General features: G+C 42.5%; 225 protein-coding genes, 1 tRNA gene, 1 riboswitch and 4 other annotated features (2 of these 231 running past the window's edge). Of the genes, 160 read left to right on the top strand and 66 right to left on the bottom strand.

All coding sequences use genetic code 11. The features are described 5' to 3' along the window. From Q1X33_RS01970 to Q1X33_RS01945, 6 genes are all read left to right on the top strand, one after another. A protein-coding gene (locus Q1X33_RS01970) for a sugar MFS transporter (RefSeq protein ID WP_301969510.1) crosses the window boundary here: on the top strand, window positions 1-108 show its final stretch. It extends 1,113 nt beyond the left edge of the window; only the last 108 of its 1,221 coding nucleotides appear in the window; its start codon lies beyond the left edge, outside the window; it ends in the stop codon at window positions 106-108. A gap of 123 nt (window positions 109-231) precedes the next feature. Continuing rightward, a complete protein-coding gene (locus Q1X33_RS01965) occupies window positions 232-1,563 on the top strand; it encodes an APC family permease (RefSeq protein ID WP_016608255.1) in 1,332 nt (443 codons plus the stop codon). Continuing rightward, window positions 1,560-2,519 (top strand): D-2-hydroxyacid dehydrogenase, encoded by a 960-nt coding sequence (locus Q1X33_RS01960; protein ID WP_194186041.1) that lies wholly within the window; start codon window positions 1,560-1,562, stop codon window positions 2,517-2,519. Before Q1X33_RS01965 ends, Q1X33_RS01960 begins: the two co-directional genes overlap by 4 nt. Before the next feature lie 168 nt (window positions 2,520-2,687). Next, window positions 2,688-3,719 carry a YibE/F family protein gene (locus Q1X33_RS01955; RefSeq protein ID WP_194186040.1) on the top strand — a complete coding sequence of 344 codons (1,032 nt, stop codon included), beginning with the start codon at window positions 2,688-2,690 and terminating at the stop codon, window positions 3,717-3,719. Next, entirely contained in the window at window positions 3,716-4,477 is a 762-nt protein-coding gene (locus Q1X33_RS01950) for a YibE/F family protein (RefSeq protein ID WP_301969509.1), read from the top strand. The genes Q1X33_RS01955 and Q1X33_RS01950 overlap by 4 nt, the downstream gene beginning before the upstream one ends. 17 nt (window positions 4,478-4,494) lie before the next feature. Then, entirely contained in the window at window positions 4,495-5,016 is a 522-nt protein-coding gene (locus tag Q1X33_RS01945; RefSeq protein WP_015509317.1) for a GNAT family N-acetyltransferase, read from the top strand. An 82-nt stretch (window positions 5,017-5,098) separates the two neighbouring features. Here the strand turns inward: Q1X33_RS01945 and Q1X33_RS01940 are convergent, their stop codons facing one another. Then, complete coding sequence (locus Q1X33_RS01940; RefSeq protein WP_301969508.1) at window positions 5,099-6,097, bottom strand: LacI family DNA-binding transcriptional regulator; 999 nt, start codon at window positions 6,095-6,097, stop codon at window positions 5,099-5,101. 254 nt (window positions 6,098-6,351) lie between these two features. Between Q1X33_RS01940 and Q1X33_RS01935 the strand changes: the two genes are divergently transcribed. From Q1X33_RS01935 to Q1X33_RS01920, 4 genes are all read left to right on the top strand, one after another. Continuing rightward, the gene (locus Q1X33_RS01935) at window positions 6,352-7,623 is read left to right on the top strand and encodes an extracellular solute-binding protein (RefSeq protein ID WP_301969507.1); all 1,272 of its coding nucleotides are present in this window, start codon (window positions 6,352-6,354) and stop codon (window positions 7,621-7,623) included. A 138-nt stretch (window positions 7,624-7,761) separates the two neighbouring features. Further along, the gene (locus Q1X33_RS01930; protein ID WP_016608233.1) at window positions 7,762-8,997 is read left to right on the top strand and encodes a carbohydrate ABC transporter permease; all 1,236 of its coding nucleotides are present in this window, start codon (window positions 7,762-7,764) and stop codon (window positions 8,995-8,997) included. A gap of 3 nt (window positions 8,998-9,000) precedes the next feature. Beyond that, window positions 9,001-9,855 (top strand): sugar ABC transporter permease, encoded by an 855-nt coding sequence (locus Q1X33_RS01925; protein WP_010747791.1) that lies wholly within the window; start codon window positions 9,001-9,003, stop codon window positions 9,853-9,855. Between the two features lie 9 nt (window positions 9,856-9,864). Continuing rightward, on the top strand, window positions 9,865-11,931 hold the full coding sequence (locus Q1X33_RS01920) for a beta-galactosidase (RefSeq protein WP_208773656.1): 2,067 nt from the start codon (window positions 9,865-9,867) through the stop codon (window positions 11,929-11,931). Between the two features lie 83 nt (window positions 11,932-12,014). Here the strand turns inward: Q1X33_RS01920 and Q1X33_RS01915 are convergent, their stop codons facing one another. Continuing rightward, on the bottom strand, window positions 12,015-13,529 hold the full coding sequence (locus tag Q1X33_RS01915) for a flavocytochrome c (RefSeq protein ID WP_301969506.1): 1,515 nt from the start codon (window positions 13,527-13,529) through the stop codon (window positions 12,015-12,017). Between the two features lie 573 nt (window positions 13,530-14,102). On the opposite strand from Q1X33_RS01915, the gene Q1X33_RS01910 reads away from it, so the two are divergent. Beyond that, complete coding sequence (locus tag Q1X33_RS01910; RefSeq protein ID WP_060791832.1) at window positions 14,103-14,825, top strand: metal ABC transporter ATP-binding protein; 723 nt, start codon at window positions 14,103-14,105, stop codon at window positions 14,823-14,825. A gap of 1 nt (window position 14,826) precedes the next feature. After that, entirely contained in the window at window positions 14,827-16,584 is a 1,758-nt protein-coding gene (locus tag Q1X33_RS01905; protein WP_301969505.1) for a metal ABC transporter permease subunit, read from the top strand. A 28-nt stretch (window positions 16,585-16,612) separates the two neighbouring features. Here Q1X33_RS01905 and Q1X33_RS01900 read toward each other — a convergent pair whose 3' ends face one another. The 3 genes from Q1X33_RS01900 to Q1X33_RS01890 all read right to left on the bottom strand — a co-directional run bounded on the left by Q1X33_RS01900 (window position 16,613) and on the right by Q1X33_RS01890 (window position 18,671). Continuing rightward, complete coding sequence (locus tag Q1X33_RS01900; protein WP_010747796.1) at window positions 16,613-16,786, bottom strand: hypothetical protein; 174 nt, start codon at window positions 16,784-16,786, stop codon at window positions 16,613-16,615. Between the two features lie 134 nt (window positions 16,787-16,920). Then, window positions 16,921-17,781 carry a metallophosphoesterase gene (locus tag Q1X33_RS01895; protein WP_015509322.1) on the bottom strand — a complete coding sequence of 287 codons (861 nt, stop codon included), beginning with the start codon at window positions 17,779-17,781 and terminating at the stop codon, window positions 16,921-16,923. 185 nt (window positions 17,782-17,966) lie between these two features. Continuing rightward, window positions 17,967-18,671 carry a hypothetical protein gene (locus Q1X33_RS01890; protein WP_301969504.1) on the bottom strand — a complete coding sequence of 235 codons (705 nt, stop codon included), beginning with the start codon at window positions 18,669-18,671 and terminating at the stop codon, window positions 17,967-17,969. A gap of 185 nt (window positions 18,672-18,856) precedes the next feature. Here Q1X33_RS01890 and Q1X33_RS01885 point away from each other — a divergent pair, with 185 nt between their 5' ends. From Q1X33_RS01885 to Q1X33_RS01815, 15 genes are all read left to right on the top strand, one after another. Further along, complete coding sequence (locus Q1X33_RS01885; protein WP_005225534.1) at window positions 18,857-19,627, top strand: TatD family hydrolase; 771 nt, start codon at window positions 18,857-18,859, stop codon at window positions 19,625-19,627. Continuing rightward, window positions 19,620-20,192: a ribonuclease M5 gene (gene rnmV, locus Q1X33_RS01880; RefSeq protein ID WP_016608225.1), complete on the top strand. Its 573-nt coding sequence runs from the start codon at window positions 19,620-19,622 to the stop codon at window positions 20,190-20,192. The genes Q1X33_RS01885 and rnmV overlap by 8 nt, the downstream gene beginning before the upstream one ends. After that, window positions 20,189-21,076, top strand: a complete 888-nt coding sequence (rsmA, locus tag Q1X33_RS01875) for a 16S rRNA (adenine(1518)-N(6)/adenine(1519)-N(6))-dimethyltransferase RsmA (RefSeq protein WP_086338478.1) — start codon at window positions 20,189-20,191, stop codon at window positions 21,074-21,076. The genes rnmV and rsmA overlap by 4 nt, the downstream gene beginning before the upstream one ends. 119 nt (window positions 21,077-21,195) lie before the next feature. Further along, the gene (locus Q1X33_RS01870) at window positions 21,196-21,807 is read left to right on the top strand and encodes a hypothetical protein (RefSeq protein WP_301969503.1); all 612 of its coding nucleotides are present in this window, start codon (window positions 21,196-21,198) and stop codon (window positions 21,805-21,807) included. A 138-nt stretch (window positions 21,808-21,945) separates the two neighbouring features. After that, window positions 21,946-22,716: a C39 family peptidase gene (locus tag Q1X33_RS01865; RefSeq protein ID WP_301969502.1), complete on the top strand. Its 771-nt coding sequence runs from the start codon at window positions 21,946-21,948 to the stop codon at window positions 22,714-22,716. A gap of 399 nt (window positions 22,717-23,115) precedes the next feature. Next, window positions 23,116-24,084, top strand: coding sequence for a homoserine O-succinyltransferase (metA, locus tag Q1X33_RS01860; protein WP_060791836.1), 969 nt, complete (start codon window positions 23,116-23,118; stop codon window positions 24,082-24,084). Beyond that, window positions 24,074-25,273, top strand: a complete 1,200-nt coding sequence (locus Q1X33_RS01855; RefSeq protein ID WP_060791837.1) for a MalY/PatB family protein — start codon at window positions 24,074-24,076, stop codon at window positions 25,271-25,273. Before metA ends, Q1X33_RS01855 begins: the two co-directional genes overlap by 11 nt. Continuing rightward, window positions 25,263-26,357, top strand: coding sequence for an aminotransferase class I/II-fold pyridoxal phosphate-dependent enzyme (locus Q1X33_RS01850; RefSeq protein WP_301969501.1), 1,095 nt, complete (start codon window positions 25,263-25,265; stop codon window positions 26,355-26,357). Before Q1X33_RS01855 ends, Q1X33_RS01850 begins: the two co-directional genes overlap by 11 nt. Before the next feature lie 256 nt (window positions 26,358-26,613). Then, complete coding sequence (locus tag Q1X33_RS01845) at window positions 26,614-27,444, top strand: MetQ/NlpA family ABC transporter substrate-binding protein (protein WP_301969500.1); 831 nt, start codon at window positions 26,614-26,616, stop codon at window positions 27,442-27,444. Between the two features lie 51 nt (window positions 27,445-27,495). Next, entirely contained in the window at window positions 27,496-29,076 is a 1,581-nt protein-coding gene (locus Q1X33_RS01840; RefSeq protein WP_060791840.1) for an ABC transporter substrate-binding protein, read from the top strand. Window positions 29,077-29,148: 72 nt separating this feature from the next. Continuing rightward, window positions 29,149-30,108, top strand: a complete 960-nt coding sequence (locus Q1X33_RS01835; protein WP_002307597.1) for an ABC transporter permease — start codon at window positions 29,149-29,151, stop codon at window positions 30,106-30,108. Further along, window positions 30,108-30,938 carry an ABC transporter permease gene (locus Q1X33_RS01830; RefSeq protein WP_010747808.1) on the top strand — a complete coding sequence of 277 codons (831 nt, stop codon included), beginning with the start codon at window positions 30,108-30,110 and terminating at the stop codon, window positions 30,936-30,938. The genes Q1X33_RS01835 and Q1X33_RS01830 overlap by 1 nt, the downstream gene beginning before the upstream one ends. 3 nt (window positions 30,939-30,941) lie before the next feature. Then, the gene (locus tag Q1X33_RS01825; RefSeq protein ID WP_301969499.1) at window positions 30,942-31,820 is read left to right on the top strand and encodes an ABC transporter ATP-binding protein; all 879 of its coding nucleotides are present in this window, start codon (window positions 30,942-30,944) and stop codon (window positions 31,818-31,820) included. Beyond that, entirely contained in the window at window positions 31,820-32,710 is an 891-nt protein-coding gene (locus tag Q1X33_RS01820; protein ID WP_002316738.1) for an ATP-binding cassette domain-containing protein, read from the top strand. The genes Q1X33_RS01825 and Q1X33_RS01820 overlap by 1 nt, the downstream gene beginning before the upstream one ends. Next, window positions 32,707-33,099: an OsmC family protein gene (locus Q1X33_RS01815; protein WP_002307605.1), complete on the top strand. Its 393-nt coding sequence runs from the start codon at window positions 32,707-32,709 to the stop codon at window positions 33,097-33,099. The genes Q1X33_RS01820 and Q1X33_RS01815 overlap by 4 nt, the downstream gene beginning before the upstream one ends. A 54-nt stretch (window positions 33,100-33,153) precedes the next feature. Here the strand turns inward: Q1X33_RS01815 and Q1X33_RS01810 are convergent, their stop codons facing one another. After that, entirely contained in the window at window positions 33,154-33,810 is a 657-nt protein-coding gene (locus Q1X33_RS01810; RefSeq protein ID WP_008378905.1) for a Crp/Fnr family transcriptional regulator, read from the bottom strand. Between the two features lie 222 nt (window positions 33,811-34,032). Here Q1X33_RS01810 and Q1X33_RS01805 point away from each other — a divergent pair, with 222 nt between their 5' ends. The 4 genes from Q1X33_RS01805 to Q1X33_RS01790 all read left to right on the top strand — a co-directional run bounded on the left by Q1X33_RS01805 (window position 34,033) and on the right by Q1X33_RS01790 (window position 37,759). Further along, on the top strand, window positions 34,033-35,298 hold the full coding sequence (locus tag Q1X33_RS01805; RefSeq protein ID WP_301969498.1) for an MFS transporter: 1,266 nt from the start codon (window positions 34,033-34,035) through the stop codon (window positions 35,296-35,298). Window positions 35,299-35,329: 31 nt separating this feature from the next. After that, on the top strand, window positions 35,330-35,512 hold the full coding sequence (locus tag Q1X33_RS01800) for a hypothetical protein (protein WP_005225550.1): 183 nt from the start codon (window positions 35,330-35,332) through the stop codon (window positions 35,510-35,512). Window positions 35,513-35,743: 231 nt separating this feature from the next. Then, window positions 35,744-35,845: riboswitch (THF riboswitch) on the top strand. Window positions 35,846-35,871: 26 nt separating this feature from the next. Continuing rightward, window positions 35,872-36,402, top strand: coding sequence for a folate family ECF transporter S component (locus Q1X33_RS01795; RefSeq protein WP_005225551.1), 531 nt, complete (start codon window positions 35,872-35,874; stop codon window positions 36,400-36,402). A gap of 130 nt (window positions 36,403-36,532) precedes the next feature. Beyond that, window positions 36,533-37,759, top strand: coding sequence for a glycoside hydrolase family 3 protein (locus Q1X33_RS01790; RefSeq protein WP_301969497.1), 1,227 nt, complete (start codon window positions 36,533-36,535; stop codon window positions 37,757-37,759). A gap of 72 nt (window positions 37,760-37,831) precedes the next feature. On the opposite strand, the gene Q1X33_RS01785 is transcribed toward Q1X33_RS01790, so the two are convergent. The 8 genes from Q1X33_RS01785 to Q1X33_RS01750 form a co-directional block, all read right to left on the bottom strand. Further along, complete coding sequence (locus Q1X33_RS01785) at window positions 37,832-38,683, bottom strand: Rgg/GadR/MutR family transcriptional regulator (RefSeq protein ID WP_086294895.1); 852 nt, start codon at window positions 38,681-38,683, stop codon at window positions 37,832-37,834. A gap of 403 nt (window positions 38,684-39,086) precedes the next feature. Continuing rightward, on the bottom strand, window positions 39,087-39,275 hold the full coding sequence (locus Q1X33_RS01780; protein WP_301969496.1) for a hypothetical protein: 189 nt from the start codon (window positions 39,273-39,275) through the stop codon (window positions 39,087-39,089). A 223-nt stretch (window positions 39,276-39,498) separates the two neighbouring features. Continuing rightward, window positions 39,499-39,921, bottom strand: coding sequence for a VOC family protein (locus tag Q1X33_RS01775; RefSeq protein WP_301969495.1), 423 nt, complete (start codon window positions 39,919-39,921; stop codon window positions 39,499-39,501). 103 nt (window positions 39,922-40,024) lie between these two features. Then, complete coding sequence (locus Q1X33_RS01770; protein WP_301969494.1) at window positions 40,025-40,609, bottom strand: AAA family ATPase; 585 nt, start codon at window positions 40,607-40,609, stop codon at window positions 40,025-40,027. 118 nt (window positions 40,610-40,727) lie between these two features. Beyond that, window positions 40,728-41,099: a hypothetical protein gene (locus tag Q1X33_RS01765; protein ID WP_301969493.1), complete on the bottom strand. Its 372-nt coding sequence runs from the start codon at window positions 41,097-41,099 to the stop codon at window positions 40,728-40,730. 226 nt (window positions 41,100-41,325) lie between these two features. Next, window positions 41,326-41,811, bottom strand: coding sequence for a tetratricopeptide repeat protein (locus tag Q1X33_RS01760; RefSeq protein WP_301969492.1), 486 nt, complete (start codon window positions 41,809-41,811; stop codon window positions 41,326-41,328). Window positions 41,812-41,868: 57 nt separating this feature from the next. Beyond that, a complete protein-coding gene (locus Q1X33_RS01755) occupies window positions 41,869-42,396 on the bottom strand; it encodes a GNAT family N-acetyltransferase (RefSeq protein WP_367652785.1) in 528 nt (175 codons plus the stop codon). Next, the gene (locus tag Q1X33_RS01750) at window positions 42,393-42,632 is read right to left on the bottom strand and encodes a hypothetical protein (protein WP_301969490.1); all 240 of its coding nucleotides are present in this window, start codon (window positions 42,630-42,632) and stop codon (window positions 42,393-42,395) included. The genes Q1X33_RS01755 and Q1X33_RS01750 overlap by 4 nt, the downstream gene beginning before the upstream one ends. Before the next feature lie 197 nt (window positions 42,633-42,829). Between Q1X33_RS01750 and Q1X33_RS01745 the strand changes: the two genes are divergently transcribed. From Q1X33_RS01745 to Q1X33_RS01695, 11 genes are all read left to right on the top strand, one after another. Then, complete coding sequence (locus Q1X33_RS01745) at window positions 42,830-42,976, top strand: hypothetical protein (RefSeq protein ID WP_169793694.1); 147 nt, start codon at window positions 42,830-42,832, stop codon at window positions 42,974-42,976. 329 nt (window positions 42,977-43,305) lie between these two features. After that, window positions 43,306-43,359, top strand: a sequence feature (sodium ion sensor (DUF1646 type); this cis-regulatory element may regulate processes involved in with the transportation of sodium ions). Window positions 43,360-43,469: 110 nt separating this feature from the next. Further along, window positions 43,470-43,802, top strand: coding sequence for a V-type ATPase, subunit F family protein (locus Q1X33_RS01740; protein ID WP_301969489.1), 333 nt, complete (start codon window positions 43,470-43,472; stop codon window positions 43,800-43,802). Continuing rightward, a complete protein-coding gene (locus Q1X33_RS01735; protein WP_301969488.1) occupies window positions 43,780-45,741 on the top strand; it encodes a V-type ATP synthase subunit I in 1,962 nt (653 codons plus the stop codon). Before Q1X33_RS01740 ends, Q1X33_RS01735 begins: the two co-directional genes overlap by 23 nt. Beyond that, window positions 45,738-46,208: a V-type ATP synthase subunit K gene (locus tag Q1X33_RS01730; protein ID WP_005225567.1), complete on the top strand. Its 471-nt coding sequence runs from the start codon at window positions 45,738-45,740 to the stop codon at window positions 46,206-46,208. Before Q1X33_RS01735 ends, Q1X33_RS01730 begins: the two co-directional genes overlap by 4 nt. A 13-nt stretch (window positions 46,209-46,221) precedes the next feature. After that, window positions 46,222-46,806 (top strand): hypothetical protein, encoded by a 585-nt coding sequence (locus tag Q1X33_RS01725; protein ID WP_086338465.1) that lies wholly within the window; start codon window positions 46,222-46,224, stop codon window positions 46,804-46,806. Between the two features lie 3 nt (window positions 46,807-46,809). Beyond that, entirely contained in the window at window positions 46,810-47,796 is a 987-nt protein-coding gene (locus Q1X33_RS01720; RefSeq protein ID WP_060793071.1) for a V-type ATPase subunit, read from the top strand. Continuing rightward, entirely contained in the window at window positions 47,786-48,094 is a 309-nt protein-coding gene (locus Q1X33_RS01715) for a V-type ATP synthase subunit F (RefSeq protein ID WP_301969487.1), read from the top strand. Before Q1X33_RS01720 ends, Q1X33_RS01715 begins: the two co-directional genes overlap by 11 nt. 15 nt (window positions 48,095-48,109) lie before the next feature. After that, complete coding sequence (locus Q1X33_RS01710) at window positions 48,110-49,897, top strand: V-type ATP synthase subunit A (RefSeq protein WP_301969486.1); 1,788 nt, start codon at window positions 48,110-48,112, stop codon at window positions 49,895-49,897. Then, entirely contained in the window at window positions 49,881-51,278 is a 1,398-nt protein-coding gene (locus tag Q1X33_RS01705) for a V-type ATP synthase subunit B (RefSeq protein ID WP_010747828.1), read from the top strand. Before Q1X33_RS01710 ends, Q1X33_RS01705 begins: the two co-directional genes overlap by 17 nt. After that, on the top strand, window positions 51,259-51,888 hold the full coding sequence (locus Q1X33_RS01700; RefSeq protein ID WP_010747829.1) for a V-type ATP synthase subunit D: 630 nt from the start codon (window positions 51,259-51,261) through the stop codon (window positions 51,886-51,888). Before Q1X33_RS01705 ends, Q1X33_RS01700 begins: the two co-directional genes overlap by 20 nt. A 78-nt stretch (window positions 51,889-51,966) precedes the next feature. Then, window positions 51,967-53,343, top strand: coding sequence for a TrkH family potassium uptake protein (locus tag Q1X33_RS01695; protein ID WP_301969485.1), 1,377 nt, complete (start codon window positions 51,967-51,969; stop codon window positions 53,341-53,343). Window positions 53,344-53,386: 43 nt separating this feature from the next. On the opposite strand, the gene Q1X33_RS01690 is transcribed toward Q1X33_RS01695, so the two are convergent. After that, the gene (locus tag Q1X33_RS01690) at window positions 53,387-54,043 is read right to left on the bottom strand and encodes a hypothetical protein (protein WP_301969484.1); all 657 of its coding nucleotides are present in this window, start codon (window positions 54,041-54,043) and stop codon (window positions 53,387-53,389) included. A gap of 308 nt (window positions 54,044-54,351) precedes the next feature. Between Q1X33_RS01690 and Q1X33_RS01685 the strand changes: the two genes are divergently transcribed. The 9 genes from Q1X33_RS01685 to Q1X33_RS01645 all read left to right on the top strand — a co-directional run bounded on the left by Q1X33_RS01685 (window position 54,352) and on the right by Q1X33_RS01645 (window position 65,027). After that, complete coding sequence (locus tag Q1X33_RS01685; RefSeq protein ID WP_010747832.1) at window positions 54,352-54,723, top strand: MarR family winged helix-turn-helix transcriptional regulator; 372 nt, start codon at window positions 54,352-54,354, stop codon at window positions 54,721-54,723. A gap of 172 nt (window positions 54,724-54,895) precedes the next feature. Further along, window positions 54,896-56,008 (top strand): NADH-dependent flavin oxidoreductase, encoded by a 1,113-nt coding sequence (locus Q1X33_RS01680; protein WP_301969483.1) that lies wholly within the window; start codon window positions 54,896-54,898, stop codon window positions 56,006-56,008. Window positions 56,009-56,221: 213 nt separating this feature from the next. Continuing rightward, a complete protein-coding gene (locus tag Q1X33_RS01675; protein WP_367652786.1) occupies window positions 56,222-57,490 on the top strand; it encodes an ABC transporter substrate-binding protein in 1,269 nt (422 codons plus the stop codon). Between the two features lie 30 nt (window positions 57,491-57,520). Next, complete coding sequence (locus Q1X33_RS01670) at window positions 57,521-58,405, top strand: carbohydrate ABC transporter permease (protein WP_301969481.1); 885 nt, start codon at window positions 57,521-57,523, stop codon at window positions 58,403-58,405. Between the two features lie 21 nt (window positions 58,406-58,426). Further along, window positions 58,427-59,242, top strand: a complete 816-nt coding sequence (locus Q1X33_RS01665; protein ID WP_301969480.1) for a carbohydrate ABC transporter permease — start codon at window positions 58,427-58,429, stop codon at window positions 59,240-59,242. A gap of 241 nt (window positions 59,243-59,483) precedes the next feature. Next, entirely contained in the window at window positions 59,484-60,530 is a 1,047-nt protein-coding gene (locus Q1X33_RS01660; RefSeq protein WP_367652784.1) for a hypothetical protein, read from the top strand. Between the two features lie 227 nt (window positions 60,531-60,757). Next, window positions 60,758-61,594: a BglG family transcription antiterminator LicT gene (gene licT, locus Q1X33_RS01655; protein WP_010747835.1), complete on the top strand. Its 837-nt coding sequence runs from the start codon at window positions 60,758-60,760 to the stop codon at window positions 61,592-61,594. A 116-nt stretch (window positions 61,595-61,710) separates the two neighbouring features. Then, complete coding sequence (locus tag Q1X33_RS01650) at window positions 61,711-63,582, top strand: beta-glucoside-specific PTS transporter subunit IIABC (RefSeq protein WP_121261847.1); 1,872 nt, start codon at window positions 61,711-61,713, stop codon at window positions 63,580-63,582. Window positions 63,583-63,599: 17 nt separating this feature from the next. Then, entirely contained in the window at window positions 63,600-65,027 is a 1,428-nt protein-coding gene (locus tag Q1X33_RS01645) for a 6-phospho-beta-glucosidase (RefSeq protein WP_121261845.1), read from the top strand. Between the two features lie 106 nt (window positions 65,028-65,133). Here the strand turns inward: Q1X33_RS01645 and Q1X33_RS01640 are convergent, their stop codons facing one another. Both Q1X33_RS01640 and Q1X33_RS01635 read right to left on the bottom strand, forming a co-directional pair. Continuing rightward, window positions 65,134-66,837, bottom strand: a complete 1,704-nt coding sequence (locus Q1X33_RS01640) for a sensor histidine kinase (protein ID WP_086294911.1) — start codon at window positions 66,835-66,837, stop codon at window positions 65,134-65,136. Next, window positions 66,834-68,357: a response regulator gene (locus Q1X33_RS01635; RefSeq protein WP_086294912.1), complete on the bottom strand. Its 1,524-nt coding sequence runs from the start codon at window positions 68,355-68,357 to the stop codon at window positions 66,834-66,836. The genes Q1X33_RS01640 and Q1X33_RS01635 overlap by 4 nt, the downstream gene beginning before the upstream one ends. A gap of 168 nt (window positions 68,358-68,525) precedes the next feature. Between Q1X33_RS01635 and Q1X33_RS01630 the strand changes: the two genes are divergently transcribed. From Q1X33_RS01630 to Q1X33_RS01605, 6 genes are all read left to right on the top strand, one after another. Beyond that, on the top strand, window positions 68,526-69,815 hold the full coding sequence (locus tag Q1X33_RS01630) for an ABC transporter substrate-binding protein (protein ID WP_005234924.1): 1,290 nt from the start codon (window positions 68,526-68,528) through the stop codon (window positions 69,813-69,815). 61 nt (window positions 69,816-69,876) lie between these two features. Then, on the top strand, window positions 69,877-70,752 hold the full coding sequence (locus tag Q1X33_RS01625; protein ID WP_005225588.1) for a carbohydrate ABC transporter permease: 876 nt from the start codon (window positions 69,877-69,879) through the stop codon (window positions 70,750-70,752). Beyond that, window positions 70,749-71,570, top strand: a complete 822-nt coding sequence (locus tag Q1X33_RS01620; RefSeq protein ID WP_142967148.1) for a carbohydrate ABC transporter permease — start codon at window positions 70,749-70,751, stop codon at window positions 71,568-71,570. Before Q1X33_RS01625 ends, Q1X33_RS01620 begins: the two co-directional genes overlap by 4 nt. 40 nt (window positions 71,571-71,610) lie before the next feature. Then, the gene (locus Q1X33_RS01615; RefSeq protein ID WP_301969478.1) at window positions 71,611-73,803 is read left to right on the top strand and encodes an alpha-galactosidase; all 2,193 of its coding nucleotides are present in this window, start codon (window positions 71,611-71,613) and stop codon (window positions 73,801-73,803) included. A gap of 191 nt (window positions 73,804-73,994) precedes the next feature. Then, window positions 73,995-74,273, top strand: a complete 279-nt coding sequence (locus Q1X33_RS01610; RefSeq protein WP_015509363.1) for a (4Fe-4S)-binding protein — start codon at window positions 73,995-73,997, stop codon at window positions 74,271-74,273. Next, complete coding sequence (locus Q1X33_RS01605; RefSeq protein WP_142967150.1) at window positions 74,261-74,533, top strand: GNAT family N-acetyltransferase; 273 nt, start codon at window positions 74,261-74,263, stop codon at window positions 74,531-74,533. The genes Q1X33_RS01610 and Q1X33_RS01605 overlap by 13 nt, the downstream gene beginning before the upstream one ends. 66 nt (window positions 74,534-74,599) lie before the next feature. Here the strand turns inward: Q1X33_RS01605 and Q1X33_RS01600 are convergent, their stop codons facing one another. The 5 genes from Q1X33_RS01600 to Q1X33_RS01580 form a co-directional block, all read right to left on the bottom strand. Beyond that, complete coding sequence (locus Q1X33_RS01600; protein WP_010747846.1) at window positions 74,600-76,354, bottom strand: ABC transporter ATP-binding protein; 1,755 nt, start codon at window positions 76,352-76,354, stop codon at window positions 74,600-74,602. Beyond that, entirely contained in the window at window positions 76,351-78,081 is a 1,731-nt protein-coding gene (locus Q1X33_RS01595; RefSeq protein ID WP_142967151.1) for an ABC transporter ATP-binding protein, read from the bottom strand. The genes Q1X33_RS01600 and Q1X33_RS01595 overlap by 4 nt, the downstream gene beginning before the upstream one ends. Window positions 78,082-78,096: 15 nt before the next feature. Beyond that, a complete protein-coding gene (locus Q1X33_RS01590; RefSeq protein WP_142967152.1) occupies window positions 78,097-78,636 on the bottom strand; it encodes a GNAT family N-acetyltransferase in 540 nt (179 codons plus the stop codon). A gap of 149 nt (window positions 78,637-78,785) precedes the next feature. Further along, window positions 78,786-79,145, bottom strand: a complete 360-nt coding sequence (locus tag Q1X33_RS01585; RefSeq protein ID WP_142967153.1) for a hypothetical protein — start codon at window positions 79,143-79,145, stop codon at window positions 78,786-78,788. A 70-nt stretch (window positions 79,146-79,215) separates the two neighbouring features. Further along, on the bottom strand, window positions 79,216-80,148 hold the full coding sequence (locus tag Q1X33_RS01580) for a YafY family protein (protein ID WP_142967154.1): 933 nt from the start codon (window positions 80,146-80,148) through the stop codon (window positions 79,216-79,218). 77 nt (window positions 80,149-80,225) lie between these two features. On the opposite strand from Q1X33_RS01580, the gene Q1X33_RS01575 reads away from it, so the two are divergent. The 8 genes from Q1X33_RS01575 (at window position 80,226) to Q1X33_RS01540 (ending at window position 88,491) form a co-directional block, all read left to right on the top strand. Then, on the top strand, window positions 80,226-80,690 hold the full coding sequence (locus Q1X33_RS01575) for a glyoxalase/bleomycin resistance/extradiol dioxygenase family protein (RefSeq protein ID WP_142967155.1): 465 nt from the start codon (window positions 80,226-80,228) through the stop codon (window positions 80,688-80,690). 193 nt (window positions 80,691-80,883) lie between these two features. After that, window positions 80,884-82,038, top strand: coding sequence for an LCP family protein (locus Q1X33_RS01570; protein WP_142423677.1), 1,155 nt, complete (start codon window positions 80,884-80,886; stop codon window positions 82,036-82,038). A gap of 175 nt (window positions 82,039-82,213) precedes the next feature. Continuing rightward, entirely contained in the window at window positions 82,214-83,128 is a 915-nt protein-coding gene (locus tag Q1X33_RS01565; protein WP_142967156.1) for a cation diffusion facilitator family transporter, read from the top strand. Between the two features lie 765 nt (window positions 83,129-83,893). Beyond that, the gene (locus Q1X33_RS01560; RefSeq protein WP_194186023.1) at window positions 83,894-86,560 is read left to right on the top strand and encodes an HAD-IC family P-type ATPase; all 2,667 of its coding nucleotides are present in this window, start codon (window positions 83,894-83,896) and stop codon (window positions 86,558-86,560) included. A gap of 209 nt (window positions 86,561-86,769) precedes the next feature. Continuing rightward, entirely contained in the window at window positions 86,770-87,177 is a 408-nt protein-coding gene (locus Q1X33_RS01555; protein ID WP_034868440.1) for a MarR family winged helix-turn-helix transcriptional regulator, read from the top strand. A 14-nt stretch (window positions 87,178-87,191) separates the two neighbouring features. Continuing rightward, a complete protein-coding gene (locus tag Q1X33_RS01550; RefSeq protein ID WP_008378805.1) occupies window positions 87,192-87,827 on the top strand; it encodes a nitroreductase family protein in 636 nt (211 codons plus the stop codon). 14 nt (window positions 87,828-87,841) lie between these two features. Continuing rightward, complete coding sequence (locus Q1X33_RS01545; protein ID WP_005225610.1) at window positions 87,842-88,129, top strand: putative quinol monooxygenase; 288 nt, start codon at window positions 87,842-87,844, stop codon at window positions 88,127-88,129. Window positions 88,130-88,131: 2 nt separating this feature from the next. After that, entirely contained in the window at window positions 88,132-88,491 is a 360-nt protein-coding gene (locus Q1X33_RS01540) for a DUF1304 domain-containing protein (RefSeq protein WP_016613516.1), read from the top strand. A 132-nt stretch (window positions 88,492-88,623) separates the two neighbouring features. On the opposite strand, the gene Q1X33_RS01535 is transcribed toward Q1X33_RS01540, so the two are convergent. After that, the gene (locus tag Q1X33_RS01535) at window positions 88,624-89,226 is read right to left on the bottom strand and encodes an ECF transporter S component (RefSeq protein ID WP_005225613.1); all 603 of its coding nucleotides are present in this window, start codon (window positions 89,224-89,226) and stop codon (window positions 88,624-88,626) included. Window positions 89,227-89,335: 109 nt separating this feature from the next. On the opposite strand from Q1X33_RS01535, the gene Q1X33_RS01530 reads away from it, so the two are divergent. The 3 genes from Q1X33_RS01530 (at window position 89,336) to Q1X33_RS01520 (ending at window position 93,645) form a co-directional block, all read left to right on the top strand. Then, window positions 89,336-89,956, top strand: coding sequence for a TetR/AcrR family transcriptional regulator (locus tag Q1X33_RS01530; RefSeq protein ID WP_005225615.1), 621 nt, complete (start codon window positions 89,336-89,338; stop codon window positions 89,954-89,956). Window positions 89,957-90,324: 368 nt separating this feature from the next. Further along, the gene (locus Q1X33_RS01525) at window positions 90,325-91,734 is read left to right on the top strand and encodes an NlpC/P60 family protein (RefSeq protein ID WP_194186022.1); all 1,410 of its coding nucleotides are present in this window, start codon (window positions 90,325-90,327) and stop codon (window positions 91,732-91,734) included. Window positions 91,735-91,767: 33 nt separating this feature from the next. Continuing rightward, entirely contained in the window at window positions 91,768-93,645 is a 1,878-nt protein-coding gene (locus Q1X33_RS01520) for a glucosaminidase domain-containing protein (protein WP_301969477.1), read from the top strand. A 62-nt stretch (window positions 93,646-93,707) separates the two neighbouring features. Here Q1X33_RS01520 and Q1X33_RS01515 read toward each other — a convergent pair whose 3' ends face one another. After that, on the bottom strand, window positions 93,708-94,331 hold the full coding sequence (locus Q1X33_RS01515; RefSeq protein WP_301969476.1) for a hypothetical protein: 624 nt from the start codon (window positions 94,329-94,331) through the stop codon (window positions 93,708-93,710). A gap of 487 nt (window positions 94,332-94,818) precedes the next feature. Between Q1X33_RS01515 and Q1X33_RS01510 the strand changes: the two genes are divergently transcribed. The 3 genes from Q1X33_RS01510 (at window position 94,819) to Q1X33_RS01500 (ending at window position 97,506) form a co-directional block, all read left to right on the top strand. Beyond that, window positions 94,819-95,196, top strand: coding sequence for a hypothetical protein (locus tag Q1X33_RS01510; RefSeq protein WP_194186020.1), 378 nt, complete (start codon window positions 94,819-94,821; stop codon window positions 95,194-95,196). 137 nt (window positions 95,197-95,333) lie between these two features. Continuing rightward, window positions 95,334-96,101 (top strand): putative ABC transporter permease, encoded by a 768-nt coding sequence (locus tag Q1X33_RS01505; RefSeq protein WP_034868446.1) that lies wholly within the window; start codon window positions 95,334-95,336, stop codon window positions 96,099-96,101. Window positions 96,102-96,306: 205 nt separating this feature from the next. Next, window positions 96,307-97,506 carry a 3D domain-containing protein gene (locus Q1X33_RS01500; protein ID WP_194186019.1) on the top strand — a complete coding sequence of 400 codons (1,200 nt, stop codon included), beginning with the start codon at window positions 96,307-96,309 and terminating at the stop codon, window positions 97,504-97,506. Between the two features lie 223 nt (window positions 97,507-97,729). Here Q1X33_RS01500 and Q1X33_RS01495 read toward each other — a convergent pair whose 3' ends face one another. Beyond that, window positions 97,730-99,199: a helix-turn-helix domain-containing protein gene (locus Q1X33_RS01495; RefSeq protein ID WP_289230492.1), complete on the bottom strand. Its 1,470-nt coding sequence runs from the start codon at window positions 99,197-99,199 to the stop codon at window positions 97,730-97,732. Between the two features lie 868 nt (window positions 99,200-100,067). On the opposite strand from Q1X33_RS01495, the gene Q1X33_RS01490 reads away from it, so the two are divergent. The 20 genes from Q1X33_RS01490 (at window position 100,068) to wecB (ending at window position 120,238) form a co-directional block, all read left to right on the top strand. Beyond that, on the top strand, window positions 100,068-100,937 hold the full coding sequence (locus Q1X33_RS01490; RefSeq protein ID WP_301969475.1) for a hypothetical protein: 870 nt from the start codon (window positions 100,068-100,070) through the stop codon (window positions 100,935-100,937). A gap of 31 nt (window positions 100,938-100,968) precedes the next feature. After that, window positions 100,969-101,919: an LCP family protein gene (locus Q1X33_RS01485; RefSeq protein ID WP_171805165.1), complete on the top strand. Its 951-nt coding sequence runs from the start codon at window positions 100,969-100,971 to the stop codon at window positions 101,917-101,919. A 15-nt stretch (window positions 101,920-101,934) separates the two neighbouring features. Beyond that, the gene (locus tag Q1X33_RS01480; protein ID WP_016608123.1) at window positions 101,935-102,714 is read left to right on the top strand and encodes a YveK family protein; all 780 of its coding nucleotides are present in this window, start codon (window positions 101,935-101,937) and stop codon (window positions 102,712-102,714) included. A gap of 12 nt (window positions 102,715-102,726) precedes the next feature. After that, complete coding sequence (locus Q1X33_RS01475) at window positions 102,727-103,431, top strand: CpsD/CapB family tyrosine-protein kinase (RefSeq protein ID WP_086292089.1); 705 nt, start codon at window positions 102,727-102,729, stop codon at window positions 103,429-103,431. Between the two features lie 23 nt (window positions 103,432-103,454). Then, the gene (locus tag Q1X33_RS01470) at window positions 103,455-104,219 is read left to right on the top strand and encodes a tyrosine-protein phosphatase (RefSeq protein ID WP_218212769.1); all 765 of its coding nucleotides are present in this window, start codon (window positions 103,455-103,457) and stop codon (window positions 104,217-104,219) included. Between the two features lie 12 nt (window positions 104,220-104,231). After that, window positions 104,232-106,049, top strand: a complete 1,818-nt coding sequence (locus Q1X33_RS01465) for a nucleoside-diphosphate sugar epimerase/dehydratase (protein WP_301969474.1) — start codon at window positions 104,232-104,234, stop codon at window positions 106,047-106,049. 12 nt (window positions 106,050-106,061) lie between these two features. After that, window positions 106,062-106,676, top strand: coding sequence for a sugar transferase (locus Q1X33_RS01460; protein WP_218212767.1), 615 nt, complete (start codon window positions 106,062-106,064; stop codon window positions 106,674-106,676). Then, window positions 106,673-107,557 (top strand): NAD-dependent epimerase/dehydratase family protein, encoded by an 885-nt coding sequence (locus Q1X33_RS01455; protein WP_218212766.1) that lies wholly within the window; start codon window positions 106,673-106,675, stop codon window positions 107,555-107,557. Before Q1X33_RS01460 ends, Q1X33_RS01455 begins: the two co-directional genes overlap by 4 nt. After that, window positions 107,550-108,644: a glycosyltransferase family 4 protein gene (locus tag Q1X33_RS01450; protein ID WP_301969473.1), complete on the top strand. Its 1,095-nt coding sequence runs from the start codon at window positions 107,550-107,552 to the stop codon at window positions 108,642-108,644. The genes Q1X33_RS01455 and Q1X33_RS01450 overlap by 8 nt, the downstream gene beginning before the upstream one ends. After that, on the top strand, window positions 108,637-109,947 hold the full coding sequence (locus Q1X33_RS01445; protein ID WP_218212764.1) for a nucleotide sugar dehydrogenase: 1,311 nt from the start codon (window positions 108,637-108,639) through the stop codon (window positions 109,945-109,947). The genes Q1X33_RS01450 and Q1X33_RS01445 overlap by 8 nt, the downstream gene beginning before the upstream one ends. 2 nt (window positions 109,948-109,949) lie before the next feature. Beyond that, on the top strand, window positions 109,950-110,930 hold the full coding sequence (locus Q1X33_RS01440; RefSeq protein ID WP_301969472.1) for an SDR family oxidoreductase: 981 nt from the start codon (window positions 109,950-109,952) through the stop codon (window positions 110,928-110,930). Continuing rightward, complete coding sequence (locus tag Q1X33_RS01435) at window positions 110,930-112,120, top strand: glycosyltransferase (RefSeq protein ID WP_301969471.1); 1,191 nt, start codon at window positions 110,930-110,932, stop codon at window positions 112,118-112,120. Before Q1X33_RS01440 ends, Q1X33_RS01435 begins: the two co-directional genes overlap by 1 nt. A 98-nt stretch (window positions 112,121-112,218) precedes the next feature. Beyond that, the gene (locus Q1X33_RS01430; RefSeq protein WP_301996700.1) at window positions 112,219-112,662 is read left to right on the top strand and encodes a glycosyltransferase; all 444 of its coding nucleotides are present in this window, start codon (window positions 112,219-112,221) and stop codon (window positions 112,660-112,662) included. A 5-nt stretch (window positions 112,663-112,667) separates the two neighbouring features. After that, on the top strand, window positions 112,668-113,270 hold the full coding sequence (locus tag Q1X33_RS01425; protein ID WP_301996707.1) for a glycosyltransferase: 603 nt from the start codon (window positions 112,668-112,670) through the stop codon (window positions 113,268-113,270). Further along, window positions 113,263-114,522 carry an oligosaccharide repeat unit polymerase gene (locus tag Q1X33_RS01420; protein ID WP_218212760.1) on the top strand — a complete coding sequence of 420 codons (1,260 nt, stop codon included), beginning with the start codon at window positions 113,263-113,265 and terminating at the stop codon, window positions 114,520-114,522. Before Q1X33_RS01425 ends, Q1X33_RS01420 begins: the two co-directional genes overlap by 8 nt. Window positions 114,523-114,805: 283 nt before the next feature. Further along, window positions 114,806-115,642, top strand: coding sequence for a glycosyltransferase (locus Q1X33_RS01415; RefSeq protein WP_218212759.1), 837 nt, complete (start codon window positions 114,806-114,808; stop codon window positions 115,640-115,642). 139 nt (window positions 115,643-115,781) lie between these two features. Further along, entirely contained in the window at window positions 115,782-116,981 is a 1,200-nt protein-coding gene (locus tag Q1X33_RS01410) for a hypothetical protein (protein WP_301969469.1), read from the top strand. Beyond that, complete coding sequence (locus Q1X33_RS01405) at window positions 116,974-118,005, top strand: polysaccharide biosynthesis protein (protein WP_218212757.1); 1,032 nt, start codon at window positions 116,974-116,976, stop codon at window positions 118,003-118,005. Before Q1X33_RS01410 ends, Q1X33_RS01405 begins: the two co-directional genes overlap by 8 nt. After that, window positions 118,002-119,111: a capsular polysaccharide biosynthesis protein CapF gene (locus Q1X33_RS01400; protein WP_218212939.1), complete on the top strand. Its 1,110-nt coding sequence runs from the start codon at window positions 118,002-118,004 to the stop codon at window positions 119,109-119,111. Before Q1X33_RS01405 ends, Q1X33_RS01400 begins: the two co-directional genes overlap by 4 nt. A 2-nt stretch (window positions 119,112-119,113) precedes the next feature. After that, the gene (wecB, locus tag Q1X33_RS01395) at window positions 119,114-120,238 is read left to right on the top strand and encodes a non-hydrolyzing UDP-N-acetylglucosamine 2-epimerase (protein ID WP_218212756.1); all 1,125 of its coding nucleotides are present in this window, start codon (window positions 119,114-119,116) and stop codon (window positions 120,236-120,238) included. A gap of 270 nt (window positions 120,239-120,508) precedes the next feature. Here wecB and Q1X33_RS01390 read toward each other — a convergent pair whose 3' ends face one another. After that, window positions 120,509-120,670, bottom strand: a complete 162-nt coding sequence (locus Q1X33_RS01390) for a hypothetical protein (protein WP_261369833.1) — start codon at window positions 120,668-120,670, stop codon at window positions 120,509-120,511. A gap of 345 nt (window positions 120,671-121,015) precedes the next feature. Beyond that, on the bottom strand, window positions 121,016-121,123 hold the full coding sequence (locus Q1X33_RS01385) for a helix-turn-helix transcriptional regulator (RefSeq protein WP_301969468.1): 108 nt from the start codon (window positions 121,121-121,123) through the stop codon (window positions 121,016-121,018). Between the two features lie 637 nt (window positions 121,124-121,760). Between Q1X33_RS01385 and Q1X33_RS01380 the strand changes: the two genes are divergently transcribed. Then, window positions 121,761-124,457 (top strand): MucBP domain-containing protein, encoded by a 2,697-nt coding sequence (locus tag Q1X33_RS01380; protein WP_301969467.1) that lies wholly within the window; start codon window positions 121,761-121,763, stop codon window positions 124,455-124,457. Between the two features lie 78 nt (window positions 124,458-124,535). On the opposite strand, the gene Q1X33_RS01375 is transcribed toward Q1X33_RS01380, so the two are convergent. After that, the gene (locus Q1X33_RS01375; protein WP_301969552.1) at window positions 124,536-125,210 is read right to left on the bottom strand and encodes a CPBP family intramembrane glutamic endopeptidase; all 675 of its coding nucleotides are present in this window, start codon (window positions 125,208-125,210) and stop codon (window positions 124,536-124,538) included. 234 nt (window positions 125,211-125,444) lie between these two features. Here Q1X33_RS01375 and Q1X33_RS01370 point away from each other — a divergent pair, with 234 nt between their 5' ends. Then, on the top strand, window positions 125,445-127,007 hold the full coding sequence (locus Q1X33_RS01370) for a polysaccharide deacetylase family protein (protein WP_301969466.1): 1,563 nt from the start codon (window positions 125,445-125,447) through the stop codon (window positions 127,005-127,007). Between the two features lie 59 nt (window positions 127,008-127,066). On the opposite strand, the gene Q1X33_RS01365 is transcribed toward Q1X33_RS01370, so the two are convergent. Together Q1X33_RS01365 and Q1X33_RS01360 are read right to left on the bottom strand one after the other, a co-directional pair. Then, complete coding sequence (locus Q1X33_RS01365; protein WP_289230512.1) at window positions 127,067-127,288, bottom strand: hypothetical protein; 222 nt, start codon at window positions 127,286-127,288, stop codon at window positions 127,067-127,069. Further along, complete coding sequence (locus Q1X33_RS01360; protein WP_301969465.1) at window positions 127,254-127,685, bottom strand: GNAT family N-acetyltransferase; 432 nt, start codon at window positions 127,683-127,685, stop codon at window positions 127,254-127,256. Before Q1X33_RS01360 ends, Q1X33_RS01365 begins: the two co-directional genes overlap by 35 nt. A 284-nt stretch (window positions 127,686-127,969) precedes the next feature. Here Q1X33_RS01360 and Q1X33_RS01355 point away from each other — a divergent pair, with 284 nt between their 5' ends. After that, complete coding sequence (locus Q1X33_RS01355) at window positions 127,970-129,310, top strand: peptidoglycan DD-metalloendopeptidase family protein (RefSeq protein ID WP_015509418.1); 1,341 nt, start codon at window positions 127,970-127,972, stop codon at window positions 129,308-129,310. A gap of 76 nt (window positions 129,311-129,386) precedes the next feature. On the opposite strand, the gene Q1X33_RS01350 is transcribed toward Q1X33_RS01355, so the two are convergent. Beyond that, on the bottom strand, window positions 129,387-129,755 hold the full coding sequence (locus Q1X33_RS01350; RefSeq protein WP_005225664.1) for an iron chaperone: 369 nt from the start codon (window positions 129,753-129,755) through the stop codon (window positions 129,387-129,389). A 418-nt stretch (window positions 129,756-130,173) separates the two neighbouring features. Here Q1X33_RS01350 and Q1X33_RS01345 point away from each other — a divergent pair, with 418 nt between their 5' ends. From Q1X33_RS01345 to Q1X33_RS01330, 4 genes are all read left to right on the top strand, one after another. Then, complete coding sequence (locus tag Q1X33_RS01345; protein ID WP_289230514.1) at window positions 130,174-130,686, top strand: hypothetical protein; 513 nt, start codon at window positions 130,174-130,176, stop codon at window positions 130,684-130,686. Then, window positions 130,670-132,025 carry a PTS cellobiose transporter subunit IIC gene (gene celB, locus Q1X33_RS01340; RefSeq protein WP_081116760.1) on the top strand — a complete coding sequence of 452 codons (1,356 nt, stop codon included), beginning with the start codon at window positions 130,670-130,672 and terminating at the stop codon, window positions 132,023-132,025. The genes Q1X33_RS01345 and celB overlap by 17 nt, the downstream gene beginning before the upstream one ends. A gap of 101 nt (window positions 132,026-132,126) precedes the next feature. Beyond that, window positions 132,127-132,855 (top strand): GntR family transcriptional regulator, encoded by a 729-nt coding sequence (locus tag Q1X33_RS01335; protein WP_289230516.1) that lies wholly within the window; start codon window positions 132,127-132,129, stop codon window positions 132,853-132,855. 159 nt (window positions 132,856-133,014) lie between these two features. After that, window positions 133,015-133,722, top strand: a complete 708-nt coding sequence (locus Q1X33_RS01330; protein ID WP_301969464.1) for a demethylmenaquinone methyltransferase — start codon at window positions 133,015-133,017, stop codon at window positions 133,720-133,722. 105 nt (window positions 133,723-133,827) lie between these two features. Here Q1X33_RS01330 and Q1X33_RS01325 read toward each other — a convergent pair whose 3' ends face one another. The 5 genes from Q1X33_RS01325 to Q1X33_RS01305 form a co-directional block, all read right to left on the bottom strand. Next, entirely contained in the window at window positions 133,828-135,633 is a 1,806-nt protein-coding gene (locus tag Q1X33_RS01325) for an ABC transporter permease (protein WP_275851004.1), read from the bottom strand. Window positions 135,634-135,646: 13 nt separating this feature from the next. After that, entirely contained in the window at window positions 135,647-136,399 is a 753-nt protein-coding gene (locus Q1X33_RS01320; RefSeq protein ID WP_301969463.1) for an ABC transporter ATP-binding protein, read from the bottom strand. A 7-nt stretch (window positions 136,400-136,406) separates the two neighbouring features. Then, entirely contained in the window at window positions 136,407-136,769 is a 363-nt protein-coding gene (locus Q1X33_RS01315) for a YxeA family protein (RefSeq protein ID WP_010747916.1), read from the bottom strand. Between the two features lie 167 nt (window positions 136,770-136,936). Then, a complete protein-coding gene (locus Q1X33_RS01310; protein WP_074931821.1) occupies window positions 136,937-137,287 on the bottom strand; it encodes a hypothetical protein in 351 nt (116 codons plus the stop codon). Then, window positions 137,284-138,585 carry a DUF1576 domain-containing protein gene (locus tag Q1X33_RS01305; protein WP_301969462.1) on the bottom strand — a complete coding sequence of 434 codons (1,302 nt, stop codon included), beginning with the start codon at window positions 138,583-138,585 and terminating at the stop codon, window positions 137,284-137,286. Before Q1X33_RS01305 ends, Q1X33_RS01310 begins: the two co-directional genes overlap by 4 nt. A gap of 376 nt (window positions 138,586-138,961) precedes the next feature. Between Q1X33_RS01305 and Q1X33_RS01300 the strand changes: the two genes are divergently transcribed. Further along, window positions 138,962-140,755 carry an oligopeptide ABC transporter substrate-binding protein gene (locus tag Q1X33_RS01300; protein WP_123833837.1) on the top strand — a complete coding sequence of 598 codons (1,794 nt, stop codon included), beginning with the start codon at window positions 138,962-138,964 and terminating at the stop codon, window positions 140,753-140,755. Here the strand turns inward: Q1X33_RS01300 and Q1X33_RS01295 are convergent. Both Q1X33_RS01295 and Q1X33_RS01290 read right to left on the bottom strand, forming a co-directional pair. Continuing rightward, window positions 140,752-140,934 (bottom strand): hypothetical protein, encoded by a 183-nt coding sequence (locus Q1X33_RS01295; RefSeq protein ID WP_142967746.1) that lies wholly within the window; start codon window positions 140,932-140,934, stop codon window positions 140,752-140,754. The two genes, Q1X33_RS01300 and Q1X33_RS01295, sit on opposite strands and share 4 nt — an antisense overlap. Window positions 140,935-141,013: 79 nt before the next feature. After that, a complete protein-coding gene (locus Q1X33_RS01290) occupies window positions 141,014-141,877 on the bottom strand; it encodes a helix-turn-helix domain-containing protein (RefSeq protein WP_123833838.1) in 864 nt (287 codons plus the stop codon). Window positions 141,878-142,926: 1,049 nt separating this feature from the next. On the opposite strand from Q1X33_RS01290, the gene Q1X33_RS01285 reads away from it, so the two are divergent. The 3 genes from Q1X33_RS01285 (at window position 142,927) to Q1X33_RS01275 (ending at window position 147,402) form a co-directional block, all read left to right on the top strand. Further along, complete coding sequence (locus tag Q1X33_RS01285; RefSeq protein ID WP_301969461.1) at window positions 142,927-143,769, top strand: PRD domain-containing protein; 843 nt, start codon at window positions 142,927-142,929, stop codon at window positions 143,767-143,769. A 170-nt stretch (window positions 143,770-143,939) separates the two neighbouring features. Further along, window positions 143,940-145,841: a beta-glucoside-specific PTS transporter subunit IIABC gene (locus tag Q1X33_RS01280; RefSeq protein WP_010747921.1), complete on the top strand. Its 1,902-nt coding sequence runs from the start codon at window positions 143,940-143,942 to the stop codon at window positions 145,839-145,841. A 91-nt stretch (window positions 145,842-145,932) separates the two neighbouring features. After that, window positions 145,933-147,402, top strand: coding sequence for a glycoside hydrolase family 1 protein (locus tag Q1X33_RS01275; protein WP_010747922.1), 1,470 nt, complete (start codon window positions 145,933-145,935; stop codon window positions 147,400-147,402). A gap of 51 nt (window positions 147,403-147,453) precedes the next feature. Here the strand turns inward: Q1X33_RS01275 and Q1X33_RS01270 are convergent, their stop codons facing one another. Together Q1X33_RS01270 and Q1X33_RS01265 are read right to left on the bottom strand one after the other, a co-directional pair. Continuing rightward, entirely contained in the window at window positions 147,454-147,639 is a 186-nt protein-coding gene (locus tag Q1X33_RS01270) for a hypothetical protein (protein ID WP_010747923.1), read from the bottom strand. Between the two features lie 365 nt (window positions 147,640-148,004). Next, a complete protein-coding gene (locus Q1X33_RS01265) occupies window positions 148,005-148,262 on the bottom strand; it encodes a hypothetical protein (protein ID WP_010747924.1) in 258 nt (85 codons plus the stop codon). 572 nt (window positions 148,263-148,834) lie between these two features. On the opposite strand from Q1X33_RS01265, the gene Q1X33_RS01260 reads away from it, so the two are divergent. Then, window positions 148,835-149,722, top strand: a complete 888-nt coding sequence (locus tag Q1X33_RS01260) for an SDR family oxidoreductase (protein WP_005225682.1) — start codon at window positions 148,835-148,837, stop codon at window positions 149,720-149,722. An 81-nt stretch (window positions 149,723-149,803) separates the two neighbouring features. Here the strand turns inward: Q1X33_RS01260 and Q1X33_RS01255 are convergent, their stop codons facing one another. Further along, on the bottom strand, window positions 149,804-151,309 hold the full coding sequence (locus Q1X33_RS01255) for a helix-turn-helix domain-containing protein (RefSeq protein ID WP_118214973.1): 1,506 nt from the start codon (window positions 151,307-151,309) through the stop codon (window positions 149,804-149,806). Window positions 151,310-151,401: 92 nt separating this feature from the next. Here Q1X33_RS01255 and Q1X33_RS01250 point away from each other — a divergent pair, with 92 nt between their 5' ends. The 5 genes from Q1X33_RS01250 to Q1X33_RS01230 all read left to right on the top strand — a co-directional run bounded on the left by Q1X33_RS01250 (window position 151,402) and on the right by Q1X33_RS01230 (window position 157,017). Then, window positions 151,402-152,070 carry a WxL domain-containing protein gene (locus Q1X33_RS01250; protein ID WP_118214972.1) on the top strand — a complete coding sequence of 223 codons (669 nt, stop codon included), beginning with the start codon at window positions 151,402-151,404 and terminating at the stop codon, window positions 152,068-152,070. 16 nt (window positions 152,071-152,086) lie between these two features. Continuing rightward, window positions 152,087-153,118: a DUF916 and DUF3324 domain-containing protein gene (locus Q1X33_RS01245; protein ID WP_081116749.1), complete on the top strand. Its 1,032-nt coding sequence runs from the start codon at window positions 152,087-152,089 to the stop codon at window positions 153,116-153,118. A gap of 45 nt (window positions 153,119-153,163) precedes the next feature. Next, window positions 153,164-155,323, top strand: a complete 2,160-nt coding sequence (locus tag Q1X33_RS01240; RefSeq protein ID WP_301969460.1) for an L-type lectin-domain containing protein — start codon at window positions 153,164-153,166, stop codon at window positions 155,321-155,323. 685 nt (window positions 155,324-156,008) lie between these two features. Next, complete coding sequence (locus tag Q1X33_RS01235) at window positions 156,009-156,377, top strand: hypothetical protein (protein ID WP_015509452.1); 369 nt, start codon at window positions 156,009-156,011, stop codon at window positions 156,375-156,377. 277 nt (window positions 156,378-156,654) lie between these two features. After that, window positions 156,655-157,017: a hypothetical protein gene (locus tag Q1X33_RS01230; RefSeq protein ID WP_081116745.1), complete on the top strand. Its 363-nt coding sequence runs from the start codon at window positions 156,655-156,657 to the stop codon at window positions 157,015-157,017. Between the two features lie 75 nt (window positions 157,018-157,092). On the opposite strand, the gene Q1X33_RS01225 is transcribed toward Q1X33_RS01230, so the two are convergent. Together Q1X33_RS01225 and Q1X33_RS01220 are read right to left on the bottom strand one after the other, a co-directional pair. Next, window positions 157,093-157,527 (bottom strand): MarR family winged helix-turn-helix transcriptional regulator, encoded by a 435-nt coding sequence (locus tag Q1X33_RS01225; RefSeq protein ID WP_142965729.1) that lies wholly within the window; start codon window positions 157,525-157,527, stop codon window positions 157,093-157,095. 58 nt (window positions 157,528-157,585) lie between these two features. Then, window positions 157,586-157,996: an organic hydroperoxide resistance protein gene (locus Q1X33_RS01220; protein WP_026008061.1), complete on the bottom strand. Its 411-nt coding sequence runs from the start codon at window positions 157,994-157,996 to the stop codon at window positions 157,586-157,588. A gap of 248 nt (window positions 157,997-158,244) precedes the next feature. On the opposite strand from Q1X33_RS01220, the gene Q1X33_RS01215 reads away from it, so the two are divergent. Both Q1X33_RS01215 and Q1X33_RS01210 read left to right on the top strand, forming a co-directional pair. Further along, complete coding sequence (locus Q1X33_RS01215; protein WP_005225691.1) at window positions 158,245-158,457, top strand: hypothetical protein; 213 nt, start codon at window positions 158,245-158,247, stop codon at window positions 158,455-158,457. Next, entirely contained in the window at window positions 158,454-159,413 is a 960-nt protein-coding gene (locus tag Q1X33_RS01210; RefSeq protein WP_142965728.1) for an SPFH domain-containing protein, read from the top strand. Before Q1X33_RS01215 ends, Q1X33_RS01210 begins: the two co-directional genes overlap by 4 nt. A 66-nt stretch (window positions 159,414-159,479) precedes the next feature. Here the strand turns inward: Q1X33_RS01210 and mprF are convergent, their stop codons facing one another. Further along, complete coding sequence (gene mprF, locus Q1X33_RS01205; protein WP_142965727.1) at window positions 159,480-162,026, bottom strand: bifunctional lysylphosphatidylglycerol flippase/synthetase MprF; 2,547 nt, start codon at window positions 162,024-162,026, stop codon at window positions 159,480-159,482. Between the two features lie 2 nt (window positions 162,027-162,028). After that, a complete protein-coding gene (locus Q1X33_RS01200; RefSeq protein WP_005225694.1) occupies window positions 162,029-162,754 on the bottom strand; it encodes an alpha/beta fold hydrolase in 726 nt (241 codons plus the stop codon). A 266-nt stretch (window positions 162,755-163,020) separates the two neighbouring features. On the opposite strand from Q1X33_RS01200, the gene Q1X33_RS01195 reads away from it, so the two are divergent. From Q1X33_RS01195 to Q1X33_RS01185, 3 genes are all read left to right on the top strand, one after another. Next, on the top strand, window positions 163,021-164,046 hold the full coding sequence (locus tag Q1X33_RS01195; protein WP_005225695.1) for an NAD(P)/FAD-dependent oxidoreductase: 1,026 nt from the start codon (window positions 163,021-163,023) through the stop codon (window positions 164,044-164,046). A gap of 200 nt (window positions 164,047-164,246) precedes the next feature. Further along, on the top strand, window positions 164,247-165,122 hold the full coding sequence (locus tag Q1X33_RS01190; protein WP_142965726.1) for a cation diffusion facilitator family transporter: 876 nt from the start codon (window positions 164,247-164,249) through the stop codon (window positions 165,120-165,122). A 131-nt stretch (window positions 165,123-165,253) separates the two neighbouring features. After that, a complete protein-coding gene (locus Q1X33_RS01185) occupies window positions 165,254-165,424 on the top strand; it encodes a hypothetical protein (RefSeq protein WP_005225698.1) in 171 nt (56 codons plus the stop codon). Between the two features lie 116 nt (window positions 165,425-165,540). Here Q1X33_RS01185 and Q1X33_RS01180 read toward each other — a convergent pair whose 3' ends face one another. Further along, on the bottom strand, window positions 165,541-165,804 hold the full coding sequence (locus Q1X33_RS01180; RefSeq protein ID WP_123833853.1) for a hypothetical protein: 264 nt from the start codon (window positions 165,802-165,804) through the stop codon (window positions 165,541-165,543). Window positions 165,805-165,972: 168 nt separating this feature from the next. Between Q1X33_RS01180 and Q1X33_RS01175 the strand changes: the two genes are divergently transcribed. From Q1X33_RS01175 to Q1X33_RS01140, 8 genes are all read left to right on the top strand, one after another. Further along, window positions 165,973-166,458 (top strand): GNAT family N-acetyltransferase, encoded by a 486-nt coding sequence (locus Q1X33_RS01175; protein ID WP_034858072.1) that lies wholly within the window; start codon window positions 165,973-165,975, stop codon window positions 166,456-166,458. A 306-nt stretch (window positions 166,459-166,764) separates the two neighbouring features. After that, on the top strand, window positions 166,765-168,063 hold the full coding sequence (locus tag Q1X33_RS01170) for a PTS sugar transporter subunit IIC (protein WP_005225702.1): 1,299 nt from the start codon (window positions 166,765-166,767) through the stop codon (window positions 168,061-168,063). Between the two features lie 27 nt (window positions 168,064-168,090). Then, the gene (locus Q1X33_RS01165; RefSeq protein ID WP_005235223.1) at window positions 168,091-168,342 is read left to right on the top strand and encodes a hypothetical protein; all 252 of its coding nucleotides are present in this window, start codon (window positions 168,091-168,093) and stop codon (window positions 168,340-168,342) included. A 1-nt stretch (window position 168,343) separates the two neighbouring features. Further along, the gene (locus tag Q1X33_RS01160) at window positions 168,344-169,438 is read left to right on the top strand and encodes a DUF871 domain-containing protein (protein ID WP_142965725.1); all 1,095 of its coding nucleotides are present in this window, start codon (window positions 168,344-168,346) and stop codon (window positions 169,436-169,438) included. Window positions 169,439-169,442: 4 nt separating this feature from the next. Next, window positions 169,443-170,555, top strand: coding sequence for an amidohydrolase/deacetylase family metallohydrolase (locus tag Q1X33_RS01155; protein WP_142965724.1), 1,113 nt, complete (start codon window positions 169,443-169,445; stop codon window positions 170,553-170,555). Continuing rightward, window positions 170,539-171,645, top strand: coding sequence for a DgaE family pyridoxal phosphate-dependent ammonia lyase (locus Q1X33_RS01150; RefSeq protein WP_016610351.1), 1,107 nt, complete (start codon window positions 170,539-170,541; stop codon window positions 171,643-171,645). The genes Q1X33_RS01155 and Q1X33_RS01150 overlap by 17 nt, the downstream gene beginning before the upstream one ends. Next, complete coding sequence (locus Q1X33_RS01145; protein WP_231473419.1) at window positions 171,642-172,391, top strand: KDGP aldolase family protein; 750 nt, start codon at window positions 171,642-171,644, stop codon at window positions 172,389-172,391. Before Q1X33_RS01150 ends, Q1X33_RS01145 begins: the two co-directional genes overlap by 4 nt. A 9-nt stretch (window positions 172,392-172,400) precedes the next feature. Continuing rightward, entirely contained in the window at window positions 172,401-173,405 is a 1,005-nt protein-coding gene (locus Q1X33_RS01140; RefSeq protein ID WP_074535650.1) for a sugar kinase, read from the top strand. A gap of 106 nt (window positions 173,406-173,511) precedes the next feature. Here Q1X33_RS01140 and Q1X33_RS01135 read toward each other — a convergent pair whose 3' ends face one another. From Q1X33_RS01135 to Q1X33_RS01100, 8 genes are all read right to left on the bottom strand, one after another. Next, complete coding sequence (locus tag Q1X33_RS01135; protein ID WP_185933022.1) at window positions 173,512-174,090, bottom strand: TMEM175 family protein; 579 nt, start codon at window positions 174,088-174,090, stop codon at window positions 173,512-173,514. 99 nt (window positions 174,091-174,189) lie between these two features. After that, window positions 174,190-174,750: a TetR/AcrR family transcriptional regulator gene (locus Q1X33_RS01130; protein ID WP_142965720.1), complete on the bottom strand. Its 561-nt coding sequence runs from the start codon at window positions 174,748-174,750 to the stop codon at window positions 174,190-174,192. A 2-nt stretch (window positions 174,751-174,752) separates the two neighbouring features. Continuing rightward, window positions 174,753-175,676 (bottom strand): phytoene/squalene synthase family protein, encoded by a 924-nt coding sequence (locus Q1X33_RS01125; protein WP_142965719.1) that lies wholly within the window; start codon window positions 175,674-175,676, stop codon window positions 174,753-174,755. After that, the gene (locus Q1X33_RS01120; RefSeq protein ID WP_231473421.1) at window positions 175,666-177,153 is read right to left on the bottom strand and encodes an NAD(P)/FAD-dependent oxidoreductase; all 1,488 of its coding nucleotides are present in this window, start codon (window positions 177,151-177,153) and stop codon (window positions 175,666-175,668) included. The genes Q1X33_RS01125 and Q1X33_RS01120 overlap by 11 nt, the downstream gene beginning before the upstream one ends. Continuing rightward, complete coding sequence (locus Q1X33_RS01115; protein WP_005225713.1) at window positions 177,150-177,866, bottom strand: ABC transporter ATP-binding protein; 717 nt, start codon at window positions 177,864-177,866, stop codon at window positions 177,150-177,152. Before Q1X33_RS01115 ends, Q1X33_RS01120 begins: the two co-directional genes overlap by 4 nt. A gap of 11 nt (window positions 177,867-177,877) precedes the next feature. After that, on the bottom strand, window positions 177,878-178,942 hold the full coding sequence (locus tag Q1X33_RS01110; RefSeq protein WP_005235249.1) for an ABC transporter permease: 1,065 nt from the start codon (window positions 178,940-178,942) through the stop codon (window positions 177,878-177,880). A gap of 314 nt (window positions 178,943-179,256) precedes the next feature. Beyond that, window positions 179,257-179,916: an HD domain-containing protein gene (locus Q1X33_RS01105; RefSeq protein ID WP_154694311.1), complete on the bottom strand. Its 660-nt coding sequence runs from the start codon at window positions 179,914-179,916 to the stop codon at window positions 179,257-179,259. Then, the gene (locus Q1X33_RS01100; RefSeq protein WP_142965716.1) at window positions 179,906-180,829 is read right to left on the bottom strand and encodes a dihydrodipicolinate synthase family protein; all 924 of its coding nucleotides are present in this window, start codon (window positions 180,827-180,829) and stop codon (window positions 179,906-179,908) included. Before Q1X33_RS01100 ends, Q1X33_RS01105 begins: the two co-directional genes overlap by 11 nt. 336 nt (window positions 180,830-181,165) lie before the next feature. Here Q1X33_RS01100 and Q1X33_RS01095 point away from each other — a divergent pair, with 336 nt between their 5' ends. From Q1X33_RS01095 to Q1X33_RS01085, 3 genes are read left to right on the top strand one after another with little or no spacing between them, the layout of a single operon-like run. After that, the gene (locus tag Q1X33_RS01095) at window positions 181,166-182,998 is read left to right on the top strand and encodes a beta-glucoside-specific PTS transporter subunit IIABC (RefSeq protein ID WP_154694312.1); all 1,833 of its coding nucleotides are present in this window, start codon (window positions 181,166-181,168) and stop codon (window positions 182,996-182,998) included. 46 nt (window positions 182,999-183,044) lie between these two features. Then, window positions 183,045-184,508: a glycoside hydrolase family 1 protein gene (locus tag Q1X33_RS01090; RefSeq protein WP_015509472.1), complete on the top strand. Its 1,464-nt coding sequence runs from the start codon at window positions 183,045-183,047 to the stop codon at window positions 184,506-184,508. 20 nt (window positions 184,509-184,528) lie between these two features. Further along, window positions 184,529-185,377, top strand: a complete 849-nt coding sequence (locus tag Q1X33_RS01085; RefSeq protein ID WP_005225719.1) for a PRD domain-containing protein — start codon at window positions 184,529-184,531, stop codon at window positions 185,375-185,377. Window positions 185,378-185,442: 65 nt separating this feature from the next. Here the strand turns inward: Q1X33_RS01085 and Q1X33_RS01080 are convergent, their stop codons facing one another. Then, window positions 185,443-185,808 carry an HIT family protein gene (locus Q1X33_RS01080; protein WP_005225720.1) on the bottom strand — a complete coding sequence of 122 codons (366 nt, stop codon included), beginning with the start codon at window positions 185,806-185,808 and terminating at the stop codon, window positions 185,443-185,445. Between the two features lie 210 nt (window positions 185,809-186,018). Here Q1X33_RS01080 and Q1X33_RS01075 point away from each other — a divergent pair, with 210 nt between their 5' ends. The 4 genes from Q1X33_RS01075 (at window position 186,019) to Q1X33_RS01060 (ending at window position 188,891) form a co-directional block, all read left to right on the top strand. Further along, window positions 186,019-186,999 (top strand): aldo/keto reductase, encoded by a 981-nt coding sequence (locus Q1X33_RS01075; protein WP_005225721.1) that lies wholly within the window; start codon window positions 186,019-186,021, stop codon window positions 186,997-186,999. 75 nt (window positions 187,000-187,074) lie between these two features. Further along, window positions 187,075-187,482 (top strand): MerR family transcriptional regulator, encoded by a 408-nt coding sequence (locus Q1X33_RS01070; RefSeq protein WP_034868481.1) that lies wholly within the window; start codon window positions 187,075-187,077, stop codon window positions 187,480-187,482. A gap of 60 nt (window positions 187,483-187,542) precedes the next feature. Beyond that, a complete protein-coding gene (locus tag Q1X33_RS01065) occupies window positions 187,543-188,103 on the top strand; it encodes an NAD(P)H-binding protein (protein ID WP_005225723.1) in 561 nt (186 codons plus the stop codon). Window positions 188,104-188,267: 164 nt separating this feature from the next. Beyond that, window positions 188,268-188,891, top strand: coding sequence for a YitT family protein (locus Q1X33_RS01060; RefSeq protein WP_005225724.1), 624 nt, complete (start codon window positions 188,268-188,270; stop codon window positions 188,889-188,891). A 102-nt stretch (window positions 188,892-188,993) separates the two neighbouring features. Here the strand turns inward: Q1X33_RS01060 and Q1X33_RS01055 are convergent, their stop codons facing one another. Genes Q1X33_RS01055 through Q1X33_RS01040 form a run of 4 tightly spaced genes read right to left on the bottom strand, consistent with a single transcriptional unit; the run spans window position 188,994 to window position 192,073 of the window. Next, window positions 188,994-189,758 (bottom strand): ABC transporter permease subunit, encoded by a 765-nt coding sequence (locus Q1X33_RS01055; RefSeq protein WP_005225725.1) that lies wholly within the window; start codon window positions 189,756-189,758, stop codon window positions 188,994-188,996. Beyond that, on the bottom strand, window positions 189,755-190,666 hold the full coding sequence (locus Q1X33_RS01050) for an ABC transporter ATP-binding protein (RefSeq protein ID WP_005225726.1): 912 nt from the start codon (window positions 190,664-190,666) through the stop codon (window positions 189,755-189,757). The genes Q1X33_RS01055 and Q1X33_RS01050 overlap by 4 nt, the downstream gene beginning before the upstream one ends. Continuing rightward, complete coding sequence (locus Q1X33_RS01045; protein ID WP_005225727.1) at window positions 190,663-190,890, bottom strand: PLDc N-terminal domain-containing protein; 228 nt, start codon at window positions 190,888-190,890, stop codon at window positions 190,663-190,665. Before Q1X33_RS01045 ends, Q1X33_RS01050 begins: the two co-directional genes overlap by 4 nt. Beyond that, entirely contained in the window at window positions 190,883-192,073 is a 1,191-nt protein-coding gene (locus tag Q1X33_RS01040; protein WP_005225728.1) for a helix-turn-helix domain-containing protein, read from the bottom strand. Before Q1X33_RS01040 ends, Q1X33_RS01045 begins: the two co-directional genes overlap by 8 nt. 170 nt (window positions 192,074-192,243) lie before the next feature. On the opposite strand from Q1X33_RS01040, the gene Q1X33_RS01035 reads away from it, so the two are divergent. Next, on the top strand, window positions 192,244-193,395 hold the full coding sequence (locus Q1X33_RS01035; protein WP_005225729.1) for a glycerate kinase: 1,152 nt from the start codon (window positions 192,244-192,246) through the stop codon (window positions 193,393-193,395). A 74-nt stretch (window positions 193,396-193,469) separates the two neighbouring features. On the opposite strand, the gene Q1X33_RS01030 is transcribed toward Q1X33_RS01035, so the two are convergent. Then, complete coding sequence (locus tag Q1X33_RS01030) at window positions 193,470-193,808, bottom strand: RidA family protein (protein WP_005225730.1); 339 nt, start codon at window positions 193,806-193,808, stop codon at window positions 193,470-193,472. A 268-nt stretch (window positions 193,809-194,076) separates the two neighbouring features. Here Q1X33_RS01030 and Q1X33_RS01025 point away from each other — a divergent pair, with 268 nt between their 5' ends. Then, window positions 194,077-196,641 carry an HAD-IC family P-type ATPase gene (locus tag Q1X33_RS01025; protein WP_005225731.1) on the top strand — a complete coding sequence of 855 codons (2,565 nt, stop codon included), beginning with the start codon at window positions 194,077-194,079 and terminating at the stop codon, window positions 196,639-196,641. A gap of 16 nt (window positions 196,642-196,657) precedes the next feature. Here Q1X33_RS01025 and Q1X33_RS01020 read toward each other — a convergent pair whose 3' ends face one another. Beyond that, on the bottom strand, window positions 196,658-198,109 hold the full coding sequence (locus tag Q1X33_RS01020; protein ID WP_301969459.1) for a helix-turn-helix domain-containing protein: 1,452 nt from the start codon (window positions 198,107-198,109) through the stop codon (window positions 196,658-196,660). Between the two features lie 863 nt (window positions 198,110-198,972). Further along, window positions 198,973-199,185: a binding site (T-box leader), on the top strand. A 66-nt stretch (window positions 199,186-199,251) separates the two neighbouring features. Next, window positions 199,252-199,499 (top strand) — a binding site (T-box leader). A gap of 58 nt (window positions 199,500-199,557) precedes the next feature. Between Q1X33_RS01020 and trpE the strand changes: the two genes are divergently transcribed. Genes trpE through trpA form a run of 7 tightly spaced genes read left to right on the top strand, consistent with a single transcriptional unit; the run spans window position 199,558 to window position 205,966 of the window. Further along, window positions 199,558-200,964, top strand: coding sequence for an anthranilate synthase component I (gene trpE, locus Q1X33_RS01015; RefSeq protein WP_005225735.1), 1,407 nt, complete (start codon window positions 199,558-199,560; stop codon window positions 200,962-200,964). After that, window positions 200,945-201,523: an aminodeoxychorismate/anthranilate synthase component II gene (locus Q1X33_RS01010; protein ID WP_034868485.1), complete on the top strand. Its 579-nt coding sequence runs from the start codon at window positions 200,945-200,947 to the stop codon at window positions 201,521-201,523. Before trpE ends, Q1X33_RS01010 begins: the two co-directional genes overlap by 20 nt. A gap of 16 nt (window positions 201,524-201,539) precedes the next feature. Continuing rightward, window positions 201,540-202,574, top strand: coding sequence for an anthranilate phosphoribosyltransferase (gene trpD / locus Q1X33_RS01005; RefSeq protein ID WP_005225737.1), 1,035 nt, complete (start codon window positions 201,540-201,542; stop codon window positions 202,572-202,574). 26 nt (window positions 202,575-202,600) lie between these two features. Next, a complete protein-coding gene (trpC, locus tag Q1X33_RS01000; protein WP_005225738.1) occupies window positions 202,601-203,359 on the top strand; it encodes an indole-3-glycerol phosphate synthase TrpC in 759 nt (252 codons plus the stop codon). Beyond that, on the top strand, window positions 203,356-204,003 hold the full coding sequence (locus tag Q1X33_RS00995; protein WP_005225739.1) for a phosphoribosylanthranilate isomerase: 648 nt from the start codon (window positions 203,356-203,358) through the stop codon (window positions 204,001-204,003). The genes trpC and Q1X33_RS00995 overlap by 4 nt, the downstream gene beginning before the upstream one ends. Continuing rightward, window positions 204,000-205,193, top strand: a complete 1,194-nt coding sequence (gene trpB, locus Q1X33_RS00990; RefSeq protein ID WP_005225740.1) for a tryptophan synthase subunit beta — start codon at window positions 204,000-204,002, stop codon at window positions 205,191-205,193. The genes Q1X33_RS00995 and trpB overlap by 4 nt, the downstream gene beginning before the upstream one ends. After that, on the top strand, window positions 205,190-205,966 hold the full coding sequence (gene trpA / locus Q1X33_RS00985) for a tryptophan synthase subunit alpha (protein WP_005225741.1): 777 nt from the start codon (window positions 205,190-205,192) through the stop codon (window positions 205,964-205,966). The genes trpB and trpA overlap by 4 nt, the downstream gene beginning before the upstream one ends. Window positions 205,967-206,115: 149 nt before the next feature. Here the strand turns inward: trpA and Q1X33_RS00980 are convergent, their stop codons facing one another. Then, a complete protein-coding gene (locus Q1X33_RS00980) occupies window positions 206,116-206,973 on the bottom strand; it encodes a PhzF family phenazine biosynthesis protein (RefSeq protein WP_005225742.1) in 858 nt (285 codons plus the stop codon). 114 nt (window positions 206,974-207,087) lie between these two features. Between Q1X33_RS00980 and Q1X33_RS00975 the strand changes: the two genes are divergently transcribed. Further along, complete coding sequence (locus Q1X33_RS00975) at window positions 207,088-207,624, top strand: AAA family ATPase (protein ID WP_005225743.1); 537 nt, start codon at window positions 207,088-207,090, stop codon at window positions 207,622-207,624. Window positions 207,625-207,663: 39 nt separating this feature from the next. Here Q1X33_RS00975 and Q1X33_RS00970 read toward each other — a convergent pair whose 3' ends face one another. The 3 genes from Q1X33_RS00970 to Q1X33_RS00960 form a co-directional block, all read right to left on the bottom strand. Then, window positions 207,664-208,086 (bottom strand): HIT family protein, encoded by a 423-nt coding sequence (locus Q1X33_RS00970; protein WP_301969458.1) that lies wholly within the window; start codon window positions 208,084-208,086, stop codon window positions 207,664-207,666. A gap of 342 nt (window positions 208,087-208,428) precedes the next feature. Next, window positions 208,429-208,502: transfer RNA gene (locus tag Q1X33_RS00965), tRNA-Arg, on the bottom strand. Between the two features lie 145 nt (window positions 208,503-208,647). After that, window positions 208,648-209,346 carry an O-methyltransferase gene (locus tag Q1X33_RS00960; protein ID WP_005225745.1) on the bottom strand — a complete coding sequence of 233 codons (699 nt, stop codon included), beginning with the start codon at window positions 209,344-209,346 and terminating at the stop codon, window positions 208,648-208,650. Window positions 209,347-209,920: 574 nt separating this feature from the next. On the opposite strand from Q1X33_RS00960, the gene Q1X33_RS00955 reads away from it, so the two are divergent. From Q1X33_RS00955 to leuD, 4 genes are read left to right on the top strand one after another with little or no spacing between them, the layout of a single operon-like run. After that, complete coding sequence (locus tag Q1X33_RS00955; protein ID WP_034868490.1) at window positions 209,921-211,441, top strand: 2-isopropylmalate synthase; 1,521 nt, start codon at window positions 209,921-209,923, stop codon at window positions 211,439-211,441. Further along, window positions 211,438-212,502 carry a 3-isopropylmalate dehydrogenase gene (gene leuB, locus Q1X33_RS00950; RefSeq protein WP_034868493.1) on the top strand — a complete coding sequence of 355 codons (1,065 nt, stop codon included), beginning with the start codon at window positions 211,438-211,440 and terminating at the stop codon, window positions 212,500-212,502. Before Q1X33_RS00955 ends, leuB begins: the two co-directional genes overlap by 4 nt. After that, the gene (gene leuC, locus Q1X33_RS00945; protein WP_301969457.1) at window positions 212,483-213,865 is read left to right on the top strand and encodes a 3-isopropylmalate dehydratase large subunit; all 1,383 of its coding nucleotides are present in this window, start codon (window positions 212,483-212,485) and stop codon (window positions 213,863-213,865) included. The genes leuB and leuC overlap by 20 nt, the downstream gene beginning before the upstream one ends. Beyond that, the gene (gene leuD / locus Q1X33_RS00940) at window positions 213,865-214,452 is read left to right on the top strand and encodes a 3-isopropylmalate dehydratase small subunit (protein WP_005225749.1); all 588 of its coding nucleotides are present in this window, start codon (window positions 213,865-213,867) and stop codon (window positions 214,450-214,452) included. Before leuC ends, leuD begins: the two co-directional genes overlap by 1 nt. A gap of 17 nt (window positions 214,453-214,469) precedes the next feature. Here the strand turns inward: leuD and Q1X33_RS00935 are convergent, their stop codons facing one another. Next, entirely contained in the window at window positions 214,470-215,123 is a 654-nt protein-coding gene (locus Q1X33_RS00935) for a uracil-DNA glycosylase (protein ID WP_005225750.1), read from the bottom strand. A 169-nt stretch (window positions 215,124-215,292) separates the two neighbouring features. Further along, window positions 215,293-215,363, top strand: a sequence feature (ribosomal protein L21 leader region). Between the two features lie 19 nt (window positions 215,364-215,382). On the opposite strand from Q1X33_RS00935, the gene rplU reads away from it, so the two are divergent. From rplU to Q1X33_RS00845, 18 genes are all read left to right on the top strand, one after another. Next, window positions 215,383-215,691 (top strand): 50S ribosomal protein L21, encoded by a 309-nt coding sequence (gene rplU / locus Q1X33_RS00930; RefSeq protein ID WP_005225751.1) that lies wholly within the window; start codon window positions 215,383-215,385, stop codon window positions 215,689-215,691. A gap of 26 nt (window positions 215,692-215,717) precedes the next feature. Continuing rightward, window positions 215,718-216,062 carry a ribosomal-processing cysteine protease Prp gene (locus Q1X33_RS00925; protein ID WP_005225752.1) on the top strand — a complete coding sequence of 115 codons (345 nt, stop codon included), beginning with the start codon at window positions 215,718-215,720 and terminating at the stop codon, window positions 216,060-216,062. 12 nt (window positions 216,063-216,074) lie between these two features. Beyond that, on the top strand, window positions 216,075-216,368 hold the full coding sequence (gene rpmA / locus Q1X33_RS00920; protein WP_003126181.1) for a 50S ribosomal protein L27: 294 nt from the start codon (window positions 216,075-216,077) through the stop codon (window positions 216,366-216,368). A 109-nt stretch (window positions 216,369-216,477) separates the two neighbouring features. Next, window positions 216,478-216,942 (top strand): GNAT family N-acetyltransferase, encoded by a 465-nt coding sequence (locus Q1X33_RS00915; protein WP_005225753.1) that lies wholly within the window; start codon window positions 216,478-216,480, stop codon window positions 216,940-216,942. A gap of 460 nt (window positions 216,943-217,402) precedes the next feature. Further along, a complete protein-coding gene (gene phnD, locus Q1X33_RS00910; protein ID WP_005225754.1) occupies window positions 217,403-218,338 on the top strand; it encodes a phosphate/phosphite/phosphonate ABC transporter substrate-binding protein in 936 nt (311 codons plus the stop codon). A 95-nt stretch (window positions 218,339-218,433) separates the two neighbouring features. Continuing rightward, complete coding sequence (phnC, locus tag Q1X33_RS00905; RefSeq protein WP_005225755.1) at window positions 218,434-219,222, top strand: phosphonate ABC transporter ATP-binding protein; 789 nt, start codon at window positions 218,434-218,436, stop codon at window positions 219,220-219,222. Next, the gene (phnE, locus tag Q1X33_RS00900; protein ID WP_005225756.1) at window positions 219,219-220,001 is read left to right on the top strand and encodes a phosphonate ABC transporter, permease protein PhnE; all 783 of its coding nucleotides are present in this window, start codon (window positions 219,219-219,221) and stop codon (window positions 219,999-220,001) included. The genes phnC and phnE (Q1X33_RS00900) overlap by 4 nt, the downstream gene beginning before the upstream one ends. After that, window positions 219,998-220,789, top strand: a complete 792-nt coding sequence (gene phnE, locus Q1X33_RS00895; protein WP_005225757.1) for a phosphonate ABC transporter, permease protein PhnE — start codon at window positions 219,998-220,000, stop codon at window positions 220,787-220,789. Before phnE (Q1X33_RS00900) ends, phnE (Q1X33_RS00895) begins: the two co-directional genes overlap by 4 nt. Before the next feature lie 147 nt (window positions 220,790-220,936). Next, window positions 220,937-221,845 (top strand): diacylglycerol kinase family protein, encoded by a 909-nt coding sequence (locus tag Q1X33_RS00890; RefSeq protein WP_005225758.1) that lies wholly within the window; start codon window positions 220,937-220,939, stop codon window positions 221,843-221,845. 96 nt (window positions 221,846-221,941) lie between these two features. Next, window positions 221,942-222,475, top strand: a complete 534-nt coding sequence (locus Q1X33_RS00885) for a GNAT family N-acetyltransferase (RefSeq protein ID WP_005225759.1) — start codon at window positions 221,942-221,944, stop codon at window positions 222,473-222,475. Between the two features lie 230 nt (window positions 222,476-222,705). Further along, window positions 222,706-225,480 (top strand): sigma-54-dependent transcriptional regulator, encoded by a 2,775-nt coding sequence (locus tag Q1X33_RS00880; RefSeq protein WP_050759608.1) that lies wholly within the window; start codon window positions 222,706-222,708, stop codon window positions 225,478-225,480. A gap of 229 nt (window positions 225,481-225,709) precedes the next feature. Next, the gene (locus Q1X33_RS00875; protein WP_026008065.1) at window positions 225,710-226,204 is read left to right on the top strand and encodes a mannose/fructose/sorbose PTS transporter subunit IIB; all 495 of its coding nucleotides are present in this window, start codon (window positions 225,710-225,712) and stop codon (window positions 226,202-226,204) included. A 69-nt stretch (window positions 226,205-226,273) separates the two neighbouring features. Beyond that, window positions 226,274-227,266, top strand: a complete 993-nt coding sequence (locus Q1X33_RS00870) for a mannose/fructose/sorbose PTS transporter subunit IIA (protein WP_005225763.1) — start codon at window positions 226,274-226,276, stop codon at window positions 227,264-227,266. A gap of 30 nt (window positions 227,267-227,296) precedes the next feature. Then, window positions 227,297-228,100, top strand: a complete 804-nt coding sequence (locus Q1X33_RS00865; RefSeq protein WP_005225764.1) for a PTS mannose/fructose/sorbose transporter subunit IIC — start codon at window positions 227,297-227,299, stop codon at window positions 228,098-228,100. Window positions 228,101-228,120: 20 nt separating this feature from the next. Next, complete coding sequence (locus Q1X33_RS00860; RefSeq protein WP_005225765.1) at window positions 228,121-229,032, top strand: PTS system mannose/fructose/sorbose family transporter subunit IID; 912 nt, start codon at window positions 228,121-228,123, stop codon at window positions 229,030-229,032. A gap of 114 nt (window positions 229,033-229,146) precedes the next feature. Then, window positions 229,147-229,512 carry a DUF956 family protein gene (locus Q1X33_RS00855; RefSeq protein WP_005225766.1) on the top strand — a complete coding sequence of 122 codons (366 nt, stop codon included), beginning with the start codon at window positions 229,147-229,149 and terminating at the stop codon, window positions 229,510-229,512. Window positions 229,513-229,586: 74 nt separating this feature from the next. Further along, window positions 229,587-229,826: a GlsB/YeaQ/YmgE family stress response membrane protein gene (locus Q1X33_RS00850; RefSeq protein WP_005225767.1), complete on the top strand. Its 240-nt coding sequence runs from the start codon at window positions 229,587-229,589 to the stop codon at window positions 229,824-229,826. A gap of 218 nt (window positions 229,827-230,044) precedes the next feature. Then, window positions 230,045-230,686, top strand: the 5' portion of a protein-coding gene (locus Q1X33_RS00845; RefSeq protein WP_005225769.1) for a Xaa-Pro peptidase family protein. Its footprint extends 423 nt past the window's final position; 642 of the gene's 1,065 nt are visible here — the first part of the coding sequence; it begins with the start codon at window positions 230,045-230,047; its stop codon lies off the right edge, out of view.

Here is a 230,686-nt window from a genome sequence, read left to right as displayed (position 1 = left end):
GCGATCGTTTTCCCGATCATCTTGCTGGCAGGAATTTATTTGGTTCAACAAATGCACAAAAAACGACAGCTTCCGTTGCTGGTTTTTCAAGAATCCACAAAAGAATAAAAAAATTTTGGAGCAAATGCCGTCTTTTCATGGTATTTGCTTTTTGTTTTCTGAAATTCCTCTAGTCAAGATAGTTTCTATCCGCTATACTTTGACTTATTCATTTAAAAAGGATGTGATGTTGTGAAAAGTCAATTGAAAAAAGAAATCAGTTTTTTTGGGGCATTATCGACAGTAATGGGAACGGTGATCGGCGCCGGCGTGTTTTTCAAAGCAGCGGCTGTGGTCCAGCAGACCCAATCCACCGGTTTGACCTTGTTGGTCTGGCTGCTTGCCGGCTTTCTAACGATTTGCGGCGGCTTGACCGTGGCGGAGTTAGCGACGGCGATTCCTGAGACTGGCGGACCCATTCGATATATTGAAAGAATTTATGGAAAATTACCCTCCTTTTTATTAGGCTGGGCACAAAGTATCATTTACTTTCCAGCAAACGTGGCGGCTTTAAGTATTATTTTTGCGACCCAGTGTTTGAACTTATTTCATCTACCCAGCAATTATTTGCTTCCTTTATCGATTTTGACCGGAACGAGTGTGACCTTGATCAATCTTTTGGGAACAAAAGCCGCTGCTCAAGTCCAGTCCATCACGTTAGCAGTCAAGCTGATCCCGATTGCGGTGATCATCGTGGCGGGCCTGTTGACACCAGGGCAAGTATCGGTCTCATTGGTGGATTTTTCTTCCAATACTCAAGGATCGCTTGCAGCTGGCATCAGTAGTGCCCTCTTAGCAACCCTTTTTGCTTATGACGGCTGGATGGGAGTCGGTAATGTCGCTGGGGAAATGAAGCGACCCGAAAAAGATTTACCAAAAGCCATCATCTTTGGGTTGAGTTTTGTTACCTTGGTGTATGTGTTGATCAATGTTGCCTTTTTAAAAACATTGCCGATCGATCAAATCGCTGGTAATTTGAACAGTGCCTCAGAAACTGCGATGGCCTTGTTTGGTAGCTTTGGCGGAAAACTGGTCACGATCGGTATCCTGATCTCTGTGTATGGCGCATTGAACGGCTATACAATGACTGGCTTGCGGGTCCCATATGCCATGGCGTTGGAAGATGAGATTCCTTTCAGCAAGACCTTTGCCACTTTAAGTAAAACCACCAATGCACCCTATGCGGCGGCTTTTTTACAATTAGGGATCGCGTGTATCATGATGCTTTTAGGCACCTTTGATCTCTTGACCGATATGCTGGTTTTTGTTATGTGGTTCTTTAGTGTATTATTATTTGTAGGAGTTTTTCGTTTGCGAAAAACAGAACCGCAGATGAAGCGTCCGTATAAAGTTCCCTTCTATCCAATCATTCCCTTGATTGCGATCTTAGGTGGCTGTTTTATCTTGATCATGACCTTGATCACTGACACGTGGTTAGCAGTCGTGGGAATTGGCGTGACATTACTAGGAATTCCTGTTTTTTATGGAAAAGCAAAAGGAAAAGCGAGAGGAGCGAAAGAATGAAGATCGTTGTACTTGATGGCTATGCGTTGAATCCAGGAGATTTGTCTTGGCAAGGGTTTGAAGAATTAGGAGAGGTGACGGTGTATGATCGTACCTCGTATACAGATAAACAAGAAATTATTGAGCGAATCGGCGATGCCGAAGCAATTTTGACAAATAAAACGCCGATCACCGCAGATGTGCTCAAAGCATGTCCGCAATTGACCTACATTGGGGTCTTGGCAACTGGATACAATGTCGTTGATTTGGCAGCAGCGAAGGAACAGGGAATCACCGTGACCAATATTCCTAGCTACAGTACCAATGCAGTGGCACAAGCGACCTTTGCTTTGCTGCTGGAAGTGACGAATCAAGTGGGACACCATAATCGTTCCGTACATCAGGGCGACTGGCAAACCAGCAAAGATTTTTCTTATTGGCAGACACCCTTGATGGAATTGGCAGGCAAAACGATTGGGCTGATTGGATATGGTGCGATTGCTCAAGCAGTTGCCACGATCGCTCATGCGTTTCAGTTGAAGGTGATTTACTTTAATCATCGACCAAAACCAGCACAAGCAAATTGGGCAAAACAAGTTTCGCTGGCGGAATTGTATCAAGAAGCAGATATCATCAGCCTTCATGTTCCGCAGTTTCCTGAGACAGAAAAAATGATCGATCGCACCGCATTGGCACAAATGAAATCTTCTGCGATCCTGATCAATACCGCCCGTGGCGGCTTGATCGATGAAGCGGCAGTTGCTGAAGCGCTGCACACTGGGCAGATCGCAGCCTTGGCGGCAGATGTCGTTTCAAAAGAACCGATCGCAGCTGACAATCCCTTATTACAGGCGCCAAATTGCTATTTGACACCGCATATCGCTTGGGCACCCGTCGAAACGCGGCGTCGCTTGATGGGGATCGCTGTGGCGAACTTAAGCGGCTTTAAAGCAGGCACACCGCAAAATGTCGTGTAAGCAAAACGAGCAAGTAAAAGGACTTTGACAAAGCAGGCGACTAGCAAAGCAGTTAGTCTCGCCGACACAGTAACCATTTCGACCAGTCATCCAGCCTCACAAGGTGATTGGTCGTAGGACTGGTGGTTTGTCTAAGTCTTTTTTTGCTGAAAATGAAAGGAGACGGTCTTGAAAAAGTATTATTATCTAGCGGCCTTTGTTAGCGTGCTGGTCTTGAGCTGGCTGATCCAAACCCAAAGCGGCCGCTTTTATGCACAGCCGATCATAGAAGTACAAACGGTTCAAATCACCGCCGACCAGCAGCAGATCCAAGGGATCGTTCGTAATGGAGAAGAAGCGGGGGTACTACGGACAGTCACTACGCAATACACCCCGAACGGTGCGATTCATCCGTTGTATCAGACCGGACAACAGCTGCTTTTGCAAAAAGAAGGGGATGGCTGGCAGGTACAAGCACAAAAAAGGGATGGGTATCTCTTTTTCTTTCTTGCCTTATTCCTGATGGCAGTAGTCGCAATTGGTGGCAAGAAGGGCTTGCGGGCTTTACTTAGTATCTTTGTGAATACTGGCTTGCTGCTCCTTTTTCTTTGGTTTCACAAAGACAACAGCTCCTTTTCATTGGTCTTTTTGATGATCGTTTTTACGATCGTCTCATTGGTTTTGACGATGGGGATTTCCTATGGCTTTCGTACGATCGACAGCCGCAAAATCATTGCCTCGTTAGCCAGCGTCCTCTTGGCGTTTTTTCTCTGTCGGTTCGCCATGGATCTTTTGCAAGATCATGGGTTGCGCTATGAAGAAATGTCGTTTCTGACCCGTCCGTATCGCAGTGTCTATCTAGGGAGTCTGCTGATTGGCGCGATTGGTGCCAGCATGGACAATATTGTCATGCTGATTGCCAGTCTAGATGAGATCCAGCGCATCAATCCCCAGACTAGCCGCAAGGAGCGATTAGCGATCGGTCGGTCCATCGCGCAAGATACGACTTCTTCGATGATCAATGTCTTGTTGTTTGCTTATTTAAGTGGGAGTATGCCAGCGCTATTGTTTTACCTAGCAAATGGCTGGCTGCTGTCGCAAGCATTGCCGATGCATCTTTCTTTAGAAATAGTGCGTACATTATGCGGCGGCTTTGCGCTAGTTTTATCGGTACCGTTGACGCTCCTTTGCTTTGAACTACAAAGGAGGAAAGCAAAATGAATGTTTTGTTTGTGTTGATCTTGCTTTTTCTCTTGCTGACCTTTGCTGTTTTTCGGATCGAAGGGCTGTTTCAAGTCACTGGTCTGTTTATGAATGTGGCTGTCTTTCTAGCGCTGCTGGTCCTGATTGACCGAGGGACACCAATCTTACCAGCGGCTTGTGTTGCCTTTTTAGCCGTGGCGGCGATCACCTTGTTTTTCGTGAACGGCGTCAATCAGAAAACCAAAATTGCCTTTGTCTGTGTGTTGGTCTTTCTAAGGCTTTTTCTACTACTATTTCCGCTTGTGCTCTCTGCAATGAATCTGCATGGATTTTCGGCAGAGGAACTGGATGAGTTGGCGATGTATTCCTTTGATGTAGCCATCGATTTTAAGACATTGATGACTGCGATCATTTTGATGAGTTTTTCGGGGGCGGTGGCAGATGGGAGTATGGCGATCAGCACTGCGACCTATGAACTTTTTCAAGCAAACCCGCAAGTCTCGATCAAGGCATTAAGTAAAAGTAGTATGACCGTGGTATCAGACGTATTGTCTTCAACGATCAATACCTTATTGTTTGCCTTTATGGGAAGTAATCTGGCGTTGATTGCGTGGTTTCAAGATTTGTCGATCTCCGTTGGTGAAATGATCAATTCGAAGGCGTTCGTCTCAGAATTGGTCGTTTGTTTGATCACGGGTCTGGCAGCGGTGATTATTTTACCCATCACCGCATGGGCAGCAAGTTGGTATTTTTTGAAAAGAAACCGAATGGAATAGGAAGGAGCGCAACCACCATGGAACCACTAATTGAAACTAAGCGATTAGTGCTGCGAGAAATGAGTCATGACGATCGACCAGCGATTGAAAAGATTTTGCAAGATCCAGAAGTTATGATTGCCTATGAAGGACCCTTCAGTGAGCAAGAAGTCACTGGTTGGATCGACAAACAGCTGCAACGCTATCAAAACGATCACATTGGCTTGTGGCTAGTGATTGAGAAAGCATCCGGGCAAGCGATCGGTCAATGCGGGTTGACATGGCAAGACGTCAAGGGAGAAGCCGTTTTAGAAATTGGGTACTTGTTTCAAAAGAACTTCTGGCATCATGGGTTTGCCACAGAAGCCGCCCAGGCTTGTAAAGACTATGCGTTTGCAACGCTGAATGCCGCCAGTGTTTATTCGATCATTCGTGAGACCAATCAAGCCTCCATAAATGTGGCATTGCGCAATGGAATGAAGCTGGTGGATCGCTTTGTCAAACACTATCGGCAAGTGGACATGCCGCATCTTGTGTATGCTGTGGCGAAAGAGATGTGAAAAACGAAAGAGTGCTTTTTTCGATTTAGACAATAAAACGCCCTTAGAAAGTTAGCTTTTTCTAACTTTCTAGGGGCGTTTTTTATGCTTGCTTAAAGCTTTTTCGTTCGATGAGTTCAGCCCCTAAAAGGACTGTTTTGGTGATCGCTCGAGGATGAACGATCTGATCCACCAATAAATCGATCGCGGTTTTGGCGATTTCCTCCACATCAATTTTAAACGTTGTTAGAGGGGGAGCCACAAATTTTGCGATCTCATTGTCGTTGATACTGATTAATTCCAAGCGATCAGGAATGATGATGGATCGTTCGTTTAACGCTTGGAGCACACCAACTGCAATGGTGTCAGAAGCCACAAAGAGCGCCTCTGGCAAATTGTCACCAAGGGATTCCACCATTTTTTTCGCCAAACGATAGCCGGTTTCAACGGAAAAATTGCCACCACTAAATAAGAACGCCTCATCGAGCGCATCTCGACGAGCCAGCGTTTGACGGAAGATGACCTCGCGACTATCCATTTCTGCACGTTGGGTATCAGGATTTAGATAAGCACCACCAATAAAGCCGATCTTTCGGTATCCTTTTGTTAAAAATAGATCGATCGCCAGTTGCGTCATTCGATCAGTATCAGGTTTGACCGTATCGAACAACTCTGGACAGGGGTTGATTTCCAAAAGGACGCCATAGGGGCAAACGGATTTGAACTGCTGCGTTTCTTTCTCAGTGAAAGAGCCAATCCCAATAAATCCGGCGACTTCTTGCAGTGTTTCTAAAACATCATCTTCATGGGTGATCAGTTGAATTTCCAAATTGTTGATTTTCGCATATTTTTCTAAAGAGATACGCAATTGTCGAAAATAGACATCTTGCAGCTCTTCTTGTTCTGTCAGCCAGAAAAGGACGGCGATTTTTTCTAGTGTTGTTTTTATTTTTGAGCGATCATAACCTAGTGATAAAGCGGTATGAATAATTTTTTGACGCGTATCGGCAGCGATCGACAACGATTCGTCGCCTTTCAATAATCGGGAAACAGTCGCTTGTGAAAAGCCTGATTGCTCGGCAATTTTTTTTATTGTAACCAATCTTCTTCACCTCTTTCTTCTAGTATACGCTAACAACTTTACCAAGTAAATGAATTTACTAAATATATTTACTCAATAGTGAAAGTTTAGAGCGTGGTGGTATTTTGAAAAATTATTTTTGAGATAAACCTTGATTTTATCCGTTTATTTACTCCGTTGAAGAAATTAATTTAGTAAAACTATTTACATATTAAGTAAAATAATTTATTATAAACAAGAAGATAGCGTTTGCAAAATAAAGAAAAGGTGGAGAAATGATGATGAAAAAAATGTCTCGAGTTCTTTTTTTAAGTGTAGCAGCTTTAGGATTAGGTGCTTGCGGTCCACAAAGTGAAGGGACAGATAGTACTGCAGCAAATAGTGGCAGCAATAAGGACTATGATCTATTGGTCTGGGAAGACCAAGCAAAATCAGTTGGGATTGAAGAGGCAGTCAAACAATTTGAAGAAGAACACGATGTGACGATCAAAGTGGTCGAAAAAGCCTATGGTGGACAGATCGAAGATTTACGATTGGATGGACCCGCTGGTACAGGTGCGGATGTCATCACGATTCCTGGCGATCAAATCGGTACAGCCGTTACCGAAGGTTTGTTGAAAGAATTAACAGTCGATCAAACGCTACAAGAGCTGTATACAGAATCAGCAATGCAATCGCAAATCGTTGACGGCAAAGTCTACGGCTTACCAAAAGCGGTTGAAACACAAATTTTGTATTATAACAAAGAACTAATTTCCGAAGATGACTTGCCACAGACAACGGATGAGTGGCTGGAGTATTCCAAGTCTGTTTTAGGTGCTGACAGTTATGGCTTACTGGCATTATGGGATCAAATTTATTACGCACAAGGTGTATTGAGCGGTTATGGCGGTTATGTTTTTGGCGAGAATGCCGATGGATCCTATGACCCTGAAGATATTGGATTAGCTAATGAAGGCGCGATCGAAGGGGCAGACTATATCCAACAGTTTTATGATGCAGGTGTTTTTCCATCGGGATTGGTCGGCGAACAAGGAATCAATGTGTTGGACTCTTTATTTACGGAAGGAAAAGCTGCAGCCGTCGTCTCGGGACCATGGAACTTATCTCCTTATAAAGAAGCAGGAATCGACTATGGTGTGAAAGAATTGCCATTATTAGGCAATGGTGAACATATGGGTTCCTTTATCGGTGTCAAAAGCTACAACGTAAGTAGCTATTCCCAAAACCCTGAATTAGCTGAAGCGTTCGTCAAATTTATCAGCAATGAGGAAAATTCAAAAGTTCGTTATGAAAAAACACAGGAAGTACCAGCGGTTGCTTCATTGGCAGATGATCCAGCAGTTCAAGAAAGTGAAAGTGCTGCAGCCATTGCCGCTCAGTCCCAACACGCAGAACTAACGCCTGGGATCACTGAAATGAATTCAGTATGGGAACCAATGGATGCCGCATTGCAAACCATTGCTACTGGAAAGGCTGAACCGAAAACAGCTTTATCACAAGCAGTCGAACAGATCAAATCAGCCATTGCGGCAATTCAAAACTAGAAAGTCGTCTCAAGGACAAACGTTTCGGAGGTCATTCATCACTAGGAATCAAGTAAGGCCGAACGAAACGTTTGTCAGCGGCTTTTTCTTACAGGGGGCGAAAATGTGAAAAACACGCAGTCGTATGCAAAACGAGCAATGCTATTCTCGATCATACCAGGATTCGGTCAATTTTATAATCGGCAAAAAATCAAAGGCGCTTTATTTTTCTTCTTTTTTGCTATGTATCTTGTCGTCTTTAAAGATTTATTTAATATGGGACTTTGGGGCATCGTGACATTAGGCGTGGAAGTGCCGAGAGACAATTCCATCTTTTTATTAGCAGAAGGATTAGTTGCCTTGATCGTCATCGGTTTTGGTCTGTTGTTCTATTATTTAAACATCCGTGATGCCTATAAAAACGGTGAATTAAGAGACAATGAGCTACCAGTCAACTCTATCCGTGAAAGCTACCAGGCACTATTAAGAGAAGGCTATCCTTATTTAATGAGTAGCCCAGCATTTTTCTTACTCGTGTTTTCTGTTATTTTTCCGATTCTCTTTAGTATCGCGTTAGCTTTTACGAACTATGATCTGTATCATTCTGCACCTGCCAATTTAGCAGATTGGGTGGGATTAGAGACCTTTAAGAAGATTTTTACTGTCGATATTTGGCGTAGTACCTTCTTCAATGTTCTGGGCTGGACAGTTATCTGGACCTTGATCGCCTCAACGTTACAAGTTTCTATCGGAATATTTTTAGCGGTGCTGGTGCATCAAAAAGAATTACGACTCAAAAAGTTCTTTCGAACGATTTTGATCCTCCCATGGGCAGTTCCGGGATTTGTTACGATTTTGGTGTTTTCAGGAATGTTCAATGATTCCTTTGGTGCGATCAATCATTCGATTTTGAATTTCTTCCAGATTTCACCGATTCCTTGGCTAACGAGTGCGAATTGGACCCGCTTAGCTTTGCTACTGATTCAAGGCTGGCTAGGCTTTCCGTATATTTTTATCGTGACTACAGGAACGCTGCAATCCATTCCTGATGATTTGTATGAGGCGGCGACCATCGATGGTGCTTCAGCTTTACAAAAATTCCGCCGAATCACATTGCCATTATTGCTTTATGCAATGGCACCGATTTTGATTACGCAATATACGTTTAACTTCAACAATTTCAATATCATTTATCTGTTTAATTCTGGTGGACCAGCAGTTCCTGGTTCGACCGCTGGTGGTACCGATATTTTGGTTTCGTGGATCTATAAGCTAACGATGCAAAATAGTCAATATGCACTGGCAGCAGCGTTGACGATTCTCTTATCGATCGTCGTGATCGCGATTGCTTTATGGCAATTCCGCCGAACAAATTCATTCAAGGAGGTTGGATAAGATATGAAGGCAGCAAGTATGAAGAAACAAAAATTTGTCCGCCTATCCTTGACGTATCTCGTACTGATTTTTACGGTAGTAGTGATCGTCTACCCTTTACTTTGGACGATCGGTGCTAGTTTTAATCCTGGGAACAGTTTAGTAAGTACGAGTTTGATTCCGACGAGTCCGACATTAAGTCACTACACGAAATTGTTTGCTGGTGACAACTCGCTTTATTATAGTCAATGGTATTTGAATTCATTAAAAATCAGTGTATGCACCATGTTCTTGTCACTGATTTTTGTCTCCATGACGGCGTATTCCTTTTCACGATTTCGTTTTACAGGCCGTAAAAATGGGTTGATGCTGTTCTTACTACTACAAATGATCCCGCAGTTCTCTGCCTTGATCGCAATTTTTGTATTGGCGCAAATGCTCGGCTTGATCAATAGCCATTGGTTGCTGATCTTGATTTACGTTGGGGGCCAGATTCCCATGAACACGTACTTATTGAAAGGGTATTTTGACTCGATCCCGTTAGATTTAGACGAGAGTGCCAAGATAGATGGCGCAAGCAATACGCGAATATTCTGGCAAATTTTGATTCCTTTATCACGACCCATGCTGGCAGTCGTTGCCATGAATGGCTTTACTGGACCACTTGGAGACTTTGCCCTGTCTTCTGTGATTTTACGTAATCCTGAGTACTATACATTACCCATCGGGTTATACAAATTAGTCACGGATAAAATGGGAGCCAGCTATACAACTTTTGCGGCAGGGGCTATTTTGATCAGTATTCCGATCGCGCTCGTCTTTATTGCATTACAAAAACATTTTGTCTCCGGTTTGACCGCTGGTGGCACAAAAGGATAGGAAGAGAAGATGACAAGATATAACTTAGAAGAACGCTTTTTACATGGTGGGGATTATAATCCTGACCAGTGGCTAAATTATCCCGAGATCTTAGCCAAAGATTTAGAACTAATGGAAAAAGCTCATGCTAATACATTTTCCCTTGGTATTTTTGCTTGGAGTGCCTTAGAGCCAGCAGAAGGGGTGTTTCAATTTGAATGGTTAGACAAAATCATGGATGAGCTAGCCGAACGAAACAGCAACGTCATTTTAGCGACGCCAAGCGGCGCGCGTCCTGCCTGGTTGTCTAAAGCATACCCTGAAGTTCTACGAACCAATGAAAAACGGGAAAAAATGTTACACGGCGGGCGTCACAATCACTGCTTTTCTTCACCAATCTATCGTGAGAAAGTGGCGATCATCAATCGGAAATTAGCTGAACGCTACCACGATCACCCAGCACTATTGATGTGGCATATTTCCAATGAGTATTCTGGAGATTGTCATTGTCCCATTTGCCAAGAAAACTTTCGTCAGTGGGTCAAGCAGAAGTACCAAACATTAGCAGCCTTGAATGAGGCCTGGTGGGGACCTTTCTGGAGCCATACGATCACCGATTGGTCGCAAATCGAATCTCCTTCACCGATCGGCGAAATGCAAGTTCATGGACTAAATCTAGACTGGCATCGTTTTGTGACCGATCAGACCATTGATTTCTATGAACATGAGATCAAAGACATTCGTCGTTTGTCTCCAGATGTGCCGATCACAACGAATTTCATGGCAGATACCCGAGATTTGATTCCCTTTTATAGCCTTGATTATGGAAAATTTGCCCAGCATGTAGATGTCATTAGTTGGGATTGTTATCCTGCTTGGCATAATGATTGGGGAACGACCGCTGATTTGGCAAGTAAGGTTGGGTTTATCAATGATCAGTACCGTAGCTTGAAAAAGCAACCCTTTTTGATCATGGAATCAACCCCTAGTGGTGTGAATTGGCATCCAGTCAATCGCACGAAACGCCCCGGGATGCATCTGTTGTCTTCTATGCAATTTATTGCTCACGGTTCAGATAGTAATCTTTATTTCCAATGGCGAAAATCTCGAGGCTCATCTGAGAAGTTCCATGGGGCCGTCGTGGACCATGACAACGACGAACAGAATCGTGTTTTTCAAGATGTAGCAGAAGTGGGAAAAGCCTTAGAAGAAATCAAAGAAATCAAAGGATTGCACAAAAAAGCCAAAGTGGCGATCATCTATGATTGGGATAACAATTGGGCGCTCAATGATGCGCAAGGTTTTGGTTTGGAGAGCAAACGCTACCCACAAACGTTGCAAGAGCATTATCGCTATTTTTGGGATCATGACATCGCGGTTGATGTCATCACGAAAGACCATGACTTTGACTCTTACCAATTGATCATCGCTCCGATGCTTTACCTTTTACCAAAAGAAACTATGAAAAAGTTTCAACAGTATACGAAAAATGGCGGGACGCTGGTTTCCACTTATTTGACGGGGATCGTGAATGAAACGGACTTGACCTATTTAGGGGGCTGGCCCCAAGAGTTAGAAGAACTGTTTGGTGTGTCTGTGAAAGAAATCGATACGTTATATCCGAAACAAAAAAATCTGCTTTTAATGAAGGAGCAGCAGTACCAAATTCATGATTATTGTAGTGTTGTTCAAACAAACACTGCCCAAACGTTAGGGGTCTACGGTGCTGATTTTTATCAAGGTCAAGCTGCAGTGACCGCAAATGATTATGGCGAAGGAAGTGCCTACTATCTTGGGGGACGGACGGATCAAGCCTTTTTGGAAGACTTCTATCAAGAAGTAACACAACAGCTTCGCTTACAAAATGAGTGGGTCCGTCAAGGTTCAACGAGCGTGTCGATCCAAAGTAGAGAAAGTCAGCAAGAGCAGCTCGCTCCGACCACCTATTATTTTGTGATGAATTTTTCCGAAGAAAATCAAGAAGTAGAGGTAGCAACTTCAGGAATCGATTTGCTTACTGGAAAAACGACAAACCAAAAGCTTCAGTTGGCGCCTTATGAGGTGCAAATTATCAAAGTGACAGCACCAGAACAATAAAAACTATTGTGTCAATTATATGAAAAAAGAAGTACTTACGTTGATGAAAAAAACGTAAGTACTTCTTTTTTATAGAGAGTGTTTTAATTTTCTTGCGCAAATTCGGCAGCTTTTGTTCCTGCTTGGCGTCCGAAGATGATGATATCGGCAACGGCATTACCGCCAATTCGGTTTTCACCATGCAACCCACCAGTTACTTCACCGGCTGCAAAAAGACCTGGAATGATCTCGTTATCCGTAGCGATCACTTCTGTGTTGGTGTTGATCTTCACGCCGCCCATCGTGTGGTGGATACCAGGAGCGATGGCAATAGCATAGTAAGGTCCTGTTGACAAATCGTTGTCCATTGCTGTGCTGCGTCCAAAGGCTTCGTCTTCACCAGCAGCCACACTGCTGTTCCACGTAGCGATCGTGTCAGCAAGCGCTGCTTCTGGCATGTCCAATTCTTTTGCTAATTCTTCGATCGTGTCAGCGGATTTGACTAACCCTTGTTGCTCGTAAAAATCAATGGCTGTCACGCGTTCTTTGACACCTGCATCAAAAACTAACGTTGCTGATTTTTCAGGTAGGGCAATGATCGCTTCAGAGACTTTGTCTCGTGTTTCCATTTCATTGAAGAACCGTTCGCCTTCTTGATTGACCAAGATCGCGCCTTCTCCACGGACAGCTTCAGTGATTAACAGTGATTTAGACTGATCCACTGTTGGGTGGATTTGGATTTGCTCTAAATCAACCGTTTGTCCACCTAATGCTTCGATCATTTTGATCCCATCACCAGTCGAACCCTCTTGGTTCGTTGTCACGTAGTCTGCCAATTCTGGTTTGTATTCGGTGATCATGTCGAAATTGGCACCGAAACCGCCTGTTGTAACGACAACTGCTTTGGCATCAATGGTTTGTTCGGTTCCTTCTACTTCAACGGTCACCCCGTTGACTTGACCATCTTCTTCATTGATTTCTTTGACATCGGCATTCACAAAAATTGGGATTTCCAATTCATGGATGTTGCGCATCAAACCATCAACTAAGTATTCCCCAACAGCAGAACCATCCGATGGACGGTGCGTTCTTTTTTCACTCATCCCGCCAGTCGTTGTTAAGTTGTCTAAAGTGATACCCATGGAATCTAACCAATCGATTGCTTCTGCTGAATGATCCACAAAGTAGCGCAACAATTCTTCATCATTGGTGTTGTGACCACCAGCTAATGTTTCTTCATAAAATAGATCGTTTGAATCTTCGATGCCTTCTGCTTCTTGGAATTTGGTTTCTGAAGCGTTCATTCCTGCTGAAGATTTCAATGTATTCCCACCAGAAATTGGCATTTTTTCTAAAATAACTGGGTTTGCGCCAGCTTCTTTTGCTTGGATCGCAGCGGCCATTCCAGCGCCACCTGCACCGACGATCACGACATCGTAGCTGTCTGCAAGTTCGCTATGGTCTGTGTATTCTTGACCAGATGCAGCAGAAGTTGCATCTGTTTCTTCATTAGCAGATGAACCAGTACTTGAGCTGCTGCTTGTTTGTGAATCAGCGCCACAAGCACTCAAAGTTGCTAACGAGGTTAGGACTAATAGTGTTTGGAAAATTTTCTTCATTGTTTTTATTCCTCCTAAAACTTTTTCCAAATCAAAGGCTAACATAGTTGTCATGTTATTTTTAGCTTTTGTTCGAAAAATCACATAATAATTAGAAAAGTTTAATTTATAAAGCGTTTTAGTCTAGATGAAAGGGTTTCTTGGTCATCATAAAAAAGAGTGAATTCGTGAATTTGTGGAAATAGAAGAATTATTGATTCTTTGATTTGTTTGGTATTAATCATGAAGGGAGAAAGCGAAGAGGCTTTGATTCGCCTCTCTTCTGTTATTGAAAAAACGTACGACACTGAGGTGCCGAGGAATGATCTCTTTTATTAAGAATAAATCAAATGCTTTGCGCTCAAAAGATAGAAAGAAATTGATGGCATCCGTGTTTGTGGGCACCAACTTTTACTCAATAAATAAAGATAGAATCTTAGTTTTCAAGAGTCATTGCCAAGAAATTGCGGTGTTTCTTAAAAAAATCAAGAGAACTGTCTTGCAAAACAAATCCTTTCTTGTATAATAAAAATAAGTTAGGTCTACCTAAAAAATAAATAAACTATCCTTAACTATGGAAATGGAGTGAAAATAATGATTACTTTTTCAGAAATATCCGCAGCCTATGATGGCGATCATCAAGTGATCTCGGATTTGTCGTTTCAAGTAGAAAAACCGTCGATCGTAGGGATCATTGGTCCAAATGGGGCAGGGAAGTCGACGCTGATCAAAGCGGCGTTGAAATTGATCCCTTCCAGTGGGAACATGAGTGTCGACAAAAAAGCGTTAAAAGACTTTCAAAAGGAAATTGCCTATGTCGAACAAAAGACTGCGGTTGATTACACGTTTCCGATCACAGTCAAAGAAGTCGTATCTTTAGGCTTGTATCCTAAGATGCGCATGTTCCAAAGGATGTCGGCAAACGATTGGCAGAAAGTGACAGCCGCTCTGGCAGCGGTAGAAATGGAATCCTTTGCGGAACGTCAGATTGGGGAATTGTCCGGCGGGCAGTTTCAGCGGGTCTTGATTGCTCGAACGTTGGTTCAAGATGCCAACTATATTTTCCTCGATGAGCCCTTTGTAGGGATCGATGCCACCAGTGAAGCGATCATCGTCGGCCTGTTGCGTAACTTGCGAGATGCTGGCAAGACGATTTTTATCGTTCACCATGATCTGGGGAAAATCACCGAATACTTTGATTACTTGGTTCTGCTCAATCAAACCCTGATCGCTGCGGGACCAGTCAGTGAAGTCTTTACCGAGAGCAATTTGAAGCAAACATTTGGCGATGCGATCATCGTGAAAGGAGGCGTTTAACATGTTGACAAGCTTTTTTACGAGTTTAAGTAACTATCATTTCTTGCAAAATGCCTTGATCACGGCAGTCGCGATCGGGATTGTGGCAGGGGTGATCGGTTGTTTTATTATCTTACGAGGGATGTCCTTGATGGGGGATGCAATCTCTCATGCGGTCTTACCAGGGGTAGCCTTGTCTTATATCTTCGGCGTTCATTTTTTTGTCGGGGCGATCTTCTTTGGGATCTTGGCTTCCATGATCATTACCTATATCGCCAATAACAGCCTGATCAAAAGCGATACGGCGATCGGTATCACCTTTAGTTCGTTTCTAGCTTTAGGGGTTATCTTGATTGGAGTAGCAAATAGTTCGACTGATTTGTTTCACATTTTGTTTGGGAATGTGCTAGCGGTGCAAGACAGCGACAAATGGCTGACGATCGCTATCGCTATCCTTGTGCTGGCAGTGATCATCCTCTTCTTCCGTCCACTGTTGATCACGTCTTTTGATCCGATGATGGCAAAGGCCTTTGGGATGAAAGTGCAAGCCTATCACTATTTATTGATGTTCTTGTTGACTTTGGTTTCAGTGACAGCGATGCAAAGCGTCGGAACGATCTTGATCGTGGCTCTGTTAGTCACTCCAGCAGCAACGGCTTATCTTTATACAAAACAATTGAAGCATATGATGGTCATCGCAGGGGTTTTAGGTGGTTTCGCCTCATTTATCGGCTTGTTTATCGGGTACAGCTTTAATATTGCCGCAGGATCAAGTATCGTTTTGACCGCAGGGGCCTTTTTCGTGATCGGTTTCTTGTTCTCACCAAAACAAAAGACCAGTCCAGTCAAACGCTGGTCAGCGACGGCGGTTTTAGCAATGGCAGCTGTAGCTGGTGGCTTCTTTTTGGCACAACAAAACGGACAGATGGCCCAAACAGAAGGGAAACTTTCAGTAGTAGCGACCAATTCGATCATTGCTGATATTACGGAAAACATTGCCGGTGATCGAATCGATCTTCACAGTATCGTACCAGTGGGGCGTGATCCCCATGAATATGAACCTTTAGTGGAAGATGTTCGAAAAGCGACCGATGCCGATCTTATCCTTTACAACGGCTTGAATCTAGAAACTGGCGGCAATGGCTGGTTTACCAAATTGATGAACAATGCCAATAAGGTAGAAAATGAAGATTACTTTGCCGTCAGTGATGGCGTGGATGTGCTTTATCTTTCTGATGATGAAGACCACAGCAAAGCCGATCCTCATGCCTGGTTAAATCTAGAAAACGGTATGATCTATGCCCGCAACATTGCTCAACGTTTGAGCGAAAAGGACCCTGACAATCGCTCTTTCTATGAAGAAAACCTTGAACGCTACTTGGCTTCATTAGAAGAACTGGATCAGCAAGCGAAGGAAAACTTTCAATCGATTCCCGAAGAGAAGAAATTGATCGTCACCAGTGAGGGAGCCTTCAAATACTTCTCCAAAGCCTACGGTGTACCGTCTGCCTATATCTGGGAAATCAATACCGAAGAAGAAGGAACCCCTGCGCAAATCAAGAACTTAGTGGATCAGCTGCAAAACTCAGCCGTCGCTTCCTTATTTGTCGAAAGCAGCGTCAATACTCGTCCGATGCAAAGTGTTTCTCGTGATGCAGGTATTCCGATATTCGGAACCGTCTTTACCGATTCGATTGCAGAACCGGGAGAAGAAGGCGACAGCTACTATAACATGATGAAGTGGAATCTCGATACGATTTATCAGGGCTTGAATCAATAATGCAAAAAACATCCTTAGCTCGTTCTGGCTAAGGATGTTTTTTCGTCGTATTTTTGTGCTGGAGAAAAGCAAAGAGATAAAATCCGCAGCCCATCAAAGCAGCAAGAAAAGCGATGACAGGAAAGTACAACCCCTGACCGTATACATAGGCTGTATAAGCGAAGAAGGCGATCAAAAACCAAAGCGTTCCCGAGATGAGCATTTTTTGGTTCATCCTAATTGTTGAAAAGTGTTTATTTAGTATATTTTAACACGGTAGGCGCAAAAAGAAAATCAGCGAATCGAACGTTTGCTGAAACGAGTCGCTGATTTTTTCCCAATTGCACCGATGAACAGTTAAGAAACGTTCAATTGCTGTTGCGGTTCTAAATGGTAATAAAGGATCTCAGGTGGGACACCGAGTCGGGCGGGAATCTTGGTCATACCAACCCCGCTGGAAACACTTAATAAGGTCTCATTGCCTAAAAGGTAGAGCCCATCGGTATATTTCAACGCGCCCTTTGTTTTCGCATAATAAAAAGGCAAGCGAATCTGCCCGCCATGGCTATGGCCAGAAAGAATCAAGTCGTAGTTTGGCAGATTGGTGATCCGAGAAACATAATCGGGTTCATGGAGCAAAAGCAACTGCCATTCTGCTAAGGTTGCTTCATAGGTAAAACTGACTTTCGGACTTTCTATATCGATACCGACAATATTCATCGACGTTTTGTCATCAGAACCAAAAACCGACTCATTATCAAGTAAGGTAAACCCTGCATGCTGGTATATTTCCTTAACAAAGTAATGCCCGTCATTCAAATGGTCATGGTTCCCCATAACTGCGATCTTACCCAGAGGCGCTTGCAATTTTTTCAGCTTTTCGATCAGTCGCTTGGTTGAACGATGCGGCCATTTTTTATAATTATCGATCAGATCCCCCGTGATGATGATCAGATCCGGCTTGTTTTGGATCGTTGATCGAATGATGCGATTCATTCGCCGTGGTTTGTACCAACGAGAAAAATGAAGGTCGCTGATATGGGCGATCACGAGATTGCTTTCTGCTTGATAAAGATCGTAAGCCTTTGAAATATCTAAGACGGTGCGCTTGTCTTTTTTTATGAGGTAGTGCCGTTGTTTGAGAAGATGCGGTTCAATAATAAAGGAGTAAACTAGCAAGCCCGTAAGGAGGAATGCAATAAGAATGAGGGTGTACATGGCGTGGCTCCTTTTTTGATTTGCTAGTTTCTAGCATAGTAGATTCTTACAAAAAAAGCAATCATGCGAAAGCAAAAATAACAAAAAATATCCATCGTATTTCGTTTGTTTCTTCCATGAAAAAAAGATACAAAAGGGGCGGCAATAGCCGATCTTTTGTATCCTAGATCGCAATTATTTGATTTTCACCAAACGTTTAAAGCGTGCTTTGTGTTTGACGGGATCAAAGCCATGACACAATCATAAGGGACGGAGATGATCGCCCATGCGAGACTTTTACTTGAAGCAAAGGGATAGTTTTGCTTTAAGACAAAATGGCCACTGATCAAGGCAAAACCGATACTGCCGACCCACAGCCATTGCGGGTTCCAATTCGTAAAGTGTTGGAGGGCTGTGATGACAAACGGATAGCCGTAAAAGTACAATGCAGTCAAAACGAAAGTGACATTTTTGGTTAATTGACGCAGGGTCAGTAAGAAAAATAAGCCAGAAAGAACGATACCCAATGGCGGGAACAGACTAACTAAGAAGGAATACACGATGCCCCATACGATCATGCCAGGTCCTTTGACGAGAGCGGCTAAGACAAAGACAAAAAGTAGGAATAAGAGCTGTTGCGAAAAACTTGCTGCTGTCAAAAGTCCGAAGAAACCAACCAATAACCAGTGAGAAAAAGTCGTTGTTTGATTCTTTTGTGGTGTCTGTTGCTGCAATTTTAGCCAGGTAGCAAAATTCGGGAAATCATGCTGGAAATTTCGCTGAAAATCGCTGTTGAATGCTTGATGGGCATTTTGCTGCCGATAGTAATGATATTGATGTTTTAACGTGCCTTTCGTGGCTGCTTTTTGGCCAGAAAAAAAGCGGCCGGGATCAATTTTTGATCGTTCCATATTTCCACCTCCATACGATTTCGTTACCCTCAGTATAGAGAAAATCAGCTTCGGCGTCCTCCAACTTTGGGCGGATTTTTTTTGTTTGCTGAAAGTTTTCTTAAACTGCTGAAAAAAGCGAAGAGGATTCGTTTCTTAAACCGTCAAAATATGCTAGAGTATAGAAGGACTAAGGAGGAGATTTCATGATTTTTGATTCTCATACACATTTGAATGCAGAACAGTTTAACGAAGACATTCCCGAAACGGTCGCCCGTGCGCAAGAACTAGGAGTAACGGAGATGGCGGTCGTCGGTTTCGATCAGCCAACGATTGAAAAATCGTTAGCATTAAGCAAAGAATATCCTGGCATTTACAGTATTATCGGTTGGCATCCAACCGAAGCTGGTTCTTATACCCCACAAGTGGAAACCTATTTGCAAGAGCGCTTGGAACAACCAAAAGTCGTTGCCCTAGGTGAAATCGGTTTAGACTATCACTGGATGGAAGATCCGAAGGAAGTTCAAGAAAAGGTCTTTCGTCGGCAAATGGCGATCGCCCGTGAACATCAGCTGCCTATCAGTATTCATACCCGTGAAGCCTTAGAAGATACCTATGCGATTTTAAAGGATGAAAAAGTCCAAACGATCGGCGGCATCATGCACAGCTTTAGTGGGGACGGCGAATGGGCGAAAAAGTTCTTGGACCTAGGAATGTATATTTCCTTTAGTGGTGTCGTGACCTTCAAAAAGGCGACGGAGGTACAAGAAGCTGCGCAAGTCGTGCCACAAGATCGGCTACTCGTTGAGACTGACGCGCCGTATTTAGCCCCTGTTCCTTATCGTGGCAAGCGCAATGAACCGGGCTATACTCATTATGTAGTGGATAAAATCGCGGAGCTGCGGCAAGAAGCGGTTGCTGATGTTGCGGCCTACACGACAAAAAATGCCCATCGCTTGTTTAGGATCAATGACTAATAAGCCGAAAATCGAAGAAATCATTGTCGTCGAAGGCAAAGACGACACCCGCCGATTGCAAGAAGTGTTCGATGTAGATACCATCGAGACGATCGGTTCGGCGATCGATGACACGATCCTTGATCAAATCGAGCACGCCCAAGAGACACGAGGGGTCATCGTGTTTACCGATCCCGATTTTTCGGGAGAAAAGATCCGCAAAATCATTATGGAAGTCGTTCCTGATGCCAAGCATGCCTTTTTACCGCGCAGCCAGGCAGCACCGAAAAGCAAGGGCAGTTTAGGCGTGGAACACGCCAGCCATGAAGCGTTGAAAGAAGCCTTGCGAAAAGTCGTAACCCCGATTGCTTCAAATGAAGTCAGTGAGGGGACCATTGATCGGCAACAGTTGTTAGCGTATGGCTTGATCGCAGGGGCTGGAGCGAAAGAGAAACGAGAGCGGTTGGGGGATCTTTTACGCATCGGCTATACGAACGGCAAACAATTAGAGAAGCGGCTGACAATGTTTCGTATCACCGATGCAGAGTTGGCAGAAGCAATGAAAATAGTGGAGGAAGAATTGTGAAGGAAGAACGGGAAATAGCAACCCCCTCAAGAACCAAAGAGATTTTAGCGAAACATGGCTTTACCTTTAAAAAAAGTTTAGGGCAAAACTTCTTAACAGAACCGAATATTTTACGGAAAATCGTAGAAACTGCAGGCATCGACGAGACGACAAACGTCATTGAGGTTGGTCCTGGAATCGGTGCTCTGACCGAACAGTTGGCAAAACATGCCAAGCAAGTGTTGGCGTTTGAAATTGATGATCGGTTGATCCCAGTGTTAGCCGACACAATGCAGCCATATCAAAATGTGAAAATCATTCATCAAGATGTCTTGCAAGCAGATCTGGCAACGACCATTCAGTCAGCATTCAGCGATACGGCTGCTTCATTAAAAGTTGTCGCAAATTTGCCCTACTACATCACTACGCCAATTATGATGCACTTTTTAGAGTCTCAGGTAAAAGTAGATGAAATGGTCGTGATGATGCAAAAAGAAGTGGCAGATCGAATCTCAGCAGTTCCCGGGACTAAAGCCTATGGCTCGTTGTCGATCGCTGTGCAATACTACATGGAAGCAAAACTGGCATTCATCGTCCCGAAAACCGTTTTTGTGCCCCAACCGAATGTTGATTCGGCTATTTTGAAATTGACGCGTCGATCACAACCAGCAGTCGCAGTCACCGATGAAAAAGAGTTTTTCAAATTAACGAAAGCAGCCTTTCAGCTGCGTCGTAAAACCCTTTGGAACAATTTGCAAAATAGCTATGGAAAAGATGAAACAACCAAACAGTGGTTGGCAGACAGCTTAGAAGCAAGTGGGATCGATCCGAAACGACGTGGAGAAACGTTGTCGTTAGCGGAATTTGCCAAATTAAGCAATGAAATGCAAGCGCGTAAAGGATAACTTCAATAAAAACGGATGTTGAATAAACATTCGTTTTTATTGTGTCTTGACACCTCGTGGAAATACCAGTAGAATAAGCAAGACAGAACTGTCATGACACATTGAAGGAGAGAGTATAAATGAAAAATCATTCCATCCGCCATTTAACGATCGCTGCATTGTTGATCGGCATGGGGATCGTCATTCCCATGGTAATGCCCAAAATCGTCATCGGACCAGCATCTTTTACCTTAGCTAGCCATGTGCCCGTCTTTGTGGCGATGTTCTTTTCACCTGCGATGGCGATCGCGGTAGCTTTAGGAACGACCTTTGGCTTTTTCTTAACACTGCCACCAATCATTGCTTTACGGGCATTGTCCCATGTTGTTTTTGCCGTCATAGGTGCCTTTTATTTACAGAAGCACCCAGATATTTTACTGAAAAATGGCAAACCCTCTTTATTGAATATCAAATTTCAGAGCTTTAACTTGATTATCGGACTGATCCATTCTGCCGTAGAAATGGCAGTCGTTGCCGCCTTTTACTTCACAGGAAATGTACCAGGGACCGCATTCGATGGTAATTTCTACTATTTCTTGTTCGTTTTGATGGGGATCGGCGGTTTGATCCATAGCTTGATCGATTTCAATTTGGCTTATTTTGTTGCAGGTGCCTTAAGCAAACAATTTGATATTCGTTCGTTTTCGAAAGCAAAAGGACGCTTTACTCAGAAACAGAAGAAAGCGGCATAAGCGCCAGTTTGAATAGACCCGCTGCCTAAACGGGTCTATTTTTTTGTGTTTAGATTAAGAAAATACTCCTTCCTAAAAAGTTTATTATAGTGAAATAATAAACAGAAATAAGTTATAATATACAACAGGAGGAAGTAGATGAAGAAGAAAAAGTTAAAACGGTTACTTTTAGGTATGTTCGTCTTGATGCTCTTCTTTCTGCTGATTTTTTATGACAGTAAGAACGGGCAGTCCCCCTTTGAAAAGATAGAGGATGAATTGACACTAGCACTTTCGGATGAAGAACAAACACCAGAGCCTGAATACAGTGAGGTTATTCGATTGGATGTTCCGTTAGAAAATCAATTCGATGAAGTGGCGTTAGGGAACGGCTGTGAGGTAACGGCTTTATCGATGCTCTTGAATTTTTACGGATTTGATACCAATAAAAATCAATTGGCGGAAGAATTAGCGTATGTCCCGCTTTATGAGGATTATTATCACCATGGAGATCCACGAGAAGGCTTTGTTGGAAACATCTATGGCGGCGATAGCGCGATGGGGGTTGACGTAGAACCGATCACCGATGTCGCCGAAAGGATTGTAAAAGAGCAATACGAAGTCATTAGTGGACGAGACAAAAGCTTTGATGAGATCGTCAAAGTACTACAATCTGGGAAACCAGTTTGGATGATTGCGACGTTAGAATTACAAGTACCGACCGATGCGGATTTCTTTCAATGGAATACCCAAAATGGCGAAATTCTTGTGACGGCATTGATCCATTCGGTGGTGATCACAGGTATCGATGGTGATACGATGTATGTCAACGACCCTTATGGGCATAAGGATCGTGAAGTCAGCAAAGAAGACTTAGCAACGATCTATGAAAAAATGGGTCAGCAATACTTATATTTAGAAGAAATCTAAGAAAAATCCCTAACTTGCCGTTGACAGTAAATGAAAAAACAATTATAATTTTTTAAAATTAAACAAAGAAATCGAAAACGTTGAAGAGAAGAGTAGCAGATCAACAAAGGTACAGAGACTCCGGTTGGTGAAAAAGGAGACATGCGGTGATCAGTGAAGATGAGCTCTGAGTTTTTTTGTTGGTTCACGCCAGCAAAACGGCATGCGCCCGTTACAGCGCCAAGTATCATAGTGTACTGTTGAGGTGTTATTTGTGAGAATAGCACGAATTAGGGTGGTAACGCGCATCAAGTCGTCCCTTTTATCCGTAAGGATAAAAGGGCGGCTTTTTTTGTTTTTCACAGCTGAAACTATTCGCCTTCTCTTCAACAAGAAATTTAACTGTAAGGAGTTGAAGCAATGCCGATCATTATTCCCAAAGAACTACCCGCTGCAGCGGTCCTGCAAAAAGAAAATGTCTTTGCCTTACTGCAGCATAAAGCGGCGAAACAAGAGATTCGTCCCTTGAAGATCGCAATCGTCAATTTAATGCCGAAAAAGATCGCCACAGAAAATCAATTGCTGCGCCTGCTTTCCCAAAGTCCGCTGCAAATTGAAGTAACTTTATTGAAAATGAAGTACCACGAAAGTAAAAACACGTCTGTCGATCACATGGAAAAGTTCTATCAAGAATTCTCAGTGATCCAGTCCCAACGATTCGACGGCTTGATCATCACTGGTGCCCCTGTTGAAAAAATGGCCTTTGAAGCCATTGATTATTGGCAAGAACTGCAAGAGATCATGGATTGGAGCCAGACGAATTGCACTTCAGTCCTGCATATTTGTTGGGGGGCACAAGCTGGTCTTTATTACCATTATGGTATCGACAAAGTGTTGTACCCAAGCAAATTGTTCGGTGTCTTCGAACAAGCAGTCACGCATTTTCATCCGCTCGTTCGCGGTTTTGACGACGTCTTTTATACGCCCCATTCGCGCTATACTGGCATCGATGAAGGCCAGCTCGCCCAGACGCCTTTAGAAATCTTGGCAGCGGGTGTTGAAACAGGGCCTTCCATCTTCGTATCAGAAGATCATAAAAATGCCTTCTTGCTAGGGCATTTTGAATACCACACAACGACCTTGAATGAAGAGTACTTGCGAGACATGGAACGGGGCTTAGCTACCGCATTGCCTAAAAATTACTTTGCCTATGACCGTTTAGGCGGAAAGATTACCAACCGTTGGCGGGGACATGCCTCTTTGTTTTTCAGCAATTGGATCAATGAAACCTATTTGCGAACGCCTTATGACCTGTCCGTCACGCCGACGAAAGAAGGTTACCGAATTGGCAGTGAGCCAGAAGGTCGGGTGAGTATCAATGACGATTGAGCATTTTCTCTCCCACTATGCTAGACAGCGAAAAGGCACTGATTCTTTAAAATGGGATCTTGTGGATCAACGGTTCCAAGGAGAAAAGCTTTTGCCTTTATGGGTAGCTGATATGGATTTTGCTGCGCCAAAGGCAGTGGAAGAAGCCTTGCAGCAACTGGTTGTTCAAGGAACCTTTGGCTATGCGATTCCCCCCTCAGGCTATTTTTTAGCCTATCAAGCTTGGCAAGATCGCCACTGGGGGACGAAATTCGAAGAAAAATGGCTCTCGTTTTCCACAGGGGTCGTCCAATCTTTGGTTGATTTGCTTCATTGTTTCACAGAACCAGACGATGGCATCTTGATCCAGCCGCCCGTCTATTATCCCTTTTTTGACAGCATCAAAGAGACGAAAAGGCGCTTGATAGAAGCACCCTTACAAAAGGTGGGGAATTCTTATCAAATCGATTTTGCTGCTTTTGAAGGCAAAATCATTGAAGGAAAAGTGAAACTATTTATTCTCTGCTCCCCCCACAATCCAGTAGGGCGGGTCTGGCAAGAGAAAGAACTGCATCAGTTATTGGCCATTTGCCAAAAACATGAGGTTGTCGTGATCGCCGACGAGATCCATTGTGAGCTGATACTCGGTGAGCAGCAATTTGTTTCAGCCGTGACAGTGGCACAGGGGGTCGGCTTTGAGAAGCTGATCGTTCTGGATTCGCCCTCAAAAACCTTCAACTTAGCAGGATTATTGCTCTCTCATGTTTGGATTCCTGATTTAGAGATGCGCAGAGCCTATGAGGAGTGGTGCCGACAATACAAGCAGACGGAAGTCAATCGTTTGGGATTGGTGGCTGCGAAAGCCGCGTATGAATCGGGGGATCAATGGCTAGCGGACCTGCTTTTGGTGATTGCTGCCAATGAACAAATGGTCCGCCAGCAACTGCAAGAAGCATTTCCCAAAATTGAGCTCCTGCCATTAGAAGGAACCTATCTTCTCTGGGGCGATCTGCGGCAAGTCATTGCCAAAGAACGAACCAAGCACGTGATCCAAGATACTGCCGGTCTGGCAGTCGACTATGGGGAATGGTTTTCACAAGACGGTCAGGGCTTGATTCGTCTGAATCTTGCGACAACACCGACGATCATTCAAGAAGCCCTTGATCGCATGATCGAGGCAATCAAAAAGGAGGAACGACATGACGATTGATACAGCAACTTTTCTAGCACAATTAGGCAATCATTCGGATCAGCAAACTGGGGCGATCAGCCCACCGATCTATCTTTCCACGACCTTTGCTCATCCTGCGTTAGGGCAAAGTACAGGCTATGATTATACCCGTACCAAAAACCCGACCCGTGATATCTTAGAAGCAGGTCTTGCTGAATTAGAAAAAGGAGCTCGGGCAGTAGTGACCAGCTCTGGCATGAGTGCGATCGCTTTGATTTTTGACTTATTTACCAGCGGGAGTCGCTTTTTGGTTTCTCGTGATTTGTATGGCGGTAGCTTTCGCTATTTTGCGGAATTGGAAAAAAGCCAACGGGCATTCTTCGATACCTTCAACACTGTAACAGAATTAAGTGAAAAACTAACTGACGAGGTAACGGCTGTCTTTTTAGAGACCCCAACGAATCCTTTGATGACCGTGACGGATATTGCTGAAACCGCCAAACTTGCTCACGACCATGGGGCGCTACTGATCGTAGATAATACCTTTTTGACGCCGTTACGGCAGTTGCCCTTAGAAGAAGGCGCGGATCTAGTGATCCATTCAGGCACCAAGTTCTTATCAGGTCACAATGATATTTTGGCTGGCGTCGTCATCGCCAAAGATGCGCAAGTAGGGGAGCGCTTGAATTATTTAGCCAATACTTCAGGCCCGACCTTGAGCAGCTTTGATACGTGGTTATTCATCCGAAGTTTAAAGACGCTGCCGTTGCGCTTTGAACGGCAAGAAGCCAACGCCAAGGAAGTTGGCCGCTTTTTACGAGCCCATCCGGCGATCAAAGAGGTGCTGTACCCAAATGCAGGGGCGATGATCAGTATTCGGGTGCTTGATGAAACCAAAATCAGCGGCTTCTTAGCGGCATTAAAGGTCTTTACCTTTGCGGAAAGCCTGGGTGGTGTGGAAAGTCTCATCACGTATCCAACGACACAGACCCACGCAGATATTCCTCAAGAGGTACGAGAATCTTATGGATTGACGCCGGATCTTTTACGGATCTCCATTGGGATCGAAAGCAGTAAAGATTTGATCGATGACTTAGAAAATGCACTGAAGATATTCAAATAACCCAACCACAGATCAGCTAGTGAAAAACTTACTTTTGTAGAGTAATTTTATTGACAGTTTTAGTTGTATAGGATAAAGTTACACTACATATGAATAGTGAGTCCGATGTTTTCGGTTGACGGCAACAGGGATTAACCATTGCTCCTTTGAAAAAGTAGGTTGTTTTGAGAAACAGAGGGGAAATTGGTCTAGTTGGGCCATTCGACAAGGAAATAGGACGATTGATCTGAGGAGGGAACAAAAGGGGAAAAAAGGGATGAAAAGAAATGTAGTAAATGTGTTGACGACAGGAGTGATTGGGCTGCTTGCCTTGTTTAGCTTGGCTGCCTGTGGCACCAACCAAGCGGATGAAGAAACGACCGTCGTCAAATTAGGTGTCGTTGGCGAACAAAATGAAGCCTGGGAACATGTGCAGGAAGAATTGAAGGAAAACGAAAATATCGACTTGCAACTGGTGAAGTTCACCGATTATCGCCAACCAATCGTCGCACTAGAGGATGGGTCAATCGATCTTCACGCAGCATTGACGGAAATTTTTATGGATAATGTCAACGAAGAAAGTGGTTATTCCAACACGACGATTGCGTATACGACATTAAACCCACTTGGTATTTATTCCGATAAAATCACTGATGTCAGCGAATTGGCAGATGGTGCTACGGTGGCTTTACCCAATGATGTGTCAAATGAAAGCCGCGCACTATTACTCTTACAAACGGCCGGTTTGATCAGTTTGGATGAATCAAAAGGGTTACTGCCAACAACCATTGATGTCACTGAGAATCCCAAAGCCTTGAAATTTGAGCTGCTTGATTCCAATCAAACGGCTCGGGCAATGACCGATGTCGACATCTCTTTGATCAACAACGGCATGGCAGTCGATGCTGGCTTGGTTCCTACAGAAGATGCGATTTTCTTAGAACCTGTGGCTGACTCCTCCACGCCCTATTATAATGTCATTGCTGCGCGAGCAGACGAAGCAGAAAATGATGTGTACCAAACGGTCGTAGCGTATTACCAGACCGATGAAGTAAAAGCAATTATTGACGAAGTTACCAAGAAATCAAGTATCCCTGTTTGGGAATAAAAAGCAAAAAATCTACTATAATTATATAGGAACAGGAAGTAGGATGGAAAAATGATCAATTGGAAAAAAGGTTTAGCAAGTGTTGCCGTCGTCGGACTAGGATTCGTTCTAGCAGCCTGCGGTGGATCAAATACAGAGGAAACGGCAACCAGCAGTGCAGCTGGTACTGGCGATGATGCAACATTCACTTATGCCATCAGCGGGGACCCATCGTCCACCAACCCGATCAACACCAGTGATCGCTGGGGCTTGACAGTGACAAACATGATCTATTCTCCACTCGTTACAGTGGAAGCAGATGGAACAACACAAAATGCGTTAGCGGAATCAGTGGAACCGGCGGAAGACGGCCTTTCATTGACCGTGCATTTGAAACAAGATGTCAAATGGTCAGATGGCGAAGATTTTACTGCCGATGACGTTGTTTTCACGTATGAACAAAAAGTCAAAAAAGAAAACGGCAATGCCGATTCGCTTTGGGTCGACGACCAGCCGATCGCGATCGAAAAAGTGGATGAATACACCGTGAAATTTGTGTTGCCAACACCGAGTGCAGCAGCAATCAGCAATATCGCAACCGAAACATACATCATTCCAGAGCACATCTTTAAAGATGTTAGCGACTTTTCGGTCAGTGAACTGCCTGAAAAACCAGTTGGTACGGGTCCATATCAATTGAAAGAATACAAACGTGGTGAGTACTTTACTTTTGAAGCCAATGAAAACTATTATGGCGGCAAGCCTTCGATTCAAAACGTGACCTTGCGGATCATTGAAAGTACTGATACGGCCAAAGTTGCTTTGCAAAAAGGGGAAGTTGACGCAGCCGTTGTTTTGCCTTCAGATATTGAAGACTTAGATGATACGCAAATTTCTGTTTATCCCTATACAGAAAACCGCATCGGATACTTAGGCTTAAATACTCATTCAGATGCATTACAAGATGTGAAGGTTCGTCAAGCAGTCTTGTATGCTTTGAACAAAGATGAATTAAATCAAGCAGCGTATTTAGATGAAGACTATTATGCAACACCGTATTCATTCTTACCACCGAACAATCCATACGTTACCGAAGATGTCGAGAAATATGAAACAAATGCTGAAAAAGCAAAAGAGCTTTTACAAGAAGCAGGTGTCACTGATTTGTCATTGAACTTGGCGTTTAACTCAACTGACCCAGCTCAAACGATCCAAGCTACGTTGATCCAACAACAATTGCAACAAGCAGGCATTACAGTTACCCTTGAAGGGGGCGATGGTACTGCGATCTTCACTGAGTTGAAAAAACCTGATTCAACGAAATACAACCTGTTCCTTGGCGGGTATATCATGGGGAATGACCCTGACTTATACGGCAGTTTATTCGAAACTGGCGGCAGTGCCAACTACTTCCAAAGCAATAGCGAAACCATTGACAATTTGTTTGCGCAAGCAGCAGTTGAATTGGACACAGACAAGCGTGAAGCATTGTACGATGATCTGCAAAAAGCCATTGCTGACGAAGCGATCATTTACCCAATCGTTGACAACAAGAAAATCTTAGCGGTCAATAACCGAATTGGTAATGTAGAAGATGCAGGATTGATCCCAATCTATACATTCGAAGATATGTCTAAATTGACAATCAAGTAAATCCATTGGCTGTGATAAAGAGGAATCTTTTTTATCACAGCTTTTTTCTATGAAAAAGAAAGAAGGTCAATTATGTTTCGATATATTGCAAAACGAGTATTGCAAGCAATCCCTTTGCTATTTGTGATCTCTTTTATCGTATTTTCACTAATACATATCGCCCCGTATGATGTGATCGATTCCATCACGACACCGAATATGTCACAAGAGCAAATCGATCTGTTGCGGCAGCGCTATGGCTTGGATCAACCCTTTTTGGTTCAATATTTTCTTTGGATCAGAAATGTTCTTACTGGTAATCTTGGCTTTTCGTTGGTTTCTCAAAGCAGCATTTCACAAGAACTTGCGACTCGGATCCCGAATACGATGCGGCTAGTGATCCCTGCATATTTGACGGCTTTATTGCTGGCGATCATTTTGGGTCTGTTAGCCGCTGCCAACAAAGGAAAGATTTGGGATCGGATCATTGACGCTGTGGCATCTCTAGGGATCGCCGTGCCGACCTTCTGGTTTGCGATGATCTTGATTTATGTATTTGGTTACTTATTGAATATGTTCCCAATCATTGGCATGTATACAGTCGGCAAAGAAGGGGATTTTGGCGATTTTCTGCAGCACTTTATTTTGCCTTATATCACATTGACTGTCGCCTTCTTCCCAGATTTGACAAGGTATATTCGGGCATCAGCGACTCAGCAAGTATCAGAAGACTACGTGATGGTGCAACGGGCATTTCATGCCAGCAAATGGCAGATTTTCAGCCGTCACATCAGTCGCAATATTTTGATTCCCGTTGTCACCCAAATCGGCTTGGCGTTACCGATGTTAGTTACCGGTGCGATCATCACAGAAACGATCTACGGCTGGCCGGGCGTCGGACCTTACTTGATGAGTGCAACGAAAAGCCTCGATTATCCTGTGATCATGGCGATCATGCTGCTGTCAGCAACACTGGTCATCTTAGGGAATTTGTTAGCGGATGTATTATATTCCGTGGTTGATCCACGTATCCGTAAAGGAGGGAGCAAGTAATGAAACGTTTCAAAAAAATCAGTGAAGTCATGCTTGCTTCGCCCATCTATACTTTTTCTGTCGTTTTCTTGACGTTATTGATCGTGTTATCGCTCGTTGCGCCTTTGATCCCGATCGATCCCAATGCAACGGATGTCAGTAACATGTCACAGCCACCGAGCTGGGCTCATTTGTTTGGGACCGATGAAGTGGGCCGGGATTACTTTATTCGGGTCGTCTACGGCGGTCGGGTGTCCTTGTTTGTAGGTGTGTTGGCAATGATCACTGCGACGTTTATCGGGACCCTTGTCGGTCTTGTTTCTGGCTACTTTGGCGGATGGATCGATAACTTGCTGATGCGGCTCGTCGATGTGTTGTCATCAATTCCTTGGCTGGTGTTAGTGATCGTTTTGAGCGTCTTTTTACGTCCTGGACTAACCACGATCATTATTGTGATCGGCGGGTTTTCATGGATGAACATCGCTCGTTTGATTCGTGGTGAAACGTTAGCAGCGAAAGAACGGGAGTATGTTGCTTACGGGAAATTTATCGGTCGTTCTTCATTCAGTATTATCGTGAAGCATGTTTTCCCAGCAGTACTGCCAACCTTGATCGTTGCGGCATCCGCAAGTATTTCTGGAGCGATCATGACCGAATCAGCGTTGAGCTTCCTCGGATTAGGCATTCAGCAGCCGATGGCTTCGTGGGGCAGTCTGTTGCAAAATGCGCAAAACAGCTTGCAGCGGGCACCATACATGGCGATCCTTCCAGGGCTCTTTGTTATTTTCACCATCTATTCCTTCAACAACATCGGCGACATGATCAAACATGTCTTGCAAAGGGAGGTGTGACCGATGAAGACAGAATTGTTAGCGATCGAAGCGTTAAATGTGACGTTTCACAGCAAAACCGGTCCGAAACCGTTAGTCAAAAAGCTGGATCTAGTGATTCCAAAAGGCAAAGTGGTTGGGATCGTCGGCGAATCTGGTAGTGGCAAAAGTATGACCATGAAAAGTGTCATGGATCTTTTGCCTGATAAGGTGAACGATCACTATGCCAGTTATACATTTGAAGGAGCAGCAGTGACCGATCGTCGAACATTACCGATCGCCATGATTTTTCAAGACCCGATGACTTCGTTGAATCCTTTGCGTACGATTGGCTATCATTTGATCGAAGTGATTCGCCGCTCACAAAACGTATCGAAAAAAGCAGCTCAAGAAATCGCCGTCAAAGAGTTAGAAAAAGTCGGCATACCTTTTCCAGCACAACGTATGAAACAATATCCCCACGAGCTATCAGGAGGGATGCGTCAGCGGGTGATGATCGCCATGGCTTTATTGGCGCAACCGAAATTACTGATCGCAGATGAACCGACGACGGCTTTAGATGTGACGATCCAAGCACAGATTTTGGCATTGATCAAAAACCTGCAAAGAGAGAACCAGCTTTCCGTCGTCCTTGTGACCCATGACTTTGGGGTCGTTGCAGGAATGTGCGACTTTATTAAAGTGATGTATCAAGGTCGAGTCGTGGAAGAAGGCACCACAGAAGAAATCTTTTATCAACCTGCGCATCCTTATACGAAACAATTATTGCAGGCGGCCCATTTAGGCGACAAGCATGCCGAATTAAAAGTCTTTGACTATCATGAGACATTGGCAGATGAGTTGCAAGAAACGCAGTTATCTAAGACCCATCGCGTTTGGCGCAATCAGGAGGTGACAGAATAATGGAAGAACTGATTCGCGTAGAACATGCGACGAAAACCTTTCGCAGCAAAAACTGGCGCGGCACTGTCAGTGAAGTCCGAGCGGTCGAAGATGTCAGCCTAACGATCCATCGGGGCGAGACATTGGGGCTAGTAGGGGAATCTGGGAGTGGGAAAACCACTTTAGGACGCAGTATTTTAAATTTAGAGACCTTAACAAGCGGGGAGATTTTCTTCGAAGGCAAAGAGCTAACAGCATTGACGGCAGAAGATCGCAAAGCAGCGTATCAGCAAATGCAGATCATTTTCCAAGATCCGTATTCATCATTGAATCCCCGCATGACGGCACTTGAACTGGTGATGGAGCCGTTGTATCATGAAACGAAAGATGCTGCCCGAGCGAAAGCCAAAGAAATCTTAGCGATCGTCGGGATCACGGGTGATGATGTCCATAAACTGCCCCGCAGTTTCAGCGGCGGACAACGACAACGGATCGGCATCGCTCGTGCGGTGGTCAATCGCCCGGCGTTCGTCTTGTGTGATGAACCGACTTCGGCATTAGATGTCTCCATTCAGGCTCAGATCATCCAATTGCTGCTGCGTCTGCAAAAAGAGTTTTCGTTGTCTTATTTGTTCATTTCCCATGACTTGTCCGTGATTCGTCATATCAGTGACCGAACAGCCGTCATGTATCAAGGGAAATTAGTTGAATTGGCACCTACCGACCGTTTGTTTGACAATCCGCTGCATCCTTACACGAAGAAATTATTAGCAGCAGCGCCGATCGCTGATCCTGTGTTAGCAAGAGGTGCGATGGAACAAACGGAAATTCAAAGCACGATTACTTTGACACCATTGTATGAATGGGTCGAAGTTGAACCAGACCATTTTGTGAGGAGAGAAAAACGATGACAGTAGAAACATTGACGATCCATCAAGGAAGCGACAAACTTGAAATGACGACCCCAACTGGCAATTGGGTGTTAGCACGGGAAAAAGGCTATTCGCCAGTCCAAATGCTGGTGAGTGCGGTCGCTGCTTGCGGCGGCTATGTATACGCATCTGTCCTAGAGAATTCAAAAATCACAGCAGAAATCGAAAAGATCGAAGTCAGCTATGACCGAGACGACAACAAAAAAGCCCAACCAGTCAGTGCCATCCACATTCAGTTTTATGCGAAAATCGCTGAAGCCGACCATGACAAAGCGACCCGTTGCCTAAAACTCGTTTCACCAAATTGCCCCGTGATCCAATCATTAGATCCAGCGATCGAAGTGACGGAAACGGTGACGTTTATTTAATCGAAAAAGACTTTGTGTGCCTGAAATCAATAGGCGTACAAAGTCTTTTTTTGATCAATAAATAATATTCTCCCGAATAAAGTCGATATCTGTCACTAATAGTTTGCGATCGACACTTTTTAGGGCGCCAGATTCTCGTAATTTTTGCATCATTCGATTGACACTGCTGGCAGAGGTAATGCCGCAAAAGCGAGCGATCTCCTCATTGGTGACTTCAAAGTCAATCAAGACACCATCTGTTGTCTGGATTCCGAACGTTTCATACAGCTCATTGATTTGGGTACAGACAGCACCAAATTTGCCGTTCATCAGCATTTGCTGCATCTTTTTCATCGTATCCATCAAGTTTCTTCGATAATACTCTTTGACATAATCCTGCAGCAGGCGATCACGATTGACATCTGCCCAAAATTGATCCCGCACAATTTTGTATAATTCGGCTTCTTCTGATTCAACCCGCACATTAAAAGGGGCTTCGACTTCTTGAGAGGATTCGTCTTTAAACAAAGAGACGATCTCAAAATCCGTCAAATAGCGCAAGTTGAATTCGCGCCCTTCATGGGTCACTACGCTAGTTTTGATGATGCCTTTTTTTAAAATATAGACGTAGCGATCCGGGATGCCTTCATATGTCAAGTAACTCTTTTTCTTACGGATAACGACCGGTATTGCTTGTTTTTCTAAATAATCACGTAATATCTGTTTCTCCACCCACGTTACTCCTTCACTTCATGCCAACCCAACATTTTCTGAAAAAAATCTGAAATTTCCTCTATTCATGCTTCATTAAAAGACATTTCTGGTGAAAAAGCAATAACAAATGTTAATGTTTCTTGTTAATGCTCTTTTTTAACAGCAAAAGCGCATTTCAAGTAGAGGAAGTTTCGGTATAGTAAAACGCATCACAGCACAAACAGGAGGAATGGAAGAAACATGTCAGATAGGGAAACCAATCAAGAAGGAGTCGTCAGCTCGTTGCCGTCAACTAAAAATGAAAAACTTTGGAACAAAGGGTTTGTCACGATTACCTTGATCAATTTTATCGTCTTTCTCGTGTATTATTGTTTTGTCGTCATCACCGCGAAATTTGCCACGCAGGAGTTAGGGGCATCCACTGCACAAGCTGGCTTGGCAGCGGGGATCTACATTATCGGGACCTTGATCGCTCGCTTGTATGTTGGGAAAATTTTAGAATTAGTTGGTCGTAAAGCCGTTTTGCGCTGGGGGATAGTGTTTTATGTCATTACCACCGCTGCTTATTTGGTCTCAGTCAACATTTATATTTTAGATGCGGTGCGCTTTTTCAATGGCTTTGCTTATGGTGCCGTCTCGACTGCGGCTAATGCGATCGTCACCGCTTATATCCCAGCTTCCAAACATGGCGAAGGGATCAATTACTATGGATTAAGTACTAGTTTAGCAGCGGCGGTCGGACCTTTTATTGGTATGCTTTTACTACCGACAGTCGGCTTTGATTTCATTATTTGGTTAGCAACTATTTTATCGATCGCAACAGCCATCGCTTGTTTCTGGTTCCCGGTCAAAAACATCCCATTGACGGAAGAACACAAAGCACAGCTGCAAAAATGGTCCGTCAAAAGTTTTGTCGAACCAAAAGTTTTTTTCATTTCTGGGATTGCCTTTTTGATCGGGTTGGCTTATTCCAGCGTTCTCGGCTTCTTATCGATCTACGCCAGTGACCTTGGGTTGGAAACGGCCGGTGCCTTTTTCTTCATCGTCTATGCACTTTCTGTGACCTTCACACGGCCAATGACGGGCAAACTATTTGACCGTCATGGCGCAGATGCGGTCATGTATCCTAGCTTTCTATTCTTGACCCTTGGTCTTTTCTTATTGAGTATTACTGGCAACAGCTGGATGTTGTTGCTTGCGGGTTGCTTTGTCGGCTTGGGCTATGGCACCTTCATGTCCAATGGCCAAGCCGTCTGTCTGAAAGAAGTCGATCCTCACCGTGTCGGCGTAGCGCTCTCCACTTATTTCATCGGGCTGGATCTCGGCTTAGGCGTAGGTCCCTATGCACTAGGAAGCTTACACGGTCTGTTTGATTATTCGCAAATCTACATCTTATGCGGACTGATCCCAGTCGTCGTTCTTGTTTTATACAAATTGTTTTATAAAACGAAACGTGCAGTTGCCGCCGTTGGTACGATGAAGCAGCCAATCAACGAAGAAGACTAACCTCAACCATTACAAAAAGGAGTGTTTCACCATGGATAACAATCAATTGATTATTGAAGCATTGAACAAATTAGTAACGAATATCAACGAATTGAATGAAGAAATGCATGCCATGAAAGAGGTTACCGCAACAATGACCCATGAACAGCTTGCTATCGATCATCAATTACGCGACATCAAATCGGTATTGATCAATGACAATCTGATTGGGTAAATTGTCATAAGGCCTGAAAGAAAACAAGAAACAGGAATGAACGCTTTTTTTGAGAATGTTTGCTGCTCACTTACTGGTGGTAGAAAGATTCACATGAGAAAAGCGTTTTTTGATGCAAAAAAAAAAGAAAAGCGAACATTGGCAGATTTTGTACAAGAAAATAAGCAAGAAAAATTGTAGCAGTCCGCGCTTGTATGCTATAGTGTGTCTGGGTAGCAATACCTAAAAAAAATCAGAGTAGGAAATAAAGCGTTAAGTGCTGAAAGGATGGGATGTTGCCTTTCGGACGAAGAACGATCATTCGTTCGCGGTTTTATTTTCGCATTCGCTGCATGAATTTGTAGCAACTCTAAAAGGAGATGCTCGCTATGAAAAGAAAAGTCGATGCACACATGATTGCGGTCATGGGACTTTTGATTGCCTTAATGGTCGTCTTGTCGCAAATCTTGGGGTTTGAAACCTCCTATATCAAAATCACATTTTCCTTTGTACCACAGCTGATCATGGGTATGCTGTTTGGTCCGTTTTGGACAGCAGTTGGCTCCTCATTAGCCGATATCGCAGGAATGGTGATTTTTCCAAAATCAGCCTACTTTTTCGGCTTTACCATCAATGCCTTCGTTGGTGGACTGATTTATGGCTACTTCTTTTATCGGAAAGAAGTCACATTAAAACGAGCGGCGATGGTCGTCTTGTTAAATACACTTTTAATAACCTTGATCTTAACACCGATCTGGTTAGCTATGATGCTGAATATTCCTTTGACAAGCTGGGCGATCTGGTCGGTCCGCTTGCTAAAAGCAGTCATCATGTTCCCGATACAAACTGCGTTGATTTACATCGTAGGGCGTGCGGTACCATACAAACGGCTGATCCGACGGTTCGTTTAACGAGTAAAAAAGAACGATAACATCCATTGAAGTGAATCATCTGCGAATATTTCGTCAGTGGTTCACTTTTTTCTTTCTAAGGATTGGCTTAATCATTCTCAATAACTTGTTTAGAGGGGAAGGGGAACCTATGAATAAAAAAGGACTCGCTATGGGACTGTTTCTTTTCTTGGTCTTAGCAGCAATGGGAGGGATGAAGTGGATGATAGAACAGCAAAAACAGCAAACTGAAGAGCCAGCCATGATCCAGCAAAGCAGCTTGAGGGACGAAACACAGGAAGAAAGCAGGGAAAGTCAGGAAACCACCTCAGTTTCCACGTCAACTTCTGTTTCAACTTCCACGCAAGAACAGCCAGAAGAGGCAATAGCAGAAAAAATCGCCACGATGAGTTTGGAGGAAAAGGTCGGGCAATTGTTTTTTGTGCGTGTGCCAGAAAGCAATCAAATCGAAGAGCTTCAAAAGTATCACTTTGGTGGCTATCTGTTATTCGGCCGTGATACCGAAAATGAGACGGCGGAGCGCTTGAAACAGAAAATTTCAGATTACCAAGCAGCCAGCGCCATTCCGCTGTTGATCGGTATGGATGAAGAAGGGAGCACAGTGACTCGCATCAGCCGCAATCCGAACCTTACGGATCAGCGTTTTCTCTCACCACAACAGCTGTATGCCCAAGGTGGATGGTCAGCGATCGAAGAAGATACAGCAAAGAAAGCGGAAATTTTAAAAGCTTATGGCATCAATGCTGGGCTGTTTCCCGTTGCCGATGTTTCCACTGATCCGCAGTCCTTTATCTACGACCGAACCATTGGCATGGATGCGCAGGGCACGAGTGCGTTTGTAGAACGTGTGGTTCATGTTTTACAGAAACACCACGTTGGGTCTACCTTGAAGCATTTTCCTGGCTATGGCAACAATCGTGACTCGCATGTCGAAATCGTCACCGATGACCGCCCGCTATCTGCACTGCGGGAAACGGATTTTCTGCCTTTTGCCGCAGGGATCAAAGCTGGTGCCGATAGTATTTTGGTCGCCCATACGATCGTCAATAGTATCGATAAGACCGTACCCGCCTCTATTTCAAAACCCGTGCATGAGCTGCTGCGAAATGAATTGCATTTTAAAGGGGTCATCATGACGGATGACTTGGATATGGCAGGACTTTCTGAGTTCATTCCGCAAAAAGAAGCCGCATTACAGGCGTTGCAGGCGGGAAATGATCTAGTGATCTCCTCTACCTATCAAGAACAGATTCCTTTTGTGGTACAAGCGGTTGAGGATGGCCGCTATTTAGAAGCTGATTTGAATGCTTCCGTCAAACGGGTCTTGCTCTGGAAAGAAGCATTGCATTTACTTTAAGAAAAAAATAAACCTGCTGTTTCCTCCGTGTAAGAGAGTCGTTCTCTTACTGAGAGGAAGCAGCAGGTTTTTTTAGATACTCTGAGCCAGTGCCTCTAATTCTTTGGCAAAGGCTTCTTGCCCAATAAAACGCAGATAATCTAGTGCTTTTTCAATCGTGGCCATTCCCAGCGTACGATCTCCTTGAAACAAGGCGTAGATGCCTTCGAAATAACGAATCATCAAGCGGATACGATCATTGTCCGGCGGCAGATGATCGGCTAGATACGTCAGCACATGCGCCAACTCGGCAGGTTTTTTGCGATCGATAAACAAGAAAGCCGCATTCGTCAGCAATTTTGTGTAGATTTGATAATTGATACTTAGCGTATTGCTGTAAAAAATTTTTTTATTCAGGTGTTTCATTTGATACAAGATGTACTCGTCAGAAAAAAGGAAAAGCAGATTGGTAAATAAGGAGATTTCAAACTTTCCCCACGTGTCGATGCGTTCCAAGTATTTCTTGATGGTCGCTTCGATGATGCAACGTTCTTCCTCGTCGGTAACCACGCCTTTTTTCTCTAAAATCAAAAAGAATTGACTATACAGGACATAATAGAAGAAATCCTTCGTGGTTTTATACAGCGCTTGGGCTTTGTTGATCAAAGAGAGGACTTCAGAATACTTGCTTTCATAGTAAGCGGTGGTCAACTGTTTGGATAGCTGCTTTTTCTCGCTGACTTGATTGTCATCCAAGCGATACTCAAATTCCTCCAAAGTGACATTTAAGCGGTCCAAGTATTGGTGCAAAATATCAAAGGCGATGCGGTGCCCTTTTTGTTCAAAGGTTGCCAGTGTACTGCGTTCTGAAATGTTCTCAACCAATTTTCGCTGTGAGATATTTCGTTCCGTTCGTAACTCTTTTAACAAGTCATTGGCCTTCAAAAAATCCCTCCTAAAAAAAGTGGACGGAAAAATAGTCCAAATATGTTACAGCTTTATTTTGCGGGTAAACTTGAAGAAAGTCAATTAAAGGAGGAGAAATGGATGTTTGATTTTTTTAGTTTTCCCTGGGAAGTTGTAGAACTAATGGCTAACGTTTTTTCTTTCTTCAAATAATCGATCCTTTGTGATTGGTTAGCAATTGATTTTTTAACAGGAAAAAGTATAAGTGGTTTCACGTAATAAGTTACTGTTCATTCGCGCATTCAAACGCCCTCTCCCCAAACAGCTTACCCTGTCAAGGTGCGTAGGTCTGCCGAATCCCTTTTAAAAAAGGAGCAAACACAACAGCGAGTGATTGCTCTTTTTTTGTTGGTCAAAAAACCTGCATACGGCATCGCAACAGTCAGTTTTGCTTTTTCTTGAACATTGTTTCATTCGGATCAGAATAGTAATCAGGATTGAATTCATCATCGATCGAGACCCCGAAAAGAGAGACGAGACTGGGAAGAACCCCAATCACGCCGAGGACGACGGCAACTGGAAGGTAGAACTTTTTGCGCTTGTACCACGGAAGCTGCGATTTCTTTTCCATAGGAACTCCTCCTTTTTAAATAGTGTAGCATGTTCTGAGTTGGGTGTGTTAATAATTACCTTCAATATTTAAAAATATACTAAAAAGGTATATTGGTATATCTGATGGGGAAAAGGCTTCCTAGTAAAATTTAGGGAGCGTTCGTTTTTGTCATTGTTGCCAGAATCAAGTTTTATAAAAAAGGAACCGAGTAAGAAAGCCATCCTTCTTACTCGGTTCCATTTTATTGTAAGTAATCCTTGGTTTGGTCCATCAAGGTTTGAAAGTCTGATTCGTTTTTTCTTATCGCCTCTGTTAGGGTAAACAAATAACCGTTGGGGTCTTTGATGGTTATTTCAAGGGCATTCCACGGCTTTTCCATCAAAGGTTCCACGATCCACTTTTCGGGAATTTTTTGAGCGATATTCCGAAGATCAATCATCGCTACATTCAAAATTGCCCCATCGCCAACAGTGAACGAGTCTGCGGAAATCAGCATCAAATCTTGGTAGTCAGCAAGACGCAGATGGTCCATCGTCACTTGATTTTCTTGATTGCGAAACTGATACAATGACTGGAACCCCAAGATTTCTGCAAACCATTTTGATGATTGTTCAATATCTTTTGTCTTCAATTGATAAAACATTGGCATAACATAAACGTTCATTTTGACACCTCCTCTTAATTAGAGGATACCGCTTGACGCAGCGTCAAAGTCAATAGACAATTTCGTATTGAAGCAAAGCTTGAAAATGGCGTTTCTTTTAGACTTAAGTCAAGGAAAAATGGGCAATAATTCTTTGACTCACTTCATCAGGTGATAAGTGGGTATTGTTGATTTTCAGCGAAGGAATCGTTGGAAAAAGGGTAGCTAATTCCTGTGGCAGGCTTTCTAAACGATAGTTTTCAAACGAAGACAAAAGCTCGTTTCTAGAAAAATCCAGCGCTCTTTTTGACGGCTTTGCGGCTAAACGGTCCTCATGGCAATTGCGCTTTAAGCGTTCCTCAATATCAGCCACTAATTCGATAAAATAGACCTTTTGCTGGGCATCGGTAAATAGTTGGGCGATCTCTTGTAAAAAAGCTAAATCTCCCGCTTGATCGAAATCAATCAAGACCGTAAAAATGATTGATTTTGTCGTATTATTGGCTTCATTTTGAACAAAGGCTTTGAAGAGTTCGATCCGTGTTTGATTAGACAAAGCGAATGCTGCGGGGCTATAGCCAAGAAAATTCGCAAAAAGATCAATGGTCTGGTGATTGAATAAAAGCTTTGCATCCAATCGTTTTTCCAGTTCTTTGCCCACAGTCATTTTCCCTGCGGCTTGTGCGCCAATCAAGACGATCAGTGACATCACAACACATCCTTTTTATCAATCGTAACAAAGGTGAGCTATCGTGTAAATCGGTTCTTAGAAAGAAACGATTGAGAAACTGGAATTTTTCATATGTGGAAACCAAAGATGCTCTTTTTTAGGTAAAAAGGAATGAGCGGAACTTCTCCGACAGAGGGAAGAAAACCATGCAGCACAAAAGCACAGTCTGGAACAACAAAATGACTAGTAGATTGACCGTTTCAAATCGTGAATAAAGATAGAAGTGGATCAGCCATTCGAAGACATTGACAAAGACTAAATAAAGGTAGTGCGCTTTTTTGACCTTGCAGTTTTTTAACCAATAATAGCTTAAGTAATAATCCAGCAAGATCATCAATAATAGAAAAAGTTTGCTGAAAGCCGTCAGATTGTCATGCTGCGAGGCGAGTTTTTGAAAAAACAGCAAAAGGGTTGGTGTCGGAATATAAATGATCAATAAGGATAGGAAAAAATAGACAATAAAGGGCATAGTCATTCCTCCAATCTGTTATTAAAAAAACATAGATAAACTAACAGATTTGTTGAGAGCCGTCAACTGGTTTTTTATCGAAAAATTCGATAATGATGGGTAGCGTTGCTTGGAGGAAAAGGTTCAAAGGACAGTCCTTGGTAACAAAGGATGATCGCGAGATATCCAAAAGAAAGACTCCCTTTTACGAGAAAAGGGAGCGGAGGAGCTGCTTCATAGGGGAAATTTATGCCCATGTCTCATTGAGTTTATCCGCATAAAACAAAAGTGCCTGTCGGTAAGACTGGATGTCTGGATCGCTAGAGGTTTCGGCAAGCAGGGTCAATAATCGTTTAGTGGCTTGCTCATACTCGGCGAGATTAAACAGTGTCATGGCATAGAAGGTTTGCAAAGCATGATTTTTTGGAAACTGCTTCATCGCTTGTAAAAACACGTCTTCGGCTTTTTGATAATTGCCTAGGGCACGATAGGTGCTACCTAGACCTAGGTAGGCATCTGGCAAGTCGTTTTCTGATAACCCTAACGCGATTGCTTGTTCATAATAAGGAATTGCCTGTTGTTCTTCCCCTAAAAGATCATAACTCCAAGCCGTTTGGTAGTGGATAAAGGCATCTTGGGGATTTTCGGCAGCTAATTGAATCAATTGTTCATTTGATTGTTGCAGTTTTTTTTCAGCCCGCAGTTGGATCGCAGCAGCTAGTCGTTCATTCATTGGTTGGAAGCTCCTTTTCAAATAGTAGAAAATGACTTAGATAACTTGCAAGCTTAGCTAAGGAGAAAGATCAGCCCAGCTTTCACCCGCAAAAGAAAAACCGCATGCTTCATACAGCTTGTAGGCTGGCTGGTTTTCAACCGTCACTACCAGATAAAGGCGAGTGAGCCCCATGGCTTTTGCTCGTTGGATCACTTCCTTCATCAGCAGTTTGGATAAGCCGTTGCCTTTAAAGGCTGCGCCCATAACGACAAATAATAGCAGGGGAAGCTCTTGAAACGTGCTGGTTACTACGGCACCGATAGGGTGATCATCCTTTTGTAACTGAAAAGAAAGCTCTGGAATCAAGGGACCGTATTTTCCGTCAGCGGTCTCTCTCAGCTCTCTTTGCCAGTCAGCAAGCGATTCCCCTTCGTCAACTGTCGTTTCATGATAGGCGGAATAAAAAAGTTCTGCGACACTTCGAGAATTCGGGAGAAACGGCTCAAAAGAAAGGGCGGATTCTTGTAAAGCTTTGGGGGCATGTTGTAAGTCACAAGCCATAATGATTCGTTTCATAGAAGCACTCCTCTCTGCTCGTTTCATTTATTATAGCAGAGCCAAGCTTTTTCACGCTCGTTTTTTCTAATAAAAGCCCAGATCCAACGAATTCCTTCGTAGATTGCAGTGAAGACTGCCACCAGAAACAAAAACGACATGTAGTGGATCAAAAAAGCGAGCTGAAACCATAAGCCATATACCATCGGCAGGACGACGAGCAAACAAAGAACCAATTCGATGTTTCGCTTTCTTCTAATTTGAAACCAACGTTCATCTGACATCCTTTTTTCCTCCTGTTCATTCTATACACACACTTTGTTAAATCTCCATCTTTTTATAAAATGATCGATAGATTTGCGATATTTTGATTAAAAAACTAGAAAATTGATTTGATTTTTGGTAATCTTGAAAATAAGATTAGAAATAGCTGTTGTTTTTTATTTTGACTGATTTTCCCACGAAAGAAAAGGTGAGCGCAATGGAAAGAAAACCGATGTATTTAAAAAATGGGCTTCCTTTAACAATGGAACCGGGTAAAATTTACACATGCCTTTATCGTGGCGGTTATTTCATTTGTGAAGAAAAGGGACAACCGCTGCCACCGATAAAAAGAGAAGCGAAATAAGCGAACTTCTCACTTAAGATTTGTCAGGGATCGAATGGGTTGTTGGAACTGTTATCTCCTTTTGGGTACCAATCAAATGATGTCTAGCATTTTCAAAAAATCTCAACGTTCTTCATTCATACCATTCTAAGTCTTAAATTGATTTTGACCGATTTCAATTTAGTAAGAACAATCCGATCCCTGGCAAATGTTAGGTGGAAAGTTGGGCAGGTAGCAAGTGAATCAGTAATAGGTGAAAAACGGTTTTTTCTCACAAAAGATGATTTCACTTGAATAGAACGCCGTTTTTTGCTATAATAGTTCAGGAATTGAAAAATAAAATAGACAAAGGTTGAGCATTTTTTATGCTTCAAGGATCAGGTTTGCCAAGGGGTGAGGCAAACATTCTTGGAGGAATGCTGGCCTTTTTTCATATCAGCATACTTCTTCGTGAGGTATGCTTTTTTTGTTTATTTTTCAGTTGAGAATACAAATCATTATAGGAGGGGAATCGATGAGAGAAGCTTTGACTCGTTTACGAGAAGCAGAAGAAGCCAATGAACAGCAATTGCGCGCTTTGAAAAAAGAATTGCAGTCGGAAGAAGCGCAGCAGCAACAAGCATTGCAAGAGCGATCAGCCGCTTTGGAAGAGGCGCTTGCTCAAGAACAAGCAACAATCGAAGAGCAGTTGCAACAGTCACTAGCAGCACAAAAGCAGCAGCTGGCAAAAGAGAACCAGCAAGTGTTAGATCGTTACCAAAAAAATATGCAAAGCTTCCAAGAGCAAGCGGTTCAACAGATCGTTGAAGGAGTGATTGGGATTTATGGCAGTAACCAAACTAAATAAACTAACGTTGATCACCCCGAAGCACTACCAAGAAAGGTTATTGACGAAGCTGCAAACGATGCAGTTTGTTGAAATCGAGAACGTATTTGAGCAGGAAGCGAACGAAACTTGGCTGCGGGAATTTTTTGCAGGAGCCACCCCAGAAGGTGCTTCTCATCAACCAATGATTCGTCGACTGCAAGAAGCGATCCGCTTTATTCGTCAAAATGGTGATGCGAAAAAAGGCACGGAATGGCAACGAGATGCCTTGCGGCTGTCGGACTTTGAAACAAGCTTCGATGAAGCCGCAGCATTAACGGAGCTGGTTGAAGTCGAGAATTTGCAGGAGCGCTGGGTAGAGACGATCGAAGCGATCGAAGCAGCGACGCAGTCGGAAGAATGGGCGACACAATGGCAAAATCTTGACGTACCCTTGGAGATCGAAGCGCCTGCACATACAAGTTTTTTTGCTGGGAGTGTCGAAGGCCCACGCTGGGAAGATCTAGCTGAAGCCTTGCGTCAATTGGAAGAGGTTCATATCGAAGTGATCTATTCTGAACCCAAAAAAGTCAATTTCAGCTGCCTGTTTTTAACAGCGATCGAAGAGCAAGTGTTCCAATTGTTTCACCGATATGGGGTGAAGAAAGAAACTGGCCTGACATCCGAATCACCAAAAGTGGTTTTGCAAAATGCGAAACAAGCCTTGACTTCCTTGACGCAGCAGCGCAAAGAACTGATTACAGAAATCAGTCAGCACAAACAACGGCTGATCCTGCTGCAGCAAGCGGAAGAACTGTTTTTGACTCGTGAGAATCGGGCAATGATGCAACAGCGCTTAGCAGCTGGTCAGACCTTTGCCCTCTTGCGCGGCTGGATTGCAGAAAAGGATCAGCCGTTAGTGGCGGAAATGGTCCAAGAATCCTTTGCCAACGAGATTTACCATTCATTTGAAGAACCCACTGCAGAGGAGATCGCTGCCAATCAAGTGCCAACGAAGCTAAAAAACGCCTCGTTTATTCAACCCTTTGAAATGTTGACGGAAATGTACAGCTTGCCAAAATACGATGAGATCGATCCAACCCCATGGATGACGCCTTTTTACTATGTTTTCTTTGGTATGATGGTGGCTGACTTAGGTTATGGTGCATTAATGGCTGTCGCGACCACGATTGGGCTACACGCCTTGCGTTTGCCCAAAGGGACCAAACGGTTTCTGAAATTGTTCCAGATTTTGTCTGTGCCAACTATGATTTGGGGCGCAATCTACGGCTCCTTCTTTGGTGCTACATTGCCCTTCCAACTTTTATCGCCCTCCGAAGATTTTATGGCGATCTTTGGTCTATCCATGATTTTTGGTGGCATCCAACTGTTTACAGGCCTTTATTTAGCAGCCAAAGAAAATATCCGCAAAAAGGATCTTTTAGGTGCAGTCAACGAAGGCTTTGCGTGGCTAGGCCTTTTGAGTGGTCTTTTAGTGGCAGCCGCAGGCAATCTTTTGATCGATGTCCCAGCACTAACAACCGTCGGCTTGATTTTAGCAGGCTTTAGTGCCTTATTGATCATCGTGGTACCAATTCTGAAAGGGAAAACCAAAGTGGGCGGCTTCTTTTTAGGCTTGTATGACTTATACGGTGTGACCAGTTACATCGGCGACTTTGTCAGCTATAGCCGCTTGATGGCATTAGGGATCTCTGGTGGGAGTATCGCAGCAGCCTTCAACTTATTGGTGGGCTATTTGCCGCCAGCCGCTCGTTTTTCTGTGGGCATTCTCTTATTGGTTGTCCTACAAGCTTTAAACATCTTTTTATCGTTACTGAGTGCGTATGTGCATGCCGCTCGTTTACAATATGTAGAGTTTTTCGGAAAATTTTTCACTGGTGGGGGGCGCCAATTTGAAACCTTTAAGCCAAGTGAGAAATACGTTGATTTTGATAAAGAAAATGGAGGAGACAATAAATGATTGATTACTTAATTAATAATAATGGTGGTATGGTGTTTGCAATTATCGGAATGGGGATCGCTACGATCTTTTCTGGGATCGGTTCAGCCAAAGGGGTGGGCCAAACTGGTGAAGCAGCGGCAGCCTTAACGACGAATCAGCCGGAGAAGTTTGGACAAGCCTTGATTTTACAATTGCTTCCCGGAACGCAAGGACTATACGGATTCGTTATTGCGTTTATGATCTATGGTAGCTTAAGTGGTGAAATGTCGACAGTGACTGGGATGGCGTACTTGATGGCATCACTGCCAGTTGCCTTTACTGGCTTATTCTCAGGAATGGCCCAAGGGAAGGTCGCTGCAGCTGGGATTCAAATTTTAGCGAAGAAACCAGAGCATTTCTTTAAAGGGGTCATGTTCTCAGTAATGGTTGAGATGTATGCCATCTTAGGCTTTGTTATTTCTTTCTTACTTTTAGGAACGATTTAAAGGGGGCGAAGGTATGGATGCAATCGACAAAATGATTGCTGAACTAGACCAAGAAGCGCAGACAAAACGGGAACGTTTGGCTGCCGCTGAACGTGCTAGGATCAGTGAAACGATGGCACGTGACTGGGCGAAAAAAGAGTCGGACTTGCAGCTTCGTGCCCAGCAAGCAAAAAAGCAAGCCGAAAAAAATTATCAGCAAGCGCAAAATCGCCAAGCAAGTGCCGCTAAGCAGCAGCAAATGGTGAAACAAAACGAATACCTGACACAACTTTTTGAGCAAGCGTATCAACAAATGGTTGCCTGGACGCCAGAAGAGCTGCAGTCATTTGCTGAAAATGTGCTGCAACAGCTGCCGATCAGCGGGACGGTGACCTTCCACGCTGGTCCTGAGCAAGCAGCCCATCTAGATGCCGCTTGGCTTACGTCTTGTCAATCAAAACTACCGTATCAAATCAAAGCAGGCGCACCATTGACAGAAGCAGGCTTTTTGGTGGATGACAACGGCATTCAATACAATTTTACCTATCAGGTTTTGCTTGATGAATACAAGAAAGAAACCCGGGAACGGTGGTTGCAGATCATACAACAAGGAGGTTGATCCATGAGGAACTATCATCAATTGAATCCAATCATTCGGCTGAAAGAGATGACGTTGCTAAAGCCGCAAGAAGTCGAGCAAATGATTGCGGCAAAAGGGTTTGCTGAAGTCGAAGCTGTCTTGCAGCAGACCCATTATCAACGCTATTTGAAGCCAGATTTTCATGAACGATTCGAAACCTATCTCGATGAAGAATTGTTAAAGACGATCAAAGAATTGGCCGAGCTGGTTCCTGATCAAGAGATCCTCCGACTGTATATGATGCCTTTTACTTTCCATAATCTAAAAGTCTTGACCAAAGAGTCAGTCACTGGAAAAGATTATGATCATCTACTGATCGAAGATGGTTTTTACACGATCGATGAGTGTCGGACCGCCATCAAAACGGGAACCTCAGAGGTATTGCCTGAGAAAATCGTGACTACGATCCAAGAAGTGCGGGAGTACTTAGAAGGCGGCGCCGTGCTGCAAGGCATCGATATCATTTACGATCGCCGGTATTTACATGAACAACGGCGACTGGCAGATGAAATCAAGATCCCTGAGCTACAAGAAGCTGTCATCAAGATGATCGATCTGACCAATATAACGATTGCCGCTCGTTGTGTACTTCAAAAACGATCGCGTAGTTTTATGGAGGCAGTCTTAGTGAGTGTCGGCAGTATCCCGAAAGAAGAATTTTTAGCATTTGCGGATGCGTCCTATAGTGACTTTTTAGCCTTCTTATTAGAAAGTGATTATCAGGAAGTGTTGCGGCCTTTGATTCATGAACAGGTGATCGACTTTGCTGGCTTGGCACTTTTGCAAGACAATTTGATCACAGAAAGCTATGGCCAAGCCCAAACAGATGCTTTGGGACCACTGCCTTTACTCGCATTTTTGAATGCTAAGGTTTTGGAACTGCAAAATCTGCGTATCTTGCTAGTAGGCAAACGCAGTGGCTTTACGGAAGAACAACTCAGAGAAAGGATGCGGCACTATGACTCATAAAATCGGCGTAATCGGCGAGAAAGAATCCGTCATTCCTTTTCAACTATTTGGCTTTCAGGTCTGCTATGCCTCGGAAGAAAAAGAAGTGAAGCAGGCGCTGGAAAAATTAATGAAGAACAGTACGATCATCTACCTGACTGAAAAATGTGCCGAGCTGATTCCCGATGAATTAGCAAAAGTCCAACAAAAAATGACACCTGCAGTCATCTTGATTCCTGATTATGATGGTTCCCGAGGAATCGGCAAGCGAATGATTCAAGAAAATGTCGAAAAAGCAGTTGGACAAAACATACTATAGAGAGGAGCCGATGTTGTGGAAAAAGGAACAATTATTAAAGTATCTGGTCCATTGGTTTTAGCCAAAAATATGGGCCATGCAAGTTTAGAAGATATCTGTTATGTAGGAGATTTAGGCGTGGTCGGTGAGATCATCGAAATGCGCGGCGAAGTCGCTTCGATCCAAGTCTATGAAGAAACGTCTGGGATCGGACCTGGTGAACCAGTCGAAACCACCGGTGAACCGCTATCCGTCGAATTGGCGCCTGGGATCATGTCACAAATGTTTGATGGCATCCAACGTCCCTTAGAAACCTTCATGTCTGTCACCCAAAGCAACTTCTTGACGCGTGGGGTGCAATTGCCTGCGTTGGATCATGAGAAAAAGTGGCCCTTTGTACCGACAGTCGAAGTCGGCGAAGTAGTCAGTACCGGGATGATCATCGGCACCGTGCAAGAAACACCGTTGATCAATCACAAGATCATGGTTCCTCATGGCGTTTCAGGAACAGTCAAGGCTGTTTATGCGGGGGAATTTACCATCGATGAAACGATTTATGTTTTAGATACACCCAAAGGAGAACGGTCTTTCACGATGCTGCAAAAATGGCCCGTTCGTCATAGCCGTCCAGTAAAGCAAAAACTGAATCCAGTCGAACCAATGATTACTGGTCAGCGAGTGATCGACACCTTCTTTCCAATCGCTAAAGGCGGGGCGTCAGCCGTTCCAGGACCTTTTGGTGCAGGGAAAACTGTCGTTCAGCACCAAATCGCCAAATGGGCGGATGTCGATCTGGTCGTCTATGTCGGCTGCGGCGAACGCGGCAATGAAATGACCGATGTAATGAACGAGTTTCCAGAGTTGATCGACCCTCGTAGTGGTGAATCTTTAATGGCGAGAACCGTGTTGATCGCTAACACCTCCAATATGCCGGTAGCCGCTCGGGAAGCGTCGATTTATACTGGGATCACGATTGCGGAATACTTCCGAGACATGGGGTATTCAGTGGCGATCATGGCGGATTCCACCTCACGTTGGGCAGAAGCACTGCGAGAAATGTCTGGTCGTCTGGAAGAAATGCCTGGGGATGAAGGGTATCCAGCTTACTTAGGCAGCCGCTTGGCGGAGTATTATGAGCGTTCTGGAAAAGCGATTTGCTTAGGTTCTGATCAAGAAGGCAGTATCACTGCCATCAGCGCCGTTTCACCATCAGGCGGCGATATTTCAGAACCAGTTACCCAAAATACGTTGCGGGTCGTAAAAGTCTTTTGGGGCTTAGATGCCACCTTAGCGCAAAAGCGTCATTTTCCATCGATCGATTGGTTGAAGAGCTATTCTTTATACGAAAATGAATTGGGTGCCTTTTTGGACCAACAAATGCAAGTGGATTGGTCCAAACAAGTAACAGAAGCCATGCGGATGCTGCAAAAAGAATCTGAGTTGTCAGAGATCGTTCGACTTGTCGGCATCGACGCTTTGTCCGAAAAAGATCAGTTATTGCTGGAAACCACCAAATCATTGCGAGAAGATTTCTTGCAGCAAAACGCTTTTGACGACGTCGATACGTTTACCTCTCGTGAAAAGCAGTTCAAAATGCTGGAAACGATCTTGCTGCTCCACAAAGAAGCGGAAGATGCGTTGACACTAGGTGCGTATCTTTCAGAAATCTATGCAGGAACCGAAGAATTGCGAGACAAAGTGGCACGTATGAAGTACCTGCCTGAAACGGAATTAGCAAAAATTCCTGCTTTGCATCAAGAGATCAAAGCAACGATGAAAGAAATTTTACAGAAAGGAGACCGCACCGATGATCAAGGAATATAAAACGATTGGAGAAGTCGTCGGACCATTGATGGCCGTCGATCGCGTCTCCGGTGTCAAATACGAAGAGTTGATCGAAGTCCGCATGCAAAACGGCGAAACGCGGCAAGGACAAGTACTGGAGATCCAAGAAGACAAAGCGTTGGTCCAAATTTTTGAAGGAACCGGCGGGATCAATTTGCGGGAATCTGCGGTGCGTTTCTTAGGACATCCTTTGGAATTAGGCGTTTCCGAGCAAATGATCGGGCGAGTCTTTGACGGCTTAGGTCGGGTCAAAGATGGCGGAGTAGAGATCGTCCCAGAAAAATTTATGGACATCAACGGCGAAGTGATCAATCCAGCAGCGCGGGATTATCCTGATGAGTTTATTCAAACGGGGATCTCATCGATCGACCACTTGAATACGCTTGTTCGGGGACAAAAACTGCCGATTTTTTCTGGTTCTGGTCTGCCTCATAAAGAATTGGCTTCGCAAATTGCGCGTCAAGCACAAGTGTTGAACTCGGAAGACGATTTCGCTGTTGTGTTTGCTGGCATCGGGATCACCTTTGAAGAAGCAGAATATTTCATGGAAGATTTTCGTCAAACTGGCGCCATCGACCATTCTGTCGTCTTTATGAATCTAGCCAATGACCCAGCGATCGAGCGGATCGCTACTCCCCGAATGGCACTGACGGCAGCCGAATACTTGGCTTATGAAAAGGGCATGCATGTCTTGGTGATCATGACGGATATGACCAACTACTGTGAAGCTTTGCGGGAGATCTCCTCTGCTCGTCGTGAAGTGCCAGGACGTCGGGGTTATCCTGGGTATCTTTATACCAATCTATCCACGTTATATGAACGTGCGGGACGGATTCGCGGCTTGAAAGGTTCAGTGACCCAGCTGCCGATTTTGACCATGCCAGAAGATGACAAAACCCATCCGATTCCCGATTTGACCGGCTATATCACCGAAGGACAAATCATCTTGTCTCGTGATTTGTATAAAAACGGCATCCAGCCACCCATCGATGTTTTGCCGTCATTGTCACGGTTAAAAGATAAAGGGACCGGTGAAGGAAAAACCCGTAAAGACCATGCCGCAACGATGAACCAGTTGTTTTCTGCCTATGCTCAAGGAAAGCAAGCCAAGGAATTGGCAGTCGTTTTAGGAGAATCGGCATTGTCGGAAGTAGATAAAACCTATGCCAAATTTGCGGAACGCTTCGAAAATGAATACTTGAACCAAGGGTATCGCACCAACCGTTCGATTATCGAAACCTTGGAATTAGGCTGGGAATTATTGGCCATGCTGCCAAAAGTCGAACTGAAGCGGATCAGCGATGCCCTACTGGCGGAATACTTACCGGGAGAGGAGAACAATGGCGCAAAAAACCGTTAATCCAACCCGCATGGAGCTGTCGCGCCTCAGCAAACAATTGGCGACAGCCAAACGCGGACACAAATTATTAAAAGACAAACAAGACGAACTCATGCGTCAATTTATTGAATTGATCAAAAAGAATGACCGCTTGCGTAAAGAAGTCGAAGAACAATTGCAGCGTGCCATGAAGGCATTTCGCTTAGCCAATGCCACGATCAATGAAAAATACATTGAAGAAATGTTTATTTTACCAGCAACTGAAGTCTCCCTTGAGTTATCCACGAAAAATATCATGAGTGTGGAAGTGCCAGTGATGCATTTTGATTACGACGATACGGTGATGCAAGCGCCGATCGAGTACGGCTTTTTGAACTCCAATGTTCCGTTAGATAATGCGGTCGCCCGTTTTACTGACGTCATGCCAAAGCTGCTGGAGCTAACGGAAATCGAAAAGACCTGTCAATTGATGGCAGGGGAAATTGAACGGACGCGCCGACGCGTCAATGCCCTAGAATATTTGACGATTCCCGAGCTGGAAGAAGCCATTTATGGAATCAAAATGCGGCTGGAAGAAAATGAACGAGCAAACGTAACAAGAATGATCAAAGTGAAGAATAAATCAAAATAAAATGGTATGATAAGAGAAAAAACAAATGCAATAAACTTGGATTACTAAGACATTGGTTTTTGCAAAAGGTCAAAGGAAATGAAAATGAAAAAAAGAAATCGTTTGAAAAAAAAGCTGGCATCGCAACGCTTTTTGATTCCGCAGATCGTCACTCTGGTCTTCGTTTTGCTGATATTGGCAGGAACTGGCTTGCTGATGCTGCCGGCTGTCACCCAAAGTGGTGAAGGCACCAACTTTTTAGATGCGCTGTTTACTGCCACATCGGCTGTTTGCGTGACGGGTCTTTCGACCTTGACAGTAGCTGATCATTACAACCTGTGGGGCCAAGGGATCTTGCTGATGCTGATTGAGATCGGTGGGATCGGCTTCATGTCGATTCCCGTCTTCTTTTACATCTTGGCGAGAAAAAGAGTCCATCTTAGTACTCGGATGATTTTGCGGGAATCATTGAATCTGGACCGAATGTCTGGAGAGATCCATTTGGCATGGTACCTGATTCGGATCGCCTTTTTGATCCAAGTCAGTGGGATCATCTTGCTGGCTTTTGCATTCGTGCCCCGTTTTGGTTGGGAGCGAGGCCTTTGGTACAGTGTTTTTCATGCGATCTCGGCCTTTTGTAATGCTGGGTTTGATTTGTTCGGCAACAGCATGGTAGGGTTTCAAAACGATCCATTTGTGCTGGGGGTCATCAGTTTCTTGATCATCGCCGGTGGTCTGGGTTTTCTCGTTTGGTTCGATATCCTGCATACGGCGTCCAAAAAACGGTCCCTGCATAGCCGCTTGGCATGGATCGCTATGATCGTTTTGGTGGTTTTTGGAACGGCAGGGTTCTTTTTGACCGAAGCCAATTCACAGTTGATCACGGGTGATTCGGTCATCGAACGTTTTTTCCAATACCTCTTCTTAGCGGTCACCCCAAGAACCGCGGGATTTTTCAGTATTGATTACGGACAAATGAGTCAAGCAGGCTTGATGCTGACGATGATTTTAATGTATATCGGTGGCACCTCTGGATCAACTGCTGGGGGATTGAAGACAACGACATTTGCGGTCTTGATCATCAAGATCCGCAGCTTATTGAAAGGGCGCAGTCGAGCGGAAGTTTTTGGTCGCACGATCAAAGAATCTGCTGTATCGCGTGCCTTTACGTTGTTCTTCCTTACCTTGACGTTATGCTTCGTAGCGATTTTCTTATTGTCGATCACTGAGAGTATGCCGCAAACCCCAAACTTTGGGTTGCCAACCATTGCCTTTGAAGTTTTTTCCGCTTTTGGAACGGTGGGATTGACCATGGGGTTGACGCCTTACTTGTCGGTTTTTGGCAAACTTTTGATTATTTTTTTGATGTTCATTGGTCGAGTCGGCATCATGACCGTTGCTTTTTCATTGATGAAAAAAGCCAACAAACAAGAAGCTGGCTACAAATATCCTGATGAAACCGTGATGATCGGGTAACGAAAAAGGGAAACGAAGCACGCTTCGTTTCCCTTTTTTTCGTTTATTGAAGTACTTCTAACATCACATCTCGTTGGTCATCGCTGACATTTCCCGCATAGTTCGGTGTGATCAAAGATAGACCACCCTCCTTATTTGTAAATAGGTACAGGTTGTGGCTAAAATCAGGATTTCCATTGGAAGTGATCCCTTTTGCAAAGGTCAACTGAGTGTTCACTTTTACGGTGCGAATCCCATTGTCATTTGCTGAAAAGATGCGAATCTCCTTTGTTGCGATCGTATCGACTTGTGCTTCATAGCTTGCGCTGTCGCCGATCGAAATGATCAATGGGCTCGTATTTTTGATCGTGACAGCATCTGGTACATTGACGCCATGGAAATAAAAAGTCAGTGAAGGGCCATATTGGGAAAGATCAACCGCATATGGAAACTCATTGGATACTGAGCTTGCTGTCGTTTGCGTTGCGTCAGAGTGGTCCGTCGATTGCTGGCTTGTGGTTGAAGTTTCTGAAGTAGAGGTTGACGCTAAGGAGCTGCTTTCAGTCGTTTGCATCGTCGTACTTTGCTTGCTTTCAGTAGAGACATGACTCTGGCTTAGCTCGCTGGTTGATTGCGCGGTATCTTTTTCGTTGTTACAGCCTGTCAAAAGCCCCACACTGACCAGCGTCAGTGTCCCAATCAAAGAAATTGTTTTTTTCATCGTTTGTTTCATCCTTTCCTTCAAATACTAAAACATCTAAAAAAAACAAATTATTGTGTGAAAATGCACAATTTTGCTGATATAGTGTTTAAATATTCTTTGGTGTTAAAGATATTGTAGTCCAGAACACTGAAAAAGAATAGGAAGATTTTGCTGAATTTTTCGTCAATTCTATCATAAAATATTCATTAACGCCCGCAGCAGCTGGTTAGTTTTGTATAATAAAGTGTTAGCCATTTCTGGCGACTTGCGTAACGCAGGGATCTAGATTAAAATACCTTGGTATAGAAGAATGGGTGGTGAAGAGGATGGAAAAAGAACGGATGGGGCAATGGTTAGCCTTTACGAATCAGCATCAAGCGATCGAAGCTCGTTTGGAGCAAGCCCTCAAAGCAGAAAGCAATCTGTCTTTGAATGAGTATTACGTGCTTTATTACTTAGAAAAGACCCCCAATCATAGCATGCGCCTCAATGATTTGATCGCCCATTTTGATCTGAGTCAAAGTGCGATGTCACGTATGATCATGCGCATGGAAGACAAGCTGTGCGGTGTGATCGAACGGCATTCTTGTCAAGATGATAAGCGGGGGATCTATATTGATTTGACCCAATCAGGGGAAAAGAAACTGCAGCGTTCAAAAGTCGTTTTTGAAAAAGTCTTGGAGGAAATGCTGGACTAATGATGTTTTTCACTTGTTTTCTCCTTGATTCTTTTGTAATATAGATGCATGTGCATGTATATTTTAATAAAGGGAAAAAAGATGCACCGATTTGCTTTAAGGATCTCCTTGAAAAACTAAGCCAGTCAGATCTACAAAGCGAAATGAATCCAATGGAAAAGGTGGGAAACCCATGCGAAATGTAACAGACAAAGCAACATTTAAGCGCGGATTGCAGTTGAAAAATCGAATCATTATGGCACCAATGACGACCAAGATGTCCTTCTTTGATGGGGTGATTACGAAAGATGAGTTGGCTTACTATGGCTTACGCTCTGGGGAAGTCGGAGCAGTCATCACAGCGGCAGCCAATGTCCAAGAAGATGGCAAGGGCTGGGAAGGGGAATTAGGCGCTTACGACGATGCCTTTTTACCTGGATTAAGTAAATTGGCCAGCACCATCAAAACCAATGGGACCAAAGCTATTTTACAGATTTTTCATGCCGGTCGGATGACGGATGACTCGGTCCTACGAGGAACACAACCGATTTCTGCTAGCGCAGTTGCTGCCGAACGACCAAATGCCCAGGTTCCCCGAGAAGTCACAGTAGATGAGATTTTAACGATTATTGAAAACTTTAAAAAAGCTACCGAACGGGCGATCAAGGCGGGGTTTGATGGCGTAGAACTCCACGGAGCCAATACGTATTTGATCCAACAATTCTTTTCTCCGCACTCAAATCGTCGATCCGATGAATGGGGTGGCTCACTTGAGAACCGTTATCGTTTTATTGAGAAGCTCGTCGATGAAGTATTGGAAACAGTGGACCAATCAGGTGTGAAGGAGTTTATCGTCGGTTATCGGTTTTCACCGGAAGAATTCGAAGAACCAGGGATTCGCTTTGAAGATACGTTGTTCTTAGTGGACCAACTGGCAGAAAAAGGATTAGACTATCTGCACATCTCCCTTGCGGATTATACCCGCAAATCGATTTCAAAAGCGTACCAAGAAAAATCGATGTTGGCGTATGTCTATGAAAAAATCGCTCAGCGGGTTCCTTTGATTGGTGTAGGGGATGTCCGAACATCGAAAGATGCCGCGGGCTTGCTAGAACATGCAGACTTTGTAGCAGTGGGCCGGGCATTGTTGATCGATCCTCATTGGGGACAAAAAGTCTTAGACGGTCAAGATGAGTTGATCCGCACCACGGTTTCTACTTACGAACGTGAGGAACTCGAATTACAAAACGGCGTTTGGGGTTTTATGGAAAACATGATGCCAGATCGCCTAAATGAAGAAAAATAAGCAGACAACCACCTTTGCCTTGGGCGAAGGTGGTTTTTTGGTAAAACGAGAGGAACGATCCAATTATTTTCAATTATGACAATCATTCTTTATAATTGGTGTAATGGTAAGCGCTTACTTTATTTTTTGCTATCGGGGGATGAGGAGAGAATCATATTGGAGGGAGAAAAATGAAAAAAAAGTAGCTTGTTCTTGCTAGTAATTGTCACAGGGGTGTTGTTCGCTGGTTGTGGAGGAAATCAAGAAACAGCAGATTCACAAGATTTTGCCAGTACAGATGAGAATACGCTAACTGTTTGGGCTTGGGACACAAATTTTAATATTCCAATTATGGAAAAAGCCGGGGAATATTACAATGCGGACAATGACGCAATCGACCTTAATGTCGTCGAGATGTCCAACGAGGATACCAAGCAAAGAATGGTTTCATCCTTTACTTCAGGGGTCTCCGAAGGTTTGCCTGACATCGTTTTGATGGATGACTATGACGTGCAGAACTATTTGCTGAACTACGAAGGAAAATTTGCAGAATTATCGGAAGACATTGACTTTGACCAATTTGCTCCTTACAAAGTAACGAATGCGACCCATCAAGAAGGCGTTTATGCGGTTCCCTTTGATTCAGGTTCTGCTGGACTCTACTACCGCAAAGATTATTTAAGTGAAGCGGGGATCGATGAAAGTGAACTCACCAATCTAACCTGGTCCAAATTTGTGGAGATTGGTGAGACAGTCAAAGAAAAAACGGGGAAATGGTTCGTCGCGTTTATTCCAAATCGCGGCACTCATTATATCCAGATGGCGATGCAGTCAGCCGGATTATGGTATTTTGATGAAGACGGAAACATATTCTTGAAAGACAATCCTGCTATTCGTGAAATGCTGCCGATCCTGAAGACGATCGAAGAAAAAGAGTTGGCAAAACCAGTAGATTATTTTGCGCCAGAAGGGATCGGTGCAGTGACGAGTGGAGAAGTGGCAGCAGTCAATTCAGCCATCTGGTTTTCAGCGACGATCCGCTCCGCAGAAGATCAAAAAGGAAAATGGGGCTATACGAATCTTCCTCAATTAGAGACAGTGTCTGGAGCGACACCTTACTCGAACTTGGGTGGTTCTAGCTGGTTGGTGCTCAATGACTCACCAAATAAAGCGTTGGCCATTGATTTTCTCAAACAAGAATTTGCTGGGAACGATGAATTCTACCAAGAGATTTTAGTAGAAAATGGAGCAGTGGGGACTTACCTACCCTCACAAGAAGGAGAAGCTTATCAATATGAAGATCCTTTCTTTAATGACGCCCCAATCTATAAAGATTTCTCTAGTTGGATGGCGGACATCCCCGCCGTTGATTACGGGGTAAATACCCAAGCGGCAGTGGATGCCTTGCGTGGGGGAATGCAAAGCTATTTTGATGGTGCCATGTCCTTAGAGGATATGTTGACGGAAGCAGAAAACACCTACAAGATGCAAGTCGGCGAATAGCCGACTTGTGTTGCTTAAGGAGTGATGAATATGCAAAATACGATCAGAAAAAAGCGCCCCAAAAACCAACAAGTCTGGGGATTTATTGGCCTTTCTTTAATATTCAGTAGTGTCTTTTTGCTGTATCCCATCGTTTATTCCTTATACCTTTCCCTGCATCGGATGCAGGGACTGCAATCGGTTTTTGTCGGCTTCGGCAATTACCTGCGCATGCTGCAGGATACGATTTTTCAAAAAGCTTTACTCAATAATTTTATCTTTCTGATCTTTCAAGTACCAATCATGGTGTTGTTGGGTCTTCTGCTAGCGTTTGTTTTGAACACGCCGAAGCTTGTAGGACGCTCCTTCTTTAAATTGGCGTTGTTTCTACCCTGTGTCACCTCGCTGGTTTCCTATGCAGTTTTATTTAAAATGATGTTTCAAATTGGTGGGATCGTTAATCAAGGGCTGCTGAACATTGGCTTGATCACGCAACCGCTAGATTGGCTAAATAATCCGTTTTTAGCAAAACTGACCGTTATTATTGCCCTGTGCTGGCGTTGGACAGGCTATAACATGATTTTTTATTTCGCAGGATTGCAAAATATCTCTGATGACACCTTAGAAGCTGCTGCGATCGATGGGGCGAATGGGTTTCAAAAGTTCTTTTTCGTAGTGATCCCGCAGCTGAAGCCGGTGATCGTTTTCACAACCATCACCTCCACCATTGGGACGATCCAGCTCTTTGATGAAGTGGTTAATCTAACAGGTGGTGGCCCCTCCAATGAGACGTTGACTGTCGCTCAACTGATCTATAATCACTCCTTTGTCTATACGTCAAATTTTGGGTATTCGGCTACGCTGTCGTGGGTCTTAGTGATCATCATCGCTCTTTTATCTGTGATCCAGTTGAAACTCGCGAAAACGAATCAATAAAAGCGATAGAAAGGAGCAGCTATGAAAGTTACTTTAAGTGGATGCATAAAATATGGATTTTTACTGATCGTCTCGTTTTTTTCGATTTTTCCGTTTTACTGGATGATGGTGGGCTCTACCAATACCGCTAATCAAGTTGCCGAAGGGAAGCTGACTTTTGGGAATCAGCTAGTAAACAATTTTCAGGTGCTGTTCAGCAATTACGACATCCCATTGATCATGTGGAATTCCATCAAGATTTCATTGATCACCGTCCTCGTCAGTCTACTGGTCACTTCTTTGGCTGCCTTTGGATTTGAGAAGTTTCGAACGCGGGCGAGTGAAGGGATTTATGCGGTTTTTCTGTTATGTATGATGGTGCCGCTGGCAACTTTGTTGATCCCTTTGTTTAAGATGATGGCAGGAATGCAGCTAGTCAATCAGCACGTGGCGGTCATTTTGCCATTGGTCAATAACCTGTTTCTGATTTTCTTTTTTCGCCAGAACTTCAAGTCTTTCCCTGACGGTATTTTAGATGCGAGTCGCATCGAGAGGGCAACAGAGTACACGATATTTTTCCGAATCGTTTTTCCTATGATGCGCTCGACATATGCTGCCGCTGCCATCTACGCCTTTATGAACGCATGGAACAGTTATTTGCTACCCTTGGTCTTTTTGCAAACGGAAAGTCGTCAAACCATGACATTGCTGATTTCGAATTTATCGTCAGCCAGTTACGTACCAAATTATGGCGTTCAAATGCTGGCGATCGTGATTGCAACGATCCCAACGTTGGTATTGTTTTTGTTTATGCAAAAAGGTTTTGTGAAAGGCATGACCGGTTCTTTGAAACTATAAGTAGCAATAACCAGCTTTGCTACTTTTCCATAAGGTTGGGGAAGGCTTGACGTAGGGGGGGAAATAGCTTTCCCCAGATAAAAAACAATTGCCTTGAGAGGCATTATTTTAATAAATAGTCAAACAATTCAGAATCATTCATTTTTCTTACAAAAAGATAGCGCAAGTCGAGTTGATTGATAAAAAAACAATCAGTTGTTAGACTTAATTCAGGTTAAAAAAACAAAAAGGGGATGTAATGATGAAAAGAGGATTTAGAAATTATTTAGGTTCAGATGAGCGGGAGGCAGGCTATAATTTGTCTTGGGGGTCTATCTTTGCAGGGGTCGTAACATTTATCGCATTGTTCATGACACTGTCAATGATTGGCTCAGCAATCGGTTTTGGTATGGTGGAACCAACCTCTAATAACCCATTAGATGGTGTTGGGACAGGATTATTGATTTGGACAGTGATTACCTTCGTCTTGGCATTGTTCGGTGCTGGTTTTGTTTCTGGTGTTGCTGCTCGACGTGTCGGATTGGTTCATGGTTTCTTAACATGGGCAACAAGTATGATCGTGATGATGGTTATGCTCTCTTACTTAACGATCGGTGCTTTTTCTGTAGTCGGTTCACTTTTAGGAAACGTTGCTTCTGCTGTCGGCAGTGGTGTTGAAACAGTGGCCTCTGGTGCTGGCGATGTCGCTTCAAAAGCCTTCGATGAAATAACAGGAAACATGGAAGACGTCAATACAGATGAATTACAAGCGAACGTCAATGATGTTTTACAAGATACCGATGTTCCTGAATTGCAACCAGACTATTTGCAAAATCAATTGTCTGATGCGACAAACGACATCAAAGATGCCGGCAAAGACATTGCAACCAATCCAAATGATGCTGATAAAATCATTGATGATTTAGCAAGCAAATTACAAGATCGTGCTACAACGATCGGTGATTCAGTGGATGAAGAAGCAATTTCAAATGCGGTCGTTCAAAATACTGATTTAAGCCAACAAGAAGCGGAAGAAGCAACGAACAATATCGTGAACGGCTTACAAGATGCTTCTGATGAAGCGCAAAAACAAATCGAAAATGCACAACAAAATCTTGAACAAGCCAAACAAGACATTGACCAAGCAGTGGAAGACGCTCGTCAAAAAGCGGAAGAAGCAAGTGATGCAACAGCCAAAGCGTCCATTTGGGGCTTTGTGGCAATGGTCTTAGGACTCGTTCTTACGTCAATTGGTGGTATGGTGGGTGCAAACTTAGTCAAAACTGCTGACCACGAAAATCGTATCTAATTCACCTGTCACAAAGAGAGTTAGTGATCCATAAACCATTGAACAGCGTTCTGCCAAAGACTCAAATGGCAGCAGCGCTGTTTTCTGCTTTTAAACAAGCGGTTAAAAATCCCCATTGACGAGTGATTTTTCTCATGCTACACTGGCTCTGAGGATTGTTACCGCTTTAGGCGGGCTATACCTATTTTTTTGTGTGAAGAAATCTAAAGAAGAATAGGGTCGTTAAAATGAACGTAACAAAAGTGATCAATAACAACATTGTGATTTCTGAGAATGAGGAAAAACAAGAATTGGTCGTCATGGGCAAAGGCTTAGGCTTTAAGAAAAAGCCAGGCGATGTGATCGACGATACCAAGATTGAAAAAGTCTATCTCAGTACACAAGAGTGGAATGTCACAAAACTAACCCAATTACTTTCTTCTATCCCTATCGAACATATTCAAGCAGCGAATGAGATCATCAGTTTTGCAAAAGTTTCCCTTGGGAAAAAATTGAGCGAAAAATTGTTTCTGACGCTGACCGATCATATCAATTATGCTATCGAGCGCTATCAAAATGGCATGGAAATCAAAAATGCCTTGCTATGGGAAATCAAGCGGTTTTATAACCATGAATACCTCATTGGCAAAGAAGCGTTATCGATCATCAAAAATCGCTTGGCGATCGAGCTGCCAGAAGATGAAGCCGGCTTCATTGCATTGCACATCGTCAATGCGGAGTTGGATATGGCGCAGGTCAGTCAAGTATCGGAAATGGCGAAGATCATTCAGCATATCCTAAACATCGTTAAATATCATTTTTCAATGGAGCTTGATGAGTATTCATTGAACTACGAACGCTTTGTGACCCATTTGAAATTTTTTGTCCAGCGCTTATTCAGCGGAACAAAGCTCGATGATGCAGGAACCGGCAGTTTTATTTTTATGTTGAAAGACCGCTATATGAAGGAATATGCGTGTGCGCTGAAAATCAGCGACTACATCAACAAAGAATTCGGTAGACCGTTAGAAGAAGACGAATTGATCTATTTAACTATACACATCAAACGAATAACAAGTGCTTAGGATTGTTACTGGATTGGCAGGCTATACCTAAATGAACTCCCAAGGGGTTCGTTTAGGTATTTTTTTATGTTTTGACACACGAAAAGCAAACGAAGGACCAAAATAGGAGGAACGACATGAATTACAAAGAGTTAGCAAAAACGATCATCACCAATGTTGGTGGGGAAGAAAATATCCAAAGCTTGACCCATTGTGCGACCCGCTTGCGCTTCAACTTGAAAGATGACAGCAAACCACAAGAAAGCACTTTAAAACACACACCAGGCATCATGGGTGTGGTCAACAAGGGCGGACAGTACCAAGTGATCATCGGCAGTGATGTTGGCAATGTCTACAACGAAATCACTGCCCAAACTAATTTGACTAGTGATCAAGAAACAGAAGAAGACGATCGGGGACGTGTAGCGAAAATTATCGATACGATCACTGGGATCTTCACCCCGATCTTGCCAGCCATCACGGCAGCTGGGATGTTAAAAGCGGTCCTTTCGTTGCTGGTGGTCTTCAATGTCTTGACGGCAGAAAGTCAAAGTTACCAAATTCTAAACTTTATGGCAGATGCTGCGTTCTACTTCTTACCGATTCTACTGGCTGCTTCTTCTGCGCAAAAGTTCAAAGCCAACATGTATCTGGCGATGATGGTGGGTGGAATTTTACTGCATCCCAACTTCATCGGTATGGTGACAGCAGCCAATGAGTCAGGTGGCGGCATCCATTTGTTCGGTTTGCCGATTTCACCAGTCACCTATTCATCATCGGTGATCCCCATCATCTTAAGTGTTTGGTTCATGTCTTACGTTGAACCGATTGCTGATAAGGTCTCACCAAAAGCAATCAAATTCTTTAGCAAACCGTTGCTGACGATCTTCGTCGTAGGGACGGTAGCATTAGTTGCTTTAGGTCCTCTAGGCTATATGATCAGTGAAGCGATTTCCGCAGGGATCCAAGCCTTAGAAACGGTCAGCCCATGGATCGTTCCGTTATTAATCGGTGCCTTCACCCCATTGTTCGTGGCAACGGGTACCCACTATGGATTGGTTCCTATCGGTATCAACAACCGAATGACCACAGGTTATGATACAGTGATCTATCCTGGCATGCTGGCTTCAAACGTCAGTCAGGGAGCTGCAGCTATCGGCGTTGGTTTCAAATCCAAAGATTCTACGATCAAACAATTGGCATTTTCTGCAGGTCTGACAGGTCTATTCGGCATCACTGAACCAGCGTTGTATGGGGTCAACTTACGGTTTAAAACACCTTTGTATGCAGCAATGATCGGTGGCGGATTTGGGGGTCTGTTTATGGGAATCATGCGTGTCCGCAATTTCTCAGGCGGCTCACCAGGTCTATTGACTTTGCCAAGCTATATCGGCGATGACACCTTACGTCATTTGACCAATGCCTGTATCGGTGCGGCAATCAGTATCGTAGTCACATTTATTGCGACATTATTCTTATACAAAGACCCTGTCACAGAAGAAGCACCTGAAGCAACACCAGCAGACAAAGAGCAAGAACCAACCCATCAAATCAGCGGTGCAGAGATCAAAGCACCTTTAAAAGGGGAACTAAAAAGCCTGCAAGCAGTCAATGATGGCATGTTTTCAGAAGAAATTCTGGGACAAGGGGTAGCGATCGAGCCAACCGTCGGAGAAGTACTAGCACCAGTCAACGGGACTGTCACAGCAGTCTTTGATTCCAAGCATGCCATTGGCTTGACCAGTGAGGAAGGCATTGAGCTGCTGATTCACGTGGGGATCGATACAGTGCAATTGAATGGCGAAGGCTATGCCTATCAAGTAGAAAAAGGACAAAAAGTATCAGTTGGTGACCCATTGATTACGTTTGATATCGAGTTTATCAAAGAAAAAGGTTATCCAGTGATCACGCCGATCGTTATCACCAACAGTGCAGAAGTGGGCGACATTTTGACGGCAAACAGTGGTCCGATTACGTTTGGCGATCAAATCATCAAAGTGATCGGCTAAAAAAAGGAGAATAAGACATGGGATTTCCAGAAAACTTTTTATGGGGCGGCGCAACAGCCGCCAATCAATGTGAAGGCGGGTTTGATCAAGGGGGGCGTGGACTTGCCAATGTCGATGTGATTCCGACTGGCAAGGAGCGACGAGCAGTCATTACCGGCAAGCGTGAGATGCTTGCCTTTGAAGAAGGGTATTTCTATCCAGTAAAAGAAGCGATTGATATGTACCATCATTTCAAAGAAGATATCGCCTTATTTGCGGAGATGGGCTTTAAAACCTATCGTTTATCGATTGCTTGGTCAAGAATTTTTCCGAAGGGCGACGAAGAAACCCCTAATGAAGAAGGCTTGCGCTTTTATGAAGAACTGTTTTTAGAATGTCGCAAATACCAAATCGAACCTTTGGTGACGATCACGCATTTTGACTGTCCGATCCATCTGATCAAAGAATATGGCGGTTGGCGCAACCGTAAGATGATTGCCTTTTACGAAAACCTTTGTCGGGCGATCTTCACTCGCTACAAAGGATTGGTGAAGTACTGGCTGACCTTTAATGAAATCAATATGATCTTGCATGCCCCGTTTCTCGGTGCAGGGCTGACCTTTGCTGAGGGCGAAAATGAAGAACAAATCAAATATCAAGCTGCTCATCATGAGTTAGTCGCTAGTGCGTTGGCAACAAAAATCGCCCACGAGATCGATCCAGAAAACAAAGTAGGCTGTATGCTGGCAGCGGCTAGTTATTATCCTTACAGCTGCAATCCGAAAGATGTCTGGGAAAGCAAAAAAAGCGATCGCGGCAACTATTTCTTTATCGATGTGCAATCGCGAGGAGAATATCCAAATTATGGTTTGAAGATGCTAGCGGAAAAAGGAATCACTTTGGAACGAACCGCCGAAGATACGGCTTTATTAAAAGCCCATACCGTCGATTTTATTTCCTTTTCTTACTATGCCTCTCGGGTCGCTGCTTCAGAAGATTCCGGTGTTGAAAAAACGGAAGGCAACTTGTTCCCGACCATTAAAAATCCGTATTTAGAAGCGTCGGAATGGGGCTGGCAGATTGATCCGCTTGGTTTGCGGATCACGATGAATGATCTTTATGACCGTTACCAAAAACCACTTTTCATCGTCGAAAACGGTCTAGGAGCGGTGGATACACCAAACGAAGATGGAAAAATCAATGATGTGTATCGCATCGACTATCTACGTGCGCATATTGCAGCGATGAAAGAAGCCATTGATAAAGACGGTGTGGAACTGCTGGGGTATACTTCATGGGGCTGTATCGATTTGGTTTCAGCAGGAACCGGAGAAATGAAGAAACGCTATGGCTATATCTATGTCGATCGCGACAATGAAGGCAATGGCACATTAGCCCGCAGCAAGAAGCAATCTTTTTATTGGTACAAAAAAGTGATTGCCTCAAATGGAGAAGATTTGGCTTAAGCCAGTTAACCAACGATTATTTTTAAGGAAAGAAACGCCAACGGAACAGAACTGCTCTTGGAAGCTGTCTGGTTCTGTTGGCGCTTTTCTTATTTAATGAAAGAAATTACTCTGATTCCTCCCGCTGGATCGGCAGCAGCAAGCGAACGGTGGTTCCTTCGTTGATGCGTGATTCTACAGTCAATCCGTATTTTTCCCCATAGAGCAGCTTGATACGCTGATCAATATTGTCTAAACCAATACCCGAATAGTGTTCAAAGTGGTTGGCGGTGCTGGTTGGGTGCTCTTCATTGAACCCGATGCCCGTATCGATGATCTCAATTTTCAGGCCTTCCTTACTGACGCGAGAAAAAATCTGGATCAATCCTGAATCCTCTTCGGGAAAGGCATGCAGGTAGGCATTTTCGATAATCGGTTGCAAAATCATTTTCGGTACGAGAATATCTTCACAGCCATCTTCTGAAAAAATCGTCGATTGGATGCGATTGCCGTAACGTACGTTCATTAACACGAGGTATTCTTCCACGATCGCTAGCTCATCTTTTAAGGGGACGATCTCTTTGCGGTTAAAGGTGTGCCGCAACAATTGGACAAAGCTTTCAATCGCTTGGGTTGCGGCTTCTTGTTCGTTTTGCCAGATCAAAAACTTAATGGCAGTCAATGTGTTGTAGACAAAATGCGGTTGGATCTGCATTTGCAACGAGCGGATCTCGAACTTGCGTTTTTCGGCTTCTGTAACCATTAAATGATCGACATAAGATTCTAAGTCCTCTAGCATCAAGTTATAGGCACGCCCCAATTCTCGCGTTTCGTACGTCCCGTTGATGGTGACCTTGTCGCTGAAATCGCCTTGTGTGACCGCCGGCAGCTTGGCAATCAGCTGATAAATCGGTTGGGTGATATTGCGGATGATCCAAAATGCCAGCAGACTAAAGAGTAAAATACTGACGACAGAAATCAAAAGAGCTGGCTTGATCAGATTCATATTGCGTACTAGATGCGATTCATCCAAAACATCGTAAAAAGTAAAATGATACGAATAAAGGGGCAGCTGATTGATGCTAGTATCTCTTTTGACCGTGACGAGACGATCTTCAAACGGCTTGCCTAAAAGGCTCGGATCAGAAGTAGAAAGAATTTGATTTTGTTCATTGACGATATAGATCGAGTGGAGACTGGTATCTAAGAGTTGACGATAGATCGAAGAAAAATCGGATTCTTTTAAGAAAATCAGGGCATAGCCGAAAATCGTTTCTTCTTTCATTAATTTGCGCACGTACATCAAGCCAGGGGAGTCGCTGGTGGAGGTGCTCAAGCCTTGGTCCAAGAAATAATACTGACTGATGGCGTCATTGTCATTGATCTGCTGGATAAAGGCACTGGCGAGAAAATCATCTACTGATTGATTGCGAACCGCATCGTTTTGAAAGAAAGTGCCCCCGTTGACCCCAATCAACACTAAATTCGAGGGGATGTCTTGAAACAAAGAGCGAGTGTCTTTTAATTGCTCGTTTAATTCTAAAATCGTACGGCCTTGATTCATGTCGCCTTCTAAGTATGTTTCAACGGCTTTGCTTTCATCGACGATATCAAAAATCCGATGGATATTCTCGTTCAGACGCTCATAATCTTCTTGGATTTTTTCCAGTAGCAGCTGATTGGAACTCTGGTACGAAGCAACATAGGCATCTTTCGAGCGACCATAGATTACGACGACGGTTAGCAGACAAACACTAATGACCCCGACGACAACAAAGAGGAAGATCCGACTGAATAATTCATTTTTCTGAATCCATTGGTTGATTTTCATAATTGATTCAACCGCCGATACTTCGATGGGGTGACTTGGCATTCTTTCTTAAAGATGCGAGAAAAATAGCTGATATCCGAATACCCGACCGCTTCACTGATTTCAGATAGATTCAGATCAGATTGTGTCAGTAGTTCTTTGGCTTTATCCAAGCGGGTTTTCTTTACATACTCAGAAAAGCTCATTTTCAGTTTCGCAGAAAGAAAAGCCGAAAGATAGGTGTAACTAAAATGAAAGGTTTCAGCTAGTTCAGACAAAGACAGACTTTTGGTGTAGTTGTCTTGAATAAAGCGCTGAATCGCAACGAGTAGATCATCTTCATCCAGCGGTGATAAGGTCGTCAACTGTTGACGAATATCATCAATGGTCGCCAACAACAAATCAGAAAAATCTTCCAAATACTGCACGTGACCGATGGCATGCAAAAATTCGGCTTTTAAGCGGCTAAAGCGTGGCGCAGTGGGAAATTCTTCTTCCAAGCGGGACAGTAACGTGTAAAAAATACTGCTGGCCTGCTGTTTTAAGAATGTCGGATCGACATTGGATAAGATCATGTCATTAAAATATTCCTCGATTCTGGTGATTCCTAACAAAAAGTTGTTGTCTAACAAAGCCCGTAAGAACTTCTTCGTATCAAAGCGATCACTTTCAATGTACAAAAAGAGTTCTTGTTCTGGCACCAGCCGTTGTCGTTTATAAAAAAACGATTGTCCTTGGCTTTTGGCTTTAAGCGTCACAAAATGGTCCCGCAACTGTTCAATCTTTTGAAAGGGCACACTGAGAGTAAAGAAGGCGTCTGGCTCGGTAAAACGCAATTGTTCCAACGTTTCTTTCAAAGAAGAATAAACATCCGTTCCTTCGGGATAACTAATCACTAAGCCGGCATCTTTGTTACTGGTTTGAAAAAAGAGCGTCTTTACTTGCGGTTGTGATTGAGTAAATTCCGTTAATGCGTGCAGCAGCTGATCATTGGCACGAAAGCCGCTAAAATTGGTGGTCAAAATTTGGGCTTGCTGTTGCGACTGATCTAATGCAAGGTAGTCCGCCAAAGGAGCCAACGGTTCTTCATACCCTGCTAAATAGCGATTCAACGATTCTTGCAGCTGCGTCTCCTCAGTCACGGAGCCTTTTGTATGTGACAGCTTTTGTGAGATGTTGTGCAGTGTCTTCAACAAGAGTATCGGTGTCAGTGTCGGTTTTAAAAGATAATCTACGGCACCATTTCTAAAAGACTGACTGACGTATTGGAAATCATCGTAGCTGCTCAAGACCAAAAAATGGACTTCTGGATATTGTTGTTGAATGATCGTTGTGAGTTGAAGACCGTCCATTTGTGGCATTTTCAAATCTGTGATCACGATGTCGGGATTCAGTTCATGGATCAGCGCCAATGCTTCTTGCCCGTTCGCTGCATCGCCTAAGAGACGGAACCCTTCTTGCTCCCAACGTATCATATGTTTCAATCCATCTCGGATCGTTGCCTCATCATCAACGACTAAGACCGTGCGTAAAATAGTCATGGTATCCCCCCTATATCTCTTCTTTATTATAAACGCTTTCAAAAAAGAAAGGTATTGTAACTTTTTTCTATTTTTGGACAAATTTAGTAAGCTCTTTCATAATCGTTGAATACGGTTACAAAGTCAGTGTATAGTTAGCCATGTAAATAAAAGGAAAGAGGGATAAAAATGAAAAAACTACTTGCATCGATGGTAACGGCGGCTGCAGTGCTGACTTTGGCGGCTTGCGGAAACAGCAACACAAGCTCTGGGGATTCTGGCGAGTCCTCAAACAAAGTCACGGTCTGGGCATGGGATGAGACCTTCAACATCAAGGCAGTCAATGAAGCCAAAAAAGTATATGAAAATCAAGATGTCGATGTGGAAGTCGTGACGATGTCGCAAGATGATATCGTCCAAAAATTAAATACGAGTCTGGCATCTGGAAATACGGACGGACTACCAAATATCGTTTTGATCGAAGACTACCGCATCCAAGGATACCTTTCTTCTTATCCAGATGCGTTTAGTGATCTAACGGATATCGTGAATGAGGAGGATTTCTCCAGCTATAAATTTGCGGTCAATAAAGTCGACGATGTCATTTATGGGGTGCCATTTGACAGTGGCGTTGCAGGACTATTTTACCGCACAGACTATTTAACCGATGCAGGCTATGAGCAGGCTGATCTCCAAGATATTACTTGGGATGATTTTATCAGCATCGCCAAAGACGTCAAAGAAAAAACGGGTCACGCTATGATGTCGTTAGACCCAAGCGATCTTGGCTTGGCACGAATCATTATGCAATCGGCAGGCGAATGGTATACCGGTGAAGATGGCTCCACCGTAACCATCAAAGACAATGAATCCTTCAAAGCCGGTCTAACTGTCTTAGCAACATTGTTGAATGAAGGCTTAGTTGAACAAGTTTCTGATTGGGATGGCGGGGTCAATGCCGTTCAATCGGGGAATGTCGCTTCTGCGCCAACTGGTGCGTGGTATTCCAGCACGATTCAAGGCGCGGAAGACCAAAGCGGCAAATGGGCGATCGCTCCAATCCCATCTATCGCTGGCGACAGCAATTCAGTCAATGCTTCCAGCATCGGCGGAGCAGGCTGGTACGTGATCAAAGGGGTTGACGGCGAAGAAAATGCCAAAGACTTTTTAGCCAATACTTTTGCTTCAAACAAAGAATTGATGGGTACATTAGCTACCGAGATCGGTTTGGTTTCAACCATGAATGCTGCAGAAGAAACGGAAGAGTATACGTCGGGTCTTGATTTCTATGGCGGTCAAAAAGTCTTCCAAGATTTCTCTCAATGGTCACAAGAAATTCCAGCCGTGAACTACGGCAATCACACCTATGCCATTGAATCTGTCTTGACTGAAAGCTTGCAACGAGTGATCAACGGCGAAGACATCGATAAAGTATTAGAAGAAGCACAATCACAAGTGGAAGCACAAATTGCAAACTAATCGAACAACTTTGCAGAAACTCGTGAGCGATCGCGAGTTTCTGTGTTAAGGGGGAATTACAATGAAAAACAAAACAAAAAATTGGTTTGCAAACGGCAATGCCTTTATTACCTTACCCGTCATTTTGATCACGATGCTGGTCTTTATTCCGATGGTCTCGGCATTGTTCACGTCATTCCAATCAGGACCACCAACAGCGATGACCTTTAACGGTCTTGGCAACTATCAGCGGATGTTGAGCGACTCAACCTTTAAAAAAGCCTTTGGCAATACGTTTTTATACTTATTAGTCCAAGTTCCGATCATGCTCTTTTTGGCGCTGATCGTATCGAACATATTGAATGACAAAAAATTGAAATTTAAAGGGCTGTTCCGCACCGCCTTGTTTTTACCCTGTATCACATCCTTGGTTTCTTATTCCTTGATCATGAAAAGTCTCTTTTCGGCAAATGGGTTAGTCAATAACTTTTTGACACAGCTACACTTGATCGATGCACCGATCCAATGGTTGACAGATCCTTTTTGGGCAAAAGTACTGATCATTTTTGCCATCACGTGGCGTTGGACCGGCTACAATATGATCTTTTTCATCTCAGGCATGCAGAATATCGATCCAAGTATTTATGAAGCGGCAGAGATCGATGGCGCTTCAAAATGGGATCAGTTCTTCAAAATCACGATTCCCAACTTGCGTCCAATCATCCTATTTACCACGATCACCTCAACGATCGGTACGCTGCAATTATTCGATGAAGTTCAAAATATCACTGGCGGTGGACCAGCCAATGCTACGACGACCTTGTCGCAATATATCTACAATTTGAGTTACAAATTCACGCCAAACTTTGGGTACGCCGCTGCGGTCTCCTTTGTTATCGTGATTGCGATCGTGATCTTATCGATCATCCAAACGAAAATAGGAGGAAAAGAAAATTGAAAACAATCTCACTCACTTTAAAATACGTCTTTCTGGCGATTTTGGCTTTCATCTCTATTTTTCCATTTGTTTGGATGATTCTAGGGATGACCAATCAAACCTTTGATATCGTTGCTGGAAAAATCATGATTGGCGATCAATTGGTCATCAACTTCCAAAATCTCTTTTCTTCCGACTTGAATTTTACTCGGGCATTAGGCAATTCCGCAGTGATTGCCGTGATTACGACCGTCTTTGCGCTGTTGTTCTCCTCCATGGCAGGGTATGGCTTTGAGATCTATCGGACGAAAACCAAAGACCGCATCTTTAATATTCTACTGCTGTCGATGATGGTGCCTTTTGCCGCGCTAATGATCCCGCTCTATCGGATGTTCAGCAAGCTTAGCGGCACACCAATCGGGATCAATACCTTCGCTGTCGTGATTTTGCCCTCGATCTGTACCGCCTTTTTGATTTTCTTTTTCCGCCAAAACATCAAGGCATTCCCTAGAGAATTAGTCGAAGCTGCTCGGATCGATGGCTTGAATGAACTGAGTATTTTCTTTAGAGTCTACATGCCGACGGCTAAAAATACTTATGCAGCTGCCGCGATCATTACGTTTATGGGCAGCTGGAACAATTATTTGTGGCCATTAGTTGCCTTGCAATCACCAGACAAACGGACCGTTCCACTGGTTCTTTCGGCTATGGGTGCTTCTTATACACCTGATTATGGCATGATGATGTGCGGCATTGTGATCGCCACACTGCCAACGGCCATCATTTTCTTCGTTTTACAAAAACAATTTGTCCAAGGGATGCTGGGCTCCGTGAAATAATCGGGGCATCAGCGAACAATTATAAAGTAGAGGGTACGATATGATTCTTTTTGACAAACAACTAAACGTCTTTCATTTAAGCAACGATCAAATCAGCTATCTCTTACAGATAGAGGAAGGGGGCAATGTGGCGCACCTTTATTTTGGAAAAAAAATTTCCCATTATTCTGGTGGCTATCGCTACCCACGCCTTGATCGGTCCTTTTCACCTAATCCCCCAGACAGTAGCGATCGGCTTTTCTCATTAGACACCTTGATGCTGGAGTTTCCTGGTAATGGCTTCGGGGACTTTCGAGAAGCCGCCTATACGATTCGCCAGTCTGACGGCAGCCGAGTCAGCCATTTTGTCTTTAGTGATTACCAGATTCAACAAGGCAAACCAGCCTTAGCAGGATTGCCTCAGACCCATGGGGTCGACGACGGCATCGAAACACTGATTCTGTCCTTAAAAGATGATGTGGCGGGACTCGAACTGCAATTGTTTTACACGATTTTTGAGGAGGCGGCAGTGATCGTCCGCTCAAGTAAAATAATCAATCACGTAAACCAGCCTGTTACCATCGAACAGCTGGCGAGTCAAGCCCTGGATTTTCCTAACCGTCCCTTTGATTTGATCCACTTGCCAGGGGCGTGGGCGAAGGAACGCCAAGTGACCCGAGAACCCATCCATCGCGGCATCAAGCGTTTAGACAGCAAGCGGGGTTCCAGCAGCCATCAGCAAAATCCCTTTGCCGTCTTGCTGGAACCTAATGCTACGGAGTTTGCTGGGGAGTGTTATGGTTTTAGCTTGCTGTATAGCGGCAACCATGAAACCATCATCGAAAAAGATCCTTACCAACAAACCCGTGTGATCATGGGGATCAACAGCCATCAATTTGCCTGGCAATTGCCGCCAACTGAAAGCTTTCAAGCCCCAGAAGCCGTGATTGCTTATAGTGAGGCTGGCTTGAATCAGCTGTCAGCCACCTATCATGATTTTTATGATGAGCATTTGATTCGGGGCAAATACAAAAAGCAAGAACGGCCGATCCTGATCAATAACTGGGAAGCAACGTACTTTGATTTCAATGAAGAAAAACTGGATGCCCTTGTTGATGAAGCTAAGGAGCTGGGAATCGAACTGTTTGTTTTGGATGACGGCTGGTTTGGTCAGCGAGAAGATGACCAAACCTCATTAGGCGATTGGTTTGAAAACGAAGGCAAGCTAGCTTCTGGCTTGGCAGGATTTGCCCAAAAAGTCCATGACAAAGGGCTGCAATTCGGGCTTTGGCTGGAACCAGAAATGATTTCTGGTGACAGTGAACTAAACCGACAGCACCCCGATTGGCTGTTACAAGTACCCAATCGCAAGCCAGCACTTAGCCGCAGTCAGTATGTGTTGGACTTTTCTCGACAAGATGTCAGAGACCATCTCTATCACCAGTTAACCCAACTGTTTGATACGGTTGCCATCGACTATATCAAATGGGACATGAACCGCAGTCTGTCGGATGTCTATTCCTTGCTCCTCGATCCTGCCCAGCAAGGGGAGGTCGCGCACCGCTATCTGCTGGGCTTGTATGAGTTCCTAGAGAAACTGACCACTGCCTATCCGACGATCCTGTTTGAAGGTTGTTCTGGTGGCGGTGGGCGCTTTGATGCTGGCTTCTTGTATTATATGCCGCAGATTTGGACCAGCGACAACACCGATGCCATCGCCCGCCTGAAGATCCAATACGGAACCAGTCTGGTCTATCCGCCATCCACCATGGGTGCCCATGTCTCAGCAATCCCGAACCATCAGACCCAACGGGCAACGGATCTAGCGATTCGTGGCAATGCTGCAATGTCTGGCTTGCTGGGCTATGAGCTTGACTTGACACAGCTGACAAAAGAAGAAAAAGCGCAGATCAAAGAACAAATCGCTTTTTATAAAAAACATCGGCGCCTGCTGCAGTTGGGCCGCTTTGTTCGACTGCTCAGCCCTTATGAAGGCAATGACGCCGCCTGGCTGTATGTTTCTCCAGATAAAAAAGAAGCGATCGTCTTTTACTTCCGAGTCTTAGCCGAAGCCTCTGCACCATTGGTTACTTTAAAACTGGCGGGCTTAGATCCTGACCTTACCTATCAAAGTGGGGGAGAGACCTTCGGTGGCGATGAATTGATGCAGCTCGGGTTGTATATCGATCCTCATTTAGCAGGGGATTACGCCACGCAGCGGTTTCATTTTGTTGCAAAAGCGCCTCACGAATGAAAATCAGCGTCCCGTCAAAGCAACATGCTTTGACGGGACGCTTTATTGTGCTGCCGCAAGCATTTGGCTAATGATCGGCAACTGAGAGGTTATTTTTGAACAAATGATTTATTTTTTTCTCGAGAAGTCGTATGATGAAGGAGGAGGCAGGCAGTTTGCTTCTGACAATCAATAAGAGGAGGGTGTTCAACATGGACGAACAGCCACTAGGCAAGGAAACAGAAGCAGGGTTGATCGCTGCAGGATATCGGAAGTATCGTGGCGAAGCGATCGATATTTATTACAACAAAGAAATCTGCACTCACAGCGGCAATTGTGTGCGGGGCAATCCCGCTATTTTTGAAGTTGGACGGCGCCCATGGGTGATTCCTGATAACGGGGAAGCAGCGCAAGCGGCACAAGTGATCCACACTTGCCCCAGCGGTGCATTAAAGTACATATTAAAGGAGGAAGAACCATGGAAATCTTAGAAGAAAACACTCGATTTGTGTTAAAAGACGGCGACAAAGAAATTGGTGAAATGACGTGGTCGGAAGCGGGCGAAACGCGCTTGATCATTGACCATACCTTTGTCGATCCCGCTTATCGGGGCCAAGGTCTGGCCGAAAAATTAGTGGCAAAAGGGGTGGAAAAAGCCCGCAAAGAACAAAAGAAAATCATTCCTTTGTGTCCTTTTGCCAAAAAAGAATTTGAACACAAACCAGAATATGCCGATGTTTGGAACCAATAAATAAAAAAGACCCCCGTCAGCTCAAGCAGGTACCTTTGAGCTGATGGGGGTTTGTGGTATGGCTGATCAATGTTGGAATTGTGCATGGTACAGGCGATAGTAATAGCCTTGTTCTGCTAGTAGTTCTTCATGGGTTCCTTGCTCCACGATTTGACCGGCATCCATCACCAGGATCTTGTCTGCTGCTCGAATCGTTGATAAGCGATGGGCGATCACAAAGCTGGTTTTGCCTTCCATCATTTTCAAGAAAGCATCTTGGATTTTTTTCTCAGTCAGAGTATCAACCGAACTGGTTGCCTCATCCAAAATCAGCATTGGTGGGTTGCTGATCATCGTGCGGGCGATCGTCAAGAGCTGCCGTTGCCCGTCAGAGATCTTGATCCCTTGATGACCGATCGGTGTATCTAGTGTTTCTGGTAGGCGCATCACATACTCATACATATAGGCATGCTTTAAGGCATCGTAGATTTCTTCATCTGTGGCAGTGTCATTGCCGTATTGCAAGTTTTCTCGTAAAGAGGCATCAAAGAGCCACGTATCCTGCAAGACCATTCCGAAGCTTTGCCGTAATTCTTCTCGTTTCAACTGACGAATATCGGTGCCATCGATCTTGATTGCCCCTTTATCGACATCATAGAAACGCATCAATAAATTGACCAACGTCGATTTACCAGCACCAGTTTTTCCAACGATCGCGACGGTTTCTCCAGGTTTTGCGGTAAAAGTGAAATCTTCAATCAATTTTTGACCAGGATCATAAGCAAAAGAAACCTCCTCAAAGGCAATCTCGCCTTTGATCTCACCCAGTGATTGAGATTCTTGGTCATCGGCTGTTTCGGGCTCTTGATCCAATAGCTCAAAGGTTCTTGAAAGTCCAGCCAACGCCGTTTGGATCTGGGTGGTAATTCCCGACAATTCAATGAATGGTTTCGAAAACTGACTGGAGTAGATCGTAAAGCTGGAGATCACCCCAACCGTGACGGCACCTGAACCAGAAAAGTAAAGCAGACCGCCGACAAAGCCGACTGACAGATACGCCAAGTGATCGACGAATCGTGAAAGGGGATTGGTCAAAGAAGAAGAAAACTGTGCTTTTTGCCCCCGGACATTCAATTCTTGGTTGATCGTTTCAAAACGGTTTTGGTTGATGGTTTCTCGATCAAAGGCTTTGACGATTTTTTGATTGCCGATCATTTCCGTAACAAAGCCAGAAATTTCGCCGACGATTTCTTGTTGGCGAGCAAAATGCGATTGAGACGTTCGTGCCACGATCCAGTTGACCAAAAAGATGATCGGGGTCGAAACCAATACGACCAACGTTAAGGGCACACTCATTTGCAGCATGACGACTAAGGCTATCAAGACGACCGAAATACCAGAGAACAGCTGGTTAAAGACTGCAGCGACGGCAATGGAAATATTGTCCATATCGTTGGTAAAACGACTGACGATGTTGCCGTGGGAGTTTTGGTCATAATAGCGTAACGGCAATGTATTGAGATGGGCAAAGCCTTTTTTGCGCAAATCGGCGACGGATAAATACGCCACGCGGTTGCCTAGTCGTTGGATCAACCATTGACTGACCACAGTCACTAAAACCACTCCGGCAAACAAAAGCAAAATGCGATAGAGGGCGCTGAACTGCACTTGATCGGCACCTATCAGCTGATCGACGGCTTGACCGATCTGATACGTCATATAAACCGAGGAGACGCCAGCAGCGATCCCGAGGACAACTGCTGCCCAAGTTTCCTTCGCGTAGGCAGTCAAATAAGGGAGGTAGCGACGAAAGGCCGACCAATCGAATGATTTCTTTTTCATGCTTCTTCCTCCTCTGCCTGTGATGCGACGATTTCTTGGTATTCTTTTGAAGATGCCAACAGCTCTTCATGGGTCCCTTTGCCTACCAAATTCCCTTGGTCTAAGACTAAGATCTGCTGCGCGTCTTGAATGGAGCGAACCCGTTGAGAGATAATGATGACCGTGCCACGAATGCTTTCTTTTAAAGCCATCCGCAAATCAAGATCGGTTTGATAGTCAAGGGCGCTCAGAGAATCATCCAAAATCAAGATATCTGGTTTAGCAATCAACGCTCTGGCGATCGTTAACCGTTGTTTTTGTCCCCCAGAAAAGTTCTTGCCACCTTCAAAAATCGGGGTATCCAGTTGCTGTGGCAAGGCTTCAACGAAGTCACGGCTTTGAGCGATCTCTAAAGCGCGCCAGCAATCTTCATCGGTGGCCTCTTTTTTGCCCCATTGCAAGTTTTCCCGAATCGTCCCCGTAAACAGCACGGCGGTTTGAGGCACCATAGCGATTTTTTGGCGTAATTGCTGTAAAGGCCATTTCCGCACATCGTGACCGTCAACGATCACTTTGCCATCTGCTACATCGTAGAAGCGGGGAATCAATTGGGTCAAGGCAGATTTCCCACTACCGGTTGGTCCAGTGATACCTAAAATAGACCCTGGCGCGACTTGGAAATCAATGTTTTTCAAAGCTAATCCGTATTCTTTTGAAAAGCGGAAATCAACATGTTCAAAGCGAATCGCTCCGACGTTGTTTTTCGGCTGATCCATAAAGACTTCTGAAAGTTCATCGCCGATCGATGGCTCAGTGGTTAACACTTCGTTGATCCGTGAACCTGATGCTGCCGCACGGGTAAAGATGATCACTAAGTTGGAAACCACGATCAATGCTAAGAGCATTTGATTCATGTAATTGACCAGTGCCAGCACTTGTCCTTGCTGCAAATTGCCAATATTGACCTTGAATCCACCGATATAAAACAACGCGATAATGCCGACGTTCATGATCAAGGTGGTGGCAGGCGTCAATAAAGCAGAGAGATTTGTGACCCGTAAATAGACATCACTTAAATCATCAGTTGCTTTATCAAAACGTTTCGTTTCCGTTTTTGTGCGGGCAAAAGCACGAATCACCCGAATCCCGCTTAAATTTTGACTCACTAGTTCGTTTAATTCGTCGAGATGAATTTGAACTTTCTTATATAATGGCACGGTTTTGGCGATGATCCAGAATAAGACGATACAAAAGAGCGGTAAGACGAGTAGGAAAATCAAGCCAGCTTGCCAATCAATGACAAAGGCCATAATCACCGAACCGATACTTAAGAAGGGCGCACGGACCACCAGCCGAATCAGCATTGCCAAAGCAATCTGCATCTGGTTGATATCGTTGGTCATTCGGGTGATCAAGGTATCCGTCCCGAATAAGTTCAGTTCGCTATGGGAGAGGGTGTTGATTTTTTTCATCAAGCGATTGCGTAATTCCGTTCCGAAGCCTTGAGAAGCGACGGAAGCATAATACTGACAGATGACGGCACAGATCATGCCTACCACGGACATCACGATCATCCAGATCGTCATTTCAACGACTTTCGACCAATTGTTTTGCCGCAGCCCCTCATCGACTAAAGCGGCCATCTGCAAAGGCAGGACCAATTCAAACACCGCTTCTAAAAATTTGAAAAACGGACCAAGAATAATCTGTTTGCGATAATCCTTGGCATAGCGTAACAAGCTAATCATAAAAAACCTCCTAAATTATTTCGGATGAGCAGGATGTTCACTGGCTAAACAGGCATAAACCAAACTATCGGTCCATTCCCCCTTGTTCCACCAGTCTTGGATAAAATGTGCTTCTTGGCGTAATCCAATGCGTTGGCAAAGCTTAGCTGAGGCCTGATTGCGGGCGTCTAGCGTCGCTTGGACCCGATGGATCTTCTGACTGGCAAACAACCAGTCCAACAATTCTTTCAATGCTTCTTGAGCAAACCCTTGTCCGCCAAATGACGGATGGAAGGCATAGCCGATTTCAACGGAAGACGGCTGACCAGTAAACCACACCGACAAATCGCCGATGACCGTTTGATCGTGTAGTACCGCCAAAGAAAGGCCTGCTTGGTCCGTCAAGGCGTGCTGTTGGCATTTTTTGGCAAAAGCCGCAGCTGCCGTTTCTGTCTGCCAAGGCTCATGAAGTAAGAATCGGCAGACTTCCGCTTGCCGATAAATAGCAAAGGTATCGGCAAAATCACTTTCTTGAAACGGACGGAGCAGTAAACGTTCGCTTTCAATAAAATCCATAACAGCCTCCAATTCTTTAGGGACATCTTACCATAGAACGAAATAGCCGAAAACATCCCCTGAAAAATCTGTTCATTTTCTTGCAAAAAAAATGTAAATCACTGGAAAAGTCTTTTTCTAGGAAACGAACCTTGCCAGTTGCTGCTCATTTACCACGACTGCCAGCGGGCAAGAAAGGTTTTTTGCCAATCTCTCAAGGGCAAGATCACTCGCTGCATTTGAAAACGGTAGGTTTCCCCTTTATAAGTAAAGCGAATCGGGACGAGCATTCCTACAATAGGATCTTTGTGCTGTTTTTTCAGCTCAGCAAGCGGCACGCTTTTGTGCTGCACGACTTTTGTCGAGAAAAGATTCAACGCCAAAATCGTCAAATGCTGATCATCCAAGACGAGCAGGCTACGGCTGGTGATGGCGTTGAAGGACTGCCATTTTGCATAGCCGATGGCAGCCCCTTCTGTCCTATAGGGGGCTGCTAACGCTTGGAAAGTTTTTTTATTTAAAAGAAACATAGATAGAAAACTCCTTATCAGTTAGAATCAGTTTCGGCGCAAGCAATCAATAATCAATACAGGAAAGCGGTCAGTCAGGTGCAAATGGCTGCAGCATTTGCCGAACTTTTTCAGTATACGCTTGTTTGAGGACTAACGGGTGGATTTCTTTAATAGTTGGACCAAATTGTAAGAGAAAATCAGCCAGAAAACCCAGCTCATTGTCGGCAATGTGCCCCTCTAAGCAAAGCTCACTAGGACGTTCCACCACTGCCATGTCAGGATATTTTTCTTGCCACAAGCGTTCCTTTGCCGATAGATCAAAGCGGATGTGATAGCCCAGTGTTTGTGTCAACACTTGTTGCTGCAGCTGTTTTTCAGCTAACTGCTGCAAGGTATAGCCTGTTTTTTCAGTCGGAGCAAGTCCCTGCATTGCATCACAGCGATAGCGGCGAAAAGCCTGCTTTTGACAATCATAGGCCAAACAGTACCAGTAGCCAGCACGAAAATCCAGCTGATAGGGTTGGACGGTCTTGTTCGTTTTTTGATAACGCTGATAGGTAAATTGGATGACTTGTTCTTGTACGATCGCTGAAAAAAGCGTTGAGAGGATCGGCGCACTCGTCAATTGAGGCACCCCTTGAAACGAAACCGCCGTCTCCATTTTTTCTAACCACTCGGTGTCTCCTTGATAAAAAGACTGCAACAATTTTCGCCGTAGCCCTTGATAGCTCCGATCAAAAGGAGAATCGGTTAATTTTTGTAAGAGCTGCAAAGCAAAGAAAAGGGTATACCGTTCATTTTTATCAAAGTACAAGGGGGTCAGTTGATTTTTCAAAATCTGATAGCCGCCATAACGACCGGTTTCTACCACGAGAGGCAAGCCCAGCTCTTCCAATGATTGGACATCACGGACGGCTGTACGTTTGGAGATTGCGAAGGTTTCCATCAAATCGGCTAGTTGAAAAGTGGTTTTTCCTTGTAAATACAATAGTTCCTGCGTTAAGCGTTCTGATTTTTTCATTTCTTTCTCCAATGGTGCCAAGTTTTGGCAATATTCACAGTTACACTTATGGTAACAAGAAAAGGAGGAACCAACAAATGATCGAACCAAAAATCGCTATGTTTTTAACCTTAGACGGCAAAGCCCAAGAAGCCATTCAATTTTATCAAGAAACACTAGACGCAACCCTCTTATTTGCCATCACCAACCAGGAGTATCGTGAGAGACTTGATCCAACGCTGGAGATTCTTGCGGGACAAGAACAGTATCTTTCTCACTCCATCCTACAGATCGGAGATTTTCAGTTACAGCTGGCAGACAATCCATTAGTTGAAGGAGAGACGATTCAGCGAGGCAATCACTTGTCGCTGAGTTTGACGCTAGCGGAGAGCCAAATAGCTCAGAAGCTTTATCAACGATTGAGGCAAAAAGGCAGTCAGACGATCCAAGCACCAAGTGAGAATGCTTTTGCGTTTTTTTATGCAAGTGTTCGCGATCCCTTTGGTGTAATTATTCAGCTTACTGCCGAAAAAGAAGTTGATCCATCCAAAAAGGGTGAATGAAAAAACTCGTTTTTTAATAAAATATCCATAGAAGTTGACTAATTATCCAAGTTTCTTTCGTTACTAGAATTATTTTTAAGGAATGTTTAAAGGACTTCACAGAAAAAGAATAAAACTTCTTAAAAAAATAGGCGGATCGTAAAAATTCTGGTACAATCGGGGAGAGCAATTCAGGAGAAATGAAGGAGGCACTATGGATAGAAAGACGAGATATAAACAGCAAAGAGCCCACAAAGCGCGAAACAAACGCGTGATTATTGGAGGAATCTTTCTTTTCGCCATTGCTGGCATCGTTTTATTTGCCGGCTATACGTATTATGCAGCAAAAAATTCAGTGGATAAAATGTTTAAAGAATCCGCTGTGATAACCTCTAACAAAGGAAAAGAGGATGGATCACTCAAAACATCCGATGTAAGTTCTAAGTTCGGTGTTTTATTGATGGGTGTCGATAATGATGAGGAACGTGAACAAACAGATCATTTAGACAGCGCACGTACTGATAGTTTGATCTACATGGTTTATGATGGCGAAAATAAAAAAATCGATATGGTCAGCATCCCGCGGGATATTTGGACGAATATCTATGATGGAACTGGAACGGGTACGATCTATACCACAGCAAAAATCAATAGTGCTTATACAGTCGGAGAAGAAGATGCCACGATCGAAACCGTTCAAAATTATTTGCAATTACCAATCGATTACTATGTAAATGTGAATTTCATAAGCTTTAAAAAAATTATTGATGCAATTGGTGGTGTAACTGTAAATGTCCCTTACGACATAAATCAAGATTATGCCGCAGATAACTCTGGGGAAACATTGATTCCGGAAGGTCGTCAGTTGTTGAACGGTGAGCAAGCCTTGATCTTTGCCCGCATCCGTAAAATGGATACCGATGTGGATCGAGGAAATCGTCAGCAAGAAGTCATTGAAGCAGCGATCCACCAGGCTTTGAAAATCAATAATGTCACCAAGTATCAAGAAATCTTAGACTCAGTCAGCGAAGACGTAAATACAAACTTTAAATTTGAAGATTTAGTTTCCCTTGCTGGAAATATGATTTCAGGGTTTGAAATCAATAGTCATACCTTTGAATGGTATGATGGGGAGTCTTACGATGGTCAGTCCATTGTGTACATCCAAGACTACTCTTACAATGAAATCCGAAACGACATGCTTAAGGCATTAGGCAAGCAGACAGAAGAACAGAGTACCCAAAATCAAAACACAGGTGCTCAGACAGGATACGACGACGGGTCTCAAGGAACAGGTTATGGCAACGAGTACGGTACTGACAACGGAACGGGCTATGGCACGGAGTATGGATCAGATTCAAATTATTAATGAAGTATAATTGTCAGAAGCAAGCCAGGAGAAATCCTGGTTTTTTTGCGTTCAAGAGGGGAGCAAATGGTAAATCTTTGTCGCAAGCCACTTTCGTTTTCATCTAGGAAGTGCAGTGCTATGCTTAAGAAAAGAGACAGCTTGTTACAGCGAGTCCGACACCGAAGGAGGAACCATGATGGAAAAACAGCAAGAGCAAAAAGCCCGTAGAATCGTTTTGCTGACCCATGTCTTAGGGTTGATCATGAAAGCCATCGGCTACTTCTTTAGCGGCAGTGCAGTCTTGATGAATGAAAGTATCCATAGTCTGATCGATTGCATCAATCAAGGACTTCTAGCCATCGGTGAAAACCGAGCACAGCGAGGACGCAGCGAACTGCATCAGTTTGGTGAAGGACGAGCGACCTATTTTTTTAGTACTGTAGTTGCCATGACAGTTTTTTTAGGTGGTGGAATTTTAGCGGTTGTTGAAGCCAGCCGTGATCTGCTAGACCCCACCCACGAAGTGGAACAGCTCCAGCTGGTGGCAGCGATCTTATTTGTCAGTTTGTTTATTGAAGTGACGGCTGTACAAGAGGGATGGCAAGAAGTCAAAGAACAAAACAAGCAAAAACAGCCCCTCGTCCGTTTCTTAAAAGAAAGCCGCGATTCCGACCTGCTTTTAGGTTTCACGGAAAATTTGTTTGCCTTAGGTAGTGTGACGATCGCCATCGCAGGAATCTTATTGACCGCATTGACGGACAATCCAGTATTTGATTCCCTCGGCGGCATTTTAGGTGGATTGTTGCTGATTGCTGCTGCTGTCTTTTTAGCCAAAGAATTTTATAGCCTCTTGATTGGTGAGGGCGCCTCTGCTTCTGATTTAATGGCGATCAAACAAATTTTAGCCGACCCTGCCATCATTCAAATCAAAGATTTGCGAACCCTCCATCTAAGCCCAGAAGAACTTTTGATCGTCGCCGACCTTACCTTGAAGCTAGGACCCGAAGAACCAAGCGTATTTATCGATACCATCGAACAGCAGATCAAACAGGCTTTGCCTGATCTGCGAGTCTATTGCTATATCGAGAGTGAGGAAGTTCCCTCATAAAGTAGAATAAATACGAAGCATTCTTCGGTTGGTGATTTATCATTCAAACGAGGAATGCTTTTTGGGGTATTGGCGTGCTTGTTTTATATGAACACAATGGATCAATGGCTTGTTTTGCTTCAACCTTTTCTGGCGATCAGGAAGGAGAATGTCAGCGAGATGTCGAAACTTAATTGTTTTTTTAGCAATAAACACTTTTTTTGTTCAAAAGTTTGTTGTTTTTTGTTAAAATAAAGTAAGGACAGCAAGCGTTCTCTTTTTAAAGTTATTTTTTTGCTAGAGTTGTAACATTGTAAATCACAACATAGCAGAAGTTTAGTTTATTAAGAAAACACCGAAACGAGTACCGTTTTGGCATTGCTGACATGCTGCCCAATCGTCATCAAAAGCGGTGGTGCTAATTTTGTTACGACTGTTTTTTTACACCACTTGTGAAGCAAAATCCTTTGCGAACATCTTCATCCATGATAGGTTAGAAGTAGGCCGGATGGTTTTTTCACAAAGTACGTACATAGAAAGATCACTTGCGACGATTAAAAGAAGCGACTTCATTGCTCGCAAAATGATCGATGCTCAACACACATACCTTTTCCCTCAGCCAGTCAACCTGCGCTTGCTTTTCTTATTGGTTATATTCCCTTCACTCAGCAATTGCCTGAACCGATTCAAATCAAAAAATGACTGTGCAAGGTATCTGTACCGATTTATCCCTTCAGAAACGTGGAAACCCTCGGCAAGAAGTTTATAATTTAAAGGAGGAATTTGATGGAAAAATTTTACCAGCAAAAGACTGAAGAGACCTTGAAACATTTTGAAAGTGACCGCAAGCAAGGCCTAAGCGGGAAAGAAGCCGACAAACGCTTAGAAAAATACGGAGAAAACACGATCCAGCAACAAGAATCCCTTTCTGTATGGGAATTGCTGTGGCATAACTTGAACAACTTGATTGCTTATTTATTGCTAGCAGCTGCGTTACTCTCTTTTGCGATGGGGGAAACGATTGAAGGAATTGCAGTATTGATTGCCGTGGTGATTGCTGTAATGACAGGTTTTATCACAGAGTTACGAGCACAAAAATCAATTGATTCTCTTCAAAGCATGATTTACACTACCGCAAAAGTGATTCGTGATGGAGAAGTAATGGAGATCGAGTCGGCAAAAATCGTTCCAGGCGATATTCTCGTTCTGGAAGAAGGGGATGCCATTGCGGCAGATGCCCGCTTACTTGAAACGAGCAACTTTGCCTGCATCGAATCAGCGCTGACCGGTGAGTCAGAAGCTGTTGAAAAAGATGCACGAGAAACCTATGAAGAAGATGTTCCACTAGGCGATCGCCGCAATGTCGTTTTCGCAGGAACTGCGGCAACTCGGGGAAATGCCTATGCGGTAGTGACAGAAACCGGTATGAAGACCGAGGTCGGAAAAATCAGTGACATGCTGACGGGTGACAAAAAGCGTCAAACGCCGTTAGATATCGAATTGGACAAGCTAGGAAAAGCAATCATTATTGCCGCGCTTTTTGCTGCGGTGGCAGTTTTGATCGCTGGGGTCTTGACGAATCAACCTTTTGTCGAAATGATCCATATCTCGATTATTTTGGCGGTCGCAGCGATACCTGAGGCAATGCCAGCCGTTTCGACGATCACATTGTCCCGAGGCATGCGGACGATGGCCGAGCACAAAGCACTGGTCAAATCGTTATCAGCTGTTGAGACCCTGGGCGCCACCAGTATTATTGCCAGTGACAAAACGGGGACGCTGACAGAAAACCAAATGACGGTTGCTGAGATCATTTTAGGTTCAGGAGAAATGTTCAAAGTGACAGGAAATGGGTATGAACCCAACGGAAAATTTTACAAGGCAGACTCGGAGGATGAAACCGAGATCGATGCAGCCAATCATGAGGCGCTGCAAGGGATGATCGAAAACGGTGCTTTATGTACCACCGCCACTTTACGTGAAAACGAAGGGCAATACGAGATCCTCGGTGATCCAACAGATGGGGCGTTTGTCGTTTTAGGTCAAAAAATCGGCATCGATCGCCAAAAAGAGCAGGACAGCGGGCTGAAGAAAATCGCAGAAATGCCCTTTGATTCCGACAACAAATACATGGTGACCGTGTATGAAGGAAAGCAACGGACATTGATCATCAAAGGGGCACCAGATGTCTTGATTGATTTAGCCGATGCGGATGCCAAAGAAAAAGAACAGCTTCATGAATACAATGACACGTTAGCCAGTCATGGGCAGCGAGTGATCGCTGTCGGTTGCATCAAGGATTATCAAGGTGGAACGGACGAAGCAGAGCTGAAAGCAGCACTGCAGGAAATCAAGATCCAAGGCTTTGCGGGCATCGTCGACCCGCCGCGAACAGATGTCAAAGAAGCAGTGAAGGTCGCACAAGAAGCGGGGATTCGAGTGAAAATGATCACCGGGGACCATCCGAAGACGGCATCCATGATCGCCAAAGAAATTGGCTTAAAAGACCATGAAAAAACCATGACGGGTCGTGAGATCGATGAATTGGCAGGGCAAGAAGGCTTTAACGAAAAAATCGAAGAAGTCGCTGTCTTTGCTCGAGTTTCACCAAAAAATAAATTACAGCTTGTGGAAGCGTTGCGTGAAGAAGGCGATATCGTTTCAATGACTGGCGATGGGGTCAACGATGCGCCAGCACTCAACGGCGCCGATATCGGGATCGCCATGGGGATTCGTGGGACAGAAGTAGCCAAAGAATCTTCCGATATGATTTTGACGGATGACCGTTTTGGAACGATCGTCGATGCCATCAAAGAAGGACGCATCATTTTTGACAACATCAAAAAATATGTTTCCTTCCTGTTCTCTTGTAATATGGTTGAGATCGTGACGATCTTTCTAAGTGTCATCTTCTTGATGCCTATGCCAATCCAACCGCTGCATATCCTTTTCTTGAATCTAGTCATCGATATTGCTCCAGCCATGGCGTTAGCCTTTGAACCAGCTGAAGACGACATTATGAAGCGCCAGCCACGGTCGAAAGCTGATGGCCTCGTTAACAAGCGCTTCTTAGGACGCATTATTTTAAGTGGGGTCGTGATTGGTTTGGTGGCGTTTGGCTTCTTCAACTTCCTGATGCTGACGGATCACGAGTTGCTTTATGCACAAACAGCAACCTTTACCTTTATGGCAGTGGCGCAATTGATGCATATTTTCAACGTTCGTAAGAGCAGCGGTTTTGGTTTAGACAAAACCCTCTTGAAAAACAAACCATTGATGGGGGCATTGCTCCTTTCCGTCGGCTTACAGCTTTCAGCGGTCTATGTACCGTTTATGAATGAGCTATTGGATACGATGCCGATTCAAGCTGGTACGTGGGGCATTATCTTCGCTGCTGCAGCGATCTCTACACTGATCGTGATGGGCTTGAAGAAACTCTTCCAATTAAAATAAAATAAATTCTCCAGTATTTTCTCAATACCGGAGTAACGAAGACCCGCAGCCTAATGGCGCAACTTCGCCAAAGGATTCTTGATTCGATCCTTGATGAAGTTCGCCTAGCTGCGGGTCTTTTTTGCTTACTCTTTACAAGCAAAAGAAAATGATTTATACTTGACTAGTCAACAGTTGATAAGTCAACGATGAAAGGAGCGGTTTATGCAATGAATTTACGTGAGCTAAGCGGATTGCTGTATCGGATGAAAATCGTGAATCAAGAATTAACGGCGATCTTTGAAAAAGAGACTGGCTTTAGTCTGACCCGTTATCAGTTGCTGCAGTTTTTGAATGAGCAAGGACGCTGTACCCAAAATCAAGTACAGAATGAATTGAAGATCGATAGTGCAGCGGTCACTCGGCATTTGAAGATTCTCGAAGAAAAACAATTTGTGACACGGGAACGAAACAAAGACAATAACCGCGAGATTTTTGTTTCTTTGACACCGAAAGCACAAGCCGATTTGGCTAGTTGTGCTTCAAAGCATGCCAGCTCTGAGGAGTCGTTAGGCATCAATTTGACCGAAGAAGAAGAAGAACAGCTTCTAACATTACTTATGAAATTAGTTCCATGAAAGAAGGCAAACCCATGACAGAATACAGCAATAACAATTTTTCAGAGATCACCTTTGGCCGAAAATCGGTTCGTGTCTATGATGAAACCTACAAAATCCCCCATGAAGAAATGTTGACCATGATCCAAGAGTCAACGACAGCACCTTCCTCAGTCAATATGCAGCCTTGGCGCTTTGTCGTTGTGGAAAGCGATGAGCAAAAAGCAAAATTGAAACCGTTGATTCGTTTCAACGTCCGACAAAATGATACCTCTTCTGCAATGGTCTTGATTTTTGGCGATATGCTTTGTCATGAACTAGGAGAAGAAATTTATAACAAAGCAGTAGCAGAAGGCAAAATGCCAGCGGAAGTACGTGACCAACAATTAGCAGCGATCATTCCTCATTACGAAAATCTTACAAAAGAACAAATGAATGATGTGGTGAAGATCGACGCTAGTTTAGCAGCGATGCAATTTATGTTAGTTGCGCGGGCGCATGGCTATGAAACCAACCCAATCGGCGGCTTTGAAGCAGATCAATTAGCCGAAGCTTTTGGCTTAGACAAAGAACGTTATGTTCCTGTCATGATCCTTTCAGTCGGAAAAGCCAAAGAATTAGGCTATGAATCCGTTCGGTTAGACGCAGAACAAATTACGACATTTCTATAAGAGGAGGGAAAACGATGGAAATCATCAATGCAACGTTTTACATCAAAGAAGAAAAGCGGGCAGATTTTTTAGCCGCTGTTACGCCATTATTAGCATCGGCGAGAGCTGAGGAAGGCTGCCACGGCTATCATCTCTATGAATCATTGGAAGAGAACAATCGGTTTGTCATGGTCGAAAAATGGGCGAACCAAGAAGCGATCAGCGCGCACAATCAAAACCCGCTGCTGCAACAATTATTCCAACAAATGCCTGACTTTGCAGCCAAACCGAGCGAGATCGTTGTCGCTCATCAAGGAGAATAAGGATGACGATTTTATCGACGATTTTGATTGTACTGGTTGCCTTAGAGTTTTTCTATATTCTCTATTTAGAAACATTTGCCACTACGTCCAAAGCAACAGCGCGGGTCTTCAACGTGACGAAAGCAGAACTTGAACGACCGATCGTCGTGACCTTGTTCAAAAACCAAGGGGTTTACAATGGGCTGATCGGTTTGGGGTTACTGTATAGTATTACCTTTGCTTCAGCGCCATTGGAAATCAGTCGCTTGCTGTTGATCTACATTATCTTAGTAGCTGCATATGGCAGTGTGACTAGCGACAAGAAAATTATTTTGACCCAAGGCGGTCTAGCGATCCTTGCCTTGCTGTCCACCTTTTTTTAACCAATAAAAGAAGAAGTCCCCCGATCGAAGAAAGCTTTTCTATACAATAGAAGCTTTCTTCGATCGGGGGCTTTTAATGTTTGGGCAAAGAGTACTCAGAACGTGAAAAAAATGATAGGATAAGAGAAGGGACTAACGATTTTCGGGACGTAAGCTAGTTGCTGCAAATAAGGCTTTTACTAGAATGGGTGTTAAGATCGCAGCTGTGATCACCTCAGAGATTCCATTCGTTACTGCAATTCCACCGAGGGTCACGAATAAAGCCGAAGCATCGACACCATAGGTAGTGGCAACTAAGCCAGTATACAAGGTTCCCATTAGGGTTAAGACCAAAACTGTATTGGTGATGGTCCCAAAGATTGCTGCAACAATCGAAGCAGCGACGACTTTTTTGGTCTTTTTGTAAATGATCGTAAACAAGAGACCAGCCACTAAGCCAACCAACACACGGGGGACCACCGAGATGATTGGGTTGGTGAAAACGGCAATGTCCAAAGGCGTTGTCGGGGAAGTAAACGCACGGATCATGGTAAAAATCCCCCAGACTAAGCCAATGAACATCCCGTCTTTTGTCCCTAAAACGATGGCAGCGACGATTACCGTGATATGGATGATCGTCAAACTAGTGATACCGATCGGAATAAATCCAAGAAAAGGCACCATCGTCTGTAAAATAATAATAGCAGTCAAAATGGCACGAATGACAAGGCGATAGGTTTTGCTTTTTGTATTCATTGTAAAAACTCCTTTTTTTATAATGACACTCGTGTCATTTTTAAGTTAGGTTGATTATACAACAAAATGACACGAGTGTCATTAATAATGTGATGAAAGGAGCCAAAAAATGGCGAAGAAGCAGCAGAGCGAATTGACTACAGCGGAAAAGAAAAAACAACAAAAGCGTGATTTGATTCTTGAAAGTGCCAAAGTTGTCTTTAGTAAGAAAGGCTTGATCGATGCGACAATGAAGGACATTATCGAAGAGTGCGGCATTAGTCGTGGTGGCATTTATTTATACTTTCGTTCGGTGGATGAGATTTTTTTGGCAGTGTTAGAGCAGCGCTCCAAACGAAAATTTGATGATGTACGAGAGATGATCATGGAGCAAGTGCCCTTTGAAACGATTTTAAACAAATATTTTTCCGACCATCGCAAGCGTCTACTCCACAGCATTTCTGACGGTATGCTGCGAGCCGTCTACGAGTATTACTATACGCATAAAACCGAAGCCTCCAGTTCACTGCAGCAAGCTCAACTCGCTGAGACGAAACGGACGATCCATGAGATTTTTCAAGTGGGCGTTCAGCAAGGTGTATTAAAAGATGAAAACTTGGCAGTGATTGCAGAAAACTATATGTTCGTGATTGAAGGATTAGGGATTTTGGCTCTGACCGGTCACATCACAGAACAGACCATTGATGACCAAATCGCCGTAATGAGACAACTACTCCCTTATCGTGAATAACACAGACAAAAAAAACTCGCTCTTTTCTAGAAAACACTAGGAAGGAGCTTTTTTCGTCTGTTTATAACTTTGTGAATCAAGCATATTTTGCAGAAAATTAATGTAATAAAAGTGAAATCTACAACATTATTTATTTTTTCTTAAGAAAAAGGACTTTTTCTATGAAGTTTTCTTGAACAGTTGATACATAGGGATTCACTCGGCGTGTCGGTGGGATAGGAGTGGGGAACATGTAATAAAAAAACAGAGCTTATTTATGTAACTAAAATGTAAATCGCTTACGGATTGGGTTTGTTGCTGAACTATGGTAAAATGAAAATGGTCAAATAAATGAAAAAAAAGTTTTAAAATTGAATTTGGAGGATCAGATGAAGAAGAAAATCTTTGCAACAGTGTGTATGTGCGGCATTGTATTGTCATCATTCGGCGGACCTGTGACCGTTTTTGCTACGAATCACGATCAATTGATCGAACAAAAAAATAACGAAATTGATCAGTTGAGACAGCAACGTCAAAGCGTACAAGGGGAAATTGACGGATTGTCTGCAGAAATTGATTCGTTAAATCAAGAAGCAGCAATCATTTTAGCGCAGCAAAGTGATTTGTTGCAAGCGATCGAAGGATTGGATCAGGAAATCAGTCAGTTAGAAGAGCGCATTGCCAAACGCTCAGAAAACATTGAAAAGCAAGCCAGAGAAACACAAGTTAATGGAAAAGGCGACCATTTTCTAACAGCGGTACTAGAGGCGGACTCTGTCAGTGATCTAGTCGGTCGTTTGCATGCGATGACGACGATCATTCGAGCGAATAATGAAGTGATCGAACAGCAAAAAGCCGACCAACAAGCTGTTGAACAAAAGCGTGCGGAATCACAAGAAAAAGTGGCAGAATTGCAAGCAGCACAGAGCCATCTGGAAGCACAAAAAGGTGTTTTGGAAGCAAGCCAAGCAGAATTAAATGTCTTAGTTAGTAATTTAGCCTACGAAGAAGCAACGAAAGAAGAAGAAAAAGAACAGCTGCGTGCGGAAAAAGAAGCCTATGAAGCGGAGCAAGCGAGAATTCGTGAAGAAGCTGCCCGAGTAGCTGCTTTACAAGCCCAAGCGGAACAAGCGGCGCAACAGCAGGCAGAACAAGCTGCAGCGGAAGAGCCAGAAGCACCAGCAGAAACGCAACCAGAGGAAACGCAAGAATCTGAACCGGTTGAAACACCAGAGGTTCCAGAGGAAACACCAGTAGATACACCAGAAATTCATGAGCCAGAAACACCAGTGACACCTGCAGCACCGGAGACGCCAGCGGACAGTGCACCTGCAGTTCCTGCACCAACGCCAGCACCGACGCCAGTTACACCAACACCGGCGCCAACGCCTGCTCCGTCACCTGCACCGATCGTGACGCCGCCAGCACCTTCTGCACCAGCATCAACAAATGGGGCTGCAATCGTGGCAGAAGCTTATAAGCATATCGGAAAACCCTATGTTTGGGGTGCCAAAGGACCGGACAGCTTTGACTGTTCTGGTTTTACTCGCTATGTCTTTTTACAAGTAACAGGGAGAGATATTGGTGGATGGACGGTACCACAAGAAACAGCAGGTACAGTGATTTCCGTTAGCCAAGCACAACCAGGAGATCTATTATTCTGGGGTTCATCAGGCAGCACCTATCATGTAGCCATTGCTTTAGGTGGCGGACAATACATTCATGCACCACGCCCAGGACAAAATGTTTCTGTTGGCAGTACCGCTCATTTTACACCTAGCTTTGCAGTAAGAATGTAAGAAATAGCTAGCTGTAGTTTTAAGGAGAGACAAATGGAAGAAAGAAAACAGCTTCGTTATCGTGCGAAGAAACAAAAAAGAGGGCTTCTTTACCGTAAAAGTGCGGCGGCAACCGCTGCACTTGTTAGTACGGTGAATATTTTGCCGATGAATGTCTTAGCAGATACACTTGAGTCAGCAGAAACCCAAAATGGTGTTCAAGTAGTTGAAACAGCAGAGTCAACCCAAGACACATCGACGCAAGATTCCGTGAGCATTGTAGAAGATCAAGAAGTCAACGAGGGATCACCAGCAACGCAAGATAGTACCGAACCATCAGAAGCTGAAAGTTCGGATGTAGTAGAAAGTCAAGACGTACCCGAAAATGAACCAGCAGATGATGCTTCTGAACAGAATGAAGCAGAAATCGATCGTGACATTCCTGTTCTGTCAGAAGAAGAGCGGATCGCCATTGAAACGAAGGTCATGCCCAACTACAACAATTCAATGGCACGTTCTAATAATCAGCAAGCATTTATTCAGCAAGTAGGACCAATGGCACAAGAAGTTGCGGGGGCAAATGACCTCTACGCTTCAGTCATGATTGCGCAAGCGATCTTAGAATCAGGTTGGGGGCAATCCACGCTGACTACTCTTGCCAATAATATGTTTGGTATCAAGGGATCTTACAATGGACAGTTTGTAGAGATGCAAACCATGGAAGATGACGGGAATGGCAATCTCTATCCGATTATTGCGAAGTTTCGTAAATACCCCTCATTAAAAGAATCTTTTCAAGACAATGCGCACGTTTTGAGAACCACCTCATTCTCGCCGGGTGTTTTCTTCTACCATGGGGCATGGAAGTCTAATACGAATTCTTATCGTGACGCGACACAATGGCTGCAAGGACGTTATGCCACCGACACGGCTTATGCAAGTAAGCTAAACAACTTGATTGAAACGTACAATTTGACCCAGTACGATACATCAAGTGGTGGCGGTTCAAACGATAACAACAATAACAACAATAACAATTCTGAACAGGCGATCAATAAGCAATTCAGAACAAATGCAGCACTCAATATCCGTTCAGATGCTTCCACCAGCGCCTCGATCGTGGGTTCATTGGCTGCCAACGCAACATTTGAAGCAGTAGCGCAAAAAAGCGGCACCAGTGTGAACGGTAATACGACGTGGTATCGAATTCAAGGACGTGGCTGGGTAAGTGCCGCTCACGTGACGGAGATCTCATCGAATACGGGTGGGAATGATAACAACAATAATAATGATAATAACAACGATAATAATAACAATAACAACAGTGCCGAACAAAGCATCAACAAAGAGTTTCGCACCACCACCGCCTTGAACATCCGTTCCGACGCATCGACTAGCGCTTCTGTTGTCGGCTCCTTGGCAAGCAATGCAACATTTCGAGCAGTCGCTCAAAAGACGGGAACGAGTGTCAACGGCAACAATGTGTGGTATCGAATCCAAGGACGCGGCTGGGTGAGCGCTGCGTACGTGACAGAAGTGACCGCTGGAAGTAATAGCTCTGAACAAAGCATCAATAAAGAGTTTCGCACCACCGCAACATTGAATATTCGCTCTGATGCGTCTACCAGTGCTAGAATTGTTGGTTCTTTGTTAAATAACTCCTCTTTTCGCGCAGTTGCGCAAAAGACCGGAACCAGCGTCAATGGTAACAATGTCTGGTATCGAATTGAAGGGCGTGGCTGGGTAAGTGCAGCGTATGTTCAAGAAACGAACGCTTCCTCATCAAACAGCACCACCTATACCGTGCGTTCGGGAGACACTCTATGGGGGATTTCGCAACGCTATGGTGTGACTGTCAATCAGTTGATGCAGTGGAATAATCTTTCTGGCTCATTGATTCTTGTAGGGCAACGACTTGTAGTCCGTAGATAAAAAGAAAAAACATCTGCAACCATTTTTGTGGCTATTTGCCAAAATGGTTACAGATGTTTTGTTTATTCTTCTTTGAAGCTGTTCATGATCGCTGTTAGTTCCTCTTTTGAAGAGTTGTATAAGCTTTCTAACGTCCAACCATACAACTGAACGTAATTATTTTCGGTTTCAAGTACATAATAAATATAGTGGATATTTAGCCCTTCAACTGTCGCAGGGAAATCAACGAAATAGGCCTTCGTGTCAGGAATTGGTAAAAAGGTGGCAGTCGTATTGAAGCTCGTTGCCAAATTTTCTTGAACCAATCCGAGATAAGTTTCTAAATCGGCAAAATCTTGTTTCGATTCAACGACTGCAGCTAAGTATTTTGTTTCTAACGCATCGGACAACATGAAATCATTGTCAGGATTTAATGAAGTGAAATCAGGTACCTCTTGCCAATTGCTAGGTAAATCGATGGTATAGTTTGTTCCGCTCACGCCTGTGATAGTTTGTTCCGAACTCGGTAAAGCCGCTTCGCTGGAAGAGACCGTCGATTCTTGGGCGACTTCTGTTGACGAAGTCATAGATAAGCTTGTAGCGCTTGCATTTTCCGTACTTTCTGAAGCTGGTTTCTCCTCTTTTGGCGTGCAGCCAGCAAAAAGAAGTGTGAACCCCAATAAACTAAAAACAACACTTTTTCTCATTATTCTCACGTTCCCCTTTGTTTTTTATTTTCAAATAACCAACATTATTTAGTTAATCGTATAATAGGAAAGGAAATAACGCAATAAAATATTCTCAGTTATTGCATGAATCGAAAAAAATAAAGGAATGTTAAATAGTAAATTTAAAAAAATGAAGCGGAAATAACTGACTATTACCGCTTATTTTCACTTTTTTCTTAGATTGATGCAAAAGTTGATTATAAATACGGGGCGACTTTTGCTATGCTTTAGAAAAGAAAGGAAGCATTAAAAGAATAGTGAAGTTAAAAATTGTGTCGGTTATATCTATAAAATAATAGTGTGTTTTTTATGTATCTATTTGTTTTGAATAATTGTCAGAATTTTGTTGCGAAATACTATGGCTTCTTTCGATACAAAAAAGGCGACATCAGCAACAGTCGGATAGAGAAAGATAGCTCAAAGCGGCGAGGAAATAGAAGAAACATAGGATCAACGTTTAAAAATAATGGAACTAGGGGGAAGGAAATTGTTTTATCAATCAGTGAATGAGTATCTAGTAAAAATGAGAGAAGGATTATCTGCTGAAACCATTAAATGTGAAATGCCATCAGTCTATGCGTACTGGTTAGCACAGGAAGCAGAATTGAAAAAAATATTGAAAAACAAAGACATGGCTTTTTGGATGGACATCCAACGAGTTCTCTTGATCGATGCAAAATTAGTATTACTTCGCAGTTACATCAATGACTACGATTTTCACGGATTTTCCGAAGATGAGATCATTGCCAATGTGGAACAAGATCATTTTACCTTTAACAAAGAACTGTGTGGCTATAGTTTGAAAGAACAGGTGCACCCATCAATTATTTTTGGTGATCAATAAGCAACAAAAAAGACCGTTCAAACGAGGAATAAGCTCCTACACTGATTCAAAATAAGACCGATTGATTTGTGGTATGATTGTGATGACAAGTACGATTGCACAGATCATTGCAACAGTTTGAAAAGGAGCGGATAGGTATGGTTCAATTTGAACGGATCATTTTATTGTTTTTCTTGTACTCATTTATCGGATGGCTTTGGGAAACCATTTATTGCTCACTAAAAGCCAAGCACTTTGTGTATCGGGGCTTCCTTATTGGTCCGATCACACCCATCTACGGCTTTGGGATTCTTGGCGTTGTCTATTTTTTACGGCCATTGCATGAGCAAGTGATTCCACTGTTCTTTGCGGCAGCGTTGTTGGTTACCGTGCTTGAATATGTGACAAGTTATTTACTTGAGCGTTTTTTTCATGCCTCGTGGTGGGATTATAAAGAAGTCCCATTGAATATCAATGGACGGGTGGCATTGCCGATTTCTCTTTTTTGGGGCGTGTGCTGTGTGCTGATTGTTCGATTTGTTCATCCGCAAATGCTGGAGATTGTTCAAACATTGAGTGCTCGAGTAGGATTCTTATTGCCCGTTTTCTTATTAATGGTTCTCTCATTTGATATGGGCTATACCCTAGCTAACTTGGTTGCCTTTCAGAAAGCGGTGCAACAGGTCAATCAAGCCTTTGAACAGCACAAAAAAGAATTGGCTGAAAATATTGAGCAATATAAAAACGATTGGCAAGGGCGCTTCGCAGCGTTTCCAGAAGAATGGCGCGTTTTAAAACAAAATCTACCGAGATTGAATTTCCATCAAAGAAGACTCTTAAAAAACTTTCAAAAGTTAGAAATCAATCAGATAAAAAGCAGTCAGGAATTGTCTCGATTTATTGAAGCCATTCGTAGGAAAAAATAGGTTTGTTACGGTTAGATTACAAATAATAAACCCTTATCAATGCTGATTCTTCCCACTTCTGACTAATTTCAGTCGGAAAAGACGATGAAAACACCCACTTTTACGATAATTTGTAATAAATTGTAAAGGTCCTGCAATAAAATTCTTCTTAAGAATTTGTATAATAGGATATGTTGGAAACCATAGTGAGAAGTGAGGGAATTTTTTGAAGGCAAAGAAACTACGAACAATCGTTGTCGCTGTCTTTGCGGCAGGAATCGTTTCTCCAATCTTTGCGCAGGCTGAGTCACTTGAATCATTGCAAGAGCAAGAAAGTGCCGTCATGCAGCAAAGTCAGGAAATCAGTACGGAAGTACAGATTGCATTGACTGATGTGAATGCGAAATACAGTGAGGTAGAAGAGCTAAAAGCTCAAATCGCTGAAAATGAAGAATCATTAGCAACAACCAAAGCAGAAATCAAAACTGCACAAGAAACAATTGAAAAGCGTGAAGCTGTCGTTGCGGAACGTATGAAAGACATCCAAGTCAATGGCGGGGCTACCAGAGACTGGACGGTACTATTAGAATCATCCAACATCCAAGATTTTATCAATCGTGCCTATGCGATGACGATGTTACAAAACTTGGAAAAAGAAAAGATCGATTCATTGACAGCAGAAAAAGAAAAGCTGGAAGCTTTAGAAGAAAAAGCACAGTCAACACAGCAATCATTGAAAGAAAATCAAACCGCATTAGAATCAGAAGCCAAAACATTGGATTCAAAAATTGCGAATCTACAAGCCCAATTGAAAGAAAACGAAGCAACCTTGGCACAAATCGCTTCCAGCAAAGAAGCTGAAACAGCTCGCTTAGCTGCTGAAAAAGCAGCAGAAGAACGGGCAGCCAAAGAAGCAGCGGAACAAGCAGCGAAAGAAAAAGCTGAAAAAGAAGCAGCTCAAGCTGCCGAACGTTCAAGCGCTTCTGAATCCCAAGCGTCTGCTTCATCGAGCAGCAATACGACTGAAAGCAGCAGCTCATCATCAAGCAGCTCTTCAAGCAACAACAATAGCCCGAACAGCAGCTCAAGCAATACAACTAACAACAGTAATAACAATAGCAACAACAGCAATACAAGTAGTGGTCGAACATTGATGATGGAATCAACTGCTTACTCGTATAAAGAAGCTGGCTCTAGTTTCTTTACAGCAAGTGGGACAGACTTACGTAAAAATCCAATGGCAGTTGCCGTTGATCCAAGCGTGATTCCGTTAGGCACCTTAGTCAATGTTGAAGGCTATGGCGTAGCACTAGCGCTTGATACGGGTGGTGCAATCAAAGGAAACATCATTGATGTTCACTTTGATAACGTCGCACAATGTAGACAATGGGGACGTCGTCAAGTAAAAGTAACGATTCTTGATTAATCAATTAACTAGCAAGAAGCAGCTCACTGAATGAAGTGGCTGCTTCTTTTTTTGCTTTTAATGGAGGAAGGCATAAGAAGAGAGCGTATCGCTGCGTCAGTTCTGACACGAACGATACCGCTCTGGATTTATTGTTAAACTGCTCACAAGCTCTTACGATCGTTCTCAGGAGCATTTTTTGAACAGCTTGGTCAGAAGGAGGAGAACAGAGGGTGCACGATTATCAAGGATTGAAATTGGCATTCAATTTCTCTTCTAATGCTTCCCAGTCGTGCTCATCGGGAAAGGTTTTGAATAGCAAATAATCAATGTCTTGGGCATATTCGGTAATATATTCCGTATAGTTGGTAACGATCAAATCAATTTGATTTTTTTCCAAATAGCCTGCCGACAATTCATTGGAGTCTGGAAAATAAAATGTCCGAGAGCTGCGCAAATAACGAACAGATTTGCATTTTAATAATTGGCATAAATAAAAGGGGCCTTCGAATAAAAAAGCGATATTTTTCTTTGCTTGCCAGTACAACGATTTAATAGAAGTAACGTACATCGTAAGACTCGTTCCTAAGTGCTCCAGTGTGTTACTGTCCCAAATTTCTCTGGCTAATGGTTGCGTCAACAGATAGTTTTTAAATAGATGGTAATCATCCGTATATGCCTCTTCGACAAATTGAACGGTATCAGAAATCATATGGTTTAATAAAGGGGATAATAATTGCTTGATTTTTGCTACCGTAAAAAAGGACTCCACTAAGAGCCGGTCACGAGCGCTATCTTGTGTATCCGGCAAACAATCTTTGACAAAGGCTGCCGCAAGCTGCTTAATTTCAGGCCAATGATTATACTCTCTGCAAAAGGTTTGTTCGATCGCCAAGTTGCTGATTGAGCGACGGGTTTTCACTAGTAAGAACAAATAAAGGACTTCCTCATAGGGAAGTTCTTTTTGGTATTGTTCACTCATTGCCTCGTTGATTTCAGAAAATAGCCGAAAATCATTATACTGCTCGAATATTTTTTTTATTTGCTTAGGCAACTCGATACGTTGACCTGCACAATGGCGCTCAAAGGTGATATACAAGTAATAATTGAATTCACCAAATGAACAAGCATGTTGGTCGAGTTGATAACATCTTGAAAAAGCACTAGCAGTGATATTTTGGATGGCGATCGGCGGAAAGATCGTATGGGCAGTAATTTCTGATTCATAATAGAAATCATGGAAAAACTTGCGAATATTGATCTCCTCACCGAGAAAGCAAATAGGATTGGTTTGAATCTCTAAACGATAGAAAGAAAAAATCGGTTGCACTTTCCGTAAATAGCGAAGAACAGTGCTTTCTGATATATGGTATTTCTCGGCCCATTCTGATGAGCTATAAAGATCATTGTGGAAAATACTTTCGATGATATGGAACAAAATCTCATCGGCAATCAGCGCACGTTTTTTCGTTAAATACACAGCGGAATGTTTGATTGAAAAAATATACCCCTTGTGAGAAGAGTCGATCGATAAACAGTCGCCAAAATACTCTTTTAGATCCGTCACGTCCGTAACGATTGTTCGCGTGGTACTTCCTGAAATCTTTGCCAAACCTTGAGTCGAACATTGATAATTTTTCTCGAATGCCATCAAAATTTTCAGCCATCGAATCGTTGCAGTATTGGTAATAAAATTAATTTGAAAATTTCTCAAGACGTGGCTCCTTTCATGAATAAAATCGCAAATCTTACTTATTCATCTTAATGAAGATAGGGAAGAAAAAACAAATCACGTATTTCATCGGTTGGTGAAATCTATACCTGAGTATGTGCAAGATTTTTTGCATTTTTTATAAATCAACTGATGATTGGCATATATATATATATATATATATAGGTAGAAACACGTTTTTTCAGTGCAAAAAAGGAAATTGATGGGCATTGAATAGTATGAGAGAGGTGATAATTTTATTACGACAAAATAAAAATTGAATGATTAACTATATTTGAAACAAACCGATAGCTGATGAAAGGGCGGAATTGAGGGGGAAAGTCAGTTTATGGAAGATAACTTATAATTTTAACAGGAACGATTGGTGTAAATAAATAGTAACTGCGAAGGAAACCCTATGTGCCCCAAGAAAAATATTCAGTTTTGTCCAACCGATTTATAATAACAACAAAAGCATTTAACTTTTCTTTCTGAAATTCTTATCTTTTCTATTTATAATGAAAAGATGTTGAGAAAATGAATGAATATAATCTCTTATGGTTATTTTTCTATGATGTGACAACTCTCAAAGACGATGAGAATAACGATTATCACTGAATTATTTATTATTTAAAATGAGGGTTTAAAAAAACTGTCAAGTATGCTACACGTTATTTATGTATATTTAAAATAACTGATATTTGCCATTATATAAGTCTTTTGTTGATGAAAAATATACCTTTAAAAAGAAAAAACAGGAATTTCCTTTATTTAATGATACATTTCTCTTATAATAAACTAGAATTGCCTTTATTATGTGAGACGAAGGCAGAATGCTTAAACAAGCACAATTGAATTAGGGAGTGTGTTCATGGGAAAGCCGTTAATAAAGACTTTGACTGTGTTAGCTGTGGGAATCGGAGCCATCGCAATATGTTTGATAGGTTACCGACAAAATAACCAAAGACAATATCAGCAACGAGTCGAATACGCACAGACAGCGATTGCAAGCGAGCGAGAGCGCTTAAATGAACTGTCCGGAGAAATTGCTGGTATGTACAGCAACGAAGAGCAAACGTTTTTACGAAGTGATCTTAGCGAAGAAGAGGTTTTGAAAACTGTCGCGAAACTATCAGCAGTAAAAGTATCTGCAGATGATTACGGAATCGAAGAGAGCGCATTGCCGAGCGAATCTGTTGAGATTCAAGAAAAGAAACAAGCGCTGGATGATCAACTAAAAGAGATCGAGGCAAAAGTGAAAGTACAAGCTAAGACAGCAGCGCTGTTTACTGAAGGTGTTTCGAATTGGCAAGCAGCTGAGAACAATGTCACTATTAAAGAGGATCTAAAAGAAACGGACTTAGGGAATGTTCGTGAGGATTTAAATTTTCTTGAAGATGGTCCATGGAAAGACCTTGTTTCTGCTTATTTAGAGTTTGCGACCACTCAATTGGATCGCATTACACAAATTCAAGCCAGCTTGAATGCTATGCTGCAAGAAAATGTTGTAACTAGCGAGGTGACTTTGGATGGCTATTTAGCTCTGATTGACAGCATCAATCAAGTGCGAAATCAAGTACTTAAAGATTCTTTTTTAGAGTCCGCTAATTCAATTGCGGCACAAATGGGGTATACAGGCTATACCAGTTATATACCCTCAGCTTCAACTGAAAGTTATTCTGACGATACATCAACAGGAGACGGTACTGGAACAGACATGAGTTCAGCGTCTTACTATTAAATAAGTTGAATCTTGCTGAAGGAAATTTTAGATAACTGGAGGAAAGCAAATGTCAAAAGGAAAAAAGATTTTTTTGATTATCTTTTCAATCGTCGCAGTGTTAGTCATCGGATTGATCGGTGTCGCTGCCAAACTATATTTTGATGTATCAAACTCAATTCAAGAAACCTATCAATCAGTCGAGCGTGATCGAGAAGATCGCTTACGTGAAAATGATGTTGATCTATCCCAACAAGAGTCCTTCTCGGTTTTACTGATGGGGATCGATACTGGTGATTTAGGGAGAGTCGAACAAGGCCGTTCTGATACCATGATGGTTGCGACCATCAGCCCACAAGACAATCAGACGACGGTGGTGAGTATTGGACGAGATTCCTATGTCGATATCGTTGGACACGGGACGACAGATAAAATTAACCATGCCTATGCTTTTGGTGGACCAGCGATGGCAATGAACACCGTAGAAAAATTTTTGGATATTCCGATCGATCATTATGTATCAATCAATATGGCTGGGTTAAAAGATTTAGTCGATGCAGTTGGCGGCATTGAAGTTGATAATGAGATCACCTTTTCGCAAGATGGCTTTGATTTTGCTATCGGACGTACGTCACTAAATGGCGAACAAGCCCTTGCCTATTCAAGAATGCGTTATGAAGATCCAAACGGCGATTATGGCCGTCAAGAACGCCAACGGAAAATCGTGGAAGGGATCGTTAAGAAAGTCTTGAGCCTTGATGGAATCACCCAATATCAAACAATCTTAAATGCCGTTGAGCAAAACATGAAAACAGATATGAGTTTCGATGACATGCGAACCTTAGCGTTTAACTATCGCAGTGCCTTTCAAACGATCAAACAAGATCAGTTGCAAGGGGAAGGATTCATGCAAGACGGCATCTCATATCAGCGTGTGAGTGACGAAGAACTAGCAAGAGTTCAAAAAGAGTTGAAAGCTCAACTAAATCTAGAGAATGAATAGGAAAGTGGAGAAAAGATGGAAGAAACAATTAGCTTAAAAGAAATATTCGCAATTCTACGGAAACACTTAGCTGCTATTTTTATTTCAATGTTTGCTGGTTTAGCTTTAGCAGGTATATTCACCTTCTTTGTCATTACACCAAAATACAGTTCACAAGCCCAGTTGATTGTGACATTGCCTCAATCAGAAACTACCAATGCAAACGATGTAAATACAAACCTGCAAATGATCAATACGTATAAGGATATGATCGTCAGTGATTTAGTTATGACACAAGTAAAGGATCGTCTGGAGTCCGAAAACAACCTTGACTTGACTGTCGGACAATTAAAGGAATCCATTTCGATCAATCAATCGCAAAACTCACAAATGTTTTCCATTCAGGCAACTAGTACCAATGCAGTGTCAGCGCAAAATATTGCCAACACGACCGCATTGGTCTTTCAAGAAAATGCCCAAGATGTTATGAATGTTGATAAAATCTCAATCATTTCAAGTGCGGTAGCTAGTACCACACCAGTTTCACCTAACAACAAACTAAACTTAGCCATTGGTCTAGTACTAGGCATCATGGTCGGCGTTGGCTTAGCCTTCTTATTGGAGTTGTTAGATCGAACTGTCAAAGATGATAAATTTGTAACTGAAACATTAGGCTTTACCGTATTAGGTACCGTACCCCAAATGTCACCAAAAGAATTGGCTGCGACCATTCAGAAAAAACCAAGTGCACCATTTATTAAGAAACCGCAAGGCGACAAATCGGCAGAATCACGTCGCAGTCGTAGTCGGGTCTAGGAGGGAACAATGATGGCAAAAAAACAAGAACGAACTGGGACACAAACGCATGCAGTAAGTTTGATCACGCTAATTGATCCTTCTTCACCAATCTCAGAGCAATATCGTACGATCCGTACAAATATTCAATTTGCGTCTTCAGCAGATAAGCAAATCAAGACCATTGTTGTTACTTCTTCTGGTCCAGGTGAAGGGAAATCGACAACCTCGGCCAATTTAGCGGTTGTTTTTGCTAAATCAGGACAACGGGTATTGTTAGTTGATGCCGATATGCGAAAGCCTACTGTATACAAGACGTTTAGCTTAAATAATGCTAGTGGATTGAGTACCGTATTAAGTACCTCAACGAGCGTCCTTGAAGCAGCCCAAAAAACGGTGATTGATAATCTGTCTGTTTTAACAAGTGGACCAAAACCACCCAATCCATCTGAGCTTCTTGGGTCAGCACGAATGAACCAAGTGATGGAAGAAGCGAAAAACCTTTATGATGTGGTTATTTTTGATATGCCACCTGTTGTAGCAGTCACTGATGCGCAAATTATGGCATCGAAAGCAGATGGGACGATCTTAGTAGTTCGAGAAAATGTTGCACGTAAAGAATCCTTAACAAAAGCGAGAGATCTTTTGAATATGGTTCAAGCAAGAATCATTGGTGTGGTCTATAACGGTGCTGAACACTCGAAAGATTCAGGTTACTACTATTATTATGGAAATTAATTAATTTGGAGGAGAAGAGAGAAATGATTGATTTACATTGCCACATTTTACCAGGAATTGATGATGGAGCAGAAGACATCAATGCGAGCATTGCTATGGCTGAAAAAGCGATTAGCCAAGGAATCACGCATATCCTTTGTACCCCACATCATAACAATGGAAAATACCGCAATCCGAAGTCAGAGGTCATTTCTCTCGTTACTTCTTTACAAGAAGAATTAGACGCACGGAACCTGCCCTTGACAGTTCTTGAGGGGCAAGAGGTTAGGATAACAGGAGATTTAATTGAGGATATACAGAAAAATGACATCCTTTTTACAGATCTTGATGATACGTATATCTTGATAGAATTTCCTACGATTGAAGTACCTACGTATACAGAACAAATATTCTTCGATTTACTACAGCTGGGAAAGATTCCAGTCATTGTCCACCCCGAGCGGAATGCTCATTTTAGAAAAGACCCTAACAATCTCATCCCTTTTTTGGATATGGGCTGTTTAGCTCAGTTAACTGCGCCAAGTTATGTCGGCGTATTTGGAAAAGAGATCCAAAAAACAGCAAAAACAATGGTTGAACATAATCTTGTTCAGATGGTCGCTTCGGATGCCCATGGCGTCACAAAACGCACCTTTAATTTGAAAGAAGCTTATGAGCAAATTGGAGAAGATTTTGGTTTGCAGAAAGAAACATTGATGAAACAAGTAGCAAAAGATTTGATAAACGGGGATCAAATCAGTTTTCCAAGTTATATAGAAGTGAAAAAAAAGAAATTCGGGTTATTTTAGGGGGAGACTGGGTTGTTTGATTTAACGAGAAGAAGAAAAATTGTGATTTTGATAGTTTTAGATAGTTTATTGATCATAGCAGCGAATATAGCAGCAGTTTATTTTATGAAACCCTTTGTGGCGATTCCAAAAGAATTTACATTGATGTCGGTGAGCCTTTCTGTCGGCTTCTACCTGTTTTATGGTTCCGTGTTCCGTGTTTTTTCTAGAATCAATCGGTACACAAACTTGAAAGAAATGATTGCTATCTTCCTGGCTGTATCATGCAGCGCTTTTACATGTAATGTGATCTTGTTTTTCGGTGATGAAACCTATAGCGTGCGCTTAGTGATCTTTACGTACTTTCTCTCGCTCTTTTTGATCATAGCTAGTCGATTGGTTTGGCGGATCTATATAGAAAGAAAAAACATGAGAGGGACATCCAATGAGGTTGTTAAGAATACCTTGATCGTTGGGGCAGGTGAAGGCGGCCGTATTCTTTACAATAGCTTTGTAGGTTCTAAAACGGCAAGTGACATTAATATTATCGGATTTGTCGATGATGATCCGAATAAACGAAACACGTATCTTTCTGGGAAAAAAGTCTTGGGTTGTATCACTGATTTACCTGATTTGATTCAAAAGTATGAGATCAATATGGTCACTATCGCCATTCCTTCTTTGTCACGGAAAAAACTGCGGAGTATTTTTAGCTTAATTGAACCTTTGCATGTCAAAGTCAACACGATGCCATCAATGGAAGAAATCGCCTCTGGGAAAATCAGCACCTCACGTTTGAAGAAAATCGATGTCGTTGATTTGCTAGGCAGAGATGAAGTCAAATTGGATATCGACTCCATCAAAGATCAAATTACGGGAAAGACCATATTAGTGACTGGTGCTGGAGGATCGATTGGTTCCGAAATCTGTCGCCAAGTGATTCAATTCAATCCTAAAAAACTAGTTTTATTAGGACATGGAGAAAACTCGATTTACTTAATTGACCGTGAACTGAAAATCAATTTTAAAGACAATATTACCGAAATCGTTCCCGTTATAGCCGATATACAAGATCGTGAAAAGATGTTTGAAATCATGAACGAAGTCAAACCGGATATCGTCTATCATGCGGCAGCCCATAAACACGTGCCGTTGATGGAATACAATCCTAAAGAGGCAGTCAAAAACAATATTTACGGGACGAAGAATACTGCTGAAGCTGCTAAAGCTGCGAAGGTGAAAAACTTTGTAATGGTCTCTACAGATAAGGCCAATAATCCGCCAAACGTCATGGGGGCAACAAAGCGCATCTCCGAGATGATTGTTACTGGCTTAAATGAAAAAGGTTGCACGAAATTTTCTGCTGTACGTTTTGGTAATGTCTTAGGTTCAAGAGGCAGTGTGATTCCAGTATTCCGTGAGCAAATAGCAAAAGGCGGACCAATTACGGTGACTGATTTTCGCATGACCCGTTATTTCATGACGATTCCAGAAGCTAGCCGCTTAGTTATTCAGTCAGGCGCACTTGCTAAAGGTGGCGAAATCTTTATTTTAGATATGGGCGAACCGGTGAAAATCGTTGATCTTGCGAAGAATATGATTCGTCTAAGTGGTTATAGCGAAGAAGATATTGAGATTATTGAGACTGGGATTCGACCTGGTGAAAAATTATACGAAGAACTATTATTGGATAAAGAACGGAATGATGAAGCAGTCTTCGAGAAAATCTTTGTTGGCAATATCAAAGGTTATTCCTTGGAAGAGGTACTTTATTTTGTAGAAGCACTTCCTAAAGAAAGTGCTACTTTGGCTAATGAAATTGTGAAATTTGCAAATGCTTCAAACAAATAGGAGTGGGTTTTGTTGTATAAGGATGGATTGAAACGAATCATTGATTTTATTTTATCGTTAACGGGGATCGTTGTGTTATCACCAGTTTTATTACTTTTATGCTTAGCAATAAAACTAGATTCTAAGGGACCAATTATTTTCAAGCAAAAACGGGTTGGAAAGAATAAAACCTATTTTAATATTTATAAATTCAGAACAATGAAGATTGATACACCAAAAGAAATGCCGACACATCTATTAGCAGACCCTGATTTTTATATCACCAAGGTCGGAAAATTTTTAAGAAAAACAAGTTTAGATGAATTACCTCAATTGTTCAACATTATCAAAGGTGATATGGCTGTCATTGGGCCTCGTCCAGCGCTATGGAACCAATATGATTTGATTGAAGAACGTGATAAGTATGGGGCAAATAATATTCGACCAGGATTGACTGGGTTGGCTCAGATAAGTGGTAGAGATGAGTTGGAAATTAAACAAAAAGCTCTTTTAGATGGGAATTATACTGAAAGCATTTCGCCATCTATGGATCTGAAGTGTTTTCTTGGAACGATTGTTTCTGTTTTTAAAAGTGAGGGTGTTATAGAAGGCGGAACAAGTAGTATTAAGAAGGAGGATGGGCAATGAAGCGTATCCTCATCACAGGAGAAAATAGCTATGTTGGTACATCATTTAAAACATGGATAGAGCAATATAAAGATTATTATCAAATTGAAACGATTAGTGTTAGGGAGAGTACTTGGAAAGATGTTGATTTTTCTGTATATGATGTTTTGATTCATCTTGCAGCTATTGTTCACGTCAAAGAATCAAATGAAGAATTGTATTACAAAGTAAATCGTGATTTAGCTATTAAAGTAGCAGAAAAAGCAAAGAAAGAACACGTAAAGCATTTTATTTTTTTTAGCACGATGTCTGTTTTCGGAGTAGAGAGCGGAGCTATTTCTGCAAAGACTAAAATAAATCCTAAAACACCGTATGGTAAATCTAAGAGAGAAGCTGAGATACAGATCGAAAGGTTAGCAACTGATTCTTTCAAAGTAGCGATAATCAGACCTCCTATGATTTACGGTCCGCAATGTGTTGGAAATTACCAAAGATTATCAAATGTGGTGAAAAAAATTAATGTATTTCCTAAAGTGAACAATAAAAGAAGTATGCTGTTTATAAATAATATGAATCTTTTTTTAAAAACCATTATAGATTATAAGCTAGTAGGAATACTACATCCTCAAAATTCAAAATATGTTAATACAACAGAAATGGTATCATTAATAGCTGCAATAAATAAGTCTAATATTTTTTTTATTAAAGGATTTTCGCCGCTTATAAAATTATTTACGAAAAATATTACATTATTCTCTAAAGTTTTCGGTGATTTATTTTATGATCATTCGCTTTTAGGTTCGCCAGGTTCGTATGTTGATGGAATCAAAATGGATTATTCCTATATAAATTTTGATACTAGCATAAAACTTACAGAAAATCAGGAGAATTATTATGACTAAAGTGTTGCTTATTGCAAATCATCCAAAATATGTATATAACCTTAGAAGAGAATTGATAGAAGAACTAATTAAAAAAGATTTTTCTGTGGGAATCTGTTGTCCCTACGGAAAAGAAGTAGATTATTTTATTAGTTTAGGATGTGTATTTTTTAACAGTAAATTAGATAGACATGGAAAAAATATTCTCACTGAACTTAAATTAAAAAAAGAATTCGGTAAAGTAATGGATTCCTTTACGCCTGATATTGTTTTGTTGTATACAATAAAACCTAATGTTTATGCTGGTCTTGAAGCAAGTAAAAGGAATATCCCAAGCATTGCAAATGTTACGGGGTTAGGTTCCCCGTTTCAAAATGATGGGTTACTAAAAAAAATTCTAATAAGAATGTATCGTATAACTTTCAAAAAAATCAATACAGTTGTATTTCAAAATGAAGAAAATAAAAAATTTTTCTATCTTAATAAGATAAAAATAAATAACAGTATTTTGTTACCAGGATCAGGAATCAATCTTGAGCATTATAAGTATCTGGAATACAAACATGACAATACAACCAAGTTTGTTTTTATTTCGAGAGTGATGAAAGAAAAAGGTATTAATGAGTTTATTCTTGTAGCAGAAAAAATTTTGCAAAGCTACAAAAATGTAGAATTCCATGTTGCTGGTTTTATTGATGGTGATTACCAAAAGATAATTAGTGAAAAAGAATCACAGGGCATTATAACTTATCATGGTATGGTTGATAATATTCAAGAATTGTTAAAAGAGATAGATTGCGTAATTTTACCTAGTTATCATGAAGGGATGTCAAACGTACTTTTAGAAGCTAGCGCGTCTGGGAGAGTTTCAATTGCTTCCAATATTCCGGGCTGTAAAGAAATAATTGAAGATGGCGTTACCGGTTTTCTTTGTAAACCAAAAGATGAAGATAGTTTATTTAAAGCAGTTGAAAAGTATTTAACATTAAATTATGAAATTCGTAAAAAAATGGGTCTCGCATCAAGAGAAAAAGTTTCACAATATTTTGATCGTCAAATTGTTGTCAATAAATATGTTGAAAGAATTGAGGAGATTTGTAATGGATAATTTATATGATGCAATAGTAAGAAAAAAAGAAAAAATTTCTGTGATAGGTTTAGGATATGTTGGAATGCCTATCGCTGTTGCTTTTGCACATAAAGTCCACGTAATTGGTTTCGATTTAAATAAAGAAAAAATAGAACTGTATAAAAATGGAATTGATCCAACAAAAGAAGTTGGAGATGATATAATTAAAAATACAAAGGTTGAATTCACATCTGAAGCACGGGATTTGAAAAAAGCAAAGTTTCATATTGTAGCAGTTCCTACTCCTGTCAATGAAGATCATACACCAGACTTAACACCAGTAGAATCAGCAAGTAAAATAGTTGGACAGAATTTAACGAAAGGCTCAATTGTTGTTTTTGAATCTACTGTTTATCCTGGAGTTACAGAAGAAATATGCATACCAATTTTAGAAAAAGAGTCGAGATTAATTTGTGGAAAAGACTTTAAAGTAGGTTATTCTCCAGAAAGAATTAATCCAGGAGATAAGGTTCATCGTCTTGAGACAATTGTAAAAGTTGTTTCTGGAATAGACCAGGATTCCTTGGATATTATTGCAAAAACATATGAGCTTGTTGTTGAAGCCGGGGTATATAAGGCTTCGACTATTAAAGTTGCTGAAGCAGCAAAAGTTATTGAAAACTCGCAAAGAGACATAAATATCGCTTTTATGAACGAACTTTCTCTAATCTTTCATAAGATGGGAATCGATACAAAAGAAGTTTTAGAAGCTGCCGGTACAAAATGGAATTTTCTTAAATTTTATCCTGGACTTGTTGGTGGCCATTGCATCGGAGTAGATCCATATTACCTGACTCATAAAGCAGAGCAATTAGGATATCATTCACAGATTATCTTAGCAGGAAGACAAATTAATGATGATATGGGAAGAGTCGTTGCTGAAAGTGCTATAAAACTAATGATCAAAAATAAAAAAGATGTTGCCCATGCCAAAGTCGGGATCTTCGGTTTTACATTTAAAGAGAACTGTCCAGATACTAGAAATACAAAAGTTATCGATATCATAAATGAATTAAAAGAATTTAATATTGAACCTCTAGTTTTTGATTCAGAGGCAGATGCTGAAGAAGCTGATCAAATATATGGATTGAAATTTGTAAAAGAAGAAGAGATGAATGAATTAGATTTAATGATTATTGCTGTCAATCATGATAGCTTTGTTAATCAAAATATAAATTATTGGTTAGACCGAATTAAAAGTAAAAAAGTTATTATGGATTTAAAAGGTATGTTGGATAAAGACGAAGTAGAAGCATTAGATGTCGCTTATTGGAGGTTATAAAATTGAGTTATAGCGAAGTTGTTTTCCCGAAAAATAGTCAATTTTTAGTTACGGGCGGTGCCGGTTTTATCGGAAGTAATTTATGTGAAGTATTATTAAACATGGGATATAAAGTAAGATGTTTAGATAACTTATCAAATGGTTTTTACGAGAATATAAAACCATTTATCAATAATATGAATTTTGAATTTATTAATGGCACTATCACCGATTATGATGTATGTAATCATGCATGTAAAGATGTTGACTATGTTTTGCACCAGGCTGCATGGGGAAGTGTACCTAGAAGTATTGAGATGCCTGTTTTTTATGAAGAGGTAAATATCAAGGGTACTGTAAATATGATGGATGCAGCGCACCGAAATAATGTAAAAAAATTTGTTTATGCTTCAAGTTCCTCAGTTTATGGTGATAGTCCTAATCTACCTAAAATTGAAGGAAATGAAGGTAACCTACTTTCCCCATATGCTTTAACAAAAAAAGTTGCTGAGGAGTATGGAAAAATTTATTCTACTATTTATGGTTTAGAAACTATTGGTTTAAGATACTTTAATGTTTTCGGCCGTAGACAAAACCCTAAAGGTGCCTATGCGGCAGTATTACCTAAATTTATTTCTTTACTGATGAATAATAAAGAGATAGTAATTAATGGAGATGGTAATCAATCTAGAGACTTCACATATATTGAAAATGTTATAGAGGCTAATTTGAAAGCTGCTTCAAGCTCAAGTAATGTATCTGGGGTTTCATTTAATGTTGCTTGTGGGGATCAAATTAGCTTGAATGAAGTTGTGGAGTTTCTTAAATCATCATTGAATCTGTCTGATATAAATCTAAAATATGGACCATCAAGAAAAGGAGATATTATGCATTCTAACGCATCAATTGAAAAAATTAAAGAAAAATTGCATTATAATCCAGATTATAGCTTCAGTGATGGAATCGCTAAAACAATCGAATGGTATAAAGAAGTGTTGAAGTAATGGCAAATAAAATTGTTTATATAGGGAATTTTATATATCCAGATGGTAATGCTGCGGGTAAAAGAGTATCTTCAAATGGTAAGTTATTATCATCCCAGGGATACGAGGTATACTATATTGGTAGAGGAAAAAATAAAGACGCCAATAATATGGGAGAATCTTTTCCATGGAGTTTCGAAATTTATAATAATAAACAAAATATAAAGGCGCATTTGTTATCAAATAGAAAGATTTTAAAAAAAATTAAAGATATTATATCTGAGATAGGAATAAATAACGTTAAATTTGTAATATTGTACGGTGAATTAAATAATAGTTTCTTGAATTTAAAATTAATAAATTGGTGTCATAAAAATAATATTAAAGTTTTAATTGATTGTGTCGAGTGGTGGTCTGAAAATGATGGTAACATTATATTTAGAACCGTTAAGAATTTAAATACAAATTTTTTAATCAAATATGTTAATAAAAAAGCTGATGGCATAATCACAATTAGTAATTACTTGATGACATTCTATAGTGAAAAAGGAATTCCTACAGTAATAATTCCTCCATTGGTAGACTCATTATTTTACTCAGGCAAAAGCAAAACTTCTGAAAATATAAAAGTTATTTATGCAGGATTTCCATTTAGAAAAGGTATAAAAAACATTTCCCATCTTGCTATGAAAGATAGACTTGATAAAGCAATAGATATTTTGCTTTTAGTAAAAAAATCTAATCCTAACTTACTCTTTGATATTTATGGAATAACTTATGAAGATTATATATTTAGTGTTCCAAGACAAAGAAGTATAATTGAAAAGAATTTATCATGGATAAAATTTCACGGGGAATTAGAAAATGATTTTATTTTAAAAGAAATAATTAAATCGGACGCTTCAATATTATTGAGAGATGATAATCTTGTTTCTAGAGCAGGTTTTTCAACTAAATTAGTCGAAAGTATTTCTCTTGGAACTCCAGTAATTACCACCGATGTGGGAGATATTGATAGATACTTAAAAAATAATAACATCGGTTTAATCTTATCAAATAAAGAAAATATAAATACTCACGTTGACTATGTTAATGACTTTTTAAGAAGTATAAAAAGCATGACCAATGTAGAAAAAAATGATTACAATATTTTTTATTATAAAAACTACGAGTCAAAATTAAAAAGCTTTTTAGAAAATTTAAGCAATTGATTTCAAATTTAATTTCTCAAAGATGTTTAATATTTCGTTTTATGAAATACTAAATATAAGCATAATTTTGTATAAATCTAAGGGGGATCAACAAATTTATGAAAAAAATTATGGTGACTTTTAGAAAGGGGGCTGAAAATGGGGGTCCTTATAATAGTCATAAAAGGTTAATTGAAAGCAGATTGAAAGATAAATATGAGTTTATTCCTATATATATTACAAATGGGTCGATTGGTATATTCAATTTAAAATTATTAATCTATATTATAAAAAGTATAAAAGAACATAAACCAGATCTTATATACTGTACCGGATTACAATTAGAAGGATTTTACTATACTTTAGCTAGTAGAATAACAAAAACTCGATCACTGTTAATAATTCATGGGAGTAGTACTGAATCTACTACAATAAAAAGATCTAAAAAAGTAATAATGCAAATGATAGAGCTTATTACTTTATCCTTTGCTACAAATATTTGTGCAGTAAGCGACTATGTTAACAATTGGTCTGTATTAAGATTTTTTGAAAAAAAAAATTAGGTGTAATTTATAATTTAGGAAATAAAGGATATTTAAAAAAGAATTTTCTTAATGAAAATGATGAAGTGAGTTTGATTACTTCTGGACGATTAACAAAAGAAAAAGGTATGGATAAGATTGTTGAATTATACAACAAGGTTAGCATGAACACGAATAAAAAAGTTAAAATTAAAATATTAGGTAATGGAGATTATAGAGAAATTTTACAAAAAGATATAAACCTTAATGGGCTTGAAGATAAGATAGAATTGTTAGGATACCAAAAAAATATAGAAAGATTCTATAATAATTCGGATATCTATTTTTCTCTAAGCGAGCATGAGACATTTGGGATGTCTATTTTAGAGGCGACTGAATTTGGATTACCGATTGTTGCTTTTAATGTTGGGGGAATACCAGAAATTGTAGTTAACAACCATAATGGAAAACTTGTTGACGTAAACAACTTAGACGAATTTGCTAATGCAATTTGTGAGTTAATGGATAATGAGTCATTAAGAATTAACATGGGGAAAAATGGTAGGATGAAAGCTAATGTTAAATTTAACAGAGATGATATTTTAAACAAGATCGATCAAGTAATATGCGAGGCTATGATGAATGACTAATATAAAAAAAGGAATAACTATAAGGGATTTTATAAATATTTTAGTAATAACTATATATTTATTGTTATTTATTTTTCCGCCATTTAGATCCAATTTTGAACTTAACTTAATATTATCTTCAATCATATTTTTGATTTGGATTATATTTTCATTTGTTTATTGTCCAAAATATTTTATTGAATCCAAATATTTCTGGGTACTAATGTACTTTATGTTATACACAATTTTAATACCATATTTCTTATCAAATCCAACTATCGGTAATAGATATTTCAGTTTTTCATTAATACTAACATTTAGTCTAATTGCGGAGTATAATTATTATATCGGAAAAAATTATATCAATAAATTTGCTTTTTTTTTGATATTACCCTTTATTATTTTAACAACTATAATTACTTCTTATAACTTGATAATGAATCCCTATATTTCTAGAAGTATTAAATCAGAGGGGATATATAGTTCAAGTTTACTAGCTCAAGGGATTGGAGGATATGATTTCATTTACTTTTCCGTATTTTTGCTTTTAGTAATCGGTTTGTTTTCAAGTCATAATAAGAAAAATGTGTCTCTCAAAAATCCATTAATTTTAATCACAGGGCTAACTATTTTTATAACTATTTTGTTATCTAATTATCTAACTGCGCTAATTTTAATTTGTGTTGGGTTACTACTTTACTATTTTGTGGTTTTGATAGAAAAAAAGAAATGGATTCAAATTCTATTTTTATTTTTTATTGGTTTACTAGTTATTCTTTTTAAAGATAGTATTATTCAAATAAGTTTTGAATTTTTATTACGAATTTTCGAAGATGGTAGAGTAAATGAAGCTTTGCTTGAGTTAAATAATTCATTAGCTTCAAACAATTCACTTTCTTTAGAGACTACCAGATGGGTAAGGATGCAGACGAGCTTAAGTACTTTTTCTCATAATCCATTTTTTGGAATAGTAGGAAAAAATGAGGGATCTGGAATTTCAGATTTATTAGTTGGACAACATTCTTTTATTTTAGATACTCTAGCTCTAATGGGTTTTTTCTATACATTGTTTTTTCATAGTTTACTCTTCAATCCCTTACTGAAAATATCAAAACTGACGATTACAAAAATTTTAAGGGGAAAAATTTTTATAATCGCTGCTGTACTTTTGCTATTTATAATACTGAATAATTTATCTCCCAGTGTGGGAGTTATTACAGGTTTTATTTTACCGATGTATATATATTCTTCAAAAGAAGGTGCCTATAATTAATAAAGAAAATAATATCTTGTTCGTTGCTTATTATGATTTAATGGTCAATTCCAATAGAAATGTTGCTGTTTCTGCAGCTAACAAAATCGACTACATTATAAGCTTATTGAATAGAAATGGATATATCGTTAATATACTTTCACCAGCAGAATCAAAATATAAAGGATTTCAATCACGTCAAATACGTAGATTTGAAAATAATACTTTATTCCTTTTTCCTTCATATCATTCTGAGTTACGTATAATTAATTATTTCTCAAGAATTTTTACCAGGATATTCTTTATGATTGAGCTTATCAGAAGCTGTGTAAAATTTAGAACAGTAATAATTTATCATTCAATGAGTTTGCGGTGGGTAATTTTTTTTCTTAAGTTGTTAAAATGTGATGTTATTCTAGAATTAGAAGAACTATATTCAGATTTAGTGGAATCAGAAAGAAAGATGAAGAAAATTGAAATTAAATACATCAATAAGTATGAAAAATTCATATTATCTAATGTATCATTGTCAAAATATATAGAAAATAAGAGTAATTTAGTTGTGATAAACGGAAATTATTTTAATAATAATTTCAATGAGAAAAAAAAACAATCTAGCACAATAAATTTGGTATACTCTGGTACATTTGAAAAATCAAAAGGGGTAATAGAAGCAATTCATTTAGCAGAAAAATTACCGTCGGAATACTGTCTGCACATTCTTGGTTACGGAAATAATCAGGAAGTGACTGAGGTAAAGTCACTAATTAATAAAATCAATGAATATTCGTTATGTGAAGTAAAGTATTTGGGGTTGCTAAAAGGAGAAGAATTTGATGTATATTTAAGTGAAAATTGTGATATAGGGTTAATATGTCAAGATATACACGCCTCATATTCTTCTACATCGTTTCCTTCAAAAATATTGTCTTACTTAAGAAATGGTCTTGCAGTTTTGTCTGTAGATGAAGAGTCGATAAGAAATTCAGAAGTTTCGCCTTTGATACATTTTTATCAGGATAATAATTTTTATGATGTATTAAGGTCGATTAGTGTAGTGGAGCAAAAGAAAAAAAATAGTTCTTTTTTAAAAAAGTTAGACGAAAAAAAATTACAACAAATAAATGAGTTGGTGAAGTGATATTAATAAATTATTAGATAAAGACAGTAAAAATTTGGTTTTAAATATATGCGGAGCTTTTATAGTTAAAGGTTTTTCACTTCTTATATCGTTATTCACAATTCCTTTGTACATGAAATTTTTTGGTAATGAAGTGATCATGGGGTTATGGTTTACTTTAGTATCAGTATTGTCATGGATATTGAATTTTGATCTAGGTATAGGAAATGGATTAAGAAACAAATTAGTATATTACCTTGTAGAAGATGATCCTGATAAGATACAGCAGACAATTTCTTCAAGCTATATTCTATCATCCTTAATATCTTGTATTCTTGGGATTACATCAATTATCGTTGGTTATACATTTCACTGGAATAAATTTTTTAATGTTTCCTATGACTTGATTTCCGGCGACTCATTGAGAAAAATTGTATTGACTATCTTATTAGGCCTAGTATTGCAATTCTTTTTAAAATTATCAAGTTCAATACTCTACGCTTTACAAAAATCAGCAATTGTAAACGCGATGTCTTTTGTAACTAATTTGTTTAATTTATTGTTTATCTATTTTTATTCATCGTCAAATTATGTAGAAGGTTTGTATATTCTTTCAATTGTATTTGTTCTTAACATGAACCTTCCATATTTATTAGCTACTTTTTATTTATTTTTGGGACCTCTAAAGAATTTCTTTCCTAGGTTTAAATATTGGGAAAAAAACTTAGCAATGTCAACTATGAAATTGGGATTGAAATTCTTTTTTGTGCAAATTCTATATATGCTTCTAATTAATACTAATGAATTTTTTATCTCATATTTGTTCAACCCATCTTTTGTAGTAGAATTTCAAATTTATAATAAAATTTTCACATTGGGAAGTACCATATTTATCTTAATTCTTACACCTGTTTGGTCTGCAGTTACTAAAGCAATTGCTGAAAATAGATACGAATGGATGAGTGTTTTATTTAAACGGATAGTTTCTTTATCAATAATAGGTATAGTAATACAACTCATAATTTCTTTCTTTTTGCAATCTATAGTGGATGTTTGGTTGCGTTCTCAAACTGTGGATATCAATAGAGTATATTCATTTATTTTTGCTATTTATGGAGGTATTTTAATTCTTAATAGCGTATTTTCAAGTTTTGCAAATGGATTGTCAGAAATAAGGAGTCAATTAATTCTTTTTAGTATAGCTTGTTTATTGCGTATAATATTTTTATACTTATTAAAAGACCAAGATATTGGGTGGATTTCGATACCGATAAGTTTAATTTTATGTTTAATCCCGTATAGCATATTTCAGCCAATAATATTAATGAAGAAAATGAAAAGGAGAATAAAAAATGAATAATCACTTTTCTGGAAGAGTACTTTTAATAACAGGAGGAACTGGGTCTTTTGGTAATGCAGTAATGAAAAGATTTTTAGATTCAGATATAAAAGAAATCCGTATCTTCTCCCGCGACGAAAAAAAGCAAGATGATATGAGAAAGAAATACAACAATGAAAAATTGAAATTTTATATTGGGGATGTACGCGATAAAAATAGTGTTAAAAATGCAATGTACGGAGTAGATTACATATTTCATGCTGCTGCATTAAAACAAGTTCCTTCATGCGAATTCTTTCCGATGGAAGCTGTTAAAACAAATGTCATGGGTACGGATAATGTTGTGACAGCTGCTGTTGAGATGGGGGTAAAAAAAGTTATTTGTCTTTCAACAGATAAAGCAGCTTATCCAATCAACGCAATGGGGATTTCAAAGGCAATGATGGAGAAGGTTTTTGTAGCAAAAGCAAAAACTGTGACAGATGAAAATACAATGATTTGCGGAACGCGGTATGGTAATGTCATGGCATCCAGAGGTTCTGTGATTCCATTATTTATTGAGCAAATAAAAGCAGGAAAACCGTTAACTGTAACGGACCCGGGCATGACTAGATTCTTGATGAGTTTAGAAGAAGCAGTTGAATTAGTTGTTTTTGCATTTCAATATGCAAAAGCAGGAGACATCATGGTTCAAAAATCGCCTGCGTCAACGGTTGGTGATCTAGCACAAGCAGTGAAAGAACTTTTTAAAGTCGAAAATGAGATTCAAATTATAGGTACACGTCATGGTGAGAAAAGATATGAAACGCTTCTTACAAAAGAAGAATATCTCGTTGCGAAAGATATGGGCGGCTTCTATCGTGTTCCAGCTGATACTAGAGATCTTAACTACGAGAAATATTTTAGTGAAGGCAGTACTGAGTTGACACACGAAGGTGAATACAATTCTGATAACACAGAACGACTATCTGTAGAACAAATCAAGGAAAAATTATTAGCATTAGATTATGTTCAAGAAGAGTTGAAAGAGTGGAAAAGTCGATGAATATTTTAGTTACAGGAGCCAATGGATTTGTAGGTAAAAATTTAATTGCAGAGCTTCGAAATGAAGGTTATGGAAATATTTTTGAATATGATATAGATACTCCTCCACATTTATTAGATGAATATTGCTTAAAAGCAGATTTTGTTTTCCATTTAGCGGGCGTGAATCGTCCCAAGGAAGAAGAAGAGTTTATGGAAGGAAATTTCGGTTTCACCTCAGTTCTTCTAGATAAACTAAAGGAATACAACAATACCTGTCCAGTAATGATATCATCCTCTATTCAAGCTGCTCTTAACAATGCTTATGGTCGCAGTAAGAAAGCTGGAGAAGATCTTTTACGAAAATATCAAAGAGAAACTGGAGCGAAAGTCTACATTTACCGATTCTCTAATTTGTATGGAAAATGGTCGAAACCAAATTATAATACGGTAGTAGCGACTTTTTGTTATAAAGTGGCTCGAGGTGAAGAAATAACCGTTAATGATAAAAATGCGGAAATTGAACTTTGCTATATTGATGATGTTGTTAAGGAATTGCTGCACTGCCTTCAAGCAAAACCATTTATTGTCGACGACTTTTGTTCAGTAAGAGAAACGGATACAGTAACTGTGGGCACTTTGAGAGATATAATTCTTTCTTTTAAAGAAAGTAGAATAAATCTATCTGTACCTCAATTGAATCGTAGAATAGAAAAAAATCTGTATAGTACATTTCTTAGCTTTTTACCAGAGGATGAGTTTTCATATCCTTTAAAGATGAATATCGATGATCGCGGATCATTCACCGAATTTTTGAGGACTGAAGATCGCGGACAAGTCTCAATTAATATTTCAAAGCCGGGGATTGTTAAAGGTAATCACTGGCATCATACCAAAAATGAGAAATTTTTGGTAGTAAGTGGAAAAGGCGTCATCCGCTTTAGAAAGATTGATTCTAAAGAAATCATTGAGTATTTCGTTTCTGGTGAGAATTTAGAAGTAGTCGATATACCTGTTGGCTATACCCATAATATTGAAAATTTAGGGGATACTGACATGGTCACTGTTATGTGGGTAAACGAAACGTTTGACCCTGAAAATCCTGATACTTATTACCTGGAGGTCTAGCATTGAAAAAATTAAAAGTTATGACAGTCGTCGGGACTCGTCCTGAAATCATTCGCTTATCTGCAGTTATTAATCGTTTAGAGAGTTCTAAAGCGATTGACCATGTACTTGTACATACTGGTCAAAACTATGATTATGAACTAAATGAAGTTTTCTTTGAAGACTTTAAATTAAAGAAGCCAGATTATTTTTTGAATGCAGCAACAGGTACAGCCATTGAAACCGTTGGGAATATATTGATCAAAATTGATCCGATTCTTGATGAAGTAAAACCAGACGCATTTTTAGTCTTGGGAGATACTAATAGTTGTTTATGTGCAATTGCAGCGAAGAGGAGACATATTCCAATTTTTCATATGGAAGCTGGAAATCGCTGTTTTGATCAAAGAGTACCAGAAGAAACAAATCGAAAAATTGTAGACCATACAGCTGATATTAATTTAACGTATAGTGATATCGCCAGAGAATACTTATTGAGAGAAGGGCTTCCAGCGGATCGAATCATTAAAACCGGTAGTCCCATGTTTGAAGTGCTGAATTCTAGAAAAGAAGATATTGAGAACTCACCTATTTTGGAAAAACTAAGTCTTAAGCAAAATGAGTATTTTTTAGTATCAGCACATAGGGAAGAAAATATTAGTTCAAAAGAAAATTTTCATGATTTAGTGGATTCACTAAACTCAATTGCTGAAGCATATCAATATCCAATTATTATCAGTACCCATCCTCGGACAATGAAAATGATAGAATCAGAGGGTATTCAATTCCACGAATTGATTCAAACCATGAAACCTATGGGATTTAATGATTACAATAAGCTTCAAATGAATGCTAAAGCTGTTTTAAGTGATAGTGGTACGATTAGTGAAGAAGCGTCGATTCTTGGATTCAAAGCTCTAAATATCCGTCAGGCACATGAAAGACCAGAAGCTATGGAAGAAGCTAGTGTGATGATGGTTGGGTTGAAGAAAAACAGAATTCTTGAAGGATTAGAAGTTATAGAGACACAAGAAGATGATACTCTCCGACAAGTATCAGATTATTCAATGCCAAATGTGTCTGAAAAAGTATTACGGATTATTGTTTCTTATACAGATTATGTGAAACGTAAAGTATGGAATGAATAAATAAAACTGATTATGGAATTTATATTCATAGAAGAATCAATGTTATTTAAATATGATTTTAGTAATCCTTACAATATTATGAAGATTATTAAAAAATTCTTGTTACTAATTCAGGATTGTATTTTAATAATACGAATAAATAATTACTCTGTTAATTATATGGGAAAATATAAGATAAAAGAATTTTGGAGAAAAAGCTTTTTGATTAAGTATATTAAAAAACTTTTACTTGAATGATCTTTTAACTGGTATAACTATCAATTTAATATGCTACATCTCAAACTTCCGCCAATCAAACAAATAAATCACCCCAATTGCTTTAAACGTCAAATAGATAAAATGACCATAATTATGGCCAATCAGATGTAACGCATCTGCGGAAGCTCCTTTATTCGACCAAAGAGTAAAACCTAATATAATGGCTAAGATCATCAGACCTTTTCCTAATGCAAAGACAATTGTTTTTGCAGGGAGGGGTCTTTTTTTTGTGAGGAAAAAGCCGAATAAAAGGACAAAGTTAACTAGTAACAAAAAGTGTGCAGCAGCTGTCCATAAGGTCATTGTTCCTGTAGGTGTAAAGAAGTCGGTGAAAACGCAAGCGACGACTGCAGTCAAATTTAGCAAGTATAGAGGAAGGCGGAAGGTTGGTTTCTTTTCTTCACTCTTTATTCCTGGTTCTTCTGCTAATTGTTCTGGTTTTAGTAGTGACTCTAAATCGATTTGATAGAGATCACTTAATTTGATCAGTGTGTCGATGTCTGGGGTACTTCGGTTGTTTTACCAATTTGAGATCGTTTGTCTAGTAACAAATAATTTTTCGGAAACTTCTTGTTGGGTGAGTCCTAATTTCAAGCGACTCTCTTTTAATTTTTCAGCTATAGTCATTTCAATGCTCCTTCTGACCTATCCTATCATAAAGCGGTTCAAAGAAACAATTGTAAAGCTCGATTTAACGAAAAAATGCACAAGTTCTTTTCTTTGTTCTTAAAAGATTAAATTTAAATGAGCTTATGTCAGATATTCCTAAAAAATTTCCTGAAAGTGCTCGATTTTTTTCAGTGAATCCTTCACCTGTAATAAGTAACAATTGTCATATATGAAGTAATAAATGTTCAAAGATAGCACATATTGAGAGTAGAAGATAGACTTGCTCGAATCATTCAAAAAAAGAAAGTCACGATCAAGTAAAAAATAGTCTCCTTTTTTGAAAATGAAATCATTGATAAAACAAGGATGCAAAGAAGATTTGCGCTGGTTTGCACTGGATTTGCTTGAAGGTAAGGGTGCTTGAATTATAAAATTCTGAAGAGGTGATGCAATGCGATGACAAGTGAATTAAGTATACATACGATCAATGGTATTTCATGTGTCCGCATAAAAAATTTTTGATAGGAGTGGATGATACGCTAAATAAAAAATTGTTTGTAAATTAAAAATTAATAAATTATAATGATTTTTAGGCGTAAAAAAAGTTTGGATAAAAAGGTTTTAATTTTGAAAAAGAAGGTTAAGGTGAAAGTTTGTGAAAAAGAAGTTTAAATCTATTCTATCTTTAGTAATCTTATTAAGTGCTGCGGTGGTAACGCCAGCATTTCAGGTAGTGGCGGAAAGCCAAGTGTTTTCAGAATCTCCGCAGGTGGATCAGGAAGAAGTGAAAACTGTACAATCTGATGATACGAATGCTTCTGCGGATGCTGGACAAGCTACCTCTCAAGTAGAAAATCCTACGCTAACAACAACGACCTCAGCGCGCGTGGATGCTGAGAACGAACGAACACAAGCAAGTAGTGACAGTAAAGAAGCCATCAGCGGATCAGAAAATAAAGAAGAACCTGCTGCAAGCCCTGTAAATAATGTCCCTTCTTCTGTTGATCCGTCGTCTGCAAGAGCTGCCAATGCGCAACTGACGGTTCAAGTTTTAGATAGTAATTCAAACCAGCCAATCCAAGGCGCTTATTTCACATTGACCCCCTCGACATCTGGTGAAGTGACGTTGTTAGTCACGGACAGTTCAGGAAAGGTAACGATTCAGGTTCCTTCAGGGGGCTACTTTATTAAGCAAGTGGGTACAACGAATCAAAGATTGAACTACGCATTTACATCGATTGGAAATTCTATCAATTTGCAAGCAGGAGAAACCAAAACATTGGCACTTTATGAGCGTCAAATTGTAGGCGAGTATGCTTTTGGAGATAGCCCCGATACGATTCATATTCCTGTAAACAGTAACTTCGATTTCTCAACACAGGCATTAGGGATCGAGGCGTTTAAGTTAAATTTTAGCGGCAACATAGAAAAAAGTATTTCTGACTCACAGATCTTTCCGTACTACACAAATGTTGATCCGAGCAAACCGGGGACTTACGTAGCAATTTTTATGGCTAGACAAGCCTCATATAGTGTATATACAACCCATGTAGTCAATGTCATTGTTGACCCGGAGCAGGTGGGAGAGGTAACTGTCAGATATCTTAATACTCAAGGGCAAGAAATCCTTGAAACGAAGACTTTATCTGGTACCATTGGTGCTTCATATGATGCTAGTACGGATGAGTATAAGTTATCAATTGACGGTTACACCCTAGACGAAAGCCAATTACCAGAAAACAGTAAAGGCATATTTAGTGAAACAGCACAAACCATCACCTACATTTACACAAAAAATCCTGTACCAGCAGCGGATGTCACGATTGAGTATGTAGATTTAGAAGTCAACGAAATCCACGCTAGTCAAACGATTAGCGGGAATGTAGGCGACTCTTTCGATGTAAGCACAGATCAATATAAACTATCGATCGATGGCTATACACTAGACGAAAGCCAATTGCCAGAAAATAGTAAAGGTGTATTTGGCGAAACGGCGCAAACCGTCACCTATATCCACACAGAAAATCCGATACCAGCAGCGGATGTAACAGTCGAGTACGTGGATACAGAAGGCAACGAAATTCACGCTTCACAAACGATCAGTGGAAACGTAGGTGAGTCTTACGATGCCAGCACGAAGAACTATCAATTAGTGATTGAAGGCTACACCTTAGACGAAAGCCAATTGCCAGAAAACAGTAAAGGCGTATTTAGCGAAACGGCACAAACCGTCACCTATATCTACACAAAAAAACCGATACCAGCAGCAGATGTGACGGTCGAGTACGTGGATACAAAAGGCAACGAAATTCACGCTAGCCAAACGATCAGTGGAAACGTAGGCGACTCTTACGATGCTAGTACAGAAAAATATCAACTAGCAATCGAAGACTACACATTGGATGAAAGCCAATTGCCAGAAAATCTTAAAGGTGTCTTTAGTGAAACAGCACAAACCGTCACCTATATCTACACAAAAAATCCCGTACCAGCAGCGGATGTCACAGTGGAGTACGTGGATACAGAAGGCAACGAAATTCACGCTTCTCAAACGATCAGTGGAAATGTAGGTGAGTCTTACGATGCCAGCACGAAGAACTATCAATTAGTGATTGAAGGCTACACCTTAGACGAAAGCCAATTACCAGAAAATAGTAAAGGTATGTTTAGCGAAACAGCGCAAACCATCACCTATGTGTATACAAAGAATCCGATACCAGCAGCGGATGTAACGGTCGAGTATGTGGATACAGAAGGCGAAGAAATTCATTCTCCTCAAACGATCAGTGGAAACGTAGGCGAATCTTACGATGCTAGCACAGAACAATACCAACTAAAAATCGACGGTTACACCATAGATAAAAGCCAATTACCAGAAAATCTTAAAGGCGTATTTAGCGAAACAGCGCAAACCGTCACCTACATCTACACAAAAAATCCGATACCAGCAGCGGATATAACGGTCGAATACGTAGATACAGAAGGCAAAGAAATTCATCCTTCACAAACGATCAGTGGAAACGTAGGCGAGTCTTACGATGCCAGCACAAAAAAATATCAACTAACAATCGACGGCTACATAGTAGACGAAAGTCGACTGCCGCAAAATGCCAAAGGCACATTCGGTAAGGAAGAGGCAACTGTGACGTATGTTTATACAAAAGAAAACGTAGCAACCGCCGTTATTTCTGATAAAAAAGAAAAAGAACCAACGGCGACTGTTGTTTCGAAAAAAAGCGCTTCTGCACAAAGATTGCCGCAAACCGATGAACAGGGGACGTTGTTCCCGTTTGTAGTTGGTTTGTTCTTTATCGCCACGGCAAGCTGGCTTTATTTCAAAAAGCGTAAATAGTGATTAAGTAAGCCTTTGGAGAAAGGCGGTACTAACTATCAAAAAGGACAGCTAGGCTTCAGCTGTCCTTTTTGTTGCTTATTTATCTAAAAATGAAATGAATCCCAGAGAGTCATAGAGAAAATGGCAGATCCAGCTGACCCATACGCTATTGGATTTTTTCCAAACGTAGTTGAGTGCCAATCTGGCAGTCATCAAGGTGATCAATAATTGGGCTGGATGAAAGCCGTACGCTGGGATGTGCCATAAAGCGAATAGCACACTGCAAATGATGGATGACCAGGCAAATGAAAGGCCTCTTTTCTGCAACGCCAACAAGAGGTTGGTACTTAGCAATTCTTCTCCCATCAGCATAAACGGAACTTGCAAAAAGACCATTTGGACAGTGATGGTTTCGCTGATCGAGTTGGTTGTTGGTTGTCCAAAAATAGCGGGATAAACAAAGGAAAAGAACACGCCAGTCAAAATGACGAGAGGGACACCCCACAATAAAACGGTAAACCGAAAATGTTTGAACTGCTCCAAAAAGGTTGCTCGTAAGAGAAAATACCCTGCGCTAAATGCGAAGACCAGATTCCAGATGGTACCGACGATCGATAACACGGAATCGTTTAGTGGGGTATATGGAAGTAATTGATAGGTTAACCCAATGATTAAGGTAAGAACGAATAAATAAACTGCTGATTTGTGTTTCATTTTGAACACATCCTTCATAGTAATTGCCACATGCTGAATTATAAACAGAAAAAACATCAAAGTACAAAAAGATATCTCTCATTATTTTTAAACAAAAAGAAAAAGCAGTGAACACGATATCATACTTGGCAGAAGTGGTTTTCTTAAAAGCAGAATAAAGGATTTCTAAGAACAATTCCCAAAATTTGTGAACAAAAAGAGAAGTTTATAAGAATCTCTGTAACACTGTTGAAATATTATTACGCTTATGTTACATTTTGTTTACGTTATTATGTTTGAGGGAGAATGTTTATGAAGAAATCAAGCAATGATTCAAATAATTCACAACATAGAGAAGCGACTTCTGAAAAACAAGCACCTATTTCGAGGGTCGAATCACATCAAAAGCAAACAACGGGAACGACAAGACGCACGCCAACCGCCAATCGTCAAGTTTCTAAAAAGAAGCCAACTCATCGCAAATATCTCTTTTCATTGATGACGCTGCTGACAATCGTCATTATCGCCACTGGCGGCTATATCGCTTTTACTTTGAAGCAGCAAGAAGCATTGGCACGCGAAAAATATGAAGCTGCCGCGCAAAAGCTATTAGCATCCATCCAAGAAGAACAAGCCAAAGAGGGAATTCCCGCAAAACTTGAAACATTGTCTGATGGGGGCAAAAAAGAATTGATTTTCCGACCAAAAGAAGAAAGTGCCATCCCTGTAAAGGATGCAAGTCAGAAATTATCGACCATGGCGAACAAGCTATGCAAAAAGCACGCCGACAAAGAGACCGTTACGATCGCTCGGATTCAAGCACAAGCAGTTGCATCAAAAGTGTCAACCTATTCCTTAAAAGCGGACAGCTATGTTTGGAATCGGGAGACTGGGCGGTTTGAAGATGCGGATAGCGTGGTTGCCGATCCAATTTTTATTTCCGAGAAAACCGGCAATGAATTATCCTTGAAAGACTTGGTTCCAGATGAAGGCAGCTTGCTAGGAATCCAGCAAGTGATTCAACAAAAGCTTTTGGATCAAGCCAAAGAACCGACTAAAATCATTGATGCCGTCTTGGGGATGGACCGAATCACCTATGATTCAAAATTTACTTATGATCCTGAAAAAATAACGCTCCAGTTGCCGCAAAATCAAACAGGTGTATCCGAGATCACTTTGGCTTACAAAGAGATTGCGCCCTTTATTGATCCAGAGCTTGTCAATGCGGATCAATTGAAAGAGCAACAAGCGATGTTAGACGAAAACAAAAAATATGTTGCGTTGACTTTTGATGATGGACCAAATGATACTTCGACATTGGATCTCTTAAAAATCTTGAAAGATAATGATGTGAAGGCAACGTTCTTTGAATTGGGCCAGATGGTGGATCGATACCCTGAGGTCGCGAAAAAAGTCCATGAGGAAGGGCATGAAATTGCCAGTCACTCCTATTCTCATCCCCAATTAAATACGTTGTCGCCAGAGGAGGTCAAAGCGGAAATAACCAAAACGGACAAAGCCATCTATCAGGCGACAGGGGTCTTGCCTAAGAATTTGCGCCCGCCATATGGGGCGATCGATCAACAAAGCGCCCAAGCGGCAGGAAAATCGATCATTCAATGGAGTGTTGATACCGAGGATTGGAAGCTAAAAGATCCGAACAAGATTTTGAAGGTCGTCCAAAACAATGTTTACGATGGATCGATTATTTTGCTACATGATATTCATCCGAAATCTGTTCAAGCCGTACCGGGCATCATCAAAGCACTCAAAGCGCAAGGCTATGAATTTGTGACGGTCGATCAATTGCTCAATGGCAGCCAAAAACCAATGTATCAATACTTTGGTGCAACAAATGAACGCAGTGTTAGCTAATAGCTGAAAAAGGAAGTGATGGCAATCATCGCTTCCTTTTTTTTTATTATTGACTTTAGTCAGTTTCGTTCGCGTAGCGTACGAAACTGACTAAAGTCAATAATAAAGAAAGCATTGCCGATCCAGCAAATGGAAGGCAATGCTTTTTGTCGTTTATTGTATCCATTGATTCGACGGGTAAGCCGATCAGCGGTTATGGTCGCACGATTGATCAAAAGGACAAAGAGAAGGTGAAAAAAAGCAGCATCAACGATGCCACTCCATGATGTTTTCGATTTCATTGGTATCAGAATCCACTTGTTCAGAAACGATGGTAAAGCCATGTTTGAGATAAAACGCAATAGCAGCTGTATTTTTTTGGTAGACGTTCAGAGTCAGCTTCTCGTGTTCTGCTTGTACTTTTTGTAAAAGCTGCTTGCCAATGCCGTGGGCACGATAGTCTTTCAAAACGAAAATACCAGCGATATACTCATCCAACATCCCGATGAAGCCGACAGGCTGATCATCCACCGAATAGGTGTAGATAAGGGCATCAGCAAAGGCTTTTTTCACAAAGTCATAGTTATCTTGCCAATGGGCAGCTGAGATAAAGTCATGGGCATCCAAATTGCTTTGCAGCCAAATCTGGGTGATAGTTTCTAATTCAGAATCGGTAAATGTGGTCACTTGTTGTATCATGAGAACCTCCGTTTTTTAATCCAGTATAGCATAGGTTCACTGCTGATTACTGCAAATCGCGGCATTTTCATAGGCAATCGGACAGGAGATGAACCGATTGATAAGTAACGAAGGTTAAATGGCGAAGAAAAGCAATCTTTTTCGTTGAAATATTCTAACAACTTTGTTTCAGCTAGATGTCAATTTCTTGCAGCCAGATGTTATTTGTGTGAAAACAGCCCCAAGAGTGAAATCTTTCGGTATGCTAGAGAAAGCGATATGACACATCTAGTTAAGGAGAAAAAATGAAAAAGACACTTTTGGTTGCAAGTTCACTTGTTTTGCTGACGCTGCCTGTCGTGACGGTATCCGCAGACAGCTTTGATCAGAAGATCCAGCAGCAAAATGAAAAAATCAATGACATAAAAAATGAATCCACCTCATTAGAATCACTGAAACGATCTACAGAGGCAGAGATTCAATCGATTGAAGGAGAAATCCAAGCAATCCTACAAAAGAAAACGACGACGGAAGAAGAAGTCAATGCCTTGGCACAAGAAATCCAAGTCCTTGAAGAGAAAATCATCAAGCGCACAGAAGTACTGGCGAATCAAGCGCGTGACATTCAAACGTCGGAACCTTCCAATCGTTTGTTCCAAAAAATCGTTGATGCGGAGTCCATCGGAGAAGCTATTCAACGGGCGATCGCTTCAGTAACGATCATGAATGCCAGCAATAGCATTGTCGAACAACAGCAAGAAGATATTGCAACAAGCCAGAAATTGGAAAAAGAGTTGCAGGAACAATTGGTTGCAATCGAAGAGCAGTCAAACGCATTGCAAGGAAAACAAGCGGAATTAGCTGATGTCAAGTTGAATCAAGAAGTTGCACTAGCCGACCTTGCCTTGGCGTTGAACACCGAAGAAGAGAAAAAAGACCAATTGGAAGCAGACAAAGCAGAAGCACAACGGCAAAAAGAAGCAGCGTTGAAGCAACTGGCTGAGCAAGAAGCACAAGAAGCAAAAGCGCGCAAAGAAGCAGAAGAAGCAGCAAAACGTCAGCAAGCAGCAGAAGCCAAGTCAGCTGAAACCGCCGAAAGTCCTGCCGTTCAACAAGCAGCAGTGGCAGCAGCCCAGCCGAAGACGGAAGCCGCAGTGGCGCCAGAAACATCGGTGTCGTCAGAAAAAACTGCAGCTACGCCTGCACCTGTGCAGCAAGCAGCTGAGCCAAAGGAACAAGCAAGTACAGGTGGATGGCAAATGCCAGTCGATTCGGTTCATATTTCGAGTCGTTTTGGGTATCGAACAGATCCAACAGGTGCATCAGGAAATCAACATAATGGCATCGACTTTACTGGGGGGACAGGAACGCCGATCTATGCGATCCAAGCAGGCGAAGTCGTTGAAGCGGGCTATGGTCCGTCAACTGGTAACTATGTGATCATCAAACATGCCAATGGCGTTTACAGCTACTACATGCACTTTAGTACGCTGCCAGCTGTTTCGGTCGGACAAAGCGTCTCAGCTAGACAATATGTTGGCGGTATGGGAACGACTGGGAATTCAACTGGCGTCCATCTACATTTAGGGATGTCAACAAGCTTATGGTCAGGATTCTTTGATCCGGCGCCAGAATTAGGCTTATAATAGTCAGAAAAACCGCAGAAGCGAACAGGCTTCTGCGGTTTTTTGGTTGCTCTTCTTTTACAAAGTCTCGATTGGCTCAGCGCCAAAAACGGGTCATCTCCGCTTTGTCTTTCAGGTTGAAAGCGATCATGTCCTCAATCAATGCTTGATCGATCGGCTCAGTCCACTTGATGCGAAAAATGTTATCCGTATGGCTGTAACCGGCGTTTTCAATGGCATCGGCAAACTGTTCAAGACACTTGGTTTCAGGGGAGACAGAAAAATGCGGTTTTGAAACGCTGAAACCGATAATAAAGGTCTCATGGGCGGTGAACATCGGCTGATTCCACTTGATGACTGGAACGAGGTCAGGAAATTTCTTGGTAATAGCGGCAAATAAGGCACGCAGTTTTTCTTGCTTTACTGGATCTTCAATGCTGGTTAAGTAAGTTTCTAATACATCCATTGGGAGGATCTCCTTTCGTTTTAAGGAACGAGTACAGGGAATGTCGATCACTAAAAATAACGCGTGCTCGAAATCAAACATTTTGTTACTTAGAGTGTACTGTAAAGTTAGCAAGTTTACAAACCTGTTGCCTTGTTTGGGGGATAAAGCCTTCAGGAACAAACACTGTTTGCAAAAACGAATGCTAAAAATAACTTTTTTCTACTCGAACAAAAGCCAAGAGTCAGGAACATTCCCTCGTTATCCTGCAAGGTTCCTTGCGATTCACTTAACTTTTCAGAAATAACGAATGAAAAGGCAGATTATTTTCAGAGAACACTTTCTAAAAGAAATCGGTTGCATTCAACAAGAATTCTGCTAGAATATAACTTGTTCGAACAAGTTGTTGAGCGAAAGCAAAACGAAAGGAGGAGGACTTGTGACCAAAAGGAAACCGGTAACCCAAGCAGCCAAGAAAGAATATGCAAACAAAAGTATGCGGTTTAATCGTTTTTTACTTTTTCGTTATATGACTGCGATCTTTTTCTTTGTCAATCTTTATTGGGCCCTATTGAGTCTGTCTCAATGGACATGGGCTGGTTTGATTCCCATTGCCTTATTGATCGTTGATGGACTTATACTTATTGAACAAACTCAAAAATATTGGCAGCAATCGAATCGTTTACTGGTGACAAAGATCGGTTATTGGCTCCAATTCGGCGTCAATCTCATTGCAATTTTTGGTATTTTGATCGGGCAGCAAGCAACGTTGATTCCTTTTATGAATCAATCGGGTAGAGGGATCTTACTTGCCTTGTTTTCTGTCGGCATGATGGCGTGTTTGTTCATTCAGCGTAAAGCGTGGATGATCGAGCATGACCGCGACAAATATTTCACGTATTTGACTACATTTGAAACTCAAGGAGGAACAGTCAATGGATTCAGAAAATAACAAAATGTTTGCCTTCTTGGACCGCTACTTAATGGGTCCAATGGGGAAAATCTCACAATTACGGATCGTTCGTGGGGTCATGGCAGCCGGGATGGCGTCGATTCCTTTCACTATCGTAGGATCAATGTTCTTGATCATCAGCGTTTTGCCACAAAGTTTTCCTGTATTAGAGGGTATTTGGAGTGCGTCATTCGATAAAATCCAAAATCTTTACATGTTAGGTAATACCGCAACAATGGGGATTTTAGCACTTTACTTCTGTGTCGTGTTTGGTTACGAGTACACGAAAATCCAAGCGCAAGAAGAGAAAATCGTTCTTAGCCCAGTCAATGGAGCATTACTTTCTATGATGGCGTTCTTTATGTGCTTGCCACAATTAGTTTTTGAAGGCGGTATGGCAACACTAGTCAATGTGATTTCTGATGACCAAAAAATCATCGATGGCTGGGAAATGGCTGGCGGCGTTACTCGTTTAGGAACAACTGGGATCTTTACAGCGATTATCATGGCGATCATTGCCGTAAAAATTTATGCGTTCTGTGTGAAACGCAATATTGTCATTAAAATGCCTGACACAGTGCCAACAGGAGTATCTTCCTCTTTTACGGCATTGATTCCAACGGCACTGACTTCATTAGCTGTGATCGTTATCAATGGTGCATTAGTCGCAATGGGCACAGATATTTTCAAAGTCATTGCGATTCCGTTTAGTTTCGTGACGCAATTGACCAGTACCTGGATCGGACTGCTTGTTATCTACTTCTTCATGCATGCACTATGGATCGTCGGTATTCATGGGGCAACGATCGTGACCTCATTCTTGACGCCAATCGTGTTGTCAAATATGGTGGAAAACCAAAATGGTGCCAACATTGCCTTTGCGGGTGAATTTAACAACAGTTTTGTTACGATCGGTGGTTCAGGAGCGACGTTAGGAATGGTGATTTTCATCGCCTTCTTTGCAAAATCAGCGCAGTTAAGTGCTTTAGGAAAAGCAGCGATCGTGCCATCCTTCTTCAATATCAATGAACCGATTTTATTCGGGATGCCAGTGGTATACAACCCGTACACAGCGATCCCATTCTTCTTAGCACCAATGGCTTCAATGTCCGTTGCTTATTTTGGCATCAACTTAGGCTTTGTTAACCCACCGATTGCTCAAGTAGCGTGGCCGACCCCAATTGGATTATCTGGCTTTATTGGTTCAGGTGGTGACTGGCGTGCCTTTGTCTTAGCAATCATCTGTGCAGTCGTTGCTTTCTTGATTTGGTTCCCATTCATCAAAATGTATGATGGCAAATTATACAAGGACGAACAAGCAAACGCAACGAAGGCATAATCAATCTGTTTTTTTGATAAGCCGGCTATGAAAAATAGCTGGCTTTTTTTACGCCAAAGATGATAATAGTAGTAGAGAATCCGAAGGAAAGGAGTAGGCAAATGACGAAACTCAGTATTGAAGACTTAGCAGCGGAATTGATCAGAAAGATCGAAGCGGGTGACATAGGAAATGAGCAGGGGAAGATGCCTAGTGAACGAGAGCTTTTGGCGATTTATCCAGTTTCTCGTTATACGTTACGTCAAGCCCTCAATAAATTGAGCAAGATGGGCTGGATCTACCAGATGCAAGGCCGCGGCTCGTATATTCGCTTTCAAAACAACCAAAAACCGGCCATTGAACAAGGTGATCTTGGCTTCAATGAAGACTTGACACGGGGCGAGAAAAACATTCGAACGGTCAAAGCCTCAAAGCGGCTGGTCAAAGTATCAGAGGCGCTGTTTCTTCCAAGTCAAAAACAATTTGCGAAAGATCAACACTTTATCGAAGTCCAACGTTTTCGCACATTAGATGACAAACCCTATTTGATTGAACGTTCCTATTATATACCTGAAATCGTGGGGGAGATCTCCGAAACAATGATGGAGGGGTCGATGTTCCAAGCTTTGGCAGAAGAAAAACAACTGACAGCCGCCTTCATCGACAAGTTCATCCAAAGCAAACCGCTATCACAGGAACAAGCAGCGTTTTTTCATCTAGAAGAAGGCATGCCCGCACTGATTGTAAGGGATGATAGTTACTTAAAAAATGGCGAACTATTGGCATTTTCGATGATTCATTATGATTATCGGATGGCAACCTTGTATATGCACAAAAAGATAATACTTTAAGTTATTAACAATGCAAATCGACTAAAAACGATGGCAAGCATGGTCTTTGTTCCCCTCGTTTTTTCGTGCTAGACTAAAATTATCAGCAGCTTTTAGCAACTGGCAGCTAAACGTTGAGAATTTAGGGTCTAAAACGAGGAAAAGAAAGGACGTGCCGCAATGGCAACAACAGCCAAAGAAACCAAAGTACATGATGTATTTGAATCGATCGCTTCCCGTTATGATCGAATGAACGGTATTATCTCCTTTCAGCTGCACAAACGGTGGCGCAAGGATACCATGAAACGAATGGCAGTACCGATGGGTGCGGAGATATTAGATTTATGCTGCGGTACCGGGGATTGGGCGTTTGCATTGAATGAAGCGGTCGGTCCGACGGGGCAAGTGACCGGCGTTGATTTTAGCGAAGAAATGTTAACGGTTGCCAAAGAAAAGGCCCAGAAAAAGCAACAAACGCAGATCCAGTGGCAGACTGGCAATGCGATGGCATTAAGCTTTCCAGACGAGCACTTTGATTATGTGACGATCGGGTTCGGGTTGAGAAATGTCGCGGATCGCCAACAAGTCTTGGCAGAGATCCATCGGGTGCTGCGCCCAGGCGGGAAAATCGTTTGTCTCGAAACATCACAGCCCACACTGATCGGCTGGCGGCAACTGTTTACTTTTTATTTTCACCATGTCATGCCGTTATTTGGCAAACTGTTCGCCAAAAGCTATCAAGAATATTCCTGGCTGCAGGAGTCCGCACGGGATTTTCCTGACAAGCAGGCATTGAAACGAGAATTTCAGGCAGCTGGCTTTGATGTGTTGCAAGTCAAAAGCTATGCAGGAGGTGCGGCGGCGATGCATCTAGGGTTCAAACCCTAAGATTGCCTTCCCTTTGTCCGAGAAAAAACAAGAAAAATGAAAGAGACCATCATGCCCTTCATGGCTTGATGGTCTCTTTGCGTTGAGCAATTCAGAGAGTGATTGTTATTTTTTCTTTGGGTTTAAAACAATGTTGGTGTATAACCAGATGGTCACCACGTAATAAATGGCGTAGAGGGCGATAAAGATGCCAAAAGGTAGCCATAGGTCATGGTACGGATCGATCATCAAGGTGGTGAACATTTTTAGACCGAACAAGACATGGATCATTCCTAAGATGCCAGGAACTAGGAAGAGCACGCCAATCTCTTTACGGATCGAGCTTTTCAGTAAACGCGTGCGGGTACCGATTTTTTTCAGCATCGTGTAACGTTGAATGTCGCTGTTTGCCCCTGAAAGAATTTTGAACATCAGGCAGCTAGCTAACATCGTCAAGAAGGCGATACCCAGGAAGAAGCCCATAAATTCAAAACCAGAGAAAATCCCGTTATAGCTGTCGTAAGCGAAGACCCGTTGGGAAAAATTCATATCGGCGGTTTCTGAAGAATTTGCGTCTTGATTTGCTTGCGCCAAATCACGCAGCCCATCGTAGCTTGCTTGGAAGTCTTTGACTTGTACCATTCGCAAGCTGGTTTCCGATGCATTGACCGCACCAAAAGCGGTTTGATCGACGACTTGGATCTCCTTACCTCGTTGTTCTGGTAAGAGGTAGCTACGCAATTGGTCTTGGGCGGTCACATCAGAAGCTAATTGATCGCCAGTCAGCTTGTTGTAAGTGACATCGACACTCAACTGATCCATACTGGAGCTGAGCAAGTTGTTTTCGTTGAATTGTTCCTTCACGTAATAAATGGTGTCATCCGTTTCTTTCATGCTGTAGGTCACATCAAGGGTCGGGTTTAACGCATTGACTTTTTCGTCAGAGGCGTTTTGGGCATTGTTCAAATACAAGTCATAAGGGGCAACAGTTTTTGCCAAGATAGGGATCTCGTTTTTAAAGCCAAGACCAACCGTCAAGGCACCTAATGCTAGAGCAAAAAGCATCGCCACCATCGAAAGCATCTGGGTATACTCACGAATCCGAAAGCTTAATTGCGACAAGGTGAAATTGTTTAACTTTTTCAATGCGATCGTATCGTTCTTCTTTAATAGGGATAAAAGAGCGATGATCACCGAACGAAAGACTAGGTATGTGCCAAGAACAATCGTGACAAGGGCGATGCCGATCCCGATCAATTGGAAGGTCATCAAATCGCTCATCATATAATAGCCGATGGCTAAGGAACAAAGACCTAAAATGGTTTGCAAGAAGAGCAAGAATGGCCGTTGTTTGACTTGTGCCGGCGTGCTTGTTTCTCGTAATAATGCTAAAATCGATTTTTTGGCAATTGCCCGTGCATTGAAGATGGCAGCAATCAAAAAGAGAACCGAGAAGAAGACGACGGTTACGATCAATGCCTCTGGACTAAATGCTGCATAATGGGTGATCTGCAAGTTTAATTGATTGACTAGCAAAGTATTGACACCACTTGCTAAGCCGATCCCTAAGATAGAGCCGACAGCGGTGGCAACGATACCTACCATAAAGGTTTCGATAAAAATCATTTGGGCGATCTTTCGTCCTTTGGCTCCTAACATCATAAACATGGCATAGTCCTTTTGGCGCATCGCCATCAAGAAAGAATTGGCATATAAGATGTAGGCAAAGGTAATGATCCCTAAGAGGACCGAGCCAAAACGAAAGACGAAGACCACCATACTGATGATCGAGTTGCTTTTTAAAAAGGCTTCATTGCTCGCCATTGATTCGAACATATAAAAGATGGCTGAAGCCATGACTAAACCAGAAAAGAGGACGATATAATCCTTCAACCGAGCTTTGATCCCGGTAAGTGATAGTTTCCAAAGCATGTGTTCTTCCTCCTTATTGTTCCAAGTTTCCTAGAATGACAAGGATCTGGCGGTAAAATGCTTCGCGGCTTTCATCCTCACGTTTGACTTCTTGATGGATCTTTCCGTCCTTGATAAATAAAATACGTTGGCAATAGCTGGCAGAAAGGGGATCATGAGTGACCAATAAAATCGACACTTGGTCATTGGTATTCAAGTCGTCCATCATATTCAATAAATCTTTCGCACTTTTTGAATCCAAGGCACCTGTCGGTTCATCCGCAAAAAGGATCGTTGGTTCCGTGATCAAGGCTCGAGCGGCTGCCACCCGTTGCTTTTGTCCACCAGAGATCGCTGCTGGATATTTGTCGAGAATATGTGTGATGGACAAGCGTTCTGCGACTTGTTTGATTCGTTGTTGGATGATCTTTGGTTTGACTCCTTGTAAAGACAACGGGACAGCGATGTTTTCTGAAGCCGTTAAGTTTTCTAATAGATTGAAGTCTTGGAAAATAAAGCCGATTTCACGGCTGCGGAAATCTGCCAAGGCATCGCCTTTTAGTTTGGTGATATCGCTATTGTTGATGCGAATGGCACCTTTTGTCGGATGATCCAAAGTTGAAAGAATGTTGAGTAGAGTGGATTTCCCTGAACCAGAAGCCCCCATGATCCCAATGAATTCGCCTTTTTCAATATCAAAGCTGATACCTTTTAAGGCTTCGGTTTGTTTTTCGTTAGCTTTTCCGTATACTTTGGTCAGTTCATTTGCTTGAATAATTTTTTCCATCGTTGCGTTACGCTCCTTTTAATTGGGTTAATGCTTTGGCTGGGATGTCTTTTTCTTTGACCTCTTCATAGCCAGTTACCCCTTTTTTTTCGTTCCAAGTAAGCTTCAAATAGGCTTCTTTGCGCAATGGTCGTTCTTGGAAACCGTTGAAATCAAGGGTTTTGCTTTTGCCGTTCTCATCATACCCTGGCAATTCGTAATGGTATTGAGTATAGACATTCCCATTGTCATCCTTAGAAGTCGTCTTTTCACCATCTGTGGTGATTTGGACATAGTAGCTGTCGCCGCCCATGATGACGGTTTGTGCGACTTGCAATGCGCCGAACCCTATGAGGAGGAGCGCTGCAAGTCCAATCAGAAGTTTTTTCATCTATCGGTCACCTCGTTTTTTATTATGATGAAAGTATAACGCTGGTTTTCTGAAAAGTAGTGTGAAAAATCTATCAATAAACTTTCAATTTTGTCACGACAAACGAACAAAAAACGTTTCTAAAGGGTGAAGGTCACCGCTTAGAAACGTTTTTTGCGTAGGGCTTTTCAATTGTATTTTTTGCGATACAATTCAACGATCAATTGCTCATCCTCGTACATAATGGCGGCTTCGTCGATCATTAATCCTAATAGATAGTAATCTTTTTCTTCATGGATCGTTTGATGGCCGCCTAACAGCTCCACATAATAATTTTCTAACGTGCTATCTCTTGGTGTGTTGAGCATGTCGATAAAATGTTCTAAATCAGAGGGCTGCTCTGGAAATTGACCTTGCACAACTGCTTTAAACCCCTCTGCTTCAAAGGCCATCTCACTTATTATCTTTTGACAGTCATGGGACAAAAAGTAGGTGACCACTTCATCGACGATTCGCCGTGCCCGTTCTTTTTCAATCATTTTCTTCTCCGCCTTCTGATTTGCTGGTATTCATCTAACAATGGTACCATTGCTGCCGCGACAAATCCACTGGAAAAGCCATTATTGTATAAGTTCAATCCTCCATGTAAATAGGTGATATTTGTGACCAAGGCTGCATGGACCACCCCAGCGATTACGCCAGCAACTGGACCATAATACCCACTGATGGGGGCTAGACTGGTGCCGAAGATCGCTGTCAGCAATAAACTGAAGGTCGAGACATCAGAGGTCAAACCGACCTTGGTTGCTAAAACCACCCCAATCATGACAGGCAAACTATTTCTCCAGTGATTCCCGAAAGCACTGAAACCAATTACGGTCAGTATTGCGCCTAAAAGGGGACCAGATAGTTCGCCTTGTAAGAAGAAGACAAAGAACAGCATCAACATCCCCATCATCGCCATGTTCATCATCGTGACCCCAAGGGAAAAAATCGTGACATAGTCCGTCATTAATTTCCCTGACGTTTGAAAAAGCTCAGGCAAGCCTTTGAGGGATCGCTGATTTAGAAGATAACCGATAAGAAACATGGCAAGACAAAGAATGAGCAAGAACCCAGTCAGATAATAGTGATACTCCGTCGTCAACTGTTTGTTTGAATAGACTTCCAAGTCGAACAGCCGTAAAAAACTCGTGAAAAACATAGTGATGATGCCAGCAGCAAACCCGATATTATACAAAGAAAAACCTTGGTGGAATTGTAAAAATTGAGCTGCTAGAGGAGGGAGCGCCAAACCGATTAATAGACCGATGCCATAACCAAAAGCGATCCCGACGGGTAAAGGCAACCTTAAACCGAATGCTAAGTAACTGATGACCGGCGAGGCGGCACTGCCAAATAAGGCAACCAGTGAATATTGTGTAGCGGGGCGTTGCTGTATGTAAGAGTATAAATAGACACCAAGTGGAATGGGAATCGAGTTAAAGATGTTTTTTCCAAAAAAAGAAAAGCCAGATATGGTAAAAAAAGCAGCGATCATTGGTCCACTAATAATCGTTCCTTGCTTTTTCGCAAGGAGGATACTGATCAATGTCAATAAGCCACTGTTTAAAAAGGCGCTTCCAAGATTGCCGATCGCAAAATAATCAGAAATCAAATTGCTGGGGGCATTTAAGATTGCCAGCGAGCCTTGCCACAAAGCTTGAGGAGGGGAAGCAACCAAGCCAATGAGGATCAAGACGATGCTATACGCCAAAAGCAAGCGCTGGGTTAAGAGCTGTGAGATAGGTGCAAAGGGTTTCAATTTTGTTTGTAAGAAAACTCGTTTATCTGCCATAGTTTCATTGAACGCTCCTTTTTTTCATAGTATCACACCTTTTAGCGACAAAAAAGTATTTTTTGACAGTTTTAAGTAGCAGGACGACGAGAGAAATGAGAACAAAAAAAGGGAGAAAAAGAAAAATTTAAGAAAATGCGAATAAAAATAACGGCGATGTATCAAGGAGAATCGCCCTTTTTTCAATAATTTCATCAATCGGTGAAATTATTGACAGAAAGAATTTTACGAAAATTGTTATAATTTAGTTAATCTCGTTCAGATTTTCTAATAAAAAAGCCATTTTAAGATAAAAAAACTGTTTGCTTGGTTTTTTTATTCGAAGATCGAGTGATCACTGAATCACGAGGAAGGGATTTAAATAAGGAGGAAGAGTATGAAGAAAACGAAGTTTGGCATGATTACTTTATTGGCAGCGCTTGTTTTAGGGGCTTGCGGACAAAGTAACGAAGGTGGAACAGGTTCGACAGATACACAAGAATCATCAACTGAGGCAGCTGGATTTGATATCAATGATTTGCAGCTTGCAGTTGAAAATAACGATGAAGTGATCGATGGGGGCGTCTTAGATGTTGCGGTAGTAACAGATACGCAATTTCAAGGGTTGTTTCAATGGGAGTTTTATCAAGATGCTTATGACCGTGACTTCATGTTACCAAGCCATGAATATTTGTTCCTACAAGATGAAGATTTCCGAATTGTGAATGGTGGACCAGCTGATTTAGAATTAGATGTCGATAACAACAAAGCAACGATCACTTTGCGTGAAGATTTGAAATGGTCTGACGGGGTCGATGTAACGGCTGAAGACGTGATCTTCTCTTATGAAGTCATCGGACATCAAGACTATGATGGCGTTCGTTACAACAATGACTTTACGAATATCGTTGGTATGGAAGAATACCACAGCGGCGAAGCTGATACGATCTCAGGGATCACAGCAGTCAGCGACAAAGTCGTTGAAATCGAGTTTAAAGAAATGCATCCAGGTATGCAGCAATCCGGTGGAGCGATCTGGCATTCTGCATTAGCGAAACATGCCTTTGAAGGCATTGAAGTGGCAGATATGCCTTCAAGTGATCCCGTTCGAACCAATCCAATCGGTTTTGGTCCATACAAAATGAGTAATATCGTACCAGGTGAAACGGTGGAATATGTACCGAATGAACATTACTATGGCGATACACCAAACTTAGAAAAAATCGTGATGCGTAACGTCCCTTCGGCTTCAATCAATGAAGCGTTAAACGCGAAGCAATACGATTTAGTCTTAAAAATGCCAACAGATACCTTTGATACGTATCAAAACATGGATGGCTACCAAATGTTAGGTCGTCCAGAACAATCTTACACGTATCTTGGCTTTAATTTAGGTTCATGGAATGATGAAACAAACAGTGTTGATTTTGATCCAAATGCAAAAATGGCGAACAAAGCATTGCGTCAAGCAATGGGCTATGCCATCGACAATGATGCGATCGGTGAGCGTTTCTACCACGGCTTGCGTTCAAATGCTTCAACATTGATCCCACCTGTTTATGGTACGTTGCACAATAGCGATGCCGAAGGATACCACTTAGATATGGAGAAAGCAAACCAACTTCTAGATGACGCTGGCTTTATCGATGTGGATGGCGATGGCTTCCGAGAAGATCCAGATGGCAACAAATTGACCATCAACTTTGCGTCAATGTCTGGTGGGGAAGTTGCCCAACCATTGGCGGATTACTATGTTCAACAATGGCAAGAAATCGGTTTAGATGTTCAATATTCAACAGGTCGTTTGATCGATTTCCAAGCCTTCTACGACAAGCTGAAAAACGATGATCCAGATATCGATGTCTTCCAAGCTGCTTGGTCTACTGGTTCAGATCCATCACCAACCAGCTTATGGGGACCAAATTCAGCATTTAACTACACTCGTTTTGAGTCAGATGAAAATACTGAATTGTTAGCTGCGATCGATTCAATCGATTCCTTTGATGAAGCAACACGGAAGGCTGCTTTTGATGCATGGCAAGAATATGCGATTGAAGAAGCTTTTGCGATCCCAACGTTGTATCGGAATCAAATCTTACCGATCTCTGATCGTGTCGCAAACTTTACCTGGGCATTTGACGCCGATCATAACCCATGGGCAACCATCGGTGTGACTTCAGAATCTCGTTAATCGGTTAGTAAATTACACAAATGAATCGGCAGCAGCATGCTCGTTGCTTTTGCCAAACAAAACCAGTTAGGTCTAAAACCTAATTGGTTTTTTTCTTGGTCCATGCAGACGGAAGAAGCAAGTCGAATGTTGAACCCTTCATTTTGAGCGGCTGTTTCGTGGGCAGGTTGGAGTGACATTGACGAAAAAGCTGAGCTCCGTTGGAAGATCAGCTTTTTTTGTTAGATAACATTACCTAAATGTCCATTTAATAAGCGGCTAAATCGCACGATTGGTAACAGCAGCAAGCAACTGTTGGAGATCGTTTTTATGGTTCTGGTAACCGGCTTGTTCAATAACGACTAAGGTGTTTTTTAGAATCTCTTTGTTCAACTGAGCGGATTGCAAATACGAGTATATTTCCTGATACAGCACTTGATGGATTTTTAAATAAAAATAGAGAGGAGTATTGGGTAGCGGTTCAGACAAAAGCAGAAACTTGTTTAGTAGATAGGCATCTTTATTTTCGCTGGCAAAGGCACAGCCGTTTAAGATCACGACACTTAACAGATTTGCATAAAATGGATCATTGGCGTAGTGCAGGATTTTTTTGATCCCATGATCTAAGTAATAACTGATCGTTTCTTGGTCAAAAATAAATAACAAATTTGAGAATAAATTTAACTCAAAGCGCCCCCAGGTTTCGATATCAAACAAGTATTGCTTTACCAGTTCGACTTCTTGGGTGTAAGCTCCTTGATTCATCAGAAATGATTCACGGTTGAGCAGCAGCAATCCTTGGACATACAAAGAATAATAGAAAAAATTTTGTGTCTCAAAGTAGCGTTTTTCCAGGCTAGTCAAGTAGTCGAGAGTCAGTGTTCGCTCATAGTAACGGGTATAGAAATCTTGCACCAGCTGACGTTTCTGATCCGTGGCTTCGCTGTCGATCAACAGACTGAACTCATGAACCGTGATATTCATTTTGTCTAAGTAGTCAAACAGGGTTTGTGAAGAGAGGTTTGTTTTACGATTTTCGAATGAAGAAAGGGTAGTACGTGAAGAAATACCTTCGGCAAGCTTGGCTTGCGAGATTTTGCGATCTGTGCGCAGTTTTTTGATTAAAGAGCCTTGCTGTTTCATGGGGGACCTCCTTAATTGTGACGCATTTCTGAACAATGTGATTTTAATAACATGTTATCAAATATAATAAGGTATAGCAAATAATAAAGGAGGTAGTTTTTCATGGAATTTGAACCATTCGGCCCTTGGGAAATCAACCCATTTAAAAACTAGTACTGCCTTTTCTGCGAAACCTTATCGTTGACCTTTCAATGATAAGTCTTGTGACTGTTTCCTTTGTGATAGGAACAGCATTTTCCTTGCTCACTGCGGTCTTCATCGCAGGATCGAGCAACATCTTGAAGAATCGAAAGGTTATTTGATTGCTTCCCCCTCTCAAAGACACCTTTTCGTTTGTGGAAGTCATGAAGCGCATGAATCGCTAAAAGCGGTCAGTCACATTGAATGTCTGTCATGCACCAGACCTTCCCCAATTCTTTGATTCTTTGTGATTGATCGTTTTTTGTAAAGCATCATACTTCTAGCTATGACCGTAATGCACGAAGATTACGGTTTTTTTGCGGTCTTATTGTGCTACACAGTAAACTGTGCATTTCAAGTGAACAAAAAGACCAAAACTACACAAGAAATTCAGTAGGGAAGATGTTGAAAAAAAGTTAAAAACGAAAAAAGAAAAACGTTTGCAAAAAAAGTGTTGACATTTTTTCTCAGAATGAGTACTATTATCTCAACGGAACATGAGAGTGTTCTCATTACTGGATTCGTTACTGTTCGGCAGGCAAGACCAGAGGAAAAAAGTGCGTTGATTACCCAAAGTTTCTTGGGTTGTACACTTTTTTGCTTTGGTCTTCTTTTTTTGCTCCATTGGTTCTATTCGCTAAAAAAGAACCGGTTCCAAGGTAAGGTCCAGTCATTGATCATCAAAGGAGGGGAGAAGTAAAACGCAATGAACTGCCAGCTAGGTTTGAATAATTTTTGCATCATTGTATGGTACAGTTAGTATCCTTATCACTTAGTGGCAATTCAGAGAAAAAAATAAAAGACCTTCTGCATAGACGTCAAACGATACAAAGTTTTTTACGGGCTATGCTGATCAAGGAGGATCGTTCGTGAAGATTATCAAGAGGATCAACAACAATGTTGTACTTTCAAAAGAAGATGAAGTTGAAGTGATCCTAATGGGAAAAGGGATCGGCTTTCAAACGAAACCGGGTGACCTGATTCCGGCTGAGCGAATCGAAAAAAAATACTACCCAGAAGATGACTTGACAGTGGAACATATGTCGAAAGTCATGACGAAGGCTGACGAAAAACAAATGGCCGTCATTTATGAAATCGTGCGTCTCTTTCGGGAAAGTGTTGGAACCGATTTCAATCCAAATGTTTATTTCACACTGATGGATCATATCTTGTTTGCCATCAGTCGTCAAAAGCAAGAAATTGTTTTGACCAATCCCATGCATTGGGAAATCAAGAAAATCTATGCCAAGGAATATGCGGTCAGTGTCCAAGCGGTGGAGTTGATCCGCAAAGAGCTGTATCCCGATTTTTCACAAGAAGAAGCTGCGTTTATCACTTTGCATTTCGTCAATGCGCAAATTGAAAAAAGCGCCAATCAAAGTGCTTATGAGCACACCGAGTTGACGAACAATATTTTACGGATCGTTAAGTACAGCATGAACATCGAGTTTGATGAGAATTCTTCTTACTTCCAACGGTTCGTGACCCACATTCGCTATTATTTAATTCGACAAAGTCAAGAAAAAGAAGAGCCAGTATTGGCAAATCCAATGATTGCCTTGGCCTTCAGCAGCTATCCAAAAGAAAAAGAAACCGCAGATTCGATCAAAGAATACTTATTTGAACAAAAGGGCTGGCATGTCAACGATATGGAATTGATGTATTTGATTCTGCATATCGGTAACTTAGCCGCTCACTCAAAATTAACCTAAGAATGGAAATGGATTCGTTACAGTTCGGCTGGCAAGACCTGCACTTTCTTACAATACTAGATGAGGAAACCCGTCACTCTTTTTTTAGGGGATCTCTCATGCTTGTTTATTGTAGAAATGGCTGGTCTTTTTATTTTTATTAAATGACCAATAAAAAAGGAGCAATCAAAATGGCAAAATATACTGAATTAGCGCAAGACATTTTGGCCCACGTTGGTGGCAAAGAAAATGTCTCATCTGTAAAACACTGTGTGACTCGCTTACGGTTCCACTTAAAAGACGAAAGCAAAGCGGACACTGATTATTTGCAAAAACGTGACGGTGTCGTGACCGTCGTCAAAGCAGGCGGACAATACCAAGTCGTTATCGGCAATCATGTGCCAGATGTTTATGATGAAGTGTTGAAAGTCGGCGGATTAGCCGATGGCGGCAGTCTTGATATCGATGAAGGCGACGGGCAAAAAGGCAGCTTGTTTGACCGCTTTATCGATGTTATCTCAAGCCTGTTCCAACCGTTCTTAGGCCCATTAGCGGCAGCTGGTATCTTAAAAGGGATCACGGCGTTGCTGGCAGCAACTGGGATGGAAGCGACCAATGGTATCTATGTAGTAATGAATACTCTAGGCGATGGTTTGTTCCAATACTTACCAATGATCTTAGCCGTCACTGCAGCGAAGAAATTCAAGATGAATACCTATACAGCATTAGCGATCGCAGGGGCGATGGTCTATCCTGGCTTAGCAGAAAGCGTGGCTGAAGCGAGCAAAGTCTTCGGTCTAACCTTGACCTTGCCAGCAGGCGGCTACTTCAACAGCGTATTGCCAATTATTTTAGCGATTTTTGTCGCTTCAAAAATTGAACAGTTTATGCGCAAAGTCACACCTGACGTAGTCAAAATGTTTGTGGTTCCGTTTGTAACGATTTTGATCACTGTGCCGTTGACCTTCTTTGTGGTCGGTCCAGTCGCAAATACAGCCTCTAGCTGGATCGGTGTTGCTTTCCAAGCGGTGTACGATTTCAGCCCAATTATTTACGGCTTTGCTTTAGGGGCATTATGGCAAGTATTAGTTATGTTTGGTCTTCACTGGGGTCTTGTGCCATTGGCGATCATGGATATGGCGCAAAACGGCTCTTCGATTATTTTGACCGCAGCAGTGCTACCATGTTTCACGCAAACGGGTGTGTTAGCAGCGATTTGGTTGAAAACGAAAGAACCAAAAGTCAAACAAGGCGCAATGCCAGCTTTGATCTCATCAATCTTCGGTGTGACTGAACCTGCGATCTACGGGTACACGTTGCCAATGAAAACACCATTTATCGTTTCTTGTTTAGTTTCAGGTTTCGTCGGTATCTACTTGTCAATCTTTAACGTCACTGGTTATGCAATGGGTGGTATGGGGATCTTCTTGTATCCTGCATATATCGATCCAGCAACAGGCAGCTTCCATAGTGTGATCCACTTGGCGATCGGTACAGTGATTGCGATCGTAGCGTCATTTATCATCATGATGTTGTTGAAAGTACCAACATTGTATACAACTGTTGATTCACCAGTCGACGGTCAAGCAACACCAGCAGCGCCAGCGCCAGAAGCAAAAACTGTTTCTGCCAGCGTCAAAGATGAAACAGTCAAAAGCCCAGTAACTGGTCAAGTGGTTGCTTTAGCAGATGTGGAAGACAAAGTCTTTTCTTCAGGTGCTATGGGAAAAGGGATCGCAGTTGAACCAGCGATCGGTGAAATCACTGCGCCAGCAGATGCAGAAGTCAAAATCTTGTTTCCAACAAAACATGCCATCGGTTTAGTGACAGAAGATGGAACAGAACTATTGATCCACATCGGCATGAATACGGTAGAACTTGAAGGCAATCACTTTACTGCCTACATCAACCAAGGAGACAAAGTCAAAGCTGGTCAAAAATTGATTTCTTTTGATACAGAGGCGATTCGTGCGGAAGGCTATTCCTTGCTGACACCAGTCATCGTCACGAACTCTAACGACTACAGTGACATCCAAACGACACAGTCAAAAGAAGTAACAGCGCAGGATGATTTGATCGAAGTCGTAAAATAAATGCGTTTAACGGCACGTCGCAGGATCAGTAAGAATGCTTTCTTGCTGATCTGCTGTGTCGATCATTAAAGAAAAAGAAAGTAGGCTAATCATGACAGAAAAACAATTTCCAAAAGGTTTTTTATGGGGCGGCGCCACTGCAGCCAACCAATTTGAAGGAGCATGGAACGAAGGCGGACGTGGTCCAGCGACATCCGATACAGCGATCGCTGTCAAACCAGAAGACCGCAAAAACATGGCAGAATTTGCTGCACCAATGACACGGGAAAAAGTTTTGTTTGCCTTAAATGACAAAGAAGGCTTGTATCCAAAACGTTGGGGGTCAGACTTCTACCATCGCTACAAAGAAGATATCGCCTTGTATGCAGAGATGGGCTTCAAAACCTTCCGTCTGTCCATCGCTTGGTCAAGAATTTTTCCAAATGGTGACGATGCTCAGCCAAATGAAGAGGGCTTGCAATTTTATGACAATGTTTTTGATGAGTGTGCGAAATACGGGATCGAACCCTTAGTGACCCTCTCTCACTACGAAACACCTATCGGGATCGCGTTGAACTATGGCGGCTGGAAAAATCGCCAAGTGATCGATTTGTTCGTCAAATACGCAGAAACCGTGTTGACCCGCTACAAAGACAAAGTCAAATACTGGTTGACCTTCAATGAAATCAATATTATGGGGATCTCTGGCTATGTTGGCGGTGCCTTATTATCCGAAGACGGCACACAAAACCTTTCTGACATGTATCAAGCCGTGCATCATCAATTTGTGGCTTCTAGTTTAGCAACAAAATTTGCCCACGAAATCAATCCTGACATCAAAGTAGGGATGATGTTGGCACGAATGCAAGCTTACCCAGCTACACCAAATCCAGCAGATGTGATGGAAGAAATCAAGCGTGACCACGAGAATCTCTTCTTCTCTGATGTTCAAGTTCGTGGGAAGTATCCCGCATATACGAAGCGCTTCTTTAAAGAAAACGGCATCGAAGTGACCTTCGAAGACGGCGATTTAGACATTCTTGCGCAATACCCTGTCGACTTCATGTCCTTTTCTTACTACATGAGTTCTATTGCCCGCCACAATCCTGAAGAAGGCGGCGAAGCAACTGCTGGCAACTTTTCTTTAGGCGAATCAAACCCTTACTTGGAAGCTTCTGACTGGGGGTGGCAAATCGATCCAATCGGCTTGCGTGTGACTTTGAATAACTTGTACGACCGCTACCAAGTACCGTTGTTTATCGTTGAAAACGGCTTAGGTGCCTTGGATACAGTGGAAGAAGATGGTTCAATCCATGACAGCTATCGCATCGAATATTTGAAGGCGCATATCGAACAAATGTATGAAGCGATCGAAGATGGTGTGGAATTGATGGGCTATACGCCTTGGGGTTGTACCGACTTAGTATCGGCTTCCACGTCAGAAATGTCGAAACGCTACGGCTTTGTCTATGTAGACGCGGATGATGAAGGAAACGGCAGCTTTGACCGTTCCCGCAAAGATAGTTTCTACTGGTACAAAGAAGTCATTGCCACCAATGGCGGTAGTTTGTTACAGGATTAAAAACTAAAACAAAGCGGCTCTCTTTTGTGAGCGCCGCTTTTTTTGCTGGGTTTAGAGAACAAAGAAGAAAAAGGGAATCAGCAGCTGCCATGCCAGATAAATCAAAGAAACAGTCAACGCCCACTTCTTCATTTTTGGCTTAGGCACAACGGATTCAGGCATTAAATACACAAGGGAAAAAACCGTGAGAAAAAATAGCAGGGTCAGTGGTTGGACGACAAAGGTCAGCCAGCTCATAGGAAACGCTCCTTTCAAGAGGTTTGAAGATTCTTTGTTATGATGTGGTAATTTACAATCTTATTATATATTTAATTATTCAGGAAGGCAATGTGTTCTTGGGGATCGCAAGTGTCACAACGAAAGGAATCAGAGAGAAAGGCTTGGTATGCCGTGATCGGCGAAAAGTGATTTTTTCATCAAAGCAGACTGAATAAGAATGAGTGAGGATGAATAATAAAAAAATCCCCTCGAAAGGGGATCATGAGCCGCAATCCTTACGAAGGGGATGAAAGGAGCTGTTTCGTAGGTATAGCTCGTCTTTGTTGTAGTCAAATGAGTGTTCACTAAGAGGATGTTTTGGTGCGAGTGAGGCGCAGCTGCAGTCAACGTTTTCTACTACGCAAATAAAAAATATACCCAAGCAGACTAGCAGAAATCAGGAAACCCATAAAATAAACGGTTAGTTTCATATCTGGCATGACATAGGAGTATTCTAAGATTTTACAAACAAAGAGGATCAAAGAAACAGTGATCGTTAGAGAAACCCATGTGAAACGCGGCAGTCGTTTTGTCAGGAAGACCAAACCTAACGAAAAAAAGATGACTGGTACCCAAAAGATCAAGCGAGCAAGTTGGATCATTTTATCTCTCCTCATTCATTCTTATTTGAGTAAAAGGATAACGTAAATATTCAATTTTTTAAAATCATATCCATTGGTTGTGAAAAAAATAGTTAATAATCAGAAGGATATGTGAAGGCACGCTAATGTTTTTAGTACCGCGAATAAACAGCTTATTTTTTAGAAAACGAGTATGCTTTTTATTACTTTAGAAAGTTTCAGCACATATTACAGACACCAAACACTGGATGATCGACAGCCACCACAGTCATCCCGATGTTTTTCTACAGACCGCAAAGGAGATGGAGGCCTTTCGTCGGGCACTCCTCGAACTGCTAGAAAAGTAGCAAAATCAACCACTGCACACAAAAATTTCATTACGATTTCCCAGCAGAATGATGAGATGCCTGGGGGCGTTTTCACTACTGAGTCATGCATCATTTTCGTTTTACTAAGCATCTGTTTTCTTACAGATGCTTTTTTTCTGGTGAGCGTTTCGTTTCTCATTCGCTCCATCTTCCTTTACACTTTTAAGTAAGGTCATAACAAACGATGACAAATAAGATGTAGAAATAATCAAGGAGGAAACGAGCATGTCAGAAAAAATCAACAATCCGTTAACGAAGTATTATGATGGCAAATTTGAAAAACAGGTGCAAGAAGCACCGGCGATTCAAGGAAAGATGCAGCCAGTACCTGATTGCGGGGAAGAAAGCTATTCAGGTTCAGACAAATTAGCTGGACGCAAAGCATTAGTGACCGGTGGTGATTCTGGTATTGGTCGAGCAGCAGCGATCGCTTTTGCCAAAGAAGGCGCCGATGTTGCAATCAACTATCTTCCTTTTGAAGAAGAAGACGCGCAAGAAGTCAAAGCAGTCATTGAAAAAGCTGGACGCAAAGCCGTCTTGATCCCAGGAGATTTGAAAGATGAAACCTTCGCTCGTCAATTGGTTCATGAAGCAGCCAAAGAATTAGGCGGGTTAGATACGTTGGTTCTAAATGCTGGGATGCAACAAGCGGTGAAGGACATCAAAGAGTTGACTACGCAACAAATTCAAGACACCTTTACAACGAATATCATCTCGATGTATTGGACAGTCCAAGAAGCATTGGATTACTTACCAGCTGGTGGAAGCATCATCACGACCACTTCGATCCAAAGTGCGGAACCAAGCGCCCATCTTTTAGACTATGCAGCCACGAAAGGTGCCATTACTTCCTTTAGTAAAGGGCTAGCTGCGCAATTAAGTGAAAAAGGCATTCGGGTCAATACCGTTGCGCCTGGTCCAATCTGGACGCCACTTCAAATTTCTGGTGGCCAACCACAATCTGCGATCCCAGAATTTGGTCAAAAAGAATTGATGAAACGTGCTGGACAACCAGTCGAATTAGCACCAGTCTACGTTTTCCTAGCCTCTGATGAAGCAAGCTATGTAACTGGTCAAGTGTACAGTGTAACGGGTGGTAGCTTCTTCGCTTAACAACCCTGGATAAACTTGTAGGAAAAAAGCTCGAGCAAAGATGCTCGGGCTTTTTTTGTGGATGGAAATGGAATCGGCAGCTTACTTTCCTTGTTTGGCAAACATCTTGGTCATCATCAGTTGATTGATCTTTGCAAAAACGGCTGCCCACTCTTGTTCGGCTTGTAGGTTAGACAGTAAGACTAATTTTTCGGAAAAAATCACTTCTTCATAACTATCGGTGATCAATAGATCGGCTGCTTCCATCTGGTTAATAAAAGTCACTGAAGCTTTGGAATAAATCGAACGGATCCTTGTCTCGATCATTTGCTTCGTGCGGTATTGGATCGTCGTTTGAATATAGATCGACACGGTCGGGGGCGTATTCATCTGTGTTTCTAAAAACAAGAGATGCGCAAGATAAGGCAACTGTGTCTGTTCAAAATACTTTTTGTCCAAGTCAGCAAATGGATACCTTTCAACATGGGTCAGTAAAAGCTTGCAGATTGCTTCATAGGTTTTGTCATTCGAAGGAGTGTTTTCGGTCAACAGTTGGTGTTCTAGTTGCCACACTTCCAGAAGATCGATGCCGATAATGATTGATAGATTGAAGACCAGCAGACAGCTGCTTAATAATTTTTCAAATTCGGCGACTTCTTGACTTGGAGCAAAGGTATCGTGCCAATCTTTGATCATTGCGGTGAAAAAGCGCACAAGATCGGTATCAGAGTGTTTGATCTCTTGGATGATCGCTTGATTCTTCTCTTGGGGAATCACCCCTGGCAAAAAGACATGCAAAAAGAAATTTAAGTAAAGATATTCTGACTGAAGCGTCTTTTCTGAGGCATAATCGGCACTCAAAAAAAGCGATTCGAGGATTTCCTCTGGTAAAAAACAATAAAAATTCATCAATCCCATGTATTTTTCAGGAATCGCTGGCAAATATTTTTTCTGGATCGTTCGGCTGACCACTGCTTGCCAAAATGCAGCGAGTTTATTTTTCGTTAACGGATCAAAGTGAGAAACAGCAAAGAACGCTGTAAACTCTTCGACATTTTTATGGGAAACGCTCGGCAATAGCCACAAATCAGCAGGCGCACTTTGGGTCAAGAAACTGTAGGTGAAAATACGGATATCAAGCTCTTTTCCAGCAAGAACGATGCGATTATTCAGGTCTGTTCGAATTTGGATTTGAAACTTTTCCAATAGTTGATTGATTTTCTTGATCAACCGATACATATGCGATTGGCTGACATGCAAATCCAAACATAATTGCGTCAAGGTCATTTGCGGGCGCCCAATCAAGTAGTGAATCAAGGTATATTGTGTGGAGTTGAGCAAATAATGATACATCAATTTTGCATAGAAAGGTTCATCGTCCTCTGCTTGATCAACAAAATACTGATTGTAATGATTTTTTGATAGAAGCAGGTGAGGGGAGAGCAGCTGCAAATCTTCATTTAAAAAATAAATATATTTTTGCAGACTTTTTTGTGGGATGTTCAAAACTTCTGACAGTTGGACCAATGTCACGCCATTGGAATTACAGACAACTTTGAAAATCTCTAATTTCTTTTCTTCTGCGGGAGAAATGAATTCTCGATACATAAGGGATTCTCCTTTTTGGCGTTTTTTTTACGCTAAATCTGTGAACCGTATGATAACCATGATGGATTATACTTATGATAGATGAGAATAGAATGAAAAAACACCAATTAAATTATTATTTTTTAAGGCTGTTTTTTTCGATTAACCTCGGTTTCTCATTAAAAAAAGTGAAGGAAGAGATGAAAATGAACAAAAAGGCAGTAATGTTAGGTTTGGTCGGAATGGGTTTAGGAATGGCGCCGACTGCGGCAGCTGCAGCAGAAGCGAATCCAACGGCTTCAATGACGAGTCAAGCAACGCTAACGATCGAGCAAGGAATCTTGTCACTGGATCAGGTGACTAATTTTAACTTCGGTACAAGCAGTATCCAAGAGATCGCTACCGATGAACAAGTGATTCAAACAACGTCGAATGAAGTGACATCGATCACAGATTACCGTGGGCCGAATCAAGCTGGCTGGCAGTTGACGGCGCAATTATCGAAAATGACGAATGCTAGCGATAACGAGCTGGCAAATGCCAAAGTCACTTTAAATGGTACAACGGCTTCTGGCGATGCAGCGCTAGTATCGGGCACCGAATTGATGGTAGGGGCAACAGAACCTACATTGATCGCTTCTGCTAATGGCACAACTGGCTTAGCAACCAATGACTTTAACTTTTCCAATGCTTCATTAACCGTACCAAAGCAAAATGTGAACAGCGGCACTTATAGCGGCACGATCACTTGGACATTAGCGAACACGTATCAAGCAGAGTAGGAAAGAAAGGGCGACAATGAAAAAACAAATCAAGTGCTTCGTACTCATTAGTTTCTTTATCAGTTTGTGTTGCGTTACGAAAGTCACCGGTCATGCACAGACCACACGGTTCACTGTAACCCCTGAACTTCCCCAAAATCAAGTCAGTGACGTCACTTATTTCGACTTACTGGTAAATCATGAGACCGAACAGAATTTGACCGTTGCCCTTCATAACACGAGTTCGGAAACCCTTACGATACAAGCATCCGCACTGAATAGTTACACAGCTGCTACTGGGATCATCGCTTATCAGGCAGCCGAAACAGCAGAGGATTTTGGCGGGGTGTCTTTCACGACCTTGATAAAGAAACCAAATCAAATGATTCAGCTTGCACCAGGGGAAACACGCCAAGTGGTATTTCCTCTTTCAATGAATGACAAGCGTTTTACAGGTGAAATCTTAGGTGCCTTTTCTTTTGAAGAAGAACAAAAGGAGGGGCAAGAGGCGGAGGAAACAAGTCTTACGTCAACCTATAAAATCGTCCAAGGTGTCCGCCTTCGTCAGCAGTTAGATCCGCTACCTGATCCTGAACTTTCCTTGATCGAAAGTGAGGCGATAGAAAAAGACGGCATCGCATCCCTAAAAAGCCGCATTGAAAATGATCAGCCAGTTGCTTTTGGGAAGATTGCTGTTAAGACTGTGATTCGTGAGCAAGACAGTGACAGGGTTGTGGGGGGATTTACTGCGGAAAGTTTTCAATTTGGCCCAAACTCTACACTGGATCTTTATAGCGCGTTTGATGAAGAAATTGTAGAGCCAGGAACCTATCACATTCAAATCGAGCTGAGTGCCCCACGTGGAACGTGGGTTTTTGAGGATAGCGTTACTGTTTCTCGCCCAGAAGCTGAATCGATCAATCGAAAAACGATCGTGGGATCAGGCTCTCTTCACAGCAACCGTTGGGTATATATTGTTGCAGTGGTCATTCTCCTGCTTATTTCCAGTCTATTGCTCCTGATGTATTTGCGACGAAAAAAATCAAAGGAAACAACAGAGCAGGAATGAGAAGACTTCATTTAAGCACTTGATCAAACAAAGCGGAGGATGACGATGAAAAAATTTCTTACGACACGTTTTTTACTTTTCTTCTTGTTAGGTATCGCCTTATGCTATACAGGAAACGCATCTGTTGAGGCGACCGTCGTTGAGCCAGATTTTGCGACGTTGCCGATCGATGAGACCTTGATCACTACGGTGGGGCAAGCTCGTTCTCCGCAAGGATCGGATGGCTATAACTATGTTCAGATAAATGATGGGGTGACATCAAATGTTAGTGGGGGCGTTTGGTTCAACAAAGCGGTTTCTTTTACCCGATCTTTTCGTTTAGAAATGGCTTTTTGCATTGAAAATGCAGCTGCTGATAGCGATGGCTTAGCTTTTGTTATGCAAAGCATTGGCTTAAATGCACTTGCTCAACAAGCCGGTCCAACGATTGGTGTTTGGTCGAATGTAGGGGGAACCGACCCACTGAATACCGGAGCGATTCCGCAAAGCTTTGCCATCGAATTCGATACTTACTACAATTCTGGTAGTCTGGGTCTCCATGGTGCCATAGATCGTGATGCCCCCAATAGTCATCATATCGCATGGAATTTTCCAGGTTCAAACGACGCCTATACGACGGAAGGCTGGCTGCCGTCGTATAAAGTCGTCAACCATCTTGATACTGTTGCGGTCACTGATATTTCCGATAGCCAGTGGCATACGTTTACCGTTACTTTCGATCAGCCCAATCAAACCTTGCATTATTCTGTCCCAGATTTTGGGGTCGATGTCACGGTACCCGTGGATGATACGTTCAAAACGAACTTGAACTTGACCAACAATGCGCCAGTTTATTTTGGTTTTACTGGTGCTAATGGTGGAAATGTCCAAGAAAAAGCAGTGGCATTCATTGATGTCGAAGGCTTGGTCGATATGGAATTGCGTACAGGCGTATTTGAACGTGACCCCAACAAGCTTTTGCTAGATACTGAGACAGCTCTGAGTCAACCACCAGTCGTTGATGCGCAAAAAACAATTACTTATGCCACGTATCTTTCTTATAAGGACACCAGTGATTTAACGGAGTTGGAAGCAGGCATCAAGCTGCGTTCGTTTCTTCCAGAAGGCTTTTCTTTAGTCGATGAGACAGTGTATTTCGGTGGTTCTGATTTGATGGTAAATGGTATGCCAGAAGGCGGCACGCCGATTGATTTTAGCGTTGAAGCTGGTGAGTTGGTCGCGACCCTACCTGCATTAGCCAAAGGGAATGACTATCTTATCCACTATTCGATTACCTATACGGGGGCGCCGCTCAATGAGAACTTGAATCAAACAGTGCCTGTGCAAACGACCTTCCAAGGGAATGCCTTTGTATCGAGTCTCGTATCTGGCAGCCCTGAGACGCATTCCTACACAATGACCGGTGTGTTTCCGCCCACGCTGACAACGGGTGTGCCTACCTTAGAAGAAGCGAAAGAAACCCAGCAGATCGTGCGGGAAAACCGTTTGTGCTTTACCCCGATTACCATCGATGACCGCAATTCAACGCAAGCACGCTTGTATGTTACGGATTTTTTTACGGAAGCAGAGACGGTGACGGAGGCAGATTTCTTAGAAACAGCTCAGATAGAGCGTGCCACATTGGCAGATCCCTTTACATACACGTTGGAACGAGATACCGCGAATCTGGAGCCGGGAACCACTTATTATCTTGCTGCTTTTGTGATCGATGCAGAAGGAAATCAATCAGAAACCCATTATTATGGCATTGATTTTCGAGGCAGTGTACAATTTCTCAGTGCGCCGGAGTCGATCAACGGACCGACAATCAATGTAAATGAGCTCGCACGATCGATCCGAAGTGATGGCTTTGCCTATCTTCCTGTTTCGTTTGATCAAACCTCGGCACTGCTGTCTATCAGTAACAGCAGTGAAGGGACTTGGCAGCTTAGTGGGCAAATGACTGATTTCTTGCAAGACCAGCAGCAGTTGGCAGAAGAAGTCCAATTCGTGATCTATGATCCGCTCGACGATCACTTGGTGGCAACAGTTACGAAAGAAGAAACGATCCTTTTTCAGCAGCTTCCCGACGGCGAGGCTGATTTGACCCTTGCTTTAAATGAATACAACTGCTATTTACGATTTGTTCCTGATTTTGATTTGATTCAACCGGGGACGTATACTGGTACGGTCAATTGGCAGTTGGAGAGTATGATTGTAGACTAATAAAAAAAACGCCATTACGGCGTTTTTTTTTATTAAAGTTCTCAGTCGATCACTGCTAACTTTGTCGACTTTTCGCAATTTTTAAAACTAATGATAGGCCTGCTAAAGCAAAACTGCCGTATTTAACGAATTTTTCCAAGGAATCTAAAGTTTGCTGTTTTTTGTGTTTACAGTCCGGACAGCTTTTTTCATTGCCAGTTAACTTCTTGCCGCATTTACAATGGTTCTTCATCTTTGCTCCACTCCTCGTCTCGTTTATTTTTGATGACTTTCTCTACTTTAATTATACATGTTGCTGAAGGTTCTGTCTGAGATTATGCTGTCTCCGTTTTTTGTGAAGGGCAATAAGGGCTGCTGGTTGTTTGTTTCAAATCGATCACGCTAAAGGATGCGATCCTTGGCGGCTGATTTTTCGTATAGAAGAGAGGCAATCTATCTAAAAAAGGAGGGAAATCTGACAAATTTCTCATTTTCAGATGTTGCTGATTCGCTTTGCTTATCAGTTCAGCAAAATTTTGCTATTGTGGAGTAAGATTGAGGAATCAAAAAACGACTTCTCCTTTTTTTCTTGATTCTATCCTTAATCTGAGAACGAAAATCACCGATAGTATGCTATATATAGGAACAGGGAGCCATCCTTGACGATGTCGAATATGGCATTTGAATGAAAGGATTGATGAAATAAGTGATTTCTTCAATAATCTATACGGACACAAAGGCTTATTTGGATAAGGTGGTCGATCAAGCACTGTTGGATTTGTTAAAATCTGATTATCCCAAAGTCTATGATCATGTACAACAATTGATTGCTAACTTTGAAGAAACGATCCAACAAATTGATCACTCAAATTTTTGGCAATTGATGCCAGAGATTTTAGGCTATGATTCACGCTTTGTCTTGTTGAACTCGTTGCAATTGTCAGAAGACAAATTTTTGACGGAAATCGAGGTTATTCAGATGATCGAACGCGATTATCCGAATTTGAATAAAGAGTTTTGTGGCTATTCCTTAAAAGAAAAAGAGCACGAAAGCCTGATCTTCAACATCCAATAAGCGGTTCTTCTTAGGATCACTTGATAGAAAAGAAAGCGACTAGCGCATCTAGTCGCTTTTTTTTTATGGAGAAGAAGGAGAATTAAACGTGTTATTTATCATTAAAATAAAAATTATTTTGAAATTATGAATAAAATAGATTATTATTGGTATATAATCCTTTTAGTGAAAGAAAAAACAATCGTAAAATGAAGAGGATAGATAGCTTATGTCAATAGCTGCGATTGTTTTGATTAGAAAATAAGAACCAGCCTGATTGGCATGGAAAGGAGCAGTTATGAATTACTTGAGTTTTTCAAAAAAAGAGTGGGAAGTCTTAGTTTGTTTTTGGGCTGTGGATGAGCCGCTATGCTGTACCGAATTTAGTGAACGCTTCGGCTTGAATCGCAACACGTCATTGTCAGTGATTCGTAAGTTAGTCAATAAAGGGATACTTGAGATCGCAAGTATCAAGATGAGTGGGTCAGTTTTGGCTCGTCGTTTCCAACCAGCCGTCACCGAATTGGAGATTTTGCAAAGTGGTTTGACGGAGGAACAAATTTTTGAACTGGTAAAAATTGCGATCAAAAAAATTGAAGACCCAGAACAATTAACTCAGTTGCGAAATGTTATTGGCGAATTGAAAACCAAAGCTTCGTAGGTCATCCCGTTTTCTTCGCTGTTTGTTAGTGAAGGTTTAAAAGATAAAAAAATGATCCACTGTGAAAACAGCGGATCATTTTTCTTGTTCTTGAAATTTTTGGACCATTTTGGTCGTCAATTCGTGGAGGACTGACAGTTCTTCCGGTTCAAGGGGCAAGAATTCCGTTACTTTGCAGGGGATCTCTAGCGCTTGTTCATGGAGTCCTTTGCCTGAATCAGTCAATGTGACCCGCAAGGAACGTTCATCGTCTTGATTTCGATTTCTTACTAGGTATCCTTTTGCTTCAAGCTTTTTTAAAACCGGTGTCAGTGTGCCAGAATCTAGACATAATTGCTTCCCCAATTCATTGACACTGATCGCTTCATCTTCCCATAACACCAACATCACTAAATATTGGGTATAGGTCAAATTCAACGGGTCCAGTAAGTTTTTGTACTGTTTGATAATTTCTTTTGAAGCGGCGTATAGAGGAAAACACAATTGGTTTTCTAACGCTAAGACATTCATGTTTTCACCCCTTTTTCTAACATCCGCCTCTTATCATAGCTGTTTTTTCAACGAAAGTCTACTCGCTAACGGCTTTGACAGTCACTTCAATGTTGCCAGCTGTAGCTTTTGAGTAAGGACATACGGTATGAGCGATTTCAAGCAATTCTTGTGTTTCCTCTGTTGATAAACCTTCGATTTGACCTTCGATCTCAACGCCTAAAACAAAGCTTGATTCACTTTCTGCGTATAACGTCACTTGTGCACTGACAGTCGAAGCACCGTCGATTCCTTTGTTGCTTTTTACTAATTCAAGGGCACTATTGAAACAAGCACTAAACCCAGCCGCAAAAAGTTGTTCTGGATTGGTGGCATTTTCAACACGTTTGCCAGGTGCAGTAATATTTAGTTCAAATGAATGATCGGGACTATGAACTTCTCCTGAGCGGCCGCCAGTGTTGATCATTTTTGTCGAATACATTTTTTTCATTATTTCTTCACTCCTGATTTTTATATTTTGTACAATTAGATTGTATGCAATTTATTTGGCAAATGCAAGGGATTTGTTTTCAGCTCGTCTTTTTTTTCTAAAAAGGAGGGAATTATGAAATGTATACTGTCCTCTTGGGTGAAACGTGCTATTATAGTTAGTAACACTTGTCATAGAATGAACGAATCAATTGAAACGAAAAATAACCTGCACGAAGGCAAAGAGGGTGGAAAATCATCGTAGACTACATGGAACAACGAGCGGTTGGACGTTATTTTCGATCGCTGACGGATCATTATTCAGGCTATATCCGTCTTTATGGCACCTACACAGAATATCGAGTGATTGCAGGGATTCCTGCTGAAAATGTCATGTTAGAGATTATCGGGGTTGAAAACGGTGTCTTATTGACCCGTGTTAACAATACATTATTTGAAAATGGAAGAGGGTTTTTACAATGATCATTATCCAAATTATTTTAGTTATCTTCGTATTAGTGGTTCTGATTTGGCTGATCGCAAGCACTGCTGTGATCGTTCGTCAAGGGGAAGTCAAAGTTGTGGAAAGTTTTGGGAAATATGTTCGAACGTTGGAGCCAGGTCTTCATTTTCTTGTTCCGATTTTGTATACAGTTAGAGAAAGAGTGTCCTTGAAACAGATTCCTTTGGAGATCGAACCGCAAAGTGCAATTACGAAAGACAACGTAATCGTGCAGATCGATGAAGCAATCAAATACCACGTCACTGATGTTCGTGCTTTTGTTTACGAAAATGAAAACTCCGTTATCTCAATGATTCAAGATGCCCAATCAAACTTACGGGGGATCATCGGGAAAATGGATCTGAACGAGGTTCTAAATGGAACTGAAGAAATCAACGTGGCTCTATTTACTTCAATCAAAGACATCACTGCTGGCTATGGGTTAGCGATCGACCGGATCAATATCGGGGAAATCAAAGTTTCCCAAGAAATCATTGAATCAATGAATAAATTGATCACAGCTTCAAGAGACAAAGAATCCATGATCACAAGAGCCCAAGGGGAGAAATCTTCTTCAGTCTTAAGTGCCGAAGCCAAAGCTTCGCAAATGACGATCGACGCGCAAGCTCGGGCAGAACAAACCCAAATCGATGCAGAGGCGCGGGCAAAACGTGTACGGATCGATGCTGAGGCAGAAGCGGAACGAATCGCGAAAATCACTGAAGCTGAACGCAAACGGATTTTAGCTATCAATGAAGCAATCAAAGAAAGCCAGCTAGACGAGCGCTCCTTATCTTATCTAGGGATCGAAGCCTTTAAAGACGTGGTCAACAGCAATACCAACACGGTCATTCTGCCATCCAATATGACGGAACTAGGAAATATTCCAGTCGTCAAACAACTTTGGGAAAACGCACAATCTAAATCAGTAGAATAACTTTGAAGCGCAACAAATGAAAAAAGCTCAAATGCTCCGAGAATAAACCGGCGCATTTGAGCTTTTTTATTTCGTTTTGTCTGCCGCTTGATTATCGACGATCAACAGAGCAATCATGACATAACCGATCCAACTGTCTCGAGAATATAAGATGTAGCGAGGGGACCAAGAAGCGGCATATTTCTGTTTGTACTCCCGCAATCCTTCAAAAGAATAGAAGCGAGACCCGAAAGTGTAAACGAGATAGGCGATCCGCTCTTGTAAGAAACTACTGCGGAAAGTACCAACATTGGCTAATGGTGCCATACCTAAATCGAATTGTTGGTAGCCTTGTTCTTTAAAATAGTCAAACAGCTGAATAAACAAGAAATCCATCGTTCCGTTCGGGGCTTTTTCAGGATCGTGACGCATCAGATCAATGGAAGCTAAGCCTGTCTGATAGGTTGGCATAAAGGAAGCAAACGCGGCGATCTCTTGTTGCTGATTACGGACGACTGCAATTGGTGCGGTACTCAGATAGGATTCTGAAAAGAATCCAAGGGAGAACCCTTTTTCTTTCCGTCCATCTAGCCAGTTGTCAGAAATTTCCTTAAGGGTGGCAAAGGTTTCGGCTGAAAAGGGTGGAGTGAGCACATCAAAGGTAAAGCCTTCTTTGGTGATCTTGTTGTTCAATGCCCGCTGTCCCTTCATTTTCTTTCCTGAGAGGGTGAAGCTAGGCAGATCCACATAGGCTTTCTCACCGAATTTGATAAAGTCATACCCGAATTCATGCAGTAGCATCACCATTTCTTCACTACTTTCATAAAAGACTGGCAAGTAATTCCACTGATCCATCTCTGTTAAAAAGGTTTCCAGTGCCTGGGGAAAGTCTGCTTGCTTCCCAGAAGGATCCCCCATGACTAAGCATTTATTATTAAAGGTCGTAAATTGAAAAAAGACCGTCGGCTCGCCGATTTCTGGATAAACGTACACTTGCTTGTCTTTTAAATAGACAAGATGGCTATCGCTATTGCCGCCATAAGTGTTCAAAATATGCTTCACTTTATCGGTGGCGGCACTGACACCGAGTTGGTGCTTTGGTCCCATCAAGTAGCGTGCAAACAGCAGCATCGCAACGGCGACGAATAAAATCGCAACGAAGCCTTGGAGCCATAATTTTTCAGAAGGGAAAAGCAAAAAATCCATCGAATGGTGATGCGTCGGATGCCGATTGATATGGGGCATATTGTAGACCCCGATAATGACATAGAGGATCGTCAATGAACCAATCAGCAAACCATCGATCGTTAGCCATTCCCAAGCGAAAACCAGTTGCTTTCGGAATAACTCGCTTTTTGAAAAAATCATGATCGCCAGTAATAATAGAAGAAACAGCATGGTCGAAAAGCGGAACCCCGCAAAAATAGCATAGCCGATCGTTGCTGCAATCAACAAAAGCGTCGGCACATACGCGCGACTGACACGGGCAGAGATGCCGCGACCGGCAATCAAAAAGAGATAGCCGAGAAAGATACTCGGGTACTGCATCACAAAATTCAAGCGAATCGGATTGAGGTGGGCTAACCATTTGATTTGATCAAAGGCTTCTGGGATCGTGGCGGAAAGCACCAACATCGTTCCAGTCAGATAAAGCAACAACACTTCGATCTTGTGGAATACTTCCAACAACAAGCTTTTTGGAATACCAGAAAAGCGCTGGTTGAGGGAGACACCGACATTTTTTGAGAAAAAAAGCAAACCGATCAAAAAGGGAATGATGTAATAAAACAGGCGGAACAGCAAGAGCCAGGCAATGACACTTTCACGGGGAATCTGTAGTGAACCCATTCCCATGATCATCATGACATCAAAGGTTCCCAGTTCCCCGGGAATCATCGAGACGATCCCAATCACGGAAGCAGCGATGAAAAGCGGCAACAGTTGAAACACATCGACCGAGAGACCCATCAACAGACCCGTCGTAAAGAAGGCGGCAAAAACACCTAGCCATTCCAATAAGGAAGCGGCGATCAGCTGCAGACGATCGCGTCGTTGCAGCCCACCTAAGTAGGCATTTTTTTTGGAAAAACTAAGCGCATAGACGATTGGAAAATAAAGACTGCCGCCTAAAAGCCAGATCCAATACTGTTGGAGATAATCGGTCGTGGGACCGAAGAGGACGAATGCCAGCGCAGCAAGCGATAAAATCGAAAGACCAGACATCAAATAGATAAAAATCTTCGATATTGCTTGGGCAACGTCTCTGCCTTTTTTTCCTTTGCCATAAAATTCCGACCGTAACCCGATACTGATGAAACCGCCAAAGCCGATCAAATTGTTCATGGTATTGATGATCCAGCTGGTTTCTAGTAAATAACGGCGATCAGGTTTCTCCCCTAGCAAGCGATTCAAGACGATATCATATAAGACCATGGGAAAGACACACAGTAAGCCAATGACAGCCATTAAAGCCACTCGCCAAAGGGATAGCTGCGCAAACAATTGTTTTAGTTGATCAATCGAGATCGTCTTGCTTAACGAGAGCAGCTCGCCGAACACGATCACGGCGACTGCAATTAAGAAGAGGGTTTTAAACAGTGAGCGGTGGTCGCGGAGCCAAGTAAAGATTCTCATAGTTATTCACCGACCTTTTCTAAAAAAGATAAAACTTTCGTATTAAATACTTCTGGATTTTTTCGTGCAAAACTATGTCCTTGTCCTTTGACGACGATAAAATTGGACTGAGGAATACTGTTTGCAATATAAAAAGAATGGGAAAGCTTGATCGAATCACGTTTGCCGACCAAAATCAATGTCGGCACACTGAGGTGATTCAAATCGGCTGTAGATAAACCGATTGGACGAAACAACAATCCCAAAATAGGCAGAAAGCCCCGCATGCCTTTGGAGAATGGGGAACAAAGCCAAACGATCAGATATTGCAAGACACTGCCGATTCGAGAAAAGAGCCTCACACCTCGCGGTTCCGTGTTGCCAGAGTTTAAAATCATGCAGCTGACATGCTCTGGGTAGAGATGGCAAAAGACCATCGCCAGATTGGCACCATCGCTAAATCCTAGTAAGGCGATTTTCGTTAGCTTTTCTTGCTGAATAATTGCTAAAAGATCTGTTGCCATTTTAAAAAAATCGATTTTCTTCTGCGTATTAGTGGATTTGCCATGCCCTCGACTATCGATTAAATACAGTTGATGTTTTTGACGCAAGGCGTCGACCTGCTTTGAGAAATAGGCACTGCTGCCGCCATTTCCGTGCAATAAAAAAAGAGGGCGTCCTGAACCGGTTTTCTCGTAATAGAGGACAGACCCGTCCGGTAAGGGCGCGTAACATTTTTCAACTTCCATTTTTTCACCTACTTTCTAAGAGTATACCTTGAAGTCAGGGACGATCACAAATATATCACTAGATAAAATGAGAAAAAATAACAATCTGCTCATCTTTTTTTTACCAGAAGTTCAGGAAAAGGCTTTTTTCTTTACAATGTAAAGAAAAATAATTGGTAAACATAATTAATTTATTTTCAGAAAATTCTTTACAAATGGACGATCGTTGTCTATAATCGAACTAACTAATTGAGAATGATTTTCATTTACGAAAGAGAGGCTAGCCAATGACCACTATAGCAGATGTTCTGATTATCGGCGGAGGACCCACTGGACTCTATGCGAGTTTTTATGCTGGATTACGTGATCTATCGGTCGTATTGTTTGAAGCACAAGCCGAATTAGGCGGGAAGATCAATTTCTATCCTGAAAAAATGGTCTGGGATGTGGGTGCATTGCCGCCCACCAAGGGAAAGAAAGTCAAAGAACACTTGATTGAACAGGCCAAGTTGTTTGATCCAACGATCTATCTGAAAACGAAAATCATTTCATTGACCAAGGAAGACGACCTTTTTTATGCAGTGGATGACCAAGGGAGGACCCATGTTGGACGCACCGTTTTAGTCTGTATCGGCGGCGGTGTCGTTTCTCCGCAAAAATTGCCATGTTTCATCCATAATAATGTCGACAACTATATCCACTATCAGTTTCCTGACCAGCAAGCGATCCAAGGCAAGCATCTAGTGATCTCTGGCGGCGGTGATGCGGCAGTGGATTATGCGATCGAAGCAGTGTCTTATGGTGCCAAAGTCACCCTGTGTTACCGAGGAGAAAAATTGAAAGCCCATGAAGCACAAGTAAAGAAGATGAAAGCAGAAGGGATTCAAGTGCTGATGAATCACACCATCGATGGGGTGAATCAAGCAGAAACATTCAATATGGTTCTACGGCTAAAAAACAGTGCCAACCATGAAACGATCGATTTTTTATGTGATCATCTACTGATCCAACACGGGTATGACCGTGACAGTGGCTTGTTAGATAAAGTCTCCTTTGATCTTGCACGCCATGAAGACTTTTACCTCAATTGCGAGATTCCTACAAAAACTAGCCATCCTGGTGTTTTTGCGGCGGGCGACATTCATTATTTCAAAGGCAAAGTGAATCTTTTGGCGGGAGCCTTTCAAGATGCTGCGCAAGCAGTCAACCAAATCAAACACTATTTAGAGCCGACCAGTGTCCCACAGGCGATGGTTTCATCCCACAATGAGAAATTCAGTGAAAGAAATCGCCAGTTGTTGGTGAATGAGTAGCCATGCTTCTTTGTGAAAGAAAAAGTAGAAAAAGCAGGAGTCCCTTATGGGTCCTGCTTTTTTGGTGTCCTCAGAACAGAAATTCGTTTCACTAGAAGTGAATGTTTGCCGCTCCTAAAAAATAAAATCTCTCAAATAAATGATGCAAACTGTGAAAATTTCAGCTATTATTTTCAAGTTGACTATTTGGAGGGGATGACATGAATCAAACAAGATACGCAGAATTAAAACAAGCAGAAAGAGGCGCCATCTTAAGTATCGTTGCTTACATTTTGGTTTCGATCGCCAAACTTGTCATCGGTCGTTTGGCAAACTCTGAAGGACTATGGGCAGATGGGTTGAACAATGCGACGGATATCGTAGCGTCGATCGCTGTCTTGATTGGTTTGCGTTTGGCTCAAAAGCCAGCAGATGAAGACCATAAATATGGTCATTGGAAAGCAGAAAACGTTGCGAGTCTCGTAACGTCCTTGATTATGCTGGCAGTCGGTCTGCAGGTCTTATGGTCTTCCATTCAAACGATTCTACTCGGAGAAACGCAAAGTCCCGATATGATCGCGGCAGTCGTCGGTATCATTTCAGCTATTTTGATGTATGGCATGTATTATTATAATAAGCGATTATCCGCTCGCGTAAAAAGCTCCGCTCTGCTAGCAGCTGCGAAAGACAACCGCAGCGATGCGTGGACGAGTATTGGAACTGCGATCGCTATTTTTGCCGCATCATTTGGTATCGGTTGGTTGGACAGTTTGACTGCGATCGTGGTAGCTCTTTTGATTATCAAAACCGCCGTCGATATTTTTCGTGAGAGTGCCTTTTCACTTTCTGATGGGTTTGATGAATCGTTAGTCGTGGAGTATGAAGCGGCAATCGCTGGTTTTTCTGAAGTGAAATCTGTCAAATCGATTCGAGGAAGAATGTATGGCGCCAATGTTTTTCTCGATGTCGTCGTGACGATGGACAAATCTTTGACGGTTGAAAAGAGTCATAACGTAGCAGATGCTATTGAAGATCTCTTAGCTGATCGTTTTCAGGTGTTTGATACTGACATCCACATCGAGCCTGCTACCGAATAAATTTTCTGGAAAAACCTTGATAGGACAAGGATGTAAACCACCCGTTTCCTGTTTGTAAACTGAAAAGTTCTTACGGAACCTGCTCATTCATGGCAAACTAGAGGTAACAAAGGAAGAAAGTAGGGAGCCCTATGAATAATAAGCAGGTAGTAGAAAATGAGTTAGTTATTTCTTTAGATAAAATGGATGAAACAGAAATGATGGCACTTTGCCAACAATATATTGCGGCTATTGATGATAGCCAAGTCCTCTTCGCTTTACTGAAAAAAGTTCAAGCCTCTAAAGCAGCAGTAAGCAAATAAAAAACAAACCGGCATCTTATGCATTGATGTTCCCCTCAGCGAAAGCGAAAGGCGCATTGATCAACAGGAAAAGATGCCGGTTGTTTTTTGATTTGTTTGAGTCTTTTTAAAAACTTTTAAAGGACGTTTAATAGTGCGATTAACCCATAGACGAACAAAGAGGCTATTCCTAGAGGAACAATGCGTCGGAATATAATCTCTTTCAAGCGCTTGCCTGCTTGTCGTTCTTTTTCATAGTTAGGATCATGGGCATGCGCTTTAAATTGCTGAGGAGAACGAGAGAAGATCAAGCCATTGGTCATCGATAAAACCCAGCCAATCAACGCCATGAAGAACGAAACAAAAATGATTGCCAGTAAAAGTAGTTGCAAGAGCTGCATGGTGTTGCTACCTCCTTTTCGTCACCATTTTTTCACTTCTAGTTTACCATCTTTTGAGACATTTTGGGGTCTTTGTTCCACGTGCCCTTTCTTTTTTTTCCTTATCCCTTATAATAGAGATATTTATAAACGATTTTTTGTTTCGTGCAGCAGAAAGAAGGGGTTCTTATGGCAATCACAAAAAAAATCATTCAATCACCTGAAGATTTCCAAACGTTGGATCGTTTGATCAAAGAAATCTGGCCAGAAGTGTTTACACCTATCATTGGGTCCGATCAAGTCGCGTATATGCTGGCTCATTACCAATCACCAGCAGCGATTCAAAACGAAGTCCAGCAAGGAGCAGTCTATCTTTTGTTATTAGAAGGAGACCGAGCAGTAGGATATACAGCGTATGAAGAAACGCAGCAGCAGATTTATTTAAGTAAATTGTATCTCCATCAATCCACTAGAGGCAAAGGCTATGCCAGCCAAGTCTTTGATTGGTATGAGGAGATCGCCTCAGGAAAAACACTGCATTTAAACGTCAACAAACAAAACCAGCAAGCGATCGCTGTTTATGAGCATCGCGGCTTTACGCGTGTTTCTGAACGCACCGTTACGATTGGTTCGGGATTTGTGATGGATGATTTTATTTATGAGAAGAAAGTTTAATTAAGTAGAAAATTCATTTGAAAAACTAAAAAACATTAAATGAATCAAGAATACTATTTTTGATTTTAATATCGTGCCTATTGGAAAACATTGCCAATAGGTTTTTTTGTATCAAGCTATTCAAAAATCCCTTATCAACACATAAATTTTTAAGTTTTGATATTGTGTAAAATTACGATGAATAAATGTTATTTTGAGTTGTTAAAAATAGTTTCGTCTATTCGTAAAAAACATATTTACTCCCAGGAAGCACTGTGCTATTATCCTTGTATAAACATTATAATGTTATAAACTAAGGAGGCAATTATGAAAGGGTTTGTAGAATTTATTGAACAGAAGTTGATGCCGATTGCAAATAAAGTGGGGATGCAACGGCACATGGTAGCGATTCGTAAGGGGATCATCGCTACGTTACCATTAACGATCGTTGGGTCTTTCTTCACGATCTTACTGAATTTTCCCATCGAATCAGTCGCTGCGGTGATCGAACCGTATCGGGAAGTTTTGGATATTCCCTTTCGTTATACAGTCGGATTATTGGCATTGTATGCAACATATGGGATTGCTTCATCGCTAGCCAAAAGCTACAAGCTGGATTCATTGACTGCGGGTATCTTAGCAACGATGTCCTTTCTTGTAACCGCTGCACCACCGTTGCGAGTCTTTGATTCTGTGGAAGGCATCATTGATGCGGGACGTTATATCAATGTGGCAAATTTAGGGTCAGGCTCTTTGTTTGGCGCGATCGTCACGGCCATCTTGTCCGTTGAAATCTATCGTTTCTTTATTGTAAAAAACATTACCATCAAAATGCCAGATGGTGTGCCACCAGAAGTGACGAATTCATTTATGGCGTTGATTCCTGGAGGAGCGATCCTGATTTTGTTCTGGGTGATCCGTCATATGTTAGGCTTTGATATCAATGGCTTTTTAAGTAACTTGTTGATGCCGTTAAAAGACGTGCTAGCAGGTAACAGCTTGTTTGGTGGTTTATTGACTGTCTTCTTGATCTGTTTCTTTTGGGTACTGGGGATTCATGGACCAGCCATCATGGGTCCTGTCATTCGTCCATTTTGGGATATTTCCATTGCTGAAAATATGGAAGCCTTCCAAGCATCTGGCAATGCGCATGAATTGCCTAATATTTTTACAGAACAATTTTTACAATGGTTCGTGTGGATCGGTGGAGCCGGTACGACCTTAGCGTTGGTCGTTTTGTTCTTCTTCTCCAAATCAAAATACTTGAAACAATTGGGCCGTTTATCCATCTTGCCAGGCTTATTCAATATCAATGAACCAGTGATTTTCGGTGCACCGATCGTAATGAACCCAATCTTAGGCATTCCGTTCTTGGTGGCACCGTTGATTACGACAACGATTTCTTACTTCGCGACCATTACGGGCGTCGTACCGATGATGGCTGCCAGACTTGGGTTTGCCATTCCAGCACCAATCGCCGCCTGGATGAGTACGGACTGGAGTATCGCAGCAGCGATTTTAGTGATCGTCAACTTCTTTATCACACTAGCAATCTACTACCCATTCTTTAAAGTCTTTGAGAAACAGCAGATTGCCCGCGAACAAGAAGAAGAAACAGCTGCTTAAGCAAGAAAAAAAGAGTGAGGTGCAAACATGGGGATTTATGCCATTTGTTTATTTTTTGGTTGTCAAATTTGGTTAACAAAATCAGCACAAGGGAAAAAAATTCAAGAAGTGCCGTTTTGGCGGATGCTTTTGTTCGGGATTCTTGGCGTTGCTGCAGCGATCCTACTGAGCCGTCAGTTTCCGTGGGGACCATTTTTGACGATGACGGCGACGATTGTTTGCAGTTCGCTTTTACTGACACGTTTTACTGCTTTTTATGAAGAAATGAGGATGAGATAAGTTGAAAAGACAACTAGGAGTATCGGTGTATCCCGATCACAGTGATTTTGAAACAGACAAAGCCTATCTGCAATTAGCCCATGATTATGGCTTTAGCCGCATTTTTATGAGTATGTTGGAAGTGAGTGACGGCAAAGAAAACGTGCAGAAAAAATTTAAAGCGTTGATTGATTTTGCCAAAGGATTAGGCTATGAAACGATTTTAGACGTGGCACCAGCCATCTTTTCGGAACTAGGCATCTCCTATGATGACTTGACCTTTTTTCATGAACTAGGTGCCGATGGGATTCGTTTAGATTTAGGCTTTGACGGCAATAAAGAAGCGATGTTGACCTACAATCCCTTTGGTTTAGCTGTTGAATTGAATATGAGCAATGATGTGGCGTATTTAGACAATATTTTGACCTATCAAGCCAACATTCCTTACTTATACGGCTGCCACAATTTCTATCCGCAAGAAGGGACTGCCTTGCCCTATGATTTCTTTGAAAAATGCAGTCGTCGTTTCAAGGAAAAAGGCATTCGAACCGCCGCATTTATCTCTTCTCAAACGGGAACGATCGGACCTTGGGATATCAATGATGGCTTACCGACCTTAGAAATGCACCGGAAAATGCCTGTAGAAACTGCCGCAAAGCATTTGTTTGCCACAGGCCTGATCGACGATGTCATTATCGGCAATGCTTATGCTTCGGAAGCAGAATTGGCGGTACTAGGAGCGATTGATCGCTACCAGACCGCATTTGCTATTGAATTTGTGCCTGAAATCAATGAAGTTGAACGCCAAATCGCCCTGGATGAGCAGCATTACCGTCGAGGCGACATCACCGATCGGATGATCCGTTCCACAGAAGTTCGTAAAAAGTATAAGAACCATGACAATCCTGTCCATGACCACGAAGGCGTCTTTCAACGAGGGGACGTTGTGATTGGCAATGATCGTTTTGGCAAGTACAAAAACGAGCTGCAAGTCGTGCTAGAGCCTCACTCAGATCCACGAAAAAATAAAATCGGTTCGATCGTCGAACAAGAGTTCGTTCTGCTGCCCTTTATCCATCCTTGGTCGAAATTCACTTTCACAGAGAGGAAGGTGTAACGAGATGTTTGATTTGATTATTCGTCAAGCCCGCACGATCAATGAAGAAGTATTTGATATTGGGATTCAAGACGGGAAAATCACTGCTTTGGCACCAACGTTGCAGGAGCAGGCGAAACAAGAGCTGACCTTAGCAGAAGGGGAGTTCTTGTCAGCCGGTTGGATCGATGACCATGTCCATTGTTTCGAGGAAATGACGCTCTATTATGATTATCCAGACGAGATCGGTGTCAAACAAGGCGTCACGACCGTTATCGATGCGGGGACGACTGGCGCCGAAAATATCCATCGGTTTTATGATTTAGCCAAAGAAGCCAAAACCAATGTCTTTGCTTTAGTCAACATTTCCAAATGGGGGATCGTAGAGCAGGATGAACTTGCGGATCTGTCAAAAGTCAAAAAAGAATTGGTCAAAGAAGCGCTGCAGAAGTTTCCTGACTTTATCGTCGGAATCAAAGCCCGAATGAGCAAAACGGTGATCGGCGAAAATGGCATCACGCCGTTGAAATTAGCCAAAGCGATCCAAGCTGAAAATCAACCGCTGCCTTTGATGGTCCATATTGGTTCAGCACCACCGAATTTAGCAGAGATTCTTGCTGAATTGGAAACAGGCGATGTGGTGACCCATTGCTTTAACGGCAAAGCCAATGGGATTTTGGATCAGACGAACCATACCATCAAGCCTTTCGTCTTTGCTGCCTATGAAAAAGGCTTGGTCTTCGATATTGGTCATGGGACAGACAGTTTCAATTTTGACGTGGCGGAGACAGCCTTTGCCAATCAGCTGAAGGCTTCTTCCATTAGTACAGATATCTACATTCGCAATCGTACCAATGGACCAGTCTTTGATTTAGCGACGACTATGGAAAAATTAGCGGTCGTAGGGTATGATTGGCGTGAGATCATCGAGAAGGTGACCAGTGCCCCTGCGAAGCAATTTCATTTACAAAACAAAGGCGAGATCGCATTGGGATATGATGCTGATTTTACGATTTTCCGCTTTGAAGCGGGCGAAAAGGAATTGACGGATTCTAACGGCAATCGTCGAATCACGACACAACAGATCGTGCCGCAAAAAGCGGTGATAGGAGGGGAACTTTTTGACACTGAATATTGAAGAACTAGGCTTGAAAGAAGTCATCAATGCTTCTGGCAAAATGACGATTCTAGGTGTCTCGAAAGTCAGCGAAAGCGTGCTTGCAGCCCAGCGCTATGGCGGGGAGCATTTCTTTGAAATGGCAGATCTAGCAGAAAAAACCGGTGCCTATTTAGCAAAATTGTTGAAAACGGAAGATGCGCAAATCGTTTCTTCCGCTTCGGCGGGAATCGCCCAATCAGTGGCGGCACTCATCGGTCAAGGCGACAGCTATCATTTGTACCACCCATACAGTGAGAAAATCAGTAAGCGGGAGATCATTTTGCCCAAAGGCCACAACGTAGATTATGGCACACCAGTGGAAGTGATGGTAGCACAAGGCGGTGGGAAGGTCGTGGAAGCAGGCTATGCCAATATGTGTACACCCGAGCACATTGAACAGATGATCACGCCCGAAACAGCGGCGATCCTCTACATAAAGAGTCATCACACCGTTCAAAAAAGTATGCTGACGGTAGCAGAAACGGCCCAAGTTGCCAAGGCACACGATCTTCCATTGATCGTTGATGCGGCTGCTGAGGAAGATTTGTTTGCCTATACCCAAGCTGGTGCTGATTTAGTGATCTATTCAGGTGCGAAAGCACTGTCAGGACCGAGTGCTGGCTTAGTGATCGGCAAGCAGCCCTATGTCTCTTGGGTGCGCCTGCAATCCAAAGGGATAGGTCGAGCAATGAAAATCGGTAAAGACAATATTCTCGGATTTACCCAAGCCGTGACGGATTATCTAGCGGAGGGAACAGAATCTGGCGCTTCGATGCAAGAGCGTCTGCAACCATTTATTGCGGCAATCAATGAAATCACTGGTTTCGAAGCAAAAATCGTTCAAGACAGCGCGGGCAGAGACATTTATCGGGCGAGTGTCAAAGTGAAAGAACCAAGTGCCAAAGCAGTGATCGACGCGCTAAAAGCAGGAGAACCAGCGATTTATACCCGTGAGTACCAAGCCAATAACGGCATTATTGAATTTGATATCCGAGCAGTCAATGAACAAGAAATGGCAGTGATCACTGATCGCTTACAAGAAATTATGTTAGGAGCAACCCAAAAATGAAAACTTCACCCAATTATTTCGCTGACCGTGTCTGTCTAAATGTGTTAGCAAACTCCATCGACAATGCGAAAGCTTGTTACGAAGCAGCAGAGGGCAACATCGTCCTAGGTGTTTTATCAAAAAACTATGATAGTGACGAGGCGGCTATCGCTGACATGAAGAACTACCAAGCGGCAACAAATAATGCCCTTTCTGTAGGGCTTGGTGCTGGCGACCCCAATCAAAGTGAAATGGTCTCCCGAATTTCCGCTGTTCTTCAACCACAGCATGTTAACCAAGTGTTCACGGGAGCGGGGACCTCACGAGCTTTGCTAGGACAATCTGAAACGATCGTCAATGCCCTGATTTCACCAACGGGAAAAGTCGGCTATGTCAATATTGCGACTGGTCCATTGAGTTCACAAACTCCAGCTGCAGAAGTCCCAGTCGAAACAGCGATCGCTTTATTAAAAGACATGGGCGCTAGTTCTATCAAGTATTTTCCAATGAAAGGGTTGGCTCATAAAGCAGAATATCAAGCGGTAGCCGAGGCTTGTGCTGCGAATGATTTTTATTTGGAACCGACCGGCGGTATCGATTTAGAAAACTTCGAAGAAATCTTGCAGATCGCTGTTGATGCAGGCGTGAAAAAAATCATTCCGCATATTTACAGCTCTATCATCGATGGAGAAACAGGGGACACACGCCCTAGAGATGTACAGACATTAGCAGAAATGACGAAAAAGGTGTTGGCAGCAGCCAAATAGGGGGGATCAATGATGCGGATCGGTGCTTACGGTGAGGTAATGATGCGGTTGACGCCACCAGAATATCGAACATTGGAACAGACTCACTCTTTGCGAATGGATTTTACGGGAACAGGGGTCAATCTGTTAGGTAATTTGGCGCATTTCGGCTTGACGACGTCGATGCTGACACAGGTGCCAGCCAACCGATTAGGAGATACGGCAAAAGCCAGCTTGCGTTCCTATGGAATCCAGACGGCATTTGTTGGCAAAAAATACAGTCATATCGGCAGTTATTTCGCCGAGATCGGCTACGGCGCTCGTCCGACCTATGTGACGTATCAAAATCGCCATCATAGTTCCTTTGGCGTTTCTGGTCCAGAAGAATATGCTATCGATGGATTTTTAGAAACGGTCGATCTCATTCATATTTGCGGGATCTCTCTTAGTTTGACTGAGAAAACCTGGCAAACAGCTTTGGCTTTGGCGAAACAGGCCCATGCCAAGCAGATTCGCGTCTGCTTTGATTTCAACTTCCGTCCAAGCTTGAATGAAGAATTAAATCGGGAGGTACTGAAACAACGGTATGAAACGATCCTACCCTATTGTGACCTAGTTTTCGGCTCTGTCCGTGACTTGGAGGAGCTGCTGGCATATCCCTTAGAGGAAACAGAAGGTGCCGAGCTTGCGTTGATCCAATCCTTTATTGACCAGTATCAACTAGAATGGTTCTGCGGGACACGCCGTCTAGCCGTGGAAGACAAGCAATTTATCAGTGGAAGAATCATTACGGCGCAGGATGCCTATGAAACGGCACCGCAGCTGCTGCAAGTATTGGATCGGATCGGGGCAGGGGATGCCTATGCCGCTGGTGTATTATTAGGCTATGCCGAAAAATGGTCGCTCCAACGCACCGCTGATTTTGCAATCACGAATGCTGTATTGGCTCATACGATGCTGGGAGATGTCCCATTAACCACCAAAGAACAAGTGGAACAAGTCTTACAGGCACCAGGAAAAGACTTGATTCGCTAGAAAAAACACTTGCGTCCTTCTCTTGATGGATGACTGCGCAAAAGTAGACCAATCGGCTGCTTTTGCGCAATCATTCACCGCTTTTAGGAGAAGGACGCAAGTGTTTTTATTGTTTTAAAAAGGCTTCTACTTTTTTCTCAGGGATCACCCACAACAATAGCACGAGACTATCCAGTGTGATGATGAATAGGGGATGGATCAGCCAGCCGAGGAGCAATGCCAGCACGTTGATAAACAACGTAAAGTAGAGTTTCTTGTATCCGCGAAACAGTTCTACGATGGCTTGATTATCAGGGTTGGCACGCACCAAGGACTTTCCTACAAGGAAATAGCTGAAATCCGTCAATAAAATGACAGCCCCGTACAGCAGCTGAGGGGCAAGAGCGACTGGATAACGACTGACCCATGACGTTACAAAAGGAAAGAGGGTCAGTGCCAGGATCAATAAATGATTCGCCCACAAGGTCCAACCGTCGATTTTAGACACTACTTGAAATAGATGATGGTGATTGTTCCAGTAGATCGCTAACATCACAAAGCTGATCAAATAAATAATAAATTGCTGTTCCACTCCTAAAAAAAAAGCAAATGTATCGCCTTCGGGCTGGTGCAATTCCAATACTAATAAGGTCATTACGATCGCAATGACCGCATCGGTAAAGGCTTCGATTCGATTTTTTGACATGTACATCCATCCTTTTAAGTTTCTGTTTACTGGATCAGTGTACGCGATTGTCAGAAATTCGTCGAATGATTATTCTCGGGACAAAAGCCAACGTTCCAGCTATTTCGCAATTGGCCCATTGCCTAGTGCACCGAATAAAAACAAATCGATCGCTTCTGGCATCTTGTCTTCTTTTTCTGGTGAGTCCAAATGAGCCGCCATCAGTACTAACAATTGACTGGTGACAAATTCTGGGTCGACATCCGAACGGAGATTGGAATCACTGCGACGAAACAAGTCAAGAAACGGTTCTTTATAATTTTTCCGCCAAAGCAAGTACAGTTTTTTAGAAGTGTCCTCAGAAACGGTATGCTGAATGTCGTGCATCATCATATAAAAATTGATCCGATGCCGACTTCTTAAAAAAAGAAACATGTTCAAGATTTTTTCAGAGATCGTCAAGGAAGTATCTTCAACGCTCTGATTTAGCTTTCCAGAAACCTCTTGTGCCAAAGAAACCATCACTTCATAATAGATGGCTTCTTTGCCTTTGAAGTGATAATAAAGATTGGGTTGGGTGATGCCGACGGCTTCTGCGATCTGTCTAGTAGAAGTTGCTTGATACCCCTGCTGCATAAACAGGTTCTCTGCGACTCGTAAAATTTTTTCTCGCAAGTTCAAAGTCAGCCCTCCCAACGTTCCTGACGAAGCATTTTTTTCGCGGTAAACAAAAGTTGGATTTTCCGTTGTTTCGGTACCGCTGTTTTTTCAGCAAATACTTGATAGTTGTTTTTGCGAATCACAGTCAAGATTTCCCGATAGATCAAAGCAGCTGCTAATAGAGCTTCACGGCAATCTTCATCGATTTGCGGCATCATGACAAAAGATTCTTGATAAAGCGTCTCTGCCATTTGCGCCTCGTGTTCCCACATCTCGATAAACTGCGGGTTTTGATTGCCAGCTGCTAAAGCCTCTCGCGAAAGGTTGTATTGCGCCAAGACTGTTTGCGGCAAATAGATGCGGCCCATCCGCAGATCCTCGCCAATATCACGTAAAATATTGGTGCGCTGCATCGCTTCACCCAATTTGATGGCAGGCTCTTGAATCGCAGCGGCTGCTTGCGAGAGAATCGGCAAGAGCATCAGACCTACACTGCCAGCTACGTAGTAACTATAGTCAGAAAGCTCTTTTTCAGAGGTGGGCTGCTGGAAGTCAAGGTCTTGTTTTTGCCCCACCAATAGGTCGAAAAAGGGTTGAAATTGCAGATCAAACTGTTGGAAAGAAAGGGTCAATGCCCGCCAAATGGCTTCATCAGGATCTTCATCCTTGACGGCTTGCGGCAAGTCGATCGTATCGTCTGATACTTGTTTTTGCATTTCTTCCAAGCGTTTTTTCATGGCTTCGATCAACAATGGGTCTTGCTTTTCATCGACGGCATCATCGGCACGTCGGCAAAAGGCGTAGACGGCATAGACGGCGCGGGCTTTGTCTTTTGGCAATTGAGAAAAGGCGGTATGAAAATTTTTCGAATGCTTTTTTATGATGGCCTCACAGTATAAAAAATCGTTGTCGTATTCATCAAAGACGCTTAATGATTTAACGGTCATCTTTTAACAACTCCTCCACAGCTAACTTGGCACTTTGCATCACGATTGGCACACCCGCTCCTGGATGCGTACTGCTGCCGCAGAAGTATAGGCCTTCTGCATAATCAAATTTATTATGGGGACGATAGTAATTGCTTTGGGCTAATGTCGGTTTCAAGCCAAATGTCGCACCATTGTAGGCATTGAACCGATCATTGAACGTATCTGGCGTATACATTTTTTCATACACGATGTGTTCATCGATATCCGTAAAGATCGTTTTTTCTTTTAATAATCCAATAATCTGCTGGCGGTAGCTTTGGATCGTTTCATCCGTCCATTGATCAAATTTAGATAATTCAGGCACTGGGACTAAAACATAAAGACCTTCTTGACCATCAGGTGCTAAGGAAGCATCTTTCAGGGTTGGACGATACAAGTAGAAGGAAGGATCTTCTGGCAGTTTGCCAGCCTCGAAAAGATCGTCTACATTGCGTTTGAAATCATTGGCAAAATAAATGCTGTGGAGTGCGCTATCCTCATATTTTTTGTCCAGACCTAAATAAAGCAAGAAACAAGAACAAGAATAATCCATCGAAGCGATTTTTTGATTGGTGTATTTGCCGCGTTTTGATTCATCAGGAATCAAGCTTTCCATGGCATAAGGAAAATCAGCCGCACAAATCACGGCATCTGCGGTGATCGTTTCTCCATTGACACGAACGCCTTTGGTTTGCTTGTTTTCGATCAATAATTCATCGATCGGCGTATTGTAATGGATCGTACCGCCTAATTCTTGGAACAAACGTGCCATACCAGTGGCTAACGTATACATGCCGCCTTTGATGAAATAGACCCCATACATCAATTCGATCATAGGAATGATCGTATAAAGAGACGGCCCTTGATAAGGGGAGACGCCGATATACAAGGTTTGAAACGCCAATGATTTTCGAAGGCGATCATCTTTGACAAATTTAGAAATGGAAGAGTAGGCGTCACTAAACGTTCGCAGCTTTAACCCTGCCCATAATGATTTGGGATTGTAAAAGTCTCGCCATGTCCGAAACGACTTGGTGATGAAGGACTCTTTGGCGATCACATAGCGTTTGTAAATATCTGCTAAAAAGGCAAAATAGCCTTGAGCATCTTCTTCTGAGATCGCTTCTAGCGTTTTGGTCAATTCTACTAAGTCATTTGAGAAGGTCAGCGGTTCGTCTTGGGCAAAATACAGCTGCAGCATCGGATCGACTTTCTCCATAGGAATATAGTCATTCGGATCAACGCCAGCAAATTCAAACACTTCACGATAAATTTCAGGCATCATCACGATGGTGGGGCCCACATCAAAGGTAAAGCCGTTTTCCTTGATCTGATTCATTTTGCCCCCAGGTTGACCTTCTTTTTCGTAGAGGCTGACGTCATAGCCAAGTTTTTGCAAACGGACAGCAGCAGCTAATCCTGACACGCCCGCACCGACAACAATAATTTTTTTCATGCTTGCTCCTTCTGCGAATCATCTGATTCGGCTTCTTTTTTCGTGTGTTCTTTTTCTTCTAAAACGCCATCTTTCATGACGAGAACCCGATCACAATAATCTGTTAAACGGGTATCATGGGTCACCATAATGGTGGCTTTTTGTTTCTCTTTGGTTTCTTTTGCTAAGATTTTGACGACTTCGACGGCTTTTTTTGAATCAAGACTCGCCGTTGGTTCATCTGCCAATATGATGGTGGGATCATGATAGAGCGCTCGGGCAATAGCCACACGCTGTCTTTCACCACCAGAAAGTTCATCGGGATATTTGTTCTGCAGCTTTTCGATCCCAAGTTGTTCAAACAATTCAGTTGCTGATTGCTCTTGGGTTTCTTTGCTGACCTTATCCACTAATTGGAGTTGCTTTTTGACCGTCAAAAAGGGGACAAGGTTGGAAGCTTGTAAAATAAAGCCGATCTTTTTGAAACGAGTTTTTGCCCGTTGCTTTTCTTTTTGTTTACTGAAGGGTTCGTCATTGATAAACACTTCGCCTTCAGAGGGGGCTTGCAGACCACCGGCGATCGTTAGAAAGGTACTTTTCCCAGAGCCAGAAGGACCGATGATGGCGACAAATTCGCCTTTTTCTACCGAAAAGTTGGTTTCTTTCAAGGCTTCAATTGTCGCGTCCCCATCTTTAAATGATTTTTTGACTTGTTTGAATTCAATGGCACTCATGTTTTTTCCTCCTATCCGATTGCTTTCAATGGGTCGATTTTTACAATCGTTCGCACCGAGAAGAAAGCACCTAGCATCGCGATCAGAATCATCATGACACTGATACTAGCAAAGAATAATAGATTGATTTGGAATGGCACTGCCGCAGGTAACACGAGGGCGGTACCGATCGTTGCCAAACCACCGATCAAAACACCCGAGGTTGCCAATAAGAACGTTTGGGCGATCACCGAAAAAGCAATGTAGCGGCTAGAGATCCCTTGAGCCTTCATGACACCAAAAATTTCTGATTTTTGCATCGTTAGCACATAGATAAAAATACCGATAACGATGGCAGCGATCACGATCAAGAACCCGATCATAAAGCCAAAAGTCAGCACTTGTGCGTTGTAACCAGGCAATTCATTAATAAATTTGCTGATATCCGTAGCGACCAGATCATCTGGCACTTCTTTGATTTTGCCGCGAGTCACGATCGCGTTGATACGGGCATTTTCAGAATCATCTTCTTTTTCAAAACGAATTTCTTGATAAGCACCGATCGAGGTGTAGAGGACCGGAGCGACACTGAAGCGGGCGTTATCTGTAAAACCGACGATTTTCAATTTTTTGTCACTGCCTGCTAATTTGATGGTGTCACCAATGGAAATCCCGTATTCTTCCTCAATACTGCTGTCGGCGACCGCTTCATCATCTGAAGCAAACATCTCGCCATCGGTAATATTGGGTGCTAAAAATTGATCTGGATCAATGCCGAAAAAGGTGACATCGACTTTTTCACCGTTGTCTTCTTTGGTCACAACTCCAGCGGTTTGCGCCAAAACTGCTTTTTCTGGTGCATCGACTTCATCATAAAGACTGCGAGGAAGCATCGACATGTTTAAATTATCATTTGCTTCTTCGGTCAACAAAATTTGATCTGCCTCCCATTTGTCGACCGCCATCCGATTATCTTGAGCCAACCCATAAGCTAACCCAGTTAAAAAAAAGACCAAATAGGCGATTAAAAACATGACCCCTGTGACTAGGGCGTAACGCAATTTGGAATGGCGTATTTCATTGATTGCCAAAAACATAACGATTCCTCCTAATATTTTATCACTTGATAAAATAAAAATACCATTTTTTTTATTTTCAGCAAACTATCTTGCTTACAAAGAGTAAATTCGGAGAAAAAAGGAAGGTTATTTAGAAGGGGCGTCTGTTGATTGAAGAAAACCACTTGCTGCCCTTTGATTTGAATAGGCGCGTAGGAGCAGCGAAGGGGCGGGGGATTTTAGTGGAGAAAGAACGTTTAGAATAACAGTAAAAGCCCTCTGATTCAGTGCAGACACAACTGCGGCGCTGAATCAGAAGGTTCCTATTTGAAGTCTGGTGCTGGATCAAAGTGTCAATCGTCAGTTTCTTTGCTTGTAGCGATAACTAACGGCACGATTTTTTCAAAGGAGTGACGGAAGCTTTCAGGTTGTGCTAATTTTTGATAGATGATCGCCAAACCGTCTTGGTTTTTGCGATAATCCAACCAAACCTTCAGCTCACTTTGAGGACCGTATTTCTTTGAAATGTACTGATACGCTTCATGATGCAATTGTTCTAAATCTGTCAGCTGCTTTTTCTCATAAGCAAAAAGCAAGGTTCGCTTGAGGATTCGCTCAAAATCTAAGTCGCGATCGGCTTCGGAAATAATTTTGCCATAAAGCGAGCGAGGCTCATAGGGCAACGAGGCGCGATGATCTTCTACAGCTTCGCCGATCATTGAAATGACTGAAGGAGAGAAAAAGCGTGGCAACACAGCATCTTGTTCAACGATCTTGCGGGAATTGCTTTCGTGGTTTTTGCGGCCATAGAGCAAGCCGATATCATGGTAGGCAGCTACCGTATAGACGATATTCAGGTCAACGGGCAATGTTTCAGCAATTTCAAAACTATTTTGGATCACTTGGTGGACGTGCGCTGGGGAGTGACTGCTATCCAATTGGTTGTATTGCGGGATGATGGAGCTTTCAATATAGTGCTTTAGTTGTGGATCAATCGGTGCATCAATCTTCATTTGTCTGGTTCTCCTGCCTTTCATGTGCTAGATGAGGGGGAATTGAGCCAGTGCCAAACCGATCATTTGTTGCTAGACCTAGCGGCTGACGACAAAAGCCAAAGGGCTGTCCATCAATGGTGATTTGCTGCTTGAGCCACGGAAGGTAACTGATGGTATTGGTTGGATCGCCAGCAGCTGCTTGTTCCATTTTCTGCCATTCATTCGACGTAGAAATCGTTGCATCACCTTTCAATAAGCCGTGCCATATCACCTGGATCTCCTTGGGACAAAGGTTTCCTGCCATTGATGACAGCCCGTTAAACCCTAGTGCGACCTTTTCCGCCAAGTCCGCTTCACCACCAGCATAAAAACGAAAATCGGCAGCCGTCTTTGTTTTTAGTTGAGGCACTCGCTCCTTCCTGCCAGCTTCTTTTAAGCCGATCACCCGAGGGTCAGCGATCAAGGTCAAGAGGCTTTCTGCAGATAAATCAAAGCCCGTGCGGCGGGGAATGTTGTATAAAATAACTGGTTTTTCGCAAGTATGGATCAATCCCTGAGCATAGAGCACAGCTTCCTTTTGGGTCAGGCAAAGATAAGGGGGAAAGCCTAAAACCACACCATCGATTCGGGGATTTTTGCTGATTGCTTCTGCCAACGCGAGCGTTTCATGAAATACGATGCCAGCTAAACCGAAGAGGACTTCGAAATCGGCTGCCCAGCTGGTTTCTTGCGCTAAGGCATGTAGAAGCTGTTTTTTTTCTGTTAAGGTCAATGAGTGCTGTTCACCGGTGGAGCCGCACACCAAAACCGATTTGATCCCTTGCTTTTGCAGTTGCAAGATATGGGCAATCGTCCTTTTCGTGTCAAGTCTTTCTGCATGATCAAATGCTGTGGGGACGGCAACATGCAGTGAGTGATTCAATGAAGTCATCCGATTCATCCTTTCTTGTGATACGTTTAGCCAGCGATGTTCTTCTTGCTTCTGGTGCAAGCCAAGGAAGACGAAACAACTGATTATCCACTAAGTGTAGCAAACTTCTCGTTTCAGCAAAAGGCTTAGCAAAATATTTTTAAAACGGTGGTTGCGTTTTCAAATAAAGCATGGTATTATGCAAGTAATAAAACAGGCATGTGACTGGTAATGCAGGCAGGACCTATAAAAAACATGGAAGGGATCGTTGGATTCCGTTCAATGTTTTTGTAGGTGCTGCCTGCTTTTTTCTTTGTTTGGCCAACAAAGGAAAACTAATTAAAGGAGAAGAAAATTATGAATGTAAAAGAAACGGCAACTGCCATCGTTGAGTTGATTGGCGGAAAAGAAAATATCGCACATTTGGAACATTGCTCCACACGCTTGCGCTTTACCTTAAAAGACAATAGCCTCGTACAAAAAGATGCCTTGGAAAAAGTCGATGGCGTGATTGGGGTGCGACAAAATGTCCAATGCCAAGTCATCATCGGCAATGATGTCGTCGAAGTGTATGATGAGGTTATGAACGTGTTAGGTCATGAGCTAACAGCGGATGGAGGAAGTGAAGGCAAACAAAAACAATCGTGGGGTGCGGTCCTGCTTGATTTTATTATCTCGATTTTTCAACCGTTGATTCCAGCAGTCGCTGGAGGGGGCGTCTTGAAATCCTTACTGTTACTTGCTTCTGTCACCGGATTGATGGACAATACGAGCCAGACGTATCAAATTTTGAATCTGATCGGTGGCGCACCATTGTATTTCTTACCGATTTTAGTGGCGATCACCACGGCAAATAAATTAAAGGTCAATCAATTGGTGGCGGTTTCCGCTGTCGGTGCCTTGATTTTGCCTGAACTAACGACACTATTGACAGATGGCGCAGCGTTCATGGGCTTCGGTTTACAAAATATCGCCTATGCGTCACAAGTATTTCCAGCCATTTTAACGGTTTTATTTTACGCTCAAATTGAAAAGCTGTTTACCCGAATCTCACCAAAACCGATCCGTATCTTCTTTGTTCCAATGATGAGCTTAGTTATTACGGTTCCAGTTGCTTTATTGATTTTAGGCCCATTAGGCTTTGAAGTCGGAACGATTTTTTCAGCAGCGATCATTTGGCTGTATGCCCATTTAGGTTGGGTGGCAACAGGGATTTTAGCCGCTGTTTTACCATTGATGGTGGTTACTGGTATGCACAAAGCCATGATTCCCTATGCTGTTTCGTCCATGAGTGAGATGGGGGCAGAGCTGTTATACTTGCCTGCCTCATTGGCACATAACATTGCAGAAGCTGGTGCTTGTTTTGCGGTGAGTGTTCGGACCAAAGACCAAAAACTTCGTTCAACCGCTGTTTCTGCAGGCATCTCCGCCCTTTTTGGCATCACCGAACCTGCTTTGTATGGGGTGACGATCCTGCATAAACGAGTGCTTTACGGCGTGATGGCTTCCAGCCTAGTTGGTGGAGCGGTGGCTGGTTTGTTTGCCATCAAGGCCTTCGCATTAGTTGGCCCTGGTCTAGCAAGTATCACTATGTTCGTGGATGAAGCCAACCCGATGAATCTTGTGTGGGCAATGGTCACGTTAGGGGTATCCTTTGCTGTTTCTTTTGTCCTTGTCCTTTTCTTATTCAAAGACAAAGTGGTAGAAAATAAGACGACGGTTGCCGATCCCAAAGCCGAAGTATTGAGCAAACCAGTAGATGGGCAAGTGGTAGCTTTATCTGAAGTCAACGATGAAGTCTTTTCAAGCGGCATGATCGGAGAAGGGTTCGGGATCATTCCGACGTCTGGCGAATTGATCGCACCTGAAGATGGCGAGATCACGATGTTGTTTGAAACCAACCATGCGATCGGGTTAAAAACCCGTAATGGCGCAGAACTGCTCTTTCATATCGGCTTGGATACCGTCCAATTAGAAGGCAAACACTTTACCCCTTACGTAAAAGCGGGGGATCAAGTGAAACAAGGGCAACCGCTGATCCAATTCGATCTAGATGCCATCAAAGCAGCTGGTTTTGATCCAATCGTGATCTGTGTGGTCACCAATCAAGAAAACTTTATGGTCAAAACGATCGAATCAACCGATGAGCAAAGCGACCAAGGTGTCCTATCGATCGCACCACTCGTCTAAACAAATGAGCAATGCAACAAAAACAATGTAAAAGGGGATTGAAAAAATGACTGAAACAACTTTTCCAAAGGACTTCTTATGGGGTGGCGCAATCGCCGCAAATCAAGTAGAAGGAGGTTGGAATCTTGGCGGCAAAGGCTTGTCGGTGGCAGATGTGGCGACCTACAAACCTCATGTCGATAACAAAGATTATGCGGCGCACATGAGCGTGACCGTAGAAGCCGTCAAAGAAGCGATGGCAGATCCAACAGATACCATCTATCCAAAACGGCGAGGAATCGATTTCTATCACCGCTATCCAGAAGATTTGGCTTTGTTTGCGGAGATGGGCTTTAAAGTTTTGCGATTGTCGATTGCGTGGACCCGTTTGTTCCCAACCGGGGAAGAAACGACACCCAATCAAGAAGGGATCGCTTTTTACCGCAATGTCTTTCAAGAAATGCAGCGCTTGGGGATCAAACCGATCGTAACGTTGTCTCACTATGAAATGCCCCTAGCGCTTAGCTTGAAGTACAATGGCTGGGTGGAACGCAAAGTGATCGATGACTTTGTCCGCTTTGCAACCGTCTGTTTTGAAGAATTTGGGGAGTATGTGGAGTATTGGCTGACCTTTAACGAAATCGACAGTATCCATCGTCATCCCTTTACAACAGCAGGCATCATTCCAGAACAATCAGAAGCAGGCAAAGAAGAGCAAGAGGTGTATCAAGCGCTCCATCACCAATTTGTGGCCAGCTCATTAGTGACCAAAATCGCTCATGAGAAAAACCCAAACAATAAAGTTGGCTGCATGTTAACGAAACTAATGACGTATCCATTGACTTGTGACCCATTGGATGTTGAATTGACCTTAAAGAAAAACTTGGAAAATGATTTTTATGCGGACGTTCAAGTCAAAGGGGCTTATCCGCGAATGATTGAAAAAGATCTGGAAAAACGCGGCATCAAGATTGAAATGGCACCAGAAGACCGCCAAATCTTAAAAGATCACACCGTTGATTTTCTTTCCTTTAGTTATTATATGTCTATGGCCGAATCAGGTGATCCAAATGCCGAACGGACACCGGGCAATACGGTTTTAGGGGTAAAAAATCCCAAGCTGCCATCAACTGAATGGGGCTGGCAGATCGATCCTAAAGGCTTGAAAATCTCCTTGCTTTCATTGTATGATCGGTATCAAGTGCCATTAATGATCGTTGAAAATGGTATGGGCGCCGTGGATGTCCTTGAAGACGGCCAAGTGCATGATCCGTATCGGGTCGATTATTTCAAGGCACACTTCAAACAAATGAAGGAAGCCATCGATGAAGGGGTCGATTTGATTGGTTATACTTCTTGGGCACCGATCGATCTGGTCAGTGCGGGTACGTCACAAGTGACGAAACGCTATGGCTTCATTTATGTGGATGCCGATGATGAAGGAAACGGCAGTTATGACCGTTTGAAAAAAGATTCCTTCGACTGGTACAAAGAAGTGATCGCCACCAATGGCGCAAGTTTGGCAGAATAAACAGTGAGGAGCGAGAGTGCATGATTTACATCAAGAAAGTCTTAAATTCAAGTGTCGTACTTGTTGATAAGGAAGGCCAAGAAATGATTGCACTTGGGAAAGGCATCGGCTATGGAAAGAAAGTCGGCGACAGCATAGCCGATACCCAGATCGATCAAGTTTTTCTGCCAATCGATGAAAAAAAATCAGGTCAGTTTGCCGATTTAGTGGATGAGATTCCGTTGTACTATTTTGAAATGACCAAAGAAATCGTCCAGCTGGCGCAAAAAATGCTGCCATATCCGCTAAATTCAACGATTTACCTCACCTTATCGGATCACTTGCACTTTGCTGTAGAACGTCAGCAAAAAGGCTTGAGTGTGACGAATCGGCTCTATTGGGAAATCAAGAATTACTATACAGATGAATTTCGAGCCGCCGAACAGGCACTACGTTTGTTGAAAGAGAAGTATCAAATTGAGCTGCCAGAAGAAGAAGCCTCCAATATCGCGTTTCATTTGATCAATGCCCAGTCGAACACCGAGGAAAATCAAGATGGGTTGAAAAAGGCCAAATTGATCGGGTTGATCGTCAATATGGTGCGCTACTCGATCCAGCAAGACGTCAACACCAATTCGATCCATTACAATCGCTTTATCACCCACGTGCGTTTCTTCGTTGACCGATTCTTTTTGGATGGGCTGCTGCAAGAAGATGATGAAGGACTATACCGTCAAATGTGGGCTCTTTATCCGAATGCTATGGAGATTGCGACAAAAGTCAAAGCCTATATCGATAAAGAATACCAAACGAAGATCCCTGTCAATGAAATCGTCTATCTAGGCGTTCATATCAATCGATTGATGAATCATTCAGCGATCAATTCCTAAGCGTCCTCATTTTAACAAACACAAACAAGCCGTTTCCCTTTGCTGGAGAAACGGCTTGTTTGTGTTTAGTAGGCTTGCTTGTTAGGAATCACGCCTCGAACGCCGCCTTTTGGCTGCTCCACGTCGCCTTGGTAGCGTGGGATCAAATGACAATGGCAATGAAAGACCGTCTGTCCAGCAGCCTCCCCGCAATTGAAGCCGATGTTGAAGCCGTCTGGTCGATAGGTTTCCAATAAATAAGCTTTGCCTTCCTGCAACAAAGCCTGCAAGTCTTGTAATTCCTCTTGGGTGAGAGCAAAATAATCCCTGCGATGCGCTTTGGGGATCAATAGCAAGTGTCCAGGGGTGACGGGGTACTTATCAGCGATCGCATAAAAGCGTTCGTTTTCAATGATCGCATGTTTTGAGGCAGTACAAAAAATACAAGTCAAAATCTTTCGCTCCTTTTTCTCGGCTAGATAGCGTATCAATACTTATCTTTAGTGTACCAAAAGCTGATTTGAAATGAAACGCACGACAAAAAGCATGTCCTTTTGAGTCAATTGACAGTAAAATAAAAAAAAGTTTATAGATTCGCTTGACTTAGAGTGCACTTCAACCTGTATGCTTAGTGTAACTTAAAAAAACAGGAGGACGTACAAATGGACTATGTAAAATTTGGCAATACAGGACTTGATGTGTCACCTTTGTGTTTAGGGACAATGGGATTTGGCGATCCCAACAGCGGGTTTCATGAGTGGGTGTTAGAAGAAGACGACAGTCGTGAAGTCATCAAAAAAGCCTTGGATCTGGGTATCAACTTTTTTGATACGGCAAATGTCTATTCTTATGGAGCGAGCGAAGAAATCGTCGGTCGAGCATTGAATGATTTTGCGCCACGAGATGAGATCGTGGTTGCCACAAAACTATATTCTAAAATGAAACAGCGACCTAACAGTGGAGGCTTGTCCCGAAAAGCGATTTTTTATCAAGTCGAACAAAGCTTAAAACGCCTGCAAATGGACTACATTGATTTGTATATCATCCATCGTTGGGATTACCACACGCCAATTGAAGAAACCATGAAGGCATTACATGATTTGGTAGTTTCTGGAAAAGTACGCTATATCGGCGCATCTGCGATGTACGCTTGGCAATTTGCCAAAGCACAAGCAGTCGCTGAAAAAAATGGCTGGACCAAATTTGTTTCGATGCAAAATCACTTGAACTTGCTTTATCGAGAAGAAGAGCGAGAAATGATGCCCTTGTGTGCCGATCAAAAAATTGCCGTGACGCCATATAGCCCATTGGCTGCCGGACGGTTAACAAGAGATTGGGGTGCAGAGACCAAACGGTACTTAACGGATAAAACCGCCAATCAAAAGTACGACAAAACGATGGAACAAGACCGAGAGATCGTGGCGCGGGTCGCACAGATCGCTGACAAACACCAAAGCAAACGGGCACAAATCGCCTTGGCATGGTTATTACAAAAAGAACAAGTGGTCGCACCAATTATCGGCGCAACAAAAGAAAGCCATTTATTAGATGCATTACCTGCCCTTGATCTAAAGCTGACTGCCGAAGAGATTGCGTATTTGGAAGAGCCTTACTTGCCTCATGCAGTGGTAGGAGCGGAATAACGAGTAACAAAAGGGCTTCTGGCTCGTAGCATACAAAACGATCTAGGAAAAAATGCAAAACAAGGAAGTGAAGCCATGAATATCAAAAAAGTCAGTGAACTGAGCGGCGTCTCAGCTGATACCATCCGTTACTATGAAAAGATTGGGCTGATTCCGCCGGTCAAACGCAATAAAAACGGTGTTCGTGAATTTGATGATGACGACTTAAAATGGATCACCTTTACCAGGCAAATGCGCAACGCTGGACTATCGATTGATGGGCTGAGTCATTACCTGGCTTTATTTGAAGAAGGGCGAGGGACGGTTCCTGAGCGCAAGCAGCTGTTAGCCGAACAAATTGCAGTTTTGCGGGAGAAAATCTCAGATATGACGGAAGCTGTTGAACGTTTAGAATACAAATTGGAACATTACGACGAGCATGTTCTGCCGACTGAAGAACGACTGCGTCAACGCAAAGCCAATCTCGTCAACCAGACTTTATGACAAGCCATTTTTTCTACTCAAAGAACGAGGCTTGAATTTTTCAAAAATGAAAGGGAGCTTATGAAACGACTTGCGATTTTAGGTGCTGCTGGCACGATCGGTCAGCGATCACGGCAAAAACTTTTGGAAAGAACCAATCGACCACTCGTACTCTATGCCCGCCGTGCAACGGAGCGTTTGCATGAGATCGATGCTGCGCGTGAGACGATCATTGATGGTGACTTTCTCGATTTAGGACGACTCGTTCGGGCATTGCAAAGCTGCCAGTCGGTTTTTTTGACGGATATCCATGATCCTCGGGCAACGCTGCGGGTGATCGAGGCAATGAAATTAGCAGAGGTCAACCAATTGATCAGTGTCGCACCCGAAAAAAGACTTTGTACATCGGAGGCATTGAAGCAATTGGCAGACTTAACAGCGCCTTTTCTTGCCCCTGAAAAGCATCAGCTGCTCTTGCAGCAAAAAAATCGCTTAATGTCCTACCAATTGATTGTAGGCTCAGAGTTGGCTGTTCGCTTTGTTCATTTGCCATCAATGGAAGAATGCATGTTACAGCCAGGGGGATGGCAAGAAGCAGTCGCAGAAGAAATGCTTGCGATGTATCACTGCTATACAGCCTAAAGCCTGTGCATTTGTGATGAAAACCAACATGCTTTCTTGAAGTTCAGAATCATTTTTTTCATGTTTTCATGAAAAAAATGGTTCTTTCTTTTGAGCTTTTTTTGATAGAATAGACAGAAGCTTTTATCCATAAAATTAGTTGCCAGATTGAAAGGAGAACGTTGATGGAATCACTTATCAAAAAAAATCTTGCTTTATTGCTTGGGGTGCTGTGGATCTGCATCGCATTAAACTTTTTCCTTTTGCCTCACAGTATTGCTTCTGCTGGTGTCGGGTCGATCGGCTACCTGATCGAAACCGGCTGGTCGATCAATCGTCATATCGTTGTCTGGGGGATTAATTTATTGATGCTGGCATTGGCATTTTTGCTTTTAAAGCGAGAGGTCTTTGTCAATACGGTTATCGGCAGTCTGGCATTTCCCGTTCTTCTGGCGCTTTTACCAGAGATCATGCTCTTGCGTTTTTATTCTGTTTCCTTGATTTTAGGTAGTTTCTTCTTTAGCTTCGGTATTTTTTCACTTTATAAAATCGGTGCTTCCAATGGTGGGGTCACGATTCCGCCGCTGATTTTGGAAAAATACTATGGCATTCGAAAATCTAGTGGTGTCTTTTTAACCAATCTGATCATCATCTTGTTGAATCTCCTGATTTTTTCTTGGCAAGAAGCCCTCATTTCCGCTTTCTCTATCTATTTGATTGCCTTTTTCATGCGCTGCTTTATGCGGATCGAGCAAAAAACACAGGCAAAAAAAGCAGTGAACGTTCAAGAAACAGCAGAACTAGAATAAACTAGCAGAAGCAAACCATCGGTGCAACAGGTAGTGACCCCCAAGAGTTAGACGAAACGTCTACCTACAGGAGGTCAGTACAACATTTGCACCGATGGTTTTTTAATAGTTTCTTTTTCTCAAAACAGCAATAGCCCCCGCTAGGCAGCTGATGATCAATAAGCAACTCAGCAGCAGCGCTGGCAGTAGTTCTCCTAGTTTGATTTGGTTGGTTAAGTAGTTAGGAAATTGGCTAGAAAGAGAATAAGGGTTCCAATTTGTTAATTGGCTCCACAAACTACCTAACAGTCCGATCAGATAACAGACGCCAATAAACAACAAACCTTGATAGATACTTTTAGCAAAGCTGGAGCCTAGCAGCAGGATACTGATTGCTAGTAAACCAAACAGCCAATAGCTGAACAATGCGCTAGGGACTTGAGCAGCGCTGGAATCATCGAAATAAATCATCGTATAAAAAGCACTGACACTGGCACTTAGGAGGTAACTCAAAGACCACAGAATCGTTAAATAGCCAGCTTTGGCACAGACGATCGTCGTTTTCGGTAATCCTTTCGTAATCAGCTGAATAAAGGTCCCTTGGGCTATTTCGGCAGAGAGCGTATCGGTAAAAAGAACCACAAATACCAGCAGACCAATCGTTCCAATATTGTTGTAAAACTGCAGCCATGCATCGATCGCAGTCGGATCAGCAATCGTGACCTCAATCGATTCTGGCATCATACTGGCCATCAAATCGGGCATGATTTTCGCGGTAAAGGGAGAGAGCATACCAATCAGCGCAAACAGAATCAAACAAATCAGCAGTTTTTTGCTGCGAAGACCACCGAGAAATTCTTTTTTTAAGAAAACAAGAAACACCTTCATTTGATCACCTCCAAATAAATCGCCTCTAAAGTCGGTTCGATCCGTTGAAAGGATTCAGGTACTATCTGTTGTTCATTGAGCAATCGCAGCAACTGCTTTCCAACATTCGTGTCGGCAGTTTCGTCGATCAGTAATTGATTGTTCTTTCTTTCTGCCGCAATGCCGTGGGATGCTAACAGATTGGCAAATTTCACATGCTCACCTTCGTTGGTAAAGACGATCCCAAAGGCGGTTTTTCGATAACGTTTTTTTAAGGAATCCATCGGTTCAAACGCCTGGATCTGGCCTTTGTGCAAAATCGCAATGTAATCGGACAGCTGCTCGACATCTGCGAGAATATGGGATGAAAAAAGAACTGTCGTTTCTTCTTTGATTTTAGCCAATACATCAAGAAAGGCCTTGCGACCTAAAGGATCAAGTGCAGAGGTCGGCTCATCACAAATCAAGATAGCTGGTCGGTTGATCAATGCTTGAGCTAATCCAAGACGCTGCTTCATGCCTCGAGAAAAGCCAGCGATTTTTTGTTTCGAAGCTTCCAGGCCTACCAACGCTAAAACTTCCATCACCCGCTGAGGCTGAAAAGGTTCTTGATTGGGCTGGATCTTTCCGCAAAAAGTCAAATATTCTACAGCTGTCATAAACGAGTAAAACTGCGGTACATCTGGTAAATAGCCGATCCAGCGATTGGTCTTGGCTGAGCCGAATTGCACCACTTCGCCGCAAACGGTGATTTCGCCTTCATCAATGGGGAGCAATCCTAAAATCGCTTTCATGGTCGTTGTTTTGCCAGCACCATTTTCCCCGACAAACCCCACAACGCTGCCCTTTGGAACCGAAAAGGTTAGGTCTTGCAGCACTTGCTTGCGCCCAAAACGCTTGGATAAATGGTTGATCTCGATCATCTTCATTGTTGACCCTCTTTTCCGAAAGCAAAATAAAGGATAGGACCGATCAGGCTAACAAAACAGGCGATGAAAAGCCAAAGAAGGCGGGAGCCGAATTTAAACTGTTCTTGTTTTAAAATATCGCGAACCGCCAAGATGATCAGGACCAATTGCAAAACAATCAAGGGGATCAGTACGGGCAAATAATCAGACATATTTTCTGGTATATTTAGTGAAACACTATTCATGTGAAGCCCTCCTTTGTGGCTCATTTTCTTGTTCGGACAGTTTTTGCAGCTGCTGAAATAATTCTTCAAATAGTGGTTGCTTCAGATAAGGTTCAAATAATGGTGTGAACTGCGCGATTTCGAGAAATTGCTTTTTGACATTGTCTGAGTTCCGCGGGATCTGACTGCCTAATTCTAATTCGCTGATCCACTCATCGATGCTGTTGAAATAATCGTCTCCTTTCAAAACGATTTCCTCAGGCGTGTCTGCTAATGTTTTCACATACAGCGTTAATGCTTGCAGCAATAAGCTTTCTTTTCCCAAAGCGGCAAAAGAAACCATCCCAGCGGCTAGAAAATTCAGTAAAGAAATAGGATGCAGCTGGGCCAGTTGGAAGCTCTCGCTGAGTGCCAGCCCACGTGCAAAGGTTTTTTCCAGTTGCTCCTCGTCTTGTGTGAGCATTGCCAAATAATTTGTCAGTAAGCTCATAAAAAGAATCAAGTATTGGTAAATCGCACTTTGCGTCACAATCTCAGCTTGTTGCAACTGATTTTTTTGCTGAAATGCGGCGGCAATCAACGGTTCGCTAGGTAAAAAAGAGAGAGTTTTCGTGCCAAGGATCGCCAAGACCTCATCGGGTTGGTTTCTCATCAGCAGACAATAGGCTTCGATTTGTTGCGCTTGTTGTGCTAACGCATTGTCACCATGCGCAATGATCCGTTGGTAAAGGATTTCTGCTTCTTTCAAATAGGTAGTTTTTTTCGCTTCCATCAAGGCTTCTTCAGAGGGGTGTCCTTCTGAGCTATCTGCTACAGGGACATCTGGCAAAAGATCCCAATGATTTAAGTAAAAGGAGCCCATCTGTAACAAGAACGGGTAACAAGAGTAATACCGTTTGGTAAAACTTTGTGCCAGCGCGAGGACTTCGCTTGGTGTTTTTGTTTGAAAGGCGTCTTTTAGTAATTGATAGATTCGTTGGATCTCTTTAGGAGATAGCTGCGAGTCCAAAATCAATAATTCATCGACACTGCAATCAAAATACGCTGCTAATAAGGGCAGCGAGGTGATATCTGGATAAGACTGTCCCGTTTCCCATTTCGAAACGGATGCTTTGGACACATTCATAAACACTGCTAATTCTTGCTGGGTAATACCTCGTTGTTTTCTTCTCCGAGCGATTTCCTCGCCAATTGGTAAGTCCATAGTGCACCTCCGATAGGTTTGTTTGGTATACTTCTATCATAAGAGGATAAGAGATGACTTACAATGGATTGCTAGTTAATTTTTGGTTGATTTAATTAACTAAAAGTTGATTATAAGGCGAAGTATTCCAATCTTTGGGAAAGAGATGATCGTAAATGAGAGGTAGAAAAATGAAAGTTGTAGCAGCGATCGATTCCTTCAAAGGAAGTGCCACTTCCGCAGAACTAAATCAAGCGGTCTTAAGCGGGTTTTCAGACCAGTGGGAAACACGCAGTATCCCAATCGCTGATGGGGGAGAAGGGTCAATGGCAGCAGTCATTGCTGCGCTGGGAGGCAATTACGAAACGGTTTCAGTGACCGCTCCATTAGGCGGTAAGTTGCAAGCCCGTATGTTGGTCACCAAAATCAAGGAAGAAAAAATTGCCCTGATTGAATCTGCAGAAGTGATTGGGTTGCAACTCGTGGAACCTAGTGACGAGACCACCCGCAATAGCTCTTCTTTTGGTTTAGGCCAAATGGTCTTAGCAGCTTGCAGGCAAGGTGTGAAAAAAATTTACCTGACTCTTGGCGGTAGCGGCACTTCTGATGGGGGCGTAGGCTTTTTACTTGCGCTAGGAGCAACCATTCAAAGAAACGAGCGGATGGAAAACAATCCTTTGCTGCAAGCAGAATCTCTGGCGCTCAGCCAGTTGAACCCTCTGCTTGCACAAATTGACCTGTTTGCATTGGCCGATGTAACGAATCCCTATTTTGGCAATCAGGGATTTGCGCAGGTTTTTGGTCCGCAAAAAGGGGCATCCCAAGAAACGATCCAGCAGTTGGATCAGCAGGCAAAGCGCTTGGCTGAGCACATCAAGCGGACCACGGGGATCGATCTGGAAGTCCCTGGCGCTGGTGCGGCAGGTGGGCTTGGTGGTGCTGTTCGTTTGGCAGGTGGTCAATTGGTTCCAGGATTTGCGACGATCGCTTCATTGATTGGATTTGAGGAAAAAATCAAAGAAGCAGATTTGTTGATCACGGGTGAAGGACGCATCGATGGGCAAACCGCTGGGGGAAAAGTACCCTATGGCGTCGCGTTGCTCGCCCACAAACATCAGGTCCCGGTTGTTGCCATCTGCGGCTCCCGAAGCGACGATCTAGGAAAACTGCCGCAACTACTATCTGCCGTCTTTTGTATCCAGCAAGGTCCGATTTCGTTGACAGAAGCGATGGAGAAAAAGCGAACCTTAGTGAATGCTCAACAGACTGCTCAAGCCATCGCTGGTTTTGTGGAGCAGTGGCAAAAAAAGACTGAATCAGACGCTTCAAATAGGACTGAATAAGAAGATAATACCAAAAAAACTTCGTATTGGCTACTGCCTTTTGTACGAAGTTTTTTTGGTGTTTTTCTCTGTGCTTAAGCCAAGGTAGCTTGTGCATCAATCTCTACTTTAAATTCAGGGGCAACCAAGCCGGCAACGATGACGAGACTCATGGCTGGTTTGTTTTCTGCCAAAATAGTTGTAAACGCCGTACGGACAGCAGCTAAGTAGGCAGCATCTGTTAAAAAGACGGTCATTTTGACCACTGATGACCAAGTCAACTGATTGGCTGATAGAAGCTGTTCGATCTTTTTCAAAACGATGGTTGTTTGCTCTTGCGGGTCCTCAGGTGTGGCTCCGTCTTGCGACGGCGTTTGACCAGAAATGAAAAGAAAAGGTCCTTGAGCGATTTTTGTATCGGTATAGATTGCCATTTCTTTGGCTCCTTTCGTCTATCTTGCCTTTGGATGATGGGACAGATAGAAATTGATTGGGTGTGTCCTAGTTTACTTGATTCCACCTGCAAAAACAATCAACGGACGTTTTCAGTTGGTTGTGTGAAGCCACGAGACCAAGCCGCTCTTCCCCTTTAAGAAAAGCACTCATTTTTTTCAGGCCCCGCTGAAATTATCGCCAGAATTTTATGGTTTCAATGTCTTATACTATGTTCAGATCAAATAAATAAACAAGGAGGAAAAAAATATGAATTGGTACAAAAACACAACAGAAGAACTTTTACACACGTTGCAAACAACACGGCAGGGCCTTTCCTCCGAAGAACGCAACCAGCGTTTAGCAAAGCAAGGTGAAAATAAAATTACTGAGGCAGCGCAGATCCCCACATGGAAGAAAGTCGGCAAGCACTTTACCGACTTACTGATGTTGGTCTTGATCGTCGCAGCCGTCTTAAAAGGGATTTCTGGTGATTATATCGAAAGCGGCATTATTATGGCGGTCGTCGTCATCAATGGATTCGTCGGCTACTGGCAAGAGCGTAAAGCCCAAGAATCACTGGATGGATTGAAGCAGTTCATGGGGCAAGAAGCAACGATTTATGTTCACGGCCGCAAAAAGAAAATTGCTGTTTCTTCCTTAGTAAATGGAGATTTAGTCGTTTTAGGACCAGGAGATGTTGTACCAGCAGATATGCGCTTGATCGAAACCCATGATCTTGTGATTGAAGAGTCGATTTTAACTGGCGAATCTGAGCCTGTTCAAAAAATGACCGAGCCTATTACTCAAGAAAGTACAATTGGTGACCAGCGGAACATGGCGTTTTCTGGTACCCATGTAGAAAGCGGAACTGCCAGCGGGATCGTCGTTGAAACAGGCGACGATACACAAATCGGCCAGATCAATCAAGCAATTCAGTCTGTGAAAGCGCAAGAAACCCCGTTGATCAAAAAAATGAAGCAATTGAATCACCAAATCTTTAAAGGCATTATCGGATTAGTGGTTTTCTTGATCTTCTTTACTACCTTCCGCTACGGCTTTGATCTTGATCTCTTGTTCTCATCAGGTATCGCCTTAGTGGTAGCGATGATTCCTGAGGGCTTGCCAGCCGTGCTGACCATGATTTTATCGATGGGTGTCAAGGAAATGTCTGAGGAGCAAGCAATCATCAAAACGATGCCATCAGTGGAGACACTAGGTGCCATGACGGTGATTTGTTCAGACAAAACAGGAACCTTGACCAAAAATGAAATGACGGTCGTCAATGTTTTAGTTGAGTCAAACGTGGATAAAGCAACGGTGCTTGATATCATGGCAAATTGTCAAGACTTGAAGCAAGACGAAGGACAAAAGGCTGCGGATCTCGTTGGGAACCCAACCGAAAAAGCCTTGTTACAATACGCAGAATCAGCGCAGCAACCATTGCGTAAAACAGTCGATAAGATTCCTTTTAGTTCCTCTTACAAGTACATGGCAACACGCCATCAAAATCAAGAAGAGCCGAATGCCTCGGTAGTTTTTGTCAAAGGTGCGCCCGAAGTGTTGCTTGAGAAAAGCCAACTGACTTCAGATCAAAAGCAATGGTGGTTAGATGAAAGTGCAAAATTAGCAGCGAAAGGGCAGCGGCTGATCGGCTTTGCGCATCTGACGCTGTCGGCACAGGAGTCCTTGTCCCACGAAGGGCTAACCAATTTAACCTTTGTCGGGATCGCTGGTATCATTGATCCTCCGAAAGACAGTGCCATCAAAGCGGTAAAAGAGTGCTTGCAAGCGGGCATCCAAGTCAAAATGATCACAGGAGACCATGGCAAGACCGCTCAAGCCATCGGCAAGCAAATTGGCTTGAAGCACACGAATCACGTGTTGGAAGGGCTAGAAATCGATCTGTTGTCGGAGGAAGAATTGCAGCAAGCAGTCCAAAAGACAGACATCTTTGCTCGAACGACCCCTGAGCATAAATTACGGATCGTTAGTGCTTTGCAGGCGAATGAAGAGATCGTCGGAATGACCGGTGATGGCGTAAACGATGCACCAGCGCTGAAAAAAGCCGATATTGGGATCGCTATGGGGATCAAAGGCAGTGAAGTAACCAAGCAAGCAGCCGATATGGTTTTGGCAGACGATAATTTTCATACGATCGCCAATGCCGTCCGAGTGGGTCGTCGAATCTACGATAATTTGAAGAAAACCATCAACTTCTTCTTACCAACTGCGGTTGCTCAAGGATTGATCGTTATTGCGGCACTCTTGTTGAACCGACCACTGCCACTGACACCTGTCCAAATTTTATGGGTAAATATGGTGACAACGATCACGCTTTCTTACGCACTCGGTTTTGAAAAGGCAAGTGCGGATGTCATGAATCGACCACCACGGCCAATCAAAGAAGGCATCTTGTCTTGGTACAGCTTGTTCCGCATCTTCTACGTCTCGCTGTTGATCATGATTCCTTCTTACGTCTTAGCGGTTCAATTTGAGGGAACGGTCCTTCAGCAAAGCATGCTGCTGCAAAGTATCGTCTTTGCCCAAGCGGTCTACTTGTTGAACTGTCGGGAGCTGGTCAAGCCAGCCTTGAATCGCCAACTGTTTGCCAACCGAGCGCTATTCGTTTCTCTTTCACTGCTGATCGTATTACAGGCAGCGATTTTCCTAACCCCTCTAGGACACCAGCTTTTAGGGATCGGTTCTTTGACCTTGATGCAGCAGTTGAGTATCGCTGCTAACGGCGCACTCCTTTTCGCAGTCGTTGAGGGTGAGAAATTTATTACGAATAAGCTGCAAGGACGGCAAAAAGCCGCTCCAGTGAAGCAGTAGCGGCAGCTTGATGATTCTAGCGATAGCTTAAATAATAGGTTTGGATGAGCTCAGTCACTTGATTGAGCTCATTTTTCGTTGGTACCATCGATAAGTAAAAAACTGGAACAGATACTTCCTCTAAAGGGAAATTTGAGAGAATAAAATCAACCTCGATTTTCGCCAACGCTTCTAGTTGACCAGGCTCGATCGCCGATAAAAGGATGCGGGCACCGAGGAAGTCATTCAATTCTTGCAGGAGATAAGCTTTCCAGGCAGGCTCACCTTGGAAAACAAAATACCCTTTTGCGCGAATGGGATTGATTTGTAAAATCGCTTGTTGGATCAGTAAGGTGGTGGTTGACCATAATGGAAAACTCATTTCCGATTGACTGGCTGTTTGCTCTTCTAAAAAGTCATGGATCGTCGCTTCGATCGGTAGCGAATAGGGTTGATTTAACCGTTGGATCTCGTGAAATTCGAGCCCGAACAGTTCTGAGAGCTTGGCTGACTCTTGCGATTTGATCAAAAGCAACAGTAGATTCTCAATCAGTTGTGTATCACTAGCTAAAGACAACTGCAACAAGCGGCCTAGTTTTCCAACAAAATGGGTCGTTTTCTGATAAATGGTTTGGTAGGATTCAAGGGTTGCTTGGATCGTTGCGGACCAGTCGTTATTGTAGTTCCAACTTTCTAAGAAGCAGTAGAAGCTAAAGAAGTGTTCGCTGCGTTCTAAATAAACGCCTTCTTTTTGATACAGCTGGCTTAATGGCTGTTGGAAAAGGCTATAAAGGGGATCGTCCCCCTGAAATTCAAAGGAATCGATACGGCAATTGGCTTTGATGCGAATCGTATTGATAAAAAACCAGCAGGTACCGTAGATTTGTTCCACTTCGATCTGCAGCTTGGCTTTTGCTAAGCGATCCAAGAAATGATAATAGTGGGACTCATGAATCGTATATTCCTCAAAAAAGTAATTGTTATGGGTGTATGGCAGTAACAGGCGATGAAAAAAAACACGGATGTTGATCTCACTTCCTTCAAAGCGGATCATGCGATTGGTGATCCGAATCCGCAACGAAAAATCAGTGAGACTTTTGTTTAATTTTGTCACATGTCGTCGCAAGGTCTCATAGGATGTCCCTGTTTGGTTAAGAATATCTTGCGTACGGAGTTCGCTGGAAAAAAGCAATGCTTTCATCAAAGAAACACCGATCGATTGAGGGAAAAACGTTTCCCAGAGCTGACTCATCAACAATGGCCCATCATGGGTCAGAGCAAAGCCACTACTGGCAGCTTCGATCTGCCAACCATCAGGCAATTGTTGGCGAATATAGGTTAGATCGGAAAAAACGGTTCGCTCCGTCGTATCGATCAATTTTGCTAGTTGCTTGGCAGTGATCATTTTGTGATTCGCCAGTTGTTCCAAGAGAAGGATCTGACGTAATAAATCCTTCTCCGTAATGATTTTTTTCATCATCCCATCCATGACAAAAACTTCCTTTCCGAGTCTTGAAGGTCAAAAGAGTCACATTGACTGTTTTGATGAAAGACAACTCTTTCGTGTTCTTTTTGATTTTATACGAAAAAGGCAAGTTTTGCTATTTCCAATTCACTGGATGATGTTTTTTTTATTAAAAAAGCTGGGATCGGCAACCTTCTGAGTAACTGTCTAAAGGAATGCGTTTGTTTTATGTGTTTTAACGGTTAGAGGTCTATCATGTGTTCGTATTTCTTCATTCGCAAATACATAGAATAACTTTCTTTCGACAATTTTATTTTTGAGGAAAAAAGACTCTTTTTGCGAGAGGCGTAGAGTTTTCGATGGAGCGCAGAATTGATGATCCATTCAATTTCTGCTTGTTCTTCCTCGGATAATTCGACTTTTTTCTCATTGGATTGAATGAGAGAGTAAGTAAATTCTAAGCAGCTCATTTTATAAATAAAGGTGGAAAAATATAATTTGTCTATGTGCATTTAATCACCCTTTCTTACATTCGGTTCAATCATATAGAAGAATATTTCAAATAACAATTCTGTTTTTTCATGATGTTATGAAAATTTTGGATAAATGTCGATTTTTTGGCAAAATTATAGCAAAGCTTTCACTCTTTGATCTTCACGTAAGGGTTATAAAAAAAACAAATATTATTTAAATGGAGTAGCAGCTATAATTAAGTACGCTGAAAGAAGTGAAGGAGATTTTTGTCCAAAAGAATGTCTTTTTATTTTGGTTAAGGCAACCCATTGTAGGTTGTTTTCTTGTATTGTCAAAAGGAGACAAAAAAAGAAAATTCGCTTTTTTCTGTTGACAGATCAGCAAAAGCCACGTAATATAGCTACCAATAACTAGTAAAGACCAAACAAAAGAGAAGTATGAGGACGTTCGTCTTGCAGAGAGCTGATGGTGGTGTAAATCAGCAGATTGACGCTTCAGAAATGGACTTTTGTGTCGAAAGGCTGAAATCAGTAGGCTTTTTTCGGGATCTCCCGTTACAGAGAACGATCGTTGATAGACGATCTAGAGAACCAATTGAGGTGGCACCGTGAGTAATCGCCCTCATGCAGACGAGTTTGTTTGCATGAGGGCTTTTTTGTTTTTCTTGCCCTTCAACCAATAAAAAAATAAACGTAAAATCAAACTAAGAGAAGTACTTGAGTCTTTTTTGGTTACAGAAAGTCGGCGGTGATGAGAGTCCGATACCAAGAAATCAAGGAAATGGCCTTAGCCGATCATTTTTTGAACCCTTTTTTTGGCAGTAGGAAAATGCGGGAACTCCCGTTATAGAGGAAGACCGTTGTTAGACGGTTGATAGAGAAGAAGTTGTTTTTTTAGGCAACTTTCAATTGAGGTGGTACCGCGGTCATTCGCCCTCAAGCAGACGTTTTTATGATGTTTGCTTGAGGGCTTTTTGTTTACAAAGAAAGGAGCAGCTTATGTATCGAATGGAACGAATCAACAGCGATTGTTTGACACCTGTCTCAGTGTTTTTACGGATTCAAGGGGCGCATAAATGTTTACTGGAAAGTATTCCCAGAGAAGAAGATACGGGACGCTATTCGATCCTCACCTTTGATCCTGTTCAGAAACTGACCTTTAAGGATGGTGTTTTTCAAGTGGAGGATCTTTTGGAAAAAACGGTCAACAAGTATCCCTGTCAGGACCCTTTAAAAGAAATGGAACGGTATGTAGTCAAAAAAGAAATCACCGCTTTATCGGATCTGCCGTTGCAAAGTGGGGCGATCGGGTATGCGGGCTATGATATCGCAGCTTGCTATGAAGACATTGGACAACTGCCAACAGATGAATTGCAGGTGCCTGATATGGCCTTTTGGCTTTTTGAAACCTTTCTCGTTCTGGACCATCAAAGGGAAACCTTGACCATCATCCTTGAAAATTGCTACAGCCAAAGGGGGACCGCCGAGATGAAGCGGGCACTCCAAGCGGTGCAGCAGCAATTAAGGACACCGGTCGCAGCTGAGACCCGTGGGTTATCGAATGAAAAGCTGCATTTTACAAGTAATGTTACCCAACATGCCTATGAAACGATCGTTCGTGAGGCAAAAGCCCGAATTACGGCAGGGGATATGTTTCAAGTGGTTCCTTCCCAACGTCTGCAAGCAGCATTTACGCAAGATCCTTTTGACTATTACCGAAAACTGCGAGTGACGAATCCGTCTGCCTACCTCTATTATCTTGATTTCGATCACGGATTCAAAGTGATCGGCAGTTCACCTGAAAGCTTGATTCGGGTTCAAGGAACAACGATCACCACAAATCCAATCGCTGGTACACGCAAACGAGGGGCAACCAAAGCAGAAGACGAAGCTTTGGCGGCGGAACTATTAGCAGATGAAAAAGAACGTGCAGAGCACCAAATGCTGATCGATCTGGGGCGCAATGATTTGGGCCGAATCGCTGAACATGGCACGATTCATGTTCCTTTATACATGGTGATCGAGAAATACCGCTATGTCATGCATATCGTTTCGGTGGTGGCTGCCAAGCGCAGAGCAGGTGTGACGGCAATGGATGCCTTGAAAGCAACCCTGCCAGCAGGCACGGTCAGCGGGGCACCAAAGATTCGTGCCATGACTCGCATCTATCAATGGGAAGCTGTTCGAAGAGGGGTCTATGCGGGAGCCGTTGGGTATTTTTCTCGAAATGATCAAGCGGATTTTGCCATCGGGATTCGGACAATGGTATTGAAAGACGCGATCGCTTATGTCCAGGCAGGGGCAGGTGTCGTTTATGATTCTGATCCCTCATCTGAATACCACGAAACCTTACACAAAGCCAAAGCACTATTGGAGGTGTCAGCCAATGATCTTACTCGTCGATAACTATGATTCGTTTACTTACAATCTTCTCCAGCTCTGTCCAGAAGAAACAGTCGTCTTGCGAAATGATGATCCAGACCTTTTCCTTGTTGCTGAAGAAGCAGAAGCCATCATTTTTTCCCCCGGACCAGGACGTCCCGCAGAGGCAGGATTCATGATTCCTTTGATCAAAACATATCACAATAGCAAGCCGCTTCTAGGGATCTGCTTAGGTCATCAAGCCATTGGAGAAGCGTTTGGTGCCAAAGTGGTCCAAGCACCAGCCATTATGCACGGCAAGCAATCGAGCCTTACGTATCAGAAAAAAGGCGTATTCGAAACCTACCTAGGAGACATGACTGTCATGCGCTATCACTCGCTGGTCATTGAGCCAGCGACCCTTCCTGCACAATTTGAGGTATTGGCTGAAACAAAAGGGATCATCATGGCGATCCAGCATCGACAAAAGCCGATCGTAGGCCTTCAATTCCACCCTGAATCAATGGGGACAAACGAAGGGGCGTTTTTTATCCAACGGTTTCTTGAACTCATTTCAGAGAAATCAGCAAAAAGCAGCAAATGAAAAAGGAGGAACATTTATGGAAGCAGTCAAAATTCAGCAGCCGCAGCAAATCACCCAGCAGCTTTTTAATGGCAGTCATTTAAGTTATCAGGAGATGCGCCACTTTGCTCAAGGAATTTTAAGCGGGATCTTTTCAGAAAGTCAATTGGGGGCAGCGTTAGTTGCGATGAAGATCAACGGCATCACAGCCGCCGAATTGACCGCTTTAGCGGAAATCATGTTAGAGCATGCCGTGACCATTCCTTATGAAGGAGGAGACGCCATGGATAATTGCGGTACTGGCGGCGACCACTCCAATAGTTTTAATGTCTCCACTACGGCTGCTTTCGTGTTAGCAGCTGGGGGAATCACGATGGCAAAACACGGCAATCGCAGTATCTCTAGTCGTTCAGGCAGTGCCGATGTCTTAGCCTGCTTGGGGGTATCGATCCAAGCATCACCAGAAAAAATCGCTGAGCTATTAACGACTGTCGGCATCGCGTTTCTCTTCGCTCCCTCGTTGCATCCAGGCATGAAAGCAGTGATGAAGATACGGCAAGAATTAGCAACGCCAACGATTTTTAATCTATTAGGCCCCTTGATCAATCCTGTTCCGTTGAATACGCAACTGATTGGGACTTACGCAGGCGAGAGCTTGGCCGACACCGCTCAGGCGTTAGGCAGTCTTGGTCGGCAAAGAGCAATGGTGATCCATGGATGCAATGGAATGGATGAAGCCAATTTGGCAGGTGAAACTGCGATCAGCTTTTATCAAGGAGGAGAGGTAGCCAATTTTTCTTTGGATCCACAAGCGTACGGCTTTACGCCAGCGCCGATCAAGGCGATCGTCGGTGGGGATGCCGCTCAAAATGCAGCGATCTTAACTGCGGTGTTGAAAAATCAACCCTCCGTTTATCTAGAAACGGTGGTCTTAAATGCAGGGTTAGGTTTTTACGCTAACGGCAAAGCCGCCACGATAGCGGAAGGGTTTGCGATGGCACGGGCGTGTATCGCTTCGGGCGCCGCCTATGACAAACTGCAGGAGTTGATCCGCCAGTCAAATAGTCAATAATTACGAAAGCTGTAAGGAGGAGAATCATGGATTTTTTAGAAACGATCATCCAGAAAAAAGTTGAAGAAGTTGCCGCGATGCCACAAGAAACCGAAAAGGTCGTAGCGAAACGCCCATCATTTTATCAGCAAGTCAAGGACCGACCACAAAAGATGCACCTCATTGCTGAAATCAAGCGTGCTTCACCCTCAAAAGGAGACATTAACCAAGCGATCGACCCAGTCACGCAAGCGCAAGCTTATGAAGCCGCGGGTGTCAGCGGAATTTCCGTTTTGACCGACCAGCAGTTTTTCAAAGGCTCGCTGGCAGATCTTGAAGCAGTCAGTAAGGCTGTTTCGGTGCCTATACTATGCAAAGACTTCATTATCGACAAAAAACAATTGATTCGCGCCAAGAATGCAGGTGCCAGTATCGTTTTATTGATCGTGGCTGCGTTAGAGCCAGCCCGTTTCGTCGCGCTGTATCAAGAAGCCGAAGCACTAGGGTTGGAAGTACTCGTTGAGACTCATAATGCGGCTGAATTTCAACACGCCCAAGCATTAGGTGCCAAAATCATCGGCGTCAACAATCGTGACCTAAAAACTTTTGACGTTTCCTTGGATGTCAGTGTTGCTTTAGCACCTCAGCCATCAGAGGCGGTTTATATCAGTGAATCTGGTATTCGAACTGCCGCAGATGTGCTGCAGCTTGCACCGTTTTATCATGGAGTCCTCGTTGGAGAAACGTTGATGAGAAGCCATCGAATTGCTGAAACAGCGGCAGATTTGCAGGTGAGCCGCCGATGACCAAAGTGAAAATTTGCGGACTCACCGAACGCCTGCATGTCGAAACTGCCATCAATGCAGGAGCAGATTACCTTGGCTTTGTTTTTGCCGAAAGCCGTCGGAGAATCGATCCGACCCAAGTCCGCAAGATAACGGAGCAAGTACCCGAAAATGTAGGGAAAGTCGGGGTTTTCGTTTCTCCAAGTGTTGAAGAAGTGCAAGCGGCAATTCAAGCCGCCCAACTAACAGCGATTCAGCTCCATGGAAAGGTTCTGCCATCTTTGCAAACAGCCATTCAGAAGGGGGTTTTTGCTCATCAAAAGATCGCAGTGATCCAAGCCTTTGATGGAGAAGCAGAGACTTTAGAGCAAGACTTTCTGAGCTGCGATGCAGATTTTGGTTTATTGGACGCTCCAGTAAGAGATCACCCTTATGCTGGTGGCAACGGCCAGTCCTTTGATTGGCAAAAAGCGGCGAGAGAACCGTTGCCGTTGTCTGAGCGATTTTTTATTGCTGGCGGGTTGCACGCGGAAAATGTAGAAGAGGCGATCCAGCTTTTTAGGCCTTATGCTGTCGATGTTTCTTCAGGCGTTGAAACCCAGGGCAAGAAAGACAGTCGGAAAATCGAACAATTTATTCATTTAGTAAAGGAGAAAAAAAGATGACTCAGTATCCCACAAAAACAGGATTTTATGGTTCTTTTGGCGGACAGTTTGTGCCAGAGACATTGATGTATGCAGTCAAGCAATTGGAAACTGTCTATCGTGAAGCACAAACGGACGCAAGTTTTCAAGCTGAATTACAGGAATATTTACAAGAGTATGTAGGAAGAGAGACCCCCCTTTATCATGCCCAGCGCTTGTCACAACACTTAGGCGGTGCCAAAATTTATCTGAAGCGAGAAGATTTGAATCATACGGGTGCCCATAAAATCAATAATGCACTTGGCCAAGTCTTATTAGCAAAACGGATGGGGAAAAAGAAAGTGGTAGCAGAGACCGGTGCTGGGCAGCATGGCGTCGCCACAGCAACTGCGGCCGCGTTGTTCGGTATGGAATGCACGATTTTTATGGGCGCGGTAGATGTTCAGCGGCAAGCACTAAACGTCTTTCGAATGGAATTGTTGGGAGCAAAAGTGGTTTCAGTCACATCAGGCAATCAGACATTGAAAGATGCTGTCAATGAAGCGCTGCGCTACTGGGTCGCAACCGTCGAGGACACTCATTACGTGATGGGTTCGGTACTCGGTCCGCATCCTTTTCCAGAGATCGTTCGAGATTTTCAAAGTGTGATTGGGAGTGAGACACGGCGGCAACTATTAGAAAAAGAAGGACAACTGCCAACGACAGTCGTTGCTTGTGTTGGCGGCGGCAGCAATGCGATGGGAATGTTTTACCCTTTCATCAACGATCAAACCGTTCGTTTGATTGGCGTTGAAGCAGCTGGAAAAGGCGTGGATACTACCGAGCATGCGGCGACTTTGACGAAAGGCAGTATCGGTATTTTACATGGTACCAAAATGCATTTGCTGCAAGACGATGATGGGCAAGTGATTGAACCCTATTCGATTTCAGCTGGTTTGGATTATCCGGGGGTCGGTCCCGAGCATTCTTATTTGAAGGAAATTGCACGTGCGGAGTATTTCGCGGTCACTGATGAAGAAGCTGTTGACGCCTTTTATCTCTTGTCTCAAATCGAAGGCATTATTCCCGCTTTGGAAAGTGCTCATGCCGTTGCCTATGCTTTAAAGTTAGCGCCAACGATGACAGCAGAAGAACGCTTAGTGATCTGTTTGTCTGGGCGAGGGGACAAAGATGTTCAACAAATCAAAGATCGGAAAGGGGAAGCGAAATGACCAGCAAAACATTGACGATGAAACTAAAAGAGCGCCAAAAACAAGGCAAGCCTTTGTTTGTACCTTATATCATGGCGGGTGCCAACGGACTGGAACGCCTGCCAGCAGAAATCGAACTGTTGACGACACATGGCGCAGCCGCCATTGAAATCGGCGTGCCCTTTTCAGACCCAGTCGCAGATGGAGCGGTCATCCAAGCAGCTGGAATGCAGGCATTAGCCAATGGCACCACTTTAAAAAAGATCATTGCTGCGCTGCAAACGATCCATTCTGAGGTTCCACTGGTATTGATGGGGTATGCCAATTCATTCTTTCATTATGGGATTGAACAGTTAGCAAATGAGTTAAAAACGACAAATGTGAAAGGGTTGATTATTCCAGATTTGCCTTTTGAACATCGATCGCTAGTAACGCCTACGTTTGATGCGGCGGATCTCGCGCTGCTCACACTGGTCTCTTTGACCAGTCCTCCAGACAGAATTCAGACGCTGATCGAAGAAGCGGAAGGATTCGTTTATGCTGTGACAGTGAACGGTGTCACTGGAGAAGATCGCCAATACAACGAACAGCTGGATCAGCATTTGCAAGCCATTTCGGAAAAAAGTCCGATTCCTGTACTAGCTGGTTTCGGGGTCTCGACCCACGCAGACGTGCAGCGCTTTGCTCGAGTGTGCGATGGGGTAGTGATCGGTTCAAAAATCGTAGCAGCCTTACAGAACGAGCCACTGCCTAAAGTCAGTGAGCTGTTAGCAGAACTTGTCGGTATTTCATAGAAAATCAAGGTGAAGGAAAGAACCCGAGTTGGGTTCTTTTTTTTATGAGAAAACTAGTATTCGAGATACTGATGGGCTGCTAGGAAAAAAGAGCACGCTGTGTGAAGAGGAAAAAAAGGCTGATGGAAGATCAGCCTAAATTGTTGTGATTATGCCAGTGTATCGGTGTCGATGGTGACTGTCTCGCAAAAATGCCCTCTGCCCCCAACGTAAACACGATGGATTTCCTTTCGCGAGGACGTAGCTAGTTTGACAAAGATTTCAGAAGGTTCACCTAAATTGCTGCCTTGTTCAAAGCGATACACTTCTTTTTCAAGGGAACACTTTTGATGCAAGAAGCAAGCCAAAGCGGCATTGGAAGTACCTGTGGCAGATTCTTCATTGATGTCAAATAATGGGGCAAAGTTACGGCAAACGATTCGTTCTTTTTCCATTGCATATAAGTGCATGCCAACTACTTGTTGCAGCGCACTTACTTTTTTTATTTCCTCAAAATCAGGTGCAACATGCTGCAACTGGGCCGTTGTTTTGATTGGAACAAGGATATCTTTTAATCCTGTAGAAACGATTTGAATAGGAATTTGATCATTGATAGCATTGGTATCGAAACAGTCAGCTAATTGTTCTAGTGAAAGGACATCTGAAAACAGCGGTTTGTTCTGTTCCATGAAAATGACACCGTCTTTGATGGTGATCGACAAACGTCCGGCGTTGGTGTCGATGCGATACTGTTGCTTGGAAAGTTTGTTCAAATATGACAATAGAGCAAAGGAAGCAATTGTTGCATGTCCGCATAAGTCAACTTCTTCTTTTGGTGTAAAATAGTCAAATCGGAAATCGGCCTCCGGGGATTTCGATAAAAAAGCTGTTTCTGAAAAGCCTAACTCTTTTGCGATGGCTAACTTTTGTTGTGGTGTAAGGGGCTGTTCCAGCAAAACGACTCCAGCCTTGTTGCCACCTGTTTGATTTTTACTAAACCCGCTTGCGATATATACCGTTATCTCCATAGGACACCTGCTTTCTTTATTCTTGTCAAGCATAGCATAATTTTTGCAGGGGGAGGATAAGAAAACGGATTGGTTGAGCGTGTTATACTGAAGGTACGACAGAGGAGGGACTTCATGAAGAAAGGGAAAGTAATTGTAGTCAGTGGTGTTACAGCGTCCGGCAAAACGACATTGGTTCGTGAATTGAGTAGATTGGCAGATGGAATAGTGATCTCCTTTGATGATTATAGTATCGATGCATTGCCCTCAGCACCATCTTTTGATTATTTTTTACAAGATCCCCGCGCAGCGATCAATCAATATGACATCAGTCTGCTACTGAAAGATCTGAAGAGAGCGATGCTACTTTACCCAATCATTTTTGTGGACTTTCCCTTCGGATATGAGCACCAAGATTTGCGTCAGTTGATCGATACGGTGATTTATTTGAAAACACCACTAGATATTGCTTTTGCTCGTCAGATTAAACGGGATTATACGAACGAATCAAAAGAAGTGATTTTGACTTGGGCAGATACTTATCTTTCCTATGCAAGGGAGCTATTTGTTTTACACGAACAGATCATTGCTGAAACAGCCGACTATGTACTGGATGGTGCTCGACCAGCTGATCAGCTAGCAGAACAAGTAAAGTATTATCAAGTATTTTAAGAAGCGCTTTTAAGTAAGATTTAGTCTACTGAGTTTTGTTTAAACTGCCTTACTATTTGTTTCAAAGGTCAAAAATGCCGCTGCTTCCTCTAAAGAGAGCGCTGCTCCATTGAATGTGGGCCACGCATTGATACCGTCACATTTTTTTCTCGGAATCAAGTGAAGATGAAAGTGAGGGACTGATTGACCCGCTGCTTGATTTGCTGCGCTTAGCAAATTAATCCCATCAAATCCTAAGCGAGTGACACAATGATCTGCTATTTTTTGAACCGTTTGAATGAGGTGAGCAAGAAGAACGGGGTCGCAGTCTAAAATACTGGTGTAATGTTTTTTAGGAATAACCAGCATATGATAATCCACGTCTTTGGCATGATCAAGGAAGGCGCAAATACTGTCATCTTCATAGATTACATGGCTTTTTATTTTTCCAGAGACGATACGGCAAAAAGGACATTCTTCCATCAAAATTCCTCCTATGGAATAAATTTTGTTAGTTGTGTTCGAGAAGTATAATATCTAAAAACGTGAAGCTACTGGATTATGGGAAACCATAAACGAGCTTTGCAATTAAGCCGCTCTTTGAGAGGATAATATCATATTTATTTAGCAGTTAAAACTATATGTGATAATTAATGATGTTTTAGATAATTAGTTAATAGGTTGTTTGCAAAAGAAAAGCACCGTGCTGCTGATTTGTGGTAAAAGTGACGTTTGAAAAAAGTGGCTTTTAAAAAATTTGTCAAAAAAAAATCGCTAGGAATCAAGATTCCTAACGATCTGCTAGCGCTATGCACGATAATATAACGTTCCAGGAGGGATTCGAACCCCCGACCGTTCGCTTAGAAGGCGAATGCTCTATCCGGCTGAGCTACTGGAACAAATAAATTTCAGCGAATGCTCACTTCGCCTAAGCTGTTGAAATCAATCAGCAACAAATAACATTATAGAAAAAGGGCGCAGCAATGTCAATCTCTTTTCGCCCTTTTCTTATTTTTTCTTTGAAAAAAGGAAGCGCAGCTGCCCTCAACCTTTCTCAGGTTCCTCAAGGATTACGCTATCTGCTTCTTTCGTAATGAGAATCACGCCATCTCCTAAAGGGACGAGGGTGGAGGTCAGCTGAGGATGGTTCATCACGGTATCCAAGAAAAGATTCAACTTCCGATGGATCGCTCGCTGGTTGCGAGGGATGTCTTCGATGGGTTGTAGAATCGTTCCAGCTTGGAACACGTCATCCACCATCAACACGCCACCTTTGCGTAACAGACGCAGACATTCTGGCAAAAATTCAATGTATTTCGATTTGGCACTGTCCATGAAGATAAAATCATAAGGCCCACTCAATGTAGGCAGGACATCTGCCGCTTGTCCTTCTAAAAGCGTGATTTTGTCTTCATTTCCTAAGCGAGCATAGGTTTCTTTGGCTTTGCGGATCATGACGTCAAAGCGATCGATCGTTGTGACATGACCTTCTTTCACACATTGTGCCATTAAGCTTGAAGAAAAACCGATCGCTGTGCCGATCTCAAGGATTTCTTTTGGCTGAAGCTGTCCCAATAAAAACTGCAAAAAGACCACAGTTTCATGTGGGATGATTGGCACTTCTTTTTCATGAGCGGCTTGCTCGATTTCACCAAGTTCGCCGGGTAATTGTTTTTGTTTTTCACGCATAAACGCCACTAGTTCTGGTTTTACTACTGGACGATGCATCATTTCGTTGCGCATCTTCATCCTCCTCATTTATCGCTGCCCCTTATTATACGAATAACTCACCTTAAGTTCAATCTTTTCGAGTCTTTGGAACAACAAAAAAACCAGTCATACGACTGGCAGGATAAAGGGGTGAAAAATATTTTTGGAATATTTCTATCATAACGGTGTTATGTGGAGGTTTGGTTAAAATCCTGTGAAGATCTCGTCAGGTTCTGCTTAAATTTTCATCAAGGAAGAAAAGCAACCCATCATCAGGGCGAAAACGAACTTTTTATCGAAATATTCAGAAAATTCAGGGAAAAGTGTTGACAGAGGAACCTGCTGTTTGGTATCTTCATAACAAGATAAAAAAAGTGATAGGTGACGACGATGGATAAACGATTGAAACAAACAGCTGCATTTTTATTATTATTATCGTAAGGACTCTTTTTCTATGACCCGCCTTTTTAAGGCATCATTTGAAGAGTCCTATTCGCATTGCATGAAGGAAACCCTTTATGGAGTGCTTTTTTTATACCATTTTTTCAATTTGTTTGAATGAGGTCGCGCCAAGCGTGCCCCTACCACTGCCAAGGAGGAAATAGTGATGAGAAAAATCCAGTTTTTTGACACCACATTGAGAGACGGTGAACAGACGCCGGGAGTCAACTTCAATACAAAAGAGAAGGTTCAACTGGCGCTGCAATTAGAAAAATGGGGGATCGATACGATCGAAGCAGGCTTTCCGATTGCATCAGAAGGAGACTTTCAAGCAGTCCAAGCGATTGCTGGGGCGGTGACGAAAATGACCGTTGCAGGACTTGCCCGTTGTCAGAAAAAAGACATTGATCGTGCCTATGAAGCTCTTCATCAAGCCGTCGATCCCCAGATCCATGTCTTTTTAGCAACGAGTGAGGTGCATCGCCAGTACAAGCTGAATATGACGAAAGCAGAAGTACTCGCTTCCATCAAAGAACATGTGACTTATGCCCGTGAACGCTTTGAAAAAGTTCAATTCTCGCCAGAAGATGCCACCCGCACCGATAAGGCCTTCTTGCTTGAGGCGGTTCAAACAGCGATTGATGCCGGCGCGACGATCATCAATGTGCCCGATACAGTAGGGTTTACCAATCCTACGGAATATGGTGCGCTTTTTGCCTATTTGATCGCCAATATCAAGAGTGAGCAGCCGATCATTTTTTCTTCCCATTGTCATGATGACTTGGGAATGGCGACAGCCAATGCGCTGGCAGCTATCGAAAATGGTGCTGATCGGGTGGAAGGAACGATCAACGGGATCGGCGAACGAGCGGGCAACACCGCACTAGAAGAAGTGGCACTGGCGTTGCATATTCGCAATGATTTCTATCAGGCTACCTCCAACATCAAGTTAAACGAAACAAAACGCACCAGCGATCTGGTGGCACGTTTGTCTGGGATCACGGTACCGAAAAACAAAGCGATCGTCGGCGGCAATGCCTATGCTCATGAATCTGGGATTCATCAAGATGGCGTCTTGAAAAATCCTGAAACTTACGAAATCATTACCCCGCAATTGGTAGGCGTACAAACCAACTCACTGCCTCTTGGCAAACTTTCTGGCCGCCATGCGTTTGTCGATAAAATGCAGCAGCTGGGGTACCAGTTTGACCAAGAAGAAACCAATGAATTGTTTAAACGCTTCAAAGAGTTGGCAGATAAGAAAAAGCAAGTGACCGAACAAGATTTGCTGGCTTTGGTGGCTGATCAAGGCCGCAGTCAAGAAGGTGGCTGTGAGTTGGACGCCGTTCAGCTGCAATACGTGTCCAATGGCCATCAAGGAGCGGTGGTTTCTATCATCAAAGACGAGGAAAAACAAGTGGCATCAGCTATCGGTGCCGGCAGTATCCAAGCTATCTACAACTCGATCGATCAGATTTTCCAGCAGCAGCCGAAGTTGTTGAACTATGAGATCACTGCCTTGACCAGTGGGGAAGATGCGCAAGCGGAAGTGCACGTGGTTATTGAATGCCAGGAAACCAATGAAAAAATCAGCGGGATCGGCTTAGACTTTGATGTCTTGCAGGCGTCAGCCAAAGCCTATGTACAGGCTAGCGCAGCTCTAAAGAATCGAGGTGTCCTTGTTTGAAAAAGATCGTGGTTTTAGCAGGAGATGGCATCGGACCAGAAATTATGGCCAGTGCGCTTGCGGTATTGAAAGCGGCTTGTCCAGACCATCTCCAACGTTTTCATTTTGACCAGCGGCCATTTGGTGGTGCGGCGCTGGCACTTACTGGAGAGCCATTGCCGCAAGAAACACTACAAGATTGCCAGCAGGCGGATGCGATCCTTTTAGGAGCCATTGGTGATCCAGTTTGGGAAAACGCACCGATAACACCCGAGAAAGGACTTTTGGATTTGCGTCAAGCGTTAGGGCTATACGCCAATATTCGGCCCATCAAAGTAGTTGATGCGGTGATTGCTTTGTCTCCCATTAAAGAAGCGATCCTTCGGGGGACAGATTTTGTCATCGTTCGTGAGTTGACTGGCGGTATCTATTTTGGCGAAAAAGCAGAAAAATCTGAAGAAGCCTACGACATCAATCATTATCATCAAGCAGAGATTCGACGGATTTTGCGTAAAGCTTTTGAGATCGCCCGCACGCGGAAGAAGCGGGTTCTCTCTGTCGATAAAGCAAATGTGTTGGCGACTAGCCGACTTTGGCGCCGATTAGCGGAAGAAACGGCACAGGAATTCCCAGATTGTCATTTGACTCATCAATATGTTGATTCCGCCGCTATGAAAATCCTCCAAAATCCCAAAGACTTTGATGTAATCGTGACAGAAAATCTCTTTGGCGACATTTTAAGTGATGAAGCCTCGGTTTTGCCAGGGTCCTTAGGGGTGCTGCCTAGCGCAAGTCATGGCGCAGAAGGGGTTTCTTTATATGAACCGATTCATGGATCTGCACCTGATATCGCTGGGCAAAATTGCGCCAATCCGGTTTCCATGATTTTATCTGTCGTCATGATGCTAAGAGAGTCCTTTCAAGAGGAAGAGCTGGCGGATACCATCGAAAGTGCTTGTTACGAGGTAATGAATGCGGGGATCTTGACCCGTGATCTAGGTGGTACAGCAACGACAACTGCCTTTACAGAAGCGGTTATTGCACAGTTAGGAGTGAGCAATTATGGGGAAAACGCTGTTTGATAAACTATGGGATCGGCATGTGATCACAGGAGAAGAAGGGCAAGCGCAGCTGCTTTATGTCGATCTGCATATGATCCATGAAGTGACGACACCGCAAGCCTTCGAAGGATTACGGCAAGCGGGACGGACAGTCCGTTGTCCCGAAAAAACCTTCGCAACGATGGATCACAACGTGCCTACCAAAGATATTTTTACCATCACTGATCTGGTTGCAAAAAAGCAAATGGACACGTTACGTAAAAACTGTCGAGAATTTGGGATCGAATTGTGTGACAATGGCTCTGCCAACCAAGGAATCGTCCACATGGTTGGCCCAGAAGTTGGCTTGACCCAACCAGGGAAAACGATCGTTTGCGGGGATTCCCACACTGCCACCCATGGTGCTTTCGGTGCGATCGCGTTTGGGATCGGTACGAGTGAAGTAGAGCATGTCTTTGCGACACAGACGATTTGGCAGACAAAACCGAAACGCATGGGAGTTGAGATTACCGGTCACCTGCAGCCGGGAGTGTACGCCAAAGATATTATTTTGGCATTGATCGCGACCCATGGCACTGATTTTGGTGGTGGCTATGCCGTAGAATTCTTTGGCGAAACGATCCGTAGCCTGACGATGGAAGAACGCATGACCATTTGCAATATGTCGATCGAAGGTGGGGCGAAAATGGGCTTGATCGCACCTGATGAAACGACCTTTGCTTATGTGAAGGATCGACGCTTTGCGCCGCAAGCGTTTGCCAGTGCGGTGTCTGATTGGCAAAGCCTTTATACCGATGAAGATGCTAACTATGATGCCCTGATCACCCTAGACGCAACAACCTTAGAACCCTATATCACTTGGGGAACCAATCCAGAAATGGGGGTACCAGTCAGCGAAGCGTTTCCTGAAGTGCGGGATCACAATGATCAGCAAGCCTATGAATATATGGCGCTGCAACCTGGACAGACAGCTGCTGATATCCCTATTGAATACATTTTTATTGGATCGTGTACCAATGGTCGGTTGTCTGATCTGCAAGAGGCAGCGGCGATTTTGAAAGGTCAGACCATCAAAGAAGGGGTCACTGGTATTATCGTTCCTGGTTCACGCCCTGTTCGTAAAGCAGCGGAAGCGATCGGTTTAGACAAAGTCTTTATTGACGCTGGTTTTGAATGGCGGGAGCCTGGCTGTTCCATGTGCTTAGGAATGAATCCTGATAAAGTACCAGAAGGCGTCCATTGTGCCTCCACATCAAACCGCAATTTTGTTGGACGGCAAGGGAAAAACGCGCGGACGCACCTCTGTAGTCCAGCGATGGCGGCAGCAGCTGCGATTCATGGGCGCTTTGTCGATGTACGAGAAGTGGTTGGAGGTGTTGGTTAATGGAAGCTTTTACGCAATTTGAAGGTACGACGCTGCCTTTGATGAATGACAATATCGATACCGATCAAATCCTACCGAAAAATTATTTGAAACGCGTTGAAAAAACGGGCTTTGGCGAATTTTTATTTGACGATTGGCGCTATTTGCCGCAACGCAAGCCTAATCCAGCATTTATCTTGAATGATCCAGCATATCAGACCGCTCAAGTCCTCGTCACTGGTGATAATTTTGGTTCTGGCTCTTCTCGAGAGCACGCGGCATGGGCGCTGTTGGATTACGGCTTTAAAGCCGTGATTGCTGGCAGCTTCGGTGATATTTTCTATATGAATGCCACCAAAAACGGGCTGCTGCCCATCGAGCTGCCTTTGACTGTTCGCCAAAGGATCGCTTCGCTGCCTGCTTCAGAAAAAATCAGCATTGACTTGCCAAGGCAATGTGTGACCGTTGCCGGGGAGGAGCATTTCTTTGCAATCGATGCTACCTGGAAACACAAATTGATCCACGGTCTCGATGAGATCAGTATCACGTTGCAGGAAGAGGCGAAAATCACCGCCTATGAGCAGACGATTCCAACGTATTGGCAGTAGGGCTAGGGGACTGGTCGTTATTCGTCGGCTGGTATTTGTGAGAGGATGTTTCTTAACCCTCGCCAATCGGCTTCGATTTGCGGAGTCAACGTTCGATTGTAAAAGATCGCAGCGGGATGATACATCGGCACGATCAAATATTCTTTTTCCGACCATTGATAGCCATCTTTTGTTGGATTGCTTTCTTGTATTTTGGAACGGATCACTTCGCCATGGTGATCTTTGATATAATAGGCGTTGCCTAATAATCGCTGCAGTCCGATATTGCCAACAGTTGCAATGACGGGTGGATCTACAACGGACAACTCGTAGTCAAGCAGCGGTGCGTGTAGCAAGACTTCTTTTTTGGTAGGTGTCCGATTGGGATGGACGATCTCATGGGCACCGCTGCGTTTGTTGATTCGTTCTTTGATGGAATATGGGCGGCTGCGGACAGCACTGGTGATGTAGACATCCTCACGGGTCAAACCGGCTAAAGCCAACGATTTCATCAATTCTTTTCCTGCTTGTCCGCTAAAAGGAATAAAATTCTCGATTTCGGTTCGACCAGGGGCTTCCCCAACGATCATCAATTTGGGCTGCAGCGGTCCTTGACCGGGAACAAATCCTTCCAACGGATAACTGCGGGACGCCTGTTGAACGGCAGTGGCTAATTCTTTGGGGTATTGCATGAAAACTCCTCCAATTCTGTTTCACTTGTGCTCTTTCTTCTATAGTAATAGAAAATAAAAAATGCACAAAAGGAAATGACTAGTAGCAAAAGAATTCTGTCTTTTCCTTAATTAGTCATTGACTTTAGGAAAACATTTTGATAAAGTTAATCTGTTGTAATTGTGGACTCCACAGCTACAACCGCACAGAACAAGTAGTAAGTACGAAAGTCACTTGGGATGGCGAGTCTAAGTATATTATAAGGAGGTGCTGTAGAGCATGTACGCAATTATCAAAACTGGTGGGAAACAAGTAAAAGTTGAAGTGGGTCAAGCAATCTACGTTGAAAAATTGGACGTTGAAGCTGGACAAAAGGTTACTTTTGATGAAGTTATCTTAGTAGGTGGCGAATCAACAAAAGTTGGTGCCCCAATCGTTGCAGGAGCAACTGTTGAAGGGACTGTTGAAAAACACGGCAAACAAAAGAAAGTCGTAACTTTCAAATACAAACCTAAAAAACATTCACACCGTAAACAAGGTCACCGTCAACCTTACACAAAAGTTGTTATTGACGCGATCAACGCTTAATTCTTACGAAAAGCAGGGTAACGAATATGATCAAAGGGACATTCAAACGAAATGACTCTGGTCGGATTGTTTCTTTTGAACTAGCTGGACACGCACAAGCAGGAGAATACGGCAAAGACATCGTCTGTGCTGCAGCATCCGCTTTAGCGATCAGTGCAGTCAATGGGATCGATGCTTTGGCTGGCGTTGCGCCAAAAGTTGAAGCAGATAACGAAAATGGTGGGTACTTATTAGTCACACTGCCTTCTCGTTTGACCCAAGAGCAGTCGAATATCGCACAAATTCTTTTAGAAAATTTGTTGATCGGCTTGCAATCAGTTCAAGAAGAGTACAACGATTATATCCAAATCAAAACTACTAAAGAAAACTAGGAGGTGCATCTCATGTTGATGAAAATGAATTTGCAATTCTTCGCTCACAAAAAAGGTGGGGGTTCTACTTCTAACGGACGTGACTCTCAATCAAAACGTTTAGGTGCGAAACGTGCTGACGGTCAAACCGTTTCAGGCGGATCAATCCTTTATCGCCAACGCGGTACTAAAATTTACCCAGGGGTAAACGTAGGTATCGGTGGAGATGATACATTGTTTGCAAAAGTTGATGGCGTTGTTCGTTTCGAACGTAAAGGCCGCGACAAAAAACAAGTATCTGTGTATCCAGTAGCGCAAGAAGCATAAGAAAATGACATCCAGATTACGTAAAAGTAACCTGGGTGTTTTTTTATACACCAATGAAACCGTTTTAACGAAATAGTTATTTATAATGGCTTAGATAAGGAGCGAAGCAATGATTCAGTTGAAAGAAATCACGAAGGAAAACTATCGTGCGTGCATGAATTTGAAGACAACGAAGGAGCAAGAAGACTTTGTTGCGCCCAATTGGTACTCAATGTTAGAGGCGATCTATGACGAACCTCGTCAGGCATTTGCCCTATACAATGGTGAGGAAATGGTCGGCTTTATGCTATTTAGTTTTTACGAGGCGGATGAGGATTATCCAAAAGCTTCGTGGTGGATCGAGCGGTTTATGATCGCAGAAAAATTCCAAAATCAAGGGTTAGGCACTCAGGCGTTTCTTGCTGGGTTAGATTGGTTCAAAACCCATATCCAAGCGCAAGAATTAAGGATCTCCGCTGTGGATGGCAACGAGATCGCAACGAAGCTTTACGAACGCAATGGCTTTGTTTTGACGGGTGAAATGATTGAGAACGAGCATGTACTCTTGTTGCAGCTGCCAACGGACCAAGGGTAAATGACTCTTTCTACAGTAAGAGAATGAGGTCAAAAGCAGAGGTTCTTAAGGGAATCCTCTGCTTTTTTGTATTGTTTCGTAAAAAAAAGTGTGCGGTCATCTTCTGGTTAGACGTTTCAAGAAATTTTGTGCACTTGGGGTAAGAATGACGAGTATGTCCATGCTTTGTTGTTCACAAAGTTCCTTTTGCTGTTAACAGAATCTTTACACGTTGACAACACAAACCTTATATTCATTTGATACTCTGAGGAAGTAGAACAAATGGAAAGAAACTTTCGAAAAACGTTGATTATTGAGAATGTGCTCACGAATGATTTCGGTCAAAAACACGAACATTATCAAAAAAGAAAACGTTCGTAATTCGAAAAAGATTGTTTTTAATTCGTTGGTTTTTTATAATCAAAAAGGAAAGTTCGGAATTCCATGAGTTCGATTTTTTTAATGAAAAGGAGAAAAAGTGATGAAAGTTTGGAAGAAAACGGCAATGTTTGGTTTAGGTTTGGTGGCAGCAGTTACGCTGGCGGCATGTGGCTCAGGTGGAGCAAGTACTGACTCGGCGGCTGAGGACGCAGGATATGTACCAGAAAAGTTGACCGTTCAATTTGTCCCATCACAAGCAGCAGAAACATTAGAAGCAAAAGCAAAACCACTTGAGCAATTGTTAAGTGATGAATTGGGGATTCCAGTTACAGTGAGTGTTTCCACTGACTACAATACAATCGTCGAAGCAATGGCTTCGAAACAAGTAGATGTCGGCTTTTTACCGCCGAATGCCTATGTTTTAGCAAATGAGCAAAGCAATGTAAAGGTGTTATTGCAAGCACAGCGTTATGGCATCAAGCAGCCTGGTGGCGAATCAACGGATGAATTGGTTGATAGCTATCGTTCAATGATCGTCGTAAAAAGCGGCAGCGACATCAAAGAGTTGGACGATTTAAAAGGCAAAACGATTGCCACGCAAGATGTTACTTCTTCTGCCGGTTATGTTTGGCCAGTAGCAGAAATGAAAAAAGCAGGCATCGATATCAATACGGATGTGACGACTGTTCAAGTCAAAGGCCATGACCAAGCGGTCTTATCAGTCTTGAATGGCGACGTTGATGCGGCTTTCGTTTTTGAAGATGCCCGTAACACGGTCAAAAATGATTACCCAGAAATCATGGATGAGGTAGAACCAATGTACTTTACCGAACCGATTCCGAACGATACGATCAGTGTTCGCAGCGATATGAGTGAAGAGTGGGACAAAAAAATCCAAGATGCCTTTATCGCGATCGGAAAAGATGAAGAAGGAAAACAAATCATCTCTGATATTTACTCTCATGAAGGATACGTTGTTTCACAAGACAGCAATTTCGACATCGTAAGAGAGTATGCGGAACAAGTCGGACAATAATTAATAGATGAATAGATCGGGAGGGTACCGGTAGTTGAGGTACCCTTTTCGAATGGACAGCAATTTTTACCTAATGGAAAGAAAGTAGGAGAATCATGGCTCTAGAGAACGAAACGATTATTTCATTTCAGAATGTGACCAAGCAATACCCAAATGGGGTGTTGGGGTTGAAGGACTTGAACATCGATATCAAAAAAGGGGAATTTGTCATCGTAGTGGGCTTATCCGGTGCAGGTAAATCGACGATGCTGCGCTCCATCAATCGACTGCACGAGATCACGAGCGGCGAGATTTTAATCGATAACAAGTCGATCACAAAAGCAAAAGGAAGAGAGCTGCGCTTGATTCGTCGAGACATTGGCATGATTTTCCAAAGCTTCAATTTGGTGAAACGTTCGAGTGTCTTGCGAAACGTCTTAACGGGGCGAGTGGCTTATCATCCCACGCTCAAAATGCTGCTGGGTCTGTTTCCGCAAGCGGACAAAGAGTTGGCGTATCAATCACTGCAGCGGGTCAATTTAGCAGAAAAAGTCTATACCCGAGCCGATGAATTGTCTGGCGGTCAGCAGCAGCGGGTTTCGATTGCCCGGGCGTTGACGCAAGAGCCGAAGATTATTTTAGCGGATGAACCGGTTGCTTCATTGGATCCGTTAACCACTGAAAAAGTCATGAATGACTTAAAACGGATCAATCAAGATCTAGGGATCACCATCGTAGTCAATTTACATTCTGTCCAATTGGCAAGAGAATACGGCACGCGGATCATCGGGTTGCGAGACGGAGGCTTGGTTTTTGATGGCCCTGTCAGTGAAGCGACCGATCAGCGATTGAAACAGATTTATGGCAGCGAGATCATGGAAGAGCAGGAAGGGGCGGGACAATGACGACAAATACGTTGCCGAAACGCAGCGGACTATGGAAAAATGTTCTTTGGCTCGTCATTTTTTTTGTGGTATTGTTCGTTAGCGGCTCTATTTCAGGTGTTGATTTGGCACGGTTCTTTAGCAATAGCAGTCAAATGAATGTCATCTTACAAAAGATGGCTCATCCTGATTGGGCATATGCCAAAATCATTGTTGAGCCGATTTTGCAAACGATCCAAATGGCGATCATCGGCACAACCTTTGGTGCACTGGCGGCCTTTCCGTTTTCACTTTTAGCAGCACGAAATATCATGACCAATCATTGGATCAGTGGTTGTTTCCGTTTTGTTTTGAATATCATTCGGACGGTACCTGATTTGATGCTGGCGGCTTTATTTGTCGCCATTGTCGGAATTGGTCCCGTTGCAGGGGTGATCTCCATCTCTGTGTTTTCTTTTGGGATGATCACCAAATTGTTTTATGAATCGATTGAAACGATTGATGAAGGTCCGATCGAAGCGATCACGGCTTCTGGAGGATCGAAGTTTGATATCATCCGCTATGCAGTCGTACCGCAAGTCATGAGTCATTTTCTTAGTTACTTGCTTTATGCCTTTGAGATCAATGTGCGGGCATCGACGATTCTTGGGTATATCGGCGCAGGCGGAATCGGTGTTTTCTTACAACGATCTTTAAGCCAATTTCGATATGACCAGACGTCGATCATCGTCTTAGTGATTTTTGCAGTTGTTTTGGTGATTGATACCATTAGTAATAGATTAAGGGAGCGATTATTATGATGTTGCCAGCAGAACCGAAAAAGAAAAAAATACGGAATTGGCTGATCGCTGTAGTCGTTATCCTCCTTTATATCTGGGCTTTTGCTGGCGTGCCTTTTGCTGGTGTTAAAGAAAATGTCGGTCAAATTGTCGGCTCGATCTTTTATGGCCTGATCCATCCTGATTGGGGCTATGTTTATACCGGTGATGGCGAAGATTTGATCAGTCTGATGATCGAAACCGTCGCGATTGCCTTTGTTGGAACCTTTTTGTCATCGATTTTAAGTGTTCCTTTTGCCTTTTGGGCGGCGCGCAGCAAAAACAGCCCTCGCTGGTTATCGGGATTTGGGAAAATCGTGCTGACGGCTATTCGAACGTTTCCAGAAATCGTCTTAGCCATCATGTTTATCAAAACGGTAGGTCCGGGCTCCTTTGCTGGCGTCTTGGCGGTCAGTGTCCATTCCATTGGGATGCTAGCAAAGCTTTACAGCGAAGCGATCGAAAACATGGACCATGGTCCCTCGGAATCCGTCATTAGTGCGGGAGGAAGCCGCTGGGATGTATTAGGCTTTGCGACATTGCCGCAACTGATCCCAGAATTTCTTTCTTTTACCTTGTATCGATTTGAACTGGCTGTCCGTTCAGCTTCGATCTTAGGGATCGTAGGGGCAGGTGGGATTGGTACACCGATGATCTTTGCCATCAATGCGCGTTCATGGAGCCGAGTAGGAATCATTTTATTAGGGATCGTGGTGACGGTCACGATCATTGATTTTATTTCTGGGCGTTTGCGTAAACGATTGGTTTAATAAAATGAAGTGAGTACTCGAAAAAAACACAGTCTGATTAGGCTGTGCTTTTTTTGTAGGGGATAGGCGGAGGTCGTTTAAGACAGGTTTCTTGAAACTTGTTATACTGGATTCATAGAAAATGAACCCAAACAAGGAGGCTGTTTTATGAAAGCATTATTGATCGTCAATCCAAGCTCTGGTGGGGAACAGGCCCAAGAATATGAGCAGCTGGCAGAAGAAAAGCTGCGGGAAGCTTTTTCAGAAGTCGTGGTCAAGCATACCGAAAAAGAAGGAGATGCCACACGTTTTGCCTCTGAAGCGGCAGCAGATTTTGACAGTGTCTTTGCAATGGGCGGTGATGGTACCGTCAATGAAGCGGTCAATGGCTTAGCCCCTCATGACAAACGACCAAATTTTGGTTTCTTCCCGCTGGGAACAGTAAATGATTTAGCCAGAGCATTAGCGATTCCACTAGATCCTAAGGAAGCCATCGAATCATTTGCAGTGGATCACACCCGCAAAATCGATATTGGTCAGGTCAATCAAGACTATTTTACCAATGTGGTGGCGATCGGTATGATTCCAGCAGCGATCAACAACGTAGAGGTCGAAGAAAAAACTAAGCTGGGAAAAATGGCCTATTTTGTTTCTGGTCTGCGGGAAGTGCGGAAAAATGAAAGTCATCCGTTTGAAGTGACCGCCGAAAATAATGGCGAAAAAACGACGATCGCTGTGGAAAGCAGTACGATGATCGTTGGGTCATCCAATACGATCGGCGGTTTCGAATCTCTTTTGCCTAAAGCGAGTACCGATGACGGCAAATTACATCTGATCTACTTGAAGGATACGAATCTTTGGGAGACCGTCAAAAGTGTCCCAGAGCTTCTCAAAGGGGTGACAGAATCAAATGATGTTCTTGGCTATCAAACCTTTGATAAAGCTGCGATTCGTTTGACGGATGGGGCAACGATCGAAACGAATGTCGATGGTGATCCAGGACCTGAATTGCCAATCACAGTAGCGGTACTGCCACAGCATCTTACCGTGTATTGCGGAGCTGAAAAAGCTCGCTAAATCATTTATCACTAGGAAACGATCCGTCAAAAGCGGATTGTTTTTTTTGTTCAGAAAGAGTATACTGGGAAAAAATTTACTGAAAGAAGGGATTCTATGACGATACGTTCTGCCACGATTGCAGATGCCCAAGCCTTGACAGCAATCTATGCTTATTATGTAGAAAATACACCGATTACCTTTGAAACGGAGGTGCCATCGGTTCAAGAATTCGCGGAACGCATTGCCAAGACCTTGAAACGCTACCCGTATCTCGTTGCAGAAGAGGCTGGTGAAATCGTCGGTTATGCCTATGCGTCAGCCTATAAAGAACGGGCTGCGTACGATTGGACCGTTGAAGTAACCGTTTATTTAGCACCGGATGCCAAGGCAAAAGGGCTCGGCACCGCTCTTTATCAAGCGCTTGAAGAAAAATTAAAAGCGCAAAACGTGGTCAATCTGACTGCCTGCATTACAGGAGGCAATCAACAAAGCGAGGCTTTTCATGAGAAACTTGGGTATCGGAAAGTTGCTGATTTTGCGCAGGTCGGCTATAAGTTCAATCAATGGCACGATGTGATTTGGATGCAAAAAGAACTGCAATGGTTTCCTGAGAAGGTACCAGCGTTCATTCCCAATGAAAAAGCCTAACGCATCCTGACTTTTGAATATCTTTTTTTGGCAAAATGCTTTATGCTGAGAGTAGCATGTGATAGGACGTTCTATTGCTCTTTCGAACAAAGTATTTTGCTTTTTCTGTACGGAAAAAAAGTTGCTTTTTTATAGAAAAATGAGTAAAGTATTCAAGTGGAAAAAACAAGGAGGCGAAGCTGTTGGGCAAGCGAATCGAACGGATTTATCAATATATCGTCGAAAATACGATGAGCGGCTTAGGGGAAAAGAAAGGGTTGTCTACTTCAGAAGTTGCCGATCATTTAGCCATTCAGCGCAGTAATGCCAGTAAGGATTTAAATAAGCTTGTCAAAGAAGGGCGCGTCGAAAAAAGCGACTCGCGGCCTGTTCGCTACTGGGCGGCAGGGGTCGATCCCAGCAGTAGGGAAAAGTATGTGCCAAGCTACAAAGAAAGTCGCCCGCAAAGAGAAAAAGCCTTCCCTCAACGGGTACAAGGAAAACCCTCTGACCGAGATATTTTTGCGACGATCATCGGTGCCAACGGAAGTATGAAAAATGCCGTTGAGCAGGCGAAAGCAGCGATCTTGTATCCGCCAAAAGGGCTAAACTGCTTGATCACAGGGCCTACTGGTTCTGGGAAAACCTACTTTGCCCATGCAATGTTTCAGTTTGCCAAAAGCAATCAAGTAATTGCCGATGACAAAGAATTGATCGTCTTTAACTGTGCAGACTATGCAAATAACCCAGAGCTTTTGATGAGCCATTTGTTTGGTTATGTACGGGGGGCCTTTACGGGTGCCGATCAAGAGAAGATCGGTATTATTGATCAAGCGGATGAGAGTATGTTGTTTCTCGATGAGATCCATCGATTACCGCCAGAAGGGCAAGAAATGATTTTTTACTTTATGGACCATGGAACGTTTAGTCGTTTAGGGGAAACGGGCAAAAATCATCAAGCGAATGTCCGAATCGTTGGAGCGACTACCGAAGACCCCAACTCAACGCTATTAGATACCTTTACCCGACGCATTCCTATCAATATTCAACTGCCCTTCTTTGAGAAACGACCCGCATCAGAAAAAGTCGATCTCGTTCGGGTGTTAGTCGGGCAAGAGGCGTCCCGTATTCAGCGGACGATCACCTTGACAGAAGATGTAGTCAAAGCGTTGATCGGCAGTGTCAGTTTTGGGAATATCGGTCAATTGAAATCCAATGTCCAGCTCGTCTGTGCACGGGGCTTTTTGAATCATATGCAACAAGATGAGATTGAGATCGATTTGATCGATTTGCCAGAAGGGATTCGTTCAGGATTGATCGTTTTGGGGAATCGCCGCAATGAGCTGGCGGAGCTTTCTAAAATCCTTGAACCGAAGATCAGCATTCAACCGAATCAAAACTTAAACAATATTCAATCAGATTCCTATGAATTGCCTTACAATCTCTACGACATCATCGGGGATAAAGCAGCCTTATTAAAAGCAGATGGTTTGGATCAAGAAGCAATCAATCATTTTATTTCAACCGATATCAATGTTCATTTGAAATCTTTTTATAAAGATCACGGCTTCTCTTTTAATTCTGTTAATAAACTAAGTGAATTTGTCGATCAGAAAGTGATCAGTGTAACAAATCAAATTTATGAGATGGTTCGGAAACGGTTAAATTACGATTTCCAGCAAAACTTTATTTACGCGATGAGTTTGCATATCAGTTCTTTTTTGAAAAAGATCCATTTGGGAGAAGAACGGCAAACCAACGACAACATTCGTCAAATGGTGGCGGATTACCCCCAAGAGTTCGAAGTTGCCAAAGAAGTCCGCGACTTCATCGGCGACAGCTTTCACGTGGCGATTCCTGAAAGTGAATCCTATTACTTGGCAGTTCTATTGGTTTCACTGCGTACGACACATTCCTCTGGGAAAATTGGTGTCGTTGTGGCAGCTCACGGCAACAGTACGGCTAGTAGTATGGTACAAGTAGTCAAGCAGCTGTTGGAAGTCGATCAAGTGACAGCGGTGGACATGCCATTAGATATGCCACCGGCTGTGGCGTTGAAAAAAATCGTGGATAGTGTACGAGCAGTCAATGACGGCAGTGGGGTGATCCTCTTAGTCGATATGGGGTCCTTAGCGACCTTTAATAATGAAATCCAGCGAGAAACGGGTGTGGCTGTTCGAACAGTCGATATGGTGACTACCTCCATCGTCCTTGAGACGGTCCGTAAAGCATCAGTGATCGGCACGGACCTCGATCAGCTCTATGATTCATTACGGAAGTTCCGCGGATACGGAGCGGTCACTGTGGAAGAACCAGTGTCACAAAACCACCACCCTAAAGCGATTCTAGCGGTCTGCGCTTCGGGAAAAGGGACAGCGCAGCGCATCAAAGAATTGATCCAAAGCTCATTGTCAAAACGCCAAAATCAAAATGTTGACGTAGTGACCTTATCGGTGGCGGATCTGAGAACGGACTTGGATCAGATTCAACAGCGCTACCAGCTGATTGCCGCAACGGGGATCATTGATCCGCATATCGATGCACCGTTTATTTCATTAGAACGTTTTATCGACCAAGATGTTGATCTTTTGTTGGATGATATCTTATTGGAAAACGATTTGAGTTTTGAAGATGAAGTGCAGCTAGATGATCGGCAGGCAAAGGAAATCTGTGTTCGGTATTTAGAGGAAAACTTTACCTATATCAATGCGAAAAAAGTGGTAGAGCCGTTGTGGAAATTTGGCGAAGAGATCATTCACGATTTGGATTTGGTAGGGGCGCAGCAAGGCTTTCAGATCAATTTTGTGATGCATGGCGCAGGTATGCTGGAGCGGATCTTATTGCGTCAACCATTGACTGTTTCTGAAATTGATTTAGCAGCGATGGAGGAGAATCCTCTTTACGGCCAATTGCATGTGCATGTCCAATCATTTTCGCGCTTGATGAATATCGAAGTGCCGAAGACAGAAGAGTATTACCTGCTGGAGCTGATCAAAAACCATCACGAAAAAGAAATGTATTTTTAAATCCTGCAAATAATACAGATACACTAAAAAAGATACAGTATTTTTTAGTGTATCTTTTTTAGTGTATTGTCCGAATGCTGATTCTTAAGGTTTTTTCAAGAATAGTGTATCGAAAAAACTTGGCACGTTTCTTGCTTCTATATAAGTGGATACAGGAGGTGATTGAAAAAAGAACAGATCCTCAATATGAAAAGCGGATCGATGGATGTAGGAGGCTTGCACAATGGGAATGGATATACGTCTTGCCCGAATCGACGATCGGTTGATTCATGGTCAGGTCGCCACAGCTTGGTCGAAAATGACTGGTATCAATCGAATCATCGTGGTCAGTGATGAGGTCGCAAATGACCAATTACGGAAGTTTCTCTTGAAAGAAGCTGCTCCACCAGGAATCAAATCCAATGTGGTGACAGTAGCAAAAATGCTTGAGGTGGCGCATAACACATTATTTAATACGCAAAAAGTCATGTTATTATTTACCAACCCTCAAGATGTCGTGACTCTGGTCAAAGGAGGCATTGACATTCGTTCCGTCAATATCGGCGGCATGAGCTTTTCAATGGGAAAACGGATGATCACTAATTTCGTGTCAGTCAATGATCAAGATCTTGCTTCGCTGCTTTATTTGCAAAATCAAGGCATAGAAGTAGAGATACGCAAAGTTCCAGCTGATCGTAAAATCTTTTTGAAGGATATTTTGGAAAAAGAAGGTAGTCACCCTTAATTTTTTCGATGTTGTTTTTTCTTTCGTATTCGTGTCACATTTTTCAATTTTGATATAGGAGGTAAAAAGATGGTAGGAATTATCCTAGCAAGTCATGGAGAATTTGCTAACGGCATTTTGCAATCTGGTTCAATGATCTTCGGCGAACAAGAAAATGTTAAAGCTGTTACATTGATGCCAAGTGAAGGTCCAGATGACATCAAGGCAAAAATGCAAGAAGCAATTGCTACATTTGACGATCAAGAAGAAGTATTATTCTTAGTTGATCTTTGGGGTGGTACTCCTTTCAACCAAGCAAACAGCTTGTTTGAAGATCACAAAGACAAATGGGCAATCGTTGCTGGTATGAATTTACCAATGGTGATCGAAGCCTATGCTTCACGTTTTTCAATGAACACTGCGCATGAAATCGCTGCGCACATCGTTGAAACAGCTAAAGAAGGGGTTAAGGTCAAACCAGAAGAGCTTGAACCAGAAGAAGCGACAGCACCAAAAGCTGTGCAAGACGATCAACCTAAAGGATCACTTCCTCCGGGAACTGTTCTAGGCGATGGCAAAATCAAAATCGTGCTTGCGCGTGTGGATTCTCGTTTGCTACATGGTCAAGTCGCTACAGCTTGGACAAAATCAGTTAATCCATCTCGGATCATCGTTGTTTCTGATGCAGTTGCAAAAGATGATTTGCGTAAAAAACTGATCGAACAAGCAGCTCCTCCAGGAGTAAAAGCGAACGTCATTCCAGTGGATAAAATGATCGAAGTTTCTAAAGACCCTCGTTTCGGGAATACGAAAGCTTTACTATTATTTGAAAACCCACAAGATGTGTTGCGTGCAGTTGAAGGTGGCGTTGACATCACTGAGGTGAACGTTGGTTCAATGGCTCACTCTGTTGGGAAAGTTGTTGTAAGTAAAGTATTGTCGATGGGTACGGACGATGTGAAGACATTTGAAGATCTAAAAGGACGCGGCATCAAATTCGATGTGCGTAAAGTGCCAAATGACTCTCGAGACAACATGGACGAAATCTTACGCAAAGCCAAAAATGAATTGGCGAATAAATAGAAACGTATTCAACTAAATAGGAGGTCTATCATGACTATTATATCTATGGTATTAGTAGTACTCGTTGCCTTTTTAGCTGGTATGGAAGGAATCTTGGATGAATTCCAATTCCATCAACCGCTAGTCGCGTGTACTTTGATCGGTTTAGTGACCGGTAATTTGGAAGCATGTATCATTTTGGGCGGATCATTACAAATGATCGCACTTGGATGGGCAAATATCGGTGCCGCTGTTGCACCTGATGCTGCATTGGCGTCTGTTGCATCTGCAATTATTTTAGTTTTAGGTGGACAAGGAACTGCTGGTGTTGATACAGCGATTGCCGTTGCGATCCCTCTAGCTGTTGCTGGTTTGTTCTTGACAATGATCGTTCGTACATTAGCTGTGCCAATCGTTCACTTTATGGATGCTGCTGCTGAAGAAGGCAACATTCGTAAAATCGAAATGTGGCATGTGATCGCTGTATGTATGCAAGGGGTTCGTATTGCGATTCCTGCAGCTGCATTGTTGGCAATTCCTGCTGCAACTGTTCAAAACTTCTTAGAATCAATGCCTGCATGGTTAACTGATGGTATGGCTATCGGTGGTGGTATGGTCGTTGCCGTTGGTTATGCAATGGTTATCAACATGATGGCAACTCGTGAAGTATGGCCATTCTTCATTATCGGTTTCGTTATCGCAGCTATTTCTCAATTGACATTGATCGCTATCGGTGCTTTGGCAGTAGCAATCGCATTGATCTACTTGAACCTAACTAAAATGGGCGGATCATCAAATGGAGGCGGCGGCAGCAACACTGGCGACCCTCTAGGCGATATCTTGAATGACTATTAGAATCGAAGGAGGAGAAAAAAATGGCAGAAAAAATTCAATTAAATAAAAAAGATCGTTTAGCCGTAGCATGGCGCTCTACCTTCATTCAAGGTTCATGGAACTATGAACGTATGCAAAATGGTGGTTGGGCATTCTCAATGATTCCAGCAATCAAAAAATTATACAAAACAAAAGAAGACCGTGCCGCTGCATTGAAGCGTCACTTAGAATTCTTTAACACTCACCCATATATCGCATCGCCAATCTTAGGGGTAACATTAGCCTTAGAAGAAGAACGTGCCAATGGCGCGCCTGTTGATGACGTAGCGATCCAAGGGGTAAAAGTTGGGATGATGGGTCCTTTAGCCGGTGTCGGTGACCCTGTGTTCTGGTTTACTGTACGTCCGATGTTAGGTGCTCTAGGTGCTTCTCTTGCTTTAGCTGGAAACATCTTAGGTCCAATCATCTTCTTCGTTGCATGGAACATCATCCGTTGGGCATTTATGTGGTACACACAAGAATTCGGCTATCGTGCTGGTTCAAAAATCACTGATGACCTTTCAGGCGGATTGTTGCAAGATGTAACGAAAGGTGCTTCAATTTTAGGGATGTTCGTATTAGGGTCACTCGTTCAGCGTTGGGTATCGATCTCATTTGCGCCAGTTGTCTCAAGCGTACCGCTTGATGAAGGTGCTTATGTCGATTGGGCGAACTTGCCTTCTGGCTCTGCTGGTTTGCAACAAGCCTTCCAACAAGTTGCTGAAGGCCGTGCGTTGACTGATACAAAAGTAACAACATTGCAAAACAACTTGGATCAATTGATTCCTGGTCTAGCTGCACTATTGCTTACTTTATTATGTATGTGGTTATTGAAGAAAAAAGTTTCTCCAATCATCATTATTATCGGTCTATTCTTAGTCGGTATCGGTGGACACTTGATCGGATTGTTATAATCTTTTCAATGAAAGGTGCTTGGGGCAACCCAAGTACCTTTTTATTTATTCGCCAAACCTGCTGCAAACACGTATAATAAGATAATAAGACGATATAGAATGGAGTAAGCGCAAATGGTACAATCTCTTAATACAAAAGTGGATTTGACGATCGATGCTACGTCTTTTTTAGGGATCAATGAGTACGGCAAAATCATGATCGGCGATAAAGCCTTTGAGTTTTACAATGACCGTGACAAACGCAAGTTTATTCAGATCCCATGGGAAGATGTCGACTATGTGATCGCTTCGGTCATGTTCAAAGGCCGTTGGATACCACGCTATGCGATCCGCACCAAAAAGAATGGCACGTATACCTTCTCCTCAAAAGAACCAAAAAAAGTCTTGCGAGCGATTCGTGAATACGTCGATCCAGACCATATGGTGCACTCATTAGGCTTTTTTGATGTATTGAAACGAGCCTTCACTCGCAGAAAATAACAAGAGAGCATATATTTTTCCAATTGATTCTCAATATGGTACCCTTTTTATAAGAAAGTTTAGGAGGGGTTAGTATGCACTTTTTATGGACATTGATCGTAGGAGCGGTCATCGGTTCAATCGGTGGTGCCATTGCAGGCGAAAAACGCGGTTGTATTTTTGATATCGTTGCGGGACTTGTAGGCGCATCGATTGGTCAAGGCCTTTTTGGCACTTGGGGACCGCAAGTAGCAGGAATGGCTATCGTGCCTGCGATTATCGGCGCGGTCATTTTCGTGGCAGTCGTATCGTTCTTTTTGGGACGTAAAAGATAATTATCAAAAAAGCAATTCATTGATTGAATTGCTTTTTTTTGTGCACGGAAGCCATCATTTAGAAGAGAACAACGAAAGATCACACGGCAATCTTTTTAAAGTACTCTATCGTTTATTCATATTGCTTGATTTTTTAGAAAACTTTTCGCTTGCTTTCCGCTTTTTCTGGAAGTTTGTTATAATACTATCGTATAGAACAAGAAAGTAGGGAACGATACATGTTAAGAGTTGAAAAATTACGTGAAGCAATGAGAAAAGATTCGATTGATGGGTTCTTGATCACCAGCCCATACAATTTGCGTTACTTGACAAACTTTACTGGGACAACTGGTTTAGCAGTCATTACGTTGGACAAAGCTTTTTTTGTAACAGATTTCCGCTATACAGAGCAAGCAGCTGCCCAAGCTCAAGGATTTGAGATCGTAAAAAATAGCGGACCGATTTTTGAAGAAGTTGCAACCATCTGCCAAAAGGAAGAAATCAATGTCTTAGCTTTTGAAGAAAGTTTCGTCAGCTTTGCCGAATACTCCGTCTTAGAAGACTTGATCGAGGAATCATCCCTTGCCCCTGTATCGGGTATGATCGAGGCTTTGCGGGAAGTCAAAGATGAGGAAGAGATCGCATTGATCCAACAAGCCTGCCATATCGCTGATCAAGGATTCGAACATATTTTGAAAATGGTCCGCCCAGGAATGACAGAAATCGAAGTGGCGAATCAGTTAGATTTCTTTATGCGTTCATTAGGTGCCACAAGCGTATCTTTTGAAACGATCGTTGCTAGTGGTCTGCGTTCAGCAATGCCCCATGGGGTTGCCAGTGAAAAAGTGATCGAACAAGGCGATCTGATCACGTTAGACTTT

This window comes from Enterococcus sp. B2E4 (genome assembly GCF_030499455.1).
Lineage (GTDB): Bacteria > Bacillota > Bacilli > Lactobacillales > Enterococcaceae > Enterococcus_D > Enterococcus_D casseliflavus.
This window is presented reverse-complemented; position numbering and strand designations above follow the sequence as displayed.

What these genes read in the sequence shown, in the direction of transcription:
- Q1X33_RS01960 (WP_194186041.1), top strand. Translation starts at nt 1,560, where the DNA reads ATGAAGATCGTTGTACTTGATGGCTATGCGTTGAATCCAGGAGATTTG.
- Q1X33_RS01950 (WP_301969509.1), top strand. Translation starts at nt 3,716, where the DNA reads ATGAATGTTTTGTTTGTGTTGATCTTGCTTTTTCTCTTGCTGACCTTT.
- Q1X33_RS01945 (WP_015509317.1), top strand. Translation starts at nt 4,495, where the DNA reads ATGGAACCACTAATTGAAACTAAGCGATTAGTGCTGCGAGAAATGAGT.
- Q1X33_RS01935 (WP_301969507.1), top strand. Translation starts at nt 6,352, where the DNA reads ATGATGATGAAAAAAATGTCTCGAGTTCTTTTTTTAAGTGTAGCAGCT.
- Q1X33_RS01930 (WP_016608233.1), top strand. Translation starts at nt 7,762, where the DNA reads ATGCTATTCTCGATCATACCAGGATTCGGTCAATTTTATAATCGGCAA.
- Q1X33_RS01925 (WP_010747791.1), top strand. Translation starts at nt 9,001, where the DNA reads ATGAAGGCAGCAAGTATGAAGAAACAAAAATTTGTCCGCCTATCCTTG.
- Q1X33_RS01920 (WP_208773656.1), top strand. Translation starts at nt 9,865, where the DNA reads ATGACAAGATATAACTTAGAAGAACGCTTTTTACATGGTGGGGATTAT.
- Q1X33_RS01915 (WP_301969506.1), bottom strand. Translation starts at nt 13,529, where the DNA reads ATGAAGAAAATTTTCCAAACACTATTAGTCCTAACCTCGTTAGCAACT.
- Q1X33_RS01910 (WP_060791832.1), top strand. Translation starts at nt 14,103, where the DNA reads ATGATTACTTTTTCAGAAATATCCGCAGCCTATGATGGCGATCATCAA.
- Q1X33_RS01905 (WP_301969505.1), top strand. Translation starts at nt 14,827, where the DNA reads ATGTTGACAAGCTTTTTTACGAGTTTAAGTAACTATCATTTCTTGCAA.
- Q1X33_RS01900 (WP_010747796.1), bottom strand. Translation starts at nt 16,786, where the DNA reads ATGCTCATCTCGGGAACGCTTTGGTTTTTGATCGCCTTCTTCGCTTAT.
- Q1X33_RS01895 (WP_015509322.1), bottom strand. Translation starts at nt 17,781, where the DNA reads ATGTACACCCTCATTCTTATTGCATTCCTCCTTACGGGCTTGCTAGTT.
- Q1X33_RS01890 (WP_301969504.1), bottom strand. Translation starts at nt 18,671, where the DNA reads ATGGAACGATCAAAAATTGATCCCGGCCGCTTTTTTTCTGGCCAAAAA.
- Q1X33_RS01885 (WP_005225534.1), top strand. Translation starts at nt 18,857, where the DNA reads ATGATTTTTGATTCTCATACACATTTGAATGCAGAACAGTTTAACGAA.
- rnmV (WP_016608225.1), top strand. Translation starts at nt 19,620, where the DNA reads ATGACTAATAAGCCGAAAATCGAAGAAATCATTGTCGTCGAAGGCAAA.
- Q1X33_RS01870 (WP_301969503.1), top strand. Translation starts at nt 21,196, where the DNA reads ATGAAAAATCATTCCATCCGCCATTTAACGATCGCTGCATTGTTGATC.
- Q1X33_RS01865 (WP_301969502.1), top strand. Translation starts at nt 21,946, where the DNA reads ATGAAGAAGAAAAAGTTAAAACGGTTACTTTTAGGTATGTTCGTCTTG.
- metA (WP_060791836.1), top strand. Translation starts at nt 23,116, where the DNA reads ATGCCGATCATTATTCCCAAAGAACTACCCGCTGCAGCGGTCCTGCAA.
- Q1X33_RS01855 (WP_060791837.1), top strand. Translation starts at nt 24,074, where the DNA reads ATGACGATTGAGCATTTTCTCTCCCACTATGCTAGACAGCGAAAAGGC.
- Q1X33_RS01850 (WP_301969501.1), top strand. Translation starts at nt 25,263, where the DNA reads ATGACGATTGATACAGCAACTTTTCTAGCACAATTAGGCAATCATTCG.
- Q1X33_RS01845 (WP_301969500.1), top strand. Translation starts at nt 26,614, where the DNA reads ATGAAAAGAAATGTAGTAAATGTGTTGACGACAGGAGTGATTGGGCTG.
- Q1X33_RS01840 (WP_060791840.1), top strand. Translation starts at nt 27,496, where the DNA reads ATGATCAATTGGAAAAAAGGTTTAGCAAGTGTTGCCGTCGTCGGACTA.
- Q1X33_RS01835 (WP_002307597.1), top strand. Translation starts at nt 29,149, where the DNA reads ATGTTTCGATATATTGCAAAACGAGTATTGCAAGCAATCCCTTTGCTA.
- Q1X33_RS01830 (WP_010747808.1), top strand. Translation starts at nt 30,108, where the DNA reads ATGAAACGTTTCAAAAAAATCAGTGAAGTCATGCTTGCTTCGCCCATC.
- Q1X33_RS01825 (WP_301969499.1), top strand. Translation starts at nt 30,942, where the DNA reads ATGAAGACAGAATTGTTAGCGATCGAAGCGTTAAATGTGACGTTTCAC.
- Q1X33_RS01820 (WP_002316738.1), top strand. Translation starts at nt 31,820, where the DNA reads ATGGAAGAACTGATTCGCGTAGAACATGCGACGAAAACCTTTCGCAGC.
- Q1X33_RS01815 (WP_002307605.1), top strand. Translation starts at nt 32,707, where the DNA reads ATGACAGTAGAAACATTGACGATCCATCAAGGAAGCGACAAACTTGAA.
- Q1X33_RS01805 (WP_301969498.1), top strand. Translation starts at nt 34,033, where the DNA reads ATGTCAGATAGGGAAACCAATCAAGAAGGAGTCGTCAGCTCGTTGCCG.
- Q1X33_RS01800 (WP_005225550.1), top strand. Translation starts at nt 35,330, where the DNA reads ATGGATAACAATCAATTGATTATTGAAGCATTGAACAAATTAGTAACG.
- Q1X33_RS01795 (WP_005225551.1), top strand. Translation starts at nt 35,872, where the DNA reads ATGCTCGCTATGAAAAGAAAAGTCGATGCACACATGATTGCGGTCATG.
- Q1X33_RS01790 (WP_301969497.1), top strand. Translation starts at nt 36,533, where the DNA reads ATGAATAAAAAAGGACTCGCTATGGGACTGTTTCTTTTCTTGGTCTTA.
- Q1X33_RS01780 (WP_301969496.1), bottom strand. Translation starts at nt 39,275, where the DNA reads ATGGAAAAGAAATCGCAGCTTCCGTGGTACAAGCGCAAAAAGTTCTAC.
- Q1X33_RS01775 (WP_301969495.1), bottom strand. Translation starts at nt 39,921, where the DNA reads ATGAACGTTTATGTTATGCCAATGTTTTATCAATTGAAGACAAAAGAT.
- Q1X33_RS01770 (WP_301969494.1), bottom strand. Translation starts at nt 40,609, where the DNA reads ATGTCACTGATCGTCTTGATTGGCGCACAAGCCGCAGGGAAAATGACT.
- Q1X33_RS01765 (WP_301969493.1), bottom strand. Translation starts at nt 41,099, where the DNA reads ATGCCCTTTATTGTCTATTTTTTCCTATCCTTATTGATCATTTATATT.
- Q1X33_RS01760 (WP_301969492.1), bottom strand. Translation starts at nt 41,811, where the DNA reads ATGAATGAACGACTAGCTGCTGCGATCCAACTGCGGGCTGAAAAAAAA.
- Q1X33_RS01755 (WP_367652785.1), bottom strand. Translation starts at nt 42,396, where the DNA reads ATGAAACGAGCAGAGAGGAGTGCTTCTATGAAACGAATCATTATGGCT.
- Q1X33_RS01750 (WP_301969490.1), bottom strand. Translation starts at nt 42,632, where the DNA reads ATGTCAGATGAACGTTGGTTTCAAATTAGAAGAAAGCGAAACATCGAA.
- Q1X33_RS01745 (WP_169793694.1), top strand. Translation starts at nt 42,830, where the DNA reads ATGGAAAGAAAACCGATGTATTTAAAAAATGGGCTTCCTTTAACAATG.
- Q1X33_RS01740 (WP_301969489.1), top strand. Translation starts at nt 43,470, where the DNA reads ATGAGAGAAGCTTTGACTCGTTTACGAGAAGCAGAAGAAGCCAATGAA.
- Q1X33_RS01735 (WP_301969488.1), top strand. Translation starts at nt 43,780, where the DNA reads ATGGCAGTAACCAAACTAAATAAACTAACGTTGATCACCCCGAAGCAC.
- Q1X33_RS01730 (WP_005225567.1), top strand. Translation starts at nt 45,738, where the DNA reads ATGATTGATTACTTAATTAATAATAATGGTGGTATGGTGTTTGCAATT.
- Q1X33_RS01725 (WP_086338465.1), top strand. Translation starts at nt 46,222, where the DNA reads ATGGATGCAATCGACAAAATGATTGCTGAACTAGACCAAGAAGCGCAG.
- Q1X33_RS01720 (WP_060793071.1), top strand. Translation starts at nt 46,810, where the DNA reads ATGAGGAACTATCATCAATTGAATCCAATCATTCGGCTGAAAGAGATG.
- Q1X33_RS01715 (WP_301969487.1), top strand. Translation starts at nt 47,786, where the DNA reads ATGACTCATAAAATCGGCGTAATCGGCGAGAAAGAATCCGTCATTCCT.
- Q1X33_RS01705 (WP_010747828.1), top strand. Translation starts at nt 49,881, where the DNA reads ATGATCAAGGAATATAAAACGATTGGAGAAGTCGTCGGACCATTGATG.
- Q1X33_RS01700 (WP_010747829.1), top strand. Translation starts at nt 51,259, where the DNA reads ATGGCGCAAAAAACCGTTAATCCAACCCGCATGGAGCTGTCGCGCCTC.
- Q1X33_RS01695 (WP_301969485.1), top strand. Translation starts at nt 51,967, where the DNA reads ATGAAAATGAAAAAAAGAAATCGTTTGAAAAAAAAGCTGGCATCGCAA.
- Q1X33_RS01690 (WP_301969484.1), bottom strand. Translation starts at nt 54,043, where the DNA reads ATGAAAAAAACAATTTCTTTGATTGGGACACTGACGCTGGTCAGTGTG.
- Q1X33_RS01685 (WP_010747832.1), top strand. Translation starts at nt 54,352, where the DNA reads ATGGAAAAAGAACGGATGGGGCAATGGTTAGCCTTTACGAATCAGCAT.
- Q1X33_RS01680 (WP_301969483.1), top strand. Translation starts at nt 54,896, where the DNA reads ATGCGAAATGTAACAGACAAAGCAACATTTAAGCGCGGATTGCAGTTG.
- Q1X33_RS01670 (WP_301969481.1), top strand. Translation starts at nt 57,521, where the DNA reads ATGCAAAATACGATCAGAAAAAAGCGCCCCAAAAACCAACAAGTCTGG.
- Q1X33_RS01665 (WP_301969480.1), top strand. Translation starts at nt 58,427, where the DNA reads ATGAAAGTTACTTTAAGTGGATGCATAAAATATGGATTTTTACTGATC.
- Q1X33_RS01660 (WP_367652784.1), top strand. Translation starts at nt 59,484, where the DNA reads ATGAAAAGAGGATTTAGAAATTATTTAGGTTCAGATGAGCGGGAGGCA.
- licT (WP_010747835.1), top strand. Translation starts at nt 60,758, where the DNA reads ATGAACGTAACAAAAGTGATCAATAACAACATTGTGATTTCTGAGAAT.
- Q1X33_RS01650 (WP_121261847.1), top strand. Translation starts at nt 61,711, where the DNA reads ATGAATTACAAAGAGTTAGCAAAAACGATCATCACCAATGTTGGTGGG.
- Q1X33_RS01645 (WP_121261845.1), top strand. Translation starts at nt 63,600, where the DNA reads ATGGGATTTCCAGAAAACTTTTTATGGGGCGGCGCAACAGCCGCCAAT.
- Q1X33_RS01640 (WP_086294911.1), bottom strand. Translation starts at nt 66,837, where the DNA reads ATGAAAATCAACCAATGGATTCAGAAAAATGAATTATTCAGTCGGATC.
- Q1X33_RS01635 (WP_086294912.1), bottom strand. Translation starts at nt 68,357, where the DNA reads ATGACTATTTTACGCACGGTCTTAGTCGTTGATGATGAGGCAACGATC.
- Q1X33_RS01630 (WP_005234924.1), top strand. Translation starts at nt 68,526, where the DNA reads ATGAAAAAACTACTTGCATCGATGGTAACGGCGGCTGCAGTGCTGACT.
- Q1X33_RS01625 (WP_005225588.1), top strand. Translation starts at nt 69,877, where the DNA reads ATGAAAAACAAAACAAAAAATTGGTTTGCAAACGGCAATGCCTTTATT.
- Q1X33_RS01615 (WP_301969478.1), top strand. Translation starts at nt 71,611, where the DNA reads ATGATTCTTTTTGACAAACAACTAAACGTCTTTCATTTAAGCAACGAT.
- Q1X33_RS01610 (WP_015509363.1), top strand. Translation starts at nt 73,995, where the DNA reads ATGGACGAACAGCCACTAGGCAAGGAAACAGAAGCAGGGTTGATCGCT.
- Q1X33_RS01605 (WP_142967150.1), top strand. Translation starts at nt 74,261, where the DNA reads ATGGAAATCTTAGAAGAAAACACTCGATTTGTGTTAAAAGACGGCGAC.
- Q1X33_RS01600 (WP_010747846.1), bottom strand. Translation starts at nt 76,354, where the DNA reads ATGAAAAAGAAATCATTCGATTGGTCGGCCTTTCGTCGCTACCTCCCT.
- Q1X33_RS01595 (WP_142967151.1), bottom strand. Translation starts at nt 78,081, where the DNA reads ATGATTAGCTTGTTACGCTATGCCAAGGATTATCGCAAACAGATTATT.
- Q1X33_RS01590 (WP_142967152.1), bottom strand. Translation starts at nt 78,636, where the DNA reads ATGGATTTTATTGAAAGCGAACGTTTACTGCTCCGTCCGTTTCAAGAA.
- Q1X33_RS01585 (WP_142967153.1), bottom strand. Translation starts at nt 79,145, where the DNA reads ATGTTTCTTTTAAATAAAAAAACTTTCCAAGCGTTAGCAGCCCCCTAT.
- Q1X33_RS01580 (WP_142967154.1), bottom strand. Translation starts at nt 80,148, where the DNA reads ATGAAAAAATCAGAACGCTTAACGCAGGAACTATTGTATTTACAAGGA.
- Q1X33_RS01575 (WP_142967155.1), top strand. Translation starts at nt 80,226, where the DNA reads ATGATCGAACCAAAAATCGCTATGTTTTTAACCTTAGACGGCAAAGCC.
- Q1X33_RS01570 (WP_142423677.1), top strand. Translation starts at nt 80,884, where the DNA reads ATGGATAGAAAGACGAGATATAAACAGCAAAGAGCCCACAAAGCGCGA.
- Q1X33_RS01565 (WP_142967156.1), top strand. Translation starts at nt 82,214, where the DNA reads ATGATGGAAAAACAGCAAGAGCAAAAAGCCCGTAGAATCGTTTTGCTG.
- Q1X33_RS01560 (WP_194186023.1), top strand. Translation starts at nt 83,894, where the DNA reads ATGGAAAAATTTTACCAGCAAAAGACTGAAGAGACCTTGAAACATTTT.
- Q1X33_RS01555 (WP_034868440.1), top strand. Translation starts at nt 86,770, where the DNA reads ATGAATTTACGTGAGCTAAGCGGATTGCTGTATCGGATGAAAATCGTG.
- Q1X33_RS01550 (WP_008378805.1), top strand. Translation starts at nt 87,192, where the DNA reads ATGACAGAATACAGCAATAACAATTTTTCAGAGATCACCTTTGGCCGA.
- Q1X33_RS01545 (WP_005225610.1), top strand. Translation starts at nt 87,842, where the DNA reads ATGGAAATCATCAATGCAACGTTTTACATCAAAGAAGAAAAGCGGGCA.
- Q1X33_RS01540 (WP_016613516.1), top strand. Translation starts at nt 88,132, where the DNA reads ATGACGATTTTATCGACGATTTTGATTGTACTGGTTGCCTTAGAGTTT.
- Q1X33_RS01535 (WP_005225613.1), bottom strand. Translation starts at nt 89,226, where the DNA reads ATGAATACAAAAAGCAAAACCTATCGCCTTGTCATTCGTGCCATTTTG.
- Q1X33_RS01530 (WP_005225615.1), top strand. Translation starts at nt 89,336, where the DNA reads ATGGCGAAGAAGCAGCAGAGCGAATTGACTACAGCGGAAAAGAAAAAA.
- Q1X33_RS01525 (WP_194186022.1), top strand. Translation starts at nt 90,325, where the DNA reads ATGAAGAAGAAAATCTTTGCAACAGTGTGTATGTGCGGCATTGTATTG.
- Q1X33_RS01520 (WP_301969477.1), top strand. Translation starts at nt 91,768, where the DNA reads ATGGAAGAAAGAAAACAGCTTCGTTATCGTGCGAAGAAACAAAAAAGA.
- Q1X33_RS01515 (WP_301969476.1), bottom strand. Translation starts at nt 94,331, where the DNA reads ATGAGAAAAAGTGTTGTTTTTAGTTTATTGGGGTTCACACTTCTTTTT.
- Q1X33_RS01510 (WP_194186020.1), top strand. Translation starts at nt 94,819, where the DNA reads ATGGAACTAGGGGGAAGGAAATTGTTTTATCAATCAGTGAATGAGTAT.
- Q1X33_RS01505 (WP_034868446.1), top strand. Translation starts at nt 95,334, where the DNA reads ATGGTTCAATTTGAACGGATCATTTTATTGTTTTTCTTGTACTCATTT.
- Q1X33_RS01490 (WP_301969475.1), top strand. Translation starts at nt 100,068, where the DNA reads ATGGGAAAGCCGTTAATAAAGACTTTGACTGTGTTAGCTGTGGGAATC.
- Q1X33_RS01480 (WP_016608123.1), top strand. Translation starts at nt 101,935, where the DNA reads ATGGAAGAAACAATTAGCTTAAAAGAAATATTCGCAATTCTACGGAAA.
- Q1X33_RS01475 (WP_086292089.1), top strand. Translation starts at nt 102,727, where the DNA reads ATGGCAAAAAAACAAGAACGAACTGGGACACAAACGCATGCAGTAAGT.
- Q1X33_RS01470 (WP_218212769.1), top strand. Translation starts at nt 103,455, where the DNA reads ATGATTGATTTACATTGCCACATTTTACCAGGAATTGATGATGGAGCA.
- Q1X33_RS01455 (WP_218212766.1), top strand. Translation starts at nt 106,673, where the DNA reads ATGAAGCGTATCCTCATCACAGGAGAAAATAGCTATGTTGGTACATCA.
- Q1X33_RS01450 (WP_301969473.1), top strand. Translation starts at nt 107,550, where the DNA reads ATGACTAAAGTGTTGCTTATTGCAAATCATCCAAAATATGTATATAAC.
- Q1X33_RS01445 (WP_218212764.1), top strand. Translation starts at nt 108,637, where the DNA reads ATGGATAATTTATATGATGCAATAGTAAGAAAAAAAGAAAAAATTTCT.
- Q1X33_RS01435 (WP_301969471.1), top strand. Translation starts at nt 110,930, where the DNA reads ATGGCAAATAAAATTGTTTATATAGGGAATTTTATATATCCAGATGGT.
- Q1X33_RS01430 (WP_301996700.1), top strand. Translation starts at nt 112,219, where the DNA reads ATGAAAAAAATTATGGTGACTTTTAGAAAGGGGGCTGAAAATGGGGGT.
- Q1X33_RS01420 (WP_218212760.1), top strand. Translation starts at nt 113,263, where the DNA reads ATGACTAATATAAAAAAAGGAATAACTATAAGGGATTTTATAAATATT.
- Q1X33_RS01415 (WP_218212759.1), top strand. Translation starts at nt 114,806, where the DNA reads ATGATTGAGCTTATCAGAAGCTGTGTAAAATTTAGAACAGTAATAATT.
- Q1X33_RS01410 (WP_301969469.1), top strand. Translation starts at nt 115,782, where the DNA reads ATGGGGTTATGGTTTACTTTAGTATCAGTATTGTCATGGATATTGAAT.
- Q1X33_RS01405 (WP_218212757.1), top strand. Translation starts at nt 116,974, where the DNA reads ATGAATAATCACTTTTCTGGAAGAGTACTTTTAATAACAGGAGGAACT.
- Q1X33_RS01400 (WP_218212939.1), top strand. Translation starts at nt 118,002, where the DNA reads ATGAATATTTTAGTTACAGGAGCCAATGGATTTGTAGGTAAAAATTTA.
- Q1X33_RS01390 (WP_261369833.1), bottom strand. Translation starts at nt 120,670, where the DNA reads ATGATCTTAGCCATTATATTAGGTTTTACTCTTTGGTCGAATAAAGGA.
- Q1X33_RS01385 (WP_301969468.1), bottom strand. Translation starts at nt 121,123, where the DNA reads ATGACTATAGCTGAAAAATTAAAAGAGAGTCGCTTGAAATTAGGACTC.
- Q1X33_RS01375 (WP_301969552.1), bottom strand. Translation starts at nt 125,210, where the DNA reads ATGTTTTTTCTGTTTATAATTCAGCATGTGGCAATTACTATGAAGGAT.
- Q1X33_RS01370 (WP_301969466.1), top strand. Translation starts at nt 125,445, where the DNA reads ATGAAGAAATCAAGCAATGATTCAAATAATTCACAACATAGAGAAGCG.
- Q1X33_RS01365 (WP_289230512.1), bottom strand. Translation starts at nt 127,288, where the DNA reads ATGAAATCGAAAACATCATGGAGTGGCATCGTTGATGCTGCTTTTTTT.
- Q1X33_RS01360 (WP_301969465.1), bottom strand. Translation starts at nt 127,685, where the DNA reads ATGATACAACAAGTGACCACATTTACCGATTCTGAATTAGAAACTATC.
- Q1X33_RS01355 (WP_015509418.1), top strand. Translation starts at nt 127,970, where the DNA reads ATGAAAAAGACACTTTTGGTTGCAAGTTCACTTGTTTTGCTGACGCTG.
- Q1X33_RS01350 (WP_005225664.1), bottom strand. Translation starts at nt 129,755, where the DNA reads ATGGATGTATTAGAAACTTACTTAACCAGCATTGAAGATCCAGTAAAG.
- celB (WP_081116760.1), top strand. Translation starts at nt 130,670, where the DNA reads ATGGATTCAGAAAATAACAAAATGTTTGCCTTCTTGGACCGCTACTTA.
- Q1X33_RS01335 (WP_289230516.1), top strand. Translation starts at nt 132,127, where the DNA reads ATGACGAAACTCAGTATTGAAGACTTAGCAGCGGAATTGATCAGAAAG.
- Q1X33_RS01330 (WP_301969464.1), top strand. Translation starts at nt 133,015, where the DNA reads ATGGCAACAACAGCCAAAGAAACCAAAGTACATGATGTATTTGAATCG.
- Q1X33_RS01325 (WP_275851004.1), bottom strand. Translation starts at nt 135,633, where the DNA reads ATGCTTTGGAAACTATCACTTACCGGGATCAAAGCTCGGTTGAAGGAT.
- Q1X33_RS01320 (WP_301969463.1), bottom strand. Translation starts at nt 136,399, where the DNA reads ATGGAAAAAATTATTCAAGCAAATGAACTGACCAAAGTATACGGAAAA.
- Q1X33_RS01315 (WP_010747916.1), bottom strand. Translation starts at nt 136,769, where the DNA reads ATGAAAAAACTTCTGATTGGACTTGCAGCGCTCCTCCTCATAGGGTTC.
- Q1X33_RS01310 (WP_074931821.1), bottom strand. Translation starts at nt 137,287, where the DNA reads ATGATTGAAAAAGAACGGGCACGGCGAATCGTCGATGAAGTGGTCACC.
- Q1X33_RS01305 (WP_301969462.1), bottom strand. Translation starts at nt 138,585, where the DNA reads ATGGCAGATAAACGAGTTTTCTTACAAACAAAATTGAAACCCTTTGCA.
- Q1X33_RS01300 (WP_123833837.1), top strand. Translation starts at nt 138,962, where the DNA reads ATGAAGAAAACGAAGTTTGGCATGATTACTTTATTGGCAGCGCTTGTT.
- Q1X33_RS01295 (WP_142967746.1), bottom strand. Translation starts at nt 140,934, where the DNA reads ATGTCACTCCAACCTGCCCACGAAACAGCCGCTCAAAATGAAGGGTTC.
- Q1X33_RS01290 (WP_123833838.1), bottom strand. Translation starts at nt 141,877, where the DNA reads ATGAAACAGCAAGGCTCTTTAATCAAAAAACTGCGCACAGATCGCAAA.
- Q1X33_RS01280 (WP_010747921.1), top strand. Translation starts at nt 143,940, where the DNA reads ATGGCAAAATATACTGAATTAGCGCAAGACATTTTGGCCCACGTTGGT.
- Q1X33_RS01275 (WP_010747922.1), top strand. Translation starts at nt 145,933, where the DNA reads ATGACAGAAAAACAATTTCCAAAAGGTTTTTTATGGGGCGGCGCCACT.
- Q1X33_RS01270 (WP_010747923.1), bottom strand. Translation starts at nt 147,639, where the DNA reads ATGAGCTGGCTGACCTTTGTCGTCCAACCACTGACCCTGCTATTTTTT.
- Q1X33_RS01265 (WP_010747924.1), bottom strand. Translation starts at nt 148,262, where the DNA reads ATGATCCAACTTGCTCGCTTGATCTTTTGGGTACCAGTCATCTTTTTT.
- Q1X33_RS01260 (WP_005225682.1), top strand. Translation starts at nt 148,835, where the DNA reads ATGTCAGAAAAAATCAACAATCCGTTAACGAAGTATTATGATGGCAAA.
- Q1X33_RS01255 (WP_118214973.1), bottom strand. Translation starts at nt 151,309, where the DNA reads ATGTATCGAGAATTCATTTCTCCCGCAGAAGAAAAGAAATTAGAGATT.
- Q1X33_RS01250 (WP_118214972.1), top strand. Translation starts at nt 151,402, where the DNA reads ATGAAAAAACACCAATTAAATTATTATTTTTTAAGGCTGTTTTTTTCG.
- Q1X33_RS01245 (WP_081116749.1), top strand. Translation starts at nt 152,087, where the DNA reads ATGAAAAAACAAATCAAGTGCTTCGTACTCATTAGTTTCTTTATCAGT.
- Q1X33_RS01240 (WP_301969460.1), top strand. Translation starts at nt 153,164, where the DNA reads ATGAAAAAATTTCTTACGACACGTTTTTTACTTTTCTTCTTGTTAGGT.
- Q1X33_RS01230 (WP_081116745.1), top strand. Translation starts at nt 156,655, where the DNA reads ATGAATTACTTGAGTTTTTCAAAAAAAGAGTGGGAAGTCTTAGTTTGT.
- Q1X33_RS01225 (WP_142965729.1), bottom strand. Translation starts at nt 157,527, where the DNA reads ATGAATGTCTTAGCGTTAGAAAACCAATTGTGTTTTCCTCTATACGCC.
- Q1X33_RS01220 (WP_026008061.1), bottom strand. Translation starts at nt 157,996, where the DNA reads ATGAAAAAAATGTATTCGACAAAAATGATCAACACTGGCGGCCGCTCA.
- Q1X33_RS01215 (WP_005225691.1), top strand. Translation starts at nt 158,245, where the DNA reads ATGGAACAACGAGCGGTTGGACGTTATTTTCGATCGCTGACGGATCAT.
- Q1X33_RS01210 (WP_142965728.1), top strand. Translation starts at nt 158,454, where the DNA reads ATGATCATTATCCAAATTATTTTAGTTATCTTCGTATTAGTGGTTCTG.
- mprF (WP_142965727.1), bottom strand. Translation starts at nt 162,026, where the DNA reads ATGAGAATCTTTACTTGGCTCCGCGACCACCGCTCACTGTTTAAAACC.
- Q1X33_RS01200 (WP_005225694.1), bottom strand. Translation starts at nt 162,754, where the DNA reads ATGGAAGTTGAAAAATGTTACGCGCCCTTACCGGACGGGTCTGTCCTC.
- Q1X33_RS01195 (WP_005225695.1), top strand. Translation starts at nt 163,021, where the DNA reads ATGACCACTATAGCAGATGTTCTGATTATCGGCGGAGGACCCACTGGA.
- Q1X33_RS01190 (WP_142965726.1), top strand. Translation starts at nt 164,247, where the DNA reads ATGAATCAAACAAGATACGCAGAATTAAAACAAGCAGAAAGAGGCGCC.
- Q1X33_RS01185 (WP_005225698.1), top strand. Translation starts at nt 165,254, where the DNA reads ATGAATAATAAGCAGGTAGTAGAAAATGAGTTAGTTATTTCTTTAGAT.
- Q1X33_RS01180 (WP_123833853.1), bottom strand. Translation starts at nt 165,804, where the DNA reads ATGCAGCTCTTGCAACTACTTTTACTGGCAATCATTTTTGTTTCGTTC.
- Q1X33_RS01175 (WP_034858072.1), top strand. Translation starts at nt 165,973, where the DNA reads ATGGCAATCACAAAAAAAATCATTCAATCACCTGAAGATTTCCAAACG.
- Q1X33_RS01170 (WP_005225702.1), top strand. Translation starts at nt 166,765, where the DNA reads ATGAAAGGGTTTGTAGAATTTATTGAACAGAAGTTGATGCCGATTGCA.
- Q1X33_RS01165 (WP_005235223.1), top strand. Translation starts at nt 168,091, where the DNA reads ATGGGGATTTATGCCATTTGTTTATTTTTTGGTTGTCAAATTTGGTTA.
- Q1X33_RS01155 (WP_142965724.1), top strand. Translation starts at nt 169,443, where the DNA reads ATGTTTGATTTGATTATTCGTCAAGCCCGCACGATCAATGAAGAAGTA.
- Q1X33_RS01145 (WP_231473419.1), top strand. Translation starts at nt 171,642, where the DNA reads ATGAAAACTTCACCCAATTATTTCGCTGACCGTGTCTGTCTAAATGTG.
- Q1X33_RS01140 (WP_074535650.1), top strand. Translation starts at nt 172,401, where the DNA reads ATGATGCGGATCGGTGCTTACGGTGAGGTAATGATGCGGTTGACGCCA.
- Q1X33_RS01135 (WP_185933022.1), bottom strand. Translation starts at nt 174,090, where the DNA reads ATGTCAAAAAATCGAATCGAAGCCTTTACCGATGCGGTCATTGCGATC.
- Q1X33_RS01125 (WP_142965719.1), bottom strand. Translation starts at nt 175,676, where the DNA reads ATGACCGTTAAATCATTAAGCGTCTTTGATGAATACGACAACGATTTT.
- Q1X33_RS01120 (WP_231473421.1), bottom strand. Translation starts at nt 177,153, where the DNA reads ATGAAAAAAATTATTGTTGTCGGTGCGGGCGTGTCAGGATTAGCTGCT.
- Q1X33_RS01115 (WP_005225713.1), bottom strand. Translation starts at nt 177,866, where the DNA reads ATGAGTGCCATTGAATTCAAACAAGTCAAAAAATCATTTAAAGATGGG.
- Q1X33_RS01110 (WP_005235249.1), bottom strand. Translation starts at nt 178,942, where the DNA reads ATGTTTTTGGCAATCAATGAAATACGCCATTCCAAATTGCGTTACGCC.
- Q1X33_RS01105 (WP_154694311.1), bottom strand. Translation starts at nt 179,916, where the DNA reads ATGAAGATTGATGCACCGATTGATCCACAACTAAAGCACTATATTGAA.
- Q1X33_RS01100 (WP_142965716.1), bottom strand. Translation starts at nt 180,829, where the DNA reads ATGACTTCATTGAATCACTCACTGCATGTTGCCGTCCCCACAGCATTT.
- Q1X33_RS01095 (WP_154694312.1), top strand. Translation starts at nt 181,166, where the DNA reads ATGAATGTAAAAGAAACGGCAACTGCCATCGTTGAGTTGATTGGCGGA.
- Q1X33_RS01090 (WP_015509472.1), top strand. Translation starts at nt 183,045, where the DNA reads ATGACTGAAACAACTTTTCCAAAGGACTTCTTATGGGGTGGCGCAATC.
- Q1X33_RS01085 (WP_005225719.1), top strand. Translation starts at nt 184,529, where the DNA reads ATGATTTACATCAAGAAAGTCTTAAATTCAAGTGTCGTACTTGTTGAT.
- Q1X33_RS01075 (WP_005225721.1), top strand. Translation starts at nt 186,019, where the DNA reads ATGGACTATGTAAAATTTGGCAATACAGGACTTGATGTGTCACCTTTG.
- Q1X33_RS01070 (WP_034868481.1), top strand. Translation starts at nt 187,075, where the DNA reads ATGAATATCAAAAAAGTCAGTGAACTGAGCGGCGTCTCAGCTGATACC.
- Q1X33_RS01065 (WP_005225723.1), top strand. Translation starts at nt 187,543, where the DNA reads ATGAAACGACTTGCGATTTTAGGTGCTGCTGGCACGATCGGTCAGCGA.
- Q1X33_RS01060 (WP_005225724.1), top strand. Translation starts at nt 188,268, where the DNA reads ATGGAATCACTTATCAAAAAAAATCTTGCTTTATTGCTTGGGGTGCTG.
- Q1X33_RS01055 (WP_005225725.1), bottom strand. Translation starts at nt 189,758, where the DNA reads ATGAAGGTGTTTCTTGTTTTCTTAAAAAAAGAATTTCTCGGTGGTCTT.
- Q1X33_RS01050 (WP_005225726.1), bottom strand. Translation starts at nt 190,666, where the DNA reads ATGAAGATGATCGAGATCAACCATTTATCCAAGCGTTTTGGGCGCAAG.
- Q1X33_RS01045 (WP_005225727.1), bottom strand. Translation starts at nt 190,890, where the DNA reads ATGAATAGTGTTTCACTAAATATACCAGAAAATATGTCTGATTATTTG.
- Q1X33_RS01040 (WP_005225728.1), bottom strand. Translation starts at nt 192,073, where the DNA reads ATGGACTTACCAATTGGCGAGGAAATCGCTCGGAGAAGAAAACAACGA.
- Q1X33_RS01035 (WP_005225729.1), top strand. Translation starts at nt 192,244, where the DNA reads ATGAAAGTTGTAGCAGCGATCGATTCCTTCAAAGGAAGTGCCACTTCC.
- Q1X33_RS01030 (WP_005225730.1), bottom strand. Translation starts at nt 193,808, where the DNA reads ATGGCAATCTATACCGATACAAAAATCGCTCAAGGACCTTTTCTTTTC.
- Q1X33_RS01025 (WP_005225731.1), top strand. Translation starts at nt 194,077, where the DNA reads ATGAATTGGTACAAAAACACAACAGAAGAACTTTTACACACGTTGCAA.
- Q1X33_RS01020 (WP_301969459.1), bottom strand. Translation starts at nt 198,109, where the DNA reads ATGGATGGGATGATGAAAAAAATCATTACGGAGAAGGATTTATTACGT.
- trpE (WP_005225735.1), top strand. Translation starts at nt 199,558, where the DNA reads ATGTATCGAATGGAACGAATCAACAGCGATTGTTTGACACCTGTCTCA.
- Q1X33_RS01010 (WP_034868485.1), top strand. Translation starts at nt 200,945, where the DNA reads ATGATCTTACTCGTCGATAACTATGATTCGTTTACTTACAATCTTCTC.
- trpD (WP_005225737.1), top strand. Translation starts at nt 201,540, where the DNA reads ATGGAAGCAGTCAAAATTCAGCAGCCGCAGCAAATCACCCAGCAGCTT.
- trpC (WP_005225738.1), top strand. Translation starts at nt 202,601, where the DNA reads ATGGATTTTTTAGAAACGATCATCCAGAAAAAAGTTGAAGAAGTTGCC.
- Q1X33_RS00995 (WP_005225739.1), top strand. Translation starts at nt 203,356, where the DNA reads ATGACCAAAGTGAAAATTTGCGGACTCACCGAACGCCTGCATGTCGAA.
- trpB (WP_005225740.1), top strand. Translation starts at nt 204,000, where the DNA reads ATGACTCAGTATCCCACAAAAACAGGATTTTATGGTTCTTTTGGCGGA.
- trpA (WP_005225741.1), top strand. Translation starts at nt 205,190, where the DNA reads ATGACCAGCAAAACATTGACGATGAAACTAAAAGAGCGCCAAAAACAA.
- Q1X33_RS00980 (WP_005225742.1), bottom strand. Translation starts at nt 206,973, where the DNA reads ATGGAGATAACGGTATATATCGCAAGCGGGTTTAGTAAAAATCAAACA.
- Q1X33_RS00975 (WP_005225743.1), top strand. Translation starts at nt 207,088, where the DNA reads ATGAAGAAAGGGAAAGTAATTGTAGTCAGTGGTGTTACAGCGTCCGGC.
- Q1X33_RS00970 (WP_301969458.1), bottom strand. Translation starts at nt 208,086, where the DNA reads ATGGAAGAATGTCCTTTTTGCCGTATCGTCTCTGGAAAAATAAAAAGC.
- Q1X33_RS00960 (WP_005225745.1), bottom strand. Translation starts at nt 209,346, where the DNA reads ATGCGCAACGAAATGATGCATCGTCCAGTAGTAAAACCAGAACTAGTG.
- Q1X33_RS00955 (WP_034868490.1), top strand. Translation starts at nt 209,921, where the DNA reads ATGAGAAAAATCCAGTTTTTTGACACCACATTGAGAGACGGTGAACAG.
- leuC (WP_301969457.1), top strand. Translation starts at nt 212,483, where the DNA reads ATGGGGAAAACGCTGTTTGATAAACTATGGGATCGGCATGTGATCACA.
- leuD (WP_005225749.1), top strand. Translation starts at nt 213,865, where the DNA reads ATGGAAGCTTTTACGCAATTTGAAGGTACGACGCTGCCTTTGATGAAT.
- Q1X33_RS00935 (WP_005225750.1), bottom strand. Translation starts at nt 215,123, where the DNA reads ATGCAATACCCCAAAGAATTAGCCACTGCCGTTCAACAGGCGTCCCGC.
- rplU (WP_005225751.1), top strand. Translation starts at nt 215,383, where the DNA reads ATGTACGCAATTATCAAAACTGGTGGGAAACAAGTAAAAGTTGAAGTG.
- Q1X33_RS00925 (WP_005225752.1), top strand. Translation starts at nt 215,718, where the DNA reads ATGATCAAAGGGACATTCAAACGAAATGACTCTGGTCGGATTGTTTCT.
- rpmA (WP_003126181.1), top strand. Translation starts at nt 216,075, where the DNA reads ATGTTGATGAAAATGAATTTGCAATTCTTCGCTCACAAAAAAGGTGGG.
- Q1X33_RS00915 (WP_005225753.1), top strand. Translation starts at nt 216,478, where the DNA reads ATGATTCAGTTGAAAGAAATCACGAAGGAAAACTATCGTGCGTGCATG.
- phnD (WP_005225754.1), top strand. Translation starts at nt 217,403, where the DNA reads ATGAAAGTTTGGAAGAAAACGGCAATGTTTGGTTTAGGTTTGGTGGCA.
- phnC (WP_005225755.1), top strand. Translation starts at nt 218,434, where the DNA reads ATGGCTCTAGAGAACGAAACGATTATTTCATTTCAGAATGTGACCAAG.
- phnE (WP_005225756.1), top strand. Translation starts at nt 219,219, where the DNA reads ATGACGACAAATACGTTGCCGAAACGCAGCGGACTATGGAAAAATGTT.
- phnE (WP_005225757.1), top strand. Translation starts at nt 219,998, where the DNA reads ATGATGTTGCCAGCAGAACCGAAAAAGAAAAAAATACGGAATTGGCTG.
- Q1X33_RS00890 (WP_005225758.1), top strand. Translation starts at nt 220,937, where the DNA reads ATGAAAGCATTATTGATCGTCAATCCAAGCTCTGGTGGGGAACAGGCC.
- Q1X33_RS00885 (WP_005225759.1), top strand. Translation starts at nt 221,942, where the DNA reads ATGACGATACGTTCTGCCACGATTGCAGATGCCCAAGCCTTGACAGCA.
- Q1X33_RS00880 (WP_050759608.1), top strand. Translation starts at nt 222,706, where the DNA reads ATGAGCGGCTTAGGGGAAAAGAAAGGGTTGTCTACTTCAGAAGTTGCC.
- Q1X33_RS00875 (WP_026008065.1), top strand. Translation starts at nt 225,710, where the DNA reads ATGGATATACGTCTTGCCCGAATCGACGATCGGTTGATTCATGGTCAG.
- Q1X33_RS00870 (WP_005225763.1), top strand. Translation starts at nt 226,274, where the DNA reads ATGGTAGGAATTATCCTAGCAAGTCATGGAGAATTTGCTAACGGCATT.
- Q1X33_RS00865 (WP_005225764.1), top strand. Translation starts at nt 227,297, where the DNA reads ATGACTATTATATCTATGGTATTAGTAGTACTCGTTGCCTTTTTAGCT.
- Q1X33_RS00860 (WP_005225765.1), top strand. Translation starts at nt 228,121, where the DNA reads ATGGCAGAAAAAATTCAATTAAATAAAAAAGATCGTTTAGCCGTAGCA.
- Q1X33_RS00855 (WP_005225766.1), top strand. Translation starts at nt 229,147, where the DNA reads ATGGTACAATCTCTTAATACAAAAGTGGATTTGACGATCGATGCTACG.
- Q1X33_RS00850 (WP_005225767.1), top strand. Translation starts at nt 229,587, where the DNA reads ATGCACTTTTTATGGACATTGATCGTAGGAGCGGTCATCGGTTCAATC.